At 73.5% G+C, this 224414-nt stretch carries 207 protein-coding genes and 2 pseudogenes (1 of these 209 only partly in view); 127 read left to right on the forward strand and 82 right to left on the reverse strand.

The features are described from left to right. Nucleotides 1–217, reverse strand: the beginning of a protein-coding gene (gene modA, locus ACIQF6_RS03200; RefSeq protein ID WP_400889502.1) for a molybdate ABC transporter substrate-binding protein. 569 nt of this gene lie to the left of the window's left edge; only the first 217 of its 786 coding nucleotides appear in the window; it begins with the start codon at nucleotides 215–217; its stop codon lies beyond the left edge, outside the window. A 271-nt stretch (nucleotides 218–488) separates the two neighbouring features. On the opposite strand from modA, the gene ACIQF6_RS03205 reads away from it, so the two are divergent. Then, on the forward strand, nucleotides 489–1886 hold the full coding sequence (locus ACIQF6_RS03205; RefSeq protein WP_400889504.1) for a cytochrome P450: 1398 nt from the start codon (nucleotides 489–491) through the stop codon (nucleotides 1884–1886). A 52-nt stretch (nucleotides 1887–1938) separates the two neighbouring features. On the opposite strand, the gene ACIQF6_RS03210 is transcribed toward ACIQF6_RS03205, so the two are convergent. Then, complete coding sequence (locus ACIQF6_RS03210) at nucleotides 1939–2658, reverse strand: hypothetical protein (RefSeq protein ID WP_400889506.1); 720 nt, start codon at nucleotides 2656–2658, stop codon at nucleotides 1939–1941. 296 nt (nucleotides 2659–2954) lie between these two features. On the opposite strand from ACIQF6_RS03210, the gene ACIQF6_RS03215 reads away from it, so the two are divergent. From ACIQF6_RS03215 to ACIQF6_RS03240, 6 genes are all read left to right on the forward strand, one after another. Further along, a complete protein-coding gene (locus ACIQF6_RS03215) occupies nucleotides 2955–3737 on the forward strand; it encodes an MHYT domain-containing protein (RefSeq protein WP_400889508.1) in 783 nt (260 codons plus the stop codon). A 34-nt stretch (nucleotides 3738–3771) separates the two neighbouring features. Further along, nucleotides 3772–6285, forward strand: coding sequence for a nitrate- and nitrite sensing domain-containing protein (locus ACIQF6_RS03220; protein WP_400889510.1), 2514 nt, complete (start codon nucleotides 3772–3774; stop codon nucleotides 6283–6285). Further along, the gene (locus tag ACIQF6_RS03225; protein WP_400889512.1) at nucleotides 6282–6692 is read left to right on the forward strand and encodes a roadblock/LC7 domain-containing protein; all 411 of its coding nucleotides are present in this window, start codon (nucleotides 6282–6284) and stop codon (nucleotides 6690–6692) included. The genes ACIQF6_RS03220 and ACIQF6_RS03225 overlap by 4 nt, the downstream gene beginning before the upstream one ends. A 6-nt stretch (nucleotides 6693–6698) precedes the next feature. Beyond that, the gene (locus tag ACIQF6_RS03230) at nucleotides 6699–7124 is read left to right on the forward strand and encodes a DUF742 domain-containing protein (protein WP_400889514.1); all 426 of its coding nucleotides are present in this window, start codon (nucleotides 6699–6701) and stop codon (nucleotides 7122–7124) included. Next, nucleotides 7105–7695, forward strand: coding sequence for a GTP-binding protein (locus ACIQF6_RS03235; protein ID WP_400889516.1), 591 nt, complete (start codon nucleotides 7105–7107; stop codon nucleotides 7693–7695). The genes ACIQF6_RS03230 and ACIQF6_RS03235 overlap by 20 nt, the downstream gene beginning before the upstream one ends. A 127-nt stretch (nucleotides 7696–7822) precedes the next feature. Beyond that, entirely contained in the window at nucleotides 7823–8254 is a 432-nt protein-coding gene (locus ACIQF6_RS03240) for a CBS domain-containing protein (protein WP_400889518.1), read from the forward strand. A 26-nt stretch (nucleotides 8255–8280) separates the two neighbouring features. Here ACIQF6_RS03240 and ACIQF6_RS03245 read toward each other — a convergent pair whose 3' ends face one another. From ACIQF6_RS03245 to ACIQF6_RS03255, 3 genes are read right to left on the reverse strand one after another with little or no spacing between them, the layout of a single operon-like run. Continuing rightward, on the reverse strand, nucleotides 8281–8781 hold the full coding sequence (locus ACIQF6_RS03245; RefSeq protein ID WP_400889520.1) for a nucleoside deaminase: 501 nt from the start codon (nucleotides 8779–8781) through the stop codon (nucleotides 8281–8283). Between the two features lie 47 nt (nucleotides 8782–8828). Further along, nucleotides 8829–9299, reverse strand: a complete 471-nt coding sequence (gene cynS, locus ACIQF6_RS03250; RefSeq protein WP_400889522.1) for a cyanase — start codon at nucleotides 9297–9299, stop codon at nucleotides 8829–8831. An 18-nt stretch (nucleotides 9300–9317) separates the two neighbouring features. After that, entirely contained in the window at nucleotides 9318–9923 is a 606-nt protein-coding gene (locus ACIQF6_RS03255) for a carbonic anhydrase (RefSeq protein WP_400889524.1), read from the reverse strand. A gap of 125 nt (nucleotides 9924–10048) precedes the next feature. Between ACIQF6_RS03255 and cynR the strand changes: the two genes are divergently transcribed. The 6 genes from cynR to ACIQF6_RS03285 all read left to right on the forward strand — a co-directional run bounded on the left by cynR (nucleotide 10049) and on the right by ACIQF6_RS03285 (nucleotide 21680). Further along, nucleotides 10049–10957 carry a transcriptional regulator CynR gene (gene cynR, locus ACIQF6_RS03260; RefSeq protein ID WP_400889526.1) on the forward strand — a complete coding sequence of 303 codons (909 nt, stop codon included), beginning with the start codon at nucleotides 10049–10051 and terminating at the stop codon, nucleotides 10955–10957. A gap of 159 nt (nucleotides 10958–11116) precedes the next feature. Next, nucleotides 11117–13354, forward strand: coding sequence for an iron uptake transporter permease EfeU (gene efeU / locus ACIQF6_RS03265; RefSeq protein WP_400889528.1), 2238 nt, complete (start codon nucleotides 11117–11119; stop codon nucleotides 13352–13354). Beyond that, on the forward strand, nucleotides 13354–14715 hold the full coding sequence (efeB, locus tag ACIQF6_RS03270) for an iron uptake transporter deferrochelatase/peroxidase subunit (protein WP_400889530.1): 1362 nt from the start codon (nucleotides 13354–13356) through the stop codon (nucleotides 14713–14715). The genes efeU and efeB overlap by 1 nt, the downstream gene beginning before the upstream one ends. A 361-nt stretch (nucleotides 14716–15076) precedes the next feature. Next, on the forward strand, nucleotides 15077–16285 hold the full coding sequence (locus ACIQF6_RS03275) for an MFS transporter (RefSeq protein WP_400889532.1): 1209 nt from the start codon (nucleotides 15077–15079) through the stop codon (nucleotides 16283–16285). Between the two features lie 163 nt (nucleotides 16286–16448). Next, entirely contained in the window at nucleotides 16449–16775 is a 327-nt protein-coding gene (locus ACIQF6_RS03280; protein ID WP_400889534.1) for a trypco2 family protein, read from the forward strand. A 102-nt stretch (nucleotides 16776–16877) separates the two neighbouring features. Then, on the forward strand, nucleotides 16878–21680 hold the full coding sequence (locus ACIQF6_RS03285; protein ID WP_400889536.1) for a tetratricopeptide repeat protein: 4803 nt from the start codon (nucleotides 16878–16880) through the stop codon (nucleotides 21678–21680). Between the two features lie 673 nt (nucleotides 21681–22353). On the opposite strand, the gene ACIQF6_RS03290 is transcribed toward ACIQF6_RS03285, so the two are convergent. Continuing rightward, entirely contained in the window at nucleotides 22354–23019 is a 666-nt protein-coding gene (locus ACIQF6_RS03290) for a DUF2306 domain-containing protein (RefSeq protein ID WP_400889538.1), read from the reverse strand. Between the two features lie 160 nt (nucleotides 23020–23179). Here ACIQF6_RS03290 and ACIQF6_RS03295 point away from each other — a divergent pair, with 160 nt between their 5' ends. From ACIQF6_RS03295 to ACIQF6_RS03315, 5 genes are all read left to right on the forward strand, one after another. Beyond that, complete coding sequence (locus tag ACIQF6_RS03295) at nucleotides 23180–24361, forward strand: sensor histidine kinase (RefSeq protein ID WP_400889540.1); 1182 nt, start codon at nucleotides 23180–23182, stop codon at nucleotides 24359–24361. Beyond that, complete coding sequence (locus tag ACIQF6_RS03300) at nucleotides 24358–25074, forward strand: response regulator (protein WP_400889542.1); 717 nt, start codon at nucleotides 24358–24360, stop codon at nucleotides 25072–25074. Before ACIQF6_RS03295 ends, ACIQF6_RS03300 begins: the two co-directional genes overlap by 4 nt. 167 nt (nucleotides 25075–25241) lie before the next feature. Then, a complete protein-coding gene (locus ACIQF6_RS03305; protein WP_400889544.1) occupies nucleotides 25242–25643 on the forward strand; it encodes a hypothetical protein in 402 nt (133 codons plus the stop codon). 144 nt (nucleotides 25644–25787) lie between these two features. Next, nucleotides 25788–26612: a hypothetical protein gene (locus tag ACIQF6_RS03310; RefSeq protein WP_400889546.1), complete on the forward strand. Its 825-nt coding sequence runs from the start codon at nucleotides 25788–25790 to the stop codon at nucleotides 26610–26612. A gap of 111 nt (nucleotides 26613–26723) precedes the next feature. Beyond that, a complete protein-coding gene (locus ACIQF6_RS03315) occupies nucleotides 26724–27677 on the forward strand; it encodes a hypothetical protein (RefSeq protein ID WP_400889548.1) in 954 nt (317 codons plus the stop codon). Nucleotides 27678–27782: 105 nt separating this feature from the next. On the opposite strand, the gene ACIQF6_RS03320 is transcribed toward ACIQF6_RS03315, so the two are convergent. Then, nucleotides 27783–29144, reverse strand: a complete 1362-nt coding sequence (locus ACIQF6_RS03320; RefSeq protein WP_400889550.1) for a cation:dicarboxylate symporter family transporter — start codon at nucleotides 29142–29144, stop codon at nucleotides 27783–27785. A gap of 186 nt (nucleotides 29145–29330) precedes the next feature. On the opposite strand from ACIQF6_RS03320, the gene ACIQF6_RS03325 reads away from it, so the two are divergent. Continuing rightward, entirely contained in the window at nucleotides 29331–31094 is a 1764-nt protein-coding gene (locus ACIQF6_RS03325; protein WP_400889552.1) for an ATP-binding protein, read from the forward strand. Then, entirely contained in the window at nucleotides 31091–31807 is a 717-nt protein-coding gene (locus ACIQF6_RS03330; protein WP_400889554.1) for a response regulator, read from the forward strand. The genes ACIQF6_RS03325 and ACIQF6_RS03330 overlap by 4 nt, the downstream gene beginning before the upstream one ends. A gap of 13 nt (nucleotides 31808–31820) precedes the next feature. On the opposite strand, the gene ACIQF6_RS03335 is transcribed toward ACIQF6_RS03330, so the two are convergent. Next, on the reverse strand, nucleotides 31821–32495 hold the full coding sequence (locus ACIQF6_RS03335; protein WP_400889556.1) for a class I SAM-dependent methyltransferase: 675 nt from the start codon (nucleotides 32493–32495) through the stop codon (nucleotides 31821–31823). Between the two features lie 187 nt (nucleotides 32496–32682). Between ACIQF6_RS03335 and ACIQF6_RS03340 the strand changes: the two genes are divergently transcribed. Together ACIQF6_RS03340 and ACIQF6_RS03345 are read left to right on the forward strand one after the other, a co-directional pair. Beyond that, the gene (locus tag ACIQF6_RS03340; RefSeq protein WP_400889558.1) at nucleotides 32683–34056 is read left to right on the forward strand and encodes a diaminobutyrate--2-oxoglutarate transaminase family protein; all 1374 of its coding nucleotides are present in this window, start codon (nucleotides 32683–32685) and stop codon (nucleotides 34054–34056) included. Between the two features lie 410 nt (nucleotides 34057–34466). Beyond that, nucleotides 34467–35912: a pyridoxal phosphate-dependent decarboxylase family protein gene (locus tag ACIQF6_RS03345; protein ID WP_400889560.1), complete on the forward strand. Its 1446-nt coding sequence runs from the start codon at nucleotides 34467–34469 to the stop codon at nucleotides 35910–35912. Between the two features lie 22 nt (nucleotides 35913–35934). On the opposite strand, the gene ACIQF6_RS03350 is transcribed toward ACIQF6_RS03345, so the two are convergent. Together ACIQF6_RS03350 and ACIQF6_RS03355 are read right to left on the reverse strand one after the other, a co-directional pair. Next, on the reverse strand, nucleotides 35935–36735 hold the full coding sequence (locus ACIQF6_RS03350) for an inositol monophosphatase family protein (protein ID WP_400890097.1): 801 nt from the start codon (nucleotides 36733–36735) through the stop codon (nucleotides 35935–35937). A gap of 164 nt (nucleotides 36736–36899) precedes the next feature. Further along, a complete protein-coding gene (locus ACIQF6_RS03355) occupies nucleotides 36900–37649 on the reverse strand; it encodes a MerR family transcriptional regulator (RefSeq protein WP_400889562.1) in 750 nt (249 codons plus the stop codon). Between the two features lie 248 nt (nucleotides 37650–37897). On the opposite strand from ACIQF6_RS03355, the gene ACIQF6_RS03360 reads away from it, so the two are divergent. From ACIQF6_RS03360 to ACIQF6_RS03370, 3 genes are read left to right on the forward strand one after another with little or no spacing between them, the layout of a single operon-like run. Continuing rightward, entirely contained in the window at nucleotides 37898–39481 is a 1584-nt protein-coding gene (locus ACIQF6_RS03360) for a flavin-containing monooxygenase (RefSeq protein ID WP_400889564.1), read from the forward strand. After that, on the forward strand, nucleotides 39478–40479 hold the full coding sequence (locus tag ACIQF6_RS03365) for an alpha/beta fold hydrolase (protein WP_400889566.1): 1002 nt from the start codon (nucleotides 39478–39480) through the stop codon (nucleotides 40477–40479). Before ACIQF6_RS03360 ends, ACIQF6_RS03365 begins: the two co-directional genes overlap by 4 nt. Then, entirely contained in the window at nucleotides 40476–41366 is an 891-nt protein-coding gene (locus tag ACIQF6_RS03370) for an SDR family oxidoreductase (RefSeq protein ID WP_400889568.1), read from the forward strand. Before ACIQF6_RS03365 ends, ACIQF6_RS03370 begins: the two co-directional genes overlap by 4 nt. A 97-nt stretch (nucleotides 41367–41463) precedes the next feature. On the opposite strand, the gene ACIQF6_RS03375 is transcribed toward ACIQF6_RS03370, so the two are convergent. From ACIQF6_RS03375 to ACIQF6_RS03395, 5 genes are all read right to left on the reverse strand, one after another. Beyond that, the gene (locus ACIQF6_RS03375) at nucleotides 41464–43527 is read right to left on the reverse strand and encodes a discoidin domain-containing protein (protein ID WP_400889570.1); all 2064 of its coding nucleotides are present in this window, start codon (nucleotides 43525–43527) and stop codon (nucleotides 41464–41466) included. A gap of 295 nt (nucleotides 43528–43822) precedes the next feature. Continuing rightward, nucleotides 43823–44095, reverse strand: coding sequence for an NUDIX hydrolase (locus ACIQF6_RS03380; protein WP_400889572.1), 273 nt, complete (start codon nucleotides 44093–44095; stop codon nucleotides 43823–43825). 59 nt (nucleotides 44096–44154) lie between these two features. Beyond that, on the reverse strand, nucleotides 44155–44865 hold the full coding sequence (locus ACIQF6_RS03385; RefSeq protein WP_400889574.1) for a DUF6193 family natural product biosynthesis protein: 711 nt from the start codon (nucleotides 44863–44865) through the stop codon (nucleotides 44155–44157). 171 nt (nucleotides 44866–45036) lie between these two features. Beyond that, nucleotides 45037–45714, reverse strand: coding sequence for a hypothetical protein (locus ACIQF6_RS03390; protein WP_400889576.1), 678 nt, complete (start codon nucleotides 45712–45714; stop codon nucleotides 45037–45039). 126 nt (nucleotides 45715–45840) lie between these two features. Further along, on the reverse strand, nucleotides 45841–46218 hold the full coding sequence (locus ACIQF6_RS03395; protein ID WP_400889578.1) for a hypothetical protein: 378 nt from the start codon (nucleotides 46216–46218) through the stop codon (nucleotides 45841–45843). Between the two features lie 104 nt (nucleotides 46219–46322). On the opposite strand from ACIQF6_RS03395, the gene ACIQF6_RS03400 reads away from it, so the two are divergent. The 3 genes from ACIQF6_RS03400 (at nucleotide 46323) to ACIQF6_RS03410 (ending at nucleotide 50474) form a co-directional block, all read left to right on the forward strand. After that, on the forward strand, nucleotides 46323–46823 hold the full coding sequence (locus ACIQF6_RS03400; protein ID WP_400889580.1) for an AAA family ATPase: 501 nt from the start codon (nucleotides 46323–46325) through the stop codon (nucleotides 46821–46823). Between the two features lie 913 nt (nucleotides 46824–47736). Next, nucleotides 47737–48510, forward strand: a complete 774-nt coding sequence (locus ACIQF6_RS03405) for an SDR family NAD(P)-dependent oxidoreductase (protein ID WP_400889582.1) — start codon at nucleotides 47737–47739, stop codon at nucleotides 48508–48510. A gap of 161 nt (nucleotides 48511–48671) precedes the next feature. Then, on the forward strand, nucleotides 48672–50474 hold the full coding sequence (locus ACIQF6_RS03410) for an ABC transporter ATP-binding protein (protein ID WP_400890099.1): 1803 nt from the start codon (nucleotides 48672–48674) through the stop codon (nucleotides 50472–50474). A 7-nt stretch (nucleotides 50475–50481) separates the two neighbouring features. On the opposite strand, the gene ACIQF6_RS03415 is transcribed toward ACIQF6_RS03410, so the two are convergent. Both ACIQF6_RS03415 and ACIQF6_RS03420 read right to left on the reverse strand, forming a co-directional pair. Continuing rightward, on the reverse strand, nucleotides 50482–51153 hold the full coding sequence (locus tag ACIQF6_RS03415; RefSeq protein WP_400889584.1) for a lysophospholipid acyltransferase family protein: 672 nt from the start codon (nucleotides 51151–51153) through the stop codon (nucleotides 50482–50484). 243 nt (nucleotides 51154–51396) lie between these two features. Continuing rightward, entirely contained in the window at nucleotides 51397–53577 is a 2181-nt protein-coding gene (locus tag ACIQF6_RS03420; protein ID WP_400889586.1) for a CDP-glycerol glycerophosphotransferase family protein, read from the reverse strand. Between the two features lie 827 nt (nucleotides 53578–54404). On the opposite strand from ACIQF6_RS03420, the gene ACIQF6_RS03425 reads away from it, so the two are divergent. From ACIQF6_RS03425 to ACIQF6_RS03440, 4 genes are all read left to right on the forward strand, one after another. After that, nucleotides 54405–54674: a hypothetical protein gene (locus ACIQF6_RS03425; RefSeq protein WP_400889588.1), complete on the forward strand. Its 270-nt coding sequence runs from the start codon at nucleotides 54405–54407 to the stop codon at nucleotides 54672–54674. A gap of 214 nt (nucleotides 54675–54888) precedes the next feature. Next, nucleotides 54889–55311 (forward strand): YjbQ family protein, encoded by a 423-nt coding sequence (locus ACIQF6_RS03430; protein ID WP_400889590.1) that lies wholly within the window; start codon nucleotides 54889–54891, stop codon nucleotides 55309–55311. Between the two features lie 78 nt (nucleotides 55312–55389). After that, a complete protein-coding gene (locus ACIQF6_RS03435) occupies nucleotides 55390–55611 on the forward strand; it encodes a hypothetical protein (protein ID WP_400889592.1) in 222 nt (73 codons plus the stop codon). A gap of 22 nt (nucleotides 55612–55633) precedes the next feature. After that, nucleotides 55634–56566 (forward strand): alpha/beta fold hydrolase, encoded by a 933-nt coding sequence (locus ACIQF6_RS03440; protein WP_400889594.1) that lies wholly within the window; start codon nucleotides 55634–55636, stop codon nucleotides 56564–56566. Here the strand turns inward: ACIQF6_RS03440 and ACIQF6_RS03445 are convergent, their stop codons facing one another. The 4 genes from ACIQF6_RS03445 to ACIQF6_RS03460 all read right to left on the reverse strand — a co-directional run bounded on the left by ACIQF6_RS03445 (nucleotide 56567) and on the right by ACIQF6_RS03460 (nucleotide 61532). Beyond that, on the reverse strand, nucleotides 56567–56872 hold the full coding sequence (locus ACIQF6_RS03445) for an XRE family transcriptional regulator (protein WP_400889596.1): 306 nt from the start codon (nucleotides 56870–56872) through the stop codon (nucleotides 56567–56569). Between the two features lie 2 nt (nucleotides 56873–56874). Beyond that, nucleotides 56875–57243, reverse strand: coding sequence for a type II toxin-antitoxin system RelE/ParE family toxin (locus ACIQF6_RS03450; RefSeq protein ID WP_400889598.1), 369 nt, complete (start codon nucleotides 57241–57243; stop codon nucleotides 56875–56877). Between the two features lie 67 nt (nucleotides 57244–57310). Then, nucleotides 57311–60337, reverse strand: coding sequence for an AAA family ATPase (locus ACIQF6_RS03455; RefSeq protein ID WP_400889600.1), 3027 nt, complete (start codon nucleotides 60335–60337; stop codon nucleotides 57311–57313). Nucleotides 60338–60359: 22 nt separating this feature from the next. Beyond that, nucleotides 60360–61532 (reverse strand): exonuclease SbcCD subunit D, encoded by a 1173-nt coding sequence (locus tag ACIQF6_RS03460; protein ID WP_400889602.1) that lies wholly within the window; start codon nucleotides 61530–61532, stop codon nucleotides 60360–60362. A gap of 229 nt (nucleotides 61533–61761) precedes the next feature. Between ACIQF6_RS03460 and ACIQF6_RS03465 the strand changes: the two genes are divergently transcribed. From ACIQF6_RS03465 to ACIQF6_RS03475, 3 genes are all read left to right on the forward strand, one after another. Further along, a complete protein-coding gene (locus tag ACIQF6_RS03465; protein WP_400889604.1) occupies nucleotides 61762–62355 on the forward strand; it encodes a hypothetical protein in 594 nt (197 codons plus the stop codon). Nucleotides 62356–62613: 258 nt separating this feature from the next. Beyond that, nucleotides 62614–63210: a TIGR03086 family metal-binding protein gene (locus ACIQF6_RS03470; RefSeq protein WP_400889606.1), complete on the forward strand. Its 597-nt coding sequence runs from the start codon at nucleotides 62614–62616 to the stop codon at nucleotides 63208–63210. A 420-nt stretch (nucleotides 63211–63630) separates the two neighbouring features. Next, nucleotides 63631–64428 (forward strand): SGNH/GDSL hydrolase family protein, encoded by a 798-nt coding sequence (locus tag ACIQF6_RS03475; protein WP_400889608.1) that lies wholly within the window; start codon nucleotides 63631–63633, stop codon nucleotides 64426–64428. A gap of 146 nt (nucleotides 64429–64574) precedes the next feature. Here the strand turns inward: ACIQF6_RS03475 and ACIQF6_RS03480 are convergent, their stop codons facing one another. Further along, nucleotides 64575–65708 carry a polysaccharide deacetylase family protein gene (locus ACIQF6_RS03480; RefSeq protein ID WP_400889610.1) on the reverse strand — a complete coding sequence of 378 codons (1134 nt, stop codon included), beginning with the start codon at nucleotides 65706–65708 and terminating at the stop codon, nucleotides 64575–64577. A 183-nt stretch (nucleotides 65709–65891) separates the two neighbouring features. Then, nucleotides 65892–67715 (reverse strand): AMP-dependent synthetase/ligase, encoded by a 1824-nt coding sequence (locus tag ACIQF6_RS03485; protein ID WP_400889612.1) that lies wholly within the window; start codon nucleotides 67713–67715, stop codon nucleotides 65892–65894. A 351-nt stretch (nucleotides 67716–68066) separates the two neighbouring features. On the opposite strand from ACIQF6_RS03485, the gene ACIQF6_RS03490 reads away from it, so the two are divergent. The 5 genes from ACIQF6_RS03490 to ACIQF6_RS03510 all read left to right on the forward strand — a co-directional run bounded on the left by ACIQF6_RS03490 (nucleotide 68067) and on the right by ACIQF6_RS03510 (nucleotide 73456). Next, nucleotides 68067–70751 (forward strand): nitrate- and nitrite sensing domain-containing protein, encoded by a 2685-nt coding sequence (locus ACIQF6_RS03490; protein ID WP_400889614.1) that lies wholly within the window; start codon nucleotides 68067–68069, stop codon nucleotides 70749–70751. Continuing rightward, complete coding sequence (locus tag ACIQF6_RS03495; RefSeq protein WP_400889616.1) at nucleotides 70748–71167, forward strand: roadblock/LC7 domain-containing protein; 420 nt, start codon at nucleotides 70748–70750, stop codon at nucleotides 71165–71167. Before ACIQF6_RS03490 ends, ACIQF6_RS03495 begins: the two co-directional genes overlap by 4 nt. Nucleotides 71168–71174: 7 nt before the next feature. Continuing rightward, nucleotides 71175–71684, forward strand: coding sequence for a DUF742 domain-containing protein (locus ACIQF6_RS03500; RefSeq protein WP_400889618.1), 510 nt, complete (start codon nucleotides 71175–71177; stop codon nucleotides 71682–71684). Continuing rightward, nucleotides 71665–72273, forward strand: a complete 609-nt coding sequence (locus ACIQF6_RS03505; protein ID WP_400889620.1) for a GTP-binding protein — start codon at nucleotides 71665–71667, stop codon at nucleotides 72271–72273. The genes ACIQF6_RS03500 and ACIQF6_RS03505 overlap by 20 nt, the downstream gene beginning before the upstream one ends. A gap of 547 nt (nucleotides 72274–72820) precedes the next feature. Continuing rightward, complete coding sequence (locus tag ACIQF6_RS03510) at nucleotides 72821–73456, forward strand: winged helix-turn-helix domain-containing protein (protein WP_400889622.1); 636 nt, start codon at nucleotides 72821–72823, stop codon at nucleotides 73454–73456. Between the two features lie 113 nt (nucleotides 73457–73569). Here ACIQF6_RS03510 and ACIQF6_RS03515 read toward each other — a convergent pair whose 3' ends face one another. The 5 genes from ACIQF6_RS03515 to ACIQF6_RS03535 form a co-directional block, all read right to left on the reverse strand. After that, nucleotides 73570–73911: a VOC family protein gene (locus ACIQF6_RS03515; RefSeq protein WP_400889624.1), complete on the reverse strand. Its 342-nt coding sequence runs from the start codon at nucleotides 73909–73911 to the stop codon at nucleotides 73570–73572. 30 nt (nucleotides 73912–73941) lie between these two features. Then, the gene (locus tag ACIQF6_RS03520) at nucleotides 73942–74391 is read right to left on the reverse strand and encodes an SRPBCC family protein (protein ID WP_400889626.1); all 450 of its coding nucleotides are present in this window, start codon (nucleotides 74389–74391) and stop codon (nucleotides 73942–73944) included. Further along, nucleotides 74388–74750: an ArsR/SmtB family transcription factor gene (locus ACIQF6_RS03525; protein ID WP_400889628.1), complete on the reverse strand. Its 363-nt coding sequence runs from the start codon at nucleotides 74748–74750 to the stop codon at nucleotides 74388–74390. Before ACIQF6_RS03525 ends, ACIQF6_RS03520 begins: the two co-directional genes overlap by 4 nt. Nucleotides 74751–75091: 341 nt before the next feature. Next, a complete protein-coding gene (locus tag ACIQF6_RS03530) occupies nucleotides 75092–76351 on the reverse strand; it encodes an esterase/lipase family protein (RefSeq protein WP_400889630.1) in 1260 nt (419 codons plus the stop codon). 190 nt (nucleotides 76352–76541) lie between these two features. Beyond that, nucleotides 76542–77444: an NAD(P)-dependent oxidoreductase gene (locus tag ACIQF6_RS03535; protein ID WP_400889632.1), complete on the reverse strand. Its 903-nt coding sequence runs from the start codon at nucleotides 77442–77444 to the stop codon at nucleotides 76542–76544. Between the two features lie 84 nt (nucleotides 77445–77528). Between ACIQF6_RS03535 and ACIQF6_RS03540 the strand changes: the two genes are divergently transcribed. Next, nucleotides 77529–77888, forward strand: a complete 360-nt coding sequence (locus tag ACIQF6_RS03540) for a winged helix-turn-helix transcriptional regulator (protein ID WP_400889634.1) — start codon at nucleotides 77529–77531, stop codon at nucleotides 77886–77888. Here the strand turns inward: ACIQF6_RS03540 and ACIQF6_RS03545 are convergent. Together ACIQF6_RS03545 and ACIQF6_RS03550 are read right to left on the reverse strand one after the other, a co-directional pair. Further along, nucleotides 77882–79162 (reverse strand): hypothetical protein, encoded by a 1281-nt coding sequence (locus tag ACIQF6_RS03545; protein ID WP_400889636.1) that lies wholly within the window; start codon nucleotides 79160–79162, stop codon nucleotides 77882–77884. The genes ACIQF6_RS03540 and ACIQF6_RS03545 overlap by 7 nt on opposite strands. Nucleotides 79163–79358: 196 nt before the next feature. Continuing rightward, on the reverse strand, nucleotides 79359–80132 hold the full coding sequence (locus ACIQF6_RS03550) for an IclR family transcriptional regulator (protein ID WP_400889638.1): 774 nt from the start codon (nucleotides 80130–80132) through the stop codon (nucleotides 79359–79361). A gap of 366 nt (nucleotides 80133–80498) precedes the next feature. Between ACIQF6_RS03550 and ACIQF6_RS03555 the strand changes: the two genes are divergently transcribed. The 6 genes from ACIQF6_RS03555 to ACIQF6_RS03580 all read left to right on the forward strand — a co-directional run bounded on the left by ACIQF6_RS03555 (nucleotide 80499) and on the right by ACIQF6_RS03580 (nucleotide 86258). Continuing rightward, entirely contained in the window at nucleotides 80499–81518 is a 1020-nt protein-coding gene (locus ACIQF6_RS03555) for an ABC transporter substrate-binding protein (RefSeq protein WP_400889640.1), read from the forward strand. 125 nt (nucleotides 81519–81643) lie between these two features. Continuing rightward, complete coding sequence (locus tag ACIQF6_RS03560) at nucleotides 81644–82666, forward strand: ABC transporter substrate-binding protein (RefSeq protein ID WP_400889642.1); 1023 nt, start codon at nucleotides 81644–81646, stop codon at nucleotides 82664–82666. After that, a complete protein-coding gene (locus ACIQF6_RS03565; protein ID WP_400889644.1) occupies nucleotides 82663–83511 on the forward strand; it encodes an ABC transporter permease in 849 nt (282 codons plus the stop codon). Before ACIQF6_RS03560 ends, ACIQF6_RS03565 begins: the two co-directional genes overlap by 4 nt. Then, nucleotides 83508–84239, forward strand: coding sequence for an ABC transporter ATP-binding protein (locus tag ACIQF6_RS03570; protein WP_400889646.1), 732 nt, complete (start codon nucleotides 83508–83510; stop codon nucleotides 84237–84239). Before ACIQF6_RS03565 ends, ACIQF6_RS03570 begins: the two co-directional genes overlap by 4 nt. A 37-nt stretch (nucleotides 84240–84276) precedes the next feature. Beyond that, nucleotides 84277–85185, forward strand: coding sequence for an ABC transporter substrate-binding protein (locus ACIQF6_RS03575; protein ID WP_400890101.1), 909 nt, complete (start codon nucleotides 84277–84279; stop codon nucleotides 85183–85185). Between the two features lie 5 nt (nucleotides 85186–85190). After that, a complete protein-coding gene (locus ACIQF6_RS03580; RefSeq protein WP_400889648.1) occupies nucleotides 85191–86258 on the forward strand; it encodes an LLM class flavin-dependent oxidoreductase in 1068 nt (355 codons plus the stop codon). A gap of 66 nt (nucleotides 86259–86324) precedes the next feature. Here the strand turns inward: ACIQF6_RS03580 and ACIQF6_RS03585 are convergent, their stop codons facing one another. Then, nucleotides 86325–87314 (reverse strand): aldo/keto reductase, encoded by a 990-nt coding sequence (locus tag ACIQF6_RS03585; protein ID WP_400889650.1) that lies wholly within the window; start codon nucleotides 87312–87314, stop codon nucleotides 86325–86327. A gap of 106 nt (nucleotides 87315–87420) precedes the next feature. Here ACIQF6_RS03585 and ACIQF6_RS03590 point away from each other — a divergent pair, with 106 nt between their 5' ends. Continuing rightward, nucleotides 87421–87861: a group III truncated hemoglobin gene (locus tag ACIQF6_RS03590; RefSeq protein ID WP_400889652.1), complete on the forward strand. Its 441-nt coding sequence runs from the start codon at nucleotides 87421–87423 to the stop codon at nucleotides 87859–87861. A 299-nt stretch (nucleotides 87862–88160) separates the two neighbouring features. Here ACIQF6_RS03590 and ACIQF6_RS03595 read toward each other — a convergent pair whose 3' ends face one another. Then, on the reverse strand, nucleotides 88161–88619 hold the full coding sequence (locus ACIQF6_RS03595; RefSeq protein WP_400889654.1) for a hypothetical protein: 459 nt from the start codon (nucleotides 88617–88619) through the stop codon (nucleotides 88161–88163). Between the two features lie 454 nt (nucleotides 88620–89073). Between ACIQF6_RS03595 and ACIQF6_RS03600 the strand changes: the two genes are divergently transcribed. From ACIQF6_RS03600 to ACIQF6_RS03620, 5 genes are all read left to right on the forward strand, one after another. Beyond that, nucleotides 89074–89424 carry a DUF488 domain-containing protein gene (locus ACIQF6_RS03600; protein ID WP_400889656.1) on the forward strand — a complete coding sequence of 117 codons (351 nt, stop codon included), beginning with the start codon at nucleotides 89074–89076 and terminating at the stop codon, nucleotides 89422–89424. Nucleotides 89425–89495: 71 nt separating this feature from the next. Beyond that, nucleotides 89496–91166, forward strand: coding sequence for an aspartate-alanine antiporter (gene aspT / locus ACIQF6_RS03605; protein WP_400889658.1), 1671 nt, complete (start codon nucleotides 89496–89498; stop codon nucleotides 91164–91166). A 54-nt stretch (nucleotides 91167–91220) separates the two neighbouring features. After that, nucleotides 91221–92873, forward strand: a complete 1653-nt coding sequence (locus ACIQF6_RS03610) for a bifunctional aspartate transaminase/aspartate 4-decarboxylase (protein ID WP_400889660.1) — start codon at nucleotides 91221–91223, stop codon at nucleotides 92871–92873. Between the two features lie 157 nt (nucleotides 92874–93030). Further along, complete coding sequence (locus ACIQF6_RS03615) at nucleotides 93031–93681, forward strand: tetratricopeptide repeat protein (protein WP_400889662.1); 651 nt, start codon at nucleotides 93031–93033, stop codon at nucleotides 93679–93681. Between the two features lie 321 nt (nucleotides 93682–94002). Continuing rightward, complete coding sequence (locus ACIQF6_RS03620; RefSeq protein WP_400889664.1) at nucleotides 94003–94866, forward strand: universal stress protein; 864 nt, start codon at nucleotides 94003–94005, stop codon at nucleotides 94864–94866. A gap of 34 nt (nucleotides 94867–94900) precedes the next feature. On the opposite strand, the gene ACIQF6_RS03625 is transcribed toward ACIQF6_RS03620, so the two are convergent. Then, a complete protein-coding gene (locus ACIQF6_RS03625) occupies nucleotides 94901–96115 on the reverse strand; it encodes a hypothetical protein (RefSeq protein WP_400889666.1) in 1215 nt (404 codons plus the stop codon). Between the two features lie 264 nt (nucleotides 96116–96379). After that, nucleotides 96380–97006 (reverse strand): TetR/AcrR family transcriptional regulator, encoded by a 627-nt coding sequence (locus tag ACIQF6_RS03630; protein ID WP_400889668.1) that lies wholly within the window; start codon nucleotides 97004–97006, stop codon nucleotides 96380–96382. 157 nt (nucleotides 97007–97163) lie between these two features. On the opposite strand from ACIQF6_RS03630, the gene ACIQF6_RS03635 reads away from it, so the two are divergent. Together ACIQF6_RS03635 and ACIQF6_RS03640 are read left to right on the forward strand one after the other, a co-directional pair. Continuing rightward, nucleotides 97164–97928 carry an SDR family NAD(P)-dependent oxidoreductase gene (locus tag ACIQF6_RS03635; protein WP_400889670.1) on the forward strand — a complete coding sequence of 255 codons (765 nt, stop codon included), beginning with the start codon at nucleotides 97164–97166 and terminating at the stop codon, nucleotides 97926–97928. A 193-nt stretch (nucleotides 97929–98121) separates the two neighbouring features. Further along, the gene (locus ACIQF6_RS03640; protein WP_400889672.1) at nucleotides 98122–99309 is read left to right on the forward strand and encodes an alpha/beta hydrolase; all 1188 of its coding nucleotides are present in this window, start codon (nucleotides 98122–98124) and stop codon (nucleotides 99307–99309) included. Nucleotides 99310–99384: 75 nt separating this feature from the next. Here the strand turns inward: ACIQF6_RS03640 and ACIQF6_RS03645 are convergent, their stop codons facing one another. Together ACIQF6_RS03645 and ACIQF6_RS03650 are read right to left on the reverse strand one after the other, a co-directional pair. After that, nucleotides 99385–99711 (reverse strand): MoaF-related domain-containing protein, encoded by a 327-nt coding sequence (locus ACIQF6_RS03645; RefSeq protein ID WP_400889674.1) that lies wholly within the window; start codon nucleotides 99709–99711, stop codon nucleotides 99385–99387. Between the two features lie 102 nt (nucleotides 99712–99813). Further along, on the reverse strand, nucleotides 99814–100209 hold the full coding sequence (locus ACIQF6_RS03650) for a ribonuclease domain-containing protein (protein WP_400889676.1): 396 nt from the start codon (nucleotides 100207–100209) through the stop codon (nucleotides 99814–99816). Between the two features lie 293 nt (nucleotides 100210–100502). Here ACIQF6_RS03650 and ACIQF6_RS03655 point away from each other — a divergent pair, with 293 nt between their 5' ends. Both ACIQF6_RS03655 and ACIQF6_RS03660 read left to right on the forward strand, forming a co-directional pair. Next, nucleotides 100503–101744, forward strand: coding sequence for an esterase/lipase family protein (locus ACIQF6_RS03655; RefSeq protein ID WP_400889678.1), 1242 nt, complete (start codon nucleotides 100503–100505; stop codon nucleotides 101742–101744). A 79-nt stretch (nucleotides 101745–101823) separates the two neighbouring features. After that, complete coding sequence (locus ACIQF6_RS03660) at nucleotides 101824–102348, forward strand: hypothetical protein (protein WP_400889680.1); 525 nt, start codon at nucleotides 101824–101826, stop codon at nucleotides 102346–102348. 55 nt (nucleotides 102349–102403) lie between these two features. On the opposite strand, the gene ACIQF6_RS03665 is transcribed toward ACIQF6_RS03660, so the two are convergent. Beyond that, nucleotides 102404–103183 (reverse strand): IclR family transcriptional regulator, encoded by a 780-nt coding sequence (locus ACIQF6_RS03665; RefSeq protein ID WP_400890103.1) that lies wholly within the window; start codon nucleotides 103181–103183, stop codon nucleotides 102404–102406. An 83-nt stretch (nucleotides 103184–103266) separates the two neighbouring features. Between ACIQF6_RS03665 and aceB the strand changes: the two genes are divergently transcribed. The 3 genes from aceB to ACIQF6_RS03680 all read left to right on the forward strand — a co-directional run bounded on the left by aceB (nucleotide 103267) and on the right by ACIQF6_RS03680 (nucleotide 107445). Then, complete coding sequence (gene aceB, locus ACIQF6_RS03670; protein WP_400889682.1) at nucleotides 103267–104892, forward strand: malate synthase A; 1626 nt, start codon at nucleotides 103267–103269, stop codon at nucleotides 104890–104892. Nucleotides 104893–105388: 496 nt separating this feature from the next. Beyond that, a complete protein-coding gene (locus ACIQF6_RS03675) occupies nucleotides 105389–106999 on the forward strand; it encodes a TROVE domain-containing protein (RefSeq protein ID WP_400889684.1) in 1611 nt (536 codons plus the stop codon). Nucleotides 107000–107172: 173 nt separating this feature from the next. Further along, nucleotides 107173–107445 carry a hypothetical protein gene (locus ACIQF6_RS03680; protein ID WP_400889686.1) on the forward strand — a complete coding sequence of 91 codons (273 nt, stop codon included), beginning with the start codon at nucleotides 107173–107175 and terminating at the stop codon, nucleotides 107443–107445. Between the two features lie 11 nt (nucleotides 107446–107456). Here the strand turns inward: ACIQF6_RS03680 and ACIQF6_RS03685 are convergent, their stop codons facing one another. Then, a complete protein-coding gene (locus tag ACIQF6_RS03685; RefSeq protein WP_400889688.1) occupies nucleotides 107457–108479 on the reverse strand; it encodes a helix-turn-helix domain-containing protein in 1023 nt (340 codons plus the stop codon). A gap of 56 nt (nucleotides 108480–108535) precedes the next feature. On the opposite strand from ACIQF6_RS03685, the gene ACIQF6_RS03690 reads away from it, so the two are divergent. After that, nucleotides 108536–109483 (forward strand): MFS transporter, encoded by a 948-nt coding sequence (locus ACIQF6_RS03690; protein ID WP_400889690.1) that lies wholly within the window; start codon nucleotides 108536–108538, stop codon nucleotides 109481–109483. Further along, nucleotides 109480–109749: a hypothetical protein gene (locus ACIQF6_RS03695; protein ID WP_400889692.1), complete on the forward strand. Its 270-nt coding sequence runs from the start codon at nucleotides 109480–109482 to the stop codon at nucleotides 109747–109749. Before ACIQF6_RS03690 ends, ACIQF6_RS03695 begins: the two co-directional genes overlap by 4 nt. Before the next feature lie 221 nt (nucleotides 109750–109970). Here the strand turns inward: ACIQF6_RS03695 and ACIQF6_RS03700 are convergent, their stop codons facing one another. From ACIQF6_RS03700 to ACIQF6_RS03730, 7 genes and pseudogenes are all read right to left on the reverse strand, one after another. After that, a complete protein-coding gene (locus ACIQF6_RS03700; protein WP_400889694.1) occupies nucleotides 109971–111353 on the reverse strand; it encodes an 8-oxoguanine deaminase in 1383 nt (460 codons plus the stop codon). A gap of 28 nt (nucleotides 111354–111381) precedes the next feature. Then, nucleotides 111382–112281 (reverse strand): factor-independent urate hydroxylase, encoded by a 900-nt coding sequence (gene pucL / locus ACIQF6_RS03705; RefSeq protein ID WP_400889696.1) that lies wholly within the window; start codon nucleotides 112279–112281, stop codon nucleotides 111382–111384. A 35-nt stretch (nucleotides 112282–112316) separates the two neighbouring features. Further along, nucleotides 112317–112658 carry a hydroxyisourate hydrolase gene (uraH, locus tag ACIQF6_RS03710; RefSeq protein ID WP_400889698.1) on the reverse strand — a complete coding sequence of 114 codons (342 nt, stop codon included), beginning with the start codon at nucleotides 112656–112658 and terminating at the stop codon, nucleotides 112317–112319. Between the two features lie 32 nt (nucleotides 112659–112690). Continuing rightward, nucleotides 112691–113200, reverse strand: a complete 510-nt coding sequence (gene uraD, locus ACIQF6_RS03715) for a 2-oxo-4-hydroxy-4-carboxy-5-ureidoimidazoline decarboxylase (protein ID WP_400889700.1) — start codon at nucleotides 113198–113200, stop codon at nucleotides 112691–112693. A 122-nt stretch (nucleotides 113201–113322) separates the two neighbouring features. After that, nucleotides 113323–113727 carry a helix-turn-helix domain-containing protein gene (locus ACIQF6_RS03720; RefSeq protein WP_400890105.1) on the reverse strand — a complete coding sequence of 135 codons (405 nt, stop codon included), beginning with the start codon at nucleotides 113725–113727 and terminating at the stop codon, nucleotides 113323–113325. 12 nt (nucleotides 113728–113739) lie between these two features. Continuing rightward, a pseudogene (locus ACIQF6_RS03725) lies at nucleotides 113740–113946 on the reverse strand (thiamine-binding protein); the annotation flags it as partial. A gap of 150 nt (nucleotides 113947–114096) precedes the next feature. After that, nucleotides 114097–114624, reverse strand: a complete 528-nt coding sequence (locus tag ACIQF6_RS03730; RefSeq protein WP_400889702.1) for a GNAT family N-acetyltransferase — start codon at nucleotides 114622–114624, stop codon at nucleotides 114097–114099. A 164-nt stretch (nucleotides 114625–114788) separates the two neighbouring features. On the opposite strand from ACIQF6_RS03730, the gene allB reads away from it, so the two are divergent. From allB to ACIQF6_RS03745, 3 genes are all read left to right on the forward strand, one after another. Beyond that, entirely contained in the window at nucleotides 114789–116138 is a 1350-nt protein-coding gene (allB, locus tag ACIQF6_RS03735; protein ID WP_400889704.1) for an allantoinase AllB, read from the forward strand. A gap of 22 nt (nucleotides 116139–116160) precedes the next feature. Then, the gene (gene alc, locus ACIQF6_RS03740; RefSeq protein WP_400889706.1) at nucleotides 116161–117306 is read left to right on the forward strand and encodes an allantoicase; all 1146 of its coding nucleotides are present in this window, start codon (nucleotides 116161–116163) and stop codon (nucleotides 117304–117306) included. Between the two features lie 203 nt (nucleotides 117307–117509). Beyond that, nucleotides 117510–118295: an IclR family transcriptional regulator gene (locus ACIQF6_RS03745; RefSeq protein WP_400889708.1), complete on the forward strand. Its 786-nt coding sequence runs from the start codon at nucleotides 117510–117512 to the stop codon at nucleotides 118293–118295. 244 nt (nucleotides 118296–118539) lie between these two features. Here ACIQF6_RS03745 and ACIQF6_RS03750 read toward each other — a convergent pair whose 3' ends face one another. Beyond that, nucleotides 118540–118917 (reverse strand): fluoride efflux transporter FluC, encoded by a 378-nt coding sequence (locus ACIQF6_RS03750; RefSeq protein ID WP_400889710.1) that lies wholly within the window; start codon nucleotides 118915–118917, stop codon nucleotides 118540–118542. Next, a complete protein-coding gene (locus ACIQF6_RS03755; protein ID WP_400889712.1) occupies nucleotides 118907–119407 on the reverse strand; it encodes a fluoride efflux transporter FluC in 501 nt (166 codons plus the stop codon). The genes ACIQF6_RS03750 and ACIQF6_RS03755 overlap by 11 nt, the downstream gene beginning before the upstream one ends. Before the next feature lie 169 nt (nucleotides 119408–119576). On the opposite strand from ACIQF6_RS03755, the gene ACIQF6_RS03760 reads away from it, so the two are divergent. The 11 genes from ACIQF6_RS03760 to helR all read left to right on the forward strand — a co-directional run bounded on the left by ACIQF6_RS03760 (nucleotide 119577) and on the right by helR (nucleotide 131232). Beyond that, complete coding sequence (locus ACIQF6_RS03760; protein WP_400889714.1) at nucleotides 119577–120545, forward strand: urea transporter; 969 nt, start codon at nucleotides 119577–119579, stop codon at nucleotides 120543–120545. Nucleotides 120546–120596: 51 nt separating this feature from the next. Further along, complete coding sequence (locus ACIQF6_RS03765; protein WP_400889716.1) at nucleotides 120597–120902, forward strand: urease subunit gamma; 306 nt, start codon at nucleotides 120597–120599, stop codon at nucleotides 120900–120902. A 2-nt stretch (nucleotides 120903–120904) separates the two neighbouring features. Continuing rightward, nucleotides 120905–121819 carry a cobalamin biosynthesis protein CbiX gene (locus tag ACIQF6_RS03770; protein ID WP_400889718.1) on the forward strand — a complete coding sequence of 305 codons (915 nt, stop codon included), beginning with the start codon at nucleotides 120905–120907 and terminating at the stop codon, nucleotides 121817–121819. Further along, on the forward strand, nucleotides 121816–122256 hold the full coding sequence (locus tag ACIQF6_RS03775) for an urease subunit beta (RefSeq protein ID WP_400889720.1): 441 nt from the start codon (nucleotides 121816–121818) through the stop codon (nucleotides 122254–122256). The genes ACIQF6_RS03770 and ACIQF6_RS03775 overlap by 4 nt, the downstream gene beginning before the upstream one ends. Further along, nucleotides 122256–123980 carry an urease subunit alpha gene (gene ureC, locus ACIQF6_RS03780; RefSeq protein WP_400889722.1) on the forward strand — a complete coding sequence of 575 codons (1725 nt, stop codon included), beginning with the start codon at nucleotides 122256–122258 and terminating at the stop codon, nucleotides 123978–123980. The genes ACIQF6_RS03775 and ureC overlap by 1 nt, the downstream gene beginning before the upstream one ends. A 3-nt stretch (nucleotides 123981–123983) precedes the next feature. Continuing rightward, nucleotides 123984–124724, forward strand: coding sequence for an urease accessory protein UreF (locus ACIQF6_RS03785; RefSeq protein ID WP_400889724.1), 741 nt, complete (start codon nucleotides 123984–123986; stop codon nucleotides 124722–124724). A 24-nt stretch (nucleotides 124725–124748) separates the two neighbouring features. Beyond that, nucleotides 124749–125369, forward strand: coding sequence for an urease accessory protein UreG (gene ureG, locus ACIQF6_RS03790; RefSeq protein WP_400889726.1), 621 nt, complete (start codon nucleotides 124749–124751; stop codon nucleotides 125367–125369). Nucleotides 125370–125526: 157 nt separating this feature from the next. Further along, complete coding sequence (locus tag ACIQF6_RS03795) at nucleotides 125527–126408, forward strand: urease accessory protein UreD (protein WP_400890107.1); 882 nt, start codon at nucleotides 125527–125529, stop codon at nucleotides 126406–126408. 24 nt (nucleotides 126409–126432) lie between these two features. Then, entirely contained in the window at nucleotides 126433–127779 is a 1347-nt protein-coding gene (locus ACIQF6_RS03800; protein WP_400889728.1) for an ammonium transporter, read from the forward strand. Nucleotides 127780–127813: 34 nt separating this feature from the next. Beyond that, on the forward strand, nucleotides 127814–128875 hold the full coding sequence (locus tag ACIQF6_RS03805; RefSeq protein ID WP_400889730.1) for a DUF2776 family protein: 1062 nt from the start codon (nucleotides 127814–127816) through the stop codon (nucleotides 128873–128875). A gap of 194 nt (nucleotides 128876–129069) precedes the next feature. After that, nucleotides 129070–131232, forward strand: coding sequence for an RNA polymerase recycling motor ATPase HelR (gene helR / locus ACIQF6_RS03810; protein ID WP_400889732.1), 2163 nt, complete (start codon nucleotides 129070–129072; stop codon nucleotides 131230–131232). A gap of 89 nt (nucleotides 131233–131321) precedes the next feature. Here helR and ACIQF6_RS03815 read toward each other — a convergent pair whose 3' ends face one another. Further along, nucleotides 131322–131921, reverse strand: a complete 600-nt coding sequence (locus tag ACIQF6_RS03815) for a dihydrofolate reductase family protein (protein WP_400890109.1) — start codon at nucleotides 131919–131921, stop codon at nucleotides 131322–131324. A 259-nt stretch (nucleotides 131922–132180) separates the two neighbouring features. Here ACIQF6_RS03815 and ACIQF6_RS03820 point away from each other — a divergent pair, with 259 nt between their 5' ends. After that, the gene (locus ACIQF6_RS03820) at nucleotides 132181–132615 is read left to right on the forward strand and encodes a low molecular weight phosphotyrosine protein phosphatase (RefSeq protein WP_400889734.1); all 435 of its coding nucleotides are present in this window, start codon (nucleotides 132181–132183) and stop codon (nucleotides 132613–132615) included. A gap of 7 nt (nucleotides 132616–132622) precedes the next feature. Here the strand turns inward: ACIQF6_RS03820 and ACIQF6_RS03825 are convergent, their stop codons facing one another. After that, on the reverse strand, nucleotides 132623–133792 hold the full coding sequence (locus ACIQF6_RS03825) for a UDP-N-acetylglucosamine--N-acetylmuramyl-(pentapeptide) pyrophosphoryl-undecaprenol N-acetylglucosamine transferase (protein WP_400889736.1): 1170 nt from the start codon (nucleotides 133790–133792) through the stop codon (nucleotides 132623–132625). Nucleotides 133793–133963: 171 nt separating this feature from the next. Between ACIQF6_RS03825 and ACIQF6_RS03830 the strand changes: the two genes are divergently transcribed. Then, nucleotides 133964–134920 carry an alpha/beta hydrolase gene (locus tag ACIQF6_RS03830; protein ID WP_400889738.1) on the forward strand — a complete coding sequence of 319 codons (957 nt, stop codon included), beginning with the start codon at nucleotides 133964–133966 and terminating at the stop codon, nucleotides 134918–134920. 86 nt (nucleotides 134921–135006) lie between these two features. Here ACIQF6_RS03830 and ACIQF6_RS03835 read toward each other — a convergent pair whose 3' ends face one another. From ACIQF6_RS03835 to ACIQF6_RS03845, 3 genes are all read right to left on the reverse strand, one after another. Continuing rightward, entirely contained in the window at nucleotides 135007–135597 is a 591-nt protein-coding gene (locus ACIQF6_RS03835) for a hypothetical protein (protein WP_400889740.1), read from the reverse strand. A gap of 217 nt (nucleotides 135598–135814) precedes the next feature. Next, nucleotides 135815–136366 (reverse strand): pyridoxamine 5'-phosphate oxidase family protein, encoded by a 552-nt coding sequence (locus ACIQF6_RS03840; protein ID WP_400889742.1) that lies wholly within the window; start codon nucleotides 136364–136366, stop codon nucleotides 135815–135817. After that, nucleotides 136363–136896 (reverse strand): hypothetical protein, encoded by a 534-nt coding sequence (locus ACIQF6_RS03845; RefSeq protein ID WP_400889744.1) that lies wholly within the window; start codon nucleotides 136894–136896, stop codon nucleotides 136363–136365. Before ACIQF6_RS03845 ends, ACIQF6_RS03840 begins: the two co-directional genes overlap by 4 nt. 232 nt (nucleotides 136897–137128) lie before the next feature. Here ACIQF6_RS03845 and ACIQF6_RS03850 point away from each other — a divergent pair, with 232 nt between their 5' ends. The 6 genes from ACIQF6_RS03850 (at nucleotide 137129) to ACIQF6_RS03875 (ending at nucleotide 143538) form a co-directional block, all read left to right on the forward strand. After that, nucleotides 137129–138046, forward strand: coding sequence for a metal-dependent hydrolase (locus tag ACIQF6_RS03850; RefSeq protein ID WP_400889746.1), 918 nt, complete (start codon nucleotides 137129–137131; stop codon nucleotides 138044–138046). A 264-nt stretch (nucleotides 138047–138310) separates the two neighbouring features. After that, nucleotides 138311–139396 (forward strand): PDR/VanB family oxidoreductase, encoded by a 1086-nt coding sequence (locus ACIQF6_RS03855; RefSeq protein WP_400889748.1) that lies wholly within the window; start codon nucleotides 138311–138313, stop codon nucleotides 139394–139396. Nucleotides 139397–139400: 4 nt separating this feature from the next. Continuing rightward, on the forward strand, nucleotides 139401–140252 hold the full coding sequence (locus tag ACIQF6_RS03860) for a M24 family metallopeptidase (RefSeq protein WP_400889750.1): 852 nt from the start codon (nucleotides 139401–139403) through the stop codon (nucleotides 140250–140252). Then, the gene (locus tag ACIQF6_RS03865; RefSeq protein WP_400889753.1) at nucleotides 140249–141982 is read left to right on the forward strand and encodes an SDR family oxidoreductase; all 1734 of its coding nucleotides are present in this window, start codon (nucleotides 140249–140251) and stop codon (nucleotides 141980–141982) included. Before ACIQF6_RS03860 ends, ACIQF6_RS03865 begins: the two co-directional genes overlap by 4 nt. An 83-nt stretch (nucleotides 141983–142065) precedes the next feature. Beyond that, nucleotides 142066–142896, forward strand: coding sequence for a DUF3626 domain-containing protein (locus ACIQF6_RS03870; RefSeq protein WP_400889755.1), 831 nt, complete (start codon nucleotides 142066–142068; stop codon nucleotides 142894–142896). A 6-nt stretch (nucleotides 142897–142902) separates the two neighbouring features. Next, entirely contained in the window at nucleotides 142903–143538 is a 636-nt protein-coding gene (locus ACIQF6_RS03875; RefSeq protein ID WP_400889757.1) for a LysE family translocator, read from the forward strand. A gap of 151 nt (nucleotides 143539–143689) precedes the next feature. Here the strand turns inward: ACIQF6_RS03875 and ACIQF6_RS03880 are convergent. Further along, nucleotides 143690–144646: pseudogene (locus ACIQF6_RS03880) on the reverse strand (helix-turn-helix transcriptional regulator); the annotation flags it as partial. Between the two features lie 108 nt (nucleotides 144647–144754). Between ACIQF6_RS03880 and ACIQF6_RS03885 the strand changes: the two are divergent. Continuing rightward, nucleotides 144755–145420, forward strand: coding sequence for an alpha/beta fold hydrolase (locus ACIQF6_RS03885; protein WP_400889759.1), 666 nt, complete (start codon nucleotides 144755–144757; stop codon nucleotides 145418–145420). Nucleotides 145421–145426: 6 nt separating this feature from the next. Here ACIQF6_RS03885 and ACIQF6_RS03890 read toward each other — a convergent pair whose 3' ends face one another. Beyond that, complete coding sequence (locus ACIQF6_RS03890; protein WP_400889761.1) at nucleotides 145427–145777, reverse strand: hypothetical protein; 351 nt, start codon at nucleotides 145775–145777, stop codon at nucleotides 145427–145429. A gap of 435 nt (nucleotides 145778–146212) precedes the next feature. On the opposite strand from ACIQF6_RS03890, the gene ACIQF6_RS03895 reads away from it, so the two are divergent. After that, nucleotides 146213–148906 carry an SdrD B-like domain-containing protein gene (locus tag ACIQF6_RS03895; protein WP_400889763.1) on the forward strand — a complete coding sequence of 898 codons (2694 nt, stop codon included), beginning with the start codon at nucleotides 146213–146215 and terminating at the stop codon, nucleotides 148904–148906. A 97-nt stretch (nucleotides 148907–149003) separates the two neighbouring features. Next, nucleotides 149004–149780, forward strand: coding sequence for a hypothetical protein (locus ACIQF6_RS03900; protein ID WP_400889765.1), 777 nt, complete (start codon nucleotides 149004–149006; stop codon nucleotides 149778–149780). A gap of 7 nt (nucleotides 149781–149787) precedes the next feature. On the opposite strand, the gene ACIQF6_RS03905 is transcribed toward ACIQF6_RS03900, so the two are convergent. After that, complete coding sequence (locus ACIQF6_RS03905; protein ID WP_400889767.1) at nucleotides 149788–151122, reverse strand: right-handed parallel beta-helix repeat-containing protein; 1335 nt, start codon at nucleotides 151120–151122, stop codon at nucleotides 149788–149790. 31 nt (nucleotides 151123–151153) lie between these two features. Between ACIQF6_RS03905 and ACIQF6_RS03910 the strand changes: the two genes are divergently transcribed. Genes ACIQF6_RS03910 through ACIQF6_RS03920 form a run of 3 tightly spaced genes read left to right on the forward strand, consistent with a single transcriptional unit; the run spans nucleotide 151154 to nucleotide 153601 of the window. Next, on the forward strand, nucleotides 151154–152302 hold the full coding sequence (locus tag ACIQF6_RS03910; RefSeq protein WP_400889769.1) for a Dyp-type peroxidase: 1149 nt from the start codon (nucleotides 151154–151156) through the stop codon (nucleotides 152300–152302). Next, a complete protein-coding gene (locus ACIQF6_RS03915) occupies nucleotides 152299–153204 on the forward strand; it encodes a hypothetical protein (protein WP_400889771.1) in 906 nt (301 codons plus the stop codon). The genes ACIQF6_RS03910 and ACIQF6_RS03915 overlap by 4 nt, the downstream gene beginning before the upstream one ends. 25 nt (nucleotides 153205–153229) lie before the next feature. Next, entirely contained in the window at nucleotides 153230–153601 is a 372-nt protein-coding gene (locus ACIQF6_RS03920) for a hypothetical protein (protein ID WP_400889773.1), read from the forward strand. Here ACIQF6_RS03920 and ACIQF6_RS03925 read toward each other — a convergent pair. From ACIQF6_RS03925 to ACIQF6_RS03945, 5 genes are all read right to left on the reverse strand, one after another. Further along, complete coding sequence (locus ACIQF6_RS03925; protein ID WP_400889775.1) at nucleotides 153596–154696, reverse strand: XdhC family protein; 1101 nt, start codon at nucleotides 154694–154696, stop codon at nucleotides 153596–153598. The two genes, ACIQF6_RS03920 and ACIQF6_RS03925, sit on opposite strands and share 6 nt — an antisense overlap. Nucleotides 154697–154830: 134 nt before the next feature. Next, complete coding sequence (locus ACIQF6_RS03930) at nucleotides 154831–156261, reverse strand: NCS2 family permease (RefSeq protein ID WP_400889777.1); 1431 nt, start codon at nucleotides 156259–156261, stop codon at nucleotides 154831–154833. Between the two features lie 15 nt (nucleotides 156262–156276). Then, nucleotides 156277–158610, reverse strand: coding sequence for a xanthine dehydrogenase subunit D (gene pucD, locus ACIQF6_RS03935; protein WP_400890111.1), 2334 nt, complete (start codon nucleotides 158608–158610; stop codon nucleotides 156277–156279). Nucleotides 158611–158621: 11 nt separating this feature from the next. Further along, a complete protein-coding gene (locus tag ACIQF6_RS03940) occupies nucleotides 158622–159107 on the reverse strand; it encodes a (2Fe-2S)-binding protein (RefSeq protein WP_400889779.1) in 486 nt (161 codons plus the stop codon). Further along, nucleotides 159104–159979 (reverse strand): FAD binding domain-containing protein, encoded by an 876-nt coding sequence (locus ACIQF6_RS03945; protein WP_400889781.1) that lies wholly within the window; start codon nucleotides 159977–159979, stop codon nucleotides 159104–159106. Before ACIQF6_RS03945 ends, ACIQF6_RS03940 begins: the two co-directional genes overlap by 4 nt. A 258-nt stretch (nucleotides 159980–160237) precedes the next feature. Here ACIQF6_RS03945 and ACIQF6_RS03950 point away from each other — a divergent pair, with 258 nt between their 5' ends. Then, entirely contained in the window at nucleotides 160238–161797 is a 1560-nt protein-coding gene (locus ACIQF6_RS03950) for a PucR family transcriptional regulator (protein WP_400889783.1), read from the forward strand. A 7-nt stretch (nucleotides 161798–161804) separates the two neighbouring features. Here the strand turns inward: ACIQF6_RS03950 and ACIQF6_RS03955 are convergent, their stop codons facing one another. The 3 genes from ACIQF6_RS03955 to ACIQF6_RS03965 form a co-directional block, all read right to left on the reverse strand. Further along, nucleotides 161805–163031: an acyltransferase gene (locus tag ACIQF6_RS03955; RefSeq protein WP_400889785.1), complete on the reverse strand. Its 1227-nt coding sequence runs from the start codon at nucleotides 163029–163031 to the stop codon at nucleotides 161805–161807. A gap of 2 nt (nucleotides 163032–163033) precedes the next feature. Beyond that, on the reverse strand, nucleotides 163034–165121 hold the full coding sequence (locus ACIQF6_RS03960) for a bifunctional polysaccharide deacetylase/glycosyltransferase family 2 protein (protein WP_400890113.1): 2088 nt from the start codon (nucleotides 165119–165121) through the stop codon (nucleotides 163034–163036). Between the two features lie 141 nt (nucleotides 165122–165262). Next, entirely contained in the window at nucleotides 165263–165709 is a 447-nt protein-coding gene (locus ACIQF6_RS03965; RefSeq protein WP_400889787.1) for a hypothetical protein, read from the reverse strand. 385 nt (nucleotides 165710–166094) lie between these two features. On the opposite strand from ACIQF6_RS03965, the gene ACIQF6_RS03970 reads away from it, so the two are divergent. After that, on the forward strand, nucleotides 166095–167009 hold the full coding sequence (locus ACIQF6_RS03970) for a glycoside hydrolase family 16 protein (protein WP_400889789.1): 915 nt from the start codon (nucleotides 166095–166097) through the stop codon (nucleotides 167007–167009). A gap of 74 nt (nucleotides 167010–167083) precedes the next feature. Here the strand turns inward: ACIQF6_RS03970 and ACIQF6_RS03975 are convergent, their stop codons facing one another. Further along, nucleotides 167084–168211 carry an alpha/beta hydrolase gene (locus tag ACIQF6_RS03975; protein ID WP_400889791.1) on the reverse strand — a complete coding sequence of 376 codons (1128 nt, stop codon included), beginning with the start codon at nucleotides 168209–168211 and terminating at the stop codon, nucleotides 167084–167086. Between the two features lie 279 nt (nucleotides 168212–168490). On the opposite strand from ACIQF6_RS03975, the gene ACIQF6_RS03980 reads away from it, so the two are divergent. The 4 genes from ACIQF6_RS03980 to ACIQF6_RS03995 all read left to right on the forward strand — a co-directional run bounded on the left by ACIQF6_RS03980 (nucleotide 168491) and on the right by ACIQF6_RS03995 (nucleotide 173205). After that, entirely contained in the window at nucleotides 168491–169555 is a 1065-nt protein-coding gene (locus ACIQF6_RS03980; protein WP_400890115.1) for an ROK family glucokinase, read from the forward strand. A 161-nt stretch (nucleotides 169556–169716) separates the two neighbouring features. Next, on the forward strand, nucleotides 169717–171498 hold the full coding sequence (gene ggt / locus ACIQF6_RS03985; RefSeq protein WP_400889793.1) for a gamma-glutamyltransferase: 1782 nt from the start codon (nucleotides 169717–169719) through the stop codon (nucleotides 171496–171498). A 99-nt stretch (nucleotides 171499–171597) separates the two neighbouring features. Then, on the forward strand, nucleotides 171598–172296 hold the full coding sequence (locus ACIQF6_RS03990) for a hypothetical protein (protein ID WP_400889795.1): 699 nt from the start codon (nucleotides 171598–171600) through the stop codon (nucleotides 172294–172296). Between the two features lie 105 nt (nucleotides 172297–172401). Continuing rightward, entirely contained in the window at nucleotides 172402–173205 is an 804-nt protein-coding gene (locus ACIQF6_RS03995) for an exodeoxyribonuclease III (RefSeq protein WP_400889797.1), read from the forward strand. 7 nt (nucleotides 173206–173212) lie between these two features. Here the strand turns inward: ACIQF6_RS03995 and ACIQF6_RS04000 are convergent, their stop codons facing one another. Then, the gene (locus tag ACIQF6_RS04000) at nucleotides 173213–173722 is read right to left on the reverse strand and encodes a hypothetical protein (protein ID WP_400889798.1); all 510 of its coding nucleotides are present in this window, start codon (nucleotides 173720–173722) and stop codon (nucleotides 173213–173215) included. A 115-nt stretch (nucleotides 173723–173837) separates the two neighbouring features. On the opposite strand from ACIQF6_RS04000, the gene ACIQF6_RS04005 reads away from it, so the two are divergent. From ACIQF6_RS04005 to ACIQF6_RS04020, 4 genes are all read left to right on the forward strand, one after another. Next, nucleotides 173838–174365, forward strand: a complete 528-nt coding sequence (locus tag ACIQF6_RS04005; protein ID WP_400889800.1) for a helix-turn-helix transcriptional regulator — start codon at nucleotides 173838–173840, stop codon at nucleotides 174363–174365. Beyond that, nucleotides 174362–175048: an ABC transporter ATP-binding protein gene (locus ACIQF6_RS04010; RefSeq protein ID WP_400889802.1), complete on the forward strand. Its 687-nt coding sequence runs from the start codon at nucleotides 174362–174364 to the stop codon at nucleotides 175046–175048. Before ACIQF6_RS04005 ends, ACIQF6_RS04010 begins: the two co-directional genes overlap by 4 nt. 917 nt (nucleotides 175049–175965) lie before the next feature. After that, nucleotides 175966–177999, forward strand: a complete 2034-nt coding sequence (locus ACIQF6_RS04015) for an FtsX-like permease family protein (RefSeq protein WP_400889804.1) — start codon at nucleotides 175966–175968, stop codon at nucleotides 177997–177999. A gap of 157 nt (nucleotides 178000–178156) precedes the next feature. Further along, nucleotides 178157–178759 carry a hypothetical protein gene (locus tag ACIQF6_RS04020; RefSeq protein ID WP_400889806.1) on the forward strand — a complete coding sequence of 201 codons (603 nt, stop codon included), beginning with the start codon at nucleotides 178157–178159 and terminating at the stop codon, nucleotides 178757–178759. 109 nt (nucleotides 178760–178868) lie between these two features. Here the strand turns inward: ACIQF6_RS04020 and ACIQF6_RS04025 are convergent, their stop codons facing one another. Both ACIQF6_RS04025 and ACIQF6_RS04030 read right to left on the reverse strand, forming a co-directional pair. After that, nucleotides 178869–179558 carry a lysoplasmalogenase gene (locus ACIQF6_RS04025; protein ID WP_400889808.1) on the reverse strand — a complete coding sequence of 230 codons (690 nt, stop codon included), beginning with the start codon at nucleotides 179556–179558 and terminating at the stop codon, nucleotides 178869–178871. Further along, a complete protein-coding gene (locus tag ACIQF6_RS04030) occupies nucleotides 179555–180430 on the reverse strand; it encodes a sterol desaturase family protein (protein WP_400889810.1) in 876 nt (291 codons plus the stop codon). The genes ACIQF6_RS04025 and ACIQF6_RS04030 overlap by 4 nt, the downstream gene beginning before the upstream one ends. Nucleotides 180431–180519: 89 nt before the next feature. On the opposite strand from ACIQF6_RS04030, the gene ACIQF6_RS04035 reads away from it, so the two are divergent. Further along, the gene (locus ACIQF6_RS04035; protein WP_400889812.1) at nucleotides 180520–181902 is read left to right on the forward strand and encodes a DUF2398 family protein; all 1383 of its coding nucleotides are present in this window, start codon (nucleotides 180520–180522) and stop codon (nucleotides 181900–181902) included. Between the two features lie 4 nt (nucleotides 181903–181906). Here the strand turns inward: ACIQF6_RS04035 and ACIQF6_RS04040 are convergent, their stop codons facing one another. The 6 genes from ACIQF6_RS04040 to ACIQF6_RS04065 all read right to left on the reverse strand — a co-directional run bounded on the left by ACIQF6_RS04040 (nucleotide 181907) and on the right by ACIQF6_RS04065 (nucleotide 187290). After that, nucleotides 181907–182119, reverse strand: a complete 213-nt coding sequence (locus ACIQF6_RS04040; protein WP_400889814.1) for a cold-shock protein — start codon at nucleotides 182117–182119, stop codon at nucleotides 181907–181909. Between the two features lie 75 nt (nucleotides 182120–182194). Continuing rightward, a complete protein-coding gene (locus tag ACIQF6_RS04045) occupies nucleotides 182195–182374 on the reverse strand; it encodes a hypothetical protein (RefSeq protein WP_400889816.1) in 180 nt (59 codons plus the stop codon). A 32-nt stretch (nucleotides 182375–182406) separates the two neighbouring features. Further along, on the reverse strand, nucleotides 182407–183516 hold the full coding sequence (locus ACIQF6_RS04050) for a hypothetical protein (protein WP_400889818.1): 1110 nt from the start codon (nucleotides 183514–183516) through the stop codon (nucleotides 182407–182409). A 327-nt stretch (nucleotides 183517–183843) separates the two neighbouring features. Beyond that, nucleotides 183844–185514, reverse strand: coding sequence for a BCCT family transporter (locus ACIQF6_RS04055; protein WP_400889820.1), 1671 nt, complete (start codon nucleotides 185512–185514; stop codon nucleotides 183844–183846). A 74-nt stretch (nucleotides 185515–185588) separates the two neighbouring features. Further along, complete coding sequence (locus ACIQF6_RS04060; protein ID WP_400889822.1) at nucleotides 185589–186209, reverse strand: TetR/AcrR family transcriptional regulator; 621 nt, start codon at nucleotides 186207–186209, stop codon at nucleotides 185589–185591. Nucleotides 186210–186396: 187 nt separating this feature from the next. Further along, nucleotides 186397–187290 carry an acyl-CoA thioesterase gene (locus ACIQF6_RS04065; RefSeq protein ID WP_400889823.1) on the reverse strand — a complete coding sequence of 298 codons (894 nt, stop codon included), beginning with the start codon at nucleotides 187288–187290 and terminating at the stop codon, nucleotides 186397–186399. Between the two features lie 86 nt (nucleotides 187291–187376). Between ACIQF6_RS04065 and ACIQF6_RS04070 the strand changes: the two genes are divergently transcribed. The 5 genes from ACIQF6_RS04070 (at nucleotide 187377) to ACIQF6_RS04090 (ending at nucleotide 194101) form a co-directional block, all read left to right on the forward strand. Continuing rightward, nucleotides 187377–188714 (forward strand): SWIM zinc finger family protein, encoded by a 1338-nt coding sequence (locus ACIQF6_RS04070; RefSeq protein ID WP_400889824.1) that lies wholly within the window; start codon nucleotides 187377–187379, stop codon nucleotides 188712–188714. Between the two features lie 449 nt (nucleotides 188715–189163). Next, the gene (locus tag ACIQF6_RS04075; RefSeq protein WP_400889826.1) at nucleotides 189164–192196 is read left to right on the forward strand and encodes a hypothetical protein; all 3033 of its coding nucleotides are present in this window, start codon (nucleotides 189164–189166) and stop codon (nucleotides 192194–192196) included. Nucleotides 192197–192547: 351 nt separating this feature from the next. Further along, nucleotides 192548–193087 (forward strand): hypothetical protein, encoded by a 540-nt coding sequence (locus tag ACIQF6_RS04080; RefSeq protein ID WP_400889828.1) that lies wholly within the window; start codon nucleotides 192548–192550, stop codon nucleotides 193085–193087. Nucleotides 193088–193166: 79 nt separating this feature from the next. Further along, the gene (locus ACIQF6_RS04085) at nucleotides 193167–193700 is read left to right on the forward strand and encodes a TetR/AcrR family transcriptional regulator (RefSeq protein ID WP_400889830.1); all 534 of its coding nucleotides are present in this window, start codon (nucleotides 193167–193169) and stop codon (nucleotides 193698–193700) included. Between the two features lie 47 nt (nucleotides 193701–193747). Next, nucleotides 193748–194101: a hypothetical protein gene (locus tag ACIQF6_RS04090; protein WP_400889832.1), complete on the forward strand. Its 354-nt coding sequence runs from the start codon at nucleotides 193748–193750 to the stop codon at nucleotides 194099–194101. 7 nt (nucleotides 194102–194108) lie between these two features. Here the strand turns inward: ACIQF6_RS04090 and ACIQF6_RS04095 are convergent, their stop codons facing one another. The 3 genes from ACIQF6_RS04095 to ACIQF6_RS04105 all read right to left on the reverse strand — a co-directional run bounded on the left by ACIQF6_RS04095 (nucleotide 194109) and on the right by ACIQF6_RS04105 (nucleotide 196771). Further along, nucleotides 194109–195440 (reverse strand): MBL fold metallo-hydrolase, encoded by a 1332-nt coding sequence (locus ACIQF6_RS04095; RefSeq protein WP_400890117.1) that lies wholly within the window; start codon nucleotides 195438–195440, stop codon nucleotides 194109–194111. Between the two features lie 351 nt (nucleotides 195441–195791). Then, on the reverse strand, nucleotides 195792–196247 hold the full coding sequence (locus ACIQF6_RS04100) for a MaoC family dehydratase (RefSeq protein WP_400889834.1): 456 nt from the start codon (nucleotides 196245–196247) through the stop codon (nucleotides 195792–195794). A gap of 104 nt (nucleotides 196248–196351) precedes the next feature. Continuing rightward, nucleotides 196352–196771, reverse strand: coding sequence for a pyridoxamine 5'-phosphate oxidase family protein (locus tag ACIQF6_RS04105; protein WP_400889836.1), 420 nt, complete (start codon nucleotides 196769–196771; stop codon nucleotides 196352–196354). A gap of 170 nt (nucleotides 196772–196941) precedes the next feature. Here ACIQF6_RS04105 and ACIQF6_RS04110 point away from each other — a divergent pair, with 170 nt between their 5' ends. The 14 genes from ACIQF6_RS04110 to ACIQF6_RS04175 all read left to right on the forward strand — a co-directional run bounded on the left by ACIQF6_RS04110 (nucleotide 196942) and on the right by ACIQF6_RS04175 (nucleotide 211726). Then, on the forward strand, nucleotides 196942–197778 hold the full coding sequence (locus ACIQF6_RS04110) for a hypothetical protein (protein ID WP_400889838.1): 837 nt from the start codon (nucleotides 196942–196944) through the stop codon (nucleotides 197776–197778). Between the two features lie 141 nt (nucleotides 197779–197919). Next, nucleotides 197920–198549 (forward strand): hypothetical protein, encoded by a 630-nt coding sequence (locus tag ACIQF6_RS04115; RefSeq protein WP_400889840.1) that lies wholly within the window; start codon nucleotides 197920–197922, stop codon nucleotides 198547–198549. Then, nucleotides 198543–199457, forward strand: coding sequence for a hypothetical protein (locus ACIQF6_RS04120; RefSeq protein WP_400889842.1), 915 nt, complete (start codon nucleotides 198543–198545; stop codon nucleotides 199455–199457). Before ACIQF6_RS04115 ends, ACIQF6_RS04120 begins: the two co-directional genes overlap by 7 nt. A gap of 80 nt (nucleotides 199458–199537) precedes the next feature. Next, nucleotides 199538–200170, forward strand: coding sequence for an SAF domain-containing protein (locus ACIQF6_RS04125; protein WP_400889844.1), 633 nt, complete (start codon nucleotides 199538–199540; stop codon nucleotides 200168–200170). Beyond that, nucleotides 200170–201660 carry a hypothetical protein gene (locus ACIQF6_RS04130; RefSeq protein ID WP_400889846.1) on the forward strand — a complete coding sequence of 497 codons (1491 nt, stop codon included), beginning with the start codon at nucleotides 200170–200172 and terminating at the stop codon, nucleotides 201658–201660. Before ACIQF6_RS04125 ends, ACIQF6_RS04130 begins: the two co-directional genes overlap by 1 nt. Then, entirely contained in the window at nucleotides 201650–203257 is a 1608-nt protein-coding gene (locus tag ACIQF6_RS04135) for a CpaF family protein (protein WP_400889848.1), read from the forward strand. The genes ACIQF6_RS04130 and ACIQF6_RS04135 overlap by 11 nt, the downstream gene beginning before the upstream one ends. Then, on the forward strand, nucleotides 203257–204225 hold the full coding sequence (locus tag ACIQF6_RS04140; RefSeq protein WP_400889850.1) for a type II secretion system F family protein: 969 nt from the start codon (nucleotides 203257–203259) through the stop codon (nucleotides 204223–204225). Before ACIQF6_RS04135 ends, ACIQF6_RS04140 begins: the two co-directional genes overlap by 1 nt. Then, nucleotides 204222–205109, forward strand: coding sequence for a hypothetical protein (locus ACIQF6_RS04145; protein WP_400889852.1), 888 nt, complete (start codon nucleotides 204222–204224; stop codon nucleotides 205107–205109). The genes ACIQF6_RS04140 and ACIQF6_RS04145 overlap by 4 nt, the downstream gene beginning before the upstream one ends. A 58-nt stretch (nucleotides 205110–205167) precedes the next feature. Continuing rightward, complete coding sequence (locus ACIQF6_RS04150) at nucleotides 205168–205437, forward strand: hypothetical protein (RefSeq protein WP_400889854.1); 270 nt, start codon at nucleotides 205168–205170, stop codon at nucleotides 205435–205437. Then, complete coding sequence (locus tag ACIQF6_RS04155; RefSeq protein WP_400889856.1) at nucleotides 205434–205880, forward strand: TadE family protein; 447 nt, start codon at nucleotides 205434–205436, stop codon at nucleotides 205878–205880. Before ACIQF6_RS04150 ends, ACIQF6_RS04155 begins: the two co-directional genes overlap by 4 nt. After that, entirely contained in the window at nucleotides 205877–206311 is a 435-nt protein-coding gene (locus ACIQF6_RS04160) for a TadE/TadG family type IV pilus assembly protein (RefSeq protein ID WP_400889858.1), read from the forward strand. The genes ACIQF6_RS04155 and ACIQF6_RS04160 overlap by 4 nt, the downstream gene beginning before the upstream one ends. Before the next feature lie 71 nt (nucleotides 206312–206382). Then, complete coding sequence (locus ACIQF6_RS04165) at nucleotides 206383–206778, forward strand: hypothetical protein (protein WP_400889860.1); 396 nt, start codon at nucleotides 206383–206385, stop codon at nucleotides 206776–206778. Next, a complete protein-coding gene (locus tag ACIQF6_RS04170) occupies nucleotides 206778–211073 on the forward strand; it encodes a BTAD domain-containing putative transcriptional regulator (RefSeq protein WP_400889862.1) in 4296 nt (1431 codons plus the stop codon). The genes ACIQF6_RS04165 and ACIQF6_RS04170 overlap by 1 nt, the downstream gene beginning before the upstream one ends. A 122-nt stretch (nucleotides 211074–211195) precedes the next feature. Further along, nucleotides 211196–211726: a hypothetical protein gene (locus ACIQF6_RS04175; RefSeq protein WP_400889864.1), complete on the forward strand. Its 531-nt coding sequence runs from the start codon at nucleotides 211196–211198 to the stop codon at nucleotides 211724–211726. Here the strand turns inward: ACIQF6_RS04175 and ACIQF6_RS04180 are convergent. Next, the gene (locus ACIQF6_RS04180) at nucleotides 211720–212634 is read right to left on the reverse strand and encodes an NAD-dependent epimerase/dehydratase family protein (RefSeq protein ID WP_400889866.1); all 915 of its coding nucleotides are present in this window, start codon (nucleotides 212632–212634) and stop codon (nucleotides 211720–211722) included. The genes ACIQF6_RS04175 and ACIQF6_RS04180 overlap by 7 nt on opposite strands. A gap of 162 nt (nucleotides 212635–212796) precedes the next feature. Here ACIQF6_RS04180 and ACIQF6_RS04185 point away from each other — a divergent pair, with 162 nt between their 5' ends. The 3 genes from ACIQF6_RS04185 to ACIQF6_RS04195 are packed head-to-tail and all read left to right on the forward strand — an operon-like array spanning nucleotide 212797 to nucleotide 214261. Next, nucleotides 212797–213603, forward strand: a complete 807-nt coding sequence (locus ACIQF6_RS04185; RefSeq protein WP_400889868.1) for a hypothetical protein — start codon at nucleotides 212797–212799, stop codon at nucleotides 213601–213603. Nucleotides 213604–213621: 18 nt separating this feature from the next. Beyond that, nucleotides 213622–213978 (forward strand): barstar family protein, encoded by a 357-nt coding sequence (locus tag ACIQF6_RS04190; RefSeq protein WP_400889870.1) that lies wholly within the window; start codon nucleotides 213622–213624, stop codon nucleotides 213976–213978. 52 nt (nucleotides 213979–214030) lie between these two features. Then, nucleotides 214031–214261 carry a hypothetical protein gene (locus ACIQF6_RS04195; protein ID WP_400889872.1) on the forward strand — a complete coding sequence of 77 codons (231 nt, stop codon included), beginning with the start codon at nucleotides 214031–214033 and terminating at the stop codon, nucleotides 214259–214261. Here ACIQF6_RS04195 and ACIQF6_RS04200 read toward each other — a convergent pair. Both ACIQF6_RS04200 and ACIQF6_RS04205 read right to left on the reverse strand, forming a co-directional pair. Next, nucleotides 214248–215723, reverse strand: coding sequence for a phospholipase D-like domain-containing protein (locus ACIQF6_RS04200; protein WP_400889874.1), 1476 nt, complete (start codon nucleotides 215721–215723; stop codon nucleotides 214248–214250). The genes ACIQF6_RS04195 and ACIQF6_RS04200 overlap by 14 nt on opposite strands. 247 nt (nucleotides 215724–215970) lie before the next feature. Continuing rightward, the gene (locus tag ACIQF6_RS04205) at nucleotides 215971–216453 is read right to left on the reverse strand and encodes a VOC family protein (protein WP_400889876.1); all 483 of its coding nucleotides are present in this window, start codon (nucleotides 216451–216453) and stop codon (nucleotides 215971–215973) included. A gap of 280 nt (nucleotides 216454–216733) precedes the next feature. On the opposite strand from ACIQF6_RS04205, the gene ACIQF6_RS04210 reads away from it, so the two are divergent. Next, nucleotides 216734–217570, forward strand: coding sequence for a nucleotidyltransferase domain-containing protein (locus tag ACIQF6_RS04210; protein ID WP_400889878.1), 837 nt, complete (start codon nucleotides 216734–216736; stop codon nucleotides 217568–217570). Nucleotides 217571–217983: 413 nt separating this feature from the next. On the opposite strand, the gene ACIQF6_RS04215 is transcribed toward ACIQF6_RS04210, so the two are convergent. Then, the gene (locus tag ACIQF6_RS04215) at nucleotides 217984–218532 is read right to left on the reverse strand and encodes a DUF4240 domain-containing protein (RefSeq protein ID WP_400889880.1); all 549 of its coding nucleotides are present in this window, start codon (nucleotides 218530–218532) and stop codon (nucleotides 217984–217986) included. Between the two features lie 130 nt (nucleotides 218533–218662). Here ACIQF6_RS04215 and ACIQF6_RS04220 point away from each other — a divergent pair, with 130 nt between their 5' ends. Next, nucleotides 218663–219616 carry a zinc-binding dehydrogenase gene (locus tag ACIQF6_RS04220; RefSeq protein ID WP_400889882.1) on the forward strand — a complete coding sequence of 318 codons (954 nt, stop codon included), beginning with the start codon at nucleotides 218663–218665 and terminating at the stop codon, nucleotides 219614–219616. 91 nt (nucleotides 219617–219707) lie between these two features. Here ACIQF6_RS04220 and ACIQF6_RS04225 read toward each other — a convergent pair whose 3' ends face one another. Further along, a complete protein-coding gene (locus ACIQF6_RS04225) occupies nucleotides 219708–220136 on the reverse strand; it encodes a DUF6210 family protein (RefSeq protein WP_400889884.1) in 429 nt (142 codons plus the stop codon). A gap of 121 nt (nucleotides 220137–220257) precedes the next feature. On the opposite strand from ACIQF6_RS04225, the gene ACIQF6_RS04230 reads away from it, so the two are divergent. Together ACIQF6_RS04230 and ACIQF6_RS04235 are read left to right on the forward strand one after the other, a co-directional pair. Continuing rightward, the gene (locus ACIQF6_RS04230; protein WP_400889886.1) at nucleotides 220258–221301 is read left to right on the forward strand and encodes a S66 peptidase family protein; all 1044 of its coding nucleotides are present in this window, start codon (nucleotides 220258–220260) and stop codon (nucleotides 221299–221301) included. 292 nt (nucleotides 221302–221593) lie between these two features. Then, nucleotides 221594–223996: a hypothetical protein gene (locus ACIQF6_RS04235; RefSeq protein ID WP_400889888.1), complete on the forward strand. Its 2403-nt coding sequence runs from the start codon at nucleotides 221594–221596 to the stop codon at nucleotides 223994–223996. Between the two features lie 7 nt (nucleotides 223997–224003). On the opposite strand, the gene ACIQF6_RS04240 is transcribed toward ACIQF6_RS04235, so the two are convergent. Next, nucleotides 224004–224393, reverse strand: coding sequence for a hypothetical protein (locus ACIQF6_RS04240; RefSeq protein ID WP_400889890.1), 390 nt, complete (start codon nucleotides 224391–224393; stop codon nucleotides 224004–224006). Nucleotides 224394–224414 lie beyond the last annotated feature (21 nt).

Here is a 224414-nt window from a genome sequence, read left to right on the forward strand (position 1 = left end):
AGGTCACCTTGGTGCCCGGGTAGGCGGCCTCGAAGCGCTTGCCGAGTTCGGTGAAGGTCTCCTTGAGCGAGGCCGCCGCGAACACCGTCACCGTGCCCTCGACCTTGGGGGCGGACTGCGTGCCGTTGTTCGACGTGGGGGTGGCGGTGCACGCGGTCAGCGCCGCCGCGAGGGCGAGCACGGAGGTGGCGGCGAGGAGGCTTCTGGCGCTGCGCATGGGTGGATTCCCCTGGTCGTGGTGGGCGGTCGCGGCGATCCGTCGGGGGCCGATCAGCCGATCATAGTGCCGCAGCTGCGGGGCTCAACAGGGCGACCCCCTCGCATCAGCGACCTTAAGGCCAACTTAAGCGCCGCATGTGCCTCGCCTCAAGCCTCGCTTTAGGCCACTGCGGAGAACCTCGCCAGGCCCCGACCGCCAAGGAATACTGACGCAATGTCAGCGAGCCCCTCCTGTTCGGGGGTTCGCCCGCCGATGGAGGGGGAACTCCATGACCGCCACCACCCACGTGCCCGGCCCGGCCGGACTGCCGCTGATCGGCTCGCTCCTCGACCTCAAACGCGATTCGCTCGCCACCTACCTCGCCGCCCGCCGCGACCACGGCGACGTGCTGCGGATAACGGCCGGCCCGCCCGGGCTGCGCGCCCAGATCTACCTGGTCGCCTCGCCCGAGGGCGTCCAGCAGGTGCTGGCCACCGACTCGGCCAACTTCCGCAAGGACAACGTCTTCTACGGCGAGATCCGGGAGAGCTTCGGCAACGGCCTGCTCACCGCCCAGGACCAGGACTACCTGCGCCAACGCCGCCTGGTCCAGCCGCTGTTCACCCGCCGCCGGGTCGACCAGTACGCGGACGCCATCGGCATCGAGACCGAGTCGCTGGTGGAACGCTGGGCCGCCGCCCCCGACGGGACGGTGGACGCCGCCGAGGAGATGTCCCGGTTCGCGCTGCGCACCGTCGCCCGGATCCTCTTCGGCCAGGACGTCGAGCAGGCGGTGGAGACCGTCCACCACGCCTTCCCGGTCCTCGCCGCCTTCGTCCGCGACCGCGGCGTCTCCCCCTTCCGGCTGCCCCGCACCTGGCCGCTGCCCGGCCACCGCAAGGCGCTGGAGGCCGAGCGCACCCTGTACGCGGTGTGCGACGGGATCATCGCCGGGCGCGCCACCGAGGGGACGACGGAGGAACGGGACGGCGAGGACCTGCTCGGCCTGCTCGCCAGGGCCCGCGACGAGGACGGCAACCAGCTCGACGCCACCGAACTGCGCGAACAGGTGCTGGTCTTCCTGCTGGCCGGCCACGAGACCACCGCCACCTCGCTGACCTTCGCCCTGCACCTGCTCGGCAAGCACCCCGAACAGCAGCGCCGGGCCCACCAGGAGGTCGCCGAGCTGCTCGGCGACGGCCGCCGGCCCACCGCCGCCGACTACCCGCGACTCCCGTACCTGACCCAGGTGCTGAAGGAGACGATGCGGCTCTTCCCGGCCGCGCCCTCGATCGGCCGACGGGCCGTCAAGTCCGTGATGGTCGGCGGCGTCGAGATCCCGGCCGGCGCGGACCTGCTGGTCTCCCCGTACGTGACGCACCGCCACCCCGACCACTGGGAGGACCCGGAGCGCTTCGACCCCGACCGGTTCACCCCCGAACGCGAGGCCGCCCGGCACCGCTACGCCTGGTTCCCGTTCGGCGGCGGCCCGCGGGCCTGCATCGGCCAGCACTTCTCGATGCTGGAGTCGGTGCTCGCGCTGGCCGTGCTGCTGCGCGAGTTCGAGATCGACGCGGTGGACACCGACGTCCCGCTCGGCCAGGGCATCACCCTGGAGGTGCACGGTCCGGTCCGGGTGAAGCTGACCCGCCGTCAGGCCGCCGAGCAGCAGCACACCGCCGGGTGAACGGCGCACCGCCCGCTCCCCGGGGCGGCGGGGAGCGGGCGGTGCGGGCGGCTCAGGAGGAGCGCACGACCTTCGACAGGCAGAGCGTGTAGGTCTGGCTGCGGCGGCCCGAGGAGCTGAACGCGGCGTCCGTCCCCGGGACGTCGTCGCAGGCGTCGTTGTTGTCGTTCTCGAAGCGGCCGACCACCTTGAACTGGGCGTCGCTGCTGGTGCAGTCCACCACGGTGACCGTCGGGTCGTCGTCGCTGCCGGTGTGGTGGATGCAGTCGCCGACGGCCGCGTAGTCCGGGTCGCTGTTCGCGGCGTAGACGATCGCGCCGACCGCCAGCACCGGCACCAGCAGGCCGAGGATCTGCACCCGCTGCCAGAGCGGACGGCCCGGCGCGGCCGGGATGCCCCAGCCGCGGGGCAGCGGCGCCGCCAGGCGGCGGATCTTCGACCAGGCGGCCAGGTTGCTCAGCATGGTGATCGGGTTGATCACCGCCGAGGCGAGGCCCCACCAGCCCTGCCAGAGGCTGTCCGAGGTCATCTTGCGCACCGTCGCCAGACCGCAGTTGCGGCAGAACGGGCCCTGCACCTTGAGGAAGCGCATCAGCACCAGGAAGCCCTGGTGGCCGCGGACCGTGGTCTCCACGGCCGGCACCGAACCGCAGAAGCGGCAGCCCGGGCCGAAGTACTCGGCGTGCGGGGCGGATGCGGTCTCGGCACCCGGAGCGGCGCTCGCGGGAGCGGCGAAAGCGTCGGTCGACGGGGGCGGGACGGGATTGGACACGTAGATCCTCGAATTGATGTTCCAACTGGGAAGTACGCGGAGGGTATCGGCTCCCGCCGACAGCCCGCACCTCAGTTCGGCCACGGAACGACCGGGGACCGTGCGGCAGGCATGGGCCGCCGGCCCATTCGAGCACACCGCGCCCACAGCGCGTGGTGCTTTTCAGATCTTCTGGTGACCATTCATCAGCTCTGGGTAACGTCCAGCGTCCCCGGATCACAAGAGCCCCGGCCCCCTGGGGCCCTGACACAACACCAGAGTGGACGAGCGCCGCCGGGCACTCGCGGGAGGCACCCATGGGATCGATGGACCACTTCAGTTTCGGCTGGCTCACCCCAGTCCTGTCCTACGCGATGGCCTGCGTCGGTGCGGCCCTCGGCCTGCGCTGCACCCTGCGCGCGATGTCCGCCACCGGCGCCTCCCGCCGCAACTGGCTGCTCACCGCCGCCGCCGCGATCGGCTCCGGCATCTGGACCATGCACTTCGTCGCCATGTTCGGCTTCACCGTGGACGGCACCGAACTGCGCTACGACGTCCCGCTGACCGTGCTCAGCCTGCTGGTCGCGATCGCCGTGGTCGGGCTCGGCGTCTTCGTCGTCTGCCACGGCCGCCACCGCAGCCGCAGCCTGCTGCTCGGCGGCCTCACCACCGGCCTCGGCGTCGCCGCCATGCACTACCTCGGCATGGCCGCCGTCCGCATCCACGGCGAACTCCACTACCGGTTCGGCACCGTGGCGCTGTCCGTGCTGATCGCCGTCGCCGCCGCCACCGCCGCACTCTGGGCCGCCGTCACCATCCGCAACGTGTACGCCGCGGCCGCCGCCTCACTGGTCATGGGCATCGCCGTCAGTTGCATGCACTACGTCGGCATGGCCGCCGTGCACGTCCACATGGAACCCGCCCGCACCGGACTCGGCGGCGCCACCCCGATGCAGTTCGTCCTCCCGCTGGCCGTGGGCCTCGGCTCCTTCCTCTTCCTCACCGCCGCGTTCGTCTCGCTCTCCCCGACCGCACAGGAGAACGCCGCCTACCGCGAAGCCGGCGAACTCGCCGTCGAGGAACTCGGCCGCGCCGCCTGACTGCCCGTCAACCCCCGAAAGGCCGCCCCGCCCCATGCGCCCACCCCGAGGCAGCACCCCCCGCAGCGGACCACCCGCCCACAGCACCCCCCGCGGCCCCGCCCGCGGCAGGCCCGGCGCCGCCGGCACCCCCCGGCGCGGCGCCCACGCCGGACCGCCCGCCGACGAAACCCCGCTGCCCACCGGCCCGTCCACCCGGCCCGGCCTGCGCCCGCGCACCGTCCGCGCCCGGATCGTCGCCGTGCTGATGCTCCCCGTGGTCGCCCTGATGGCCCTCTGGTCGTTCGCCGCCGTCAGCACCGCGGGCGACGTCGGGGAACTGCTGCGGATCAAGAACGTCGACACCACCCTGCGCGGCCCCCTCGACCGCACCGTCACCGCCCTGCAGGCCGAACGCGCCGCCGCCGGCCAACTCCTCGCCACCGCCGGCCCCGACATCGCCCGCGAGAGCGAGCTGCGCGCCGCCGCCCAGAACACCGACAGCGCCGCCGCCCCGCTCAGCCTCGCCCCCGGCTACAACCGCGCCGACGCCGAAGGGCTCGGCGGCGAGAGCGCCGACCGCCTCGACACCCTCACCCGCTCGCTGGCCACCCTTCCCGCCCTGCGCCGGCAGATCCTCGGCCACGGAGTCCGCTGGGACGACACCTACGGCGCCTACACCACCGCCGTCGACAACGCCCTCGCCGTGGCCGGCTCGCTCACCGCCCTGCAGGACCACCGGGTCGCCGCCGACGCCCGCGCGCTGCTCGAATTCGCCCGCTCCCGCGAACAACTCGCCCGCGAGGACGCCCTGTTGCGCGCCGCCGACCGGGCCGGCCGACTCGACGACGCCCAGTACCGCACCGTCCTGCAGGCCGCCTACGCCCGCACCCAGTTCGAACAGGCCTCCGCGCCGGACCTGCGCCCCGCCGACCGCACCGCACTGGCCGCCGTCACCGGCGGGTCCGACTACCAGGAACTGCGCCGCTACGAGGACGCCGTCACCGCCGCCGGCAGCCCCGCCGCCGCCCTCGCCGCCGTCCCCGCCGACCGCTGGAGCACCGTCGCCGCCACCACCGCCCACGACCTCGCCGTCGTCGAACAACAGGCCGGCCGGACCGCCGCCGAACGCTCCGACCCGTACGCCCTCGGCCTGTTCACCACCTCCGGCGCGACCGTGCTGCTCGGCCTGCTCGCCGTCCTCGCCGCGCTGCTGATCTCCGTCCGGATCGGCCACGGCCTGGTCGCCGAACTGCACGCCCTGCGCAACTCCGCCCTCGAACTCGCCGGACGCAAACTCCCCGCCACCATGCGGAGGCTGAGGTCCGGCGACGAGGTCGACGTGGACGCCGAGGCGCCGATGCGGGAACACGGCAGCGACGAGATCGGCCAGGTCCACCAGGCCCTCGACACCGTGCAGCGGGCCGCCGTCACCGCCGCCGTCGAACGCGCCGAAGTGCTCTCCGGCGTCTCCGGCGTCTTCGTCAACCTGGCCCGCCGCAGTCAGGTCCTGGTGCACCGTCAACTCACCCTGCTGGACGCGATGGAACGCCGCACCGAGGACCCCGCCGAACTCGACGACCTGTTCCGGCTCGACCACCTCACCACCCGGATGCGCCGCCACGCCGAAGGCCTGATCATCCTCTCCGGCGCCGCCCCCGGCCGCGCCTGGCGCAAACCCGTCCCGCTCACCGACGTGGTCCGCGCCGCCGTCGCCGAAGTCGAGGAGTACGCCCGGGTCGACGTCCACCCCCTCCCGGAGGCCGCCGTCACCGGCCCCGCCGTCGCCGACCTCACCCACCTGATCGCCGAACTCGTCGAGAACGCCACCGGGTTCTCGCCGCCGCACACCAAGGTCCACATCCGCGGCGAACAGGTCGGCACCGGCTACGTGGTGGAGATCGAGGACCGCGGCCTCGGCATGGGCCCCGAAGCCCTCGCCGACGCCAACCGGCGGATCGCCGCCGGCGACCAGGCCGACCTGTTCGACAGCGACCGGCTCGGCCTGTTCGTGGTCAGCCGCCTCGCCAAACGCCACAGCGTCAGAGTCGCCCTCCGCCCGTCCCCGTACGGCGGCACCACCGCCGTCGTCCTGCTGCCCGTCGACCTGCTCGACCTGCGCACCGCCGAGGCGCACCGGGACGCGCCGGCCGGACACGCCGAACCCGCCTACCCCGCGCGGCCGTTGACCCCACCCTCGGGGCCCGGCCGGGCCACCGCGCTCGCCGCTCCGCCCGTACCGCCCACGCTGCCCGCTCCGCCCGCACCGCCCACGCTGCCCGCTCCGCCCGGGACTCGGACGCCCCCGGTGACGGCGTCGCTCGCGCTGCCCGCCGACGGCGAGGACCGACTCCCGCGCCGGATACGGCAGGCCAGCCTCGCCCCGCAACTGCGCGAAGCCCCCGAACCGGCCCGGCCCGGGCTGCGCCCCGCCGCCCCTGCCGAGCGCGACCCCGCCGAGCGCGACCCCGAGCACGTCCGCACCGCGATGGCCGCCTTCCAACGGGGCTGGGCCCGCGGCAGCGCCCCCGACCCGCACCCCCTGCACCGAGGAGACCGCGACCGATGATCGGCACCGCCCACCACACCGGCGAACTCAACTGGCTGCTCGACGAGTTGGTCACCCGAACCGCCCAGGTCAAGTTCGCCGTGATGCTCTCTGCCGACGGCCTGTCGATGGGCAACTCCACCGGCCTGGCCCGCGAGGACACCGAACACCTGGCCGCCGTCGCCTCCGGCTTCCACAGCCTCGCCAAGGGCGCGGGCCGACACTTCGACGCCGGCCGGGTCCGGCAGACCATGGTCGAGTTGGAGCGCGGCTACCTGTTCGTCGCCGCCGCCGGACAGTCCTCCTGCCTGGCCGTCTTCGCCGGCCCCGACGCCGATCTCGGCCTGGTCGCCTACGAGATGGCCCGCCTGGTGCGCCGGGTCGGCGAACACCTGCACGCCGCCCCGCGCGGCCACCGGGAGGGGTGACCCCCGTTGGCCTACCCGCCGCGCCACTACCTGCCGGGCTCCCCGCCCGGCTACCCGCCGCCGCCCGACCGCCCCGTCCAGTGGTACGACGAGGCCGCCGGCCCGATGGTCCGCCCCTACGCGCTCACCGGGGGCCGCACCCGCCCCGGCCAGCCCTTCGACCTGATCGCCCTGGTGGTCACCGACGTCCCCAACCCGGCCGTGCTGCCGGTCGGCCCCGAACAGGCCGCGATCCTCCACCTGTGCCTGGGCAACGCGCTGTCCGTCGCCGAGATCGCCGCCGACCTCGACCTGCCGCTCGGCGTGGTCCGGGTCCTGCTCGGCGACCTGCTCGACGCCGAACACATCCGGGTCAGCCGCCCCGTCCCGCCGGCCCTGTTGCCGCACGAGCACATCCTCCAGGAGGTCATTCATGGACTCCGCGCGCTCTGACACCGATCTCGCCCTGAAGATCCTGGTCGCCGGCGGCTTCGGCGTCGGCAAGACCACCCTGGTCGGCGCCGTCAGCGAGATCAGACCGCTGCGCACCGAGGAGCAGCTGACGGCGGCCGGCGCCGGCGTCGACGACCTCGGCGGCGTCGAACGCAAGACCACCACCACCGTCGCCATGGACTTCGGCCGGATCACCATCCGCACCGGCCTGTCCGTCTACCTGTTCGGCACCCCCGGCCAGGACCGCTTCTGGTTCCTCTGGGACGAACTCGCCCAGGGCGCGCTCGGCGCCGTCGTCCTCGCCGACACCCGCCGGCTCACCGACTGCTTCCCCGCCGTCGACTTCTTCGAGCACCGCGGCATCCCGTTCGTGGTCGCCGTCAACTGCTTCGACGGCACCCGCGCGTTCCACCCCGAGGAGGTCTCCCGGGCCCTCGACCTCGACCCGGACACCCCCGTGGTGCTGTGCGACGCGCGGGAGCGCAGCTCGGGAAAGACCGTGCTGATCAACCTCGTTGAGCACGCCGGGAAGGTGCACGCGGCCCGGGTCCTGGCGCAGACCGGCTGTTGAGACCGGCGCCGGACCCGGGCCGACTCGGATCGCGGGGACCGTGGCACGGGGAGAACCTGGACGAGGGGCGGCAGAACTCCGTACGCAGGTCGCGAAGTCCGCGGCCGCAGTAACGCAGGAGGACGGCATGACCACGGCCAAGGACATCATGAATCCCGGTGCCCACTGGATCACCAGGAGTGACACGCTCCAACACGCCGCCGAGCTGATGAACCGGCTGAACGTCGGTGCGCTGCCCGTCGGCGACGAGACGCACAACGAACGGCTCTGCGGCATCATCACCGACCGGGACATCGTCGTGAAGTGCGTCGCGAAGGGGCACAGCCCGTCCGAGTGCATGGCGTCCGACATCATCGAGGGCACCCCGCGCTGGATCGACGCGGACGCCGACATCGGAGAGGTCCTCCGGGAGATGGAGAGCCACCGCATCCGCCGGCTCCCCGTGATCGAGGGCAAGCGGATGGTCGGCATGATCAGCGAAGCCGATGTGGCCAGGCACCTCCCGGAGGAGCAGGTCGCCGAGTTCGCCGAGCGCATCTACGCGGCGAACCCGATGTAGGCGAACCCGATGCGGGGACGGCCCCGTCAGACGGAGGCGGGGACGCCGGCGACGCGGCGCTCGCCGCCGTTGCGCTGCTGCCACAGGCGGTAGACGTCGACGGCGTCCTCGCGGTCCTGGTGGCGCATCGGCAGCCGGCGCTCCTGCCACGGCTTGGCGAACTCCTCGTAGAACGAGTTGAGTTCGAAGTACTTGCGGTCGTCGACGTAGTGCGGCTCGTACGCGTCGCGGGTGGTGAGGAAGACGACCTCGTCCGGCGAGCAGTAGTACAGCGAGCCGAGGCACATCGGGCAGGGGTGGGCCAGCACGTAGATGGTGGTGCCGGTCAGGTGCTCGGTACCGAGCCTGGTGCAGGCGTCGCGGATGGCCAGGATCTCCGCGTGGGCGGTGGGGTCGCCGGTCTGGGCGACCCGGTTGGGGCTCTCGGCGAGGATCTCGCCGTCCTTGACGATGACGGTGGCGAAGGGCCGGCCGCCCTCCATGACGTTCCGGCGGGCGAGGTCGATGGTGCGCTGGGCGAAGTCCACGGTGGCTCCTTGCAGGTGGGGGAGGTCGATCGGAACGGCTCGGCGGCTCAGAAGGGCTTGGTGGGGAGGTACTTGCCGTCGAGGGTGATGACGGCGCGCTCGCCGCCGTCCGGGTCGGCGACCTTCTTGACGTCGAGCCGGAAGTTGATGGCGGAGATGATGCCGTCGCCGAACTGCTCGTGGACCAGGGCCTTCAGGGTGGTGCCGTAGACCTGGAGCATCTCGTAGAAGCGGTACATGGTCGGGTCGGTGGGGATGCGGTCGGGCATCGAGCCGCGGACCGGGATGGTCTGCAGCACGCGGGCGTCGTCCTCGTCCAGGTCGAGGAGCGCGGCGACGGCCTTCGCCGACTCCTCCGGCAGCGGGTGCTGGCCGAGAACGGCGGCGGTGGTGAAGGCGACGGACAGGCCGGAGGCGTCGGCGATCTGCTGCCAGCTGAGGTCCTTGCGGATCTTGGCGTCGACGGCCTTGGCGGTCAGGGCCTCGCGGGCGGTCCGGGTGAACTGTGCCTGGGTCATGGGGGTCGGTTCCTTGCGTCAGGCCGCGATGGCGGCGGTGGTGGCGGTGGTGCGGTCGGGGGAGGTGAGGTCGTCGATGCGGCCGGTCGGGATGTCGTAGACCCAGCCGTGCAGGGCGACCCGGTGCTCGGCCAGCGCGCGGGCCACGGAGGGGTGGGTGGCCAGGTTGGCGAGCTGGGCGAGGACGTTCTGGCGGACCAGGGCGTCGACGTCGCCGGCCTTGGCGGTGCGGGCCAGGGAGGCGTCCGCGTGACGCAGCCAGGAGGCGACGGCCGGGGCACCGGTGAGGTCGTGGCCCTCGGCGAGGGCGGTCATCGCGCCGCAGGCCGAGTGGCCGCAGACGATGACGTCCTGCACGTGCAGCGCGGCGAGGGCGTACTCGATGCTGGCGGAGATGCCGTCGGCCCCGGGGGTGTAGGCCGGGACGAGGTTGCCCGCGGTGCGGACGACGAACAGCTCGCCGGGTTCGGTGCCGGTGATCAGCTCGGGCACCACACGGGCGTCGGAACAGCCGATGAACAGCGTGTTCGGGGTGTGGTGGGTGGCCAGATGGGCGAAGAGTTCCTTCTTGGCCGGGAAGACGTCGCGCTGGAAACGGGCGACGCCGTCGTTGATGTCCTGCATGGTCACTCCCTCTCGAGTGAGTTCCGGCCCGGTGGGCTGGTGAAATCCACCATGCATGACCTGCACCCATAGCGTCCAAGAGGCATTGGCCATGGTCTCTATTGGTGGCATCTATAGTGGCGCCCATGGCCTCCGTCGAACTGCGTCACCTGCGGTACCTGCTCGCCGTCGCCGAGCAGGGGAACTTCACCCGCGCCGCCGAGGAGCTGCACATCTCGCAGCCCACGCTCTCCCAGCAGATCAAGCAGCTGGAGACGACGATCGGCGTCCAGCTGCTGGACCGCACCGGCCGCACCGTGCGGCTCACCGACGCCGGCGCCGTCTACACCGAACACGCCCGGCGCGCCCTGCGCGACCTGGCCGCCGCCGAACGCGCCGTCCACGACGTCCAGGACCTCACCCGCGGCCAGCTGCGCCTCGGCGTCACCCCCACGTTCACCGCCTACCTGATCGGCCCGCTCACCGCCGAACTCCACACCCGCCACCCCGGCGTCGGCCTCACCTTGACGGAGACCACCCAGGACCGCATCGAGACGGCGCTGCTCGCCGACGATCTCGACCTCGGCATCGCCTTCGCCGGCGCCCACCTCCCCGGCCTGGCCGGCACCGCGCTCTTCACCGAGACGCTCAGCCTGGTGGCCGGCGCCGAACGCGCCCCGGCGCTGCCCGCCCCACTCCCGGTCGGCGACCTCCGGACCATGGAACTCGCCCTGCTCACCGGCGACTTCGCCACCCGGGGCCACATCGACGGGTACTTCGCGCAGCACGGCAGCACCCCGCGCATCTCGGTCGAGGCCAACTCCATTCAGGCCCTCACCGAGATCGTCCGCCGCACCGACCTGGCCACCGTCCTCCCCGACGCCATCACCCACGACCACCCCCACCTGAGCCCGGTCCCGCTCGACCCGCCCCTGCCGGTCCGGACCGTCACCCTGCTGCACCGCGAGGGCGCGTACCGCAGCGCCGCCGGCCGGGCGTTCACGCGGCTGACCCACGAGCTGGTGCGGGCGAGGGGGTACGCGCCGGCGAGGTGACGGGGAGTCGGCTCCCCGGCCGTCCCCGGTCCGGTGGAGGCGCGCCGGCCCGTGCGCGATGGTAAAGCGCAGGTCAGGACGTCTACCCCGGTGTAGACGGTCACTGCCGCCATCATTAAGGTATGCCTTGCCTTAGATGGTTGAGGAGAAGGAACACCCGTGTGGGACAACGCATTTCCCAGTTTCCTGATCGGGCTCAGGGAGGGACTGGAAGCGGGACTGATCGTCTCGATCCTGGTCGCGACCCTGGTCCGGTCCGGCCAGCAACGCCGCCTCCCGCAGGTGTGGACGGGCGTGCTGGCCGCCGTTGCGCTCGCGCTCAGCGTCGGTGCGGTGCTGACCTTCACCGCGGCCGACCTGCCCGGGCAGGCACAGGAGGTGTTCGGCGGCACGCTGAGTCTGATCGCGGTCGCCTTCGTCACCGCGATGGTGTTCTGGATGCGGCGCTCCGCCCGCAACCTGTCCTCGGAGATCCGCGAGAAGGTGACCGCCGCGCTCGGCATGGGCGCCGGGATGCTGGTCGTCACCAGCTTCCTGGCCGTCGGCCGGGAAGGCCTGGAGACCTCGCTGTTCCTGTGGACCACGGCACGCTCGGCCGGTGAGACGACCGGCCCGGCGATCGGCGGCGGCATCGGCCTGGTGCTGGCGGCCGGGCTCTGCTGGGGCCTGTACCACCGGGTGCTGCGGATCAACCTGACCAGGTTCTTCACCAACACCGGCATGGTCCTGATCGTGATCGCGGCCGGCGTGCTCGGCTACGGCCTGCGCGACCTCCAGGAGGGCGGCCTGCTGCCCGGTGCCCACTCCTACGCGTTCGACCTGAGCGGGACGTTGGACGCCGGATCCTGGTACGCCACCCTGGTCCAGGGCGTGTTCAACCTGACCGTCACCATGACCTGGCTCCAGGCGGTCGCCTACGTGGGCTACCTGGCCGTGGTCATGACGCTCTTCGTCCGCGGCGTGCGGGCCGCGGCCAAGCCCGCACCTGCCCCGGCGGCGACCCCGGCCGCGGAGGCGCCCGCGCCTGCCCCGGCCACGGATGTGCCTGCCCCGGCCGCAGCCGTGCCCGCCGCGGAGGCATCGGCCCCGGCCGCAGCCGTGTCCGCCGCGGACGCGTCGGCCCCTGCGGCGGAGGGATCGGCCCCGGTCGTGGCGGCTTCGGACGCGCAGAAGGCCCCTGACGCCTCGACGGCTCCCGAGGCCGGGTCGACCGACGCGGACCCGTCCGCTCCGAACCGTCGCCGCTGGCTGCTGCCCGCCGCGCTGGTCACCGTCCCGGCCGTGGTGGCCGCCGTGGTGATCGCTGCGAACGGCGGTGGCTCGGCCGCCGCCACCGTCACCGTCTCGGACGCGCAGGGCGAGTGCGGCAAGGGGTTCACCGTTCCGCAGCCCGGCCGGCACACCTTCCAGATGCACAACGCGGGCAGCCGGACCTCCGAGGTCTACCTGGTCGACCCCGCCACCCTGGCGGTCTACGGGGAAATCGAGGGCCTGGCGCCCGGCACCACCCGGCCGCTGACGGCCACCATCGGCGGCGGCGACCTGGCGTGGCGTTGCGTGCCCACCGGCGGCACCGCCGTCACCTCCGCCACCGTGCACGTCAGCGGCGGCCCGCAGACCAAGGCGGTGCTCCCGGTCGCTGCGGCGGACCTCGCCGAGCCGCTCGCCCAGTACCGGGCGTACGTCGATGCGGGGCTGGCCGAACTCGTGCCGCTCACGCAGAAGTTGCAGGCCGACGTGCAGGCCGGTGAGCTGGCCGCCGCGCGGACCGACTGGCTCGCCGCGCACCTGCGATACACCTCGCTGGGCGCCGCGTACGGCACCTTCGCCGACCTGGACAAGCGGATCAACGGCCGGGCCGACGGGCTGCCGGACGGCGTCCACGACAAGGACTTCACCGGCTTCCTGCGGGTCGAGTACGGGCTGTGGCACGGCGAGAGCGCGGCCGACCTCGCCCCGGCCACCGACCAACTCGCCGCCGACACGGCCGAGTTGCAGCAGAAGTTCCCCGGCCAGGAGTTCGCGCCGGGCGACCTGCCGCTGCGCGCCCACGAGATCCTGGAGAACACCCTCCAGTTCGAGCTGACCGCCGCCACCGACGAGGGCAGCGGAACCAACCTGGCCACCGCCCGGGCGAACGTGGACGGCACCCGGGAGCTGCTCACCGTGCTGAAGCCGCTGATCGTCGCCCGTGACGCGCACCTGCTGGACACCGTCGAGGCGGACCTGAAGCGCGTCGAGGGCCTGCTGGCCGCCGCCCACCACCCGGACGGCAGCTGGACGCCGGTGCAGCAGCTCGACCGTTCGACGCGGATCCAGCTCAACGGCGCCACCGGGCAGTTGCTCGAAGACCTCGCCCCGATCCCCGACCTCCTCGAGATCCGGAAGTCCGCCTGATGACCAGCCAGCAGCCCACCGCCGGATCCTGCCCGTTCCCGCACCAGGCCGCCGAGAGCGCCGGGTCGGCCGGGTCGGCCGGGTCGGCCGAGAGCGCCGGGTCCGCCGCCGGCTGCCCCGCCGGCCCCGGCCGGCGCAGCTTCCTCGGCACCGCGCTCGGCGTCGGCGCGGCCGGCGCGGCGCTGGCCGGTGGCGCGGGCCTCGCGCTCGGCGGCGCCCCGCAGCCGGCCGCCGCAGCCGGCCGGGACGACAGGTCGGTGCCGTTCCACGGCGCGCACCAGGCCGGTGTGCTGACGCCGCAGCAGGGCGCCGCGATGTTCGTCGCGTTCGACGTGATCGCCCAGGACCGCCCTGCGCTGGAGCAGCTGCTGCGCACCCTGACCGACCGGATCCGGTTCCTCACCGCGGGCGGCACCCCGCCGGACCTCGGCGTCGGCGCCCCGCCCGCCGACAACGGCATCCTCGGGCCGACCGTGCCCGCCGACAACCTGACGGTGACGGTCGGGGTCGGCGCCTCGCTGTTCGACGCCCGCTACGGCCTGGCCGCCGCCAAGCCGATCCGGCTCGGGCCGATGAAGACCTTCCCCAACGACAACCTTCAGCCCGCCGAACTGCACGGCGACCTGTCGCTCCAGATCTGCGCGGACAGCCGGGACACCGTGCTGCACGCGCTGCGCGACATAGCCCGGCACACCCGTGGCGCGATGCAGGTGAAGTGGCGGATCGAGGGCTTTGCGAGCGCCCCGCGCCCGGCCGGCGCACAGCGCAACCTGCTCGGCTTCAAGGACGGCATCGCCAATCCGGACGTCAACTCCGCCCGCGAGACGGACCGGCTGATCTGGGTCAACGACAGCCTCGGCGAGCCCGCCTGGGCCGTCGGCGGCACCTACCAGGTGCTGCGGATCATCCGGATGCTGGTCGAGTTCTGGGACCGGGTCTCGCTGGCCGAGCAGGAGAAGATGTTCGGCCGCCGCAAGGACACCGGGGCCCCGCTGGACGGCGCCAACGAGACCGACGTCCCCCGGTACGCCAACGACCCCGACGGCACCGCGATCCCGCTGGACGCGCACATCCGGCTCGCCAACCCGCGCACCGAGCAGACCGACGACTCCCGGATCCTGCGCCGCGGTTACAACTACGACCGGGGCGTCGACGCGGTCGGCAACCTCGACATGGGTCTGGCCTTCGCCTGCTACCAGCAGGACGTGGTCCGCCAGTTCGAGGCCACCCAGACCCGGCTGATCGACGAACCGCTGGTCGACTACATCTCGCCGACCGGCGGCGGCTACTTCTTCGTCCTGCCCGGCGTCCGCGACGACACCGACTGGCTCGGCCGCGGCCTGCTCGCCGCCGCGGGCTGACCCCACCGTTTACACCCCACTGTTGACACCCCGACGGGGTGACGGCCCCGCACTCCGGGGGCGTCACCCCGTCGCGCGTTCTCGGGGGCGACGGGCCGGGCGGTGTTCACGGCGACCGGGCCGACCGTCCCCGCCGTCGCCCGGGCTCGGCCGGGCTCGGCCGGGTTCGAGCGAGTTCGGGAGGGTTCGGCCGGTGACGTGGCCCGGCGAGGACGGTCTAGGATGACCGGCATGTTCCTCACCCGTGACTAGGACCCCGCGCGGCGACCGCCCGCCACCGACCGGTGGCGCGGTGCCTTCGGCGTCCCTGTTCACCTTCACCGGCGCGCGCTGTGCGCCGGCTTTTTCGAGGAACTCCACGATGTCTTCGTCGTCCTACGGGGCTGTGCTGCGCACGCCCGGCGCGGCCCGGCTGTTCGGTGCGGCCCTGATCGGCCGCCTCTCCTACGGCACCGTCCCGCTCTCCCTGCTGCTCGCCGTCACCGCCACCACCGGCTCGTACGCGCGGGCCGGTTGGGTGATGGCGGTGTTCTCGACCGTCAGCGTCCTGCTGTTCCCGGCGCGGGCCGGGCTGGTCGATCGGCACGGCCCGCGCCGGGCGCTGCCGCCGATGGCCGCCGGCTACGCGGTCGTGCTGGTCGGGCTGGCCGTGGTGACCTGGCGGTCCGGCGCGCCGTACCCCGTCCTGCTGGTACTGGCCGCGGCGGCAGGCGTGTTCGCGCCGCCGCTCGGGCCGGTCACCCGGGCGCAGTGGAGCCGACTGGTGACCGAGCCCGAACTGCGGCGGCGGGCCTACAGTTTGGACACCGTGGCGGAGGAACTCCTCTACGTCACCGGCCCGTTGCTGGCGGGCGTTCTCGCTTCGGCGGCCCGTCCGGCGGTGGGCCTGGTGCTCAGTGCGGCCCTCGTCCTCGGCGGGACGCTCACGCTGGCGGTCTCGATGCCGCGCGAGGAAGTCTCCACTGGCGTCAACTCGACTGCTGATAGGGCGGGTTCGCGCGGTCTGCTGTCCCGTGCCCGGCAGCCGTTGGCGGCCGCCGCCGGGGCCGGAGCGGGGCTCGGGGCGTTCAGTCTGCTGGCCGTGGTCTTCGCGGGGCGGCACGGGCGGGACGCGGATGTCGCCTGGGTGGAGGCCGCGCTCGCGGCGGGCAGCGCCGTCGGCGGGTTGGCCCTGGGGGCCGTCAACTGGCGTGCGGCGGCCGGGAATCGGCTCACCGCGCTGACTGCCGCGCTCGGCGCCGCGCTGGCCCTCGCGGCGCTCGCCCCGTCGCTGCCCGTCCTGGCGGTGATCGCCGCGTTCGCCGGACTGGCCGTCGCCCCGACCCTCACCACCGCCTATCTGCTCACCGACGAGATCGCCCCGCCCGAGCAGCGCACCCGGGCCGGGGCCTGGGTCAACACGGCTTTCAATGCAGGCAGTTCGGTGTCCACCGCGCTCGTCGGCCTGCTCGTTTCCCGCATCCCGCTGACGGTCTGCCTGCTCCTCGCCGCGATCCCCGTCCTGGCCGCCCTTGCCGCAGCCGCGCCGCCTCGACGGCGAGCGGGCGGCGTGGCGGTGGCGGAGAGCTGAGCGGGTGTTCGGCGGATCGCTGGGTCGGCTCAACTGACGTGTCGTCAGATACGTAGCTCAGTAGGTCAGTCGGCGTATTTTCCGCCGGGATTCGGACTCCGGCCTCTAGGGTGACCCGCGACGGGGGCGTCAAGGAGCGGGTCATCAAGGGGTGGAGAGAGACATGGACATCGAACTGGCGGCGGCCGTCGCCGCTGTGCGGGACGAACTGCTGAAGGCCGCCGAGGAGGGCGCGGGGAAGGACCTGGTGTTCGAAGTCGGGTCGGTGGAGATGGAGTTCGAGATCGAGGTGCGGGCCGACGCCAAGGCGGGGGGCGGGCTGAAGGTCTGGGTGCTGTCGGCGCAGGCCGAGGCGGGGGCGTCCCGGACGCGCACCCAGCGGGTGTCCTTCAAACTCACGCCGAAGAACGCGGACGGCACCGGTCTGGAGGTGGCCGGCGACCACGACCGGACCGGGCCGGGCGACCTCTCCGGCCGCGTGGGGCGTTGACGGTCGCACCGGAGGTCCGGGCGGGTGGAGTTCGGTGACGTGCGGCGAGGTGCGGTGAAGCCTCGCCCGTGGTGAGCGGGTTCATCGGCGCAGGGGGTGGCTGTGCAGGACCGTGTGGTGATCGTCGACGGCGCGGCGGGGCGCGGGTCGGGGTATCTGGTCGGGCCCCGGCTGGTGCTGTCGTCCCGGCATGTGGTGGGCTCGGCCCGGCAGGTGCCGGTGTACCGGCCGGGGGACGGGCGGACGGTGCCGGGGCGGGTGGTGTGGTGCGGCAGCGGACGGGCCGATGCGGTGCTGCTGCGGGTCGAAGCGCCCGACTGGGAACCGCCGGGCTCGCCCCACGTCCGCTGGGGCGAGTTCGTCACCACCGCCGCCGGACAGCCGTGCGACCTGGCCGGAGCGCCCAACGTCGCCCAGTACGAAGGGAAAAGAGGCGATCCCTGGGGGGAGCGCAAGGGGTACACCGAGCAGTCGCAGGAGCGCGGGACGATCGAGCCCGGCGACGGCTGGGTCGGCGACCGGTACATCGTCAAGATCGCCGGTGAGCCGCCCGAATGGCCGCGCGAGGGACTCCCGTACGGTGGACTCTCGGGGGCCGCGGTGCTCTCCGGCGGACACCTGGTCGGCGTGGTCGCCGCCGAAGTGCCGTTCTACCGGCACAGCCGGATCGAGGCCGTCCCGGCCTTCCTGCTGCTGCGGGACACCTCGTTCCGGGAGGCGCTCGCACGCCATGGCGCCGGCGCGAGCACCCTGTACCCGGCCGACTTCGCCGCCCTGGCGGATCTTCATGCGCAGGCCCCGGACCGGCCGGGCGACTCACCCGCCGCCCTGCTGCGGCCCGAACGCGAGTCCGTCCCCTTTCGGGGGCGGGAGGACCTGCTGGCCGACCTGCTGGACTGGTGCGCGACGGACGGGGTGGCCGCCCTGCTGGTGCACGGGCCGGGCGGGCAGGGCAAGACCCGGCTGGTCCGCGAACTGGCCGCCCGGCTCGACGCCGGCCCGGGTGCGAACGGCCCGCGCTGGACCACACTCTGGCTGGCCGCAGGAGCCGAGGCGCTGGACACCCTGCACCTCGCCGTCCGGCCGGTGCTCGTGGTGCTCGACTACGCGGAGGAGCGCGTCGAGCAGCTCGCGCGGCTGGCGGAGAGCCTCCCGGACCGCGAGCTGCCGTTCAAGATCGTGCTGATCGCCCGCACCGACGGCGCCTGGTGGGACCGCGCCCGCGAACGCCGCCACCCGCTCGGCGAACTCCTCGGCAACGCCGCCGCCGTGGCCCTTCCGGCCGCCGACGAGGAGCGCACGGCCGCGTACCGGCACGCCGTCGAGGCGTTCGCCGACCGGCTCGCCCACCTCGACGGCCACCGCCGCACCGACTGGCAGCAGCACGCCGCCGCCCTGTCCGCCGAGGACCCCGACCGGCAGCAGCGCCTCGACCACCCGGCGTTCGGCAACATGCTCACCCTGCACATGACCGCCCTGGCGGACCTGCTCGACCGGGCCGACGGGGCGGCCGAACCGGCCCCCGCCCCCCGGGCCGGCGGCTCGGCCGCACAATCCCCCTCCGGCCACTCCGGCGGCGCGGCCCCAGCAGCCCCCGCCTCCCGCTCCGGCCTGATCCGCCCCGCCGCGAAGAGCCCCGACGACGTGGAGAGCCGCCTGCTCGCCCACGAGGCCGGGCACTGGAACCGCGTCCTGGCCGCACACGTCACCGGGTACGCCGTCCAGGGCCGCGAGGCCGAACTGTTCAAGGACGCACTGGCCGCGGCCACCCTGCTCGACGCCCGCGACGAACGCGAGGCCGACGCCCTGCTGCGACGCGTGCGCGGCCTCGCCGACGACGAGTTCCGGGCCGAGGCCGTCCGCTGGCTCACCGCCGCGTACCCACCCGCAGCGCCGGGTACGGATGCGCGATCCGGCCCGAACAGCGCGCCGTGGGGGGCCGTCCAGCCGGACCGGATCGCCGAACGCTTCGCCGGAACCCGCGTCCTCGAACGCCCGCACCTGCTGCCCGCCCTCACCGAACACCTGCCCGCCGAGGCGGCGCGGCGCCTGCTCACCGTGCTGGCCCGCGCCGCGCACCACCGACCGCTGCACGCCCGGCTGGCGCCCGTGCTCACCGAGCTGTGCACCGGCCGGCCCGCGGAGTTGGCCGCCGCCGCGATCGCCGTCGCCACCCGCGTCGAACAGCCCGCGCCGCTGCTCGCCGCCCTCACCACCCTGCTGGACGCGCCCGGCACCGAACTCGCCCAACTGGAGGACTGGGTCGAGGCGCTCCCCGAGACCTCCCACCAACTCGCCGCCTGGGCAGTCCTGTTGACGGAACGCGTGGTGGCTCTGCGCCGGGCCCTGCCCGACCCGGGACCGGAGCAGACCCTGGCACTCGCCGTCGCCCTGCGCAAACTCGGCGCCCGCCGCTCCGACACCGCCGATTCGACGGGCTCCCTGGCCGCCGTCGACGAAGCCATCGCGCTGCTGACCCCGCCCGCCCCCGACGGCAGCCCGCCGGCGCACGACCTGGCCCGCCGCAACGCACTCGCGGGCTGCCACAACAACCGGTCGATCCAACTCGACGCCCAGGGGCGGCTGGCCGAAGCCCTGGCCGCCGCCGAGGAGGCCGTGGACCTCTTCCTCGCCCTCGAACGGGACGGCGCCGTGCAGAACGAGCAGCACCTGCTAGCCGCCCTCGGCACCCGGGCCGTCGCCACCGGCGAACTCGGCGACCGCTCCCGGGCGCTGTCCCTGTGGCGGGAGGTGGTGGACCGTCGCCGGGCAAGGGCCCGGGAGGACGGCGACACCGCGCCCGAGGAACACACCGTCGCGTTCGCCCGCGCCCTCAGCAACCTCGCCGTCAACGCCCACCGCGCCGGCCTCGCCACCGAAGCGCTCGCCCACGCCGAAGAAGCCGTCGCACTGCTGCGCCGACTCGCCGCCCGCAGCCCGGACGCCCACCGTTCGCTGCTCGCCCACGCGCTCGGCACGCTCTCCAACTGCCTGGGCGCGTGCGGCCGGTCCGCCGATGCGCTGCGGGCCGACGAGGAGGCCGTCGCCCTCCGCCGCCGCCTCGCGGCCGGCCACCCCGCCGCCTACCGTGAGGTCCTCGCCCGCAGCCTCAACTCGCTCGCCATCGGCCTCGACCGGATCGGCCGCGTCACCGAGGGGCTCGCCGCCGCGGAGGAGTCCGTCCGGCAGTACGAACAACTCGCCGAGGAACAGCCCGAATACAACCGGGAACCCCTGGCCATGGCGCTGAACACCTGGTCGAACGCGCTGGACACCGTCGGCCGGCGCCAGGAGGCCGCCGACGCGGCGGAACGCGCCGCCGAACGCTACGCCGAACTGCACGCCGCCTACCCGGACGCCCACGCCACCGACTACGCGATGGCCCTCAACACCCTCGGCCTGCGCCTGAACGGACTCGGCCGGGCCGAGGACTCGCTCGCCAGTCTCCAGCACGCCGCCGCCATCTACCGGGACCACCTGGACCGCAACAACGGCGCCTGCCGCCCGTACTTCGCACTCACCCTCAACAACCTCGCCGACCTGCACAGCCGCGCCGGACGCCACGACGAAGCGCTCGCGGCGTGCGAGGAAGGCGTCCCCGTGGCCCGCGAACTCGCCGACGCCAACCCCGACGGCCACCGGCGACTGCTCGCCCGGCTGCTCACCACCCGCGCCATCGCTCTGCACCGAGCGGGCCGGACGGCGGAGGTCCCGCCGATCGCCGAGGAGGCGGTGCGGGCCGCCACACCCAGCGCCGCAGAGCCCGAATCCGCCGACATGCTGGACACCCTGAGTTCCCTGCTGTCCTTGGCGCTGCGGCCGCAGGCGGCCGAGGCCGCGCTGCGCGTCGTGCTGGCGGCCCGCCGCGAGCTGGTCCGGATCGACCCCGACCGGCACTACGACGATCTGCTCGACACCTTCGACAGCCTGAAGCTGCGACTGATGGCGGACGGCGAGACCGAGCAGGCGCTCGCCGTCGCCATCGAGGCCGCCGACGCCCGCCGCCGGCAGTGGCAGCGGCAGCCCACCCCCGACCGGCAGGCCGCCCTGGCCGGGGCCCTGGCCGGCCTGGCCCAGACCCTGATCGGTCGGGACCGGTTCGCCGAGGCCGCCGCACTGGCCGAGGAATCGGTCGAGCTCTGGCAGTCGCTCACCCTCGCCGAGCGGGCGGCCCACCGGGCCTCGGCGGGAATGGCCCTGGCCGTCCGGTCCGTCGCCCACTGGGCCACCGGCCGTGTCGAGGAGGTGCTGACCGGACTGGACCTGGCCGCCGAGGAGTTCGGCCGGCTCCCGCACGACGAACCCGCCCGGCAGGCGGGCATCGCCTTCGCCCTTGTCCTCCGGAGCACCGTGGTCCGGGACCTGAGCGGGCCCGCCGCCGCACTGCCCGTGCTCGACCGGGCGGTGTCCGCCGCCGACGCGTTGACCGGGCCCGGCGCGGAGGCGTACGCGACGATCGTCGCCGACGCCGCCACCTGCCGCGCCGTCGCTCGGGCGCTGTGCGAACCCCCGCACCCCGGGGCACTCGCCGACGCGGAGCGCGGGGCGGCCCTGTACCGGGCGATGGCCGACCCCCCGCCGCTCGCGCACGCCGACGCCGTCGCCGTGCTGAGCCTCTGCCAGGCCCGGCACCACCTGACCGAGCAGGCCCGGCGCACCGGCGACGAAGCCCTCACGCTGGCCCGCGGGCCCGGCCCGGCCACCTCCCTGGCGAACCGCGCACAGTACGCCGGGATCCTGGTCGTCTGCGCATGGTCCGCCCTGCTGACAGACCGCCACCCGGCGGCCCGGGCCCTCAACGAGGAGGGCATCGCGATACTGGAGGAGGTGTCCCGGTCATCGCCGCCGCTGGCCAGGTACGCCCTGAGCAAGGCACTCGAACTACGCGCCGAGCTAGCCCGCTGACACGCCGCCTGCCGGCGGGGCAGGGGCACGGCCGACGGGCTGTCCTCGCCTGCCGGGGCGACCGCTTGCCGACTGACCGGCCGGCAGGGGCGTGGCTGTCGGGCTGTCCTCGCCTGGTGGGGCTGTCGACGGATTGTCGGGCCGCCTTCGCCTGCCGGCGGGGCAGGGGTTCGGTCGACGGGCTGTCCTCGCCTGCCGGGGCCGCCGCCCTCCGACCGACCGGCCGACCGGTGCGGCAGGGGTGTGGCCGACGGGCCGTCCTTGCCTGGTGGGGCTGTCGGTCGTTGACTGGCCGGCGCGGCCGGGGCACGGTCGACGGATTGTCGGGCCGCTTTCGCTTGCCGTGGCCACCGCTCGCCGGCCGACCGGCCGGCCGGTGCGGCAGCGGCGTGGCTGTCGGGCTGTCCTCGCCTGGCGGGGCAGCTGACGGATTGTCAGGCTGACTTCGCCTGCCGGGCCGCAGCCTCCGGCCGCCCGGCCGGCCGGTGCGGCAGGGGCGTGGCTGTCGGGCTGTCGGGCTGTCCTCGCCTGGTGGGGCTGTCGACGGATTGTCGGGCCGCCTTCGCCTGCCGGCGGGGCAGGGGTTCGGTCGACGGGCTGTCCTCGCCTGCCGGGGCGACCGCCCGCCGACCGACCGGCCGATCGGTGCGGCAGGGGTGTGACCGACGGGCCGTCAGGCCGTTTTCGGCTGGCGGGGTCGTCGCAGCATTCGTTCCGCCACCGCCAGGTTGATCAGCCAGGACGCCCATGCGCCGGACGCGTACACCAGGCCGGCCGGTAGGCCGGTCAGGCCGAGGCCGAATACCCAGAGGCGGAAGGTGACGGCGGTGAACATCAGCGCGTAGGAGCGGAGCATCCAGCGGCGGTGCTCGACGATCCGTCCGGCCCGGGCCCGGGCGACGCCGAGGGCCGTCGTGGTGAGGGTGGCCACGGCGAGCGCGGCGAAGGCCAGCGGGGCGACCGGCGGGTACTGGGCGAGCGGTGCCATCAGTAGGCCGCCGACGCCCATCGCCAGGGCGGCGAGCGCGTAGAGGCGGCCGGTCCAGCGGTGCACGGAGGGGCGGCGGGCGCGCAGGCCGGGCAGGAACTGCGGGAGGCCGACGACCAGGGCCACCACGCCGCCGCCGATGTGCAGGAGCAGCGGGGCCAGGTGGGCGAGGTAGACGGCGCGCTGCGGAGGCAGGAAGGTGCGGGGGTCGAGGGTGAAGTAGCGGGCGGAGGCCGCGGCGACCAGCAGCGCCAGGGTCGGGACGGCGATCCGGCCGGCCCGCCGCAGGGCCTGCGGCCTCCGCTCGGCGGTGGGGAGTCGGGGCGGCGCGACCGGGTGATGGAGTGTCATACCGGGGACGCTACGGAGCGGCCCGGACCGGGGGCGTCCCCCCGCTGGGGGCGGCCGGGTACCCCAGCGGGGGTAGGGCAGGCCGCCGTCCCCCAGGGGAACCCCGGTCTCTTCCCGGGTGGGCGTGCAGGCAGCCCCGCCCGGTGGCTAGCCTCACCGGGTGACCGACACCGGCCCCACCACCCCGCCTCCCGGCAGCGCCTCCCCGCCCCGGCTCGCCGCGGTCCTGCGCACCCTGCGGACCCTGCCGCCCGTGCTCGCCGACGTGGGGCCCGCCGCCGTCCTGCTGGCGGCGATGCTCGGCGAACGCCTCGCGGCGGCGGCCCGGATCGGCGGGCGGATGCCGCTCGCGGTCGCCCTCGCGCTGCTGCTCGCGGCGGCGGTCGCGGCCCGCCGTCGGGCCCCGCTCGGCGCGTACCTGGTGGGGACCGTCGCGCTCACCCTGGACTCGCAGACCGTGCTGGAGAGCGCGATCTCGCCGTACGCCAACCTGCTCGGCGCGTACGCGCTGGGCCGGTACGGCGGGCGCGGCCGGGCCGGGTACGGGCCGGCGATCCTGCCCGTCGGCGTGGCGGGCTACTTCCTCGGCCACGACGTCCCGACCCTCATGCCCATCGGCGTGCTGGCGGTGTGGCTGGCAGCCTGGGCGTACGGCTGGGGCACCGCGCACCGGCTCGCCGAGCAGGCCGTCGAACGCCGGCAGGCCCGGGAGGAGTTGCTGGCCGAGGAACGCGCCCGGATCGCCCGCGAGGTGCACGACCTGGTCGGGCACTCGCTCAGCCTGATGCTCGTTCAGGCCGGCGCGGCCCGCCGACTGATCGACCGCACCCCCGGGCGCAGCCGCGACCTGCTCCGCGAACTCGAACACACCGGCGCCGACGCCCTCGGCGAACTCGACCGCGTACTGGGCCTGTTGCGCCGCACCGAGCCCCAACACGCCGACGGCGCACCGCGCGTCGAACCCGGGCTCGCCGAACTCCCCGCCCTGATCGGACGGATGGAGCACGCCGGACTGCACATCACCTACCGCCACGACGCGCCGCCGCTGCCCGCCGAACAGGACCGCTGCGCGTACCGCGTCGTCCAGGAGGCACTGACCAACACCCTGCGCCACTCCCGCGCCGACCACGCCACCGTCCGCATAGCCGCCGCCCCCGGCGCCACCGTGGTCGAGGTCCGTGACGACGGCAACGGGCCGCCGCCCGGCCACCGCCCCGGCCGCGGCCTCACCGGCATCGCCGAACGCGCCGCCCGCCTGCACGGCACCGCCGCGCACGGCCCCGGCCCGGACGGCGGCTTCCAGGTCCTCGTCACTCTCCCCGCGCCCGGAGCCCCCGCATGAACGGCCCCCGCCCCGTCCGGGTGCTGATCGCCGACGACGACCCGCTGCTGCGCGCGGGACTCGCCGTCGTCCTGGAGACCGCCGAAGGCATCGAGGTGGCCGGCCAGGCCGAGGACGGGCTGCGCACCGTCGAACTCGCCCGCGCGCTGCGCCCCGACGTGGTGCTGATGGACGTCCGAATGCCCGGCTGCGACGGCATCGAGGCCACCCGCCGGCTGGCGGGCGTCGGCCCCCGGGTGCTGGTGCTGACGACCTTTCACCACGACGCGTACGTCTGGGGCGCGCTGCGCGCCGGAGCCGCCGGATTCCTGCTGAAGCGGGCCTCCCCGGAACGCCTGATCGACGCCGTCCACGCGGTCGCCGCGGGCGAGGCCGTACTCGACCCGGCCGTCACCCGCGACCTGCTCGGCCACCTGCTCGCCGCCCCCGCCCCCGCCCCCGCCCCCGCCTCTGCGGCCGCTCGCGACGACGGCGGGCGGTTGGCGGCGCTGACCGCCCGGGAGCGCGAAGTCCTGCGGCTGGCCGCCGACGGCCACCCCAACGACGAGATAGCGGCGCTGCTGCACCTGGCCGAGTCCACCGTGAAGACCCACGTCAAACGCATCCTGGCCAAGCTCGACGTCCACGACCGCTCGCAGGCCGTCGCCGCCGCCTACCGCCACGGCCTGATGGGCCCGCACCCGTACCGCCCGCCCGGGCCCGGCGCGCCGTGACTCCGACGGCGGCCGCCGCCCGCCGATCGCCGAGAGGCCGGCGCGGATCGACGTCCGGAGCGGCACCGGTCGGCCCCCGTGCTCGTTCGGGCGGCTGACGATCAGTGCGAGGAGAGTGTGATGACGGTTCAGGTGTGGCCGGTGGCGGAGCGTGTGCAGCCGCTGGGGTGGGCGCGGCCTGTCGGCCGGACGGCGACCGGCCGGCGGTCGCCTCCGCCGACGAAGGCGGTGCCACGGGGTCGGACCTCGGGCCCGGGCAGCTCGGCGTGTGGTCGGTCGGCGAGCGCCGCCGGCTGCACCGCAACCCGGTCGACCGGCTCACCGGCACGCTGCCGGCCCGCGGCTCCCAGGTGGTCTCGCTGAACGGCCACCCCCGGCTGCTCGACACCACGACCGGTCACGTGGTCGCCGAATGGCCGGAGGTGACCGTCCCGGAGAAGACCCTGTGCCTCGGGGTGGAACACGTCCCGACGCCGATCGCCGCCGTCGGCGCCGACGGAACCCGCCCGGCGGTCGCGCAGGAGGCCGGCATCGCCGTCGTCGAACTGCCGGAGTGCCGCCCGGCGTGACGAAGCGCGGGGGCGCTCGCCGGGGCCGGCCGACACGCGGCCACTCGACGGATTCACGTCCGCCGTCCGGGCGGCCCGACGAGACTGCCGCGCCGCTCCGGGGATGGATGGGATCACATGGACCACCACGACAGGGGCCGCGACATGCGACACTCCCGAAAGCTCACTCTGGCAGCCGTACTTCTCGCCACGGCGAGTACCGCCACCGCAGGCAACACCGCCGCGTACGGCCTGCAACCCGCACCGGGCCCGCGTGCGGCGGCCATCGACCCGCACCTCGGTCCGGAGGTGGACGTCGGCGCGGGCGAGACCGGCATCGCCACGGTGGAGTGCCCGTCGGGGGAGGTCCCGACCGGAGGGGGCGGGTTCAACCCGGCGCTGCTCTCGGGGCATCCCTTTGCGATCACGAACTCGTTCCCGGAGGGCAACGTGTGGGTGCTCACCGCCCTGAACACCTCCTCGAGCGTCCAGAAACTGGCCGCGTTTGTGCTGTGCAGCTCGGTCGCCCACACCGTGGTCGAGAGCGCACCGGGCAACCTGAACCCGGGCACCGGCGGGTCCGCGACCGTGACCTGCCCGGACGGCCTGGTGACCAGCGGGGGCGGGGTGCACTCCAGCGGTACCGAGGTCGAGGTGAGCGCCCTGCACGCGACCCCCAACACCTGGTCGGTGCGGGTCGCCAACAACAGCGGCGCGGTGCAGGCCGCCAGCGCGGTGGTGATCTGCGCCGACATCGGGACCTCCGGACGCACCGGCGAATCCAAGGTCATCGCCCCGCACTCGACGGGAGTCGTCCTCGCCACCTGCCCGCAGGGCCAAGTCCCCACCGGGGGAGGGATCTTCACCGACAACCCGGGCGCCTTCATCTCCGGCCTGAACAGCAGCGGCCCCAGCTGGTTCTCCGGAGTCAACAACCTCACCGACTCCCCGGTGACCGCGGCGGCGCAGGTCATCTGCACCGCCGGCTGAACCGCCCGGCACCGTCCACCACGAAGGACGACCGGCCCGCGGGTGGAGGGTGACGCCCCGTCACCGCCGCGTCGGCGGGCCGTCCTTCCGGTGTGGTCGTACATTGAGCGGATGATCGTCGACAACGGGACGGGTCCGGCGCGGCCGACGCGGTACGGGTGGGGGCCGTCCGGGCAGTGGCTGGCCGCGCGGGGGAGGTGGGGGGAGCTGCTGGAACGGTTCCGGGTGGGCCGGGCGCTCGACGACGGCTTGGCGGGGCCGCTCGGGCACCTGGTCGCGTACGGTGCGCCCGCAGCCGTCGCGGCGGGGCTGTTCGACCCCGGGGGAGGGCCGGGCGCGGCGGCGACGACCACCGACCACGACGCCGGGCCGCTGTGGGAGGTGCTCGCCACCCGCCACCCCTGGACGGTGCTGGCCGAGCTGCCGCTGCCGCCCGCGATCCGCCGGCTGGCCGCGCACACCCGGGCCCTGCTCGGTGACGGCCCGCCCGGCGAGGACGCGGGCGTGCCGTACCGGCTGCGCCCGTGGGAGGACTGCGGGTGGGAGCGCGACACCAGGGTCCGCGAGTACCTGCCGGGTGGCGGCGCACGGCGCTCCCTGCACCTGGCGCCGCCGACCAGGGAAGGCCTCGGCATCCTCCGACTGCCGTGCTCCGGTGCGAGGTTGACGGGAGTGCCGGCGACCGGCCGGCTCGCCGGACTGTCCGACTGGACGGTCGCCGTGTGCGTGCGCGGCCGGGCCGCCGACGCCGTCGCGCAGCTGACCGCCGGCCCGGACGTCACCGGCGGGCCGCTGTCGTTCGCCGCGCTGTACCCGGCGCTGGTCCACCTCGCCTCCGCCCGCCCCGACCGCGGCGCGGCCCAAGGGCGGCTCGCCGTCTGGCAGTTGCTCGCCGCGATGGCCGGCGGCGCGGACCCGGCCCGCATCGACGCCCTGGTCGGCCGCCTGCACTGCCTGACCTGGACAGAGCCGGGCGACCACCTCCGCCACCTGCACCTCGCCCTGGAAGACCCGTCCACCGGCCTCGCCTGGGCCCTCTCCGGCACCACCCCGGAGCCCGCCTGACCCCGCCCGGCCTCCCGCGGCCGGCCGGGGCCGCACACGCCGACGCCCCCGCCGCTCCCCGGGCGAACCCGGGTGTCGGCAGGGGCGAAGCGGTACGGCGGTCCGTCAGGCGGCCGGTTCGGTCACCGGGGCCTGCGCCTGGGCGGGCAGCTCGGTGTGCTGCGGCTCGGCCGTGGCCTCGTCGTAGGGGAGGGCGCCCGACAGGACGGCGTTCATCCGCTCGCGGTCGAGTTCACCGGTCCAGTGGCCGATCAGCACGGTGGCCGCGGCGTTGCCCGCGAAGTTGGTGAGGGCGCGGGCCTCGGACATGAAGCGGTCGATGCCGACGATCAGGCCGACGCCGTCGACCAGAGCGGGCTTGTGGGACTGGAGGCCGCCGGCCAGGGTGGCCAGGCCCGCGCCGGTGACGCCCGCCGCGCCCTTGGAGGCGATCACCATGAACAGCAGCAGGGAGAGCTGCTCACCGATCGACATCGGCTTGTCCATCGCCTCGGAGATGAAGATCGAGGCCATGGTGAGGTAGATCGCGGTGCCGTCGAGGTTGAAGCTGTAGCCGGTCGGCACGGTGATGCCGACGACCGGGCGGCTCACACCGAGGTGCTCCATCTTCGAGATCAGCCGGGGCAGCGCGCTCTCGGAGGACGAGGTGGACAGGATCAGCAGGAACTCCCGGCCCAGGTAGCGCAGCAGGGAGAAGACGTTCACACCGGCGGCCAGCCGGAGCAGCAGGCCGAGGACCACGACCACGAACAGCACGCAGGTCACGTAGAAGCCGATCATGATCACGGCGAGGCTCTTCAACGCGGCCGTGCCGGTCGCTCCGACCACCGCCGCCATCGCGCCGAACGCACCGATCGGGGCGACCCACATGATCATCGACATGACGCGGAACACCAGCTTCTGCAGGTGCTCCACACCGCGCAGGACCGGCGCGCCCGCCGGGCCCATCTTCTGCAGCGCGAAGCCGACCAGCAGCGCCACCAGCAGGGTCTGCAGGACCTGGCCCTGGGTCAGCGCGGACACCAGGGTGGTGGGGATGATCCCGAGCAGGAAGTCGGTGGTGGAGGACGCGCCCGCCGCGGCCTGCGCGTGACCCGACTTCGCCAGCGCCGCAGTGAGGTGCAGGCCGCTGCCCGGCTCCAGCAGGTTGCCCACCAGGAGGCCGATGCCGAGCGCCACCGTCGAGGTCAGCAGGAAGTAGCCGAGCGCCAGGCCGCCGACCCGGCCGACCTTCGCGGCCTTGGTGACCGAGCCCACCCCCAGCACGATGGTGCAGAAGATCACCGGGGAGATCATCATCTTGATCAGGTTGACGAAGCCGGTGCCGACCGGCTTCAGCTCCACCGCGAACTTCGGCGCGGCCAGACCCACCACGATCGCCGCGATCACCGCAGCGATCACCGCCAGGTAGAGGTAGTGGGTGCGATCCGATCTCCGCGTGGGCGTCCCGTTCGTGGAGGGGGTCATCCGCTCGGCTCCTTCGCCGTAGGCTCGTTCTCGTCGCGACCCTGAGGGGGTGGGCGCGACCGGCCCGTGGGTGGCGGGCCGGGCCCGACTATTCGCCCCGTCGTGAGCGACGTCACGGTTACGGTCATAGTGTTCACGGGTACTGCGCACGTCGTGACAAGCCCGTGACCGGGCACACTTGTCGACATGCACCCCGCCGCCCCGCCCGCCCCCGCCACCCGCGCCGCCCGCCCCCGCCGGCGCCGCAGCCTGGCCGGACGGCTGTTCGCGGTCCAGGTGGTCATCGTCGGCGCCGTGGTCGCCGGCGGCTCCGTGCTCGCCTACCTGTTCACCGCGGCCCGCGCCGAGGACACCGCCCGCCACGAGGCCTCCGCCGTCGCCCGCTCCGTCGCCGACGCCCCCACCGTCCGCGCCGCCGTCGTCGGGCCCGACCCCACCGCCGTCCTCCAGCCGTACGCGCTGCAAGTCCGCGCGGACACCGCGGTGGACTTCGTCACGATCATGGACCCGCAGGGTATCCGCTGGACCCACCCCGACCCGGCGCAGATCGGCCGGCCCTTCCTCGGCCACATCGACCAGGCCCAGCAGGGCCGCCTCCAGCCGGAGACCTACACCGGCACCCTCGGCCCGTCCGTGCGCGTGGTCGCCCCCGTCTTCGACGACGAGCACCACGTGGTCGGCCTGGTCAGCGCAGGCATCATCGTCGACAACATCTCCGCCCGGCTGCGCACCCCGCTGCTCGCCCTCTCCGGCATCGCCGCCGGTGCCCTCGCCCTCGGCGCCACCGCCAGCTACCTGGTCGCCGCCCGGCTGCGCCGCCACACCCACGGCATGGACGCCGAGGAACTCGCCCACCTCTACGACTACCACCAGGCGACGCTGCACTCGGTCCGCGAAGGCCTGGTGCTGCTCGACCGGGACCACCGCGTGCTGCTGTGCAACGACGCCGCCCGCGAACTGCTCCAAGTGTCGGGCGAGGTCGCCGGACTGACGATCCGTCAGCTCGGCCTGTCGAGCTCGCTGAGCGGGGCACTGGAGTCCGCCGAGCCGGTGCGCGACGAGGTGCACCTGACCGCCGAGCGGGTCCTGCTGGTCAACACCTCGCCGGTCGGGCCCGGGCTCGGCAGCGTGGTCACCCTCCGGGACCACACCGAACTCCAAGGCCTCACCGGCGAGTTGGACACCGTCAAGGGCATCGCCTCGGCACTCGACGCGCAGGCCCACGAAGCCGCCAACCGGCTGCACGCCGTGGTCTCGCTGATCGAACTCGGCCGCCACCGCGAGGCCGTGGAGTTCGCCACCGCCGAACTCGCCCTCGCCCAGCGGCTCACCGACCAGGTGGTCGGCGCGGTCGGCGAACCCGTGCTCGCCGCACTGCTGCTCGGCAAGGCCGCGCAGGCCGCCGAACGCGGCGTCGAACTCCACCTCACCGAGGACAGCCGGATCGACGACGGCGTCCTGCCCGACCGGCTCACCCCGCGCGACCTGGTCACCCTGCTCGGCAACCTGATCGACAACGCGGTCGACGCCGCCATCGAGAACGCCGCCCACGCCGCCCCCGAAGTCCGGGTCACCGCCCGCACCGACGACGGCCACCTGCTGCTCCGGGTCGCCGACACCGGCACCGGCGTCGACCCCGCCGCCGCCGACGAGGTCTTCCGCCGCGGCTGGACCACCAAGCAGCACGGCCGCGGCCTCGGCCTCGCCCTGGTCGCCCAGACCGCCCGCCGCAACGGTGGCGAGGTCCGGCTCGGCCAGGGCGGCGCGCACGGCGGCGCCGGGCCGGGCGGCGGTGCTGAGCGGTGTGGTGGTGCCGGGCCGTGCGGTGGTGCCGAGCGGTGTGGTGGCACCGAGCCGTGTGGTGCTGAGCGGTGTGGTGGTGCTGAGCGGTGCGGCGGCGCGGTGCTCACCGTCCGACTCCCGCTCCGGCGAGCGGCGGCGGACGCGTGACCGGCGGCCCGGAGCGCCGGCCGATCCGGGTGCTGGTGGTCGAGGACGACCCGGTCGCCGCCGACGCCCACGCCCGGTACGTCACCGGCACCCCCGGCTTCACCGTCACCGCCACCGCGCACTCCCGCGCGGAAGCCGTCCGTGCCCTCGACCGCGCCCGGGAGGCCGGCGACCCCGTCGAGCTGATCCTGCTCGACCTCTACCTCCCCGACGGCCACGGCCTGCACCTGTGCGCCACCCTGCGCGCCGCCGGGCACACCGCCGACATCATCGCCGTCACCTCCGCCCGCGACCTCGCCACCGTCCGACAGGCCGTCACCGCCGGCGTCGTCCAGTACCTGCTGAAACCGTTCGGCGCCGCCGCGCTCGGCGATCGCCTGCGCCAGTACGCCCGCTACCGGGCGAGCCTCGGCCGCGACGGGGAGGCCCTCGGTCAGGACGAGGTCGACCGGGCTCTCGCGCTGCTGCGCGGCACCGACCGCAGCAGCCTCCCCAAGGGCCTGACCGCCACCACCCTGGACACCGTCGCCACCGCCCTGCGCACCGCGTCGGACGGGCTCTCCGCCGGCGCCGCCGCCGAGGCCACCGGGGTCTCCCGGATCACCGCCCGCCGGTACCTGGAGCACCTGGTCACCACCGGCCGCGCCACCCGCGAACCCCGCTACGGACAGGTCGGCCGCCCCGAGCTCGGCTACCGCTGGAAGGCCGAGTAGGCGGTTCGGCGGCTCAGCCGCGCTCGGCGAGGACCAGGAAGCGGTCCGGTTCGTCGGTGTAGGAAAGCGGTTTCCAGCCGGTGGCGGCGAGCAGCGGGAACAGGTTGTCGCGGGCCCGCAGGTCGTCCGGGGTGACGGGGCGGCCGTGGCGGGCGGCGAGGGCGGCGCGGCCGACGGGGTGGTAGAGGGCGAGCCGGCCGCCCGGGCGGGTGACCCGGGCGAGTTCCCGCAGTCCGGTGCCGGGGCCCGGCAGATGGGAGATCAGGCCGGCCCCGAAGACCAGGTCGGCGACGGCGTCGGGCAGCGGGAGCCGGGTGCAGTCGGCCTGCACCAGGGCGGCGTCGGCGCGGTAGGCGGCGGCCTCCGCCAGCATCTCCGGGGTGAGGTCGACGCCGAGCACGGCGCCCGACGGGCCGACGGCCGCGCGCAGCAGCGGCAGCGCGCGCCCGGTGCCGCAGCCCGCGTCGATGACGAACTGACCGGACGTCAGGCCGGTGTCGGCGATCGCGGCGGCGTAGCGCGGGCCGTCGTCCGGGAACCTGCGGTCCCAGTCGGCGGCGCGTTCGGCGAAGAAGGCGCGGGTGTCGGCGAGTTCGCGGGCGTGCGCGTCGCGGGCGTGCGGGTCGTGGGGGCGCAGGTCGTGGGCGTGCGGGTCGTGGGCGGGCGCGTCATGGGGCGGAGTCTCCATGGCGGCAGGGTACTTGGGCCCGGGTGGGGTCACGGCCGTGACTTCGGCGTGGTCATGCTCGTTGGGGAGTCGGGTGCGAGAACTGGCGCGTGCTCACTCGGACGGGTGATCAAAGTGCCCCGGGGCGGGGTTCGCCGGAGGCTCAGTAGTAAGGTTAGCCTTACCTAATCTTCAAGGGAGCTCCGCTGTGACCCTCACCGTCGGCACCTCCGCCGCGCCCGCCGGCGACGCGATCCTGCGCCGCCAGCGCATCCGCGAGTCGGCCGCCCGCACCTACGCCCGGTCCTTCCCGATCGTCCCGGTGCGCGCGAACGGCATGACCGTGGAGGGCGCCGACGGCCGCCGCTACCTGGACTGCCTCTCCGGTGCCGGCACCCTCGCCCTCGGCCACAACCACCCGGTGGTGCTCGAAGCGATCCGCCGCACGCTGGACAGCGGCGCCCCGCTCCACCTGCTCGACCTCGCCACCGCCGAGAAGGACGACTTCACCACCGCGCTGTTCGAGAGCCTCCCCGAGAAGTTCGCCGCCAAGGCCCGGATCCACTTCTGCGGCCCGGCCGGCACCGACGCCGTCGAAGCCGCGCTCAAGCTCATGCAGACCGCCACCGGCCGCCGCGGCGCGCTCGCCTTCACCGGCGCCTACCACGGCATGACCGCCGGTGCGCTCGCCGTCACCGGCAACACCGCCGTCAAGGCCCCGCTGCCCGGTGCCGGCGAAGTCACCCGCCTGCCCTACCCGTACGCCTACCGCTGCCCGTTCGGCGTCGGCGGCGAGCGCGGCGCGGAGCTGGCCGCGGCGTACACCGAGCGGCTGCTCGACGACCCGTCGGGCGGCGTGCTCCCTGCCGCCGCGATGATCCTCGAACCCGTGCAGGGCGAGGGCGGCGTCGTTCCCGGCCCCGACGGCTGGCTGCGCGAGATGCGCCGGATCACCGCCGAACGCGGCATCCCGCTGATCGTCGACGAGGTGCAGACGGGCGTCGGCCGCACCGGCCGGATGTGGGCCGTGGAGCACAGCGGCATCGAGCCGGACGCGATGGTGCTGTCCAAGGCGATCGGCGGCAGCCTCCCGCTGGCCGTCGTCGTCTACCGCGAGGAGTACGACGGTTGGCGGCCCGGCGCCCACACCGGCACCTTCCGCGGCAACACCCTGGCGATGGCGGCAGGCGCCGCGACGCTCCGGTACATCGCCGCGAACGGGCTGGTCGCCCGCGCCGAGACGGTCGGCGCCCGGCTCGCCGCCCGGCTGGACGGCGCCCGCGACCGACTCCCGGTGATCGGCGACGTCCGCGGTCGCGGCCTGATGCTCGGCGTCGAACTCGTCGACCCCGCAGGGGAGCCCGACAGCTGCGGCGCCCGCCCCGCGAACCCCGGCCTCGCCGTCCGGGTCCGCGAAGCCTGCCTGGCCCGCGGCCTGATCGTCGAACTCGGCGGCCGGCACGACGCCGTGCTGCGACTGCTCCCGCCGCTCACCATCACCGACGAGCAGGCCGACGCCGTCCTCGAACGGCTCTGCGACGCCATCGAGTTCGCGATGCGAGAGCCTGCGGCGGCGAGCTGAGCGTGCGTCGGGGCAGGGAGTATGGATCGGCGGAGCGGGAGGGCGGTCGGTCGGGCATTCGGGACAGGCTCACCCCCGGCGCTCCGGCGGTTGGCCGATGCGAGGTCAACTCCCGTCTCCTGTCGGTCGGTTGCGTGCGCCTCGGGCGGGTTGGCCGGCGGCTCGGGTCGGCCCGGCAGGTGCCGTGGCGCTTCGGCAGGTGTCGCCGTGCGACCGACTGCGGCGAGCTGTCGGCATGCTGCTGCCGCCGTCGACGAACCGGGCGGGTTCCGCTGCCGGTGGACGGTGAGGCGGTCGCCGCCGGTGTTCTTCGCCGGATCGTGATCGGCCGGGCCGGCGTCGCATGAAGCGTGATCGGCCGGGCCGGCGTCGTATGAAGCAATGTCTCCAAGGTGGAAAGTGGGTTGGACGTGGGCGAGTTAACCGATCTCTCCGGCGGCGTGGGCGGGCCCGAGGCGTTGCGGCCGCTGCTTGCGCAGGTGTTGGCGGCGCTCACCGCAGGGGCGGTGCGGCGGGGCGGGCCGGTGGTGGCCGGGGAGCCGGAGGCGGTGGGGGAGCTGGTGCGGGAGACGCTGGAGCGGGCTCAAGGGGCGGGCGCGCTCGGGCAGTTGGTGGAGCTGCTGGCGCACGGCGCGGCCGACCCGGCGGACCCGGCGTGTGCGGCGCACCTGCACTGCCCGCCGCTGGCCGTCGCGGTCGCCGCGGACCTCGCCGTGAGCGCCCTCAACCCGTCCCAGGACTCCTGGGACCAGGCCCCCGCCGCCACCGCGCTGGAGAGCGAACTCCTCGCCGAACTCGCCCGGTTGGTGGGATTCCGGCCGGACCGCGCGGCGGGTGTGCTGACCACCGGCGGCACCGAGTCCAACCTGATGGGGCTGATGCTGGCCCGCGACCAACGCCTCGGCCCGGACGTCGAGTTGAACGGCATCCCGGGCAACGTCCGCCCCCGGATCCTGGCCTCCGAGGTCGCCCACTTCTCCGTCCAGCGTGCCGCCGCGCTGCTCGGTCTCGGTGAACGCGCCGTCCGTGCCGTCCCCGTGGACCGCCAACTGCGCATGGAACCCGCGGCGTTGGCCGACGCTTTCGCCGAAGCCGACTGGGAGGGCGCGACCCCGATCGCGGTGGTCGCCACCGCCGGCACCACCGACACCGGCGCCGTAGATCCGCTCCGGCAGATCGCCGACCTCGCCGCCCGCCACGGCGCCTGGCTGCACGTCGACGCCGCGTACGGCGGCGGCGCGCTGTTCTCCGACCGGCTCGCCCCGTTGCTGGACGGCCTCGACCGGGCCGACTCGGTCTCCCTCGACTTGCACAAACTCGGCTGGCAGCCCGCCGCCGCAGGCGTCTTCCTGGCCCGGGACGCCCGCACCTACGCCTCGCTGGCCCGCCGCGCCGTCTACCTCAACCCCGCCGACGACGAGGAGGCCGGCTACCCCAGTCTGCTCGGCCAGTCGCTGCGCACCACCCGCCGCCCGGACGCCTTCAAACTCGCCGTCACCCTGCGGTCGTTGGGCCGCGACGGGCTCGGCGCGCTGGTCGACCGTTGCCACGACCTGGCCCGGCGGGCAGCCGAAGTCGTCCGCACCACGCCCGAGTTGGAGCTGCACTGCGACCCGGTGCTGACCACCGTGGTGTTCCGGTACACGGCGGAGGACAGCGACCACGTCAACGCGGAGCTGCGCCGCCGCCTGCTGCGCACCGGCCGGGCCGTCGTCGGCCGCACCGAACTCCCGGGCAGCGGCCCGGGCCGGGTGCGGCTGAAGCTGACGCTGCTCAACCCGCACACCACCGAACGGGAGGTGGAGTCGCTGCTGGCGGCCGTGGTGGAGAGCGGGCGAGCAGTGCAGAAGCAGTAGCGCCGACCGCCCGGCGAAGATGTCAGAAACCCTTGAGCAGGATCTCCCTGAGGGTCTCCCACTGCTCCGGGTCCGCCGCGACCAGCAGGCCGTTGGTGCCGCCGGGGGGCTCGGGCAGGTAGGGGGAGCCGTCGAAGCGGGCCGAGCGGCCGCCCGCCTCGGTGATCAGCAGCGAGCCCGGCGAGTGGTCCCAGGGGAGGGTGCGCCAGTACAGGATGAAGTCGCGCTCCCCGGTGGCGACCAGCGGGTACTCGATGCCGGCGGCCCGGCGGCCCGGGTCCAGCGGGCCGAGCGCGCGGGCGTTGGAGAGCAGCCGGTGGCTGGTGGGCGGCGCGAAGTAGCGGGACTTCAGGATGCCCGTCCAGGTCTCCGGGGCGGTGGTGACCTTCTCCCGGACCAGCCGCGTCCCGTTCTGCCACGCCCCCGCGCCGAGTTCGGCGGTGTAGGCGGTGCCCGAGCACGGCTGCCAGATCCAGGAGGCGACGGTCCGGCCGCCCCGGACCAGCGACGCCATCACGGCGTACGAGGGCTCACCGGCGACGAAGTTCTTGGTGCCGTCGACCGGGTCGACCAGCCAGGCGGCGGGCTCCTCCACCAGCGCCCGGGCCAGCGCCGGGTCGGCGGCCACCGCCTCCTCGCCGACCACCGGGACGGGCAGCAGCTCGCGCAGCCGCCGGGTGATGATCCGCTCGGCGTCCCGGTCCGCGACGGTGACGAGATCGCCGGGGGCCTTCTCCATCACCTCGCCCTCGGCCAGCGCCCGGAACCGGGGCTCGATCGCCTCCGCCGCCGCCTCCACGAGGATCTCGGTGACCTTCTCCATCAACACGCCCGCGCTCCCTTCACCGCCCACCACTCTCCCATGCCGGGGTGTGACGGGTGATGCGCAGGTGGCTGGTGGGACGGCGGACGCGCCTGCGGGAGGGAAGGCGTCATGTCGACATGTCGAGGCGCGGCGGGCGGGCGGGGCGGATCGGGAGACGGGTGTCACGTGGTGCCCGGGCGTTCGTACTCGGCGCGGACGCGGCGGTCCATGGCCAGGGTGAACTGGGCGTCGTTGACGGCCCGGGCCAGGGGGCGGATGCGGTGGATGCGGTCGGTGAGGCGGGCGGCCTCGGCGGGGGTGAGGTCCTGGACGTGGGTGAGGGCGTCGAGCAGGTGGTCGCGGATCAGCGCGACGAAGGCGTCGGCCATCGCGGAGGCGTACTCGCTGGCGCGCCGGCTGACCTCCAGCACGGCGGCCAGCGGCACGCCCTCGTCGACCAGGGCGACGGTGGCGTCCATCAGGCGGCGGCTGATGTGGGTGATGCCGTCGGGGTCGACGGTGATGAAGCCCTGGGCGAGGGACTCGGCGCTGTTGGCCTCGGTCAACTGGTCGCCGAACGCGGCCCGGAGTTCGTCCCAGCTCAGGTGGACGGGCGTCTCGTCGGACCAGGGGGCGACCAGGGCGGCCTGAAGGCCGATCAGTTCGGCGACGTCGCGGCCGTCCTCGCCGGCGCCGATCAGTTCGGCGATGCCGCCGAGTGCGTGGCCGCGTTCCAGCAGTTCGGCGATCAGGCGCAGCCGGGCCAGGTGTGCCGGGCCGTACCAGGCGATCCGGCCGGCCTTGCGGGGCGGCGGGAGCAGGCGGCGTTCGCGGTAGAAGCGGACGGTGCGCACACTGATGCCGGCCGCCTCGGCGAGCTCGGCGATGCGGTACTCGTACGGGGGCTCGCGGTCCTGCTCGATCTCCGCCACGCCGGTCAGCATAGGGCCGGTGAGGTGGGGCGGTCAGACGTTCGATCCCCGGCGTCCGCGCTATTCCACTCAGTGTCAATAAGGGCTACTCTGCCAAACGCGCCAGTGATTACTGGCAGCATCCAGGGCTCCATCCCCCACCACCCAGCGGTGGTTCACCGCGCCGCGCAGCACCGCACCGCGCAGCACCGCGCCGCGCAGCACCGCACCGGTCCGTGCCGCCCCACCCTCGCCAGGAGGACCCGCCCATGGCACCCCGCACCAAGAAGCCGCCCGTACCCGTCGAGCCGGACCCCGACGAACCGCACGCGGCCGCCGCGCCGCAGCCCGTGCCGCACGTGCGGGTGGTCGTCGTCGGCTCCGGCTTCGGCGGCCTCGGCGCCGGCGTCCGGCTGCGCCGCGCCGGGATCACCGACTTCGTGATCCTGGAACGCGCGGACTCGGTCGGCGGCACCTGGCGCGACAACTCCTACCCGGGCTGCGCCTGCGACGTGCCCTCCCACCTGTACTCGTTCTCGTTCGCGCCCAACCCCGAGTGGCCCCGGGTGTTCTCCGGCCAGCCCGACATCCGCGCCTACCTGGAACGGGTCGCCGACACCTTCGGACTCCGCCCGCACCTGCGGTTCGGCACCGAGGTCACCGAGCTGCGCTGGGAGGAGGAGCACACCCGGTGGCGGGTCACCACCCGGGTCGGCAGCTGGACCGCCGACGCCGTGGTCTCCGCCACCGGTCCGCTCGCCGAGCCGCAGATCCCGGACCTGCCCGGGCTGGACGCCTTCCCCGGCAAGGTCTTCCACTCCTCCCGCTGGGACCACGACTACGACCTGGCCGGCAAGCGCGTCGCCGTGGTCGGCACCGGTGCGTCCGCGATCCAGATCGTCCCCGCCGTCCAGCCCGCCGTCCGCAGCCTGACGGTCTTTCAACGCACCCCGGCCTGGGTCCTGCCGCGCGCCGACCGCGAGGTCACCGGCGCCGAGAAGTGGCTGCACAGCAAACTCCCGCCGAGCGGCCTGCTGCGGCGCGCCGCGCTGTTCGCGATCCGCGAGCTCCAGGTGGATGCTTTCGTGCGCCGTCCGCAACTCCTCGCGCTGGTTCAACAGGTGGCGCTCCGTCACATGCACCGGGCGGTCACCGACCCGGCGCTGCGCGCCAAGCTCACCCCGGACTACCGGATCGGCTGCAAGCGCATCCTGCTCAGCAACACGTACTATCCGGCGCTCGCCGCCCCCAACACCGAGGTGGTGGCGGCCGGTCTGCGGGAGTTCCGCGGCAGCACCCTGGTCGCCGCCGACGGCAGCGAACACGAGGTGGACGCCGTGGTGTTCGGCACCGGATTCCACACCACGGACCTGCCGATCGCCGAGCGGGTGTACGGCGTCGGAGGCATGGCGCTGGCCGAAGCGTGGAAGGACGGTATGGAGGCGCTGCGCGGCTCGACCGTGCGGGGCTTCCCCAACCTGTTCTTCCTGATCGGCCCGAACACCGGGCTCGGCAACAGCTCGATGATCCTGATGATCGAGTCCCAACTCAACTACCTGATCGACGCGCTCACCACGCTGGACTCGATCGGCGCCACCGCGATGCAGCCCACCGAACGGGCCCAGCGGCAGTGGAACCTGGAGCTCCAGCACCGGATGAGCCGCACCGTGTGGACCACCGGCGGATGCCGCAGCTGGTACCTCGACGAGGACGGCAAGAACACCCTGCTGTGGCCGGCCTCCACCAGCGCCTTCCGCCGTGCCACCCGGCACGTAGACCTTGCCGAGTACGAACTCCTCAAGCGCAGAGCCCCGTTGGGCGACGCGCTCGACCCCGAGGCGGTGCCCGTATGAGCCCTCGTATCCCCGTCGACTGCGTGCTGCCCGACCCGGCGGCCGTCCACACCGTCCGCTCCGCCGACGGCGCCGAACTCAACGTCGAGGAGTACGGACCGGAGGGCGCGCCGCTGATCGTGCTCGCCCACGGCTGGACCTGCGCCACCACCTTCTGGGCGCCCGTGGTCAACCGGCTGGTCGCCGACTTCCGGGTGGTCGCCTACGACCAGCGCGGCCACGGCCGCAGCCCCGCGCCGGCCGACGCCTCCGGGTACGGCACCGACAAGCTCGCCGAGGACCTCGAAGCGGTGCTGGTCGCGACCGTCCCCGCCGGGCGGCGCGCCGTGGTGGCCGGCCACAGCATGGGCGGCATGACGATCATGGCGGCCGGCGGACGCCCCGAGGTGGCCGACCGCACCGCAGCCAACGTGCTGTTCAACACCGGCGCCGGCGACCTCGTCGACGAACTGCTGGTGCTGCCGCCCTTCGTGCGCGGCAAGGGGCTGCGGCGCTTCCTGAGCCGGCCGGTGCTGCAGTCCCGGCTGTCGCTCGGCCCTGTCAACGGCGTCAGCCGGGCGGCGCTCAAGTACGCCACCATGGGCCCCGCCACGCCCGCCGACCGGGTCGAGGCCTGCGCGCAGGTGGTGCACGCCTGCCCGGGCAAGGTGCGCTACGGGTGGGCGGTCGTGCTGGACGTCCTGGACGTGTACGCCGGGCTGGCCCGAATCACCGCGCCCACCGCCGTCGTCACCAGCAGCAACGACAAGTTGACGCCGCCGGTGCACTCGCGCCGCATCGTCGACGCCCTGGCCGACTCCCGCGGCCTGTTGGAGCTGGCCGGCGCCGGCCACATGAGCCCGATCGAGCGGCCCGCCGAGGTCGCCGGCGAGATCCGCCGGATCGCCGCGCTGGTCGCCGACGACCTGTCGGCCGGCGTTGCGATCAGTGCTGCCGAAAGCAGTGCAGTCAGTTCCAGGGTTCCGTCCCAGTCCGCCGTCGTCGAGGAGACCGCATGACCCCGCCACTGTCCTCGCAGGTCGTCGTCATCACCGGAGCCGCCCGCGGCCTCGGCGCGCTGATGGCCCGCAAGCTCGCCGACCGGGGGGCCAAGGTCGCGCTGGTCGGCCTGGAGCCCGCCGAGCTCAAGGCCGTCGCCGCGCAGTGCGGCGACCACGCCTCCGCCTGGGAGGCCGACGTCACCGACCTGGACGCGCTCACCGAGGTGGCCGACCGGATCAAGGACAGGTACGGGCGGATCGACACCGTCGTCGCCAACGCCGGCATCGCGCTCGGCGGGCCGATGCAGGACAGCGACTTCCGGGCCTGGAGCCGGGTGATCGAGGTCAACCTGCTCGGCTCCGTGGCCACCGCCCGGGCCTTCCTGCCCGCGCTGGCCGAGAGCCGGGGCTACCTGCTGCAGATAGCCTCGCTGGCCGCGCTCACCCCGGCCCCGCTGATGTCCGCCTACTGCGCGTCCAAGGCCGGCGTCGAGTCCTTCGCCCACGCGCTGCGCGCCGAGGTCGCCCACCAGGGCGTCAAGGTCGGCGTCGGCTACCTGAGTTGGACCGACACCGACATGGTGCGCGGCGCCGACCAGGACGCCGTGCTCCGGCAGATGCGGGCCAAGCTGCCGTGGCCCGCCAACAAGACCTACCCGATCGGCCCGGCCGTGGACCGCCTGGTGGCCGGCATCGGCCGCCGCTCGCCGCACGTCTACGCGCAGGCCTGGCTGCGCGGCATGCAGCCGGTCCGCTGGATGCTCCCCGGCCTGATCGCCACCGTCGGCGCCCGCGACGTCGCCAAGCTCGCACCCCAGCTGAAGGCCACCGCCGACACCCGGCTGCGCCCGGTCGGCGCCGGCGGGGAGGCCGACCGGAACGCGCTGGCCGCCAAGGCGGAGTGACGATCGGACCAGCATGAAATGACGAGCGGACAATCGGCCCGGGAAAGGGGCTGATTGTCCGCTCGTCATATTCGGACAGTCATATGGTCGCCGGGGCTCAGGTCCCGTGCACCGACACCTCGTACAGCGAGTACCCCCACTGGGTCGCCCGCGCGGTGCCGTGGAAGCGCACGTACCGGGCCGCCGTCGGCGCGAACGCGGCGGTGTCCAGCCCGCCGTCGCCCGTCGTGGTCGACCAGACGGTGCGCCAGGTGCTGCCGTCCGTGGACACCTCGATCCGGTAGCCGGTGGCGTAGGCGCGCTCCCAGTCCAGCGTCACCCGGTCCACGGTGTGCACCGCGCCCAGGTCCACCCGCAGCCACTGGTCGTCGCTCCAGTCGCTGGCCCAGCGGGTGGAGCGGTCGCCGTCCAGCGCCCGGCCGGGCTGGTACGAGGTGAGCAGGTTCCACTCCGACGAGCTCGCGGTGGCGGTCGCCGTTCCGGTCGCCAACTCCCGCCCGGGGGAGTGCCGTTCGGTGGCCCGCCAGGTGGTCAGGTAGGACTGCGCGCCCTTCATCAGGTCGTTCACCACGCCCTGGCCGCCGCTGAGCCGGATCTGCTCGATCCAGTCCGGCAGCAGCCCGGCGTGCGCCAGCCCGTCGGTGTTGACGTCCCACGTCCGCGAGCCCGTCACCTGACGGTCCAGCACCGATCCGCCGTCCGCACTGCGGAACGGGTACGTCACCGCGTTGGGTGCGCCCGCGCCGACCGGGCCCGGCCAGCCGCCGACCCCGTTCAGGTCGCTGCCGTACCCGTAGCCGACCCCGTACGCGTCGCGCAGCGCCTTGGTGCGGTTCGCCTCCGCCACGAAGGCGTTCGCGTCGTGCGGGTACTGGGCGGCGAACCCGCCCAGCCTGTACAGGCGTTCGGTCCAGCCGAGGTCCATCCAGCTGTGGCTGGAGATCACCCCCGGGTAGGCCTGCGACTCCAGGATCTCGAACGCGCTCTTCGCCGCCTTGACGCTCATGTGGTCGACCTCCAGCATCATGTGGCGCTTCATCATGCCGCGCAGCGCGTAGTCGCCGAGGTCGGTCAGCCCGCGGGTGTTGCACTGCGCGGACGCGGAGTACGAGGGCAGGCTCACCCCGGCCGGCAGCATCCCCTGGGCCTGCGCGGTGGACAGCCCGATCGGATTGTCGTGCTGCGGGCCGGTGCACTGCTCGGTGGCCCAGAAGGTGCCGGTGGACAGGAACTGCCCCGCGTTCACCGCCACCCCGGTGGCGCCCTCGTCGAAGCGCACCCCGCACAGCGCGTTGTCGAACTTGTGGCACAGGAACATGCTGCGCACCCCGAGCGCGTACAGCTCGTCCAGCCCGCGGTCGATCGCGGCCCGGTCGCACTGCGGCACGTCCAGGATCTGCTTGCAGCCGAACGGCTCCGAGGTCTCCACCCCGAGCACCACCGCCAACTTGCCCTGCTCGACCACCGAACGGGCCTGGTCGGAGTCGGTGACGATGCGGAACCAGCCCTTGCCGGGCCCGCCGTACATCGTGTCGATGTACGCCTGGAGCTCGTACGACTTGCGGGCCTCGGTGCGGATGGCGTCCATCTCGTCGCAGCCGCGGTCCTTGTACGGGTAGATCGAGCAGAGCAGCCCGTTGGTCACCAGGTCGTCGACCAGCACCCGCTCGCCGCCGCGCCAGGCCCGCTCCACCCAGGCGTAGTAGTCCTGCTGGTGGCTGAGCGAGTCGTGCGCGGGCCAGTCGGCGAAGGTCGGCCAGCCGACCGGGTCGTGGTGGCCGTTCGCGCCGCCGGTGACGTTCTCGAACAGCGCGAGCGAACCGTCCGGGTAGTGCTCCGGGCAGTCCTTCAGCGCGTCCGCGACACCCTGCGGCGAGAACGCGGCACCGCAGATCACCCGGCCGCCGAAGCCCTCCGCGGACATCAGGTGGTTGTGCGCGTCGACGAAGCCGCGGACGCCGCCGTCGGCGGCGGCGCCGCGGAACGGCTCGCCCGTGACATCGACCTGCGAGTCCGGCACCGGCCGGGCGGTGGGATTCCACCACCCGTCGGCGGCATGGGCCTTGAAGCCCGGCACGGCGCCGCCGGCGAGTGCGGCCGCGAGCAGGAGCAGCGGCAGCAGACGGACGAGGACGTTCCTGGCGCGACGGTTCCCGGTCATGGTCACCTCTCGGCTCGGGGCGGGGGAGGGGAGGCGGCGGTGTCCCGAGAGTCCCGAGTTGTTGACGCTCCGTCAATACATTTGACCGGATTACTGACCGGTCAGTACCGAGTGGAGAGAGAGGATTTGTCGACAGATTGCCCCCGCTTGGGGTGCCAGGGCGGGGCAGCCGACCGTCGTACGGGACCCCGTATTCTCCCGCTCGGTGGCAGCTTCCGAACGGGAGGATGTCCAACCAGCGCTGCCCCCTCACACCTTGGCGACCGGCCATCCGTAACGGGAGAAAGAGGGACCTTCATCGTGGTGGGTGGCCAGTGCCTGCACGGAGGTCGGGAACGCGGGCTCGGGGAAGCGATCCGCCGCGACCGAGGATGCCGGTCTCCTCCTTGAGTGCGCGGGCGGCGGCCTCGTCGAGGGCTTCGCCGGGCTCGGCCTTGCCGCTCGGGGAAGCGAGCGGGTTCGCCGATTTCTGGGCGGGGAGTCGCAGGAACTCACGCGTCAGTGGTCCGTCGACGGCTTTAAGTTTGTCGGGTTCGCGGTCGACCGGGACTGGAGGCGACGGGTACAAGAGGAGTCACCTGTCGCTGACACGAACACGATCGCTGCCGCTATCGCTCGAACAACGCTCTAACACGCCGGCCCGATCCCCTCCGGCAGGACGGCGACCACGAAAGCGACAGCCTCCTCCGGCGTCTCGAAGCGCGCGAGCAACTCGCTCCGGTTCCGTACCCCATAGAACCCCTCATCGTGCGGCCAGATCATGTACCCGACCCGTGTCGTAATCCACCGCGCCGTGGTACTGGTGGAGAACCAGAGGTTGAAGTGGCTGGTCACCGGCATCAGTTGGCGGAGTGCCGGCTGGGTGTACGCGGCCGCCAACAGTGCATGCACGCGCGGGAACCGGTTCATCGGCGGCATGTGGATGCCGTCGAGCTTGAGGCACCACGCCAACTCGACAACACCGAGCGGCTCCCGCTCGTGCGCGAGGGCCCAAGGGCGGAACTCGATGCACGGAGCCTGCTCCTTGGTCTCCTCGAGCCCCGCTCCGCCGGTCCAGGCAGCCGTGGCCCTGACCACCTCGGCCGGATCGGCGGTCCACCCGCAGGCCAGGCGCCGGCCGTTGCTCTGGAGATATATCCAGAAGGCACGCCGCTGCTCGTCGGCCGGATGCACCGACACCCGCCGGCCGAGCCCCGCGTCGACGTACACCGCTATGCCGCTCCACTGCCCGTCCGGCTCAGGCAAGACGACCCCGAGGCCCTCCGCCACACGCCCCAGCGTCTCCTGGAGCACCCCGCCGCCCCAGTTGCTCTCGCCGGACCCCACCCCGAAGCTCATCCCGCCAGTATGCCGCCGAGGGCGTTGACGGTCCCAGTCGATCAGGTGTCAGTTCTCGCGGCTCCGGGCAAGGCGGCCTCGGAGTTCGGCCAGGTGCCCTTCAGTGACCCAGCAGGCCCGGGGCTCCTAGCGCTGTTCGGCCCGGTGTCGGCCGGCGGCGATGCCTTTCTGTCATCGAGGGATGGGGCCGCCACGGTGAGGGTGAGCCGTGTGGATGTCCTTCATGGCCGAGGTGACGGAGATTCCGAATACGCGGACGAGGTGGACGGGGTCTTCGGTCTCGTGGGCCTCGTCCAGGATTCGGTCGACGCGAACAGCACGCAGAGTCACACCGGCAAGGTCGAAGCGTCGGTAGATGTAGTCACCGCTGACTGGGTTGGTGGTACTGGCGGTCTGCTGGGTGATGAGCAGGTGGGGGTTGGCGGTGCGTGGCCACCGTCGGTGTCGGTAGCGCAGCCAGGCGTGCAACAGTGTGGTCGTGCTGTCATCAAGGTGGACGATGTGGCGGCCGTGCGCGCGGCGGATCAGAAGCTGTCGGCGGGTGAGCAGAACGTCGGAGAGGGTGCGGTTGCGCAGGTCGATGCCGTTGGTCGCGTGGAGGGCGGCCAGGGACAGGACCAGCCGGTCGGCGGGGCGAGTGCTGCTCTTCCAGTAGCCCGGTGAGCAGGCCGGGGGCCGGAGTGGCGGGCAGCAGTTCACGGCGGGTGACGTGCAGGCCGCGGGTGGGGTCGGCGAAGACGAGCTGGCGTGTTTCAGAGCGCGGAAGAGTGACCGGAGGGCCACTGCGCGCTCGTGGGCACGTGGTCCTTTGACCGCGGTGACAGCGTCGGTGACATCGGTGGTGGTCACTTGACGCAAGGTGGTGTATCGGGTGGTCCATTCGGAGAGTGGGGCGGCCGGGTAGAGGAGGTAGCGGCGTTATGGCGCCGTAGTCGGTTGCGCGATGGTGGGAGCGGGTGAGTCCGCGCAAGACCCTTACCCAGGTGTCGAGTTCGTCGCTTGTACGGGGCGGGAAGGCGGCGATGGTGCGTTGGACGAAGGCCTCGTTGCGGTTGCGGCGTGGAGGCGAGGGCAGGAGCTGTTCGCGTGATCGAGGAAGGCGATCAGCCCTCGCTCGAGCAGGAAGGCGCTCAGGTTCGGCTCCCACTCGCCGAAGGGGTAATGGAAGCGCTGGATGACGTCGCTGGTGGTGACGGTGACCAGGTCACCCGAGCGCAACCGGGCAGCGGTGTGGAGGGGACGGGTTCGCAGGTGGTCGTCGAGGAAACGGTCGACGAGCTGCGTCCTGCCGACAGTTCTGGGCGCATGGCGGATGTAGGCCCGCAGGAGACGGGCGAGGGCGGAGGCGGGCACGCGTGTACTCCTTCAGGTGGCGGGGGGTGCGGAACGCGGTTCCCGGAGCCGGCCGCGGTGGCAGACTTGCCGGTGAACGCTGGTGGCGGTGAGGAGAGTTGTCGGTGGCCGAGAGTGGTCCGGTGGTGTTCCTGTTGGTGGGGCTCACCGGTTCGGGAAAGACGACCTACGCCCAGCGGAAGCTGGAGCCGCAGGGTGCGGTGCGGTTGTCGGTGGACGAGGTCGTCCACGAGCGGCACGGCCGGTATGGCGTCGACTACCCGGAGAACACCTACTTCGAGAAGGAGGCCCCGGCCGTCGCCGAGTTGCACTCCCGGCTGGCCGAGCTGGTCTCCGAGGGCCGGGACGTGGTGTGGGACCACGGGCTGTGGCAGCGGAAGGACCGCGACGCGATGAAGGAGCTGGTGGAGTCGGCCGGCGGTCGGTGGCGGCTGCTGTACTTCCCCGTCGATCGGGACGAGCTGCTGCGCAGGTTGGCCGGGCGTAACCAGCGGGGGGACGCGAACGCGCTGATCGTGACCCCGGAGGCTCTGGGTGACTTTTTCGCGCGGTTCGAGGCGCCTCAGGGCGAGGGCGAGGAGATCGTGGAGCCGGGCTGGCTCTGACGGGGCGGGCGCCGAGCGGCGTGGATCTGGGCGGCTTCGGCGGCCCAGTTGTCGGGCAGGCGATCGAGGGTGACGGGGCGGAAGGCCATGCGGGGGTCGGAGACGTCGATGCGGCCGTGGTGACGGTCGATGTGCTGCAGCAGGCGAGTGGCCTCGGTCCGGACGGCCGGGGTGTGCTCGGTCCAGGCGCCGGATGTGAAGCGGTCGACACGGCGGCGCAGGTCGTCCAGGACGCCGGTGCGTCACTTGAAGTGGTGGACGCACGCGAGGGCGTGCACGTCGGGCCTGCGGCCGGGGGCACGGTGGCTACCGGAGGCGATCGTGATGTCCGAGAGCGCGAGGACGATCTTGCGAGGGTCGCCCTGCAGCCGAACCGCGTGCTGGGGAGCGGGCTCGCCTCATGGCGGAGGCGGCAGGAGCCGGCTGGCCAGAGTCGTCGTGGGTGAAAGTTGCCGGGTCTGGTGGGCGGAGCCAACTGGTCTCAGTTTTGGCCTCATTCACCCCGTCCAACCGGGTTCAGCCGCGCCCATTGGCTCGCTCCGACGCGGGTCTGGACGGGCGTGAACCCAGGCGGACAGGGTTCGGGAGAATCGGCAAGCGCGCGGGCCCGGCCCCGTGGGGAGGGGGCCGGGCCCGGGCGGGCGGGGCGCGGCCGGCCGTCAGGACCACCGGGGTCGGGGACGGGCCGGGCGCGCGACTTCTATCCGGAACGGGTGAAGCTGAACAAGCATCAGTTCTCCAGGGCGAGGCGGGCGCCGCGTGGGACGGCGGCGATGCCCGAAACGGTAGGTTGATATGACTGGTGCCATGGCGGGGCGCGCCGTCGACACCCCGGACGTCGCTCGAAGGGCCGAGAGGGGTTGTGCCGTCCGATCCGCACCGGATCGGACTACCGGCCGGTACGGTCGGGTTCATGACCACAGCTCTCATCACCGGCGCGACCGCCGGCATCGGTGCCGCCTTCGCCCGCCGCCTCGCCCGCGACGGCCGCGACCTGGTGCTGGTCGCCCGCGACGCCGAGCGCCTGCGGAAGTCCGCCGCCGAACTCGCCGACAGCTACGGCGTCCAGGTCGAGACCATCGGCTCCGACCTCTCCACCGACACCGGCATCGGCGCCGTCGAGGACCGGCTGCGCGACGGCGACCGCCCCGTCGACCTGTTGATCAACAACGCCGGCTTCGGCAACCGCGGCGCGTACCTGGACGTTCCCGTGCAGGACGAACTCGACATGCTGAAGGTCCACATCGAGGCCGTGCTGCGCACCACCACGGCCGCCGTCCCCGGCATGCGCGAACGCGGGTTCGGCGGCATCGTCAACGTCGCCTCGGTCGCGGCGTTCGTTCCCCGCGGCACCTACGGCGCGACCAAGGCGTGGGTGGTCAACTTCACCCTCGGCATCGCCCGTGACCTGGCCGGCAGCGGCGTGCGACTCCAGGCGCTCTGCCCCGGCTTCACCCGCACCGAATTCCACGAGCGGGCCGGCATGGGCACCTCCGCCATCCCGTCCTGGGGCTGGCTCACCGCGGACCGGGTGGTCGACGACTCCCTGCGCGACCTCGCCCGCAACCGGCCGCTGTGCGTGCCCGGCAAGCGCTACAAGGCGGCGGTGACGGCGGCCAGGCTGCTGCCGATCGGCGGGCTCGGGAAGCTCTCGACCACGGCGGGACGGGACTACCGGAAGCCGTAGCGGAGAGCGGGCGGGCGCGGGACGGCTCTCCCCGGCTTCCGCGCCCGTCCGCCCCGGTCCTCGCGGAAATATCCATCCTGCCGAAAAGGTTAGGTTTGCTAATGGTGAGTGAAGCTCGTTAAGCTCGCTGTGCCGTGTTCGCCGACCAGCAGGAGGTCTCCGTGCGACTGGACCGGATCGACTGGACGCCGCCCGAAGGGGCGGAGAAGCAGCCTGCGCAGGTGCGGCGGATATTGGGGCTGTTCCGGCCGTACGCCGGGCGGCTGGCCGTGGTCGGGCTGCTGGTGGCGGCGTCCGCGGTGGTGTCCGTGGTGACGCCGTTCCTGCTGCGGGCGGTGCTGGACACGGCGATTCCGGAGCGGCGGACCGGGCTGCTCACGCTGCTCGCGCTCGGGATGATCGCGGCGGCCGTGGTCACCAGCGTGCTCAACGTGCTGCAGACGCTGATCTCCACCACCGTCGGGCAGCGCGTCATGCACGACCTGCGGACATCGGTCTACCGGCACCTGCAACGGATGTCGCTGGCGTTCTTCACCAGGACCCGCACCGGCGAGGTGCAGTCCCGGATCGCCAACGACATCGGCGGGATGCAGGCCACCGTCACCGGAACCGCCACCTCGCTGGTCTCGAACCTGACGGCCGTGGTCGCCAGCGTGGTCGCGATGGTCGCGCTGGACTGGCGGCTGACGATCGTCTCGCTGCTGCTGCTCCCGGTGTTCGTGTGGATCAGCCGCCGGGTCGGCCGGGAGCGGAAGAAGATCACCGGGGAGCGGCAGCGCCAGCTGGCCAAGCTGTCCTCCGCCGTGCAGGAGTCGCTGTCCGTCAGCGGCATCCTGCTCGGCCGGACGATGGGCCGCTCCGCCTCGCTCACCAAGGACTTCGCCACGCAGTCGGACGAGCTGGCGGACCTCGAGGTGCGCTCCAGCATGGCCGGCCGGTGGCGGATGTCCACCATCGGGATCGTGATGGCCGCGATGCCCGCGATGATCTACTGGGCGGCGGGCCTGGCCACCGCGGCCGGCGCGCCGATCGTCTCGCTGGGCACCCTGGTCGCGTTCGTCTCCTTGCAGCAGGGGCTGTTCCGCCCCACCGTCAGCCTGCTGTCCACCGGCGTGGACGTGCAGACGTCGCTCGCCCTGTTCCAGCGGATCTTCGAGTACCTCGACCTGCCGGTGGAGATCGACGAGCCCGAGCACCCCGTCCACCTGGAGCGGATCCGCGGCGACGTGCGGTTCGAGGACGTCGAGTTCCACTACCGGGCCGACCAGGACCGCCCGACGCTGTCCGCCGTCGACCTGACCGTCCCGGCCGGCGGCTCGCTGGCCGTGGTCGGCGAGACCGGCTCCGGAAAGTCCACGCTGTCCTACCTGGTGCCGCGGCTGTACGACGTCACCGGCGGTCGGGTGACGATCGACGGGGTGGACGTGCGCGAGCTGTCCTTCGAGACGCTGGCCCGGGCCGTCGGCGTGGTCTCCCAGGAGACCTACCTGTTCCACGCGTCGGTCGCCGACAACCTGCGCTTCGCCAAGCCCGACGCCACCGACGAGGAACTGGTCGCCGCCGCGAAGGCCGCGCAGATCCACGACATGATCGCCGAACTGCCGGACGGCTACGACACCATGGTGGGCGAGCGCGGCTACCGCTTCTCCGGCGGCGAGAAGCAGCGCCTGGCGATCGCGCGCACCGTGCTGCGCAACCCGCCGGTGCTGATCCTGGACGAGGCCACCAGCGCCCTGGACAACCAGACCGAACTCGCCGTCCAGCAGGCCCTGGACTCCCTCGCCGAGGGCCGTACCACGATCACCATCGCGCACCGGCTGTCCACCGTCCGGGAGGCCGACCAGATCGCCGTCCTCGACCACGGCGCGATCGCCGAACTCGGCACCCACGACCAGCTGCTGGCCCGCGACGGCCGCTACGCCGCGCTGCTCAACCGGGAGGCGCTGCCGGCGGCCGTGGGCTGACGGGGCGTCAGGCGGCCTTGGGGGACTCGTTGTACTGCTCGGCGAGCTCCTGGCCGGACAGCGCGTGGATGGCGGCCATCACCTCGTCGGTGACCTGCCGGCGGGCCTTCGCGGAGCGGGCCTGGCCGTGCAGGTCGTCGAAGCGCAGCGGCTCGCCGAACCGGACGGTGATCCGGCGGATGCGCGGAAGGCGCTTTCCGACCGGAAGGATGTGCTGCGGGCCCTCCAGGGCGACCGGGACGACCGGGACGCCGGCGGTCAGCGCCAGCCAGGCCACGCCGGTCTTGCCGCGGTACAGGCGGCCGTCCAGCGAACGGGTGCCCTCCGGGTAGATGCCGAACGCCCGGCCCGAGTCGAGGATCTCCAGCCCCTCCTCCAGCGAGGCGGTGGCCGCCCGGACGCTGCCGCGCTCCACCGGGACGGCGTTGATCACGTGGGTGAAGAAGTACCGGGAGACCGCGCCCTTGAAGCCGGTGCCGGTGAAGTACTCGGCCTTCGCCAGGAAGAACACCTGACGCGGCGCGGCCAGCGGGATCACCACGCTGTCCACGAACGACAGGTGATTGCTCGCCAGGATCACCCCGCCCTTGCGCGGCACGTTCTCCAGGCCCTCGATGGTCGGCCGGTAGACCGCCCGCGCGAGCGGCTTGAGCACGAGCTTGGTGACGAGGTCGATCAACTGGCCCTCCCTGGCCGAAGGTCGGACCGCCCGGGGCCCAAGGGCAGTACCCGCCGAGGGGGCGGGGCACGCGGCTCGGGCGGAGGTCGGACCACTGGGTTCGAATCGCAGACTACGACATCGCCCCGGCCGCCCGTCCACCACCCGTCGTCATCGCGCCACTGCGATCCTCGTCACGCCCACCTGGTGGGAAAGCGCATTCCCACCAGGTGAGACGGAGTGCGACAGACCGCGGGGTCCGCGCTACTTGCGGACCGGAAAGATCCGGCTGACCACCCGCTCGGCGGCCCGGCCGTCGTCCCACGGGCAGAACCGCTCCCGGAAGCGCTGCCGGGCGACCGGCTCCGGGTCGCCCGCGAGCAGCGCCTCGGTCAGCGCGTCCTGCTCGGTGGCGACCGCGCCCGGCGGCTCCTTCAGCAGGTCGAAGTAGACGCCCCGAACCTCCTGGTACTCCTCCCAGTCGGGGGCGTACACGGCGATCGGCCGGTCCAGCACCGCGTAGTCGAACATCATCGACGAGTAGTCGGTGACCAGGGTGTCCGCCGCCAGGAACAGGTCCTCCACCGTCGGGTGGTCGGAGACGTCCAGCAGCCGCGCCGAGCCCGGCATCGCCGCCAGGTCGCCCGCGCCGCCGTCGTGGAAGTAGTGGGTGCGCACCATCACCGTCCAGCCGGAGCCCAGCCGCTCGGCCAGCGCCGGCAGGTCCAGCAGCGGCAGGTAGCCGCCCCGGGACTCGCGGTGGGTCGGCGCGTACAGCACGGTGCGCTGTCCCGGGGCGATGCCCAGCTCGCGGCGGATCTTCGCGCACTCCTCCGTGGTGGCCCGCACCAGGCGGTCGTTGCGCGGGTAGCCGGTGTCGAGGATCTGGTAGGTGCCGGGGAACGCCCGGGCGAAGTGCTCGCTGGTGTGCGGGTTCGGCGACACCAGGTAGTCCCAGCGCGCCACCGCCTCGCGCAGCCGGTCGAAGTCCATCCCGTCCGCCGCGACCGGGTGGTCCCGCAGGTCCATCCCCATCGCCTTCAGCGGCGTGCCGTGCTGGGTCTGCACGTGCACCGTGCCGGTCCGCTTCGCCATCGTGTGCGGGAAGTTGACGTTGTTGACGAAGAACTTGGCGGTGGCCATCGCCTTCAGGTACGCCGGGGTGTTGACGATCACGTACGGCACGTCCGCGGGCAGCGTCGCGGCCCGCGCCGCGTTCTCCACCACCCACACGCCACGCACCTGCGGGGCCAGCTCCTTGGCCTTCTCGTAGATCGCCGCCGGGTTGCAGGCGTACCCGCGGTGCCAGTACGCGGCGTACACCGCCAGGTGCTCGTCTATCGGAAGCCGCCGGAACGCGTTGTACGCGGTGAACCGGGCGCTGCTGCGCACCGCCTTCTTCACCCCGGGCGCGACCGCCCTGGTGCCGCGCTTGACGGCCCCCGGCAGCCTGCCGCCGCGGCGCAGCTCGGCGTAGGCGCGCCGGGAGCCGCGGGCGGCCAGCCGGTACTGGATGCCGCGCACGCCGGACGGGAAGCGGTAGCCGGTCGGGCGGTGCTCGGCGAAGTGGCCGGTGATCCGGGCGAAGAACTCGGCTCGCAGCTCGACCGGGACCAGCCCCGGGCTGTCGTAGATGGTCAGGGCCTGCTTGACGGTGCGGTCGAAGACCAGGGTGCGCAGCCGGTTCGCCCGCTCGTTGCGGTCCAGGAAGGCGAAGATCGCGTCGTACTGGGCGAAGGCGTCGGCGTGCTTGGCGGAGGCGGTGGCGGTGATCGCGCCGGGCCGGTTGCGGCGGTAGCGGTAGCAGGGGCGGTCGAGGTAGACCAGCCGGTCGGCGGCCAGCAGCAGCGGGTAGGTGACGGAGATGTCCTCGTAGTACCCGGGGCCGAAGTGCACGTCCAGGTCGAGCAGGTACTGCCGGCGCATCACCTTGTTCCACACCGCGAGCACCGAGTTGAACAGCGCCGGGTGGTCGGCGGCGGTGCACCCGGAGACCAGCGGGGAGCCGGCCAGCACGTGCCGCCAGGGGTTCGGCTCCTCGCCGCCGTCGTGGTAGACGTGCGTGAAGTCGGTGAGCAGGACGTCGGCGGGCAGGTCGCGGGTGGTCTCGGCGCGCAGTTCGGCGAGGATCGCGTCGATGGTGCCCTCGGGCAGCCAGTCGTCGCTGTCGACGAACCAGACGTAGGTGCCGGTGGCCTCGGCGAGGCCGGCGGTGCGGGCGCCGCCCAGGCCCCGGTTCTCGGCGAGGTGCAGGACCCGCATCCGGGGGTCGGTGGCGGCGTGCGCGTCCAGCATGGCGCCGCTGCGGTCGGGGGAGCGGTCGTCCACCGCGATCAGTTCGACCTCGCCGGGGGCGGCGCCGTCGGCCCGGAGCGAGTCCAGGCACTGCGACAGGAAGCGTTCCACGCCGTGAACGGGCAGGACGATGCTGAGCAGGGGTGGCACGTGCGTTCACTCCGCGAAGGGAAGGGGGCTCCGGCAGATCGCCCGGTCCCCGCCCACTCTACCGAGCGCCTACGGGCATGCCCCGGGCGCGGCCGGACCGCGGCGCCCCGGGCGCAGGTGGTCGGGGTGTCCGGGGCGCCGCGGGCGGCGTGCTGCGCTCATCGACGAGAACGCGACCGCCGGTGCCGCGCCGTACCAGCGGCGGCACCGGCAGTCCGGTTGGCGGTCCGACCGACCCTCAACGGTCGACCGCCGGTCCGTGCACCACGTCGGAGTCGGGCCGCCGCAGCGTCGAGACGGCCCGAAGTGACTCTCGGTGGTGCCGGAAGCCTGTCGTGTGATGAGCAGGTGATTTGTTCATGTTCGAACTCATCCGACCGGGGGAGGACGGGTGCGACCCGTGATCCCGTGTCGGTACAGATACTGCTTGGAGGTTCCGGCGGCGTCAATCCCTCATATGTGTTCAATTTCTGAACTCTTGATGCCGGGGGCGACGCCCCAGGTCGGGCGGCGGTCGACCGGGGCCGCGGCGGCCGGTGCGGGGTCGAACTCGTGCCGGGGCGACGGACGTTCGTGCGCCCGGCGCACCCCGCGGCCGCAGTGCGCCCGCGAACGCCCCGGGCCGCTGCGGCGTCTGACGCCGGGTCATGCTTGGATGGTGCACCATCAACCGATGCGCAGTCGTGACCAGGACCACCGTACTTGGGTGAAGCCGCAGTTCCGTTCGCACGATACGGTGGCAGAACACCAGGACGGTTGTGTGAAGGCCGTCATAGCCGGATAGTCTTCGCCTCACGGCCCTGGCGCCTCGTAGGGGTGGGAAACAGATGGAACAGATTCAAGTGCGGACGCGGCCCCGGGTGCCCGCGATCCAGTGCGGTGTCGGCACGACCGGCCGCCGGATCGACCGGCACCTCGCGGTGCTCGGCGCACCCGCGCTCTCGACGGTGGACACGGCGGAAGCGCTCGGCCTGATAAGAGAACTGACGCCGCGTGGACCCAGCGTCCCCGTCGCCGTGCCCCGGCGCTCCGTGCGGGTCTCGCTGATGGCCCCGCTGCGCCGGCTCAAGCGGAGCATGTTCGGCAGCCGCGGCTGAGCGCACCGACGTGAGGACGGGCGGTCCCTCGCCTGTCACCACGAACCCGACGGACCGTGAGTCCGTCGGGCTTTCGGCGTGCTCGCCGCCGTTCGGTGCGGGCCTGGCGCGCGGTTGCGATGCGCTGGCGCGCCCTGGCGGGCCGCCTTGCGGTCGGGTGGCGTTCGACGGACGGCCCTTCGGGACGGGCCGCAAGATCGGCCAGGATGGCCCCATGTCCGACACCTTCCACACCACCACGCTCGACATCACCACCGGCCGCAGAGAAGTCGCCCTCGACATCACCGACCGGTGCCACGACTTCCTCCGGGACGTCACCGGGGGACGCGACGGCCTGCTGAACGTCTTCGTCCCGCACGCCACCGCCGGCATCGCCGTCATCGAGACCGGCTCCGGCAGCGACGACGACCTTTTGAGCACGCTGCGCGACCTGCTGCCCGCCGACGACCGCTGGCGCCACCGCCACGGCAGCCCAGGCCACGGCCGCGACCACGTGCTGCCCGGGCTGGTCGCCCCGCACGCCACCCTGCCGGTGGTGGGTGGCCGGCTCGCCCTCGGCATCTGGCAGTCCGTAGTGCTGATCGACACCAACGGCGACAACCCCGACCGCACCCTTCGACTGTCCTTCCTCGGCTGACCTGGCCCTTTACTGCGGGAGCACCGGGCCCCCGACTGTGGGGGCGGGGCCCGGACGGCAGGGACGTACCCTGGACGCATGGCGGAGCAGCAGCACGAGAGCGCGGGCGGCGAGCAGATCTGCGAGGTGTCGGCCGACCCGGAGCAGGCCCGACGCGGGCTACTGCCCGGCGGGCCGGGCGCACGCGCCGCGTGCGTGCTGTGCGGCGGGGAGACCGAGTACCCGGCCGAGGCGCCCGGATCCACGCTCTGCCCGGTCTGCACCTGGCAGCAGGCCCAGCGTGCCGCATGCTCCGGATGACGGCTTGTCAGACAATCGACGAATGACCGTTTTTGCGCCGAGCGCCGAGTCGAGCGTCACGCCGAGCGCCGGGCCGAGCACCGAGTCGAGCGCCGGGCCGAGCACCGAGTCGAGCGTCACGCTGAGCGCCGAGTCGAGCGTCACGCCGAGCGCCGGGCCCGTCGTCGGCCGGTTGGAACGCCCGCACGCCACGCTCGCCTTCGAGACCCTCGGCGCGGCCGGGCCGCTGGCCGTGCACGCGCACGGCTCGCTCTCCAGTCGGGCCCACGAGAGCCGGGCCGGCCTGTTCGACTGGACGCCGCTCACCGCGACCCACCGGCTGGCCCGCTACGACGCGCGCGGCCACGGGCAGTCGACGGGTCGGCCCGTCCCCGCCGACTTCAGCTACCCCGCGCTCGCCGCCGACCTGCTCGCGCTCTGCGACCACCTCTCGCCGGACGCCCCCGTCACCGGGCTCGGCGCGTCCATGGGCGCCGCCACCGTCCTGTGGGCCGCGCTCGCCCGCCCCGAACGGTTCGACCGGCTGGTGCTGGCGATCCCCGCCGTCGCCTGGGAGGCCCGCGAACCGCGCCGGGCCGGGCTGCGAGCGGCCGCGACCGTGGTGGAGCGGCGCGGCACCAGCACCCTGCGGGCCGCCGCCAGGCTGTCCGGGCCGCCCGCCGTCCTCGCCGAAGTCCCTCAGTACACGACCGAGTTCGACGCCGCCGAGCACCTCGTCCCGGCCGTCCTGCGGGCCGCCGCCGAAGCCGACCTGCCCGCCCCCGCCCTCCTTCGCGACCTCCCCCACCCCACCCTGATCCTCACCTGGCCCACCGACCCCATCCACCCCGCGACCACCGCCCACACCCTCGCCACCCACCTCCCCCACGCCCACCTGCACCCCGCCGAAACCCTCGCAGACATCAGAACCTGGGGCCGAACGGCAGCGGCCTTCCTGGCGGCGCCCGCGGGGTGACTACTGGATGCGGAGCTGACGGTCCCCGAAGTCGGCCACCAGCCGGAGCTGCCCGCCGAGCGCCTCGACGTACTCGCGGAGCGTCCCGAGAGAGGTGCCTTCGAGATCGCCGCGCTCCAGCCGGGACACGTTCGGCTGGGTGACACCGATCAGCTCCGCGACCTCGGTCTGGGTCAGGTCCTGCTCCCGCCGGATCTCGGCGAGACGGTACGCGCGTACCTCCGCGTCGAGCTTGGCGCGGTGCACTGCCACCCTGTCCTCGTCCGTGACGACCTGGGCCCGGACGTCCTGCCAAGATCTGGCCATTGCTACTCGCCCTCCTTGAGCGCGTCGAGGTGCCGGTCGAATCGGGCATCCGCGATAGGGATGTTCTTGTCGTACCACAGGTTCCACTGTCCGGATTTGTCGCCGGCCACGAGCAGGATCGCTTCCCGCTCCGGATCGAACGCGAACAGGATGCGGATCTCGCGCTCCCCGCCGGCCCGGGGGCGGAGCTCCTTCATGTTGTGGTGTCTGGACTGCTTGATCCGGTCGACAATCGGCCGCCCGAGCGCCGGGCCTTCGTCCGCCAGTATGTCGATGGCCGCGGCGACCTGATCGGCCGCCTCGGGCTCGCTCTCGCTCAGCCGGACGAACCAGGCGTCGACAGCTTCATGCAGTGAGACTTCCCATGTCACGCCGGAATTATGCGGTTCGGGTTATATGCGCTGCAAGTTATATTCGCGCCGGTCTGAGGCGGGGGTGTCAGGCGTCGTCGCGGGTGGTGTGGTGGGCCGTGGAGCCGTGGCGGTGTTTGCGGATGAGGAGTTGGGCGGGGATGCGGGTGCGGAGGTCGGCGACGTGGCTGACGATGCCGACGGCGCGGTCGCGTTCGCGGAGGGAGTCGAGGACGTCCATGACTTCTTCGAGGGTGTTCTCGTCGAGGGTGCCGAAGCCCTCGTCGATGAAGAGGGTGTCCAGGGGCATGCCGCCGGCCTCGTCGGTGACGACGTCGGCGAGGCCGAGGGCGAGGGCGAGGGAGGCGAAGAAGGACTCGCCGCCGGAGAGGGTGGCGGTGTCGCGTTCGCGGCCGGTCCAGGCGTCGACGACGTGGAGGGAGAGGCCGGAGCGCTTGTTGCCGGAGACCAGGCCGTCGCTGTGGACCAGGGTGTAGCGGCCGCCGGACATCTTCAGCAGGCGGTGGCTGGCCGCGGCGGCGACCTGCTCCAGACGGGCGGCCAGGACGTACGACTCCAGGCGCATCCGCAGGGCGTTCTCGGCGGGCGCGCCCGCGAGCAGGGCGGCCAGGCGGCTGATCCGGGCGTACGCGTCGAGGACGGGGGCGAAGTCGTCGGCGAGGGCGGTCAGGGCCCGGGAGATCCGGGCGAGCGCCGCCACCCGGTCGCCGGCGGTGCGGTGCGCGGTGTCGGCGGCGCGCAGGACGGCGGTGGCGCGCTCCTCCGCGGCGTGCGCGGACTCCGGGTCCGCGGGCGGGAGTTCGGCGGCCGCGCGGAGCTCCGGGTCGGCGAGGCGGGCGGCGGCCTGCTCCAGCGCGGCGTCGAGCTGCTCGAAGTGCCGCTGAAGGGAGTCGAGCCGGTGGGCGGGGAGTTCGGCGGCGGCGAGCGTCGGCAGGTCGGCGAAGCCCGCGTCGGCGGCGGCGCGTTCCAGGGCGTCGGTGGCCTCGGCGAGGCGGGCGGTGGTCTCGGCGCCGGTGCGGGCCGAGCTCAGCACGTCGGCGACGGCCGACGCCAGGGCGTCCACGGCCGCGGCGCGGGAGGCGATCGACGGGGCGTCGCCCCGGGCCGCCGCGATCCGGCCGGTCAGGGCGTCGAGTTCGACGGCGACGGTGCCCAGCCGGTCGGCGAGGACGGCGCCGCGCTCGCCCGCCCGGCGGAGTCGTTCGTGGCGGGCCCTGCGTTCCTGTTCCAGCCGTTCCACCTGCTGGCCGAGCGGAAGCAGTCGCTCCGCGGTGTGCAGCGCCATGCGCCGGTCGGCCGTCAACTCGTCGAGTTCGGCGGTGAGTTCGGCGACCGAGCGACCTGCCGAGGCGGTCTCGGCGGCTGCGGCGTCCACCCGCAGCGCACTCAACCTGTGCTTGGCTGCGTCGAGTTCGGCCTCCGCCGCGTGCTGGGCGGCGCGGGCGCGCTGCTCGTCGGCGGCCGTGACCTGGTCGGCGGACGGGCGGGCCGGGGCCGGGTGCTCGGGCGAGCCGCACACCCGGCAGGGCTCGCCGTCGGCCAGTTGCGCGGCCAACTCGGCGGCCATGCCGACGAGTCGGCGCTCCTGGAGGTCGAGGGTGCGGGCCCGGGCGGCCAGTGCGGTCTCGGTGAGGGCCAGGACCTCGGCCTCGGCGGCGGACAGCGCGGACCGCAGCGCCCGGTGCCGCCGGGCGGCGTCCTGACGGAACGTCAACTCGCCGTGCCGGGCGTCGAGCCGGGTGAGCAGCGCGTGCGCGTCGCGGGCCGCGTCGAGCTCGACGTGCAGCTGCTTCAGCTGGTCGTCGTAGCCCGCCAGCCAGTCCTGCGACTCCTCCGCCAGGTCGTCCGCCCGCTTCTGCTCGGCGGCCAACTCGGCGCGCTCGACCAGCAGTCGGGACTGTCGCTCCTCGTCCGCACGGGCCTCCGCCAGGCGGGTCGCCTCGGTGCGCAGCGCGCGCTCCGCGGCGGCCGGCGGGAGGTCGCCGAGCAGCCGGGCGGCCCACGGTGCGGCGGACCGGGCGGCGAGCTCGGCCGTGTGCGCGGACTCGGCGGCGGCCGCCGCGGTGTGCGCGGCCAGCGCGCCCCGGTGCAGGGCGCGCAGCGGGGCCAGCGCCCCGGCGGCCAGCGCCAGCCGAAGTCGGCTCCGGTCGTCCGCCGACTCGTCGAATTCGGCGGTGAGTTCGACCTGTGCGGCGAGCGCGGAGCGGTGCCGCTGCTGACGGTCCGCCAGGGTGCGCTGCGCGTCCAGGCGGGCGCGGGCCCCGGTGCGGGCGGACTCGGCGGCCTCCAGAGCGAGCGCCGTCGCGGTGACGCGCTCGGCGGCCGTGCCGCGCAGCATCGCCGCCCAGGCCAGCACGTCCTCGGCCGAGGCGTGCTCGTCGGGCCGGTGCGCCGCAGCGTCCCCGGCGAGCGGGCCGGCCGCCTCCTCGGCACGCGCCGCCAGGTCGCGCAGCTTCTGCCGCCCGGCCTGCACCTCGTGCTCCTGGCGCAGCCGGCGCTCCGCCGTCCACCGCTCCAACTGCTCGAACCGGCCGGTGTCGAACAACTTGCCGAGCAGGTCGGCGCGTTGCCGGGAGTCCGCACGCAGGAACCGGGCGAAGTCGCCCTGCGGCAGCAGCACCACCTGGCAGAACTGGTCCCGGCTCATGCCGAGCAGCCGCGTCAGCTCCTCGCCGGCCTCCTGGTGCGAGCGGCTCACCGCGGCCCAGCCCGGCTCGCCCTCGCCGGCGTCCGCGACCCACTCGCGCAGCAGCGTCTGCGCCTTGTCCTGGGTGAAGCCCGACCCGCGCTTCTTCGGCCGCAGCTGCTCCGGGCTGCGGGTGATCTCCAGCCGCCGCCCGCCGAGCGTCGCCTCCAGCACCACCTCGGTGCGCCGTGCCTGGTCGGCGTGGTCGCTGCGCACGCCGTTGCTCCTGCGCGAGCCCGGCAGTTCGCCGTACAGCGCGTAGCAGACCGCGTCCAGCACACTGCTCTTGCCCGCGCCGGTCGCCCCGCGCAGCAGGAACAGCCCGGACGCGGTGAGCCGGTCGAAGTCGATCCGCTCGGTCGACGCGAACGGGCCGAACGCGGTGACGGTGAGCTGGTGCAGCCTCATCGGGAGGCCTCCTTCAGGAAGTTCATCGGCCGTTCTCCTCGGCCCGGTCGGCGGCCGTGCGGCGCACCGCCTCCAGGCCCTCCAGCAGCCAGGACTGCTCGGCGCCGTCCAACTCCCGCCCCGGGCGGACATGGGCGACGAAGCCCTCCACCACCTCCCGGTCGCTGCGCCCGCTGACCCGCTGCGCGTACGACCGGGCCTCGGCCTGCTCGCCGCCCTCGGGGTCGAACAGCAGTTGCAGGGTGTGCGGGAAGCGGGCCCGCAGCCGCTCCATCGGGTCGACCGGGCGGACCGGGTCGGTCAGCGTGGCCTGCACCCAGGCGCCCTCGGCCCACTCGTGCCGCTCGCCGGCGAGCAGGTCGTCCAGCCGGCCGCGCAGCCGGGCCAGCGGGCGCGGCACCGGGCAGGGGATCCGGGTGGCCTCGACGGCGCCCGCGGCGTCCAGGTCGACCAGCCACATCGACTTGCGGTGGTCCGTCTCGGAGAACGAGTACGCGAGCGGCGAGCCCGAGTAGCGCAGGTGCGGGGCGAGGGTCTGGCAGCCGTGCAGGTGCCCGAGCGCCACGTAGTGCACCCCGTCGAACACCCCGGCGGGCACCGACTGCACGCCGCCCACCGCGATGTCCCGCTCGCTGTCGCTCGGCGCGCCGCCCGTCACGAACGCGTGCGCCAGCACCACGGCCCGGGTGCCCGCCGGACGGCCCGCGAGGTCCGCCCGGACGGCGTCCATCGCCGCCGCCAGCACCTGCTCGTGGCCGCCCTTGGCCAGGCCGAGGCGCTCCCGCACCAGCGCCGGCTCCAGGTACGGCAGCCCGTACACCGCGACCGGCCCGTGCCCGTCGGCCAGCAGCACCGGCTCGGCGAGCGCGCCCGGATCGGTGCGCAGGTGTATGCCGGCCCGCTCGATCAGGCGGGAGCCGACGCCGAGCCGGCGCGCCGAATCGTGGTTGCCGCTGATGAAGACCGTCGGGATGCCCGCCTCGGCCAGCCGCCACAGCACGTCGTCGAAGAGCGCGACGGCCTCCAGCCCGGGCAGCGCGCGGTCGTACACGTCACCCGCCACCAGTACGGCGTCCACCCGCTCGGCGACCGCGGTGGCCACCAGGTGGTCGAGGAACGCGCGCTGCGCCTCGTGCAGGTTCTCGCGGTGGAACGAACGGCCCAGGTGCCAGTCCGAGGTGTGCAGCAGCCTCACGCCGAAGCTCCCCGCAGCATGTCCGTCACTCCTCGTCGCTTTCATGTGGTTCGCGGCCGGTACCGAGTATCACAGGTACGGGTGACAGGCCGGGTCCGGAGTGGTGGAAGGGGCGGGTGGGAGAGCGGGGGCGCTGACCCGGGTGGCGGCCGGGACTGTTCATCGGTCGGGTGTTCGGGGAAGATCATCAGGTGGCGAGGGTGGCCGCCCGGAGTGCGGAGGGAGCGGTATGGGCATCGAGTACAGCCCGGAGATCTCCGAACTGCTCGGGCGGGTCCGGCGCCGGCCGAACGCCGGCTGGCCCTGGCACCCGGGGGAGCCGGTGCCGGACGGGCTGCCGGTGAAGCAGTCCTGGGGCTGGCTGTTCGCCCCCGACGGCCGGGTGCTCACGCTGGTCAACCCGCGCGACGGCGTGGTCGGCCTCCCGGGCGGCTCGCTGGAGGCGGAGGACGCGGGCGACCCGGGCGCCGCGCTGGCCCGCGAGGCGGGCGAGGAGGCGCAGGCGCTGATCGGCCCGCCGGTCTACCTCGGCTACCTGTACGACCGGGTCGGCTCGGCGAACAACGGGCACGAGTGCGCCCGGGTCCGGATGGCCGCGGCGCTGCACGGCGTCGGCCCGTCCGCCCCCGACCCGGCGTCGGGCCGCCACTACCGGCGGCTGCTGGTCGCCCCGGGCCTGGCCGTCGAACTCCTCGGCTGGGGCACGACCGGCCTCCAGCAGGCCCGCGCGGCGGTGACGGCGGCGGCCGCCCTGCTGGGGGTGCCGGCGGTGGCCGACGAGACGATCGAGGAGCTGCCGGTCGAGGGCTGCCGGCTGCGCTGAGCCCCGCTCGGCCCGGCCCGGATGTCGACCGCCCGGCGGAGGGGGGCGCGCCGCGCCGACGCCGTGCGGCGGCCGATCCGCCGACGCCCGTGTCCGCCCCGCCCGGCGCGAAGTGGGCGGGTCGAGTAAGGAATTGGTCAACTGCCTGCCGCCGCCGCCGTCGAGCTCGGGTCGGCGCGGGGGGTGATCGGTAAAGAGGACGGTTCAACTTGTTCCGATACCAATAGAGTTGTCGAATTCGTGGCTACCATCCGCGATATGACGAATATTCAGGAACTCGACGCCCGCGCGCTGAAGGTCACCCTGGCGGTGGTCGAGCAGGTCGCCGCCGACCGGCTCGACCTGCCAACACCGTGCGGGGCATGGACACTTGGGCAGTTGCTCGGCCACATGGCGGGACAGAACCACGGCTTCGCCACCGCGGCGGGGGGTGAGCCGCACGGGGCGGAGGCCTGGCGGGACCGCGCCGTCGGGGCGGATCCGGCCGGGGTGTTCGCCGCGTCGGCGGCGGCCGTCACGGGTGCGTTCGGTGAAGACGGTGTGCTCGAACGGGAGTTCTGGCTTCCGGAGGTGCGCGGCGGGCAGTGGTTCCCGGCGGCGCAGGCGGTCGGCTTCCATCTGGTGGACTACGTGGTGCACGGGTGGGACGTCGCCGCCTCGCTCGGGGTCGGGATCGAGTTCGACCCGGAAGTGCTGGCGGCCGCACTGGTGGTCGCCGAGGAGGTTCCCACGGGGGCCGTCCGCGAGCGGGAGGGGTCCGCGTTCGCGCCCGCGCTGGAGGCGCCCGCCGGGGCCGGCGCGCTGGACCGGATCCTGCTGGTGCTCGGCCGGGACCCGAACTGGGCGGCCGACTGACGTCGTGGTGACCGTTGGGCGGTACCGGCCGTTCGGAATCCGGCACTTGGCGCTCCTGCGCCGGGCGTGCGATATGCCCGGGGCGGGGGCGTTTCGTCTGCTTCGCGCCGTTCGGGTGCTCCGGACGCCGCCCTGGGGCGGGTGTGACTGGAGTGCAGCGCGAGCACAGCGCGTCACGCCCTCGTCGCTTTCGGAAGCGGGGCGAAAGTTGACGGTGCGTCAGGTGAAAATTCGGGCGACCGGGCGTTCGGAAGGCGATTGGCGGGATCTTCGCAGCCCAGGTCAGGAGTAAGTCTCCGCGCGTAGCGAAACGTGGATGGCCATTGGATGAGAGTTCGTCAAATTCTTTGGCATGACCGCTTCCTCCCGAGGCTACTGGCTGGTATCTCTATGTGGCCTGCGTCACCCAATGGAGGAACCATGACCAGAGTCCGTGCCATTTCCGTCGCCCTCACCGCGGCGGTCCTGTCCATCACCACCCTCGCCGCCGCCACCCAGGCGAGCGCGGCGGGCGTCAACTACGCGGCGCTCGGCGACTCGTACTCGGCCGGCGTCGGCTCCGGCAGCTACACCAGCGAGAGCGGGAGCTGCAGCCGCAGCACCAACGCCTACCCGTACCTGTGGAAGAACGCCCACGCCCCGTCCTCGTTCTCGTTCGTCGCCTGCTCGGGCGCGACGACCGACGACGTGCTCGCCAACCAGATGGGCGCGCTGAGCTCCTCGACCACCCTGGTGTCGCTCACCATCGGCGGCAACGACGCGGGCTTCGCGTCGACCATGCAGACCTGTGTGCTGAGCAGCGACAGCTCCTGCCTGAGCGCCGTGAACACGGCGAAGAGCTACGCCAACAACACGCTGCCGGGCAAGCTCACCAACCTGTACGCGAAGATCAAGGCCAAGGCGCCCAACGCGAAGGTGGTGGTGCTGGGTTACCCGCACCTGTACCAGGTGCCGGGCAACTGCATCGTCGGCATCTCGGACACCAAGCGGACCGCGATCAACAGTGCGGCGGACACCCTGGACACGGTGATCTCCAAGCAGGTGGCGGCGGCCGGCTTCACCTTCAAGGACGTCCGGACGATCTTCTCCGGCCACGAGATCTGCGGCTCGTCCTCGCAGTGGCTGAACAGCACCACGCTGCCGATCAGCGACAGCTACCACCCGAACTCCTCGGGCCAGGCGTACGGCTACCTGCCGTCGTTCTCCGCGGGCGTCTGATCCCCGGAGCGCGTTGAGACGTCCGTGACGGGCGGACGAGCCGGTGGCCGGGCCAATGGGAGTGGCCCGGCCACCGGTGTTCGTGGGCCGTCACGGACTGACGACGATACGTCAGCTTATTTCGGCGGCGCCGCCGGTGCAGGCGGTCAGCGCAGGTAGTCGGTGAGCGCCGCGGGCTTCAGGCCAGCCGCGGCGGCCGCGTCGAGGGCGCGTTGCAGGTCGCTCGCCAGGGTGTCGGTGAAGTGCATGATGATCACGTCGCCGGGCTGCAGCGGCCCGCCGTGGTAGACGTTCGCGGCGCCGGAGGTGAAGTCGGCGGTGGCGGTCAGCAGGTACTTGATGCCGCAGTTCGCGGCGGCCTGCTGGGTGTTGGCGTCGAAGGTGAAGTACGGCGGCCGCAGGATGGTCGGCGTGGTGCCGTAGCGGGCGGCGACCGCGTCACGGGCGTCGCAGATCTCGGCCTGCTGCTCGGCGGGCGACAGCGTGGTCAGGTCGCGGTGCGAGACGGTGTGGTCCTGGATCGACGACCCGGGCGCCGCGGTGACCCTGCTGAAGTAGTCCGGCTCGAAGCCCTCCGGCATGGGTAGCGGGAACGCGGTGATCGGCAGCTTGCGGTCGGCGATCAGCTGCGCGGCCTCGGGGGTGCGGAACCAACCGTCGTCGACGGTCAGGAAGACCACCTTGTCGGTGGTCGGCGCGTTCCAGGTGGCGTACGCGGGAGCGGGGGTGTCGCCGGTGACGCTGACGTCGTCCACCGAGATCGGGCCCTGGCCGTACCAGCCGTGCACGTACAGCTGGACGGAGGTGGCGTTCGCGCCGGTGGTGAAGGTGGTGGACAGCTGCTGCCAGCCGCCGCCGGTGGAGGCCGTCCAGGCCGGCGGGACGTCGTGGCCGGTGCCGGTGGCGCCGATGAACGCGTAACTGCCCTTCACCCAGGCCCGGTACGTGTAGCTGGTGTTGGGGCGCACCGCGAGGGTCTGGGTGCACTGGCCGGTGGAGTCGGCGGAGGCCGGGGTGACGGTCAGCGCGGAGCCGCCGGTGTGGGCGACGGCGGTGGTGACGGCGCCCTCGCCGTCGGCGCAGTGCCAGCCGGGGATCGAGCCCCAGTCGGCGAGCGGCAGGGCGGGGATCTCGAAGCCCGGGTTGGTGGCCAGGTTGACCGCGGGGGCGTCGGCAGCTGCGGCAGGGCCTTCGGCGTGGGCGGCCGGGGCGGTGGCGAGCGCGGCCAGCACGGTGGCTGCGGCGGCCGCCGCGAGACGGCGACGTGCGGAACTGAGCACGGATCAACTCCAGTGTGGGGGACGAGAGAAGACGTGACTCCCGGAGGGGGCGGGGGTCGGATCCGGCCATGCCGCACCGGGCCAGGCCACACACAATGGACTGGACCAATCCCGGCGGTCAAGGGGTTCTGGCCGAGATCCGTCAACCGGAGTGACGGACCGTCAGATTCCGTCGCGGGGAAGTCAGCCCGCGTACAGCTCCTCGATGTCCTGCGCGTAGCGCTCCGCCACCGCCGCCCGGCGGATCTTCAGCGACGGCGTCAGCAGGCCCTCTTCCAGGGTGAACTCGCGCGGCAGCAGCCGAAAGGCGCGGATCGACTCGGCGCGCGAGACGGTGGTGTTGGCCGCCGCCACGGCCCGCTGCACCTCCTGGTGCAGCTCGTGGTCGGTCAGGGTCTGCCGGACGTCCGCCTGAGGTCGGCCGCGGGCCTTGAGCCAGTGCGCGAGGGCCACCGGGTCCAGGGTGATCAACGCGCCCAGGTACGGCCGGTTGTCGCCCACCACCAGGCACTGGGCGATCAGCGGATGGGCCCGGACCCGCTCCTCCAGGATCGCGGGCGCCAGGTTCTTCCCGCTGGAGGTGACGATCACCTCCTTCTTGCGGCCGGTCAGCGTCAAGTAGCCGTCCTCGTCCAGCGATCCGAGGTCGCCGGTGGCCAACCAGCCCCGGTGCAGGGCCTCCTGGGAGCAGCGCGGGTGGTTGAGGTAGCCGGAGAACACGCCCGGGCCGCGCACCCACACCTCGCCGTCCTCGGCTATCGCCACCGACGCGCCGGGCACCGGGCGGCCCACGGTGCCGAACCTGGGCCGGTCCGGGGGATTGGCGGTGATCGCGGCGGACGTCTCGGTCAGGCCGTAGCCCTCGTACACCGTCATGCCCGCGCCCGCGAAGAACAGCGCCAACTCCCGCCCCAGCATGGACCCGCCGGACATCACCGAGCGCACCCGGCCGCCGAGCACCGCCCGCACCCGCTGGTACACCAGGCGCTCGTACGCGGCGTGCCGCACCCGCAGCGCGGGGGACGGGCCGGGGCCCCTGCGGTTCGCCCGGCGCTCCCAGGCGGCCGCCCACTCGATCGCCACCTGCTCGGCCTGCACGAAGGTCTCCAGCCGGCCGGACGCCTCGGCGGCCTCCCGGGCCCGGCGGTGGATCTTCTCGAAGATGTACGGCACCGCGTGCAGGAAGGTCGGCCGGAACGCCGCCAGGGCCGGCAGCAGGCTGTCCGCGGACAGCTTGGCGTGGTGGCCGATCCGGATGCCGCCGCGCAGCGCCGCGACCTGCGTCAGCCGCCCGTACACGTGCGCCAGCGGCAGGAACAGCAGCGTCGCGGGCTGGTCGCCGCCGGTGTCGCCGAACACCTCCGCCCAGCCCTCCAGCACCGAGTCCGCCACCGCCGCGAAGTTGCCGTGGGTCAGCAGACAGCCCTTCGGGCGGCCCGTGGTGCCGGAGGTGTAGATGACGCTGGCCAGCGAATCCGGGGTCACGCCGACCCGCTGACGGTGCACCAGGGCGTCCGGCACCCCCAGCCCGTCCGCCGTCAGCTGCTCCACGCAGCCCCGGTCCAGCTGCCAGATGCCGGTCAGCTCGGGCAGCGCGTCGCAGACCGCGCCGATCGTCATCGCCTGGTCCTCGTCCTCGACCACGCAGGCCACCGCCGAGGTCTCGGCCAGGATCCAGCGGACCTGCTCGGCCGCCGCGGTCGGGTACACCGGCACCGGTATCGCCCCGATCGACCAGAGCGCGTAGTCGAACAGCGTCCACTCGTAGCGGGTGGAGGACATCACCGCGACCCGGTCGCCGTAGCGCACCCCGCGGGTGAGCAGACCCCGCGCCAGGGCCAGCACCTCGTCGCGGAACCGAACGGCCGTCACCGGCCGCCAGGCGCCGTCCTCCCAGCGGGACAACTGCACCAGGCGCGGCTCGCGCTCGGCACGGTCGAACACCGAGTCGGCCAGCCCGCCGGTCACGGCCGTGCTGCCGAGCACGGGGCTGCTGATCTCCCGCACGGTACCCCCGTTCCGCCGATCCGCGCCCCGGCTCGCACGGCCGGCGGGCGGTACCTGGCGAAGCTACCCGATCGGCGCGGAACTGCCCAGAGTCACCGCCCGGCGACACCCCGCACCGGGCACAGTGCCGCAGGTCGGGGCGGTGGAGACCGGTGGCGAGGAAATTAAAGGACGATCCGGACACCACACGATCACGATGCAAATTCACCCTACGAACGGAAGGTCAGGAAGTAGTAGGCTCGCGGCTCCCGACCCCTCAGTGCCCACGACTGCCCACCCCGGCCCACCCCCCGCCCCCGGCCGACTCGCGCCCGGCGACCCACACCGACCGAGGACCACCAGAGGACCCCCATGCGCCTGCGCCGCAGCTCGATCCGCGCGAGGATCATCGCGCTGCTCCTGGTGCCCATCGCGGCGCTCAGCTGCCTGTGGGGCTACTCGACACTGGTCACCACCGGCAACGTGTGGAGCCAGCTCGACCTCAGCGCCACCTACGAGGCCTTCGGCAACCCCGCCGACCAGTACGCCGGCGACCTGCGCGACGAACGCGCCGCCGCGGCGCTGCGCCTGGCCGACCCCGGCAACAAGGCCTACGCCGACTCGTACCTGAAGTCCCAGACCGTCACCGACCGGGACCTGCAACTGCTCCGCTACCAGAGCACCAGCCGCGACGCCGGCAAGCTCAACGGCGACCAGCGCTCCCGGCTCCAGGACATCATCACGGTCGCCGACCAACTCGCGGCCATCCGCAGCCAGATCGGCCAGCAGCGGACCAACTGGGAAGGCGCGCTGCAGGACTACAGCGACCTGATCGGCCCGGTCTTCGCCTTCCGGTCCTCCTTCGTCGCCAAGGAGAGCGGCGAACTGCCCCGCCAGGGCACCATCCTGGTCGAACTCACCCGGGCCACCGACTACCTGGCCCAGGAGACCGCCGCGATGCGCGCCCTGCGGGCCGGCAGCGCGGCCGCCGCAGCCGACAGCCACAAGCAGCAGGCCGCCCTGGACGCCATGCACGCCCAGCAGACCCTGTTCCGGGTGTACGTCGCCGAACTCGACCAGCAGGACCGCGCCGACTACACCGAACTGCGCTCCGGCGTGGCCTGGAGCGCCCTCGCCACCGCCGAACACGGCTTCGACGACGCCGCCGACCGGTCCCTCGAAGTCCGCGGCGGCCCCGTCGACTCCTGGGGCGAGAACTCCGACAAGGTGCTCGCCGACCTCGACGCCATCAACACCCGGCTGGCCGCCAAGATCGGCGACCAGGCGCACGCCTACGCCGTCAACTCCCTGCTGCGCGGCGGCGTCGCCGGCCTGGTCGGCCTGGTCGCCGTGGTGCTGTCCGTCCTGGTCTCCTACCGCATCGGCCGCCGCCTGGTGCGCGAACTCGTCGGCCTGCGCAACGCCGCCGCCGAGCTGTCCACCACCCGGCTGCCCTCCGTGATGCTCCGGCTGCGCCGCGGCGAGGCCGTCGACGTGGTCGGCGAGGTGCCCCAACTGGAGTTCGGCGCGGGGGAGATCGGCCAGGTCGGCCGGGCCTTCAACGAGGTGCAGCGGGTCGCCGTCGAGGCCGCCGTCGAACAGGCCGACCTGCGCCGCGGCGTCTCCGCGGTCTTCGTCAACCTGGCCCGCCGCTCCCAGGTGCTGCTGCACCGTCAGCTCACCCTGCTGGACACCATGGAGCGCCGCACCGAGAACCCCCGCGAGCTGGAGGACCTGTTCCGGCTCGACCACCTCACCACCCGCATGCGCCGGCACGCCGAGGGCCTGATCATCCTCTCCGGCGGCTCGCCCGGCCGCGCCTGGCGCAAGCCGGTCCGGATGGTCGACGTGGTGCGCGCCGCCGTCGGCGAGGTCGAGGACTACGCCCGGGTCATCGTCCGGCCGTTCCCCGGCACCGGACTGCTCGGCTCCGCGGTCGCCGACGTCACCCACCTGATCGCCGAACTGGTCGAGAACGCCACGGTGTTCTCCCCGCCGCAGACCCAGGTCACCGTCCAGGGCGAGGTGGTCGCGCACGGCTTCTGCCTGGAGATCGACGACCGCGGCCTCGGCCTGAACGAGCAGCACCTCGCCGAGGTCAACCAACGCCTCGCCGTGGAGCAGGAGTTCGACCTCGCCGACACCGACCGCCTGGGCCTGTTCGTGGTCTCCCGGCTGGCCCGCCGGCACGGCATCCGGGTCCACCTGCGGCCGTCGCCGTACGGCGGCACCTCCGCCGTGGTGCTGATCCCGCGCGAACTCCTCGCCGACACCGCCGAGATGGCCCCCGACGGGGCCCGCCCCGCCGTCGACGACGCCACCCACCGGCGGGCCCCCGGCGCCGCCCAGCCCGGCCGGGCGCACGCCGCCCCCGCCAAGCCGCTCGGCGGACCGCGGCCGTCCGCGCCCGACCCGTCCGGCAAGCCCGGCGGCCTGCCGCGCCGCCGAACTCCCGGACAGGCGGCCGAACCTGACGCCGCATCGGGCACCGGACGGCACCGCAGGACCGGGAGCGCCGAGCCCGCGGCCGCGGTGCCGGCTCCCGCCGCCGTTCCCGCGCTGCCGGCCGGCAGTGGCGCGGCCCCCGCGACGCCGGGCGCGCCCGACGGGGCCGGCCCGCCGCTGGTGCCGGTGGCCGGAGGGCTGCTGCCGCGCCGGGTCCGGCAGGCCAACCTGGCGCCCCAACTCCGGTCCGCCACCGGCCAGGAGAGCCCCGAACCGGCCCGCGAGCGCAGCCCCGAGGAGGCCCGCTCCGCGTTCGCCTCCTTCCAGCGCGGCTTCGCCCGCGGTCGCGGCGACCGGCTTCAGCCCGCCTCGCTGACCGTCGTCCGCTCCGAGCCCGGCCCGGCCGGCGGCGACGCGGACCGCTCCCCGTCCGCTCCCGGCCGGCCGGATGCGCCGGTCGTGCCGCAGCCCGGCCGCCCGCCCCGGCTGCGGGTGGCGCTGCCCTCCGCGCCGGTGCCGCCCGCGCTGCCGGCCGCCCCTGTCCGTTCCGTCCCCCCGGCGCACCTGTCGCCGGACGCACCGCCCGCACCAGCAGAAGGAACCGAATCATGACCGCAACCACACCGCCGTCCGGGGACCTCGACTGGCTCCTCAACGACTTGGTCGGCCGCGTCGCGACCCTTCGGCACGCGGTGATCCTGTCCAGCGACGGCCTCGCCACCGGCGTCTCCAGCGGCCTCGGCCGGGAGGACGCCGAGCACCTGGCCGCCGTCGCGGCCGGCTTCCACAGCCTCGCCAAGGGCGCCGGCCGGCACTTCCAGGTCGGCGGCGTCCGGCAGACCATGGTCGAACTGGACGAGGCCTTCCTGTTCATCACCGCCGCCGGCGACGGCAGCTGTCTGGCCGTGCTCAGCGACGCCGAATCCGATGTGGGCCAAATCGCCTATGAGATGGCACTGTTGGTGAAGCGCGTCGGCGAGCACCTGGCCGCCGAGCCGAGGACCGAGACCACTCCGCCCGGGAGATGACCGACTGATGAGCGAGCCCGAGCCGACCGAGCCGACCGAGGCCACCGCCCCGGCCGGCCTCAGCGGTGAGATCGCGGACGAGGCGTCGGCCGACATACCGTCGGTCGACCTGTTCGCGCCCCGCACGCCGGTGGACGACCGCTGGTTCGACGACGACGCCGGCCCGATGGTCCGGCTGTTCTCGATGACCAGAGGGCGCGCCCGGCCGGTCGACGACGGCCTGTTCGACCTGATCTCGCTGGTCACCGCCGCCGGGCAGGCCCTCGCCCCCGGCGGCGTCCCCACCGATCTGCCGCTCGGCCCCGAGCACCACGCGATCCTTCAGCTCTGCCGCGAAGAACCCCTGAGCGTCGCCGAGTTGGGCTCCTACACCGATCTTCCGGTGAGCGTGGTGCGGGTCCTGCTCGGCGACCTCCACGACGCCGAGCTGATCAGCGTCACCCGCCCCTTCCAGCTCGCCCAGCAACCGGACGAGCGCCTGCTGCGAGACGTGATCAATGGCCTCCGTGCACTCTGACGCCCCGTCGACCTCCACCGCCCGCAGAGCCCCCTGGGGCGCCAGCGCGGTCAAGATCCTGATCGCCGGCGGCTTCGGCGCGGGCAAGACCACCCTGGTCGGCGCGGTCAGCGAGATCCGGCCACTGCGCACCGAGGAGACGCTCAGCGAACGCGGCCGGCCGGTCGACGACACCGCCGGCGTCGAGGCGAAGCGCACCACCACCGTCGCGATGGACTTCGGCCGCATCGACCTGCGGCCCGGCCTCGCCCTCTACCTGTTCGGCACGCCCGGCCAGGACCGCTTCTGGTTCGTCTGGGACGAACTCGCCCGCGGCGCCCTCGGCGCGGTCGTGCTCGCCGACACCCGGCGGCTCGCCGACTCCTTCCCCTCCGTCGACTACTTCGAGCAGCGCGACATCCCGTTCGTGGTCGCCGTCAACTGCTTCGAGGGCACCGAGGCGTACGCGCCGGAGGACGTCCGCGCCGCACTCGACCTGCCCGCGGCGGTGCCGGTGCTGCTGTGCGACGCGCGCCGCCGCGAGGACGGCAAGGAACTGCTGGTCCGGCTGGTCGAGCACGCCGCCGAGCAGATCGGAATACGACTGTAGTACCGGTGGTGTCGTCGCAGGTCAGAGCTTCACTGTCCGAATAGTGAGCCGATTCCGTCTCGCTGTGCAGACCGGTGGGTGCAGTGGGTTGCCTTCCGGGCACTTCGCGTGGAAGTCTCGTACTCGTGCCCGCCGTTCGGTGCGGGCTCCTGACACACTCCCGGGGAGGGGACGCGCCATGGCCGCAACGGCCCGCATCGCCGCCCTCCCCGCGCTCCCCGTGCTGACCGTGCGCCGGTACATCGACCACGGGCTGATCTACAGCGCCTGCTGTCGCTGACCGGTCGCCGCCAACCCGTCCTGCGAAGGGCCGGTGGCGGCTTTCGCGTGCCCCGAACGATCCCGCCGCGCTCCGGAGAGCCGTCCGTGCATCCTCGCACCCTCCTCGAACCGTTCTGGCCCTCGCGCCAGGCCCACCACTTCGACCAGACCTGTCGGCGCGCACCCCGCGCCTCCCGCCCATCGCACTGACCGACCGTCAGCGACGGTGCGCCGGAAGCGCAGACGACGACCACCCACCGACCGTCACGCGCGAAAGAGCCCCCGAATGTCCTACGCCGCCACCGCGACCCCGCACCTGCGAGCGGTCCGCACCCTGCCCAACCATCCCCTGCCGAACCACCCCCTCGACGCCGAGCACCGCCGGGTCGCCCCGATGACCCGGCCCGCGCCCGCCATCGCCCCCGAGAGCCTGCTGGCCGGCCTCCAGGACGGCGCGGCCGTCGTGGCCGCACTGCCGCAATCCGTGCTTCCGCAGGGCCTGTTGACGCAGCTCGGGGCCCACGCGAACGCGCCGCTGGTCGGCTACCTGGTGCTGGTGCCCGCCGAGAAGGTCGCGCCGGCCCCGGTCCCGGCTCCCGCGCCCGCCCCGGTGCGCTCGTTCACCCGCCCCGCCGAGACCGGCATCTCCGTCGACCTCGACCGCCGCAACGCGTACGTCGACGGCGCGCTCCTCGACCTCACCTACCTCGAGTTCGAGCTGCTCGCCCACCTCACCGAGCACCCGCACCGCGTCCACACCCGCGACCAACTCGTCCACACCGTCTGGGGCTACGGCCACGTGGGCGACGGCCGCACCGTCGACGTCCACGTCGCCCGGCTGCGCCGCAAGCTCGGCGCCGCCTACCGCGACACCATCGTCACCGTCCGCCGGGTCGGCTACAAGTACGCGCCGGTGGCCTGACGGACCGTCCGAAAAGTGCGGGCCGGCGGCCCTTCCGGGCCTGTGCGCCGGTGGCCTGACGGGCCCTCCGATCGCGCCTCGGGACGCTGTGCCGTTCCGGGGCGCGACGGATGTCACCGGTCGGGGCCGGTGAAGACGATGCGGTTGCCGTCCGGGTCGGTGATGGGCAGGATGCGGAAGCGACTGGCCTCCTGGACGCCGCCGTGGTCGACGCCTGCGCGGATGAGCCGGGCGAGGCGGTCGTCGAGGTCGGACTCGGCCAGGACCACGGTCGAGTGCCCGGCGCGGTCGGGCTCGGCCCAGACCTGGATGCCGTAGCTGTCGGAGAGGTGCCATTCGGCCAGGCCGGGCATCGGGCGGGCGTCCGGGCCCCGCTCGAACAGGGCGGTGTACCAGTCGATCGCCGGGTTCAGGTCGGTGACGGTCAGCTGGGCGAGCAGTCGATGGATCGTCATGTCGATTCCTCTGTCTCGGTGTCCCGGGCTTCAGCGGGTCTGGAGGTGGGCGGCGAGCGCGTCGAGCCAGGCGCCGGTGCCCTGTTCGCGCCAGCTCGGCTCCTCGGCGCCGCCGAGGAAGGCGCCCTGCTCGGTGAGGACCAGGCGGGTGCCGCTCTCCTCGGGGTGGAACTCGACCGTGGTCAGCGACACCGTCGCCAGTTCGCCGCCGGCGCTGAGGGTGGAGGTGTAGACCAGCCGCCGGTCCGGGACGATGTCGCGGTACCAGGCCTCGAAGACCAGCTCCGGGCCGTCGGCGCGGCGGGCCCGGTTGACCTCGCGTCCGCCGACCCGGAAGTCCAGCTCGTGCTCGGCGCCGGCGCCGGAGAACCAGGCCGCCTTGGCCTGCCGGTCGGCCCAGGCGGCGAACACCCGGGCGGCCGGGGTCGAGTAGAACCGGTCGAGGGAGAAAGTGGCGTGGGTGATCGGACTGTCCGTCATGTCTCGTTCCCTTCCTCGGGATTGGTGATGTCCGCCGAGCCGCCGGCCAGGTGCTCGCCGAGCCGGTCGAGACGCTTCTCCCACCCGGTGCGCCGGGCCGTCAGCCACTCCTCCGCAGCGCGCAGCGCGGCCGGCTCGATCCGGCAGGTGCGGACCCGGCCGACCTTCTCCGAGCGCACCAGCCCGCAGTCCTCCAGCACCTGGAGGTGCTGCATCACCGCGGGCAGCGACATGGCGTAGGGCTTGGCGAGCGCACTGACCGAGGCCGGTGCGGCGACCAGCCGTTGGACCAGATCGCGGCGGGTGGCGTCGGCCAGCGCCTGGAAGACCCGGTCCAGGTCGACCTGATGGTTAGGCATGTACCTAAGTGTTGGCCGGATCGCCGAAAAGTCAAGAGAACTGTTGAGTATTGGGCCGGACGCCGCTCTCGGCGAGTGATGCCGCGACGGCGGGCGAGGCGGCGTCGGCAGGTGATGCCGCGACGGCGGGCGGGGCGGCGTCGCAGCGCGGGCGGGACCTGGCGGAACCGCAGTGCGAGCGCGCGGGGTCGCGATGCGGCCCGAGGCCGGGCGGTTCGACGACATGTCGGGTGGGTGGGCGTCCTGTGCCGACCTGCGCGGTCGCGGAGGGGCTCGACCGGGCCGCGGGTGAATGCGAAGGGGCGGGCGGAGGTGGAAGCCCCCGCCCGCCCCTCGGCGGGTCAGTCGGTGGAGACGATCTCGTTCACGAGCCACGAGCCGAGTTCCTCGGTCATCGCGGTGTGGCCCTCGTTGCGGCCGGCGCAGAGGAAGGCGTCGAGTTCGCTGTGGTCCGGGGCCACGGGCCGGTAGAGGGCCTTCGGGTCGTTGATGTCCCCGGCGGCGACGGCGCTGATGGTCGGGATGAAGCAGGACGTGGTGATGATCTCGGGGTCGACGGTGTTGCCGAGCAGGGTCATCAGGAGGGCGGCCAGGCCGTAGCTGCCGGTGTCGCCCGTGGCGGAGCGCATGACGAACTGGCCGCCGGGGGCACCGTCGATGTCGGGGAGGCCGCTGGTGCGGACCGCGACGGGCTGGCCGCCGGTCTTCTGGAGGCGGGCGACCTCGTGGTCCCCCTGGGCCTGGGTCTTGAGCCAGGTGTCGGTCAGCGTCTCGCCGCTGCCCTTCACGGCGGTGACGCCGGGCTTGACGCCGTTGTCGGCACCGGTGTCCACGCCGTTGGCGACACCGACCTTGCGGACGTTGCGCGGCCAATTGCCCACCTCGTCCAGTGCCTTGAGGAATGCCACCCGCTCCGGTGCCTGGCCGGCGGTGCCGCCGACCTTGTCGAGGTGCCAGCGGGACATCTGCTTCGCGGCGGGGCTGTTGAGCAGTTCGGAGAACTGGCGCAGCACCGGCCCGAGGACGGGGGCGTCGCTCCAGTTGTCGTTGGCGAAGTGGGTGAACGCCTGGAGGGAGACGGGGAACCACGCGCCCTGGTGGGGGGTGTCGTAGGAGAGGTACAGGGCCGTCTCGTGGTCGGGGAGCGAGGGGTCGTTCTCCATCTTCGCCAGCGCGTAGCGGGTGACCAGGCCGCCCATGCTGAAGCCGCCGACGACCAGCTTCGCCCGACCCACCCGCTCGTAGGCGGCTCGGCGGATGCAGTCGATGACGGTGTCGGCGTTGTCGGTGATCGACGCCGCGCGGTCCTCGTAGCCGAGGATGATGACGTCGCGGCCGGTGGCGTGGAGTTCGGAGATGAAGCGGAAGTCGCCGTTCTCCTCCAGGCCGTTCCACAGCTGGTCGAGGTCGCTCCGTCCGCCGGAGAAGCCGTCGGAGAGGATGACCGGTCGGACCAGCTGGCGGCGGTTCAGCGGGCTGTAGTACACCCAGGCCGTTCCGCCCTGAAGCGACCACTCCTCGTGCGGCTCCGGAGCGGGCGCAACGGCGGGGCGGGCCCCGGGGGTGACCGGTCCGAACGTGTCAACAACGGCTGTGGACATGGGTAGTTGGCTCCTTGTGAAGGTCGCAGGCCGGTCGATCGACGGCCCATGAGGGACCTTAGGGAGGCGGGCGGCACCAACCGGGGCGGCGGGTGCGAACGTTCACACGAACGTGGCTGATTTCGCCCCGGAAGGTGTGGGCACCCGTGGGCCTGGGCAGGCTGGCCGCTTTCGGGTGCCCTGTCGCCGGTCAGTGCGGGGCGCGGATGCCGTCGATGATGCGGGTCCAGTTGTCGGCGCCGTGGCCGTTGGCGATGGCGTGGCGGTAGTGGGCCTGGACGGCGAGGGGGAGGGCGAGGTCCAGGCCGAGGGCGGTGGTGGTCTCGACGATGTGGTCGGCGGTCGCGCCCATCATGGTGACGGTGCTGAGGTCGCCGGGGTGTTCGCCGGCGTCGAGGGCGGCGCCGGGGTGCTGTTCGTTGGCGCGCAGGATGGCGCCGATGGCGTCGGCGGAGGCGAGCAGTTCGGGCATGGCTTCGGCGGCCTTCAGGCCGGCGGTGCCGAGCATCGCGGTGGCGTGCATCAGGGCGGACAAGGTGGTGAGGAAGACCGTCAGTTGGGCCTGGTACATCATCTGGGCGAGGCCCGGGTCGGTGCCGAGGTACTTCGGGGCGCCGAGCAGGGCCAGCGTGGCCGTGTGACGTTCCATCAGCTGCTGGTCGCCGCTGTAGTAGACGTGGGCGGCCGGTGTGCCGACCATCGGTGCGGGCACCATGACGCCGCCGGTGAGGAAGTCCGCGCTGTGCGCGGCGGCCCAGGCGGCCGCCGCGCGGGAGCGGTCGGGGGTGTCGGAGCTCAGGTTGACCAGGGTCCGGCCGGCCAGCGAGGAGGTGGAGCGGTCGAGGATGTCGTGCATCGCGCGGTAGTCGGTGAGGCTGAGGACGGTCAGGTCGCTCGCCTCCACCGCCTCGGCGGGCGTCGCGGCGAGGGTGGCTCCTGCCGCGATCAGGTCGGTGGCGCGGGCGGGGGTGCGGTTCCAGACGGTGACGGGGTGGCCGGCGGCGAGCAGGACGCGAGTCATGGCCCGACCCATCGGGCCGAGGCCGATCACGGTGACGGCGCCGAGCTTCTGGTGTTCGTTCTGTGCGTTCACCTCTCCATGCTCGGAGAGTGCCGTCGGTCCCGGAAGTACCTACTATTTTCTGTGGTACTCACCTTTTGGTAAGGGGGATCGGCGATGGTCAAGGCACCGCGGCAGGGGCCGTACATCTGCGGCATCGACGCCGCGCTCGACGTGGTGAGCGGCAAGTGGAAGGGCCTGATCCTCTGGGAGCTGGACACCCACGGCGTCCGCCGCTTCGCCCAACTCCGGCGCGCGCTACCGGGGGTGAGCGAGAAGATGCTGACGCAGCACCTGCGTGAGCTGGAGGAGGACGGGCTGGTCCACCGCGAGGTGTACGCGGAGGTGCCGCCCCGGGTCGAGTACTCGCTGACCGCCCAGGGGCGGACGCTCAACGAGGCGTTGCGGCCGCTCGGCGCCTGGGGGACGGAGCGGGTGCGCCGCGAAGGCCTCGCGACGGTCGACTTCGATCAGTGATCTTCTCCGAGGTGGCCGAGGGCCTCGCGGAAGTCGTCCCGTGCGGCCCGGTACCGGCCGGTGGTGGTGTGGAAGGCCGACCGGTCGATCAGTACCTCGGCCAGGGTCCGGCGTCCCACGGCCGGGTTGTGGTCGGCCAGTTGACGGGCCAGCTCCACGCCCTCGTCGAACAGGGGCTCCACCTGTTCCGCGAAGAGGTGGGTGCGGTGCTGCCAGCGGACGGCGGATCGGACGGTGAGGACGCGGTGCAGCCGGAGTAGCTCGGCCAGGTACCGGCCCGGGTCCTCGGCGGCCGGCTCGGCCAGGGCGTCCACCTGCGTCCGCAGGGTGGCCAGGCTGTCGAAGTAACGCTGCCTGGTGTCGGCGGACCACCCCCGGGGCCCCGCTCCTGACGCCGGGTAGGGGCCGTCGGAGGCCAGCCGTTCGCTGTCGGCCGCCGACCAGGACAGCAGAACCGCCCAGAAGGCCGACTGGTAGCCGCTCGACACCGTGCGCCCGAGGGTGGTCAGCTCCGTCACCGCGGCCAGTGCCGACTGCCGTGCGGCGGCCGCCGGCGCACCCCGGCCGTAGCGGTCGAGCAGTTCGGCGTGGCGGACCAGTACGTGGAAGTGGTGGGCCGCCGCCTCCCGGTTGTCGGCGAACTCCTCCGCTTCGAGGTCGACGAGCGTCCCGAACGCGGCGAGTGCCTCGTCGGCGCGGCCGGCATCGGCGAGCGTGGCGGCCCACTCGATGAGCGACCAGGCGAGGGCGCCTGCCCGGGGCCCGCCGGGCAGCAGGGCCGCCAGCCGCTCGGTCTGCGCGTCGGCGGCCTCGGCGTGGCGGCCTTCCTCGGAGAGTCCGGCGGCCCAGGTGCCCAGCCCCCGAACGGGGGTGCTTCCGGAGCGTTCGGCCTGCGCCCGGTCGACGGCGAGCATCTCGGCGCGCAGGGCGAGCCCTTCGGTGCGACGGCCCGCGGCGTACAGCCGGCTCTGGCAGCTGTCGAGTGCCCTGACCAGCACGTCCGCCCGCCTGGGGTCGGCCGGGTCGACGGCCCGCGCCGCCGCCACCGCCTCCTCGCACAGGGCGAGCGCGTTCGGCCGGTGCTTGCCGTGGGAGGTGTCGTAGCTCAGCCGTTGCAGGGCTTCGGCCAGGCGGGGCAGGTAGGCGGCCGGGCTCACCTGGGCGAGCACCCGGTAGGCGTCGACCTCTTCCTGGTAGGTGCGGCGGCCCGAGGCGAGCAGCATGGTCCGGGCGCGGAGAACGTCGTCCTGATCGACTGTCCGGGAGGGATTCATGACGGGGATTCTGGGCGTCCGGGGGAGGCCCGAACAAGGCCGCTGAGCTGTGCGGTTCGTCCTACGAATGTGCCTGCCGATCTGTCATGATGGGTGTGTCGTCGGCCCTCGGGCCCCGACCGGGCGCGTGGAGACTCCGCCCCGGCGGGGTCGTCCGCCCGACTCCTCCCGCCCGGTGTGTGCTCCTGAGGCGCCGTCAGCGTTCGTCCGGCGGGAGCAGGAGGACGGCCAGGGCCTGGGCGCAGGTGCGGGCCTGGGCGACGGTGTGGGGGAGGGATTCGGGGGTGAGGTGGGCGGGGGTGGAGCGGAGCGCGAGGGCGAAGCGGGCGGTGCCGGCGGCGTCCAGGACGGGGACGGCGAGGGTGCGGATGCCGGGGGCGGATTCGCCGTCGTTGAGGGCGTAGCCGCGTTCGCGGGTGAGGACGAGTTCGGCGTCGAGCGCGGCGGGGTCGGTGAGGGTGCGGTCGGTGTACGCGGGCAGCGGGCCGGGCAGCGGGCTCTCGGCGGGGGAGGGCCAGGCGAGCAGGACCTTGCCGAGGGCGGTGGAGTGCAGCGGGCGGCGCAGGCCGAGGCCGGTGGAGGGCAGCACGGAGCCGCCGACCAGGATGACGGCGTGCGGGCCGGAGCGGATGGCGAGGTCGGCGGTGGCGCCGGTGCGGCGGGAGAGCTGGTCGAGTTCGGGGCCCGCCAGGTGCAGTCCGCGCTGGTGGAAGGTGAGTTGGCCGAGTTCGGCGACGGCCGGGCCGAGGCGGTAGCGGGCGGTGCGCTCGTCCTGGTCGAGGAAGCCGGTGGCGACCAGGGTGCGGGCCAGTCGGTGCGCGGTGGAGACCGACAGGCCCATTCGGCGGGCGAGTTCGGAGGCGCTGAGGTCGGGGCCGTTGTCGTGGAAGCAGTGCAGCAGGCCGAGCGCCCGGTGCACTGCCTGGGCGCCGGCCGGCGGTGACTGCAGGGTTCCGGGGCTGGCGGGCATCGCACCTCTTCGGGAGTGGCTCGGTCTGGGGTCAACTGCGGTGGGATTTCCAGGATATGGGTGCCATAGCCAACGGAGCATGTCGGCCGTGTTGCGGCGGTGCACCCGCGTGTGAACAGGTGATCCCACCATCTGGCATGGCTTGAATTCGGGCCCGGTGGCGTGGAACGCTCGGTCCATCAGCAGTCACCGCCCTGGAGTCAGCGCACGCAGGCCGGTCGAACAGGAGGGAGCGCGCCGTGACCACGCACCGGTGCCGCCCCTGCTGTTGTCGCTGATCCCTTCGCCGAACTCCCCTTCCCTGCCGCGCTGTTCCCGCATCATGGAAACAGCCGCGCGTTTCCTGACGACTTTCGGAGTCCCGTCATGAGCCCCGTGCACGCCGCCCTCGCCGCATCCCCCCATCCGGACACCCTGTGGTTCACCCGCTGCCCCGTGCCCACGGCCACCGGCATCGCCGCCGACCGGGGCTGGCTGGCCGAGGAGTTCGCGGCGGACGGCATCGCGGTCCGCTCGTTGCAGGACGTCCCGCCGGACGTCGCCGCCGACCACCACTACACCCACGCGCTGCCCGGCCTGTTCCGCGAGGGCGGCAACGTGCCCGCGCTGTGGGCCCGTTCGCGCGGCGAGCGGACCCGGCTGATCGGCCTGACCTGGATCGAGGAGCGCCAGACGATCCTGGTCCGGGAAGGCAGCGGCATCGCCTCGGCGGCGCAGCTGCGCGGGCGGCGGCTCGCGGTGCCCCGGCACCCGATCGCCATCGACTTCTGGCGGGCGATGGCGCTGGCCGGCCACCACGGTGCCCTGGCGTCCGCTCAACTGACCTTCGACGACGTCGAGTTGACGGAGGTCGCGGCCAAGGCGGGCGGCGACCAGTGGACGGCCGAGTTGGCGGCGCTGCAGGACGGCCGGGTGGACGCCGTGTACGTGAAGGGCGCGCTCGCGGCGGAGGCCGCCCGCCGCTTCGGCGCGGTGCCCGCCGTCGAACTGGACGCGCTGCCCGACCGCCGCCACCGGGTCAACAACGGCACCCCCCGGCCGATCACCGTGCACCAGCAACTGCTGGACGAGAACCCCGAGTTGGTGGCGCGGTTCGTCGCCGTGCTGCTGCGGGCCGCGGACTGGGCGGCCGGGCAGCCCGAGGAGGTGGCGCGGATCCTCGGCGCGGAGACCGGCGCGGGCCCGGTGGGCGTCGCCGGTGCGTACGCCGGGCGCGGGCACCGCACCCTGCACCTGGACCTGTCCGCCGAGCGCCTGGAACTGCTCGCCCAGCAGGAGGGCTTCCTGCACGCGCACGGATTCCTCCCCTCCCGGGTGGACGTACAGGCCTGGGCCGATCCCGCCCCGCTGGCCGCCGCCCGCGCGCTGCTCGCCGACCGCCCCTGACTCCCGGCCCCGCCGACGCCCCACGCAGTTCCGCATCCCGGCCGCGCATCCCGAACCCCGCCGCGCCCGTTGGACACCGCGGCCACCCCCGATCTTCCCGTCGCCCCCCGAAGAGAGACCCCACCATGCGAACCCCAGCCCGATTCGCCGCCGCCACCGCCGCCCTGAGCGTCGCCGCGCTCGCCCTGACCGCCTGCGGCTCGTCCGCCACCACCGCCGCCGGCGCGGACGGCAAGGGCGGCGAGGTGGTGCTCCGGGTCCCCGACCCCGGGAACTCCGGGTTCCTCGCCAAGGGCAAGAAGGACGGCTCGCTGGACAAGGCGCTCGCGGCCGTGCACGCCAAGGTGGTGTGGACCGGCAGCGCCGGGCCGTTCGCCCCCGCCGCGCAGACGCTGAACGCCGATCAGCTGGACGTCGCCCAGGGCTCGATCACCTCGGCGGTCACCGCGCTCGCCCAGAAGCCCGGCTTCAAGCTGTTCGCGCAGATCGCGCCCGACCAGGCCGGCGAAGGCATCCTGGTGAAGAACGGCTCGCCGATCAAGGAGGTGAAGGACCTGATCGGCAAGAAGGTCGCGGTCTCCCAGGGCAGCACCTCCGAGTACCTGCTGCTGAAGGCCCTGGAGAAGAACAGCATCCCGGTCGACCAGGTGCAGCGGGTCTACCTGCGGGCCGACCAGACCTCCGGGGTGTTCAACTCCGGCCAGGTGGACGCCTGGGCGACCTGGGGGACGTTCTCCATCCCGGCGATCGCCAACACCGGCGCGCACTTCCTGGTCGACGGCAAGGCCATCGGCAGCGACAACTACGCGGTGTGGGCCGTGCGTTCGGCCTTCGCCGAGCAGCACCCCGAGGTGCTGAAGGCGTTCTACGACTACCTGCACGAGAACGGCGCCAAGGAGAAGGCCGACCCCGCCGCCTACCTGAACGTCTTCACCGACGCCGGCCCGACCGCCATCAGCGCCGCCGAGCAGCCCGTCGCCGTCGACTTCGGCAAGCAGCGCGCCGTCGACTCGCCGATCGCCGACGCCGACATCGCCCGCTTCGAGACGGTCGCCGCGTTCTACGCCGCCCAGGGCGTCACCAAGACCAAGGTCGACGTCAAGCCCCACCTGATCGACATCAACTCGCTGGCCGGGGCGGCGAAGTGACCGTCACCACCGAGCAGGCGCGGGACGCCGGGCTGGTCGCCCCGCGCGCCCGGACCACCGCCGACCGCCCGCGCGGCGTCTCGCTCGCCCTGCGCACCCTCGGCCCGCTCGCGCTGCTCGCCGCCTGGCAGATCAGCTCCGCGACCGGCGTGCTGACCCCCGACGTGCTCGCCTCGCCCGGCCAAGTCCTCCAGGCCGTCGGCGAGTTGTGGGGCAACGGACAGCTGTCCGACGCCCTCTCCACCTCGCTGACCCGGGCCGCGCTCGGCCTGCTGTTCGGCGCGAGCACCGGACTGGTGCTCGGCGTGATCACCGGATTCTTCCGGCTCGGCGAGGAGTTGCTCGACTCCGCCGTCCAAGTGCTGCGCACCGTCCCGTTCCTGGCGCTGGTGCCGCTGTTCATGGTGTGGTTCGGCATCACCGAGACCGCGAAGATCGCCCTGATCGGCGTCGCCACCTCCTTCCCGATGTACGTGTCGACGTCCGGCGGCGTGCGCAACACCGACCGCAAACTCGTCGAGGCGATGCGCAGCTTCGGCCTGTCGCGCTGGGCGGTGGTCCGCGAGGTCGTCCTGCCCGGCGCGCTGCCCGCGCTGCTGTCCGGACTGCGGCTGTCCATGACGCTCAGCGTGATCGCCCTGATCGCCGCCGAGGAGATCAACTCCACCGAGGGGATCGGCTACTTGATGGCCCAGGCGCAGAACTTCTCCCGCACCGACGTGCTCGCCGTGTGCATCCTGATCTACGGCCTGCTGGGCCTCGCCGCCGACGGCGCGGTCCGGGTCCTGGAACGCGTACTGATGCCCTGGCGTCCCGTCGGCGGCCGGGCGGTGGTCGGACGATGAGCGCCCCCGCAGTCCATGTCCGCGGCCTGCGCCGGGTGTTCGGCACCCGGGCGGTTCTGGACGGCATCGACCTGGACATCGCCCGCGGCGAATTCCTCGCCCTGCTCGGCGCGTCCGGCACCGGCAAGACCACCCTGCTGCGGATCCTCGGCGCACTCGACCGCGCCGACGACGGCACCGTCCTGGTGCCGCCCGCCCGCACCGTGGTCTTCCAGGAACCCCGGCTGATCCCGTCCAAGCGCGTCCTCGGCAACGTCACCATCGGCCTGCCGCGCGGCGAGACCACCCGGGAGACCGGCCGGCAGGCCCTCGCCGAAGTCGGCCTCGCCGACCACGCCGACGCCTGGCCCAGCACGCTGTCCGGCGGCGAGGCACAGCGCGCCGCACTCGCCCGCGCACTCGTCCGAGAACCCCAACTGCTGCTCCTCGACGAGCCGTTCGCCGCCCTCGACGCACTCACCCGGCTGCGCATGCAGGACCTGGTCGGCGACCTGTGCCGCCGGCACCGCCCCGCCGTGCTGCTGGTCACCCACGACGTGGACGAGGCGATCCGACTCGCCGACCGGGTCGCCGTCCTGCGCGACGGCGCACTCGTACGGGACGAGACCGTCGCCGTCGACCGGCCGCGCGACCCCGCCGACCCCGCCTTCGCGGCGCTGCGCCGCGGCCTGCTCGCCGACCTCGGCGTGCACCAGGAGACCAAGAGCCAATCGTCGTCCGCGATCTGACCTCACATCAATGTCCGACAGAGAAGAGATACCCGCCGTGACCGTCACCGTCGGTGTGCACCGCTCCAACCCGTCCCTCTACCACCTGGCCCGACTCGACTACCTCCAGCAGGAGTTGGCACCGCTCGGCGAGACCGCCGCGTTCCACCACTACGCCGACGGCACGAAGACCGGCGAGTACCTGGCCGACGGCACCATCGACTTCGGCGGGACGGGATCCACCCCGCCGATCACCGCGCAGGCCGCCGGGCACGACATCGTGTACACCGCCGTCTCCGCGCCCCGGCCCGACCACGGGGCGCTGCTGGTCGCCGCCGACGGGCCGATCGGCTCGGTCGCCGACCTGAAGGGCGCCACCGTGGTGCTCGCCGTCGGCTCCTGGCAGACCCACCTGCTCGCCAAGGCCCTGCACCAGCACGGACTCTCCTACCGGGACGACCTCACCGCCGAACGCCCCACCGGGGACGAGGCCGAGCGGCTGCGCAGCGGCGCGATAGCCGGCTGGGTCGCGCAGGGCGCGGAACTCGCCGCCGCCCGCCGCACCGGCGAATTCCGCGAACTGATCCGTACCACCGAGGTGATCACCGACCGCTCGGTGTTCTTCGCCCGCCGTGAACTCGCCGTCCAGCGGCCCGAGGTGGTCGCCGCGATCGTCACCGCCCTCCAGCGCGCCGACCACTGGGCCGCCGCCCACGCCGAGGAGGCCGCCGCGCTGGCCGCCGCCGACCAGGGCGGCGAGGCCGCCGACTGGCACACCGCGCTGACCGCGCTGCCCTGGCAACTGGAGCCCGCCACCGCCGAGTTCGTCGCCGAGCAGCAGGAAGCCGCCGACATCTTCCACCGGGTCGGCTTCATCGACCGGACCGTCACCGTCGCCGACATCCACCTGCCCGCCCTGGAACAGCCGGTCGCCGACGCCATCTCCCGCGCCGGAAAGGGGAACTGAGCACCATGGCCAGCGAATTCCTGTGGTACCTGATCCCCCGCGAGGGCCACTACCCGTGGGAGCCCGAAGGCCGCCGCCCGGTCGACCTCGGCTACCTCCAGCACCTCGCCGCCACGGTCGAACGCCTCGGCTACACCGGCGCGCTGCTCGCCACCGACCAGTACGACGTGTGGGCGCTCGGCTCCGCGCTCGCCGCCGCCACCGGTCCCGGCTTCCAGCCGCTGCTCGCCGTGCACCCCGGGCTGATCTCGCCCACCCTGCTCGCCAAGATGGCGCTGTCCTTCGAGCACCTGCATGGCCCCGGCCGGCTCCGCTTCAACGTGGTCAACGGCTCCACCAACCAGCTGCGCGAGTACGGGCTGCACGTCGAGCACGACGACCGCTACCGGCTGTCCGCCGAGTACTGGAGCCTGGTCAAGCGCCTCACCAGCGGCGAAGTCTTCGACCACGAAGGCGAGTTCTACCAGCTGAAGAACGCCGGCGCCTCGCTGCGCGACCTGCCGCCGCTGCGCGAGGGCCACATCCCGCTCTGGTTCGGCGGATCCTCCCCGGCCGGCATCGAGGTCGCCGCCGAACACGTCGACGTGTACCTCACCTGGGGCGAACCCCCGCACCTGCTCCGCGAGAAGCTGGAGCAGGTCCGCGAACGCGCCGCCGCGCACGGCCGCACCCTGCGGCTCGGCCTGCGCCTGCACCTGATCGTCCGCGACACCGAGGAACAGGCCTGGGCCGCCGCCGACCGCCTGCTCGACGTCACCAGCGAGGCCACCTACGCCCGCCAGCTCGGCGTCCGGCAGGGCGAGGACGGCGTCGGCTGGCAGCGGCAGTTCCGCGAGCACGGCGGGCGCGTCCCGGCCCGTGCCCGCGAACTGGAGACCCACCCCAACCTGTGGCCCGGCATGAGCCTGTTCCGCCCCGGCCCCGGAACCGCCGTCGTCGGCTCCACCGAACAGGTCGTCGAACGGCTCCGGGAGTACCAGGAGCTGGGCGTCGACACGTTCATCCTGTCCGGCAACCCGCTGCTGGAGGAGGCGTACCGAGTCGCCGAGACGGTGCTCCCGCACCTGCGGTGACGGTGCTCCCGCACCTGCGGTGACGGCGTGGGCGGGCCTGGGGACTCCGGGCCCGCCCGCCGGGCGTCAGGCGCTCAGCCGGTCGATCTCCGCCAGCTCCTGCGCGGTGAGCGGACCGGCCGCCAGCGCGTCCAGGTTCTGGTCCAGCTGACGCACACTCGACGCGCCGACGATCACCGACACCACCCGCTCGTCCCGCAGCACCCAGGACAGCGCCAGCTGCGCCAGGCTCTGACCGCGGCCCTCCGCCACCTTCGCCAGCGCCCGCAGCTGCGCCAACTTCGCCTCCGTCAGCGCCTCCTCCTTCAGGAAGTGGCCCACCGACATCCGCGAACCCGCCGGCACCTCACCGGTCAGGTAGCGGTCCGTCAACAGGCCCTGCGCGAGCGGCGAGTACGCGATCAGCGCCGTCTGCGTCTCACCCACCGCGTCCAACAGCCCCTGCTCCGGCTCCCGGTTCAGGATCGAGTAGCTGGCCTGGTTCAGCAGACACGGCGTACCCAGCTCGCGCAGGATCGCCACCGCCTGCCGGTGCTGCTCCGCCGGGTAGTTGGAGATCGCCGCGTACAGCGCCCGACCCGAGCGCACCGCCGTGTCCAGCGCACCCATCGTCTCCTCCAGCGGAGTCGTCGGGTCCCAGCGGTGCGAATAGAAGACGTCGACGTAGTCCAGGCCCATCCGGCTCAGCGACTGGTCCAGGCTCGCCAGCAGGTACTTGCGCGAACCACCGTCCCCGTACGGGCCCGGCCACATGTCCCAGCCCGCCTTCGACGCGATGAACAGCTCGTCCCGGTACGGGCGGAAGTCCTGCGCGAACAGGTAGCCGAAGTTGCGCTCCGCACTGCCGTACGGCGGGCCGTAGTTGTTCGCCAGATCGAAGTGCGTCACCCCGCGGTCGAACGCCCGGCGCAGCACCGCGCGCTGCACCTCCAGGGGCTGGGTGTCACCGAAGTTGTGCCACAGGCCGAGCGACACGGCAGGCAGCTGCACGCCGCTGCGCCCGGCGCGGCGGAAGGTCATCGAGGCATAGCGGTCGTCCGCAGCGAGGAAGGTCATACCGGCATCCTGCCAGGTGAGCGCGGTGACCGGGACCAACGGCCCTGCCCTCCCAGCGCCCCGGCCCGTACCCTGACCGGGCGCGAGACGTATCGAGGAGGAAGCCGTGGCACTGCCGGACATCACCACCAGGGCCGACCTGGAGTCCGCCCTGCGACGCTTCTACCGGGCGGCGTTCGCCGACCCGCTGATCGGCCCGGTCTTCACCGAGATCGCCCGCCTCGACCTGGAGGCGCACCTCCCGCGGATCACCGACTTCTGGGAGAGCGCACTGCTGCGCACCGCCTCCTACCGGGGCAACGCGCTCGCCCCGCACGCCGCGCTGCACGCGATCAGCCCGCTCACCGCCGAACACTTCGGCCGCTGGGTGCAACTCTGGCGCGCCACCCTGGACGGCCGCCACGCCGGCCCCGTCACCGAACGCGCCAAGGCCCAGGCCCAGCGGATCGCCGTCGCCATGCTCCGCCGCCTCGGCGAGCCCGACACCGGCGGCGGCAGCGGGGGCTTCGTGCCGCTGTCCGCCGTTCGCCTCGCCTCCGGGGTCTGAACGGTTCGCCGGCTGCCGGCCGGCCCATATTCTGCGGCCGTGGTGGGCGGCGGCGGGCATCCGGCGGCAGGTATTCGAGGCGCGGCCGGGATTGGATTTGTTTTTCTCCGGACCGGGGGTAAGGCCGGAAATTCAGGGGGATTCTTCGGGCCGGACGGCGACGGGTCGACGACGCCCCGGCCGGTGGTGCGGCGGGTGATGCCGGGGCTGCGGGTGGTGCGTTCCGCGGGGGATTCGGTTCGGAGTCCGAGAGGGACTTCCCGGCGCCGCTCAATTCGGCTTCTGCGGGCGGCAGTTGATCACTGGCCCCAGGTGACGTCCGGGCGGGGGCCGGCCGGGGACTGGCCCCAGGTCACGTCCTCGTCGCGGTCCGCCGGGGCCTGACCCCACGTCACATCCGGGCGCGGGCCGGCCGGGGACTGGCCCCACGTCACGTCCAGGTTCGGATCGGAGGGAGCCTGGCCCCAGGTGACGTCCAGGCTGGGGCGGGCCGGGGTCTGACCCCAGGTGACGTCCAGGTTCGGGTTGGCGGGGGACTGGCCCCAAGTCACGTCCAGGCTGGGGTTGATGGGGGACTGACCCCAGGTCACGTCCTCGAAGCGGTCGACCGGCGCCGAGGCCGGGGCCGAGGCCGGGGCCGCGGTCGGGCGGGCGGTGGCGGCGGAGGCGGACGGCGCGGAAGAGACTCCGATCAGCGTGGCAATTCCGGCCGAAAGCAGTCCGGCGGCGATGATTCGGGGCATGCGGGTGACGTTCACGGAATTCTCTTCTCTGAGCTGTTCTCGGTGCGTTTTCCAGGAATTTCCCGATGTGGTGTTTCGGGAATTTCCGATCTGTCGGCGCTCGGTCCGGTCTTTCCTGCTCCCGTGCCGACGGCTCCTACTCTGGCCCCCCGCGTGAAGGCATGGGAAGAGGTTGGAGGTGGACGGATCATGCACTGGCACAAGCCGTCCATGTCCCCCCTTCCACAACGCCGTCCCGATGGACGGCGGAGAAGGCAGAACCGCAGGTGGGAGGCGGTGCGAGGGGTGGCGGAACAGGGAGGAGCGGCGTCGATACGGAGAGTAGTGGGGCGGGCCTGTGAACGGCGGGTGGACGGTGGCGGACACCCGTCGAACAGAACCGTCCCCGGGGGCGGGCCCTTGCTGCGTGCGGGTGGGCCGCTGGCGTGGTCGGCGCCGCCCCGGCCGTGCCCGTGCGTACCGTGAGCGCATGGGCGTGCGAGTGGAGCGGGTGTACGAGGTCCCCGACGGCGGAGTGCGGGTGCTGGTGGACCGGCTCTGGCCGCGCGGCCTGAAGAAGGAGGACGCCGACCTGGACCGGTGGGCCAAGGACGTCGCGCCGTCGGCCGAACTGCGCCGCTGGTTCCACAGCCCGCAGGGGGAGTACGAGGAGTTCGCCCGCCGCTACCGGGCCGAACTCGACACGCCCGAGGCGCGGGACGAGGTGGACGAGTTGCGGGAGCTGGCCGCGAAGGGCGACCTGGTGCTGCTGACGGCGGTCAAGGACCCGGATCGCAGCCACGTTTCGGTGCTGCTGGAGCGGCTGGAACAGTCCGGGTAGCCCGCCCGGCGCGGCGTTCGGCGCAGCACGCCTTGTCGGACATAAGGGCGTAAAAGCGCTGTAATGGGTGTATGAGCCTTCTGCGGGACAACGCCGTTCTCGCCCTCTTCTTCTGCCTCGGACTGGGCTACCTGGTCGGCAAGTTGAGGATCGGCCCGATCCAACTCGGCGGCATCTGCGGCGTTCTGATCGTGTCGATGCTGGTCGGCGCGCAGCACGTGTCGGTCAACGCCGACGTCAAGAACGTGGCGTTCGCGCTGTTCATCTTCTCGCTCGGCTACATCGCAGGCCCGCAGTTCTTCGCCAACATGAACGCCAAGGGCCTGCGGTTCGGCGTGCTCTCGCTGATGGAAGCGATCGTCGTCATCGCGATGGCCCTCGGCTTCGCCAAGATCTTCGACCTGGACGTCGGCACCGCCGCCGGCATCCTGGCCGGCGCCGCCACCGAGTCCGCCGCCGTCGGCACCGCACAGGACGCGATCGCCAAACTGCCCGGCGTCACCGCCGACCAGGTCACCCAGCTACAGGCCCACGTCGCCACCGCGTACTCCGTCTGCTACCTGTTCGGCCTGATCAGCATCGTCCTGCTGACCAGTCAGCTGTTCCCGATGCTGATGCGGATCAACCTGGCCGAAGCGTCCCGCGCGCTCTGGGAGAAGATGCGCGGCGGGGACAGCGGTCACGAGCCGGGGGAGGAACCGTCGCTGCCCGCGCTGGTCGGCCGGACCTACCTGGTGTCCCAGGGTGAAGGCGCCCGGGTCAGCCAACTCCAGGAATCCTCCGGCCAGTTGGTCACCATCGAGGCGATCAGCCGGGGCGGCCGCAAGCTCGACCCCGACGACGACCCGGTGCTGCGGCGCGGAGACCAGGTCCTGGTGGTCGGCCGCCGGGCCGCCGTCATCGACACCGGCCACGAACTCGGCCCCGAGACCAGCACGCCCGGCCTCGACCGGGCGCTGGCGGTCCGGCAGGTCGTCGTCACCAACAAGCAGGTCGCCGGACACCCGCTGAACGACGTCCGCGACCGGGACAGCCAGGCCACCGGCGGCGTCTTCCTCACCGACATCCAACGCGTCGACCACCACGTGCCCGCCGTCGGCGAGACCGAGGTCCACATTGGCGACACCCTCACCGTCGTCGGCGCCCCCTCCAAACTGGACCGGTTCGCGAGCCGGGTCGGCGCCGTCGTCCGGCAGGACACCGCCGACTGGATCTACCTCTCCCTCGGCATCTGCCTCGGCGTCCTGCTCGGCAAGGTCAACGTCCGCCTCGGCGACATCAACCTCACCCTCGGCACCGGCGGCGGCTGCCTGATCGTCGGCCTGCTGTTCGGCTGGCTCCGCTCGCTGCGCCCCACCTTCGGCGCCTACCCGCCCGCCGCCGCACAGACCATGAAGGACCTCGGCCTGGCGATGTTCATCGCCGTCACCGGCATGGCCGCCGGCCCCGACGCCGGCCCGCTGCTCAAGCAGTACCCGGCGCTGCTGCCCGCCGCCGGCATCCTGATGGTCGCCGTCCCGGCCTTCCTCGGCCTGTTCCTCGGCCGCAGGCTGCTGAAGATCGAACCGCCGATCCTGATCGGCGCGATCGCCGGCCAGCAGTGCTCCACCCCCGCCATCACCGCGATCGGCAACGTCGCGCAGAGCAGCGTCCCGATGCTCGGCTACACCATCACGTACACCATCTCCAACTTCCTGCTGCCGCTGACCGGCCCGCTGCTGGTGGGTCTGGTCGGGCTCTGAACTTCCCGGGCCGCACCGGAACTTCCGTCCCGAACGCGAGGAGAGACGAAACCCATGACGAAGCCGTCGATCGGCCGCGAGGAGATCCACCGGCTCGCCCGGCTGAGCCCGTTCGAGCTCAAGGGCGAGTTCGTCCGGCTCGCCGAGCACTACCAGGCCGACCGGCCCGGACAGAAGGAGAAGAGCACCGCCCACATGCTCAACGCCGGGCGCGGCAACCCCAATTGGATCTGCACCGGCCCGCGCGAGGCGATGCTCGCCCTCGGCCACTTCGCCCTCGGCGAGTCCCGCCGGGTCTGGACCGCCGACAACCTCGGCGGCATGCCCGAACGGGTGGGCATCGCCGGACGCTACGACCGGTTCGCCCGCAGCCACCCCGACCTGCCCGGCATCGAACTGCTCACCTCCTGCATCAGCCTCGCCGTCGACCGCTTCGACCTCGACCGCGACGCCCTCGTCCACGAACTCGCCGACGCCGCGATCGGCGACAACTACCCCGTGCCCGACCGGATGCTCACCGGCGCCGAACAGATCGCGGTCGGCTACCTGCAGGACGAACTGATGGACCACCGGCCGCCCGCGGACCGCCTCGACCTGTTCGCCACCGAAGGCGGCACCGCCGCGATGTGCTACATCTTCGACTCCCTGATGAAGAACGGGCTGCTGCACAAGGGCGACCGGATCGCGCTGATGGTGCCGGTCTTCACCCCCTACATCGAGATCCCCGAACTCGACACCTACGAGTTCGACGTGGTGCGGATCGAAGCCTCCTCCTTCGCCGAGGCCGGCGTCCGGGAATGGCGCTACCCCGCCGAGGAGGTCGCCAAGCTGGCGGACCCCGCGGTCAGACTGGTCTGCCTGGTCAACCCCAGCAACCCGCCCTCGCTGGCGCTCTCCCGGCGGGTCGCCGACCAGATCAAGGAGATCGTCGCCGGCTCGAACCCCGGCCTGGTGATCGTCACCGACGACGTCTACGGCACCTTCGTCAACCACTTCCGCAGCCTCGCCGCCGAACTGCCCCGCAACACCCTGCTCGTCTACTCCTACTCCAAGCACTACGGCTGCACCGGCCACCGCCTCGGCCTCATCGGCCTGCACCGCGACAACGTCATCGACGAGGCGCTCGCCGCCCTCCCGCAGACCGAGAAGGACCGCCTCGCCAAGCGCTACCGCAGCCTCAGCCTCGACCCCGGCGGCATTCGTTTCATCGACCGCCTGGTCGCCGACTCCCGGCAGGTCGCCCTCAACCACACCGCCGGACTCTCGCTGCCCCAGCAGGCCCAACTCACCCTGTTCTCGCTGTTCGCGCTGCTCCCCGAGGGCAGGGCCTACAAGGCGAAGGTGCAGGCCATCGTCCACCAGCGCCTCCAACTGCTGCTGGAGGGCTCCGGAATGAAGATCTCGCAGGACCCGGAGCGGGCCGGCTACTACGTCGAACTCGACCTGCTCGCCGAGGCCGAACGCACCTCCGGCGCGGACTTCGCCGCGTTCCTGGAGACGACCTACGAACCCACCGAGCCGCTGTTCCGGCTCGCCGAACAGACCGGCGTCGTCCTGCTCAACGGCGGCGGCTTCGACGGCCCCGAATGGTCGGTGCGGGTCTCGCTGGCGAACCTCGACGACCTCGACTACCTGAAGATCGGCCACCACCTGAAGGCCATCCTCGACGAGTACCGGGCGGAGTGGCAGGCCGCAACAGGCAACTGACGTGCACCGACGGACGGTTGGGGCGGAGGGCGTCGGTGAACATGGGCGGGCGGCGTGACCGGCGCGGTTCCGGATCCGACGCTCTCCGTCCCGAACTGCACTGCGCGCGAGCCCAATTGACCGCCGGCCGCCGGTCGGCACCCGTTACGATCGCGCCATGACTGTGGACGGACGGATAGCAGAAGCGGAACTCCATTACGAGCGAGCCGTGTTCGGCGGCGACAGCAGCACGCTCGGACCGGCCGAACGCGGACTCGACGGCGTCGAGGCGGACCTCGCGCTGGCCCGGGGAAAGCTCCTGCACGCCCGCTTCCTCGACGAACGGGTCGAGGACGCCCGGGAGTCGGAACTCTTCGCACGGGCCGCCGAGCTGTTCGCCCGGCTGGGCGACGAACGCGGCGAAGCCGAAGCACTGTTCTGGATCGGCACGTTCCACCAGGTGGTCCGGGACGACAACGAGACCGCGCTGCCGACCTTCCGCCGCGCCCGCGAACTGGCCGCCCGGGCCGGCGACCGCCTCACCCTCTCCTACGTCCTGCGACACCTCGGCTTCGTCGACCACATGGCCGGCCAACTCGACGCCGCCCGCGCCCACTTCGAAGAATCCACCCGGCTCCGCCGCGAACTCGGCTTCCTCCCGGGCGTGGCCGCCAACCTGATCGGCCTCGCATTCCTGGCCGCCCAGCAGGAGCGGCCCGAGGACGCCGCAGCGCTGCTCGCCGAGGCCGCCGAAATCGCCGAGAAGAGCGAGGCGCACGGCGTGCTGCGCGGGGTGGCCGACGCCCGGGCGAAACTCGGCCTGGCCTGACAGGCCGGTCTCACACCTGGGACGGCCTTCCGGCCGTGCCGGTTCGGCGCACGGGCGGGCAGTGCATCGAATTTCCGTTCCCGGTCGGGGGCGTGACCGGGGCGGTGAAAGTGCACCCGGAATTCCGGGCGGGGTGGAGAACGAAAAGGCCCGCACGGGTCCGGGGACTCCCTGCATGAATTCCCGGTCCGGCCGGCCCGGGCGGCCGGCGGGGAGGCCGGTCGTTCGCGTGCCCGACGGCCGGGGCGCCGTCCCTGTTTGTCCAGGTGGTGCGGGGCGGCGCATGCTGGAAGGGACCAACCGGGCTCCGAGGAGTGCGTGATGGAGATCAGGGGACCCAACGGGGTGATCGCCGGGGTCGACGGGTCGGTGCCCAGCAACGAGGCCGCCGAGTGGGCGGCCCGCGAGGCCGAGTGGCGCGGCGAGAGTCTGCACCTCGTGCACGCCGTCAACACCGGTACCGTCACCCTCTCGCCCCGTACCGGGACGACCGTCACCGACCTGATACTGCGCGAGGCGGGAGAACTGCTGGATGCCGTGCGGGCCGAGCTGGAGGCCGCGCACCCGGGGCTGCGGATCACCGGCGACGTCGTTCCGCGGGACGCCGCCGAGGCCGTGCTGACCGCCGCCGAGCACGCCGGACTGGCGGTGCTCGGCACCCGTGGGCACGGCGGGTTCGCGTCGCTGCTGCTCGGCTCGGTCAGCCTTCGGGTCGCCGCGCATGCCGCCTGCTCCGTGGTGGTGGTGCGCGGCACCGAGCATCCCGACGGGCCGGTGCTGGTCGCCGTGCACGACGAACGGGACGCCGCCGCGCTGCGGTTCGGCTGCGAGACGGCCGCCCGGCGGGGCCTGGCGGTGCGGGCGCTGCACACCTGGTCGCCGGTGGTCGCCGATGTGGGCCGGATGGCGCCGATGGTCGACGAACTCGGCGAGGAGAGCCGACTGCACGAGCAACTGATGCTGCGCACCTGCGATCCGGTGCGGGACGAGTACCCCGCCGTCGACGTGCAGACCCAGCAGCTGACCGGCGGAACCGCCGCGACCGTGGTGGAGGAGTCCCGTGCCGCCGCGCTGGTGGTGATGTCCCGGCACCAGCCGTCCCCGCGCTTCGGTCTCCGGCTGAGCACGCCCGTGCACGCCGTCCTGCACCACGCGCAGTGCCCGGTGGCCGTCGTTCCGGTGTGAGCCGGCTTGGCGGGCGCGGGAGTCGAGGCCCGGGTCAGAGCGCGGCGTCGGCGACCTGCCCGGTCGCGTTGTCGCAGACCGAGACCCGGGCCCGGACGACCTGCGGCAGGGCGGAGTGGAAGACGTTGGCGAAGCTGCCGGAGGCGTCGGTGGCGGTGGTCTGCGGCGGCGACGTCTCGGTGGTCTCGGGCATCCGGCCGTCGGACAGCCGGTACCGGATCTGCACGCTCGCGTTGGGGGTGAAGTGCCTCCCGTGGGTCAGCACGGCCCGGTGGTCGGGGAGGGGCCTGAGCTGCGTCTCCGGGAGCACGATCCGGTAGGGGCCGTTCCAGCGGAAGTCGGGGCCGCAGTCGCGCCAGAAGAAGTGGAGCGAGTCGCGGACGCGGGCGACGAGTTCGAGGTTGCCGGGGGTGTCGTAGTTGGACTGGATCATGGTGATGGCGTCGACGCGGCCGAGGTCCTGGGCGAAGGTGTGGGCTGGGCTCCAGGGGCGGTGGGGGTGGTCGTTGTCGCGGTGGCGGAAGGTGAGGCCGCCGGTTGCGGCGGGGTAGGCGAGTTCGAAGTCGCCGTGTCGGCCGAAGCGGGACTGGAGGAGGACGGGGTTGCCGGTTGCGCCGTCGGTGATCCGGTGGGGGCCGTGCCAGGTGAGGTCGGGGCCGCAGTCGCGCCAGAAGTGGTGCAGTGAGTCGCGGACGCGGGCGACGAGTTCGAGGTTGCCGGGGGTGTCGTAGTTGGACTGGATCATGGTGATGGCGTCGACGCGGCCGAGGTCCTGGGCGAAGGTGTGGGGTGGGCTCCAGGGGCGGTGGGGGTGGTCGTTGTCGCGGTGGCGGAAGGTGAGGCCGCCGGTTGCGGCGGGGTAGGCGAGTTCGAAGTCGCCGTGTCGGCCGAAGCGGGACTGGAGGAGGACGGGGTTGCCGGTTGCGCCGTCGGTGATCCGGTGGGGGCCGTGCCAGGTGAGGTCGGGGCCGCAGTCGCGCCAGAAGAAGTGGAGCGAGTCGCGGACGCGGGCGACGAGTTCGAGGTTGCCGGGGGCGCCGAAGTCGGACTGGATCACGGAGACCGCATCCACCTGTCCGGCCGCCCGGCCGAACTGCAAGGGGGTGCCCCAGGGCTGGTCGGGGTGGTCGTTGTCGCGCCGGTCGAAGAGCAGTCCGTCGCCGAGGCCGGCCGGGACGATCAGCTCGAAGTCGCCCCTGCGGCCGAAGCGGGACTGGAGGAGGACGGGATTGCCGGAGACCCGGGACATGGCTCACTCCCTCTCTCGTCCGGGCGGGCCCGTCGCCACATGACGGGCCCGTCCGGTACGCGCCCGGCTGCCGCCGGCGGGGCGGGGCTGCCGGTTGGTGCAGCAACGATCCGGCGGGGCTGTCGGTGCGGCAAGGGCAGGTCACGGCGGACCATCCGATCGGCGTAATAGGTCGGTTGGTCGTACGTCGGACAAGCCGATGAGGCAACGGCCCGGTTCCGGCCGTGAAGTGACGGAGCCTCGGAAAAAGGATTCGGCGGGGCGTCAGCTCGGTTCGGCGAGGGGAGCGATCAGGCGGCGGAAGGCCGTCTCGGCGAGGTCGGCGGCGCCGGCCGGGTCGGCTTCGCCCGCGGCCCATGCCTCGACGGACACGCGCATGGCGGCGTTGGCGGCGGCTGCCAGCAGGCGGATGTCCAGGCTGTCTGCGGGCCGGTCGGTGAGCGTGGCCAGTACGGGGCGCAGTGCGGCCTCGGCGTCGTGCTGGGTGCGGTGCCAGACGTCGCGCAGCGCCGGGTCGTCGGGCATCGCGCGGAGCAGGCCGCGAGTCCAGGCGAGGGCGGCGGCCGGGCGGCCGGGGGAGGGGGTGAGCGAGCCGCGGGCGGAGTCGAGCAGGGCGGGCAGCAGCGGGGTGCCGGGGGCGGTGGCGGCGAGCAGTTCGACCCAGTGGCGGGAGCCTTCGGCGAGCAGCGGGGCGACCGCGTCCTCCTTGGTGCGGAAGTAGCGGTAGAAGGTGCGCAGCGAGACGCCGGAGGTGCGGGCGATGTCCTCGGCGGTGGTGCCGTCGGCGCCGCGTTCGGAGAACAGGCGGGCGGCGGTGAGGGCGATCTCCTGCTCGGTGGCGGCCTTGCGGCGCTCGGTGAGCGAGAGGGCGGGGCGTGCGGGTTCGGCCATGGTGTGTCCCCGGATGCGGTGCGGCTGGGCGGTACTCAGGGTAGCCGCCAGGGCGTCATGGGATGCGGTTGTGGCACAACGTGCCATGTTGACGTAACGTGCATAGCGAGAGGTCGGGGCCGCACAGCCCGACCCGCCGCACGACAGGGAGACCCCCATGAACCGCTTCGAAGGCCGCCGCGTCCTGATCACCGGGGCCGGCTCCGGCATCGGCCAGGCCACCGTCCACCGGATCCTGGCCGAGGGCGGCACCGTGGTCGCCGCCGACGTGGTCGAGGCCGGCCTGGCCGCCACCCGCGCCCGGGCCGAGGCCGACGGCACCGCCGGCCGGCTGATCACCAAGGTCGTCGACATCTCCGACGAGGCGTCCGTGCAGGCCGGCGTCGGCGGCGCGATCGCCGACCTCGGCGGCCTGGACGTGGTGGTGAACGCGGCGGGCATCCTGCGCTCCGCCCACACCGAGCAGACCACGCTGGAGTTCTGGAACCGCATGCTGGCGGTCAACCTCACCGGCACCTTCCTGGTCACCCGGGAGGCGCTGCCCGCGCTGCTCGCCACCGGCCGTGGCGTGGTGGTCAACTTCTCCTCCACCGCGACCACCTTCGCCCACCCCTACATGGCGGCGTACGCGGCGACCAAGGGCGGCATCCAGTCCTTCACCCACGCGATCGCCGCCGAGTACGCCAAGCAGGGCCTGCGCGCGGTCTGCGTCGCCCCCGGCTCGATCGCCTCCGGCATGACGGCCGCGCCGGGCCTGCCCGAGGACGCGGACATGTCGTGGTTCGCCAAGCTCCAGCCCGCGATCGGCCAGGGCTTCGCCGGGCCCGAGACGGTGGCCGGCGTGATCGCGATGCTGGCCTCGGACGACGGCGCGTTCGTCACCGGCACCGAGCTCCGCATCGACGGTGGCACCCACGCCTGACGCTCCGTCAACCTGTCCTGCCCGCCGTCCCGCTCCGGGGTGACCGGGGCGGCGGGCCGGAACTTCCCGGGTGGCCGTCGGCGCCGTCGCCGCAGCGTGCATACTTAGCCGGCACGTTCGGCATGGCCGCGCCGAGTCCGGCTGTCATCGGCTCGTGGACGCGCGGCGAGGGGAAGACACGGGGATCACGGCCATGGGGCTGACCAGCACAACGCTGCTGCTGTTCACGATCGAGATCGCACTGGTGGTGCTGGGCGCCACCGTCTGGTGGTGGCCCGCGCTCGCGAAGCGGCACTGGCGGGCGGTCGCCGGCCGGATCGGCATGCTGGTCGGCAGCCAGCTGGCACTGCTCGCGGTGATCGGTCTGCTGGTGAACAACTACTTCTCGTTCTACAGCAGTTGGAACGACCTGCTGGGCACCGGCAAGGACGGCCCGGTCTCCGTGAAGGCCGCCGCCGCACCCGTCGCGCCGGTCGGGAGGACGGTCGCCCCGAGCACCGGTCCGACGGTCGAGCCCGAGCCCACCAACCTGCCGCTGCTGCCCGCCCAGGAGCTCGGCAAGGAGCCCGTCGACACCACCGTCGGGCGCGGTTCGCAGAAGGTCGGCGAGATCCGTTCCGTGCGCATCCCCGGCGCGCGCACCGGCCTGAGCACCGACGGGTACGTCTACCTGCCCCCGCAGTACTTCCAGCCCGGCAACGAGCAGCGCAAGTTCCCCGCGGTCATCGCGATGACCGGCTTCCCGGGCGACGCCAAGGCGCTGATCACCCGCTTCAACTACCCCGGCGTCGCGCTCGACGAGATGCGCGCCGGCCGGATGCAGCCCACCGTCCTCGTTCTGATGCGCCCCTCGCCGGCGATGCCCGCCGACCCGGAGTGCGAGAACGTCCCCGGCGGGCCGCAGGCCGAGACGTACTTCGCCAAGGACGTCCCGCGCGCGATCACCGCCACCTACCGGATCTCCACCGCCCCCACCGCCTGGGGCATCATGGGCAACTCCACCGGTGGCTACTGCGCCGCGAAGGTCGCCATGCGCCACCCCGAGGTGTTCGCCGGCGGCGTCTCCATCTCCGGCTACCTGAAGGCCGCCGAGGACGTCACCACCGGCGACCTGTTCAAGGGCAGCCAGCAGCGCCGCAACGAGGCCGACCTGCTGTGGCGGCTCCAGAACCTGCCGATGCCCGCCACCGGGATCATGCTCAGCGGCGCCGAGAAGGGCGACGGCGACTTCCGCAAGGACGCGGACGCCTTCACCGCCGCCGCCAGGCCCCCGCTCGCCACCGGCGTCGCCTCCGTCCCCGAGGGCGGCCACAACTTCGCCACGTGGATCAAACTGCTCCCCGCCGGCTTCGACTTCCTCTCGGCGCGCCTGAAGCCTTGAAGCCTTGAAGCCCTGAGGCCGCGAAGCCGTGAAGCTGGGAAGCCCCGGTGCCCGGTCGGGCCGGGGGCTTCGGGGTCAGGCCGGGGTGAGGGTGCCGGTGTGCAGCTCGCCGACCCGGCCGGACTCGCCCTCCCAGGTCCAGAAGGCCTTGACGGTCAGCGAGTTGAGGTCCATGACGTGGCTGACGGTGAGGCCGCTGCGCTCGGTCCAGGAGACGAACCAGATGCCCGGGGCGATCGCCGCGGTGTGCAGCGGGACGTCCTCGAACTGGCCGGCGGACTCGCCGAGGCCCTCCCAGCGGAGCCGGGCGCCGTCCGCGGAGTAGGAGTTGCGGAAGGCCGCGCCGTTGTCGACCTGGAAGACGTAGGTGCGGCCGGCGAAGCCCGGCAGAGCGGCGGTCATGTGCGTGGCGGTCCTTCGGGCGGTCGGTGCGGTGGACGGGTGCGGCCGCGTGCGGTCGCACCCGTCCCAACCTATCGGAACGGGCTCGGAACCGGGGTCCGATCAGCAGGCGAAGTCGACGCGGCGGAACGTCACGTAGTGGTCGGCCGTGTAGTAGTCCTCGTGGTGGACCTTGCCGGTGATGATCCGCCGGGTGCCGCGGGTGGAACTGCCCGGGGTGATGACGGTGTACTCGTGGTAGTAGCCGGTCGACTGGGCGGGCAGGACGCCCTCGCGGTTCTGGAAGACCACGCCGTCCTGGGAGTACGGGAAGGGCCCGCCGGCGTCGATCAGGCGGATGGTGTCGCGGCCCTGGCTGGGCAGCGCCGAGTAGCAGACGTTCCCGCTGACGGCCGCGTGCGCCTCGGTGGCGGCCACCGCGGTCGGGGCGAGAGTCAGCAGACCGAGGGCGGCGACCGAGACGGCACGGGTCTTCAACGCGCGTGGAGTCATTCGCATGCCGCCAGTGTGATGCTCCGTCAGCTCCCGCCGGAACCCTTGTCGGGAACACTTCACCTGCGGGTCGCGGCCGGAAAACCTGGACGACGCGCGGCGTACCGCGGCCGACCTTGTGGCGCACCGACACCACCGGGCCGCGCGCCCTGTGGTCCTGACACATGGGTGGCCGGGCCGGCCGCCCCTAACGTGACCTGACCCACAGTCGGACCGCCGACCGGCCCACCCCCACGTGGCAGGCCGCCGGCGGTCACCCGTCAGTCGAAGGAGGACCAGTGCGCCACCCGCTCAGGTCCGTGTTGACAGCCCTGACGGCCGGAGCGCTGCTCGCGCTCGGCCTCGCCCCCACCCAGGCCGCCGCGGCCCCGACCGTCCCCTCGTACCTCGGCCAGGAAGCCGTGTTCAGCTCGCCCGGCAACGGCTGGGCGCAGGTCGAGCGCTACCTGGACAGCACGTCCGGGTTCACGCAGGAGCAGTACCCGTCCGACGGGCGCGGCGACCAGGACGGCGCGCGGGTCACCTACTTCGGCGGGGTGAAGCGCCCGTTCTCCGGCCGGTTCCTGCTGTACAGCGCGCAGGGCTGGAACACCGCCACCGGGACGCCCGTGCTGCTGGTGCACGGCGTCAACGACAACGCCGACCGGGCCTGGGCGAACCCCGGCGAGACCGGCAGCTGCGGTGCGTCCAGCTGCCCGAACACCGGCATGGCGCAGGCGCTGGCCGCCTCCGGCCACCGGGTGTTCGCGATCGGGTTCGCGCACAAGCAGGGCGACAACCTGATGCAGGCCCAGACCGTCGGCGACGCCATCGCCGTGATCAAGGCCCGCACCGGCGCGGCCCAGGTGGACGTGGTGGCCTGGAGCAAGGGCGAGGTCGCCGCACGGTCCTACGTCTCCTCCGTGAAGCCGAGTTGGGGACGCGGCTACGCGGGCGACGTCCGCAGACTGGTGACGCTCGGCGGCCCGAACGGCGGCCTGGACTACGTCTACGCGCACGGCTGGGCGTTCTCGCTCGCCAGCTGGCCGGCCTGCGGCGGCACCGCCAACGCGCCGTCCCCGCACCTGTACATGACCTGCTACGGCACCTACACCGCGCAGCCCTGCCTGGGCGTGCTGCCCACCGGCGGCTACGACTGCTACCCCGGGCAGCGCCAACTGCTGGCCCGCTGGGACGGCCCCTACGGCGTGGACGCCACCATGCAGGACTGGTGGACCACCTACTACGGCGGCCAGGGCTTCTACACCTCCGGCCAGGGCATCCAGGCCGCGATCGACGCCGGCTCGCTGATCAAGCCGCTCCAGCAGGCCGGCGTCCCCGCGACCGTCACCACCTACCTGCTGGCCGGCGGCTCCGCCGACATCCCCGGCATCCTGAACGAGGGCCGCGGCCCCAGCGACGGCCTGGTCTTCACCGCCAGCGCACTGGACACCACCGGCATCGGCAAGGTCGGCGGCACCGCGCTGCTCGGCGGCCTCAACCACATGGAACTGGCCTGGGGGAGCGCGGCGGTGTCCCAGGTGACGACCTGGCTGTCCTGAACGACGGGGGCGACGGCGGCAGTTGCCGCGCCGTCGCCCCGGCCGGTCGGTGTCGGGCGTCCGCACTACAGTGCCGGGCATGACGACGTCCCTGCTTGCCCTCGTCCGCGACCACGCCGCCGTCGCCGACCACCTCCGCTGGCCGGGGGAGTTCGACCTCTCCCGCACCGAGCACGTCGAACCCGTCCACCTGGCGTCCGGCCTCCGCCTGGAGCCGTTCGCCGGGGACGGCGGGGGCGGGACGTACTTCTTCTGCGGGGAGGGCGGCGAGGGGCGGCCGGTCCTGTTCGCCGACTCCGAGGGCGGCGCGGCCCTGCTCGCCGTCGGCCTGCCCGAGCTGCTGCGCCTGCTGCTGGCCGCGCCCTGGTGGCGCGACTGCCCGAACTGCACGCCGGAGGAGAACGCGGAGGCCGCAGCCGAGTACCTGGAGGACGAGCCCGAGCTGCTCGCCGACCGCGACACCGTCGCCGCCGCCCTCGGGCTCGCCTGCCCGACCCCCGCCGAGGCGCTCGCCCGGCTGCACCGGACCGCCACCGGCATCGGACGCGAATTCGACCTGATCCACACCCCCGAGGGCACGTCGTACCGGCCGCTGATCGGCTGACGTACTCGCCGCGGGGCGGGCCGGCGGCGGGTGGACGGGCCGTGGCTGCGGTCCGTCAGAGGGCTGCGCCGAGGCGGGCGGCGACGGACTGCATGAGGGGGACGAGGGCGGCGGGGCCGGACTGGGCCTCAAGGGCGTGGACCCGGGCCTGGGGGCCGGAGACGGAGAGGGCGGTGGGGGTGGGGGCGCCCGGGACGGCGACGGCGAGGCAGCGGACGCCGATCTCCTGCTCCTGGTCGTCGACGACGTAGCCGGACTCGCGGGCGGCGGCGAGCTGGGCGAGCAGGGCGGCGGGGTCCGTGACGGTGTGCGGGGTGTGGGCCTGGAGCGGGCCGGGGCCGAGCAGGGCGCGGGCCTCGTCCTCGGGGAGCTGGGCGAGCAGCGCCTTGCCGACGCCGGTGCAGTGCGGCTGGGCACGGCGGCCGACCTCGGTGAACATCCGCATGGAGCGCCGGGACTGGACCTGGCCGACGTAGACGACCTCGCAGCCCTCCAGGACGGCGAGGTTGGCGGTCTCGCCGGTGGCCTCCATCAGCTCGGCGAGGAACGGGCGGGCCCAGGAGCCGAGCAGCCGGTTCGCCGTCTCGCCGAGGCGGATCAGGCGCGGGCCGAGGGTGTAGCGGCGGGCGGAGTCCTGGCGGACGTAGCCCTGGGTGAGCAGGGTGCGGACCAGGCGGTGGATGGTCGGCATCGGCAGGCCGGAGGCGGCGGAGAGTTCGCTGAGAGTGGCGATGCCGCCGGCGTCGGCGAGCGCCTCCAGGAGCAGGAAGGCGCGTTCGACGGACTGCACCGAGCCGGTGGTGCGTTCGGTGGGGCTGCTGGCCACGGGGCGGATCCTTCGTTGAAATTCTGCATCGCGGAAACTAATCTCCACTGTACAGAACGGAATAGCGGATCAGCCCGAGGAGTGTGCAGCCCATGGCAGCAGATCAGGGTTCGATTGTTCCGGGCGTGACGGTCACCGGCCCGCCGGTGGAGCGCGCCGAGGAGGTGCTGACCCCGCAGGCGCTGGCGTTCGTCGCGGGCCTGCACCGCGCGTTCGACGGCCGACGGCGGGAGCTGCTGGCCGCGCGGGCGGTGCGCCGGGCCGAGATCGCCCGCGCCGGCGCCCTCGACTTCCGGCCGGAGACCGCGGCCGTCCGGGCGGGGGAGTGGCAGGTCGCACCCGCGCCGCCCGCCCTGACGGACCGCCGGGTGGAGATCACCGGCCCGATCGACCGCCGGACGACCGTCAACGCGCTGAACTCCGGCGCGCAGGTGTGGCTCGCCGACTTCGAGGACGCCACCGCCCCCACCTGGGCGAACGTGGTCTCCGGGCAGCTCAACCTGATCGACGCGTTCGAGCGCCGGATCGACTTCACCGACACCCGCGGCAAGGCGTACGCGCTGAAGCCCGCCGCCGAGCTGGCGACCGTCGTGGTGCGCCCGCGCGGCTGGCACCTGGACGAGCCGCACCTGGCGGTGGACGGCGCCCCGGTGGCCGGCGCGTTCGTCGACTTCGGCCTGTACGTCTTCCACAACGCGGCCCGGCTGCTCGCCCGGGGCCCGCAGGACCCCAACTCCGGCCCGTACTTCTACCTCCCGAAGACCGAGAGCCACCTGGAGGCCCGGCTCTGGAACGAGGTCTTCACCCACGCGCAGGCCGAACTCGGCGTCCCGAACGGCACGATCCGCGCCACCGTGCTGATCGAGACCATCACCGCCGCGTTCGAGATGGACGAGATCCTGTACGAACTGCGCGAGCACGCCGCCGGGTTGAACGCCGGACGGTGGGACTACCTGTTCTCGATCGTGAAGAACTTCCGGGACGCGGGCGCACGGTTCGTGCTGCCCGACCGCAACGGCGTCACCATGGCGTCCCCGTTCATGGCCGCGTACACCCGGCTGCTGGTGCGGACCTGCCACCGGCGCGGCGCGCACGCGATCGGCGGGATGGCCGCGTTCATCCCGTCCCGCACCGACCCGGAGGTCAACGCGGCGGCGCTGGCGAAGGTCCGGGCCGACAAGGAACGGGAGGCGGACGGCGGCTTCGACGGCACGTGGGTCGCCCACCCCGACCTGGTGCCGGTGGCCCGGGCCTGCTTCGACGCGGTGCTCGGCGAACGCCCGCACCAGAAGCAGAACCCCGGGTCGGCGGAGGACGTGACGGCCGAACAGCTGCTGAACGTGGCCGGAGCGCACGGCAGTTGCACGTCCGCCGGGCTGCGCAACGCCGTCCAGGTCGGCGTCCGGTACATCGAGGCGTGGCTGCGCGGGGTCGGCGCCGTCGCCATCTTCCACCTGATGGAGGACGCCGCCACCGCCGAGATCTCCCGCTCGCAGGTCTGGCAGTGGATCCACAACGGGGTGGAGCTCGCCGACACCGGTGAGAAGGTGACGGCGGCGCAGGTGCGAGGCCTGCTGTCCGAGGAGCTCGCCGCGCTGCGCGAGGACACCGGCCCGGGCCGGCGGTGGGACGAGGCCGCCGCGCTGTTCGAACAGGTGGCGCTCGGCGAGGAGTTCCCGGAGTTCCTCACGCTGCCGGCGCTCGCCCTGCTCGACTGAGAAAAGGGCGCGGGAAAACCCGGGTGCGGGTGGCGGCGGGGAACGGATAAGGTCACTCTCGTCCAGGTGCGCAGGCAGGGGTTACTTCCACTGTCAATGGGCAGGTCGCGGGTTCGAGTCCCGTCGTCGGCTTCGGGCCGGTGTAGCTCAGTCGGTAGAGCAGCTTCGTCACCTCCGCCGCTCTTGTTCTCTGGACACCAAACTTCAGCATGACTGCCACCTCCCGGTGCGCAGGCGCCGGTTACTTCCTGCAAAGAACCCACCGGCACCGTTTTTGATCTCGGGAGGGCAACCGCGCCGGGGCGTCCGGTGCGCAGGCGGGGGTTACTTCTGGATCTGGCGGTTCCGGGTTCGAATCCCGGTCGGTCGTACGCGAGTGCGGCCGGTAGCTCAATGGACAGAGCACCGGACTGCCACCTCCGCCGACGCCGGTCCCACGAGGCCGGTATTCCTCGGACGCCCTGGTTCGGCCTGCCCGCCCGCAGGAGGAGTTCCCATGTCCCGCTTCAACCTTCGCCGTTCGAAGAACACCGCCCCGGCCGCGACCACCCCCGCCGGCCCCCGCTCGCCCGTCCGCACGACCGGGCAGACCGTCGGCAACCACCAGGGCGGGCCGGGACACCTGCGCGACGAGAAGTCCGAACTCTTCCTGCTGGCGGTCGCCAACCTGGTCGGCCAGGACACCTTCTACGAGCGGGGCGGCGACCGCGACGACCGGTACACCGCGCTGGTGCGCTCACTTGCCGTCAGCGACCCCGAGTGGACGCTCGGCCTGCTGCGCTGGCTGCGCTACGGCGCCGCGATGCGCACCGCCTCACTGGTCGGCGCCGCCGAGTTCACCCGCGCCCGGCTGGACGCGAAGCTCCCCGGCCACTCCCGGAAGGTGATCGACGCCGTCCTCCAGCGCCCCGACGAGCCCGGCGAACTGCTCGCCTACTGGACGTCCCGGTACGGGCGGGCGCTGCCCAAGCCCGTCAAGCGCGGCGTCGCGGACGCCGTCGGCCGGCTGTACAACGGCCGGGCGCTGCTCAAGTACGACACCGCCACCAAGGGCTTCCGGTTCGGCGACGTGCTGGAACTGACCCACCCGGTGCCGCGCGCCGACAAGCCGTGGCAGAGCGAGCTGTTCCGCTACGCGCTGGACCGGCGGCACCGCCCCGAGACCGCGGTTCCGCCGGCCGGCGACGCCCTGCTGAGCGCCCATCGCGCGCTGCTGGCCGTCCCCGTGGAGGAACGCCGCGCGCTGGTCACCGGCCCCGACGGCGCGCAGCGGCTGGCCGAGGCGGGCATGACGTGGGAGGCGCTGGCCGGCTGGCTCCAGGGCCCGCTGGACGCCGCCGTCTGGGAGGCCGTCATCCCGTCCATGGGCGTGATGGCGCTGGTGCGCAACCTGCGCAACTTCGACCGGGCCGGAGTGTCGGACGAGGTCGCCGAGCAGGCCGCCGGGCGGATCGCCGACAAGGGCGAAGTCACCCGCTCCCGGCAGTTTCCGTTCCGCTACCTGGCCGCCCACCGGCACGCGCCGTCGCTGCGCTGGGGCCGCGCGCTGGAGACGGCGCTCAAGCACTCGCTGGCCAACGTCCCCGCGCTGCCCGGCCGTTCGCTGATCCTGGTGGACCGCTCCGGCTCGATGTTCGACCGGCCGAGCGCGCAGACCCAGCTCAACCGGGCCGACACCGCGGCCGTCTTCGGCGCCGCCCTCGCCCTGCGGGCCGCGGACGCCGACCTGGTCGAGTTCGGCACCGACAGCCGGGCGATCCCGATCCGGCGCGGCGACGCGGTGCTCAAGGTGCTGGAGCGGTTCGGCGACCTCGGCGGCACCAACACCGCCGAGGCAGTGCGCACGCACTACCGCGGCCACGACCGGGTGGTGATCGTCACCGACGAGCAGGCGTACGGCAGTCATCGGCACGATCCGCTGGAGTCCGTCCCCGCGCGCGTTCCCGCGTACACCTGGAACCTGGCGGGCTACCGGGCCGGCCACGCCCCGTCCGGCGCCGCGAACCGGCACACCTTCGGCGGCCTGGCCGACGCCGCGTTCCGGCTGATCCCGCTGCTGGAGGCCGGGCGGGACGCCGCGTGGCCGTGGGAGAACAACCGCAGGTAAAACCGGGGCAACGTCAACGGCCGGACGCTGCACGCCGATTGACGCCGGGATTCCGGTTCCCGCAAGCTGGTCACTCGTTCGATGCGACCTGAACGGACCTGCTCGCACCTCCCATCCAGGCTCCCGCGTGCGGCGTCCGCGCGTGCCGCGGAGCACCGGCGAAAGGACGAACCGTGAGGACCATCTCCCGACTGCTGGGCACGGCCGCGGCGGCCGCCGCCCTGCTGGCGGTCGCCGCCCTCCCCGCGTCGGCGGCCACCGCCGACTTCACCGCGACCGGCACCGGCGCGAGCGTGCCCCTGGCCGTCCAGTCGGCGCAGAACCGCGCCCTCAAGCAGGCCGTCGCCGCCGGGTTCACCGCCGCCCAGTGCGTGGGCACGGACGCGTCCGCCTGGTTCGACGGCGAGCTGTGGCACGCGGACTCGGGCGTGCACTGCGTCAGCTGACGCCGCGGTCGTCACCGCCCGAACGGCCGGTGGTGCTCCGAACCACCGGCCACCAGCGCGTCGCCGAGCGGGGAGCGGGCGTAGAGGACGGAGCGGCCGGACCGGGTGCGGGTGAGCAGGCCGGCGGTGGCGAGGGCGGACAGGTGGCGGCTGACGGCGCCCGGGGTGACCGCGAGACGGTGGGCCAGGGCGGTGGTGGAGGCCGGCTGGTCCAGCAGCGCCAGCAGCCGGGCCCGCGGCGGGCCGATCAACTCGGCCAGCGCGTCCGGGACGTGGGGCGGCGGGGTCTCGCCCATCAGGGCCTTGCCGCGGGCCGGATAGCTGATCACCGGCGGCTCGTCCGCGTCGATGACGGTGTGCGCGCCCAGCGACGTCAGGCTCGGGACCAGCACCAGGCCGCGGCCCGCGACCGGCGTGTACCGGCCGCCCAGCGCCTTCACCCGCGGATCCGGGTCGTCCAGCCGCAGCACCCCGCCCTGCCACGACAGCCGGTGGTCCAACTCCGCGAACAGGCCCTCCGCGCCGCGCTCCGCGAACATCCGCCCCCGGTACGCCAGATCGGCCTCCAGCACGGTCCGCGCCCGCGGCCACCACTGCGGCAGCAGACAGCGCTCCCAGTACGCCCGCAGCTGCGCCACGCAGCGCGCCAGCAACTCCGCCGGATCGTTCAGCAGCGAGGCCACCGGCTCCGGAATCGGCGCCCCGTCACCCCGGTACGCGGCTGTGAAGTCCTTCGCCACCGTCTCCGGGGGCGTCGCCGCCACCACTGCCAACTCGCTCTCGAACGAAGGCCGTTGAAAGGTCGGTCGGGGCGTCAGGAAGTCCGCCATCCAGGCCCGCGGCGTCACCAGGACGTCCAGCAGCGCGGAGTCCAGCATGCGGTACTCCCGCTCCCAGGACTCCAACCAGCGCCGCTGGAAAGGGTACTTGTCCACATGGCGGCGCAACCGCAGGCTGAACACCGCCTCCTGCAGCGGGGAGTACGTGAACCAGGTGGTGGCGAGGTCGTCCACGCCGAGCGAGAACTCGAACATTGACCCCAACGGTAAAAGGATTCCGGCGAGTTGGGAACCCTGGTGTGCTGACGGCCATGACCGCCACCGTCGCGCCCGTCGGGCGCCGCTCCCTGCTGCCCGCAGACCCGATCCTGCGCCGGCTCGCCGTGCTGACCGGCGTCAACACTGTCGGCAACGGCCTCTACTACTCCGTCAGCGCGCTCTACTTCACCCGGCAGGTCGGGCTCGGCGCCGGCCAGTTGGCGCTCGGCCTGGCGGCGGCCGGGGTCGCCGGGATGCTGGCCGGCGTCCCGTTCGGGCGGCTCGCCGACCGGGTCGGGCACCGGCGACTGCTGTACGTCCTCGGGCCGTTGCAGGGACTGGCCGTCCTCACGTACATCTTCGTGCACGGCTTCGCGCCGTTCGTCGTCGCCATCGTGGTCGCCACCGTGCTGGAACGCGGCGCGGTCGTGGTGCGCAGCGCACTGATCGCGCACGTGGTGCCCGCCGAGGACCAGGTGCGCTCGCGGGCGCTGCTGCGCTCGGTGATGAACGCCGGGCTGATGCTCGGCGGCGCGGGCGCGATGCTCGCCCTCCAGGAGGACTCGCACTGGGCGTACGCCACCGTGCTGGCGCTGGACGCCGCGAGCTTCGCCGCCACCTCGCTGCTGCTGCGCGGCCTCCCGGACGCGACGGTGCCCGCCGAGGAGCGCGCCCGCAAGCAGCGGCCGCGCACCGCGCTCGCCGACCGGCGCTACCTGCTGGTCGCCTTCCTGCACGCCGTGCTGGAACTCCAGTTCGCCATGCTGGAGATCGGCATCCCGCTGTGGATCGCCGTCCACACCGCCGCGCCGCGCGCCCTGGTCGCGGTGGTCGCCATCGTCAACAGCCTCGCGGTGGTGCTGTTCCAGGTCCGCGCCAGCCGCGGCGTGGTGGACATCCGCTCGGCGGGCCTGGCCTGCGCCCGCGGCGGCGTGCTGCTCGGCGGGGCCCCTGCCTGGTGTACGCGGCGGCCGGCGGACGCGGCACCGTGCTCGCCGTGACCCTGATACTGGCCGGCGTCCTGCTGCACTCGCTCGCCGAACTGCTCACCTCGGCGGGCGGCTGGACACTCAGCCTCGACCTCGCCGACCCCGCCGCGCACGGCGAGTACCAGGGCGTCTTCATGAGCGGCCAGGCCGGGTCGCACGTGATCGGCCCGCTGATCGTCACCGCGACCGTGCTGGCGCACGGCGTCGCGGGCTGGGCGACGCTGGGCGTCCTGCTGGCGGCGGCCGGCCTGGCGATGCCGCTGGCCGCGCGGCGCTGACGCCGCGTCGGCCCGGTCGGTCGGCCGGCCCGGTCGGTCGGTCGTTACGGTCGGTCGTTCCGGTCGTCCCCGCCGGCTGGGTCGGCTGGGTCGGCAGGGTCGGCAGGGTCGGCGGGGTCGGCGGGGTCGGCCCCGTCGGTCGCCGGAGCTGCCGAACCCGCCGAAGCGGGTCGGCTCGCCGTCGGTGTGCAGCACCGCGAACCGCCCGGTCCACCGGCGGGTCAGCGGCGGGAGGCGAGGGAGCGGGCGGCCTCGGCGCAGGTGCGGGCGATGGTGGGCTCGTCGGCGGTGGTGAGGTGGCCGTGTTCGACGACGGGGCGGCCGTCGACGAGGAGGGCGGTGAGCGGGGGGAGGGCGCCGAGGACGAGGGCGGCGACCGGGTCGGCGACGGTGGAGTGGAGGAGGCCGTCGGTCTTCCAGAGGGCGAGGTCGGCGAGTTTGCCGGGCTCGACGGAGCCGATCTCGTGGTGGCGGCCGAGGACCCGCGCGCCGCCCATGGTGGCCAGGCGCAGGGCCTGGCGGGCGGTCAGGGTGTCGGGGCGGCCGTGCAGGCGGCTGATCAGGAGGGCGTTGCGCAGTTCGGTGCCGAGCTGGCCGGACTCGTTGGAGGCGGTGCCGTCCACGCCGAGGCCGACCGGGACGCCGCCGGCGAGCATGTCGGGGACGCGGGCGATGCCGGCGGCCAGCCGGGCGTTGGAGGACGGGCAGTGGGCGACGCCGGTGCCGGTCTCGGCGAACTTGGCCAGGTCGGAGTCGTCCATGTGGACGCAGTGCGCCATCCAGACGTCCTCGCCGAGCCAGCCCGTGGACTCGAAGTAGTCGGTCGGCCCCATGCCGAAGAGCTGCCGGCAGAACGCCGCCTCCTCCGCGGTCTCCGAGCCGTGGGTGTGCAGCCGCACCCCCTTGCGGCGGGCCAACTCGGCCGAGCGGGACATGAGTTCGGTGGAGACCGAGAACGGCGAGCAGGGCGCCAGGGCGATCTGCAGCATGGAGCCGAAGGAGGGGTCGTGCCACCGGTCGACCGCGGCCTCGGAGGCGGCGAGGATCTCGTCGGTGTCCTCCACCGCGTGGTCCGGCGGCAGCCCGCCGTCCTTGTGGCCGCGGTCCATCGAGCCGCGCGACGCGGTGAACCGCAGGCCGAGCTGCCGGACGGCCTCGATGGACGCGCCGAGCAGGTCGCCGGCGCCGCGCGGGAAGACGTAGTGGTGGTCGGCGGCCGTGCTGCAGCCCGAGGTGAGCAGCGCCGCCGCCGAGCCCAGCGTCGCCGCGTGCACCAGCTCGGCGTCGATCCGCGCCCAGGTCGGGTACAGCGCCACCAGCCAGTCGAACAGGATGTTGTTCTGGGCGAGCCCGCGGGTCAGCCACTGGTAGAAGTGGTGGTGGGTGTTGACCAGCCCCGGCGTGAGCAGGTGCCCCTCGCCGTCGATCCGCCGTACGACACCGGGGAGTTGCGCCGGCGCGGGCCCGTCGCCGACCGACTCGATGGTGTTGCCGAGGACGACCACGTGCCCGCGCGGGTACTCGGTGTCGGCGGCGTCGACGGTGGCGATCGCCGCGTTCTCGATCACGATCCGTCGGTCGGGGGCCGGGAGTCGGACTGCCATGGGAACTCCTGAAGGCATCGACGGGGTGTCAGGAGACGGGGATGACCGGGACGACGCCCTCCCGGTGCACGGTGCCCTCGATCAGGCCGTACATCCGGTCGGCGGCGTAGTACACCTCGTTCTCGTTCTTGAGCCCGAACGGCGCCAGATCGACCAGGAAGTGGTGCTTGTTGGGCAGTTCCAGTCGGATCTCGTCCACCTCGGCCCGGTGGTTCAGCACCCGGGTGCCCATCGCGTGCAGGGTCTGCTGCAACGAGTACGAGTAGGTGTCGGCGAACGCCTCCAACAGGTGCCGCCGCACCTCCTGGTACGAGCGGTCCCAGGCCGGCTGCTGCTGGCCGTCGCGGCCGTGGAAGCCGAACGCCCAACGGGCCGTCACCTGGGTGGCCAGGATGCGGTCGTAGGCCTCCTGGAGGGTGGTGTACCGGTCCTTGAGGAAGCCCCAGAACTCCGAGTCGGTGGTGTTCATGACCACCAGGTCCTTGAGCCCCGAGATCACCCGGAACCGGTCGCCGTCGTACACCACCTCGGTGGTGCGTACCTCCTGCCCGCTGCGGACGAAGGAGTGCCCGGTGTCGCCGGAGTCCGCCGCGCCGATCCGCTCCCAGCCGTACTCCTCGACCCGGACGCGGGCGCAGTGCACCACGCCGCGCTCGGTGTGCTCCACGAAGTGCCGGGCCAGCAGGGCGGCGAAACTCTCGGCGGACTCGATGCCGTACTGCTTGGCGAACGCGTACACGGTGTTCTTGGTGCTGTCGGTGGGCAGGCAGTTGGCGTTCGAGCCGGTCAGGTGGACGTCCTCGAACTCGCCCTGGAGGGCGACCGAGACGTTCAGGTCCTTGATCTCGTGGCGGGCGGAGTCGCGGCGGACCCGGACGATGCGGTTCTCCGCCTTGCCGTACTGGTTCTGCCCGAGCACGTGGGCCATGACGTGTCTCCTAACGGTGGGCGGGGCCGGCGGGCCTAACTGCCGCGGTAGACCGAGTAACCGAACGGGCTCAGCAGCAGCGGCACGTGGTAGTGGTGCTGGTCGGCCGCGACCGTGAAGACGATCGAGACCTCGGGGAAGAACGGCGGCTGCTCCGCCCCCGGGCGGGCCGCGTGGTACTTCGCGGTGTCGAACCGCAGCCGGGCGACCGAGCCATCCGCCACCGCCGGCAGGTCCCGGACCCGGCCGTCGGCGTCCGTCGCGGAGGCGCCGAGCAGCTGCCAGCCGGCCTCGGTGCGGACGGCCAGTTCGACCGGAACGCCCTCGGCCGGGCGGCCGAGAGCGGTGTCGAGCACATGGGTGGAGATGCCGGCCATGGACAGTTCCTCACAGGCGGACGGGCGTCGGTTCAGGGGGAGAGGAGCCGGTCGAGGCGGAGCTCGTTGATCCTGCGCAGTTCCTCGCGGACGGTCTCCGCCTCGGTGGCGGCGTCGTGCGGCAGCCGCTCGCGCAGGGCGGCGAGCAGGTCGGGCGCGGTGCGGCCGGTGGCGCAGATCAGGAAGATCCGGCCGAACTTCGCCTCGTAGGCGGCGTTGGCCGCGGCCAACTCGCCCAGTACGGGCGGCTCGACGCCCCGGACGCCGGACTGCTCGCGGGCGGACGCGGCGTCGCCGGCCTTCGGAGCGCCGATCCGGGCGTGGCCGGCGAGCGCCTCGTCGAGGTCGGACGCCGACAGGCGGGACGTCGCCGTCGCGTTGGCGGCCAGCAGCTCGGCGGGGTCGGACCAGGGGCGGGAGGCCGCGACGGCGGCGGCCCAGGCGGGGCTGGCGCAGATCTCCAGCAGGATCGTCCGCAGCCGGTCCGGCTCGGCGGCGGCCAGTGCGGTGAGCGCGGGGGAGACGGGGGGTGGCTCGGTCACGGAGGGACCTCCTGGGATTGGTGCCACCCGGACAAGCTAGAGCGGGCCCGACGGGCCGTCAACGCACTGTTGAACTGTTTGTGACGAGGACGGGTCGGCGACGGCCTGCCGCGCCCGGCGGGTCAGGACTTCTCCTGCCGGTTCAGGTAGTTGTACACGGTGAACCGGCTGACACCGAGCGCCGACGCGACCGTCTCCACCCCATGGCGGACGGTGAACGCCCCGCGTTCCTCCAACAGGGCGACCACCCGCTGCTTCTCGGTGCGGTCCAGCTCGGCCAGCGGTCGGCCGTCGAACCGGCGGGCCGTCTCGGCCAGCAGCCGGTCCAGCGCCCGGTTCAGGTGCGGCAGCCGCACCGCGACGGCCGGCGTGCCGTCCCACTCCAGGACGACGTCCTCGGCCCGCGCCTCGGCCGGGTCGACGGCGGTGGCGCCGACCGCCTCCAGCAGCGGCTTCACGGCGGCGGTGAACGGGTGCTCGTCGACATGCCCGGCGGCGGGTCCGGCCGGGTCCGCGCCGTCGGGCAGCACGCTGACCTGGAGCGAGATCCGGCTCGCGCCGACCGCCAGGGTCTCCCGCAGCAGCCTGGTCACGGCGGTCAGCGCCTGCTCGGCGTCGCCCTCGGCGCTGGTCCCGAACGGCCCCACGGAGACGGCCAGTCCCGCTTCCTCGACCGCCCCGCGGGCGGTTCTGGCGTGCTCGGGGAAGCCGTCCAGCTCGAACGGTTCGGTCGTGAACTCCACCATCACTCGCACGCGCTCACCCTATCGACCGTCCGTCGAGATGGTTGTCGGATGTGATGATTGGGTGGAGCGATCGGTGGAATCAGGCCTCCGGACGGTGAACATCGTGTGCCGGGAGGGCCGAGTCCGCCGGGGCGGCTGCGGCGGCAGGCCTCAGCGTGGGCGCACCATGACGGTGAGCTCGGGCGAATCGGGCGTCGCCCGCTGGCTGTTGAACGGCCGGTAGCCCCAAGTCCCGTACAAGGCCCGGACTTTGCCGTCCCCCGCGAGCGGGTTGACCATCAGGACGACGCGGTCCTCGGCGCGGTCGGCGAGCAGCTCGTCGTGGATGCGGCGGGCGGTGCCGGTGCCGCGCCACGGGGTGCGGACGCCGATCTCCTTGACGGCCAGCACGGGCGTGTCGGTGAAGCCGGCGGGCAGCGGATCGGCCAGGCGCCTCCAGTAACGGTCCTCGGCGTCAAGGGTGTTGCCGTAGGCGTACCCGACCGGCAGTTCGCCGTCCCGGCCGAGGACGAGTCCGAAGCCGGGCTCGGCGGCGTGCCGGTCGAGGCGCTCCAGGAACGCTTCGACGCCGTAGTTGGCCAGGTGCAGCAGCGGCGCCCGGACGTCCATGTAGACGTCCAGCAGGTCCTGGCGGGTCTGCGCGGTGAGGGCGGAGTAGCGGCGGAGCTCGACGGTCATGCGCTGGTCCTCCTGTGGTCGCGGGCGAACTCGGCCCGATTGGCCGCCAGTTCACCACGTACGGTGGGGGTCTTCCGGATGCGGGGCCGCATTGACGCCCGGGTGGGTCGGGCCTACGCTCCCAGGACCCTTCCAGGACTCTCCCGGCGTTCGGAGGCCCCCTGATGCCGCTCGGCGACGGCGTGGTGATCCGCTCCCGGCGGGTGGTGCTGCCGGACGGCGAGCGGGCCGCCGACGTGGTGGTCCGGGGCGGGCGGATCGAACGGGTCGCGGCGTACGGGACGGTGGGCGGACGCGGCGTGACCGACCTCGGGGGTCTCGTGCTGATGCCCGGGCTGGTCGACACCCACGTGCACGTCAACGAGCCCGGCCGCACCGAGTGGGAGGGATTCGCCTCCGCGACCCGGGCGGCGGCGGCCGGCGGAGTCACCACGATCGTCGACATGCCGCTCAACTCCGTTCCACCGACCACGACGTCGAGCGCCCTCGCGGTGAAGCGGAAGGCCGCCGAGGGCCGGCTCTGGGTGGACGTGGGCTTCTGGGGCGGGGCGATCCCCGGGAACCTCGGCGATCTCGAACTCCTGCACCGGGCCGGGGTGTTCGGGTTCAAGTCGTTCCTCGCCCCGTCCGGCGTGGACGAGTTCCCGCACCTGGCCGGCCCCGCCGAACTGGAGGCCGCGCTCGCCGAACAGGCCCGGCTCGGCGCGCTGGCCGTCGTCCACGCCGAGGACCCGGCCGTGCTCGACGCCGCCCCGAACCCCGGGGGCGTCCGGTACCGGGACTTCCTGGCCTCCCGCCCCGACGCCGCCGAGAGCGTCGCGGTGGCCGGACTGCTGGAGTGCGCCCGGCGCACCGGCGCCCGGGTGCACCTGCTGCACGTCTCGTCCGCCGCCGTGCTGCCGCTGCTGCGCCGGGCCCGGGCGGACGGGGTGCGCGTCACCGCCGAGACCTGCCCGCACTACCTGACGCTGGCCGCCGAACAAGTCCCGGACGGGGACACCGCGTTCAAGTGCTGCCCGCCGATCCGGGACGCCGCCAACCGGGAGCTGCTCTGGCAGGCGCTCGCGGACGGCGAGTTCGCTGCGGTGGTGTCCGACCACTCGCCGTCGACGAGCGAGCTGAAGCAGTGCCAACGGCTCGGCGGCAGCGGCGACTTCGCGGCGGCCTGGGGCGGCATAGCGTCGCTCCAGCTGGGACTGGCCGCCGTGTGGACCGAGGCGCGGCGGCGCGGGCACACTCCGGCGGACGTGGTGCGCTGGATGGCCGCCGGCCCGGCCGGGCTGGTCGGCCTCGACGGCAGCAAGGGCGCCGTCGCACCCGGGTGCGACGCCGACCTGGTGGCCTTCGACCCCGACGCCGAGTTCACCGTCCGGCCGGAACGGCTCCACCACAGGAACCCCGTCACCCCGTACGCCGGCCGCACCCTGACCGGGCAGGTCCGCCGCACCTGGCTGCGCGGGCGGCTCGTCGACCCCGACGGCGAGCCGCACGGGCGGCCACTCTTCCGTTGCTGAATTCCGTTGTGAGGAGGTTCGGTTGAGCGCCGATCAGGTGCCATTCGCAGAGCTCGATCCGCCGTTCGCAGAGCTGGTGGAACTGGCTTCCCGGGCGCTCGGCGCGGGTGTGGTCGCCACCAACGAGGACACCTTCGCCGACGCGGAGAACCTGCTGGTCGCCGCGCCCGCCGCGTTCCGCCCGCACACCTTCGGGCACAAGGGCCAGATCATGGACGGCTGGGAGTCCCGCCGCCGACGCGGCGTCAGCGCCGAACAGCCGCACCCCGCCGACGAGGACCACGACTGGGTGATCGTCCGGCTCGGCGCGGCGGGCGTGGTCCGCGGCGTGGTGGTCGACACCGCGCACTTCACCGGCAACCACCCCGAGACGGCGTCCGTGCAGGCCGCGTCCGTCCCCGGGCACCCCTCGCCGGCGGAGGTCGCCGCCGCCGACTGGACCGAGATCGTTCCGCGGACGGCGCTGCGCGGCGACACCGCGCACGCGTTCGTGGTGTCGGATCCCGTGCGGTACACGCACGTCCGGCTCAACATCTGGCCGGACGGCGGCGTCGCCCGACTCCGGGTGCACGGCGAGGTGCTGCCCGACCCGCGGGACCTGGCCGGGCTGACGTTCGACCTGGCCGCGCAGGAGTACGGCGGCGTCGCCGAGGACGCGTCCGACCGCTACTACTCCTCCCCGCACCACCTGAACGCCCCCGGCCGGGCACGCGTCATGGGGGACGGCTGGGAGACCAGGCGACGACGCGACACGGCGCACGACTGGGTGCGACTCGCCCTGGCCGGGGAGGGGGAGGTGCTGGCGGCGGAGGTGGACACCTCGTGCTTCGTCGCGAACGCGCCCGGGTGGGTCGAACTCGTCGGGCTGAAGGGGGAGACGGAGACAGTGCTGCTGCCACGGACGCGGTTGCAGCCCGACACCCGGCACCGGTGGCGGCTGCCGGCGGGGACGGCGGTGACGCACGTGCGCGTGAACGTGTATCCGGACGGGGGGCTGGCGCGGGTCCGGCTGACGGGGCGTCTGACCGGGGCCGGGCGGGACGAGATGGCGCTGCGGTGGTTCAACGCGCTGCCGGCGGCGGAGGCCGGAGCGGTCGCGCCGGCCGCGGTGGTGGCGGCGCGGCCGCTGCGGAACGCGGAGTCGATCGGGTACCGGGGTGCGGAGTGACGATCGGGTGCCGGGCTGGGGGGCTTCCTCCAGGCACTGCCCGCGAGGCACGCCGGCGAGCCCTCGCGGGGGCTCGCCCGAGAACCCTCGGGCATATGCCTGTCAAGGGGTCGGCGCTCTGGTGGGGGAATATCCGGTGAGCTGATGATGGGGCGCTGATCGGCTGGATACGCTGGGTGAAAGCGAGAGGGGGTCGGGGGAACATGGCGACGGTGAGCCGGGGGCGGAGTGATCTGCTGGGGCCGGGCGGCGGGGGTGCGGGGCCGTTCGGGGTGCTGCGGCGGGCGTTGCGGTTGCTGGAGGCCGTGGACCGGTACGCCAACGGCTGCACGACGGCGGAGCTGTCGCGGGCGCTGAGCATGCCGGAGGCGGTCGTGCGGCAGTTCGCGGAGGAGCTGGAGACCGAGGGATACCTGCTGCACCTGGACGGCGTGTGGACCCTCGGCGGGGCGTTCACGCTGCTCGGGGCGCAGCACCGGGAGCCGCTGGTGCGCGCCCGGTTGCACCACCGTCTGGAGGACCTGCGGGACGAGTTGGGCGCCGCCGTCTACTTCAGCCGGTACCAGGACGGCGAGTTGCTGGTCGAGGCGGTGTGCGACGGCGAGCACGCGCCGGCCGTGCACGAGTGGGTGGACTTCCGGGCCACCGCGCACGCGTCCGCGATCGGCAAGTGCCTGCTGGCCCAACTCGACCACGCCGCCCGGCTGGACCACTTCGCCCGGCACCCGGTGGCCCGGCTCACCGCGAGGACCATCACCGAGACCGACCGCCTGCTGCACCGGCTCGACCGGCAGCCCGCCACCGTCCCCGTGCTGGACCTCCAGGAGTACTCGATGGACACGGTCTGCGCCGCCGTCCCGATAGTGGCCGGGAACACGGTGGGCTGCCTGGCCACCTCGCTGCCCGTCGAACAGGCCTACCGGCTGCGCGAGGCCGCCGAGTTGCTCACGGCGCGGGCCACGCCGTTGATGCTGGCGATGGCGGTGTGAGCGGCCGGGCCGCGGCGCGGGCGGCGAGTCGTGGTCGGTCCGCCGGGTCCGCCCTCCCGGATCGCTGAGCAGGACGTCCGCGAGCACCGCCGGTGGCGGACGCCCGGGTCGGAGCGCCGTACCCCGGCGCGGCCGTGGCGGAACCGGGCGGCCGGGAGCCCGGCGCCGAGGAGGGCCGCCGGCCGGTGGCCGCCGCGGCGCGGTCCGGCGACGGCATCGCGGGTCGCCGGGCGCGCGGCGGGTGTCACCACAGGCCGGACGCGACGGCCGCGCCGGCGAAGTTCAGACCGGTGCCGAGTGCCACACTGACCGTCAAGTAGGCGGCGGACAGGCCGATGCGGCTGGTCGAGGCGAGCGTGAACACCTCGTAGGAGAAGGTGGACCAGGTGGACAGCGCCCCGCAGAACCCGGTGGCCAGCAGCAGCTGACCGTGCGCGTCCAGGTGTCCGCGCAGCGCGGCCTCGGAGAGGAAGCCGAGCAGCAGACAGGCCGTCGCGTTGGCGGTCAGCGTGCCGAACGGGAACGGGCTGTGCACCCGCGACTTGACGGCCACACCGGTCAGGTAGCGGACGGGCGCGCCGACCAGGCCGCCGGCCAGCACCAGCAGCCAGTCAGTGAGCACCGGACGCCTCCTGGTGGGCCGGGACCCCGACCGCGGCGCGGGCCGCGAAGACGCCGAGGGTGACGGCCGTCATCGCCGCGACCACCGTCAGCAGCAGGTAGCCGACGGCCGTGCCGGGGGCCCCGCCGCGCACCAACTCCCGGATGTTGTCCGTGTAGTGGGAGAAGGTGGTGAACCCGCCGAGGAACCCGGTGCCGAGCAGCGAGCCGGCCAGTTTCTTCGCCCGCGGAAAGCGCACGGACAGCACCGTCATCAGCGCGCCCATCACCAGACAGCCCACCGCGTTGACGGTGAGGATCGGCCACGGGAACGCCGTCCCGGACACCGGCCAGAGCCGCTCCACGCCGTACCGGCAGCCCGCGCCCAGGGCGCCGCCGACGGCCACCGCCGCCACGATCGGGAGCTGACGGCCCGGCGCGTGCTCGGAGTGGGCGTGGCCCGGCGGGCGCACCGGGCGGTCCCTGACGACGTCGATGTACGGATTGGTCATCGGACTCCTTCGGAACCGTACGTGGGCCGATCGGGCGAAATGGGCGAACACGCGAGCGGCCGGGGCGGCCGGGCGGCCGAATCGGACTAAACAGTGCATATCGGTCAGTTCTGGCGTGCGCCAGCGTATTTCACGGCAGCCGTCAGGGCGGGGAGATTCGGGAGAAGACGTGACGCACGGTGCCCCCCGAGGTGCACGCCAGGCACTGGACCGTCAACCGCTGGCCTATCTGGTGGCCTCGATCCGGGGTGTCGGCCAGGTCGACCTGCAACCGCAGCTGCTCACCGGGGCCTTCATCCTCGCCGCGCTGTGGGCGGCCGGCTGGAAGGTCGGCCTGTTCGCCACCCTGGGCACGCTGATCGCCACCGCCACGGCGTACCTCCTGGACGTCGACCGCGGCTCCATCTCCCAGGGCCTGCAAGGCTATTCGGGCTGCCTGACGGGCATCGCGCTGGTCACCTTCCTGGGCAACCACCTCGCCACCTACATCCTCGCCGTGGTCGGCTGCGCGGTCACCACCGTGCTGACCGCCTCCCTCGCCGTGCTGCTCAAGCCCTACGGGCTGACCCCGCTGACCGCCCCGTTCTGCCTGGTCTCCGGCGTGATGGTGCTCGGCGCCCCGTCCTTCGAACGGATCTGGCACGGCGCGCCGTCCCCCGTCGCCAACCCCACCAGGGGCGACACCGGAATCACCTTCTCCGACCTGTGGCACGCCTTCTTCACCAACGTCTCGCAGGTCTTCCTGGTGAACAGCTGGTACGTCGGCCTGATCATGCTGGTCGGCCTGGCCTTCGCGGGCGTCCGGGTGGTGCTCGCCGCCGCCCTCGGCTCGATCGCCGGGATCTTCGCCGCCTGGGCGCTCGGCGCGCCCACCGCGCAGATCGCCGACGGCATCTACGGCTACAACTCCGTCCTGGTCGCCATCGCGGTCGGCGCGGTCTTCCTCGCCGACACCCCCTGGAACGCGGGCTACGCCCTGCTCGGCGCCGCCCTCGCCACCGGACTGACCGCCGCCATCACCTCGCTCTTCAAACCCTTCCACGGCCACACCTTCACCTGGCCGTTCATCCTCACCACCTGGGCGCTGATGGCCGCCGTCCCGCTGCTGCCCAGGCTGCGGGCCGCCGAAGCCGGCTGACGCACCGTCACCACCAGCCCCGTCCCCCCGTCCCGAGGAAGGCACCCGCCGATGAACCTCGCGCCCCGCGAGCTCGACAAACTGATCGTCTACGTCGTCGCCGACCTGGCCCGCAAGCGCCAGGGACGCGGCCTCAAGCTGAACTACAGCGAAGCGGTCGCCCTGATCTCCGAGGCCATCCTGGAAGCCGCCCGGGACGGCAGGTCCGTCGCCGACTGCATGGAACTCGGCCGCCACGTGATCGGCGCCGACGCCTGCATGGACGGGGTGCGGCAGATGCTGCCGCTGCTCCAGGTCGAGGCCTCGTTCGTGGACGGCACCAAGCTGGTCTCCGTGCACGACCCCATCGGCGGCTGACGGTGCCCGACACCGGCGTCCACGTCCTCGCGGTCTGCGGCCACGAGTCCGGGAACGGCGCGGCGCTGCGCCGGCTCGCCGGGCCGGACACCATCGTGGTCGGCGGCGGCCGCGAACTGTACCGGGCGCTCACCGCCCGCCCGTCCCGGCAGACCGTCGCCGTCGTCCCGATGACGCTCGGCCGCGACCCCGAACTGGTCGCCGACGCCGCCCGCACCGTCCGCGCCCTGCCGCCCGAGCTGCGCCGGGGCACCGCCGTCGCCGAGCCGTTCGGCAGCTCCGAGCACCTGGTCGGCTGGCTGCGGGCGGCGGCCTCCGGCGTCCCCGCCGAGGCCGCGCTGCTGATCACCGCACCCGCCGGCGACCCCTACCAGGACGCCGAACTGCACCGGGTGGCCCACCTGGTGCGCGTCTACGGGCGGCACCGGCTGGTGGAGACGGCGCTGCTGGGCGGCGACGTCGAACCGGCCGAGGGCGTGCGGCGGTGCGCGCTGCTCGGGGCCCGGCAGGTCGCGGTGCTGTCCGCGTCCTTCCTGCCGCCGGCGCCGCCGGCCGCCCCCGCCGGAGTGTCGGTCCGCGACACCGGGCCGCTGCTCGGCCCGGCCTCGCTCGCCGCGGTGCTCTCCGCGCGGGCCGGCGCGGCCGTGCGGCGGCTGCGGGAGAGCGGCGAGGACGGTGTCGGCGCGGCGCTGTCGGCCGCCGACCGGCACGGGCCGAGCCACAGCCACGGCGTGGACGGCGGCCACCACCGGCACGAGCACCACCACGGGCCCGGGGAGGGCCACGCCCACGACCGCGAGCACCACCACGAGCACCACCACGGGCCCGGGGAGGGCCACACCCACGGGCCGGGCTCCCCGCCGGTGCAGCAGCACATCCACTCGTCCCCACTGATGGGCGCAAGGAGTCACCAGTGAGTTTCGGCACATACCTGTACGGCGACGGAGACATCGAGCTCAACGCCGGTCGACGCACCGTCAAGGTCGAGGTGGTCAACACCGGCGACCGGGCGGTGCAGGTCGGCTCGCACTACCACTTCTTCGAGGTCAACTCGGCGCTGCGGTTCGACCGTGACAAGACCCTCGGCATGCACCTGAACATCCCCGCCGGCACGTCGGTGCGGATCGAGCCGGGCGGTACCCGCGAGGTCGAGCTGTGCGAGTACGGCGGCACCGGCCGGCTGGTCGGGTTCAGCGGGCTGCTGAACGGCAGCACGGTCTCCTCCCGGGCCCGGATCGAGGCCTTCCACCGGGCCCTGGAACTGGGCTTCGAAGGGGCGGAGGAGAACCCCTCCGACACGGGCGCCGACAAGGGCGCGGGCAAGGGTTCCGCCAAGAAGAAGGGTGCCAGCTGATGCCGATCCTGTCCCGCAAGCAGTACACCGACATGTTCGGGCCGACCGTCGGCGACCGCTTCCAACTCGCCGACACCAACCTGATCGTGGAGGTGGAGAAGGACTACAGCGAGGGCCTGTACGGCGACGAGATCGTCTACGGCGGCGGCAAGAGCATGCGCGACGGCATGGGCGCCGACCCGCAGGCCACCGCCGCACAGGGCGCGCTGGACACCGTGATCACCAACGTGGTGGTGATCGACCCGATCCTCGGCATCGTCAAGTGCGACATCGGGATCAAGAACGGCTTCATCGCGGGCATCGGCAAGTCCGGCAACCCGCAGACCCAGAACAACGTCCACCCGGACCTGGTGATCGGCCCCGGCACCGAGGCGATCTCCGGCGAGCACCTGATCGCCACCGCCGGCGCGATCGACACCCACGTCCACCTGATCTCCCCGCAGCAGGCCCAGCAGGCGCTGACCAACGGCATCACCACGCTGATCGGCGGCGGCACCGGCCCGTCCGACGGCACCAACGGCACCACCTGCACCCCCGGCCCGTACAACATCGCCCGCTTCCTGGAGGCCTGCGAGGAGGTGCCGGTCAACATCGGCCTGATGGCCAAGGGCAACGGCAGCCTGCCCGGCGCGCTGGACGAGCAGATCGAGGCCGGCGCCTGCGCGCTCAAGGTGCACGAGGACTGGGGGGCCACCCCCGCGGTGATCGACGCCGCGCTGTCCGCCGCCGACCGGCACGACGTCCAGGTGGCGATCCACACCGACAGCCTCAACGAGTCCGGCTACTTCGAGAGCACGCGCTCGGCGTTCGACGGCCGCACCATCCACACCTTCCACTCCGAGGGCGCGGGCGGCGGCCACGCCCCCGACATCCTGCGGGTGACCGGCGAGCCCAACGTGCTGCCGTCCTCCACCAACCCGACGCTGCCGTACACCAAGAACTCGGTCGACGAACTGCTCGACATGGTGATGGTCTGTCACCACCTGAACCACGACATCCCCGAGGACGTGTCGTTCGCCGACAGCCGGGTCCGGGCCGAGACCATCGCCGCCGAGTCGGTGCTGCACGACCTCGGCGTGATCAGCATGGTCTCCTCGGACTCGCAGGCGATGGGCCGGGTCGGCGAGTCCGTCACCCGCTGCTTCCAGATCGCCCACCACTGCAAGGACAAGCGCGGCCCGCTGGACGGCGACAGCGCCCGCAACGACAACCAGCGGGTGCTGCGCTACCTGGCCAAAGTCACCATCAACCCGGCCATCGCCACCGGAATCGCGGACCACGTCGGCTCGTTGGAGGCCGGCAAGCTGGCCGACATCGTGCTCTGGCCGATCCACTCGTTCGCCGCCAAGCCCAAGATGATCATCAAGGGCGGGATCATCTCCTGGGCCCAGATGGGCGACCCGAACGCCTCCCTGCCGACCCCGCAGCCGGTGATCTACCGGCCGATGTTCGGCCAGTACGGCCGGGCCCAGCAGTCCACCCACGTCACCTTCATGTCGCAGGCCGGGATCGCCGCCGGCGTCCCCGAGAAGCTCGGACTTCAGCGCCGGGTGCTGCCGGTGCGCGGCACCCGCGTCATCGGCAAGCACAACATGGTGCGCAACAACGCGCTGCCCAAGGTCGCGGTGGACCCGGAGACCTTCAAGGTCACCCTGGACGGCGAGGTCGCCACCATCGAACCCGCCCGGACGCTGCCGCTCAACCAGCTGTACTTCGTGGTGTGACCGGTGTTCCTCAGCCCGGACGGCCCGGAACCGGCGTCCCCCGAGCAGTCGCAGCTCGGGGGACTGCCCGCCCTGCTGGCCAGCCTGCAACTCGCCGACTCCGCCTTTCCCAGCGGCTTCTACACCCTGTCGCACAGCCTGGAGGGCTACGCGCAGGCCCGCGCCGTCACCCCCGACACGCTGCCCGCGCTGCTCGCCGACCTGCTCCGGCACGGCGTCGGCCCGAGTGACGCCACCGCGCTGGCGCTCGCCCACCGGGCCTGCACGGCAGGGGAGCCGGCGGACGCCGCGCGGATCGACCGGAGGCTGTACGCGGGCAAGCTCGGCCGCGAGATGCGGCAGGCCGCCACCCGCACCGGGCGTCAGCTGCTCGACCTGGCGGCCGAAGTGTTCGAACAGCCGGCGATCGGCGGGTACGCGGCGCTGGTGAAGGAGCGCCGGGCGCCCGGCTGCCAGGCCGTCGCCGCCGGAATCGTGTACGCCGCCGCCGGGGTGCCCGTCGCCCAGGCGGTGGCGGCCGACCTGTTCGCCTTCGGCGCCAGCTTCGCCGGGGCCGCGCTGCGGCTGCGGCTCACCGACCACCGCCGGGCCCAGGTGCTGCTGCGCGGCGCCGCCCCCGTCATCGAGGAGACCGTCCGCGCCGCACTGGCCCGGGAGGAGGCCGACCTCGGGTCCACCGCCTTCGCCGCCGACATCATGTCCGGCCGCCACGAGCGGTCCGACGCCCGCCTGTTCGCCAGCTGACCAACCATCGGAGAAGGAGCACCTGTGGACGACAACGTCCTGCGGATCGGGATCGGCGGGCCGGTCGGCTCCGGCAAGACCGCGCTGATCGAGGCCCTGGTGCCGCTGCTGATCGCCCGCGGCCACCGCCCCGCCGTGATCACCAACGACATCTACACCCAGGAGGACGCCCAGCACGTCCGCCGCACCCTGGACGGCGTCCTCGACCCCGAGCTGGTGGTCGGCGTGGAGACCGGCGCCTGCCCGCACACCGCCGTCCGCGACGACCCCACCATGAACCTGGCCGCCGGAGCCGAACTGCTGGAGCGCTTCCCCGAGGTCGACACCCTGCTGTACGAATCCGGCGGCGACAACCTCACCCTGACCTTCAGCCCCGCCCTGGTCGACGTGTTCGTCTTCGTCCTGGACACCGCCGAGGGCGAGAAGATGCCCCGCAAGCGCGGCCCCGGCATCACCGAGTCCGACCTGCTGGTCATCAACAAGATCGACATCGCCCGGTACGTGCGCACCGACATCCAGGTCATGGAGTCCGACGCGCACAAGGTCCGCGACGGCAGGCCCGTGATCCTCACCAACTCGCTCGACGGCACCGGCGTCGACGACCTCGTCGGGTTCCTCGACTCCCGTCGCAAGGCGCTGATCTGAGGTGCCCCCGGCCCCGCCCCGGCCCGCGCAGCACGACCGGCCCGCGCACGACCGGCCCGTCGGAGAGCAGCCCGTCCGTGAGCGGACCGGGCGCGACCGGCCGGCCGGAGACCGGCTCGCCGAAGCCCACTGGTCGGCCGGCCGCCTCCCCGCCGAGGTGGCCGACTGGGCCGGCCGGCCCGACACCCTCGCGCCGGGCTCGCCCGCCAAGGTCGGCATCCTCGACCTCGGCTTCGCGCTGCGCGACGGCCGCACCGAACTGGTCGAGCGCTACCAGAAGACCCCGCTCCAGATCATGCGGCCGCTGCGACTCGACCCGGACCGCCCCGGCGACTCCTACGTCTTCCTGATGGCCACCGGCGGCGGCGTCGCCCAGGCCGACCGCTACCGGATCGACGTGCACGCCGGCCCCGGCAGCCGCGTCCACCTCACCACCCAGGCCGCCACCAAGGTCTTCCGGATGGAACAAGACTACGCCAGCCAGCTGGTCCACCTGCGGGCCGACGAAGGCGCGTACCTGGAGTACCTGCCCGACCCGGTGATCCCGTTCCGCGACGCCCGGTTCTACCAGCGCACCACCGTCACCGTCGCCCCCGGCGCCACCGTCGTGCTCGGCGAGACCCTCACCGCCGGCCGGCTCGCCCGCGGCGAACGGCACGACTACCGGGTGCTGGCCACCGACCTGGAGATCGTCCGACCCGACGGCGCCCTGCTCGCCGTCGACACCCAGCGGCTGGTCCCCGACGGCGACCGGCGCACCGTCACCGGCCCCGCCGTGCTGGCCGGCCGCGACCACCTCGCCACCCTCTTCGCCGTCAGCGACCTGCGCCCCGCCGCCGAGATCGCCGACACCCTGCACCGGGCCCTCGACGGACAGGGCCTGTGCTACGGCGTCTCCACCCTCGCCGAGGACAGCGGGGCCTGGCTGCGCCTGCTGGAGGACAGCCCCGTCCGCACCGCCGCCGCGCTGGACACCGCCTGGCGGGCCGTCCGCCGGCTGCTCACCGGCAGCCCCGCACCCGTCCTGCGCAAGACCTGACCCACCGTCATGGAGGTTGAACCCGTGCTCCTCGCGCCCCCGCCGATGCCCCCGGCGTACAACGCCGGCGACACGGCCTGGCTGCTGGCGTCCACCGCCATGGTGCTGCTGATGACGCCCGGACTGGCGTTCTTCTACGGCGGCATGGTCCGGGTCCGGCACATCCTGATGATGATCAAAATGAGCTTCGCCGCGCTGGCGTTCGGCACCCTGGTCTGGTGGGCGCTCGGCTACACCCTGGCCTTCGGACCGGACGTCGGCGGGGTCGGCCTGATCGGCGGCGTCGACCGGGCGTTCTTCCGCGGCATCCAGCTCACCACCCTCACCGGCGCCATCCCCACCTACATCTTCGCCACCTTCCAGATGGGCTTCGCCGTCGTCACCGTCGCCCTGATCAGCGGCTCCATCGCCGACCGGGCCCGGATGCGCGGCTGGCTGGTGTTCGTCCCGCTCTGGCTGCTGATCGTCTACGCGCCCGCCGCACACTGGGTGTTCGACTCGCAGGGCTGGATCCACCACCGGCTCGGCGCGCTCGACTTCGCCGGCGGCCTGCCCGTCGAACTCGGCTCCGGCGCCGCCGGACTGGCCGTCGCCCTCGCCCTGCGCGGCCCCCGCGACTGGGCCCGCCGCGAGGAGCGCCCCAACAACATCCCGCTGGTGGTGATCGGCGTCGGCCTGCTCTGGTTCGGCTGGTTCGGCTTCAACTCCGGCTCCGCGCTCAGCGACCAGGGCACCGCCGCCGCGGCCTTCCTCAACACCCAACTCGGCGCGGCCGCCGCCATGGTCACCTGGCCACTGGTCGAGAAACTCCGCACCGGACGGGTCACCACCATGGGCGTGGTCTCCGCCGCCGTGGCCGGCATGGTCGCCATCACCCCCGCCTGCGGTGAGATCAACCCGCTCGGCGCCGTGATCACCGGCCTGGTCGCGGGCGCGGTCTGCGCCTTCGCCGTCACCCTCAAGTACCGCTTCGACGTGGACGACACCCTCGACGTGGTCGGCGTGCACGGCGTCGGCGGCGTCACCGGCCTGGTCATGGTCGGCCTGTTCGCCACCGCCCGGATCAGCGGACACAAGGGCCTGTTCTACGGCGGCGGCTGGAGCCTGCTCGGCAAGCAGGTCCTCGCCGTCCTCGCCGTGGGCGCCTTCTCGTTCCTGCTCAGCTGGCTGCTCGCCAAGGCCGTCGACCTGACGGTCGGCTTCCGGGCCGCCACCGAGTACGAGCACGTGCCCGGCGCGGACGCCGAGACCGCCTACGACACGCTCACCGCCGAACGCCTCGGCACACTCGTCAGCACCGGCGCCGACCGCAGCGACAGCGAACTCGTCCGCGGCATCGCGGAGTTGCTCCGCACCCGCCGCCAGGACTGACCGCCCGCCGAGCGAGACCGACCGAGGAGACCTGGTGAACCGCGGAATCAGCGTGCTGTTCCGGGCGATCCCCCTGCTGACGGGCGCGGTGTCGGCGGCGCTGGGCGGCTACGTCCTCGCGCACTCCACCGGGCCGAGCGCCCGGGTCGCGGGCCTGGTGCTGGTGTTCCTGGCGGCCGTCTGCCTCTGCCTGTTCGCCACCGCGGCGACCATCGTCCGGCAGCTGATCGGCCGCTTCACCGCACTGGACCGGTTCGGCTACCCGGCGTTCGGCTTCGCGGTCGCCGGGGCCGCCGTCGGCTACGGGCTCTGCCTGCTCACCGAGCGCCGCCGGCCGCCGGCCGACTTCGTGGCCGGGAGCGCGGTCTTCGGCCTCGGCCTGGTCTGCGTGTGCGTCGCGTCGGTGGCCGCCATCTCCACCCGCTACGCGCTGATCGGCGAGAACGCCGCCCTTCCCGACGGCTCCCCGCCGCGCTCGCCCGCGCCGTTCCGTCCGGCCGCGGCCCGGACCCTGGTGGCGGTCCCGGTGCTCGCGGCCGCCGTCGCCGCGGCGTGGGCGACCGTCCTGCTGGCCAACGGGGGCGGCGGGGACTCGGACGGACGCTTCACGGCCGGGCACGTGGTGGTCGACCTGGCGATCGTCTGCGTCTGCCTGATCGGGCTGGCGGTCGGCCTCCTGCGGCAGATCCAGAGCACCTACACCCGGCGGGCCGGGATCCGGTGGCTCGTCGTGGCTGGCACGCTCGGCGCCATGGACATCACCGGGGGCCTGGTCGTCGTCTCGCTGAACCCCCGGCCCGCCCAACTGGCCACCGGATACGTCCAGATCGGGCTGGGGCTGATCGCCTGGAGCGTCCTCTCCCTGGTGCTGCTGCTCGCCCGCGTCTGGCGCCGCGACGCGCCGTCGGCCGACCGCATCCCGCTGATCCCGCTCGCCGCCGCCGGGATCTGCCTGTTCCTGTCGGCGTTCCTGTTCGAGTCGGCCGACCCGGACGTGATCGTCGCGGCCCGGGTCCTGGTCGGCGTCGGCGCCGTCTGCTCCGCGCTGTTCTCCCTCGCCTCCGTCCTGGCGAGCGGCGCCGCCGGCCGGGACTGACAAACCCCGCGGAGAAACAGAAAAGGCAGGGAGCAAAGGCTCTCCCGCCACTATCAATCTATAACGGAAAGGGGGCCTTGCGGCAAGGCCCCCCTGATGGCGCACAATCACTGACTGAATCGGGAAAGCCGTGCAAAAAGCGTAAACCGGGCAGACGGTGCGAAGTGCCCGGCCGGGGATCGGAGAATCCGTACATGACTCAGCAGACGACCAGTGCCTTTGCGCTGCCCGAGCGGCTCGCCGCCAAGGCGGACCCGGCCCTGATCGCCGACGACGACCGGCACTTCGCCGCCGTCGCCGCGACCCTCGAACGGGACATCGCCGAGCTGACCGCCCGCCTCGACCAGGTCCGCCGCAACCCCGGCGGGCTCGGCCGTGCCGCCATGGACCGCGACAACGAGGTCCACCAACTCTCCTCCCGGCTGCGGACGCTGCGCCGCTTCGGCAGCGACCTGTGCCTGGGCCGGATCGTGCCCGAGGGCCAGGCCGAGCCCGTGTACATCGGCCGGCTCGGCCTGGCCGACGCCGACGGCCGCCGACTGCTGATCGACTGGCGCTCGCCCGCCGCCGAGCCGTTCTTCGCCGCCACCCACGCCAACCCGATGGGCCTCGCCAGCCGCCGCCGCTACCGCTGGCAGCGCGGCCGGGTCGGCGACTACTGGGACGAGGTGTTCACCGCCGACGCGCTCGACGGGCACGCCGCCCTGGACGACCAGTCCGCGTTCATCGCCAGCCTCGGCACCGCCCGCTCCCCGCAGATGCGGGACGTCCTCGCCACCATCCAGGCCGACCAGGACGCCATCATCCGGGCCGGCTCGCGCGGCGCCCTGGTCGTCGACGGCGGCCCCGGCACCGGAAAGACCGTGGTCGCCCTGCACCGCACCGCCCACCTGCTGTACTCCGACCCGCGCCTCGGCCACCGCAAGGGCGGCGTGCTGTTCGTCGGCCCGCACCAGCCCTACCTGGCGTACGTCGCCGACGTGCTGCCCAGCCTCGGCGAGGAGGGCGTGCAGACCTGCACGCTGCGCGACCTGCTCCCCGAGGGCGCGGGCGTCGCCGAGGAACCGGACGCCGAGGTGGCGCGGCTGAAGGCCACCGCCGGCATGGTCGGCGCGATCGAGCAGGCCGTCGGCATCTACGAGGAACCGCCCACCGAGGCCTGCAAGCTCGCCATCGAGTGGTACGAGCTGTCGGTCCAGCCCGAGGACTGGTCCGAGGCGTTCGCCGCCGTCGGCCCCGGCACCCCGCACAACGAGGCCCGCGAGACCATCCTCGACGAACTCATCGCCATCCTGATCGACCGGAACGCCGACGCCCTCGAGGACGAGGAGCACGGCATCTCACCGGAGATGCTCGCCCGCGAACTGCGCCGCGACCGCGAACTGCTCACCGCGCTGCGCCGGGCCTGGCCGATCCTGGAGCCCACCGACCTGGTCGGCGACCTGTGGACCGTCCCCGCGTACCTGCGGCTGTGCGCGCCCTGGCTGAGCCGCGAGGAGATCCGCACCCTCCAGCGCACCGACCCCGCCGCCTGGACGCTCGCCGACCTGCCGCTGCTGGACGCCGCCCGCCGCCGGCTCGGCGACACCGACGCGGACCGCCGCCAGCGCGCCCACCGGGCCCGGCTCGCCGCCGAACGCGAGCTGATGGACGGCGTCGTCGACCACCTGCTGAAGTCCGACGACGACGGCGAGGGCGCGACCATGATGCTGAGCGGCGCCGACCTGCGCGACGCGCTGATCGACCACTCCGACCCCGAGCCGGTCAATCCCGACCTGCTGGCCGGCCCGTTCGCGCACATCGTGGTCGACGAGGCGCAGGAACTCACCGACGCCGAATGGCAGATGCTGATCGCCCGCTGCCCGTCCCGGTCCTTCACCATCGTCGGCGACCGCGCCCAGGCCCGGCACGGCTTCACCGAGACCTGGACCGAACGCCTGGCCCGGGCCGGCCTGGACCGCACCACCCTCACCTCGCTGAGCGTCAACTACCGCACGCCCGAGGAGGTCATGGCCGAGGCCGAGCCCGTCATCCGGGCCGTACTCCCCGACGCCAACGTCCCCACCTCGATCCGGCGCAGCGGCCTGCCCGTCCTGCACGGCGCCCCCGCCGACCGCGACGCCCTGCTGGACACGTGGCTGGCCGAACACCCCGAGGGCACCGCCTGCGTCATCGGCGACCCGACCTTCCTCGGCCTGCCCCGGGTCCGCTCGCTCAGCCCGCAACTGGTCAAGGGCCTGGAGTTCGACCTGGTGGTGCTGGTCGACCCCGAGGCCTTCGGCGAGGGCATCGAGGGCGCCGTCGACCGGTACGTGGCGATGACCCGCGCGACCGGGCAGCTCGCGATCCTGCGCTGACTCCTTCGGGCTCCCCCCCGAGGACCGGGGAGCCGGCCGAGGATCACGGGTGCGGCGAGCCGATCGCGGCACCCGGCGCTTCCGGGCGCCTAGTTCGGGCCCGAGTCGAGCACCCGGTAGCGCAGGTGGGTGACGGTCCGGGACGGGATCACCTCGACCGGTTCCAGGGTGGCCCGGATGCCGTCGAGCAGGCGCTCGCCCGCGCCGAGGCTCGCCGGGACGAGGTGCAGGACGAGTTCGTCGAGCAGGCCCGCCCGGAGGTACTGGCGGACGGTGGCCGCGCCGCCGGCGATCTCCACGTCCTGTTCGCCGGCGGCGGCGCGGGCCCGCTCCAGTGCCGCCTCGATGCCGTCGGTGACGAACTCGAAGGTGGTGCCGCCGGCCATCGGGAGGGGCTTGCGCGGGTGGTGGGTGAGCACGAACACCGGTGCGTGGTACGGCGGTTCGTCCCCCCACCAGCCCGTCCAGGCCTCGTCCCAGGCGCCCCGGCCCGGGCCGAACATGTTCCGCCCCATGATGTGCGCGCCGGTGTTCGCGTGCAGCACGCCGAGAAGGTGCGCGTCCTGCTCCCGCCCCGGCCGGTCGGTCTCGAACATCCAGGACGTCAGGGCCTCCCGGGCCCCCGTGCCGAACGGGTGCTCCAGGCTCTGGTCCGGCCCGGCGGTGAACCCGTCCAGCGAGACGGCCATATTGGCGGTGACGATTCCCACGAGGACTCCCGGTGCTTCGACGGCGACGTTCCCCCTGGCGATGCTAGGCAGCCGGGCCGCCGATCGGCGGGAGCCACGAGCGGTCGGGTGGGCGCTGGCCCGGTCGTCCATGGGCCGGGACGGCGGCCGGTCGTCGGGGTCAATTCGCGACGCCGCCCCGGTGAGGTTGGCGGACCTGGCGGGCTCGCCGTCGGAGGATCGCTTCTGTCGCACCGTCCGCGCCCGTGGAGGCCCCCCGATGACCACCAGTCACCCGCCCAGGCGCATCCTCGTCGTCTGCCTCGGCAACTACTGCCGCAGCCCGTTCGCCGCCCGGGTGCTCGCCGACCTCGGCGGCGAGGCGGTCGAGGTGCGCTCCGCCGGGCTGATCGGTCGGTGGCAGGAGGCGCACCCCGAGATGGTCGCCGTGGCGGGCGTCCTCGGCTACGACCTGACCGTCCACCACCCCGTCCGCGTCACCGCGGAGCTGATCGGGTGGGCCGACCTGGTCCTCGCCATGGACCACGCCGTGCTGGACCGGCTGTACGCCCTGGTCGGCCCCGACAGCACCACCGAGATGCGCCTCTACCTCGACCACGACCGCGACGTCCCCGACCCGATGGGCCGCTCCGCCGTCGAGTTCGTCTACTGCGCGCTGCTGATCGAGGCGGGCGCGGCCAACCACCTGCCCTGACGGCCGGTCAGGGCAGGTCGGCCACCGACAGCAGGACGTCCACCAGCCGCTCCGCCGCGTCCGGGCGGCCGTGCGCACGGGCCCGGGCCGCCATCGCGGTGCGCCGCGGGCCGTCCTCCAGCAGGGGGCCGAGCGCCGAGCGGAGATCCTCCGGTGCGACGGTTCCGAGCAGGGCGACGGCCGCGCCGGCCTGTTCCAGGTGGGTGGCGTTGTGGGCCTGCTCGTTGCCGGCCGACGAAGCCAGCGGGACGAACACCGCAGCCTTGCCCAGCGCCGTCAGCTCGGCGAGGGTGCCCGCGCCGCTGCGGCTGACCACCACGTCCGCCAGCGCCAGGACGTCCGGCAGCTCGGCGCCCAGGAAACCGGTCAGGAAGTAACGGCCCATCAGGTCGGTCGGCAGCTGCGCCGCCCGGGCGTGCAGGTCGGCCTCGTTGGCCGGACCGCACTGGTGGACGACGTTGGCCCGCTCCAGCAGCCACGGCAGGACGCCCGCCACCAGGGAGTTGATCTGCACCGAGCCCTGGGCGCCGCCCGTCACGTACACCGTCGGCAGCGCACGGTCGAAGCCGTACAGCCCGAGCGCCGCCACCGCCTTGTCCGGGCGCCCGGTCAGCACGGCGGGCCGGACCGGATTGCCCGTCACCGCGGCGGTCCGGCGGGCGGCGGCCGGCAGCAGGGGGAGCGTCGACTCGGAGGAGACCGCGACCCGGCTCGCCGCCCGGGCCAGCACCTTGTTCGCCAACCCCAGCCGCACCGTCTGCTCGTGCACGACCAGCGGCACCCGGCACGAGCGGGCGGCCAGGCCGACCGGCACCGCCACGTACCCGCCCGTCGCCAGCACCACGTCCGGCCCGAACCGCCGGATCAGCGACCGGGCCTGCACCGCACCCCACGGCACCCGGAGCATGTCCCGCACGTTCGCCGGGGACAGCAGCTTCAGCGGGTTGCCGGACCGCCGGATCTTCCCCGTGGCGACCGCTTCGAACCTGATCCCCTCCGCGGGCGCGACCCGTGCCTCCAGGCCCTTCGCCGTGCCCACCCACAGCACGTCCACGCCACGGCCCTCGGCCGCCAGCCGCTCCTGCAACGCCCGCACCGCCGTCAGCGCCGGATACGTGTGCCCGCCGGTGCCGCCGCCCGTCACCACCAGCCGGAGCGCCCGCTGTTCGCTGCCCATGCTCTGTTCTCCTCCAGGTTCGTTCTGTGCTGTGGTCCAGGGTGCCCGGTCAGCTGGCGGTCCGTCATATTCGCCGGGTAGGCGAACGGTTGTGCGGGAGGCGGTGCGCGCGGCTCTGGTCGGCCGTCATGCTGGGGAGGTCGATGGGGGAGGGTCGACGGGGGAGGGGCTGTGGGAGAGGGCGGGGCGAGGGTGCGCGAGGCGTACGTGGATCCGGAGGTCGCGGCGGCGGTGGCGGCCCGGGGCGGGGTGCCCGCGCCGCTGACGCCCGATCGGCTGCGGGAGTGGCAGCGGGCGGACGCGGGCGGGCGGCCGCGGCCCGGCGTGCGGGAGTTGACGGACGGCGGCCGGTTCGAGGCGGGCGTCGGGGAGGGCGTGGTGTGGGCGCGGCCGGCCGGGGCGGGCGGACGGCTGCCGGTGCTGCACTACCTGCACGGCGGCGGGCTGATCGGCGGCAACGCGTACGCCGTACTGCCGCGTGTGCTGCGGGAGTTGGCGGAACCGCTGGGGCTGGCGGTGGTCTCGGTCGAGTACCCGCTTGCACCGGACGCGCCGTACCCCCGCCCGCTGCACGCCTGCCGGGACGCGCTGCGGTGGACGGTCGCCAACGCCGGCCCGCTGGGGATCGACCCGGACCGGGTGGTGCTGGCCGGCAAGAGCGCCGGGGGCGGCCTCGCCGCCGCGCTCGCCCTGCTGCTGCGCGACGAGGGCGGGCCGCCGGCGATCGGTCAACTCCTGCTCAGCCCGATGCTCGACGACCGGGGCGACACCCCGTCCGCCCGCCAACTCGCCGGGCGCGACACCTGGGACGCCACCTCCAACACCACCGCCTGGCAGGCCGCCCTCGGCGCACTCCACGGCACCGCCGACGTCCCCCCGTACGCCGCACCGGCCCGCGCCGCCTCACTGGCGGGCCTCCCGCCCGCCTACCTGGAGGTGGGTTCGGCGGAGACCTTCCGGGACGAGGTGGTCGGCTACGCCAACACCCTGTGGCAGTCCGGCGGCAGCGCCGAACTCCACGTCTGGCCGGGCGCCTGCCACGGCTTCGACACCCTCGCCCCGCACGCGGCCGTGAGCCGGGCCGCGGTGGCGGCCCGGCAAGGGTGGCTGCGGCGGCTGTTGAATTGACGAAGCGTCAAGAAACAGTATTGGACGGGCTGTTCGGGACGCGAACGGAACACCCCCCGCCCGCCCGGGCGGGCGGGGGTGCCGGGTCAGTGGGTGATCAGGTACTTGGTGGCGGTGCTGGGGCGGTAGAAGCTGCAGTCGGTGTTGGTGACGGTCGAGGTGTACGTCCAGCCGCTGGGGACCTCGCAGGCCCAGAGGCCGTTGGTGGGGATCTTCAGGCGGTAGGTGGTGGAGGTGACGCCGGAGACCTGGCTACAGGCCTGGGTGCTGGTGACGAGGTCGTACGTCCAGCCCGGGTTGGTGGTGCAGGCGGTCATCCCGTCCACCGGGGTGCGGAGGTGGAAGACGGTGGTCGGGGTGCGGCCGAGCTGGTCGCAGGCGGTGCTGGCGGTCACCGAGTCGTAGACGAAGCCGGGTGCGGTGTAACAGGAGCTCAGGCCGTCCGCCGGGGTGCGAAGGTGGTAGTAGGCGCCCTTGATGCTGCCGGAACCGCACCCCAGGGTCTGGGTGACGGAGTCGTAGACGTACCCGGCCGGGACGCTGCACGCCCAGGTGCCGTCCAGGTCGGTGACGGTGGTGGGTGCGGCGGAGGCGGTGGACACGGCGGCGCCCGTGAGCAGCAGGGCGAGGGCCCAGAGCGGGGCGAGGAGGTGGCGGACTCGGCGTGCGGCGGACATGGGTCTCCCAGGGTGGTGGGGGCATGGGGCCGTGCGGACTTCGGGTGGGTCCGGCACAGGTTCTAGCACCTGCCGACCACCCGTCGCCGTACCCGAGCGGGGCAAATGGTCCTCGCCGCGGCGGGCGGCTACGCGGCGGGAGATATTTTGACCGGTCCGCGTCAGCCGATCGGGGCGGGGGGTGGACCCGCGTCTGCCGTACCGGGTCGACGGGGTGTCAGCCCGGGATGTCGGTGGGAGCCCAGCCCGTGGTGGTCCAGCCGGCCCCGGTGCGGGAGAAGCGCAGGCGGAGGTGGCGGCGGTCCGGGCCGGCCTGCCAGAACTCGGCGGTGGAGGCGTGCAGGGCGTAGCAGTGCAGGGCGGGGGAGGGGGTTGGGCAGGTGGGGGACGGGTGGACGGGGCCGCGGAGGCGGATCTGGCGGCCGGGCCCGGGCCAGTAGGCGGTGAGGGCGGCGTCCGGGCGGGCGGTGAACTGACGGGCCTTCGGAGAGTCGGGCTCGGTCCAGAAGTGCCAGGCGCCGGCGGCCCGGTCGACGTCGCGCAGGACCAGCACCCGGGCGTCCGGGCGGCCCTCGGCGTCGACCGTGGACAGGGTCAGCACCTGGGGGTCGGGGAGGTCGGCCGCGAGGGCGTCCAGCAGCCAGGCGGTGAACAGGGTGGCCGGGTCGGCGGGGACGGCCGGGTCCGGGGCCGGGTAGTCGGTGGCCGCGAGGACCGGGCGGGCGATAAGGGCCCGGACGAGGGGGCTGGGTGCCGTGCGGTCGGTCACGCCGTCTCCCGAGGTGCGGTGCGGGACGCGGGCGCGGCGTGTTGCGCGCGGAGGAAGTCGCGGCCGGCTTCGTAGAGGGTGTAGCTGTGGCCGGGTTCCGGCCTGCCGGTGGGGCCGGCGCTCCACAGTCGGCGTCCGCTCTCCAGGTGGATGCCGGGCAGGTTGCCGTCGGGCTCGCGGGTGTTGGCGGTGACTGTCGCATGAGTGCACACGACGAAGCCGTCGGACCCGGTGGACTCCAGGACCAGGCAGAGCGGCGACCACTGGGCCGGGTCGAAGAGGTTGGTGGCCGCGTGGGCGAGCAGGCGCTCGCGCTCCTCGGGGTCGGCGGCGCGGACGGTCAGCGGCTTGAAGCTCTGGTGCAGGCTAATGGTCATCACGCCGCTGAACCAGACGTCGACCGTCTCCCCGCCGGTGCTCGGGGCCGGGCTGCGGAGCAGGAGCGTCATGTGGCTGACGGTGTAGTTCCAGACGCGGAAGACTCGTTCGACGGTGAAGCCCGACGCGGGGTCAGGTGCCGGATCGCTCATCGGCCCATGATCGCCGACCCGGGGTGCGCCGGGAAAGGCGGGGCGGGCCCGTCGTCCGGGCGGCTTATTAGACTCAATGTTGATAAGAACTGTCGAACCTCTTGTCGGGCCCACTACCCACGGGTAGTTTGCCCCTGTGCCCACGGGCCCACCGGAACTCCACCGGAGGCCGGCCCGCCGCCCGTTCACCCCCAGCCGTATGCCCCAGCCGCAGGTACAGGAGGCACCCCCCATGCCGCGCCCCACCCCCTCCCGCAGCCTTCGGCCCGGGCAGCCCGCATCCGTGCACGACAACCTGGTGCTCGAACCGCGGGACGTCCACTTCGACTGGTCGCAGCTGCCCATGCACTGGATCCCCGACGAGCCGATGGCCACCCACACCATCAACGTCCTGCACCTGCTGCTCCCCGAGGGCGAGCGGTGGTTCGTCAAGGTGTTCAAGGAGGCGCTGCCGCTGATCCGGGACGAGCAGCTGCGCGAGGAAGTGCTCGGCTTCATCGGGCAGGAGGCGATACACGCGGAGGCCCACCAGGAAGTCCTCGACCACCTGCTCGGGCAGGGCCTCGACCCGCGGCCGTACGTCCGGCAGGTCACCTGGCTGTTCCGCCGCGTCCTCGGCGACAAGCCCGGACTGACGGCGCGTCAGCGGCGCGAGAACATCATCGAGCGGGTCGCCTTCATCGCCGCGATCGAACACTTCACCGCGTTCCTCGGCAACTGGGCGCTCAACTCGCCCGGCCTCGACCGGGCCAAGGCCGACCCGACCATGGTCGACCTGTTGCGCTGGCACGGCGCGGAAGAGGTCGAACACCGCAGCGTCGCCTACGACTTGATGCGGCACCTGGACCCGGGGTACCTGCGGCGGGTCCGGGGCATGGCGGTCTCGGGGCCGTTGCTGATCCACCTGTGGATCCGCGGCACCCGGTTCATGCTCGCCGCCGACCCCTCGCTCAACGGGAGCCTGGTGCCGACCTGGCGGGAGGCCCAGAAGGCCGCGAAGCGGGGGCTGCTCCCCGAACCGGGCCGGTTCGTTCGTTCGGCGCTGCGGTACTTCGGTCCTGGGTACCACCCGACGAACGAAGGCAGCTCTTCGCAGGCGCTGGCGTACTTGGCGAAGTCGCCTGCGGCGAGGGCTGCCGCGGCTCACTAGGCGTCGGGTGGCGACGCCGGGGGCGCGGGGAACGGCGCGACAGGCGCACACCACGGCCGCAAGGCCGCGACCACGTGCAAGTCACTGTCCCGAGCCGCGATCTCTCCGACGGGTGCGTTCCCCTTCGCGCAGCTCTCCCCCAGCCCTGGCGGGCCGGGAGGTGCCCCCATACGCCCCTGGTTGTGCAGCCCCCGCTCTCGCGCGAGTCTCCCCGCGCCCCTGGTTGTCCTCCCCTCTCTCCCCAAGCCTCCCGGAGCCGCCCCCATGGATCTCGAAACCCCGCCGCCGGACCTGTACGGCCGTCCCCGGGCCGATCGGATGTTCGCGCGGTTGACCGCGTTCGGTGACTGGTACAGCCCGGCGCTCGGGCGGCCGGGGCTGCGGCGGAGTCCGCGGCGCGGGGAGTCGCGGGGGGTGCCGCCGCTGTACCTGGTGGTGACGTCGCACCAGGTGGTGGCCGAGGACGTCGTGGAGGTGCGGCTGGCCGATCCGTCGGGCGGGATGCTGCCGGAGTGGCAGCCGGGGGCCAGGTTGCTGATCACGCTGCCGTCGGGGCGGGAGCGCCACTACTCGCTGTGCGGGGATCCGGCGGACCGGCACGTGTACCGGATCGCGGTGCGGCGGATCGCCGATGGCGGCGGCGGGTCGGTGGAGGTCCACGACGACGTGCACGTGGGGTTGCGGCTGCGGGTGCGCAGACCGCGGAACGGGTTCGCGTTCTGCGGGGAGCAGCAGGTGCTGTTCCTGGCCGGCGGGATCGGCATCACGCCGCTGCTGCCGATGGCCCGGGCCGCCCAACACGCGGGCGTCGACTGGAAGTTGATCCACACCGGCCGGACGGCCGCCGCGCTGCCGTTCACCGCCGAGCTGAAGGCGCTCGACCCCGGCCGGGTGGAGCTGCGGACCGACGACGTGCACGGCGTGCCGGACGCCGCCGAACTGCTCTCGCACGCCGCGCGGAACGCCGCCGTGTACGTGTGCGGCCCGGCGCCGATGCTCGGCGCCGTGCAGCGGGCGCTGGACGCCTCGCCCGCGGCGTCGTTGCACTTCGAGCGGTTCGGCGCCGCGCCGATCGTCGACGGCCGGCCGTTCGCGATCCGGCTGGGGGAGGACGGGGAGACGGTGACCGTCCCGGCGGACCGCTCCGCGCTGGACGTGGCGCGGGAGTCGAAGCCGGACCTGGCGTACTCCTGCAAGCAGGGCTTCTGCGGGACGTGCGTGCTGAAGGTGGCGTCCGGGACGCCCGAGCACCGCGACCGCAGGCTGACCGAGGAGCAGCGGGCCGAGGGCCTGATCCTGCCGTGCGTGTCCCGAGCCGCCGAGGGCGAGACCCTCGTCCTGGAGGTGTGAACCGATGAAGCAGAGCGGACAGCTGCCGCACTTCCCGTTCGACGAACGGGACTTGGCGAAGTTCCGGGAGGTGCAGCAGCTCGCGTACCACTGCGCGGAGCAGGTCGCGGCGTGGATCGAGCCCGGGGTGACGGAGCGCCAGGCGACCGCGAAGCTGCGGCGGAGCCTGGTGCAGGCCGGAGTGCAGGACTTCTTCCACGTGCCGTTCGCGTGGTTCGGCGACCGCACCGCGTTCCGGCACTTCCACACCCCGCTCCAGTTCTTCGCGGGCTCGCGGGTGCTGAAGGAGGGCATGCCGTACGTGCTGGACTGCGCGCCGGTGGTGGACGGCTACACCGCCGACATCGGGTACGGCGGCAAGGTCGGCGAGAACCCGGTGTGGGACAAGCTCGCGCAGGACCTGCGGGTGTACCGGGAGTTGATCCTGCGCGAGGTCAAGGCGCGCAGGACGCTCGCCGAGGTGTACGCGGCGGTGGACGCGCAGATCGCCGAGCACGGCTACGACAACCGTCACCAGGTGTACCCGGGCCGGGTGATCGGCCACCAGGTGACCAGGATGACCGCCCGCGGGCCGGCCGGGGTGAACCTGTTCGGCTTCGGCGTGCGGACGCTCCAGACGCTCGGACGGGAACTGGTGAAGGAACGGCTGGAGGGCCGCTCCCCGCTGTGGGCCGGCGGCAAGGCGTCCCGGCACGCCCCGACGCCCGGACTGTGGGCGGTGGAGCCGCACATCGGCTTCCGCGAGGTGGGCATCAAGTTCGAGGAACTCCTCGTGGTCACCGACGAGGACGTGTACTGGCTCGACGACGACCTGCCGCACGTGCGGCGCTGGGCATTCCAGGAGGGCACCGCATGACCGGCCGCAGCACCGAGATCCGTCACCGCACCGTCGACTCCGGCGGACTGAAGCTCGCCGTGTACGAGCAGGGCGACCCGGCGAACCCCACCGTGGTGATGGTGCACGGCTACCCCGACGACCACAGCGTCTGGGACGACGTGGCCGCCGACCTGGCCGCCGACCACCACGTGGTGCGGTACGACGCCCGCGGCTCCGGCGCGTCCGGCGTGCCCGCCCGGCGCGAGGACTACCGGCTGGAGCTGCTCGGCCAGGACCTGTTCGCCGTCGCCGACGCCGTCAGCCCCGACCGCCCGGTGCACGTGGTCGCGCACGACTGGGGCAGCGTGCAGTCCTGGGAGGCGATCACCACCCCCGGCTCGTACCGGCGGTTCGCCAGCTACACCACCATGTCCGGCCCCTGCCTGGACCACATGGGCCACTGGATACGGCACCGGCTGCGCCGCCCGACACCGCGTCACGTCTCCCAGCTGCTGCGCCAGGGCGTGCACTCCTGGTACATCGGCCTGTTCCACCTGCCCGTTCTCGCGCCCGCCGGGTGGAAGCTCGGCCTGGCCCGGCTGTGGCCCAAGGTGCTCAACGACCTGGAGGCCGTCCGCCCCCGGCCCGGGCACCCGCAGCCCACCCTCGCCAAGGACGCCGTGCGCGGCATCGAGCTGTACCGGGCCAACATGCGTCCCTCGATCGCCAAGCCGCGCGAACGCCACACCGAGGTGCCCGTCCAGCTGATCACCCTGCAACGCGACCACTACGTCTCGGAGTTCCTCTCCGAAGGCCTGGAGCAGTGGGCGCCCCGGCTGACCCGCCGCACCCTGAACGCCACCCACTGGTCGGCGCTGCTGGAGAAGGGCCCGCAGGTCGCCGCGCTGGTCCGCGAGTTCGCCGCCCGCGACCACGGCGCGCTGCGCCAGGAACCCTCCGAGGGCGGCGAGTTGGTCGTCGTCACCGGCGGTGGCAGCGGCATCGGCCGGGCCACCGCGCTGGCCTTCGCCGACCAGGGCGCCCGGGTGGTGGTCTGCGACCGCGACCTGCCCGCCGCGCAGCGCACCGCGGAACTGTGCGCGCTGTCCGGCGTCAAGTCCGGGGCGTACCAGGTGGACGTGAGCGACGGCGCGGCCGTGGACGCGTTCGCCAAGCAGGTCGCCGCCGACTTCGGCGTGCCCGACGTGGTGGTCAACAACGCGGGCATCGGTCACTCCGGGACGTTCCTGGAGACCACCGAGGCCGAGTGGCGGCGCGTCCTGGACGTCAACCTGTGGGGCGTCATCCACGGCTGCCGCGCCTTCGGGCAGCTGATGGTCGACCACGGCCAGGGCGGACACATCGTCAACCTGGCCTCCGCCGCCGCCTACCTGCCGTCCAAGGTGCTCGCCGCGTACGCCACTTCGAAGTCGGCGGTGTACATGCTGTCGGACTGCCTGCGGGCCGAACTCGCCCCGCACCGGATCGGCGTCTCCACCATCTGCCCCGGCATCGTCAACACCAACATCACCCGCACCACCACCTTCTCCGGCCTCGGCGACGACGCCCTCGCGGCCAAGCAGGCCCGGGTCTCCAAGATGTACGCCCGCCGCGGCTTCCCGCCGGAGAAGGTCGCCACCGAGATCGTCCGCGCCGTCCGGACCGGCAAGGCCGTCGTCCCCGTCACCGTCGAGGCCAAGGCCGCCCGCCTGCTCGGCCGGCTCAGCCCCGGGCTGCTCCGCCTGGCAGCCCGAGTCAACGCGGGCTGACCGCACAGCAGTTGAGACGTGCGGCGCGACCGGTGCGGAAACCGGTTCGCGCCGCACCGGGCCCAGGCGCGAGACTGCCGCCCATGGACACCCCCGAAGCCCGCGCCCTGCGGCACGTCGCCGCCCGCAGCACCGGCGACCCGCTGCCCGCCGGGATCTCCGTCACCCTCAACTTCCACCCCGACCGGATCGGCGGCGACGGCCTGTCGGTCCTGGAATCGCTGGCCCGCGACGGCGTGTACCGCTCCCAGTTCTCCACCGGCACCAGCAACGGCGGCCTCACCGCCCACCCCGGCGGCGACCGCTGGCGCTGGGAGAGCCGGATCTTCGGCGGCGCCTACGACGACGCCCCCGCCGAGACCCGCCCCGTCTACGGCGCCCTCAACCACCTCCGCAGCCCCTACGGCGGCGCACCCCGGTTCGGCTCAGCACACTTCCGGCTCACCCCCGACACGCTGCGCCGCGCCACCTTCTGCTACCCCGACAGCGTCTTCGAACCCGAACACTTCGGCACCGCCGACGCGATGGCCCTGATCGCGCTGGTCGAAGCCGACGGCCAGGACCTGCTGGATGCCTACGTCGAAGCCCAACTGCACGGCCCCGTCACGGTGTTCACCCACCTCGACGCCCTCGTCCTCGACCCCTGCCACCGGGGCACCGCCGTCGAGACCGCCGCCCGCGCCCTGCCCTGCCGACTCGAATGGCACCCCGGACACCGCCTCCCCGCCGACGAGCTGGAGCAGTACGCCGACTACCGGGGCCCGCACATCACCGCCCTCGGCGCGAAGATCGCCCAGGAGGGCATCCTCGACCCGGCCGTCATCGGCGCCGCCGTCCGCAGCGGGCAGTACGACCCGCAGGAGCTGAAGAAGGTGTGGCACTGCCTGGCCCGATTCGGCCGCCCCGTAGACTGACAGTCCATGGATCTCACCACCATGGCCGGCCCCCTCGCCTCGTTCGCACTGGTCGTGGGCCTGCTCACGCTCACCCCCGGACTCGACACCGCCCTCATCCTGCGCACCGCCGCGCTCGGCCACCGGCGGCAGGCCTGGGGCGTCGTCCTCGGCATCCAGACCGGCACGATGATCTGGGGCACCGCCTCCGCCGCCGGCCTCAGCGTGCTGCTCACCGCCTCCCGCGCCGCCTACGAGACACTGCGCTGGGCCGGCGTCTGCTACCTGCTGTGGATGGGCGTGCAACTGCTCCGCAAGCGCCACCAGGACTCCGCCGACGCCCCGGAGGACCAGCCCAACGCCGGTGGCTGGTGGGCCGGTTGGCGGCGCGGCACGCTCACCAACCTGCTCAACCCGAAGGTCGGCGTCTTCTACGTCGCCGTCCTGCCCCCGTTCATCCCCGCCGGCGCCCCGCACCTGCCCGCCGGCATCCTGCTCACCTCCGTGCACGTGGCCGAGGGCACCCTGTGGTCCGCCGTCCTGATCGGCTTCGCCCACACCCTGCGCACCTGGCTGCGCCGCCCCGCCGCCCGCCGGGCCATCGACCGGATCACCGGGGCCGCGGTGGTCGGCTTCGGGGTCAAGCTGGCGCTGACCGACTGACGTCCCCCGGTCCGGCCGCGCCGGGGCTTCCGGGTTCGGCCGGGCCGGGGCTCTCGGGTTCGGCCGGGCCCGGGTTTTCGGGTTCGGTCGCGCTGGGGCTGTCAGGCGCCGCCGGGCCGGGGCTCTCGGGTTCGGGCAGGCTCGGGCTCCCGGGCTCGGCGACGGCGGCGGCGAAGCGGGCTGCCACCGTGGCCACCGCCGCGCGGAGTTCGGGGCCGCCCAGGACGCGGAAGCCGAACGGGACGGTCGCCAGCCACTGCTGGGCGTACATCGCCGGGTTGCGGGTGCTGCCGCGCAGGACGCACTGCTCGCCTGCGGATTCGAGGCGGCCCATCGGTGCGCCGATCCACGGGGCGACCTGCGCCAACGGGGCGTCGAACACCACGTGCGTCCGGTAGGCCCAGCCCGAACCGAGGTGGGCTTCCAGCAGGGCGACCGGGTCGAGATCGGGTGGCATCCGGAAGCGCGTGGCGGTCTCCTCGGCCGACAGCACCCGGTCGATCCGGTAGGTGCGCACCGCGTCCGACCGGTGCGAGTGGCAGAGCAGGTACCAGCGGGCCCGGCGCACCACCACCGCCCACGGGTCCACCTCGGCCCGCCACTCGTCGTCGGCCCCGCTCCGGTACGTGATCACCGTGCGCCGGCGGGCCGCGACCGCCTCCACCAGGGCGTTCGTCACCCCCGGATCCGCGTACACCGCCCACGGATCCGGCGCCGCCGCGGCATGCTCGCGCAGCGCCGCCGCCTGCCGCCCGACCTCCTCCGGCAGCACCCGGACCACCTTGTCCAGCGCGGCACCGACCGGATCGCCGTCCTCCCCGGCCGCCGGCCGGCCGTCCAGCACCGCCATCACCAGCCCCAGCGCCTCCGCCTGGGTGAACGCCACCGGCGCGAGCCGCGTCCCGCGCCGCAGCCGGTACCCGCCGTGCGGGCCGCGCTCCGACTCCACCGGAATCCCGGCCTCCCGGAGGATCGCCACATACCGCCGCGCCGCGCGGTCCGTCACCCCCAGCTTCTCCGCCAGCTCCTCCGACGTGGTGCCCGGCCGGGCCCGCAGGATCTCCAGGGTGCGCAGCGCGCGGGCGGTGGGGCTCGTTCCGGTCGTCACGTCGGCCAATGTATGCGGCGGCCGCGACAATCAGGAAGTAGATCGTCCGGAACCGCACCTAGCCTTGGTGACACACCCGCTTCTCCACCTCTACTTCGGGAGCTCACCGTGGACATCCTGCTCATCGGCGGCCTCTGGCTGGACGGCACCGCCTGGGACGCGGTGACCCCCGTCCTCGACGAACTCGGCCACCGCCCCCGCCCGTTGACCCTGCCCGCCGCGCCCGCGACCACCCTGGACGAGCAACTCGCCGCCGTCCTCGCCGCGGTGGACGCCGCCGACGGCCCGGTCATGGTGGTCGCGCACTCGGCGCACTGCACCCTCGGCTGGCTGGCCGCCGACGCCAGGCCCGAGAAGGTCGCCTCCGTCGCCCTGGTCGGCGGCTTCCCGCAGCAGGACGGCGCCGCCTACGCCGACTTCTTCGAGATCCGCGACGGCGTCATGCCGTTCCCCGGCTGGGGCCCGTTCGAAGGCCCCGAGAGCGCCGACCTCGACGAGAGCCTGCGGCAGCAGATCGCCGCCGACGCCGTCCCCGTCCCCGAGCCCGTCGCCCGCGCCGTCGTCCGCTTCACGGACCCGCGCCGCCACGACGTCCCGATCGCCATGGTCTGCGCCGAATACACCCCCGACCAGGTCCGCGACTGGGTCGCCGGCGGCCATGCCCCCGAACTCGCCCACGCCAAGCACGTCGAGTACCTCGACCTGGACTCCGGCCACTGGCCCATGTTCAGCAGGCCGACCGAACTCGCCCGCCTCCTCGCCGCCCTGGCCTGAGCCCCGTCACAGCCACCGCTCGGCGGCCTCCACGCTCTCGCCGAGGCCGCCGTTGAACGCGAGCGCCGCGGTCGGCGCGTGCCGCCGCACGAGATTCACCACGAGCTCGAACAGCGGCAACAACGGCTCGGGCTTCCGAATCCCGCCGCCTATCACCACCACGTCCCACGCCTGCTTCCGCAGCACCCCGACGAACGCCTCCTCCGCCGACCCGTCCGACGCGACCATCGCCGTCGAAGCGTCGACCCCGCGCTCGGCGAACCGGGCCAACTCCCGCTCCAGGACGGCAAGGACGGCATCGCCGTCCAGGCCGGGGACGGTGCGCGGATCAATGCCCAGAATCAGAACTGACGCCATGTCATGGTCGACGACCGGCCGCCGGCGAAGGTTCCGCGGACTCCCGCGAAGGGCTCCCGGAGGACGTGCGCCGCAGCTCGGCGGGAATCCGGCCGACGGCGAGGGCGACTGCTCCGGCGGCCGTGCCGACGTGGTGCAGGGCGGGGCCGCCCCACCACTCCTTGATGTCGGGGACCTGGAACCGTCCGGCCGGCGGGTCGAAGGTCGCGGCCCGCCGGCCGGACGGTTCGAGGTCGATTCCCAGGGGCGATGCAGGCGTGCGCCCCCGGCGCGGCATTGGTTGTCGGGGCTCCCTGATGCGCAGTCAATTTGGCTGGTTCGTAAGCGTGGTGTGTTCATTCCGCCTACTATTCGGCCAAACGAGAAGTGCGCGGGACCGAATCGGTGATCTTGCTGCGGGGGTTCGGCGTGCCTTCCTGACGACGAGAGCAGGGCATGACCCAGACAGAACAGGAAACCCGAGCGCCCGCGCCACGCGCGGGCCGGCGGATCGCCGGACGGGCCGCCGCCGTGGTGGTGGCCTTCGCCGCCGCCACTGCTGTCTCCGCCCCGTCCGCCTCGCCGGCGACCCCTGAAGGTTCGGTGACGGTCCGGGTGGTGCGGGCGGTGGACGCGAGCGGGACGTACAGTCCGCTGCTGGAGCCGGGCGTGCCCGGGGCGCGGGTCATCGTGACCGGCGACGACGGCGAGCAGATCGAGGACAAGACGCCGGCCAACGGCATTCTGACCTTCACGCCCAACCGGACCAGCGGGAGCGGCAAGTACCGGGTGGAGGTGTACAGCCCGCGGGGCGGCCTGCTGTTCCCGGCGTTCGCCTCCCGCGAGGGCGTGGCCGGCGGCCCGAGCAGGCTGAGCAGCGCCGTGGAGTTCGTCGACCTGTCGGCGGGCAAGAACGTGTCGATGACCACCGGCTTCTGGAACCCGGCCGACTACTGCCAGAAGAACGCCCCGCTGGCCACCGCCTGCCAGCCCGCCGCCGGCTCGCCGGCGGCCCAGCGCACCGTGCTGAGCTTCCCGTACGAGTCCCGCGGCGTGAACAAGGACGTCACCGACCTGTCCACCGAGGGCGACACCGGCAACGTGTTCGGCCTCGCCTGGAACCGGGACGACAAGCGGCTGTTCAGCTCCGCCCAGGCCAAGCGCTCCACCGACTACGGCCCCGGCGGGCCCGGCGCGATCTACGTCACCGACCCGGCGACGAAGACCACCAGGCTGTGGGCCACCGTCCCGGACGCCGGGACCACCGCGCACACCGGCGGCGACGACGCCGGGTTCCTGGGCGCGGTCGGCAAGGAGAGCCTCGGCGGGCTGAAGCTCTCCCAGGACGGCCGCGACCTGTGGGTGGTCAACCTGCACAACCGCAAGCTGTACCGCTACGACGCCACCCTGCCGACGGCGGACCAGCCCAAGGCGGTCTACGCCATTCCCACCCCCGACTGTCCGTCGGCGGACGACTGGCGGCCGTTCGGCCTCGGCATGCAGGACGACTTCGGCTACGTCGGCGGCGTCTGCACGGGCCAGTCCACCCAGAAGATCAGCGACCTGCGCGCCGTGGTGTTCCCGTTCAACCCGGCCAACGGGATGTTCGGCGGCCCGGCGCTGAACCAGCGGCTCGACCACCGCGGCACGCCCGCCACCACCTGCGCCGGCTACTACTGGTACCCGTGGCAGGACGTCGAGCCCGGCCCGAACGGCACCGCCTGCAGCAGCAACCCGGAGCCCGAGCTCGGTGAGATCGGCTTCGAGACCGACGGCAGCATGCTGCTGTCGTTCCGCGACCGGTACGCCGACCAGGCCGCCGCCGCCCCCGCGGCCGGCGCCCCCGCCGACTTCGTCTACGTGCTCTCCTCCGGCGACCTCAACAAGGCCTGCAAGCCCAACATCCTCGACGACCTGTACGTGATGGACGTCGACCTGGGCTGCGGGATCACCACCCGCGGCAAGGGCTTCTTCGACCTGAACCGCCCCGCCCCGGTCGGCCACCCGTACGCGACGTTCGCGGGCATGGCGCTGTCCAAGGTGGAGAGCTCCATCGCCACCTCCGGCTACGACGTCTCCAACAACATCGTCACCGCCGGCACCATGTTCACCCTGCGCGACGGCGGGATCGACCCGGGCTTCGGCAACGAACTGTCCGACGGCCGCTCCCGCTTCGGCAAGGGCGCCGCGATGGGCGACCTGGAGGTGCTCTGCGACCGGGCGCCGCTCCAGATCGGCAACCGGGTCTGGTACGACCCCGAGCGCTCCGGCGTCCAACTGCCGCAGCAGAAGCCCGTTCCCGGCGCGACCGTCAACCTGTACGACGCGGACGGCAAGAAGGTCGGCACCACGAAGACCACCGACCGCGGCGAGTACTACTTCGACGACAGCGACGTCACGGGCGGGCTGCAGCCGCACACCGCCTACACCATCCGCCTGGACAACCCGGCGGACTACGCCGAGGGCGGCCCGCTGTACCACTGGATCCCGACCGAGCCCGGCGTGGGACCGGACGGCCAGCTCGACTCCGACGGGACCGTCCCCAAGGGCGGCACCTACGTCGAGAAGGCGGTGACCACCGGCGCTGCCGGCGAGAACGACCACACCTTCGACTTCGGGTTCATGCAGCAGCAGGGCGAGCTGCGCCTGGTCAAGCACGACCAGGACGGCAAGCCGCTGCCCGGCGCGGTGTTCCAGCTGTGGCGCGACACCAACAAGACCGACGGCCTCCAGACCGACGGCGACAAGGCCGACACCAAGGTCGGCGAGCCCTGCACCACCGGCGAGGACGGCACCTGCCACACCGTCACCGACAAGGGCACCTACTACTGGCAGGAAGTCACCCCGCCCAAGGGCTACCAGGCCCCCGAGCAGCCGGTCCTCGGACCGGTGGTCCTCGACGACGAGCACCTGGCGGACGGCATCACCACCACCGCCGTCAACCAGCTGATCCCGTCGCCGCCCACCACCCCGGCCCCGACGCCGACGCCGACCCCGGCGCCCACCCGGGCGCCGTCGCAGCCGTCGGGCAGCCTGGCCTTCACCGGCACGGACAACACCGTCCTCACGTACACCGTGGTGGGCGGAGCGGTCCTGCTCGCCGCCGGCGCGGGCCTGCTGATCGCGGCCCGCAGGCGTCGCACGCACTGACGACCGGTCAGTCGGCAGTACCGAAGGGCCCCGGGATACTGTCCCGGGGCCCTTCCCCGAGCACCACCCGTCCCGCACCGAGGAGCGAAACACCCCGATGGCATCCGACAAGAAGCGTCGCCTGTCCCGGCGCAGCCTGATCGTCACCGCCGTGGCGGCGGCCGTGCTCGCGGGCGGCGGGGTGACGGCCTGGCAGCTGGTGGGCGGCGGCGAGGAGAGCCGTCCGCTGACCACCGACGAGGCGTCCCGGCTGGCGCTGTCCCGGCTGAAGGTCTATCAGGCCAGCCCGCTGCGGGTGACGGTGAAGGTGCAGGAGGGCGACGGCATGGTGGTCGAGGTGCAGGGCGTCGTGGACTACCGCACCAAGCACGCCGCGGGCAGCTACACCGTCACCGGCAAGGGCGGCATCGCGGACCAGGGCCTGGTGGTGTGGGACACCGGCGGGCTGGGCCTGGCCAAGTCGCCCGCGGGGGTGGACGGCCCGGCCTGGGAGCAGGCCGAGCACGTGCCGCGCACCGGCTGGTCGTCGCGCAGCTACGGCACCGACCCGCTGGACGCCGGGCTCCAACTGCTCGTCCAGCTGGGCGCGGACCGGCCCGACAACCCGCTGCTGCTGGCCCAGGCCGGGCCGCGCTGGCTCGGCCGGGACCGGATCGACGGCCGCGACTACGACCGGATCGCCGGCCCGCGCTCCCGCGACGCCGCCGACAAGGACACCGGCACCTCGCCGCTCACCTACTGGCTCGACGCCGACGGCGGCCTGCGCCGGGTCACCATGCGGATGGCCGGCCTCGGCACCCCGACCACCCTGGAGATCGGCGGTCAGGACGCCGGGGCCAAGCTCCCGGAAGCGCCCTGGGCGACGGCGGGCTGAAATGCCGTCAGACGGCCGTCGGCAGCGGGTAGCTGTCCGGGTCGACCTTGCCGGGCAGGTCCACGGCGGGGACGGCCGGGGCGCTCGGGTCGGTCATCGACGGCTGGGCGGGCGGCACCGGCACGGCGTTGAACGCCATCCCGGGCGGCGGCTGCACCCCGGCCGCGCGGCCCGGCGGCACCTTGCCGCCGCCGCTCGCCCCGCACGCGGCCAGCTGCTCCAGGTCGGCGGGGCTCTGCACGGCCGGACTGTTGCCGGAGAAGCAGTTGCCGGGGTCGGCGGCCGAACTGACCAGGTCCACGCCGTTGCCGGTGGCCCGGTTCCCCGTCACCCTGTTGCCCGAGGCGGGGTGCCCGGGCGGGTCGGTGACCACGACGCCCGCGGCCCGGTTGCCCTGGACGAGGTTGCGCTCGACCCGGTTGTCGGTGCCGCCGCCGATCCCGACCCCGATGCCGAAGCCGCCGTCGGCCTGCTGCGGCGAGTCCGCCGAGTTGTTGTTCGCGATCACGTTGCCGGCGATCACCGCGGCGTGCTGCGGGGCCAGCGACTCCAGGTCGTTGGAGTTTATGGTCACCCCGACCCGGTTGTTGACGGCCCGGTTGCCCACCACGGTGAGGTTCTCCGAGGCGTTGGTGATCTCGATGCCGACGGCGTTGCGCTCCACCGTGTTGCCCCGCACCAGCGTGTTGCACGGCCTGCACTGGCCGACGTAGATCCCCGAGTCGGCCTGCCCCGACGCGTACGAGTCCTCGATGATCCCGTCGCGCGCGTCGAACGCGTAGATGCCGTACAGGGCGTTCCCGTACGACGTCACCTTGCTCGCCCGGAAGCCCTGCACGGCCGGGAACCGGGTGGTGTCCAGCGGGTCGTACGCGGAGCCGCCCGCGCCGTGGCGCTGGAGCTTCTCGTCGGTGACGCCGGTGAACAGCACGCCGTTGGCGAGGAAGCCGTGCACGGTGAGGTTCTCCACCACGGTGCCCGCACCGGTCGCGGTGATGCCGTTGATCAGCTTCAGGTCGCCGTCGAAGACCACCGTGTTGCGGTCCGAACCGCGCAGCACGATCCGGGGCTTGGTGATCCGCACGCTCTCCTTGTACACGCCGGGATGCACCAGGACCAGGTCACCGGGGTTGGCCAGGTCCACGGCGCGCTGCACCGTCGGGACGTCCTCCGGCACCTGGATCACCGTGCCCGGCGGGTGGTGGTCGGCGGACGTCGACGAGGACGAGGAACAGGCGGCCAGCGCCGGCAGCAGCAGGCCCAGCGCCACGAGGCCGGTCCGGAACCGGCGCGGACCGGTCCGTCGGCGCATCAACGGGTGGAAACCATGGAGGAGTTGCATGAAACGTGTTCTATCGTCTCCAATAGCGGCCATGCACATCGAATCGGGGAACCCGCAGGACACCGCCGCCGCCGGAGGGCCCCGCATCGGCCGCCGGATGCTGCTGTCGGCGGGCGCCGTGCTGGCCGCCGGGGCGGGCGCGGCCACCGCCACCGCCCTCGGCCGCGGTTCCGGGCACCAGGCCCCCGCGCTCCCCGCCCCGGTTCCCCACTACGGCGCGCGACAGTCCGGTCTGACGTACCGTCAACTCCCCGCCACCCGGCTGCTCGCGCTCGACCTGCCCGCCACCGCCGACCGTGACGCACTGCGCGGCCTGCTCGCCGCACTCGACAAGGTGCTCGCCGCCGCGTCCGACGGCAGCCTCGCCGACCCGCGCCTGTCCGCCGCCCCGGTCTCCTCGCTGGCCGCCGTCGGCCCCGCGCTGGCCGCCCGCCTGAAGCTCGACGCGCCCGCCGAACTCGCCGAACTCCCGGCCTTCCCCGGCGACCGGCTCGACCCCGCGCGCGGCGGCGGCGACCTGCTGCTCCAGATCTCCGCCGAACAGCCGTGGACCACCGGCGTCCTGACCGAGCATCTGCTCACCGCCGCAAGGCCCTTCGGCGCCGCGCCCCGGTGGAGCCAGGCCGGCTTCCTCCCGAACGTCCCCGACGGGGAGACCCCGCGCAACCTGTTCGGCTTCAAGGACGGCACCGCCAACCCCGACCCCGCCGACCCCGGCCTGTGGCACTCCGACGGCACCATCCTGGTCTACCGCCGGATACGCATGGACACCGCCGCCTTCGCCGCCGTGCCGACGGACCGTCAGGAACTCGCCATGGGCCGCCACCTGATGTCCGGGGCCCCGCTCAGCGGCACCGCCGAGCACGACGACCCCGACATCTACATCAAGCACCCCGACGGCTCCTACGTCATCCCCGTCGACGCCCACGTCCGCCTCAGCAGCCCCCGACTCGACGGCGGCGCCCGGATGCTCCGCCGCGGCTACTCCTACGACGACGGCCCCGACGACCGCGGCCTGCTGTTCTGCGCCTTCATGCGCGACCCCGCCCTCTTCACCCGCGTCCAGAACCGCCTCGCCGAGAACGACGCCCTCAACCCCTACCTCACCCACAACGCCTCCGCCGTCGCCTGGGTCCTCCCGGGCTCCCGCCCGGACCGACCGCTCGGCGCGACGCTGTGACCGCCGGGGGTGACGCGCGCCTCTCCGGGGAGGTCCTGCTGGACGTCGGGAGCCCCGAGGAGTTCAAGGCGGTCGTCCTGCGCTTCCTCACCGAGGCGCTGGGACGGATCGAGGGCCCGCTGAAGGCCCGGGTCGACGAGCTCGCGGAAGGGAGTGCCGGGCGGGTCCACGGCGACGCCCTCACCGGCCGGATCCGGCTGTCGGCGGCCTCGTTGGAGCTCGGCGGCATGTTCCAGCACCGCCCGTACAGCGCGGAGAACCTCGACTGGCTCGCCGAACGGGCCGCGGAGGGCCGGACGGTGTCCGCGACGGCGGCGGCCATCGGACAGGGCGGACTCACCGTCGAGGTCGTCTGCGACCTGACGGCCTGGCGGGACGACGCCGACGAACGGTGGGCGGTCCTCCGGCTGGAGACCCCGGTCTCCGCCGCGCTGGTCGCCGCCGTGGTGCAGAGCATCCGCGGCGTCGTCGACGAGGCGGACCCGGTGTTCGGGTCGGTCGGCCACGGCGGAGCGGTGACCTGCACCGCGTTGGAGCACGCACTGGGCCTGCGCGATCTGGGCGACACCTACGACGACGCCCGGCGGATCCTCCGCGGCTACGACTGGATCACCGTCGTGCCACGGCAGTTGGCCGCCGAACACGGCGGCGCCGCCGCGTTCGCCGGGTCGGGCCTGGCGGACGTCACCGAGCTTCCGTCCGGCGCGCTGTGGCTGGGCGCCACCGAGGAGTTCGCCGACTACCGCGGCTCGGCGGTGTGGGCGATGTTCGCGGCGGTGGCCCCGATGCTCCCGACCGGCCTGCCGGTCCAACGGGAGCGCCCGGGCGGGCCGCGCCGGGCGAGCCCGGTGGTGCCGGAGGACGCCGGGAAGTACGGCGCGACCCGGGCGTTCGATTCCTGATCGCGGTCTGCGCGAGAATCCGGCCATGAAGCTGAGGATGATCGGGTACTGGGGAGGGAAGCAGTGGCCCGAGGGGCCGGACCCGCGTGAACTCGTGGACCCGGACTGGGACGTCGACGAGCGCGACTTCGTCGTCGGCTACCTCTGCCAGGGCTACCTGCTGGGGGAGTTCATGGGCACCTCCCCCTGCCGGATCTGCGGCCGGCCGAACGGGTCCGCCGAGTTCACCGACGGGGAGTTCCTCTGGCCCGAGGGCCTGGCGCACTACCTGGCCGAACACGGCGTCAGGCTGCCCGCGGCCTTCGTCGACCATGCCACCCGCCGCTTCGACGGCCTCGAAGGAGCCGACCGCGGCGACAGCTGGTGGCTGGAGAACTGGAACAGGACGGCGTCATAGGGCCGGGCCGGACTCCTGCGCACCGTCGTGGTGGATCGGCCCCGTCGTCGTGGTGAGCGGCAGGTGGGTGCCGCCGCGGGTGTGGGCGACGATTTCGGCGGCGATGGAGACGGCGGTCTCCTCGGGGGTGCGGGCGCCGAGGTCGAGGCCGATGGGGGAGTGGAGGCGCGACAACTCGGCGTCAGTGAGGCCGGCTTCGCGGAGGTGGACGAGGCGGTCGTGGTGGGTGCGGCGGGAGCCGAGGGCGCCGACGTAGGCGACGGGGAGGCGCAGGGCGCGCTGCAACAAGGGCAGGTCGAACTTGGCGTCGTGGGTGAGGACGCACAGGACGGTGCGGGCGTCGAGGCTCTCGACCTGGGCGTCGAGGTAGCGGTGGGGCCAGTCGACGACGATCTCGTCCGCGTCGGGGAAGCGGCGGCGGGTGGCGAAGACCGGGCGGGCGTCGCAGACGGTGACGTGGTAGCCGAGGAACTTGCCGATCCGGGCCAGCGCGGCGGCGAAGTCCATGGCGCCGAAGATCAGCAGGCGCGGGGGCGGCACGTAGGACTCGACGAACAGGGTGGCGGAGCCGAGGGGGAGGAGACCGGTGCGGCCGGCGGAGAGCATGCCGCGGGTCTCGGCGACCAGCGGGCGGGCGAGGGGGAGGGCGCCGTACGAGGCGTCGGGGGTGACGGCGAGCGTGCGGCCGAGGAGAGCTGACGGTCCGTCGACGATCCGGGCCACCGCGAAGGGGGTGCCGGAGGCGAGGAGGGAGACGGCGGCGTCGAGGCCGGGGGAGGTGCCGGGGACGACCGGGTGGACGAAGACGTCGAGGGAACCGCCGCAGGTCAGGCCGACGGCGAAGGCGTCCTCGTCGCTGTAGCCGAAGTGCCGGAGGACCGGGGTGCCGGAGGAGAGGGCCTCCTGGCACGCCTCGTAGACCGCCGCCTCCACGCAGCCGCCGGAGATCGAGCCCACCGCCTCGCCGTACGCGTCGACGGCGAGCGCCGCGCCAGGCCCGCGCGGGGCGCTGCCCGAGGCGCGGACCACGGTGGCCACGGCGAAGGGGCGTCCGGCGGCGTGCCAGTCGTGGAGTTGTGCGGCGATGTCCTGCACGAAGAACTCCTTGCGGTACCGCTCCGGTGTGCGCGGGAAGGGGGTGCCGGGCCAGGGCCGACGGAGGGGCCGGCGGAGGGGGCGGGGAACGGGGCGGGGGAGCGGCCGGTGGAGGGGTCGCCCCGGCCAGGGGCTCAGTGGACGCCCAGCCAGGACTTGATCGGGGCGAGCGCGAAGTAGACGACGAAGACGACGGTGAGGATCCACATCAGGACGCCGGGCTCGCGCCACTTGCCGGTGCCGGCCTTGACGACCGTCCAGGAGACGACGCCCGCCGCGACGCCCGCCGTGATGCTGTAGGTGAACGGCATGACGACGCTGGTGAGGAACGCGGGGACGGCGACCTCGCGGTCCGCCCAGTCGATGAGCCGGGCCTGACTCATCATCAGGGAGCCGATCACCACCAGCGCCGCCGAGGCGACCTGCACCGGCACGATGGCGGCGAGCGGGGAGAAGAACAGCATCAGGGCGAACACGCCGCCGATGACGACGGAGGCCAGGCCGGTGCGGGCGCCGTCGCCGACGCCGGTCGCGGACTCCAGGAACACGGTCTGCCCGGAGGCCCCGGCGACGCCGCCGATCGCGCCGCCCGCGCCGTCGATGAACAGCGCCTTCGACAGGCCGGGCATCCGGCCCCTGGAGTCGGCGAGGCCGGCCTCGGTGCCGACGCCGATGATGGTGGCCATCGCGTCGAAGAACCCGGCCAGGACCAGGGTGAACACCGCGACGGTGGCGCTGATCGCGCCCATGCCGGCCGAGCCGAACGCACCGAACAGGTCGACGTGGCCGAACAGCCCGAAGTCGGGCGCGGAGACCGGCGAGCCGGGCCAGACCGGCGCGGAGCCGCCCCAGTCCTCGGCGGTCAGGTCGGCGGCCCGGTCGACGATCATCGCGACGCCGGTGCCCACCGCGAGGCCGATCAGGATCGCGCCGCGCACGCCCCGGGCCAGCAGCACGAAGATGAACAGCAGGGTGAGCGAGAAGAGCAGGACCGGCCAGCCCTCCAGCTCGCCGAACGGGCCGAGGGAGAGCGGGGTCGGCCCGCCGGTGTGCACGAACCCGGCCTTGACGAAGCCGACGATCGAGATGAACAGGCCGATGCCGATGGTGATGGCGTGCTTCAGCGCCAGCGGAATCCCGTTCATGATCTTCTCGCGCAGGCCGGACACCACCAGCAGCACGATCAGCAGACCGTAGATCACGCACAGGCCGAACGCCTGCGGCCAGGTGGTGTGCGGCACCACCAGCGCCGAGATCACGCCCGAGACGGACAGGCCGGCGGCGAGCGCCAGCGGCACCTTGCCGACCACGCCCATCACCAGGGTGGTGACGGCGGCGGCGAGCGCGGTCGCGGTGGTCACCTGGGCGTGGTCGAGGCGGTGGCCGGTGACGTCCGGGCCGCTCAGGATGATCGGGTTGAGCAGCAGGATGTAGGCCATCGCCATGAAGGTGGTGAGGCCGCCGCGCACCTCGGTGCCCACGGTGGACCCGCGCGCCGAGATCTTGAAGTACGCGTCCAGCGCGCCGCGCGAGGTGGGGCCGGGCTGCGCCGGGATCTGTGCCATGTCGGTTCCCAGAGTTCAGAGGGTGAGGTGCTCCGGCCGGACCGGGATGCGGGTCAGCGCCTTCCCGGTGGCCTGCCGGATCGCCGCCACGATCGACGGGGTGGCGGACACGGTCGGGGCCTCGCCGACGCCCCGCAGCCCGTACGGGGCGTGCGGGTCGGGGAGTTCGAGGAGTTCGACCGGGATCGGCGGGGTGTCGAGGACGGTCGGGATCAGGTAGTCGGTGAACGAGGCGTTGCGCACCTTGCCGTCCGTGAGCACGATCTCCTCCATCACCGCCAGGCCGAGGGCCTGGGTGCAGCCGCCGTGGATCTGGCCGAGCACGGCGAGCGGGTTGAGAGCCCGCCCGACGTCCTGAACGGCCGTCAGTTCGACCACCTTGACCAGACCGAGCTCCACATCCACGTCCACCACGGCGCGGTTCGCACAGAAGGAGTACTGGACGTGGCCGAAACCCTGCCCGGTCTCCGGGTGCAGCGCGGCGGTCGGCCGGTGGCGGTACACCCGGGTCTGCTCCACCGGCTCGTCGCCGAGGAGCTCGACGAGGGGTGCCAGAACACCGGCGGACAGGGAGACGACCCGACCGCCCGTCAGCGTCAGGTCGCGGTGCGTCCAGCCGTGCCGGCGGCGGCCCCGGTCGAGCAGCACCTCGCGGACGGCCTCGGCGGCGAGCTTGACCGCGCCGCCCGTCATGTACGTCTGCCGGGAGGCGGAGGTGGAACCGGCCGAGCCGATCTCGGTGTTGGCGGGGTGGATGGTGACGTGCTCGACGCCCAGCTCGGTCCGGGCGATCTGGGCGTGCACGGTGACGCCGCCCTGGCCGACCTCGGCCGCCGCCGTGTGCACCATGGCGACCGGCTCGCCGCCGAGCACCTCCAGCCGGACCCGGGCGGTGGAGTAGTCGTCGAAGCCCTCGGAGAAGCCGACGTTCTTGATGCCCACCGAGTAGCCGACCCCGCGCACCACGCCCTCGCCGTGCGAGCTGTTGGACAGGGCGCCCGGCAGCGAGCGCTGCTCGGACGGGTCGAGCGGCGGCGGCAGCGGCCGGTCCTTGGCCCGCCGGAGCAGCTCGGCGACCGGCGCGGGCGAGTCGATCCGCTGCCCGGTCGGCATCACGGAACCCTCGGAGAGCGCGTTCAGCTGCCGCAGCTCCACCGGGTCCATGCCGAGCGCGGCGGCCAGCCGGTCCATCTGCGACTCGTAGCCGAACGCGGCCTGCACCGCGCCGAAGCCGCGCATCGCCCCGCACGGCGGGTTGTTGGAGTACAGCGCGAGGGCGTGCATCCGGACGTTCGGAATGACGTACGGGCCGTGGCCGAGCGAGGCGGCGTTGCCGGCCACGGCGGCCGAGGTGGAGGCGTACGCGCCGCCGTCCAGCACGATCCGGCCGTCCGCGAACACCAGCCGGCCGTCCCGGGTCGCGCCGTGCTCGTAGCGCATCCGGGCCGGGTGGCGGTGCACGTGCCCGAAGAACGACTCGTCGCGGGAGTACACGATCTTGACGGGCTTTCGGGTGTGCAGCGCCAGCAGGCAGGCGTGGATCTGCATCGACAGGTCCTCGCGGCCGCCGAACGCGCCGCCCACCCCGGCCAGGGTGAGCCGGATCTTCTCCTCCGGCAGGGCCAGCACCGGCGCCATCTGCTGCCGGTCCACGTGCAGCCACTGGGTGGCGATGTACAGGTCCACGCCGCCGTCCTCGGCGGGCACCGCCAGACCCGACTCGGGGCCGAGGAACGCCTGGTCCTGCATGCCGACCTCGTACTCGCCGGAGACGATGACGTCCGCGAGCGCCCGCACCTCGTCGGTGATGCCCAGGCCCGCCACCAGCCGCTGCTCGTGGCAGAGGTTGCCGTGCGCGCGGGCCTTGTACTCGTACGGCTCGTGGACGTAGCCGTACCGCTCCGGGTCGAGGCACTGCTGTTCGGTGGTGATCGGGGTGAGCACCTCGTAGTCGACGACGATCCGCTTTGCCGCCCGGCGGGCCGTCTCCGGGTGGTCGGCGGCCACCAGCGCGACCGGCTCGCCCTGGTAGCGGACCTTGTCGATCGCCAGGGCCGGCTGGTCGGCGATCTCCAGGCCGTAGAACTTGGCGCCCGGGATGTCCTCGTGGGTGAGCACCGCGTGCACGCCGGGGACAGCGAGGGCCCCCGAGACGTCGACCGAGCGGATGTTGGCGCGCGGGTGCGGGGAGCGCAGCGCCGTGCCCCACAGCATGTCCTCGTGCCACAGGTCGGAGGAGTAGGCGAACTCGCCCTTCACCTTCAGCGTGCCGTCCGGGCGCAGCGGGGACTGCCCGATGCCGTGCTCGGACGCCTGGCTGATCTTCTGCAGGTTCTTCTCGGCCTGGATCGGACGGGTCGTCACCTGCCGCCCCCCGCCCGGTCGATGCGGGCCGAGGCCAGCCGCACCGCGTCCATGATCTTCTCGTAGCCGGTGCAGCGGCACAGGTTTCCCGACAGCGCCTCGCGGATGTCGCCGTCGGACGGCCGCGGGTCCCGGGCCAGCAGGGCGTCGGTCTGCACCAGCAGGCCGGGCGTGCAGAAACCGCACTGCACCGCGCCCGCGTCCAGGAACGCCTGCTGCACCGGGCCGAGCGCGCCGTCCGGGCCGGTCAGGCCCTCCACGGTGCGCACCTGACGGCCCTGCACCTGACCGGCCGCCACCAGGCAGGCGCAGACCGGAACGTCGTCCAGGTAGACGGTGCACGAGCCGCACTCGCCCTGCTCGCAGGCGTTCTTCGAACCGGGCAGGCCGACCCGCTCGCGCAGCACGTACAGCAGCGACTCGCCCTCCCACACGTCGTCGGCCTCCACCGGCCGCCCGTTCGCCGTGAACGTGACCCTCATGCCGCCCTCCCCAACTGCTCGCGGTAGTCGTTCCAACACCACGTCAAAGTGCGCCGGGCCAGCACCGCCAGGGCGTGCCGCCGGTACGCGGCGGTGCCCCGGACGTCGTCGATCGGGTCGGCGGCGGCCGCCACCAGCTCGCCGAAGCGCCGCACCACCCGCGGGGCCGGCGGGTCGCCGGACTCCCAGGCCAGCGCCTCCCGCAGGTACGCCTCGGCCTGCGCGGCGCGGCGCGGCGTCGGCGCGGCCGAGCCGATGCCGGCGCCGACCGAGCGGTCCTTCGGGTGCAGCGCCAGGCCGAACGCGCAGACCGCGATCACCATCGCGTTGCGGGTGCCGACCTTGGCGAACTGCTGCGGGCCGTCCGCGACCGGGATCCGCACCGCCCGGATCAGCTCGTCCGGCGCCAGGCAGTGCCGCTTCACCCCGACGTAGAACTCGTCGATCGGAATCAGCCGCACCCCGCGCACCGAATGCGCCTCCACCCGCACCCCGCGGCCCGCGGCCAGCAGCGCCGGATGCGCGTCACCGGCCGGCGAGGCCGCGCCCAGGTTGCCGCCGACACCGCCCCGGTTGCGGATCTGCGGCGAACCCACCGTCCGCGACGCCAGCGCCAGCCCCGGCAGCGGAGCCGACAGCTCGTCGATGATCCGGGCGTACGGCACCGCCGCGCCCAGGCGCACCCACGCCCCGTCGGTGCTCCACTCGGTCAGCTCCTCGATCCGGTTCAGGTCGAGGAGCGCCGGCGGCCGGCGCAGGTCGAAGTTCAGCTCGACCATGACATCGGTGCCGCCGGAGACCGGCAGCGCCCCCGGGTGCTCGGCCATCGCCACGAGCGCCTCGTCCCAGCTCGCGGGCCGAAGGAACTCCATGCGGTGTCTCCTCTCCGTGCCGACGGGCGAGGACCCGGCGGCGTGCAGGCCAGTGAACCGCCGCCGGCGGCATGGTCGGCAGTCACCGATGGCATGAGGGCCGACGGTGCGCCGCCGCACTGTCCTGTACGTTCGTCCAATGTGGACGATCCTCCAGCCCACCCGGGTCACCCTGGGCCGTCCTCGCCCCGGAATCACCCCCACGAATCACCCACCGCACCCGCAGCACCCGCCGCACCGTCACGAAGGGCCCCGTCCATGCGCGTCCGCGACCTGCTCGCCGCCGGCGCACCCCGACTGCGCCTGCTCGCCGGCGAGGACGAACTCGACCGGCAGGTCACCGGCGTGATGACCACCGACCTCCAGGACCCGGGGCGGTTCCTGCACGGCGGCGAACTCGTCCTCACCGGCATGCTGTGGCGTACCGCCCCCGCCGACTCCGCCCGTTTCGTGCGCACCCTGGTGGCCGGCGGCGCCGCCGCACTCGGCGCCGGCGAGGTCGAGGTCGGACCCGTCCCCGCGGACCTGGTCGACGCCTGCCGCCGGCACCGGCTGCCGCTGCTCGCCGTCCCCGACGACGTCGCGTTCGGCACCCTCACCGAATACGTCGGCCGGCACGTCTCCGCCGGACGCGCCGCCGACCTCGCCGCCCTCGTCGACCGGCACCGGCTGCTGGTCTCCGCCGCCGGCACCGGCGGCCTGGACGCCGTCCTCGACCTGCTCGGCGGCGATCTCGACCTCGACTGCTGGGTGCTCACCCCCACCGGCCGGGTCGTCGCCGGACCCGCCGACCGCCTCACCCCCGAGGACCGCGACCGGCTCGCCCGCACCCACCTCGCCGCCCAGCAGCGCGGCCAACGACCCCCGCACCGGGTCCGCCTCGCCGATGGCGCCTACTCGCTGCTGCCCGCCGCCGAGACCGCCACCGCCGCCCCGCTCGCCGACTGGATCCTCGCCGTCGCCGGCGACCTCGCCGAATGGCCCGCCAAACGCCGCCAGCTCGCCGACAACCTGGCCCGCCTGGTCGCCGCCGAACGCACCCGCCGCGACGACAGCCGCCGCCTGCGCCGCCGGATCGCCGACGAACTCCTCGCCCTGCTGCGGCGCGACGCCGCCCCCGCCGAGATCGCCCGCGTCCTGCCCGGCGAGGGCCACCCGCAGTGGCTGGTGCTGACCGCCGACGCCACCGGCCTGCCCGACGGCGCGCTGCGCCCGGTCCTCGAAGAGGCGCTGCCCGCGACGGCCCTGGTCGCCGCCGACGGCCCGGCCGGCGCCGTCGCCGTGCTGCCCGCCCCCGACGCCGCCGCCTCCGACGCCGCTGCCCCCGCGGCCCCCGCCGACGCCGTCCGCGCCCTGCTCGCCCCGCTGGAGGCCGGACTCGACGCCGACAGCCGGATCACCGTCGGCGTCGCCGCACCCGCCGCCGAGCCCGCCGGCCTGCGCGGCGCCCTCGAAGAGGCCCGGCACGCCCGCCGGGTCGCCGACGCCCGCCCCGGCCGGATCCGGGTCGCCGGCCCCGAGGAACTCGCCTCGCACGTCCTGCTGCTGGCCGCCGTCCCCGACGACGTCCGGCGCGCCTTCCGGGCCCGGCTGCTCGACCCCGTCACCGCCTACGACCAGGAACACCAGGCCGACCTGCTGCACACCCTCGGCGCGTTCCTGCGCGCCGACGGTTCCTGGACCCGCTGCGCCGCCCAGCTGCACGTGCACGTCAACACCCTGCGCTACCGGATCGGCCGGATCGAGGAGCTGACCGGCCGCGACCTGTCCCGGCTGGAGGACCGGGTGGACTTCTACCTGGCCCTCCAGCTCGCCTGACGGGCCGTCAGGCGGCGCTGCGCCGCCGGCCGCGCGGGCGGCGCGGGTACGGGAACAGCCGCGGCCTGCGCTTCGCCGCCACGTCCTCGACCCAGCCGAACACCAGCACCAGCAGGGCCAGCAGCGGGATGCCGACCAGCAGGGTGAACCACTGGCTGGTCAGCAGCCACTTCAGATGCGCGTAGAAGAAGTCGACGTCCCACAGCCGGTCGATCAGCGGGACGGCCAGCACCAGCGCCGTCACGTGCCACAGGTAGACGCTGACGGCCCGCGAGTTCAGCAGGCTCACCAGGCCGTTCCAGCGTTCCAGCGGCGCGGGCCACTGCTCCCACGACGGGCTGACGTGCAGCAGCAGCGCGACGAAGCCGAACGACCACACCGCCTGGGCGATCGGCCAGGCCTCGATGTCGGTCGGCTGGGTCGGGTCGACCGGCCGGGTCTGCAGGTACCAGAAGCCCGCCACCATGATCAGCGGGGCGATCGACGGCAGCACGTACTGCGGGAGCTTCCGCAGCAGGCCCTCCTGGTGGGCCATGCCGAGGATCCAGCAGGAGCCGAACATCGCGAAGTCGTTGGCGGTCTCCCAGACCCGCGGGTAGATGAAGTCCTGGTCGGTGACGAACCCGTTCATGGCGATCACGACCGCCAGCGGGGTGAACAGCGTCACCACCGGGAAGCGCCGCAGGGCCTTCAGCATCAGCGGCGACAGCAGCACGTACCAGAGGTAGGCCCGCAGGTACCAGAGCGGCACCACCAGCTGGGTGGCCCAGCCGGACTCCAGGTGGCCGCCGAAGCCGTGCAGCCCGTCCGTCGCGTACGGGGGAGTGCTCAGCGGCAGCACCCAGAACGCCAGCTTCGCCCACCACCAGGTGGGGTGGCCGCCGTTGTGCGGGCCGTCGCCGTCGAGCACCTGCGCGGTGACCACGATCGCGCCGAACAGCCACATCGGCGGCAGCAGGCGGCGCAGTCGGCCGCGGATCACGCTCAGCGCGGGGCGGCTCAGCGAACGGGTCATCAGCGAGCCCGCCAGCGCGAACATCACGCCCATCGAGGGGAACAGCAGCGGCAGGAAGAACCAGCCGAAGTTGTGGTACAGCACCACCCGGACCAGCGCCAGGGCGCGCAGCAGGTCGAGGTAGCGGTCCCGGCCGCCCTTGCGGGGGGCCGGCGGCGGGTCGGCGGGCAGTTCCCGGCGCAGCTGCTCGGGGATCCGCAGCCGGATGGTGTCGCTCACGCTCAGGCCTCCACGGGGACGGCGACCTCGCCGGTGCGCCGGAGCTTCTGCCAGCGCAGCCGGCCACCGGTCAGCGCGGTGATCGTGGACTGCAGCAGGACGATGTACATCAGCTGCCGGTAGACCACCTGCTGGAGCGGCAGGCTGATCAGGTGCCAGGGCTTCTCGCGGTCGAGTCGGAAGGCGTACCAGGACAGCAGGCCCTGGAGCGCGATGAAGCCGCCCCAACTGGCCAGCGTGATCGGGGCGTCCGTGAACAGCACCCCGTACAGCAGGAACAGGTCGACCAGCGGCGCCAGCAGCGGGGCGACCACGCCGAACAGCACCACCATCGGCAGGCCGATCCGGCCGAAGCGGCCGGCCGGGCCGCGCGAGACCACGGCGCGGCGGTGCTTCCACATCGCCTGCATGGAGCCGTAGCTCCAGCGGTAGCGCTGCGACCACAGCTGCTGGAGGCTGGCGGGCGCCTCGGTCCAGGCGCGGGCGCGCTCGGCGTAGACCACCCGCCAGCCGGCGCAGAGCACGCCGATGGTGATGTCGGTGTCCTCGGCGAGGGTGTCGTCGCTCATCCCGCCGACCTGCCGCAGCGCCTCCTTGCGGAACGCGCCGACCGCGCCGGGAATGGTCGGGATGACGTTCAGCACGTCGTACATCCGGCGGTCCAGGTTGTGGCCGAGGACGTACTCGATGTGCTGCCAGGCGCCGATCAGGCTGTCCCGGTTGCCGACCTTGGCGTTGCCCGCGACCGCGCCGATCCGCGGATCGGCGAACGGCTGGACCAGTTCGCGCACCGTGGACGGCTCGAACACGGTGTCGCCGTCCATCATCACCACGATGTCGTACGAGGCGGCCGCGATACCGGCGTTGAGCGCGCTGGGCTTGCCGCCGTTGACCTTGCGGATCAGCCGGACGAACGGCAGGTCCATCTCCTCGACGATGTCCGCGGTGCCGTCCGTGGAGCCGTCGTCGATGACGATCACTTCGATCGGATAGTCGCTGGCCGCCAACGAGTTCAGGGTGTTGGCGATGCATTCGAGCTCGTTGTACGCGGGGACGAGCACGGTCACCGGCTCGGTGACGGGCGGCCCCCAGGCGTCCTGCCGCTTGGAGCGGCGGGCGTGGACCGGCGCGAGGACGATCATCAGCGCGAACCGGCCGAAGTTGAGGAAGCCGACCAGCGCCAGCAGCCCGACCAGCACCGGCAGGGTGTGCACCGAGAACTGGGTGGCCCAGATGAAGCCCTTGCCCGCCCACAGCTGGAAGCCGTGCACCGGCACCATCGCGGGGGTGGCGCCGAGCGCGTCGGAGATGGTGGTGAAGCGGTAGCCCTCGGCCTGGAGCTTGACGATGATCTGCTCCAGCGCGGCGACGGTCTCGGCGCGGTCGCCGCCCGCGTCGTGCAGCAGGACCAGCTCGCCCTCGCCGGGCTTGGCGGGCATCGCCGCCTTGACGATCGCGTCGACGCCCGGGCGCTTCCAGTCGTCGGTGTCGCGGTCGATGAACGCCGTCAGGTAGCCGTGCCCGCCCACGAACTGGATGACCGGATAGTTCCAGTCGTCCAGCGCCGTCGCCTCCGAGGAGTACGGCGGCCGGAACAGCGAGCTGTGCACGCCCGCGACGCCCGCCAGTGCCAGCTGGGTCTGCGCCAGCTCCCAGCTGATCCGGGCGTGCGACTGGTACACCAGGTCGGGGTGGGTGAAGGTGTGCAGCCCGATCTCGTGGCCGCCCGCGACGATCTGCCGGATCAGGTCCGGGTTGCGGGTGGTCATCGCGCCGGTCACGAAGAAGTCCGCGCGGATGTCGTGCGCCTTCAGCACGTCCAGGATCTTCGGCGTCCACTCCGGCGAGGGGCCGTCGTCGAAGCTCAGCACCACCGTCTTGTCGGGGATGCGGTAGCTGACGGGGTTCGCCTTCCTGTCCCCGCGGGCGTCGATGACCGGGCCGCCGTTCAGCAGGTTCTGCGGGACGGTGTCCTTGTCCACCGAGGTGGCGATCCGGGTGTCGTGGAACACCTCGTTGGTGGCCAGCCCGCGCAGCACCAGCAGCGCCAGCAGACAGGCCAGCAGCGACAGCGGCATGACGAAACGCAACGGCGGCGCGGCCAGTCGGCGCGGCCTCAGCAGGGACTGCCGCCGGCGCTGGTGGCGGGACAAATGGCGCTCCTGGAAAGGGTGGTACGAACGGATCAGGGGTGCTCGGTCGACCTGGTCGGGGCTGCTCGGTCGATCCGGTCAGGGGTGCTTGGTCGACTTCCCCGAGGGCGACGCCCCGTGCGTCCCGGTGCTGGGCTTCGAGCCGCCGGTGGAGGTGCCCGGCTTGGGCGAGGTGGAGCGCGCGGGCGTCCCGGACGGCGACGGCGACGGGGACGCGGACGGCGACGCGGAGGGGGCGGCCGACGGGACCGCGGCCGGCGCGGGCCGCGCCGGGATCTCCATCGCCGGGGCGTCCGCCTGAACGCCGATCAGACTGCCGCCCATCGCGACGGCGAGCACCGCGCCCACCAGCGAAACGGGCCAGCCGAGCCCGCGCAGCAGCCGGCCGCGCAGCCCCGACTCGTCGACGAACACCGCTTCGGGCGGCGGCTCGACGAACACGGCTTCGGGAAGCGGCTCCTGGGCCTCCGGGCCGAGAGTGCCGGGCAGCGGCGGGTGCTCCGATCCGCGCTCGGAGGAAGGCATGGCAGAGCGCACCGAGCGGAGCCTTTCGGAGCAGGGAATCGCGAGGGTGAAGACCGCGGGAGCGTAACTCGAACGCTAGTGCACCGACCTGGGACGAATTGGGCTCGATGTCCAGTTTCGACGCGTTCCGAGTCAGGGTTGTAATCGGATCGAGACCCCTACCGGCGCGTACGGGGTTTGAACCCGTGCACGGATTGTCGGCCGGCGCTCAGGTCCGCCCGCCCGGCCGTCCCCGCGGCAGGGCGCCGGCCGGCCCCGGTTAGGATGACCGCCTCCGACCGGTCGTCGATCCCCGCGCAGCCGCTGTGTTCCCGGTGACGCCGCTGCGCCCCAAGGAGCTTGTGTGCGCCAGTCCCACCGCTTTCCCCGCCCTCGCGCGTGGAGCGTGATCACGCTGCCGACCCTGCTGTGTGCGCTCGTCGCGTGCAACGGCGACCCCGCCGACAGCGGGGACTCCGGAGCGAAGGGCGCGTCGGCCGCCAAGGCGTCACCGACCCCGACCGGGCCGCCGGGAACCCTGTTCGACACCTTCAAGTACAGCGGCCCCGACGACCCGGCCCTCGCCGCGCACGGCTGGCAGGTCCGGGACGGCGGCGGCGGCCCGGGCGTCAAGGACACCTGGACCACCGCCGGCGCCGCCTTCCTGGAGGACCAGAGCGCCCAGGGCGGCCGGGCGCTCCAGCTGCGGTCGTCCACCGACGGCACCAAGCAGGGCACCAAGCAGGTCGAGGTGCAGAGCACCGGCACCAACCTGTTCCACGGGACCTTCGCCGCCCGGATCTACTTCAGCGACAAGCCCTCGTCCGGCCGCACCGGCGACCACGTGGTGCAGACCTTCTTCCCGATCTCGTCCTCGGACGACTCGGCGAACTACAGCGAACTCGACTTCGAGTACCTGCCGAACGGCGGCTGGGGCTCGCCGGGCCCGAAGCTCGACACCACCAGCTGGTTCAAGGCCGACCCGCCGGACCGGGTCACCCGGGCGACCAAGCAGCGACTGGAGGGCTGGCACACCGTGGTGATCACCGCCACGGAGGGGAAGGCCGCCTACTCGCTGGACGGCAAGGAGCTGTTCACCAGCACCGGCAAGTACGTCGCGCGCGAGAACGTGGACATCCACTTCAGCAACTGGTTCATCGATCTGATGCCCTCGGTCGGCGGCCCGCGCAGCTGGGACATGAAGGTCAACTGGTTCTACTACAAGGCCGACCAGGTGCTCTCCCCGGCGGAGGTCCAGCAGACCGTGGACGGCTTCTACGGCGCGGGCACCGACTACGTCAACACCCTGCCGAAGTCCTGACCGGAGCACGTGGAAGGGCCCGGCCGACGGAATGTCGTCGGCCGGGCCCGCTGCCGTTCGGCTGTGACGGAGCGTCAGTGCTGAGCGGGGATGATCGTGGTCAGCCAGGTGAAGACGCCCGGGACCAGCTGCTTCCAGACGTCGCTGCTGTGCGGGCCGGTGGTCTCCTGCGTGGTCACCGTGGTCGGCGCCTTGGCGGCGGCCTTCAGCGCCTCGCCGCCCTCCAGGCCGTCGCCCTTGTTGCCGGTGACGTACAGCGCGACCTTCGGCGGGGTCTTGGCGCCCTTCAGGATGTTCAGCGGGTTGTTGACCTCCCGCAGGTGCGGGTCCTTCGCGGTCAGCGAATTGGCCTCGCCGGCCGGGTCGTTGTAGCCGGAGAGGCTGATGCCGGCCCGGAACCGGTCCGGGTGCTCCAGCGCCAGCTTGGCCGCGCAGTGCCCGCCCGCCGAGTAGCCGGCCACCGCCCAGCGGTCGGCCGAGGCATCCACCCGGAAGTTGTCCAGCACCATCTGCGGCACGTCCCTGGTCAGCCAGCTGTCGGCGTTGACCTTGCCCGGGACGTCCGCGCAGCCGGTGTCGACGGAGTCGCCCAGCAGGTTGGTGCGCGGCGAGACCAGGATGAACGGGGCGACCTGCCCGCTCTGCATCATCGGCTTCAGCTGGTCGGAGACCTTCAGGGTGCCGAACCAGGTCTTCGAGGAGCCCGGCCAGCCCGGCAGCAGCTCGACCACCGGGAAGGTCTTGTCCTTGTACGCCGGGTCGTTGTACTGCGGCGGCAGCCACACCAGGACCTCGCCGTCGACGCCGGAGACCGCGCCCTTCAGGTCGGTGGTCTGCACGTCGTTCGGCACCTTCGGGTCGCCGACCGGCTTGAACTGCTGGATCACCTTGGCGCGCCCCGGCTTGGAGTCGTTGCCCGCGCCGCCGGCCCCGGCCTCGGCCTGCACGTTCGGCACCGCGCGGACGTGGTTGCCGGTGCCCAGCAGGTCGTCCCAGTTGCCGTAGATCAGGTTGGCGTTGTTCACCATGACGAACACCGTGGTCACCGCGGTGATCTGGCAGAACAGCAGCATCACGATCCGGGACAGCACCTGGACCGGCTGCGGGCCGCGGACCCGGCCCCACAGCAGCAGCGCGACCGCGATCGAGATCGGCACCAGGATGATCGTCAGAATAAGAAAAGGGGTGCCTGTCAGCTGCATCGGGTCTCTCGAATCGGGTCGTCCGGCCGTCCGGGGCAGGAATCCCCCGGTTCGCGCATCACACTTGTCAGACTGCGTCAAACACACGATCAGTTGCTGGCGACACCCGCAGAAACCTGAGAGGAACATCACGTTTTCGTGAGAATCCGCTGTGCGTTCGCGGCCTAGTCTGCCAGCTCGTCCGGACCCCTCCCGCACCAGCCCGCAGCTTTTACCGAAACCAGGAGCAATCATTCCGTGACCAGTGCCAACGGCCCCGCCCGCCCCGCCCTGCCCAGCCTGCTGGGCCTCGGCCCGCGCGCCGAACGCCGCCGCCGCACCCTGCCCGCCGGAGTGCTGCGGCTGCCCACCATCGGGGTGGACATCGGCGGCACCAAGGTGGTCGCCGGAGTGGTCGACGGCGAGGGCCGCATCCTGGAGCGGCTGCGCACCGAGACGCCCGACAAGAGCAAGAGCCCCAAGGTGGTCGAGGACGTCATCGTCGACCTGGTGCTGCAGCTGGCCGACAAGCACGACGTCCACGCGGTCGGCGTCGGCGCGGCCGGCTGGGTCGACTCCGAACGCTCCACCGTGCTGTTCGCCCCGCACCTGAACTGGCGCAACGAACCCCTCCAGGAGGCGCTCAGCTCCCGGCTGCGGTTCCCCGTGGTGGTCGAGAACGACGCCAACGCCGCCGCCTGGGCCGAGTGGCGGTTCGGCGCCGGCCGCGGCGAGGACCACATGGTGATGATCACCCTCGGCACCGGCATCGGCGGCGCGCAGGTCCGCGACGGGTACGTGGACCGCGGCAAGCACGGCCTGGCCGGCGAGTTCGGCCACATGCAGGTGGTGCCCGGCGGCCACCGCTGCCCGTGCGGCAACCGCGGCTGCTGGGAGCAGTACTCCTCCGGCAACGCCCTGGTCCGCGAGGCCCGCGAACTCGCCGCCGAGGAGTCCCCGGTGGTGCAGCCGCTGCTCGCCCGGGCCGGCGGCAGCCCGCTCGGCATCACCGGCCCGCTGGTCACCGAGGCCGCCCGCGAGGGCGACCCGGTCGCCGTCGAACTGCTCTACGAGGTCGGCCGCTGGCTGGGCGTCGGCATCGCCAACCTGGCCGCCGCGCTCGACCCCGGCCGCTTCGTCGTCGGCGGCGGCGTCAGCGAGGCCGGCGACCTGCTGCTCGGCCCCGCCCAGGACGCGTTCCGCCGCACCCTCACCGGCCGCGGCTTCCGCCCCGAGGCCGAGATCGTGCACGCCGCGCTCGGCAACGAGGCCGGCCTGGTCGGCGCGGCCGACCTGGCCCGGCAGGTGGCCCGGCGGTTCCGCACCGTCAAGCGGCGGCGGGTGGAGCGCGCCGCGAGTCGCTGACGCGCCGTCGGGGGCCGCCGGCGGTGCGCGAGGCTCGGGCGGAGTCGATCTGACGATCCGACAGGCGCGATGACATGTGCGGCAGTTGGCCGAAGGTGTTGTTGTCGGGTGCACGGCGGGTGTGGGAGAACGGGAGACCGATGCCGTCCCAGGGAGGCCGTATGAGACCCCTCGTCCGTCTCGTCCCCGCACTCGCACTCGTCACCGGACTGCTCTGCACCGCCGCACCCGCCCAGGCCGACCAGACCGCCGCCGCGAAACAGCCGGAGGCGATCGGCCGGGGCGGGGCGGTGACCAGCGTGGACGCCGACGCCACCGCCGCCGGGCTGGAGGTGCTGCGACGCGGAGGCAATGCCGTGGACGCCGCCGTCGCCACCGCCGCCGCCCTCGGCGTCACCGAGCCGTACTCGGCCGGCATCGGCGGCGGCGGATACTTCGTCTACTACGACGCCCGGACCGGAAAGGTCACCACCCTCGACGGGCGGGAGACCGCCTCCCGAACCGCCGACACCTCACTGTTCCTGGAGAACGGGCAGCCGCTGGCCTTCAACGACGCCGTCACCAGCGGCCTGTCCGTCGGCGTCCCCGGCACCGCCGCCACCTGGGAGCAGGCGCTGCGCCGCTGGGGCACCCGCGACCTCGCCGAGGTGCTGAAGCCGGCCGAGCGGATCGCCGACCGCGGCTTCACCGTCGACCAGACCTTCCAGGACCAGACCGCCCTCAACCAGGACCGGTTCAAGGACTTCCCGGCCACCCGCGCACTGTTCCTGCCGGGCGGCAAGCTGCCCGCCGTCGGCTCCACCCTGCGCAACCCCGACCTCGCCGCCACCTACCGGGAGCTGGGGCGGGGCGGAACCGCCGCGCTGTACCGCGGCCCGATCGGCGCGGACATCGTCCGCACCCTCCAGCACCCGCCCGTCGACCCCGCCTCCGGCCGCAACGCCCGCCCCGGGAAGGTCGACGCCGCGGACCTGGCGGCCTATCAGGTCCGGCAGCAGGACCCGACCCACGTGAACTACCGGGGCCTGGACGTGTACGGCATCGCCCCGTCCTCCTCCGGCGGGACGACCGTCGGTGAGGCGCTGAACATCCTCGGGACGAGCAACCCGGCCGATCCCGTCCAGTACGACCACCGCTTCCTGGAGGCCAGCCGGATCGCCTTCGCCGACCGCAACCGCTGGGTCGGCGACCCGGGCTTCGTCCAGGTGCCGACCCGTCAACTGCTCGACCCGGCCTACGCCAAGTCCCGGGCCTGCCTGATCGACCCGAAGCACGCGCTGACCAGCCCGCTCGCCCCCGGCGACCCGTACCACCCGGCGGCCTGCGCGGGCAGCGGACAGCCGGTCGCCGAACCGTACGAGGGGCAGAGCACCACCCACCTGACGGTCGCCGACCGGTGGGGCAACGTGGTCGCCTACACCCTGACCATCGAACAGACCGGCGGCAGCGGCATCACCGTGCCCGGCCGAGGCTTCCTGCTCAACAACGAGCTGACCGACTTCAACTTCACCCCGCTCACCCCGGGCGTCCCCGACCCCAACCTGCCCGGGCCCGCCAAGCGCCCGCGCTCCTCGATCTCCCCGACCATCGTGCTGAAGGGCGGCAAGCCGTTCCTGGCGGTCGGCTCGCCCGGCGGCGCCACCATCATCACCACCGTGCTGCAGGTCCTCACCGGGCGGATCGACCGCGGCCTGACGCTGGAACAGGCCATCGCCGCGCCCCGGGCCAGCCAGCGCAACACCGCCGCCACCCAGGCCGAGCCGGCCTTCCTCGCCTCGCCCGAGGCGGCGAAACTCCAGGCCATGGGCCACGTGTTCAGCGCCACCCCGGAGATCGGCGCCGCCACCGGCATCGAACGGCTCCCCGACGGCCGCTGGCTGGCCGCCGCCGAGCCCGTCCGCCGGGGCGGGGGGTCGGCCGCCGTGGTGCACCCCTCGCGTTAGGGCCGCTGTGCGGCCGGCCGGTCCGACGGACTGTCGGGTCGGCCGGCCGATCCGGGCAATCCGATGGACGCGAACTTCCCGGGCCGCCATGATCGTTCGGTGATCACATCCCGACGCTTCGTCAACGTTCTGGCCGCCCCGCTGCTCGTCACGGCCCTGGCATCCTGCACCAGCACCTCGCCCGCCGCATCCCCGGCGCCCGCCGCCTCCGCGCCTGCGGTCTCCCCGTCCGCGTCCCGGTCCCCGTCCCCGTCCGCGGCCGTCTCCGCCGCCGAGGCCGGCGAGCAGCTGAAGAAGCACCGCGCGGCCGGACCGGCGGGGGCCGAGTACTCGGCCGACAACGGGGTCGTCGATCTGGCCGCCACGGTGAACGTCCTGCTCGGCTCGGAGGCGGGGGCGGACGACAAGGCCGACATGAAGGGCCGGCTCACCCGGGCCGGCTTCGTCGTGGGGCTCCGCCACTCCTGGACCGCCCCGGACGGGAGTGCGGCCGACACCCTGCTGCTGCGCTTCTCCGCCGACGCCGGCGCCGAGAGCATGGCGGGCGCGCTGGCCGAGGGCCTGAAGAGTTCTCACCCCGACACCGCCTTCAGCAACCCCGGCACGCGGGCCACCGGCGTCGTCCTCAACACCCCCGACGACAAGGGCAAGGCGTGCGTCGTACAGGTCGCCCCGCACGGCGACGCCGTCGTCCTGATGAACTACTACACCCCCGCAACCCCCGACAAGAAGACCGCCGGGCTCCAGTTCGACAACCAGCTCGGCGCCCTGCCGACCCCCGGACTGCCCTGGCAGTAGGGCCTGTCCGGCCGGGCGTTGTCGGCGCCGGGCGGTATGTTCGGACGGGGTGAGCGGCCTGTCGCCGTGCGCCCCGTCCGTCCGCACCGCCGAGGGAAGGCCGCCGTGACCGTCCGCATCGCCACCTGGAACATCAACTCCGTCACCGCCCGGCTGCCCAAGCTGCTGGAGTGGCTGGAGTCCGCCAAGCCGGACGTGCTCTGCCTGCAGGAACTCAAGTGCAGCACCGAGGCGTTCCCCGCCGAGGCGATCGGCGAGCTCGGCTACGAGAGCGCCGCGCACGGCACCGGCCGGTGGAACGGCGTCGCCGTGCTGTCCCGGATCGGCCTGGAGGACGTGGTCCGCGACCTGCCCGGCCAGCCCGGCTACCTCGCCGAGGACGCCATGCTCCCGGTGGTCGAGCCGCGCGCCGTCGGCGCGACCTGCGGCCCCGTCCGGGTCTGGTCGGTGTACGTGCCCAACGGCCGCGAGGTCGGCCACGCGCACTACCGCTACAAGCTGGAGTGGCTGGCCGCGCTGCGCGACGCCGTCCGCGAGGACGCGGCGGGCGAGCGCCCGTTCGCCGTCCTCGGCGACTACAACATCGCCCCCACCGACGCCGACGTCTTCGACATCGCCGCCTTCGAGGGCCTCACCCACGTCACCGAGCCCGAGCGCGCCGCGCTGACGGCCCTTCAGGAGATCGGCCTGCAGGACGTGATCCCGCGCCCGCTCAAGTACGACCACCCCTACACCTACTGGGACTACCGCCAGCTGGCGTTCCCGAAGAACCGCGGCATGCGGATCGACCTGACGTACGCCAACAAGCCGTTCGCGGACGCGGTCTCGGACAGCTACGTGGACCGCGAGGCCCGCAAGGGCAAGGGGACGTCGGACCACGCGCCGGTGGTGGTCGACCTGGACCTCTGAGCCTCCGTCAGGAGAGGAGAGCGGAGATGAACCCCAGTGTGAGGTTGTTCAGCACCGAATTGGTGTTGACGTAGTCCAGGCCCGCCCAGGTGTACACGGCGACGGCCAGCACCTGGAGCGGGTCGGGCTCCACCGGCATCCAGCCGTCGGAGCGCGCCACGGTCCGCCCGCCCTCCAGGAGTTCGGCGCGGACCAGCCCGCGGCGGACGAAGCACAGCGTGCGGTCGTCGGTGCGGAACTCCACGAAGCGGCCGGAGCGCAGCAGGTGGCGGCCGCGGGCACGGATGTGCAGTTCGGCGCCGTCGAAGGTGCCGACGATGCCTCGGCGCGCCAGTTTGGCGGTGTGGTGGCCGGGGTGCCCGAACCCGGGCAGCTCGGCCAGCGGGCGGCCGTCGAGCTCCACCCGCCAGCGCTCGGTCCGGTCGGTGTACAGCTTCGCAGGCTCCCGGTGCAGCGTCAGTTCACCGAGCTGCGTGGCGACCGACGCTCCGTCCGGCCGCATCGTGCTGAACTCCACCGAGTCGTCCCCCTGTTCATGGATTCCCAGGTCAAGGCTAGTGGGTGGACATCCCTGCGTCGGTACTCTCTGAGTGTATAGACGTGGAGTACACCCTCGGCGTACCCTCTCGATCATGAGCGTTCCACTCACCCTGCTCGGGCTCCTCGAACGCGAGCCCAGCCACGGCTACGACCTCAAGCGGGACTACGACGCCATCTTCGGCCGCGGAAAACCGCTGCCCTTCGGCCAGGTCTACGCGACCCTCGGCCGGCTCGCCCGGGACGGGAAGGTCGTCGTCGGCGAACCCGAGGCCGGCGACGGACCCGACCGCAAGCGCTACGTCATCACCGAGGCCGGCGCCACCGAGTTCGAGGACTGGCTGCGCGAACCCGTCGCCGCCGAACCCCACCTGCAGACCGTGCTGTTCAGCAAGGTCGTGCTCGCCCTGATGCTCGGCCGCGACGCCGAGCTCTACCTCGACACCCAGCGCTCCGCCCACCTGAAGCGGATGCGCGAACTCACCGAGATCAAGCGCTCCGGCAGCCTGGTCGACGCACTCCTCGCCGACCACGGCCTGTTCCACCTGGAGTCCGACCTGCGCTGGATCGACCTGACCGCCGCCCGACTCGACGCCCTCGCCGCAGAGGTGGCCGAGCGATGACCGAACCCCTGCTCCACGCCCACGACGTCACCCTCGCCTTCGGCGAGACCCCCGCCCTGCGCGGCGCCGAACTCGAGGTCGACGCCGGTGAGATCCTCGCCATCATGGGCCCCAGCGGCTCCGGCAAATCCACCCTGCTGCACTGCCTGGCCGGCATCCTCACCCCCGACAGCGGCGAGATCCGGTTCGACGGCCGCCGGATCGACCACCTCGGCGAACAGGAACGCAGCGCGCTGCGCCGCGACAGCTTCGGCTTCGTCTTCCAGTTCGGCCAACTGGTACCCGAGTTGACGGCGGAGGAGAACGTCGCCCTGCCACTGCTGCTCGGCGGCGTCCGCCGTGCGCCCGCCCTCCAGCGCGCCCGCAGCTGGTTCCCCAGACTCGGACTGGACGGCCTGGAGGCCCGCCGCTCCGGCGAACTGTCGGGAGGTCAGGCCCAGCGCGTCGCCCTCGCCCGCGGACTGGTCGCCGAACCGCGCGTCCTGTTCGCCGACGAACCCACCGGCGCACTCGACTCCCTGACCGGCGAACAGGTGATGGACCTGCTGGTCGGCTGCGCCCGCGAACAGGGCACCACCGTCGTCCTGGTCACCCACGAGGCCCGGATCGCCGCCTACGCCGACCGCGAGGCGATCGTCCGCGACGGCCGCGCCACCTCGATGAGCGGACGGCCGACCTCATGAGGGAGTTCGGCATGCTGCGGCTCGGACTGCGACTGGCCGTCAGCGGCGGACGCGAGGCGATCGTCCGCCTGGCCATCACCGCCGGCGCCGTCGCCATCGGCGTGGGCCTGCTCCTCACCACCCTCGCCGCGATCAACGGCGTCCACGCCCAGAACGCGCGCAACGCATGGCTGAACACGCCGTTCGTCAACCGCCTCCCCACGAGCGGTTCCGGCGACGGGCCGACGGGCGCCTCCGGCGGTACGGGGAGCGGGAGTTCCGCCTCCGGCGGGGCAGGATTAGGGAGTTCGGCGAGCCCGGGGACCGTCACCGGCTCCGCCGGGTCGGCGAGCGCCTCCGGCGGTACGGGGGCGGGGAGTTCGGCCTCCGGCGGTGGGGGCGTGGGGAGTTCGGCGAGCCCGGGGGCCGTCACCGGCTCCGCCGGGTCGGCGAGCGCCTTCGGCGGTGTGGGGGTGGGGAGTTCCGAGAGCCCCGGGGCTGCCGTCGGCTCTGCCGGGTCAGCGGGCATCGCCTCCGGCGGTACGACCGCTGCGAGGGTGGGGAGTTCGGCCTCCGGCGGTGGGGGCGTGGGGAGTTCGGCGAGTTCGGGGGTCGTCACCGGCTCTGCCGGGTCGGCGGTGGGTGCCTCCGGTGGTGTGGGGGCGGGGAGTTCCGAGGGCCCCGGGGCTGCCGTCGGCTCTGCCGGGTCAGCGGGCATCGCCTCCGGCGGTACGACCGCTGCGGGGGCTGGGAGTTCGGCCTCCGGCGGTGGGGGTGTGGGGAGTTCGGCGAGTTCGGGGGTCGTCACCGGCTCCGCCGGGTCGGCGGTGGATGCCTCCGGTGGTGTGGGGACGGGGAGTTCGGTGAGTCCCGGGTCCGGCGCTGGCTCTGCGGGGGCGGTGAACGCCGGGTCTGGTGGGGCGGGCGGGGTTGATCCGATGTGGTGGTCGACCAGGCGGGACACCGTGCAGGGCAAGGAGATCGGGCGGATCGACGTCGGGCTCACCGGGCCGCGGGCGGCGCTCGCGCCCGGGGTGGGGCGGATGCCCGGGCCCGGGGAGTACTACCTGTCGCCCGCGTTGGCCAGGCTGGTGGACGAGATGCCGGCCGCGGAGTTGGGGGACCGGTTCCCGGGGCACCGGATCGGGATTCTGGGGGACGCGGCGCTGCCCGCGCCCGACAGTCTGCTGGCGGTGGTCGGCCGGACTCCGCAGGAGGTGGCGGCGCTGAGCGAGGCCGCGCTGGTGGACCGGATCGCCACCACCCGGCCCGACCAGTGCGAGCACTGCGTGGTGGGCATCAAGTCCGACGGCGTGGACCTGATCCTCACGGTGGTGAGCGGTGGGCTGGTCTTCCCGGTGCTGATCCTGATCGGCACCGCGACCCGCCTGAACGCCGCCCGCCGCGAGCAGCGTTTCGCCGCGATGCGGCTGGTCGGGGCGACGCCCCGGCAGGTGTCCGTGGTGTCGGCGGTGGAGGCGGCGGTCGCCGCCGCGGTCGGGGCGGTGCTCGGGTTCCTGCCGTTCCTGGCGCTGCGCGGCCCGGTCGCGGACATGGCGCTGACCGGCTCCCGGTTCTTCACCTCCGACGTCTCCCTGACGCCCCTCCAGATCGCCGGCGTCGCGCTGGGCGTCCCGCTGGCCGCCGCTCTTGCCGCGCGGATCGCGCTGCGCCGGGTGCAGATCTCCCCGCTCGGGGTGAGCCGCCGGGTGACGCCGAAGCCGCCGCGGGCGTGGCGGGTGGTGCCGCTGGTGGCGGGGCTGGTGGAGTTGGCCGCGTTCCTGATCTGGCATCCGGATTCGGTACCCGGGCAGGTCAGGGGGTACCTGTCCTCGTTCGTGCTGATCGCGCTCGGCCTGGTGCTGTCCGGCCCGTGGCTGACCATGACGGGCGCCGCCCTGATCGCCCGCCGCACCCAGCGCCCGGCCACCCTGATCGCGGTGCGCCGGCTGGCCGACAACCCGACCGCCGGGTTCCGGGCTGTCAGCGGACTGGTGCTGGCGCTGCTGGTGATGACCGCGACGCTCGGTGTCATCACCACGATGACCGACGAGCGCGACCACCCCCACGGCGGCCCGCAGTTCAGTAACGTGCTGGTCAACGAGCTGAGCGGCGGCTACACCAAGGACTACCTGCCGAAGTCTGCTGGCAGGCCCGCCCCACCCGAACTGATCGCCCGACTGCACGCCGTACCCGGCGTCCGGAACGTGCTGCTGGGGCACCCGGCCGACAAGGCCGTGCAGGTGCAGAGCGCCGGCGGCCCGGCCACCGCCCGGCAGGTCGTGGTCTGCGCCGACCTGGACCCGATCAGGATCTACGGCCACTGCGCGCCCGGCGCGCAGACCGCCTACGTCCCGACCGGTTGGTACGGCTGGCAGGACGAGAGCGCCAGCGAGTGGCCCGCCGCCCCGTTCACGCCCGAGCAGCTCTCCGGAACGGGCGTGCTGAACGTGATCGTGGAGACGGACGGCTCGACCGCCGCCGTCGAGCAGACCCGCACCATGGTGGACGCCGCGTACCCGGCGACCCGGCAGACGATGACGCTCGGCGAGGCGTGGACCCAGGCCGGGGCCGAACTGCGGGGCTTCCAGCAACTGGCCGACGTGGTGATCCTGGCGACCTTCCCGATCGCCGGGTGCAGCCTCGCGGTGAGCGTCGCCGGCGGGCTGAGCGAACGCCGGCGGCCGTTCAGCCTGCTGCGGCTGACCGGCGTGTCGCTCGGCACGCTGCGCCGGGTGGTGGCGATGGAGTCGGTGGTGCCGCTGCTGGTGATGGCGGCCGTCGCGATCGGTGTCGGCCTGCTCGCTGCGGACCTGTTCCTGCGCTCGCAGCTCCAGTACTCGCTGCACGCACTCGGCGCCGGCTACTACCTGGCGGTGGTCGGCGGCCTGGCCGCCGCGCTGGGGATCATCGGGGCGACGATGCCGCTGCTGCGGCGGATCACCGGACCGGAGACCGCCCGCAACGAGTAGCGGCCGGGCGGGGTCGTTCGGGTCGGGAGCATCTTCCGTCCGAACGGCCCCCGAGGTGTCGCCGGGCCCGGCGGCGCTGCCTAGCGTGGTCGGTGACCATGAGTAGCGGAGCGGACACGCGGCCGCTGCTCCCGTCCAGACCCCCTGGAGGTACGGCATGCGCCGAACGCGCACCGCCGCTGCCGCTCTGCTCGGCACCACCGCCCTGCTCGCCCTGGCCGGCGCGGCCGGCCCCGCGTCCGCCAAGGGCAGCCAGCCCGCCTGGGTCAGCCCGGCCCAGGCGCAGCCCGGCCAGTCCGTCTCGGTCAGCGTGAACTGCGCCGGCAGCTCGACGAAGTCACTGACCGCGACCTCGCTGGCGTTCGCCGGCGGCTCGACCACGCTCAGCGTCGGCCCGGACGGCAAGTACTCCGGCACCGCCACCGTCATCTCCGAGCGCGAGATGGCCGACGCGGCCGCCAAGCGCCCCACCGCCAACGACTCGTCCTGGGGCATCGACGGCAAGTGCCCGAACGGGGACAAGTTCGTCGGCGCGGTGGCCGTCGCCGCCCAGGGCGGCAACGGCAGTACGGGCGGTGGCGGCACGGGCGGCGAATGGGAAGGCAGCCGGCTCCCGCACGGCGGGGTGGAGACCGGGGTCGGCGGCTCAGTCGGCATGGACGGCGGGCGGCTGGCCGCCGGGGCCGGGCTGGTGACGGCCGGAGTGGCCGGGTTCTGGTTGCTGCGCCGTCGCGGGTCGGCGACCGGCGGGGCGCTCTGAGCGGCCGTCCGGTACGCGCCCACCGTACCTGCCGGGCCCCGCGTCCCCCGCGGCCCGAACGCCCGAGGGCGGCCCCACCGTCGTGGTGGGGCCGCCCTCGAAGTCTGCGTCAGACCGCCGCAGCAGTGGCGGCGGCCACGGGAGCGGCGTCGGTGCGCCGCAGGGTGCCGGTGGTCAGCAGGTACTGGCCGACGATGTAGGTGAGCATGATCAGGAAGCTGTGCATGGGCAGGTGCTTCCAGTGCGCGATGTCGGTGGCGATCAGGGTGTCGGACAGCAGGAACAGCGCGCCGCCCACGCCCGCCCGCCAGTCGATCCGGCCCGAGGTCAGCGCGGTGGAGGCCAGCAGCAGGCTGTAGCAGGCCATCGGGATCCGCATGCCGGCGTCCAGGTCGGGCAGCAGCAGCGTGATCAGCGTCGCCCAGACCACCAGGTAGCCGACCGCGATCAGCGCCGTGCGGCGGCGGTCGGCGAGCGCGCCGAGCTTGACGAACATCGTCACGTAGCAGGCGTGGCCGACCGCGAACGAGCCCATGCCGGCCAGGAACCCGGCGGTGCCGCCGACCTGGAGCAGGATGTCGCCGCCCGCGCCGAACAGCAGCGCCGGGATCAGCAGCTTCGGCGCGGCGGGCCGGGCCGACGCCCACACCCAGGCGGCCAGCAGCGGCATCAGCAGCGGCTTGGTGCAGGTCCGCAGGAGCGGCACTTGGAAGACGATCGCCAGCAGGTGGGCCACCGAGACGACGGCGAAGGCGATCAGCAGGGCCCGCGCGGTGCGCGGGTCACGGGCGGGGCTCATGCGGTGGCACTCTCCGGTGAGGCGGCAGGGGACTCGGTGCGCGGCGCGGGCTGCCAGCCCGGGCCCTTCGCCAGGTGGCGCAGCCGGTCGCCCCAGGTGGTGGCGCGGGCCACGTCCCGGGCGATCGCCGCGTACTCGTGGGTGGCGACCTTCAACGGGTTGTAGGTCGTGATGTTCTTGGTCAGCCCGTACACCGGCTGCTCGGCCTCGGCCGCGAAGGAGCCGAACCAGCGGTCGAAGACGATCAGGATGCCGCCGAAGTTGCGGTCCAGGTAGCCGCCCTGCGAGGCGTGGTGCACCCGGTGGTGCGACGGGGTGTTGAAGAGGTACTCGACCGGGCGGGGCAGCGTGCCGATCCGCTCGGTGTGGATCCAGAACTGGTACACCAGGTTCACCGAGCTGCAGAACGCCACCGCCGCCGGGTGCACGCCCGCCAGGATCATCGGCACGTAGAAGATCCAGCCGGTGACGGACGTCCAGGGCTGGCGCAGCGCCGTCGACAGGTTGTAGTGCCGGCTGGAGTGGTGCACCACGTGGCAGGCCCACAGCACCCGGATCACGTGGTGGCCGCGGTGCGACCAGTAGTAGAAGAAGTCGTAGGCGAGCAGCATCAGCGGCACCGTCCACCAGAGCACCGGGATCCGAAGCGGCGTCAACTCGTACAGGAACGAGTAGATCGCCACGATCGGGATCTTCCACCCGGCGTCGAACAGCAGCGAGCCGAGGCCCATCGACAGGCTGGCCGCGGTGTCCTTCGCGGCGTAGCCCTGCTCGTCCTCGTCCGGGTGGAACCGGTAGGAGACGATCTCCAGAACGGTGAGCAGCACAAAGGCCGGTATCGACCAGAGCACGACATTGGGCAGCTGAGGCATGCCCGGAACCATAAGGGACCCGGGCGACCGGCGGAAGAGGTAGTTACCGACGCGTAGTGTGCGGTGCGGAGTCTAGGCTTGGGGGCGACATGGAACGGCAGGAAGCAGCCGCCGGCGCCCTCGCGGCCACCGGTGGTGCGGGGATCGGACGCACGGGCGGGGCCGCACGGCTCGCGGCCCGGGACCGGACGTACCCGCAGATCGCCGGTACCGGAAGCGAACTCGCCGATTCCGCCAGGCAGTTGGCGGAGCGTTTGGCCGCCGCCGACCCTGCCGAGGCCGACCTGCTGGCCTCCGCCGTGTTCGGCCTGCACGGCGCCCGGCACCTCGGCGGCGCACCCCAGCAGGCCGAACCCGCGCCCGGCACCAGCTGGTGGCACGGCCCGAGCGTCCACCACACCACCTCGCCGCTGTTCCGGCCGCTCGGCTACCGCCGGATCCGGCGCGAGGCCCCCGCGCTGCCCGCCCCCCGCGCCACCGGCGGCGGCCGGCACCGCAAACCCGAACGCCCCACCACCGAACTGCGCATCGCCGCCCGGCTGCTGCTCGCCCACCCGCTGGTCACCGCCGACGGCCCGCACGGCGCGTCCCTGCCGCTGATCCGCCGTCACGCCGCCACCCTCGCCGAACGCTTCCACACCCTGCTCGGCTACCGGCTCACCCTCGGCCCCGCCCACGCCCGCCTGCACAAGGCCGCGCTGCCCGGCCGCGGCCTCGGCGGCCTCGACCCCGCCGGGTACGCCTCGCTCGTCCACGCGCTGACCGCGATCGCCTCCGGTGCGACGCCGGAACCGTCCGACGACCGGGTGCAGGCGCTGCTCGACCAGTGGCAGCCGACCGCCGACCTCGCCGCCGACCTGCTCACCGCACCCCCGCTGCCGGCCGCCGGGCCCGAACTGACGGTCCGCCGGCTGCTCGCCGAGACCCCCGTCGTCCTGCTCGACGACCTCGCGCCCGCCGAACGCGACCACCTGCGCGAGGCCGCCCCCGCGGAGACGGAACGATTCGCCGACGTGCTCGGCCTGACCGCCGAGATCCGCGCCGAAGGCATCGCCCTGTTCGACCCGGCCGACGAACTCACCGACCTCGCCCTCCCCGGCACCGGCACCCTCGCCCAGGCCGCCCTGCTGCTCGCCGAACGCCTGGTCGAGGACCTCCGCCCGGTCGACACCGAGAGCGCCCCGCCCGCCGTGCTGATCCCCGACGCCCTCATCGACGGCACCCTCGGCGACATCACCGACGACTACGGCATGAGCGCCGGCTGGGACGCCGGCTACCTCGCCGACCTCGCCGCCTTCCGCCGCGACGCCCTCGACCTGCTCCACCGGATGGGCCTCGCCGCCCCCGCCGGCCGCAACTGGCTGCTCCGGGCCCCCGCCGCCCGCTATGCCCCGCGCGCCGAACTCCAGCCCGCCCCGGGCTCCGGCCGGCACTCCCGCCCGGCGAAGGGGCGCGACCGGCAGGCGGTGTGACGGGTCACGGGGTGAGCGGGCGGACGCGTTCGGCGACCGGGCGGAACTCCTGGACGGTGCTGTCGTACTGGACGCGCTGGCCGCGGTGGAGGAAACGGTCGTCCTCCGGGCCGAGGACGGAGTCGTAGTAGACGGCGACTTCGGGGCCGCCCGAGTCCGGGGTGATGTAGCCGTAGGCGTGGTGGATGTCGAACCACCGCACGGTGCCGGTCTCCATGGCGGAGCTCCCTTCGGGCCGGTCACCCTCAGTATCGGCCGGGCCCCGGGGGCCCACCACTCGTTCGGCCGAGGGTCAGCGCTGCGCGGCGCTCACGGCATGGCCGTGGCGGACGGTCTCCACGGTGGCGCCGACGCCGAAGGAACCCAGGACGACGGAGGCCGCGACGGCGGCGCAGGCGAGCATCCGGCGGTGGCGCCTCGGCAGTGGGAAGCGGCGGTCCGGGGCGGACGACGGGATGGTGCGGGCGTTCATGGCAGGGAGCTTGACAGGGCGGCGTTACGCGGTCACGAAACGCGGGTGAAATCCGGAAGGGATCTCGGCGTCGGAACCTCCACACCGGGATCGCCGCAGGTCGCGGCGGTGACCGTCGGTGTGCGCAGCAGCCCCGGCAGGAACGAGGCCAGCACCTGCTGGGCCGCGCCGTAGAAGAAGATCGGCAGCAGCACGGCCGGGTGGCCGCCGAACTGGGCGCCGGCCAGCGCGGCCGCCGCGCTGGTGTTGTTCAGGCCGGACGCCAGCGTCAGCGTGGTGCGGGCGGCCGGCGCGGCGGGGGAGCGGCGGGTCGCCAGCCAGCCCGCCAGGAACGGGCCGGCGCACACCAGCGCGCCGCACCCCGCGGCGACCGCGACCAGCCCGGGCTCGGGCCGCAGCGCGATCTCCCGGGCCACGCCCGCCGCGTTCAGGTACGTCAGCGCGAGCGCGTTCAGCAGGCCGGCCAGCCGCAGCCGGGGCAGCAGCGCCGCGCGCAGCCGGCCGCCCAGCGGACGGCGGGTGGCGCGGCGGGCCAGCAGCCCGGCCAGGCACGGCAGCGCCACCCACAGCGCCATGAACCGGCAGGTCGCGTCGGAGCGGGCGAGCGCGTCCAGCACCCGGCGCGGGCCGCCGCTCTCCGGCTCCTCGGCGAGCAGCAGGCCGAGCGGCGTGGTGAGCGGGCTGAGCAGCGAGGTGGTGAGGACCAGGCCGAGGCCGAGCGGCGCGTCCCCGCCCACCCGGGCGCCCCAGGTCTGGGCGGCCCCGGCCACCGGCATCGCGGCCGTCAGCGCCAGCCCGACCACCAGCCAGCGCGCCTCCCGGACGTCCGGCCAGCACCCGGCGGCGGCCCGCTCCGCCCCGAGCAGCACCACCGTCCGCAGCACCAGTGCCACCCCCAGCCCGGCCAGCAGCAGCCCGGGCCGCAGCAGCGCCCGCCCGACGTCCGCGGCCCGGGTCTCGAACCCGCCGATGAACATCGCCGCCACCAGCATCAGCATCGGCACCGTCACCCCCGCCGCCCGGCAGTGCCGGACCTCCCCGGCCACGCCCGGCAGCAGCGCGCCCAACAGGCAGGCGGCGAGGGTGGCGGTGGCGAGCCGGCGGCGCAGGGCGCGGTCGAGGACGGTGCAGAGCGGGCGCATGGGGGTCGGGCTTTCGGGGGTGCAGGGGGTGCATGGGGTGCCGACGGCCCGTCGGACGCGGTGGGGCCGGCTCTCGGGTGCTGCGGACGCCGGGACCGGTCGCCGTGCGGCGGGCCGACGGTCCGTCGGAGCGGCGGACCCGGCGGGCGCGGGCGGATGACGGCCGCCCGGCCACCGCTCGGCGTGGAGTCCGACCCGACCAGCCTGCCACCGCCCCGGGGCGGTCCCGACCATTACGAACTCTTGGTAAAGCCGGGCGAGTTGCCGCTCGCCCAGACGCCGCACGGGCCGCCGGGCCGGCCGCCCGGAGCCGGGGCGGGGGGCGTTTCACTCCTGCGGGCGAGACCGCCCGGGGTATTCCTCGCCGACGGCGGTGCCGATCGCGTCCCGCAGCCCGTGCTCGGCGTGCACCCGCCCGGGCCCGGCCGCCGGGTCGGAGCGGAGCTCGCGCAGCAGCGACAGGCACAGCGCCAGCATCACCAGCACGAACGGCAACGCCACCAGGATGGTGGCGTTCTGCAGCGCCGTCAGCCCGCCCGCCAGCAGCAGCGCCGCCGCGACCGCCGCCATCAGCGCGCCCCACACCACCACCAGCCAGGTGCGCGGGTGCAGCGCGCCGCCCGAGGAGAGCGAACCCAGCACCAGCGAGGCCGAGTCCGCCGAGGTGATGAAGTACAGCATCACCAGCAGCACGGCGATCACGCTGGTCAGCGAGCCCAGCGGCAGCGCCTTGAGCATCTCGAACAGCCCGGCGTCCGCGCCCTGCGGAATGGTCGCGACCAGGTCGGCCGCGCCGGTGGACTGCAGGCGGATCGCGGTGGCGCCCATCACCACGAACCACACCGCGGTCGCCCCGCTCGGCACCAGCAGCACCCCCACCAGGAACTGGCGCACCGTCCGGCCGCGCGAGATCCGGGCGATGAAGGTGCCGACGAACGGCGCCCAGGACAGCCACCACGCCCAGTAGAAGATCGTCCAGGAGCCCAGCCAGTCCTCGTTGGTGAACGCCCCGGTCTGGGTGGCCAGCACCGCCAGGTCCGACAGGTAGCCGCCGACCGTGGACGGCAGCGCGTCCAGCACGAACACCGTCGGACCGACCACGAAGACGAACGCCATCAGCGCCGCCGCCAGCACCACGCTGGTGGTGGACAGCCACTTCACGCCCCGGTGCACACCCGACATCGCCGACAGCACGAACGCGCCGCCGAGCGCCGCGATCACCACCAGCTCGACGCCCTGGGTGGCCCGGATGTCCGTCACGTACCCGAGACCGCCCGCCACCTGGATCGCGCCCAGGCCCAGACTGGTCGCCGAGCCGAACACCGTCGCGAACACCGCCAGCAGGTCGATCACCCGACCCGCCCAGCCGTGCGCCCGCCGCTCGCCGAGCAGCGGCACGAACGCCTCCGACATCCGGTTGCCCCGGCCCTTGCGGAAGGTGGTGTACGCGAGCGCCAGACCGCCCACCGCGTAGATCGCCCACGGGTGCAGCGTCCAGTGGAACAGCGAGAACTCCAGCGCCCGCTGCGCCGCCGCGGGCGTCTGCGGCGCGATGCCCGAGCCCGGCTGCGGCTGCGCGTACAGCTGAAGGGGCTCGCCCACGCCGTAGAACAGCAGGCCGATGCCCATGCCGGCGCTGAACATCATCGCCACCCAGGCCGTGGTGGAGAACTCCGGCCGCTCGCCGTCCCGCCCGAGCGGCACCCGGCCGAACCGGCTCAGCGCGATCACCACCGCCAGCACCAGGAACACGTCCGCGGCCACCACGAACAGCCAGCCGAAGGAGTGCAGCACCCAGGACAGCGCGGTGCCGGAGGTGTCGCTCAGCGAGTCCTGCGCGAACACCCCCCAGGCGACCACCGCCAGCACCGCGACGGCGCCGACGCCGAACACCACCCGGTCCAGCGGGAAGGCGTCGCCGTCCGCCGAGGACGGCTGACGACCCGGCAGGGGCTCGGGAGGCTCGGACGACTGGGACGGCTCGGAAGGCGTGGGCATATGAGGCACTATGTCCACAAACGCCCGCCCGCCGGTAGGCGGCACGCCGAGAGCCCGCGCAGTCGAACGGCAGGTCAGGTGGACGGCGGCTCGTACGGGTTCAGCACCAGCCGGACCATCTCCTCCAGCCGGGTGCGGGCGTCGTCCAGGGTGGACCGGCCGGTCACCCAGGCCGTCAACTCGCCCTGCCAGGCGTGCCCCACCATGTGCCGCACCAGCTCCCCGGACGCCGACGGCACCTCCGGCAGCACCACGCCCAGCGCCGCCCGGTCCGCCCGGGCCAGCCCCTGCAACGCCTCACTGGCGAACGGGTCCGTGGACGTCGCCACCGCCACCCGCAGCCGGGCCAGTTCGGGCTGCCGCTGGTACGCCCGCATCCCGCGGCGCACGAACCGCACCGCCCGCTCGGTCGGCGAGGCGCTGCGCCCCGCCCCCACCTCGCCCACCAGGTCGGCGAGCAGCAGCCGATGCCAGTCCGCCATCGCGGCGGCCAGCAGGTGGTCCTTCGAGGAGAAGTACCGGTAGGCGGTTCCGAGGGCCACCCCCGAACGCTCCGACACCTGCTTCATCTGGAGCCGCTCCACGCCGATCTCGGTCACCAGAGCCAGGGCGGCGGACAGGAGAGAGCCGCGGCGTTCGAGCTGACGGGGGGACATCGCCTCCACCGGACGAGGTGACAGGTCAACCTTGGTCACCCGAACCATGATACGGGGCGGCCCCTCGCGGCGGTATGACGCGACAGGTCACCGCTCAGTGACGGTCTCGGCGGCGGTGCCGGTGGCGGTGACGGCGGCGGTGGCGGTGACGGCGGCGGTGGCGGTGACGGCGGCGGTGACGCTGACGGTGCGGTGGCGGTTCCGGCGGCGGTTCCGGCGGCGTCGATCACCGGGGCTCGGCGCGCCGCTCGCGCAGCAGGGTCTCCTGCACGGCCGACGCCACCAACACCCCGTCACGGTCGTAGAACTCGCCCATCGCCAGCCCCCGGCCGTCCGCCGCGGACGGGCTGCGCTGCGCGAACAGCAGCCACTCGTCGGCCCGGAACGGACGGTGGAACCACATCGCGTGGTCCAGCGACGCCAGCGACACCCGCGACTCCGTCACCCGGTGCACCCGGTGCGGCTGCAGGTGCAGCGCGGTGGTGGAGGCCAGCGTCAGGTCGGACAGGTAGGTGAGCGCGCACACCTGCAGCAGCGGATCGTCCGCCGGCAGCCGGGCATCCGTCCTCAGCCAGACGAACTGCTGCGGCACCCCCGGCAGTTCGGGCGGCAGACCCGGAGCGTCCGCCGGGACGAAACGCATCTGCAGGGCCCGGAATATCGCCGACCGCTCGTACTCCTCCGGCGCGTCCCGCTGCCACGCCAGGTACGGATCCGGCAGCTCCTCCGGCCCCGGCACCGGCGGCATGGTGCGCTGGCGGTCGCCCGAGGACTCCGGGCGCTTGAACGACGCCGACATGGTGAAGATCGCCTCGCCGCGCTGGACCGCCGTCACCCGCCGGGTCGCGTACGAGTTCCCGTCCCGGGCCCGGTCCACCTGGTAGACGATCGGGCGGCGCGGATCGCCCGGCCGCAGGAAGTACCCGTGCAGGCTGTGCACCCGCCGCTCCGCCGCCACCGTGCGCCCCGCCGCCGTCAGCGCCTGCGCCGCCACCTGGCCGCCGAACGCCCGCAGCGGCGCACCCGCATGGCAGCGGCCCCGGAACAGGTTCTCGTCCAGCTCCTCGATGCCGAGCAGCTCGGTAAAAGAAGGAAGGGAAGTCGGGGAGGTCGGAGTCACGCGGCACATGCTAGAACACGTTGCAGTACCCGCCGGGTGTGGAACGTGTCACGTCCGCTGTCGGTGGTGATCGTTAGATTCCGTCCATGACCACGGCCGTCCACACCCTGCGCTACCGCAGACCCTCGGCGCTGCGCCCGCACCGGCTGGAACTCGCCACCCAGCACGACCCGAACGGCCACCCCCGGTACTTCGACGGCGCGCTGCGCCACCCCGGGCCGGCCGCCGCCGCGCTGCTCGCCGTCGCCGACGTGGCCGCCGCCCGCTACCACCGCCCGCTCGCCGCCGCCTCGCTCGACCCCGTGGTCACCGCCGACGGCGACCGGCTGCGCTTCGAATCCTTCTCCGGCTGCGGCGGCGTCCACGCCCGCCTCGACCTGCTCCCCGACGGCCTCGACGGCGCCGCCACCGGCCACGGCACCACCAACATCGACATCGGCGGCCCACTGCGCGAAGCCCTGCGCCTGCGCGCCCCCGACGACCGGCTCACCCTCGCCGTCGGCGCCGACGACATCGAAGTCGGCCTCGGCGCCGACACCCTGATCGAACGGAAAGTGCCACTGCCGACGCGCTGGCTCAAGGGCTTCGCCGAGACCCAGATCCTCACCGCCCGGTTCGACCTGCGCGCCGAACTGCCCGCCGCCGAAGCCGTCCGCTTCCTGCGCACCCTGCCCGCAACCGGCCGCAGCACCGTCCGCTGGGTCCTGCCCGCCGGCCGCACCCTGCGCCCCACCTCCCGGCCCGGCCCCGGCGCCAGCTGCCTCCCCGGCCCCGAACGGCTCGCCGCGCTGCGCCCGCTGCTGCGGCACGTGACCGGCCTGCGGATCTACGGCCCGCCCGGAACCCCCACCGGCCCTACCTCGTCCGCGTGGGAACTCGCCCTGCCCGGCGGCCGGATCACCCTCACCCTCTCGCCCGACGCCGCCCGCGGCTTCTCCGGCGAGGGCGGCCTGCTCGACCTGCTCGCCGGGCCGCTCGCCGCAACCGACGCCGGGACGCTCGCCGCGCTGCTCGACGGCGAGGCCCGGACCGACTCCGCGGGCCTCACCGACCTCGCCGCCGACAGCGGCCTGCCCGCCGACCGGATCCGCGCCGCCCTCGCCCACCTCGCCACCGCCGGACGGATCGGCTACGACCTCGCCGACGCCGCCCACTTCCACCGCCGACTCCCGTACACCGCAGGCCGGGTCGAGGACACCAACCCCCGCCTCCGGGCCGCCCGCGAGCTGCTCGCCGCAGGGGCCGTCGGCCCGGTCACCGGCGACCTGCGCGTGGTGACGGTCGGCGACCACGCCCACCACGTCCGGGTCGACGCGAACGGCCCGGCCGGCTGCACCTGCCGCTGGTGGGCCCGCCACCGGGGCGACCGGGGGCCGTGCAGCCATGTCCTGGCGGTGCGGATGGCGGGGGAGACGGAACGATGACGCGGGCCGGGGTGGGAACGGTGGTGACGTCATGCCGTGTCGGGGCGGGTGAAGTTGTGGGGCCGGTGGTCGAGTTGGCGTTGCGGCGTTGCGGCGTTGCGGCGTTGCGGCGTTGCGGCGTTGCGGCGTTGCGGCGTTGGTCGGCCGGGGTGCCGGGGTGCCGGGGTGCCGGGGTGCCGGGGTCGGGGGCGTCGGGGTGTCGGGGGCGGGGGCGTCGGCCCGTTCGGTGGTGGCCTTCGGTGGGGCGGTAGGGGGTCGTGCAGTGGGGTGCGGACGGTGATGGATGTGATGCGGGCCGGGGTGGGATCGGCGACGTGTCGTGCGGAGTGCCGCGACGTCGCCCGGCCGGGCGGTGGGGTCGGCGGCCCGCTCGGTGGGGGCGCCCGGGCAGTGGCGGCCGGGGGTCGGGCGGTGGCGATGTGGATGACGATGACAGAGGAGAAGCAGCAGTGAAGCAGCCCGGTACCGACCTCGACCTGACGGCGGCGATCCGCCGGGCCGACTTCGTCGAAGTCGCCCGACTGGTCGGCGCGTTGACGCCGCAGCAGCGGCGGGCGGAACTTCCGGCGCTGAAGGCGTTGCGGCGGGATCTGCGCGAGAGCGAGCGCTCCCGGGGCGGGGCCTGGACGGCACTGCTGGTGGCCGGGGCGGTCTGCCACACCGCCCCGTCCGGTGCGGCCGAGTGGATCGGCTCCCCGGACTTCGACGGCATCGAACGGTGGCAACGGCCGCCGCTGAGCGGTCTGTTGGACGATCAGGACGCCGGCTGGCAACGGGACGTGGCACTGCGGCTGGCCCGTCGACCCGCCGACCGCGAGTGGTGGGGGCCCTCCACCGCGTACCGGGTCGCCGAGCACCTGCTGCGGGCGAGCGACACCCTGCCGCCCGCCGAGCCCGGTTTCGTCGCTGCCTGGATGACCGACCGCGGCGACCCCCGACCCCGGTACGGGGAAGGGCAGTTGCCGGCCGGCGTCGACCTGTACGCGCGGCTCGTGCAGGACAACTTCACGCCCGTCCTCGCCCCGCTGGTCTTCGACGCCGACACCGTCCAGCAGCTGTCCGGGCCGTGGGCCGCCAGGCAGGACTCCCAGCGCTGGCCGGCCGTCCTCGCCCGGCTCGCCGCCGAACGGGTCATCGACCGGGGCGAGTTGATCGCCCGCGGGTTCGCCCGACTGGTGCGCGGCGGTGGCGCCGGGGAACTGCGCGGCTACCTTGCGGCGGTCCGGGAACTGGCCCCGTCCGTCGACGAACTCGCGGCGAACCTCCGGGCGTTGACGGCACTGCTGGACGGCCCCTCGACGCTCGCCGGCTACGCGCAGGAGTGCCTGATCGCCCTCGACCGCGCCGGACGGCTGGACGATGCGACCGTGGCCGAGGCCGCCGACGTGCTGCTCACCCGGCCGGAGAAGAAACTCGTCCGGGCCCAACTGGCCTGGCTGGACCGGGTGGCGGCGCGGGCGCCGGAGCTCGCGTTGCGGGCGGCGGCGCGGTGCTACGCGAACCCGGACCGGCAACTCCAGGAACAGGCACTGAAGTTGACCGAACGTCATCTCAGCGACCGGCGCGGTCCGTTGCTGCTGGAGCTGCGGACGGCGGCGCTGCTGCTCGACCCGGCGCACGCCGTGCTGGCCACCCAACTGCTGGGCCTAGGCGTGGAGTCGGGCGAGACGGCGGCCGAACACGACCGCCTGCCGGAGCCGCCTCGGCCGGAGGCGATGCCCGCACCGCTCGGCACCCCCGCCGAGGTCGCCGAGGAGCTTGCCGCCGCCATGAACGCCGACGGCGACAGCGTCGCCTTCGAACGCGTCCTCGACGGACTCGTCCGGCACGCCTGGCGGGACCGGGCCGCGCTCACCGCCGCACTCGCCCCCGTGCTCACCGCCACCGCCGAACGGCGACCGCTCGGGGTACTCGCCGGCGCCGTCACCGGCGCCCTGCCCAAGCAGCGGGCCTGGCGGGCCCTGAGCACACCCAAGGCCAGCCCGTTCCGGACCTGGGACCTGCGCGGCGGCATCGGTGCGTTCATCGCCGCCCGGCTGGAGGAGACCGCCTGGCGCCTGTCCGGCGACCCCGTCCCCCTGCTGCTCGCCACCCCCACCCGGCGCGACGGCGCACTCGACCCCGCCGAACTGGCGGCACGCCTGCGCCAGTACGAGGAACTCGGCCTCGAACCCGGGCCGCTCGACCTCGCGCAGGCCCTGCTGCGCACGATGCCTGACGGCCGGTCGGCTTCGGGGGCTGGTGACCGTCCCACCGCTCCGGGCGGGGCGGCGGCCACGGCCACGGCCACGGCTGGCGCGGATCGTCCCGTCGGTCGGGGCGGTTCGTCGGATGCGGCTGGTGTGGATCTTCCCGTCGGTCGGGGCGGTTCGTCGGGTGCGGCTGTCGGTGGTTGTGCCGGCGGCCGGGGTGGCTCGTCGGGTACGGCCGCCGACGGCCTCGCCGGTTCCGAGGGCTTGTCGGGTGAGGCTGCGGTCGGTCTCCCTCCCGGTCCTTTTTCTGGCCCGGCCGACCGTCTCGCCGGTTCCGAGGGCCTGCCGGGTGAGGCTGCCGCCAGCCTCCGTCCCGGCCCCGCCGACTGCCCCGCCGACCGTCTCGCCGACCGCCTCGCCGGCCCGGCCGGGGCTCGGCTCGCTGCCTGGCTGCGGGTCGGCGGGCTGCCCCGGCAGGCCAGTGTCCCGGTGCCCGCCGGGAGCGGTCGGGGCGGGCTGTGGATGTCGGAGGGCCACCGGTTCTGCGAACAAGTCGGCCTGGGCGAGGAGACGTTGGCGCTGCTCGGGGTGCCCGGATCGGGCGCGCCCGGTGTCCGTCCGGAGGGCGGGGTGCCGGAGGCGGTGCGGCGGTTGCTCGGCCCGTCGGAGCGCTTCCTGCGGCGCTCCGAGGTGGAGTACTCCATGCCGGACGCGCGCTGGCTCGCCGTGCTGCCGCACCACCGGGAGGAGCTCGCCGCCCGGCTGATCGGCCAGCTCGCCGACTCCGCCGGTTCCGCGCCGGTCCGGGGCCACCCCCAGGTGCTGCCGCTGCTCGCGGAGACGGGCGGCCCGGCCGGGTTCGCCGTTCACCAGGCCCTCGCCTACGGCCTCGGCGCGGCCTTCCCGGAGGACCGTACCGCCGTCGTCGACGCCCTGCTGTCGCTGGCCGCGCAGTCCGAACTCGACGCGGAACTCCTCGGCCGTGAGGCAGGCGAACTCCTCCGGCTCGGCGCCGTCAAAGCGAACCGGCTCGCCGCCACCTGTACCGAATTCGCCGACGCGGGAGCGCCACGTCTCGCCTGGGCCGTGCTGTCCGGCGTCCTGCCGGCTGTCCTCGACGGACGCCCGCCGGCCGGTGCGGCGGGGCTGCTGACGGCCGCGGTCGAGTGCGCCCGCCGGGCGGGGGCGAGCGGTCCGATTCCGGCGGTGACGGCCGTGGCGGCAAGTGGCGCGCGCAGCAAACTGGTGGCGGAGGCGAAGGTCCTGGCCGGACTGCTGGAGGGCACCTGAGGGGGAGCGGGCGGCGGGTGCCGACGGGTCGGGGCGGCGGCGGCTGCTCCACCGCAGCCCCGGGCCGACGTCAGGGGGTTGCCGGAGAGCCCGGATGCTGTACTTTTCGTGCACGCCGCCCCGATCTTGGGGCGCAGCTCGGGGGGGATGTACATGCAGCAAGGGTTCCGTGCTGTCCTCGGCGTGGCCGTGCTGGTGCTCGTGGCCGCGACAGGTTGTTCGTCCGGTGGCAGGACATCCGCAGGGCCGACCGTTTCCCCGGTGTCGGCCTCGCCCTCGGTGTCCCCGTCCGCCGTGCCTCTGGAGGCCCCCTCCGCTCGTCCGGTATCTCACTTCGCCGGGGTCGGGCCCGTGACTCCGGTGCAGTCCTCCGGCCCCGTGGGGCTCGGCGGGGTGATCAACCGCACCCGCGCGCTGGTGATGTCGTCGACGCCCCGGGAGCGCGCGGCCCCCGATCCGGAGGGCTTGATACTGATCCAGGCCTGGCCCGGTGGCGCTGCCTACATGTGGGAGACCGACGACCAGCGGCAGTGCGACGGCACGGCCGACCTGGAGGTGGTGTGGATCCAGCGCTGCAACCTTCACCCGGTGGATCCGCCCATCTCGTCACCCGCCGGCGTGCACTCGCTCGGCACCTTCTTCACCGATGGCTGGGTCCGCGTCATCGGCACCGACCATCAGGAGGTGGTCGGGGCGTTCTGCGGCAATGCGCCGCTGGAGGTGCATCGGGTCGGCACGATCCTGGGCGGAGCCCGGACGGTGTACGCCCTGTGGTTCCCGAACTATACGAAGGGCAGCGTGACGGTCGTGCTCGACCACGAAGGCGTCACCAGCCGTACCTCGCTCCACCTCGGTGACGTCGGCGACCTCAGCTGTACGCCGACCCCCTGATTCCCCCGGCCCGGCGGGCGGCAGAGTTGTGGAACGGTCGTTCTTGACTGGTCGTTCTCGAATGTCTAGGGTCGTGGTCATGGGAAGACCACGGGCCTTCGACGAGGCCGAGGCGGTTCGGAACGCGGCGGTGCTGTTCGCCGAGCGCGGGTACGACGGGACGTCGGTCGACGATCTGGTGCACGGGCTCGGGGTTCACCGGGGCAGTCTGTACAAGGTGTTCGGCAGTAAGCGGGGGCTGTATCTCGCGGCGCTCCGGCAGCATCTGGACGACGAGGTGCTGCCGACGGTGGCGGCGCTGGCGGTCACCGGCGGGCCGGCGGAGGCGCTCGCGCAGGCGGCGGCCGGGTTCGACGGTGGGGCGGCGGCCGGGTTGCTGCTGTCGGCCGCGGTGCATCAGGCGCCGGCGGATCCGGAGGTCGCGGAGCTGGTCGCGGAGGCGCTGGACGCGTTGGAGCGGGCGCTGGCGGCGGTGCTCCGGGAGTCGGACGACAGTCCGCTGATCGGGGCGCTCGGGGCCGGTGTGCTCGGGCTGCGGCTGCGTGACCGGGCGCTCGGGCCGGCGGCGTCCGGGTCCGCGGTCCGGGCCCTGGCCGCCCGGCTGACCGGCTGACCGGCCGTCACATTCACAAGAAGCAGGAAGAGGGAGGGTTCACCGACATGGCTCGACTGACTGTCGACAACGGAACGCTGGTCGTGGAGATCGAGGGCCTGGACAAGCTCTGGGCGATCAAGAGCCGGATCGAGATACCGCTCGCCAACGTCCGTGGCGCGACCGCCGATCCGGGCGTCGCCTCGGAGCCCAAGGGCGTCAAGGTCGGCGGTACCCAGTGGCCGGGGCTGATCACGGCGGGGCGGTTCCGCCGCCACGGCGAGCTGGTGTTCTGGGACGTGAAGAACCCGGCGAAGGCCGTGGTGATCGAGCTCGCGGACGAGCAGTACGCCCGGGTGATCGTCGAGGTGGAGGACCCGCGCGCCGCAGTGGCCCTGGTCGAGGGCGCACTGCGGCCCTGAGCGGGCGTCAGGCGGGCCGGCCCGGCCCGCCGTCCTGGCCGGGGGACGGCTCGGACGCGGCGGTCTCCGGGTCGCCGCGCCGGGCGGGGCCGCCGGTGCTCGCCGGGCCCGCCGCAGGCTTGGCGGAGGCCAGCGACGCGTCCGCGCGCGGGGTGGCGGCGACGAGGCCGGCCGGCGAGTCCGGGACGGCGGGGAGAGCGTCCGGGGCGAGCAGGTCGGCGCCGGACGGGGTGGCCGCGACGGCGCGCCACCAGAGCTTCGCGGGCGGCGGGTCGGCCGGTTCGAAGGGCTTGCCGGGGCGCGGGACGGCCAGCGTGACGCCGGCGGCGCTCGCGGCGGCCACCGTCCGCTCGGCGGGCTCCTCCCACGGGTGCGGGGCGAGGTCGAAGGTGCCCCAGTGCATCGGGAGCATCACCTTGCCGCCCAGGTCGCGGTGCGCCTGCACGGCCTCCTCGGGCGTCAGGTGGACCTCCGGCCAGTGCTCGGAGTACGCGCCGACCTGCATCATGGTGGCGTCGAACGGCCCGAAGCGCCTGCCGATGTCGGCGAAGCCCGGGAACCAGCCGGTGTCGCCGCTGTGGAACAGTCGGTGCCGCTTGCCCTCCACCACCCAGGACGCCCAGAGGAACTTGCCGGTGGGCCGCGGCCCGCGCGAGCAGTAGTGGCGGGCCGGGGTGGCCGTCAGCTTCAGGCCGTCCAGCTCGACGGACTCCCACCAGTCCAGGTCGACGATCCGGTACGGCTCGACGCCCCAGTGCTCCAGGTGCGCGCCGATGCCCAGCGGCACCGCGAACACCGCGTCGCCCGCCGCCAGCGTGCGGACGGTGTCCATGTCCAGGTGGTCGTAGTGGTCGTGCGAGATCACCACCACGTCCACCGGCCCGAGTTCGGCCAGCGGCAGCGGCACCGGGTGCAGCCGCTTCGGGCCGATCCAGTCGAACGGCGAGACCCGCTCGCTCCACACCGGGTCGAACAGCACCCGCACGCCGTCCAGTTCGGCCAGCACGGTGGCATGGCCGAGCCAGGTCAGGCGCAGCCCGGACTCGGGCGGGGCGGACAGCTCGGCCGGCAGCAGCCGGTGCACCGGCACCGCGGCGGCGGGGCTGCGGCGGCCGCCGTCGGCACCCAGCCTGGTGCGCATCAGCGCCAGTGGGGTGTGGCCGTACGCCAGCGGGCGGGTCGTCACCGGGTTGCGGAACGAACCGTCCACGAAATGGGGCGAGTTGGACACCTTCTGCCACCGGTGGCCGCGCGGGTCGGCGCCGAACGCGTCGGTGCGCAGCCGGTGCCAGCTCTCCCGCGGGAGCGTCCGGTACGAGCGCTTGACGTCGCGCAGCAGGAGCCCGGCCTCGGCGGCCAGCTCACCGGCGCGGAACAGCCAGGAGACGGGACGGGACAAGGCACCTCCACGGTAGAACACCCGAACGGCGGCATGCCGGGGCGGCGGAACGCGGTTGCGCTCCGCGCGGGTCGACGGCAGGGCTGCGCTCCGCACGGGTCGACGGCAGGCCGGACGGCGTGGCCCGGACCGCCGGGGAATCCGGCGCGGACGACGCGCCCCGAAACTGGACATTACCGTCCTTATCGGCCGAAACATGCCGAACGGATCTCCGGCGCGCCGCTCGGCCCCACGCGCACGGACCGCCCCGGGGTGCGGGACGGTCCGTGCGGGAGGAGGGAAAAGCGCCGGTCAGGCCCGGTAGAAGCGGGTGATGGTCTCGGCGACGCAGTGCGGCTTGGCGCTCGCCTCGCTGGAGATGGTGAACCGCACCACCGCCTGCACCCCGCCGGGCACCTCCTCGGCCGACACCAGCACCGCCGTCGCCCGGACCGCCGTGCCCACCGGCAGCGGGGCCGGGAAGCGGACCTTGTCCGAGCCGTAGTTGAGGGCCATCGCGATGTTCTCCACCGCGTAGCACTCCTTGGCCAGCACCGGCAGCAGCGACAGCGTCAGGTAGCCGTGCGCGATCGTCCCGCCGAACGGCGAGTCCTTGGCGCGCTCCGGGTCGATGTGGATCCACTGGTGGTCGCCGGTCGCCTGCGCGAACAGGTTCACCCGCTCCTGGTCGACGGTGTGCCACTCGCTGGTGCCCAGTTCGGCGCCGACGGCGGCGGTCAGATCGGCGAGCGAGGCGAAGGTCGTCACGGTGCGCTCCACAGGTGCGACGGGGCAGGGGACGGCCCGTCCGGGCCGTCCCGCAGAGTATGCCTACTCGCCGGTCACATGTCAGTGGGGTCCGAAACTCCCGGTCAGGGCGCGAGGTCGGGGACCAGGCGCCGGCCGGAGACCAGCTCCGGGGTAATCGCCACGTACTCCGGGCCCGGCTCCGGGATCCACGGCCGCAGGCCGTCCTGCTCCAGCGCGGCCCGCTCGTTCGCGTCCCGCACCACCTCGGCGCGCCCGTGCACCAGCACGCTCCAGCCGCAGCGGCCCGCCGGGTCGAAATCGTCCACCTGGAACGCCGCCACCGTGCCGTCCAGCGCCCGGGCCACCCGGGTTCCGGTGCGCAGCGCCAGGATCAGCCGGCCGTCCTCGGCCAGCCGGAACGCCACCGGCAGCACCGCCGGAAGCGCATGTTCGGTGTACACCACGCGCCCCAACGGCACGGCGCCGAGCAGGCGCAGGCACTCGGCCTCGCTCAGGGTCTCCACCCGGTCGTCTCGGTCCATAAGGACGATGGTGCCCCGCCCGAACCGGCCACGAACAGGGCCCATGGTCCCTGAGCTGGGGCTCATCGGGCCGAATTCGGCCCGCGCCGGCACCGCTCGGCGATACCTTGGCCTCCGGCCGCCGCACACACAGGTGGCCGGATGTGTGCGCAGGCGAGGGGGCGGTACAGGTGAGCGGTGGCATCGAACTGGTGGTGATCGGCGCGGACGGCGGACCCGAACGCGGCCACGGCGGCTCCGCCCGCGCCGCCGACGGCGCCCGGACCCTCGCCGCCGCCCTGCCCGGCCGCACCTTCGACGCCGGCACCCGCGGCAGCACCGTCAGCCACCCGCCGGCCGACGCCGACGCCAACACCCTGCTCACCGCGCTGCGCCAGGCCGCCGCCCGGCCGGCCCGCTGGCTGGTGGTCTGCCTGCTCGGCCAGCTGATCGCCGACCCGCGCGGGCGCCGGGTCGCGCTGGTCACCGCCGGCTCCACCCCCGACAACGCCTACCGGCGCGGCCTCGCCTGGGACTGGATCACCAGTGCCATGGTGCACGGCGAGCAGGAGGAGACCCTGCTGATCGTCGACGCGGTCGCCGACCGCGACACCTGGGCGGCGCTGCTGCGCGAGGACGGCGCGGGCGAGTTGCTCGGCCACTCCCGGGTGCCGCTGTGGGGCCGGATCGGCCGCTGGAGCGCGGGGCGGCGCGGGCGGGACGGCGTGCTCCCCGGCGCCGAGGGCTCGTTCAGCTGGGCGCTCGGCCGGGTGCTGGAGCACGGCGTGCCCGGCGCGCCCGCGGCCGTCGGCCCGCTCGACCTCCAGCCCGCCGTCGAGGGCCAACTCGGCTGGGGCGAACCGGCGTCCACCGGCGAGGCCAGACTCCTGGTGCCCCGTGACGGGGGGAGACTTCTGATGCGCAATCGGGCCGCCGTGCGCGGAGCGCTCGCCGGACTGCCGCTTTCCGATGAACTTTTGGCGGTTCTGTGGCGAGAAAGTGCCCCAACGGATCCGCCTTCCGCGTAAGGTCAGGACGTCCCCGGGTGTTGCCGTGCCGGGGCAGGTTGGCGAAGAATCGACCTCCGAGCGGCTCGGAATCACCACAGGGGACGGCAGACGATCCGCGGTCCGGACCCGCCACAGGTTCGACTGCGACAAGGTGGGGCTATGCGGCAGCGCGGAATTCCGGTGCGCCCTAAGGGAGTTGGGATCGGCGGGTTGCTTCTGCCATTCCTGCTGACGGCGCTGACGGCGTGCGGCGCCACCGACAAAGGCTCCGCCGACCGCCTCGGAACCCCCTCCTCCGGCCTGCCCCGGGCCACCGCCACCGGCGGGGCGAGCGGCGGCCCGAGCTACCGCCCGGTGCCCGACCAGGGCGCCCAAGGGCTGGAGGCGAACAGCGCGGTGACGGCCTATCAGTCCTGGTGGGACGCCCGGGTCGCGGCGTTCGAGCGATCGAATTCGGACGGAACCGCGCTCGGCCAGTACGCCACCGGCAACGCGCTCAGCGAGGCCCTGCTCTCGCTCACCCAACTGCACGACGCCAAACTCGTGATGACCGGCGCCCCGAAGACCTCACCCATCGTCAAAGAGCTCGATCTGCAGGCAAATCCGCCCACCGCGACGATCGAGGACTGCCTCGACGTCAGCGGCTGGCACCAAGCGGATGCCGCCACCCTGCAGATCAAGGATCCGCAACAGCGGCTGACCCGCTACCCCGCGACCGCCGTCCTGAAGAGATACGGAAACCGCTGGCTGATCGCCGACTTCACCCGTGAGGTGACCAAGACATGCTGAACTCCGCCTGGCGCGCTGCGCTCTGTGTACTGACCGGAATCGGACTGACGGTCGCGTTCGTCCCCTCGGCGAGCGCCGACGTGGCGCCGTGCGCCGACGACATCATCTGCACGGGCATCCACGTACCCGGCAGCGACGGCACCCCCGGCGGCGGGTCGGCCGGCGGGGGCGGCGACTCCGGCACCGAGACCTGTAGCTGGAACGGCCAGACCGTGCCCTGCTGGCGCGACGACCTGGGCTGGTTCTCCAGCGGCTGCTACTACCGCCTGGCGAAGCCCCAGCCGCTGGAGAGCGAGGACGTCTGGGACGGGAAGACCAGCAAGGACGGCGCGATCTACGACCGGGCCTGCCTCGGCAACGAGGCGCCCGGCTCGGTCTTCCTCGCCCAGGCCCCCGGCCCGATGAAGCCCCCGACGCCCCGTCAACTCGCCTTCGACGCCCTCGACCAGATCAAGCCCGCCAAGCCCAAGCTGCACGCCGCCCCGCAGACCGACGCCGTCGTCGGCTCCCCGGTGTGGTTCTGGTTCGACGCCAACCAGCCGACCTCCGGCCCGATCAGCCACTCCATCCAGGGCCCCGGCTACGTGGTCACCACCACGGTCACCCTCAAGCAGGTCGTCTGGACCATCGACGACGGCCCCGCCGGCCACCGCACCCAGGAATTCACCTGCGCCGACCCCGGCACCCCGTTCGCCGCCGGGCAGACCCCCAGCTGCAGCCACATCTTCACCAGCAGCTCGGCCGGCATGAAGGACCACGTCTACACCGCGCGGGTCTCCCTGGTGTGGCGGGTCACCGCCAAGACCTCCACCAACGTCGACATCGACATGGCGGACTTCACCTGGCGCAGCGAATTCCCCGATGTGACGCTGCAGATCCCCGTCAACGAGGTCCAGGTACTGAACTGACCGGCCCGACCGCCCCACGCCGGATCAGCATTGACGTTCCATCACGAGTGAGAGGCCGCGAAGCGGTGGAGAACCGAAGCATGCCGACCCCGCCGCGCCGCCTCGGGGCGCGCCGGCGCAGGCCCGCCGTGCTGGCGATGGCAGCCGCGCTGATCGCCGCCGGCGGACTGGGCGGTGCGGTGCTGTACAACAGCAGCGGCCAGCGGATCGCCGTCCTGGCACTCGCCCGCGACGTGCCGATGGGCCAGGTGATCAGCAACGACGACCTGGTGGTCGCGCACATCGCCGGCGACCCCGCGCTGCACCCGCTGGACGCCCGCGACCTCGAACACACCGTCGGACTGCGCGCCACCACCGACCTCAAGCGCGGCGCCCTGCTGGTCAAGTCCGACCTGACCAGCGACCCCGCCACCCAGCCCGGCCAGCAGATCGTCGGCGTCGCCGCGAAACGCTCCCAACTGCCCGCCACCCGGCTCCAGCCCGGCCTCCAGGTGCTGATCGTCTACACCCCCGACAGCGCCAAGACCGACGGCACCACCCGTACCCCCGACACCATGACCGCCACCGTCTCCGCCGTCGGCCGCACCGACACCGACGGCACCACCGTCATAGACGTCGCCATCGGCCCGAGCGACGGCCCCCGGCTGGCGTCCTGGGTGGCCGGCGGCAAGTTCCAGGTGATCCTGGCCCCCCGAAACGCCGGGGGCTCCTGATGACCGTGGTGGCCGTCCTCGGCGGGCCGGGGGCGCCCGGGGCCACCAGCAGCGCCCTCGCCCTGCTGCTGTCCTGGCCGCTGCGCCCGGGCCGCCGGGTGCTGCTCGCCGAGTGCGACCCGGACGGCGGCGCGATCCTGGCCGGCGCGCTGGAGGGCCGCGTCGACGCGGTGTACGGACTGCGCAACCTGGCCGTGGCCGACCGGCGCGGACTGCTCGCCCAGACCCTGTGGGAACAGCTGCTCGACGTCTCCCCGCAGGCCTCCGGCGAGCGCCTGCTGCTGCCCGGACTCACCGATCCCACCCAGGCCCCCGGGCTCGCCTACACCTGGGAACCCCTGGTGGAGGCGCTGCGCGCGCTCGAACCCGAGGGCTACGACGTGATCCTCGACCTCGGCCGCTCCGGCGCGACGGGCCCGATGGCGGTGCTCGCCCGGCGGGCCGACGTGGTCGCCGCGACCGTCCGCACCACGCTGCGCGGGCTGTCCGCCGCCCGGCCCCGACTGGCCGCGCTGCGCGAGGACCTCGACACCAACGGCACCGGCTCGGACAGCCTCGGACTGCTGCTGGTCGCCGAAGGCCCCTACCCCGACCACGAGGTGTCCCGGCAGTTCCAGCTGCCCGTCCTCGGCACCCTGACCCACGCGCCGCGCACCGCACGGGTGCTGTCCGACGGCGGCGACACCACCGACCGCCGGTTCATCCGCTCCGAGCTGATGCGCACCGCCCGCACCACCGCCGACCGGATCCAGCACCACGCCGAGGGCCGCCGCCGACGCCTGGGCCCGCACGACCCGCAGGGCCGGCCGGCACCACAGGCGCAGCCGCAGCTTCCGCCGCAGGCCCAGCAGCTCGCCGCACAGGCCCAGCGCCCGCCGCAGCACCTCCCGCCCCAGGTGCAGGCGCAGCCGCAGCCCGGCCCCCAGCAGCCCCCGGCGCAGCAGGCGTACCCGGCGCAGGGCGGCCCCCGCCCGCCGATGCCCCAGCAGCCCGTACCCTCCCAGCAGATGACGCAGCAGCAGATGACGTACCCCCAGGCCCCGCAGCCCGCAGCCCCGTTCACACAGCCGATCGCGCAGCGGACCGGGCAGCCGCCCGCGCAGCCGACCGTGCAGCCGCCGCAGCAGCCGTTCGCGCCCGGGCCGGTCGGCGGCCGCCCGGAGCGCCCGTACCCGCCGCAGGGCCCGCACGTTCAGGGCCCGCACGTTCAGACCCCGCACGTTCAGGCCCCGCCCGGGCAGTCGCCGCCGATGCAGCCGCAGCCCGGTCAGCCGCTGCTGCCGCCGCCGCAGCGTCCGCAGCCGGGCGGGCAGTTCACCGGAGAGTGGCCGATCCGGGTGGAGAGCCCGCCGCAGATCTCGTACACCGCGCCGTACATCGCGCCGCCGGTGGTGCCGCAGCCGCCCGCGCCCGCGCCGTTCCCCGGGCCGTTGCCCGGGCAGGACGACGGGCCCGAGGACGGCCGGGGGGAGGCGCACCGTGCGCGCTAACCCGTACCAGGGGCCGCCGCCCCAGCAGCCCGGACACCCCGTCAACGGACAGGTGGTGTACGGCGGTTCGGCGGACGCCGCCGGCCTGCCGTGGGCCCGGCCCGCCGTCCCCGCGCCGATGCCCGCCGCGCACGTGCCGCCGCACGTCCCGCCGACCGGGCCGGTGACGCCGGTGCCGTCCGGCGTGCCCGCGCTCGCCGCGGCCGGCGCGGTGCCGGCCGTGGACCCGCAGGTCGCCCGGGAGTTGAAGCGGCAGGTCGCGGCCGAGCTGCACCAGCAGCTGTCCCGGCTGAACGAGGCGTCCGGCACCGAGGCCGACCGGGCCACCCGACGCCAGCGCGGCCGGGCCCTGATCGAGGAGGCGGTGGCCCGCTGGTCCGACGCGTACGCGCAGGCCCACGGCATCCCGCCGACCCGCGACCAGGACCGGGCGCTCTCCGAGGCCGTCTACGACCTGCTGTTCCGGGCCGGCCGCCTCCAGCCGTACCTGGACGACCCGGAGATCGAGAACATCCTGATCAACGGCTGCGACGACGTGTGGGTCTCCCGGGTGCACCAGCCGCTGCGGCAGGTCCCGCCGGTCGCCGACACCGACGAGGAACTGATCGAACTGCTCCAGGACCTCGCCCGGCAGCACGGCGGCGGCGAACGCAGCCTGTCCACCGCCAGCCCGATGCTCGCCCTGCGCCTGGAGGGCGGCATGCGCCTCCAGGCGATGACCGAGGTCACCCCGCGCCCGTACGTGGCGATCCGCCGCCACCGGGTGGCCAGCGCCAACCTCCGCGACCTGGTCCAACTCGGCACCGTGGACACCACCTTGGCCGCGTTCCTGGCCGCCGCGATCCGGGCCCGGAAGAACGTGATGATCACCGGCACCCAGGGCGTCGGCAAGACCAGCCTGCTGCGCGCGATGGCCGCCGAGATCCCGCCGGACGAACGGATCGGCACCCTGGAGTCCGAGTTCGAACTCTGGCTGCACACCCTCGGCCACCTCCGCCAGGTCGTCCCGATGGAGGCCCGCGAAGGCAACGGCGAACGCGTCGACGGGCGGATGGCCGGCGAGCTGACGATCGGCGAACTCATCCCCGCCGCCCTGCGGATGACGCTGTCGCGGATCATCGTCGGCGAGGTCCGCTCCGGCGAAGTGGTCCCGATGCTGCGGGTGATGACCAACGGCGAGGGCGGCTCGATGTGCACCCTGCACGCCCGCGGCCCGCACATGGTGGTCGACCGGATCGCCGAACTCTGCCTCGAGTACGGCTCCCACATGACCGACAGCCTGGCGTACCGCCTCACCGCCAACGCCATCGACTTCATCGTGCACGTCACCATGGTCGACGAGACCGCCGTCGGCGGACGCCGCCACCGCTTCGTCTCGCACGTCCTGGAAGTGGCCGGCCTCGGCGAGTCCGGACGGCCCGCGATGAACACCGTCTTCGGGCCGCGCCCGGAACTCGGCGAGGTGCGGGCCGTCCCCGTCACCACGCCGCACTGCCTGGACGACCTGCGCCGGGCCGGCTTCGACGCAGGGCTGCTCGCCTCCCCGTACGGGACCTGGGGCGCGCCGCTGAACCTGCGGATCGGGGGGATGCGCTGATGCTGCTGTACGTGCTGTGCGGACTGTTCACCGCCGGCGGACTGGTGGCCCTGGTCGCCGGACTGACCGGACGGCAGGCCGACCCCGACGAGCGGGCCAACCCGCTGGAGGGACGCCTGCACACCCTCTGGTACGGCGCGCCCGGCACCGCCTCGCCCGGCATCGCCCGACTGCGCCGCATCCAGCTCGCACTGGCCCTGCTCGGCGGCCCCGCCGGCTGGCTGTTCACCGGCATCCCGCTGGTCGCCCTGCTGGTGCCCGCCGCCGTGTTCGGCCTGCCCTGGCTGTTCGACGCCACCCGCTCCGACACCCGCCGGATCGAACGCCTCGAGGCGCTCGCCGAGTGGACCCAGCGCCTCGCCGACGTGCTGCTGCTCGGCGTCGGCCTCAACCAGGCCATCGTGACCAGCCGCCGCACCGCACCCGCCGCCCTGGAGACCGAGATCGCCGACCTCGCCGCCCGCCTGCAGGCCCGCTGGCGCCCCGAGGACGCGCTGCGCGCCTTCGCCGACCAACTCGCCGACGCCACCGCCGACAAGGTGCTCGGCGCGCTGCTGCTGCGGGCCGGCGACAGCGGCCCCGGCCTGGCCCGCGCCCTCGCCGACATGGCCGAGTCGGTGCGCGAGGAAGTCCGCCAGCGCCGCACCATCGAGGCCGACCGCGCCAAGCACCGCACCACCATCCGCTGGATGGTCGGCATCATCCTGCTGGTGATCGTGCTCGGCTCGTTCAACTCCACCTACACCGCGCCCTACACCACCGGCATCGGCCAACTCGTGCTCGGCGGCGTCGCGGTGGCGTTCGTGCTGGTGATCGCCTGGATGCGCTCGCTCGCCTCGTACACCCCGCTGCCGCGCATCCTGGAACAGGACCGCCGCTCCAAGGCCGGCCGGATGCCCGGACAGCGCACCGCCGAGGACAGCGCCGACACCGACGACACCGACCCGCTGGTCAAGGGAGCCCGATGATCTCGCCCTGGGCCGTCCTCGCCGGCGCCGCCGCAGCCGGCGGCCTCGCCCTGCTGCTGGCCGAACTCCGGCCCGCCCCACCGGACCTGGGCCAGGCCCTGGACCGGCTGCACCGCACCCCCGAACCGCGCCGGGCCACCGAGGAGGACCCCGCCGACCCCTGGTACGACCGGATCGGCACCCGCACCCTCGAACTGCCCGGCGTGCGCATCCCGCACCAGGAACTCGCCCTGATCGGCCGCAGCCCCGCCCGATTCATGGCGCACAAGGTGCTGTTCGCCGTCCTCGGCCTCGCCCTGCCCGGCTACTTCGCCGCGCTGGCCGCGCTGTTCGGCAACGGACTGCCGCTCGCCGTCCCGCTGCTGGTCGGACCGCTGCTCGGCGCACTGCTCTGGTTCGTCCCCGACGGCATCGTGGCCGGCGAGGCCAAGGAGGCCCGCACCGAGTACCTGCACGGCATCGCCGCCTACCTGGAACTCGTCGCCCTGGAACGCGCCGCCGACTGCGGACCCGCCGAAGCCCTCCGCCGGGCCGCCGCCGTCGGCCGCGGCACCGTGTTCCGCCGGATCCGCGACGCCCTGGAACGCGCCGCCACCGACCGGCTCCCACCCTGGGACGGACTCGACACCCTCGCCCAGGAGTTGGGACTCACCCCGCTCCAGGACGTCGCCGACATCATGCGGATCTCCGGCGTCGACGGCGCCGCCGTCTACGACACCCTGCGGGCCCGCGCCAAGAGCCTGCGCGGCGAACTGCTCTCCGAAGAACTCGCCAAGGCCAACACCGACAGCGAACGGATGGTCGCACCCGGCTCCGCGCTCACCCTGCTGATGACGGTCCTGATCGTCTTCCCCGCGCTCTACCAGATGCTGACCGTCCAATGACCCCACCGCCGGCACCCCCGTCCCCCGCACCCCCCGTTCCCGCACCGGAGAGCACACCATGAACCGAATCCGCGCCCTGGCAACGGCAGTTCTGCTGCCGCTGCTGTTCCCCGTCCACCTGCTGCGCCCCGTCCTCGAATTCCGCCTGGTCAAGCTGCGCGCCGCCCGGGCCTCCGGCGACCGCGGCGCGATCAGCATCGAACTCGCCCTCGCCGTCATCGTGCTGGTCGCCATCGCCGGCGCCGTGGTCTACGCGATCACCCAGCTCGGCACCAGCGTGAAGGACAAGATCCCGAAGAGCGTCCCGGACGGGGGCACCGCCCCGTGACCCACCGCCCGCCCCGACCCGTCGCCCGGGCCGTCCTGACGGTCCGGCGGCTGCGCGGACGCACGCTCGACGTGGGAGCGATGTCGATCAGCCTCGCCATCGTCTTCCCCGCCGTGCTGTTCGTCATCCTCCTGGTGGTGCAGGCCGGACTCTGGTGGTACGCCGACCAGGCCGCGCTGACCGCCGCCCGGGAGGGCGTGGACGCCGGACGCGTCAACGGCGCGCACGCGGACGACGGGCCGAGGCGGGCCCAGGACTTCACCGACCGGCTCGGCGACCTGGCCCGGCTGGAGAGCATCCGGGCCGACAGCGGCGACCCCGACCTGTACCGACTGTCCGTCACCGTCCACCCGGCGTCCGTGCTGCCGTTCTTCGACCGGCTGACGCTCACCAAGACCGCCAGCGCGCCCCGGGAGAAGTTCGTTCCGCAGGGGCAGCCGTGAGCGACCGGATGAAGGACGACCGGGGATCGTTCGCGATCGAGGCCGCGATACTCGTGCCCGTGGTGCTCGCCTTCGCGCTGATGGCGGTCGCCGCCGGGCGCGTCCAGAGCACCGGCGCGATCGTCGACGCCGCCGCGCGCTCCGGCGCGCGCGCCGCGTCGCTGGCCCGCACCCCCGAGGGCGCCCGGCAGGCGGCGGCGGACGCCGTGAAACAAGCCCTCGACGACCGCGGCGTCCAATGCGCGACCGAGCCCGTGGGGGAGCCCGAATACGGCATCCTGAACACCGAAGGCGAACCACTGACCACCATCACCGTCCGGGTCTCCTGCACGGTCGCGTTCGGCGACCTGATGGAACTGGACGGCCTGCCCGGCCACAAGACGCTCACCGGTACATTCACCTCCGTGGTGGACCGCTACCGGGGGCACTGAAACCGCGTTTGGGGGGAGGGACCGTGAACGAACAAGGCGTGAACTGCCGTGACCGGGGCAGCATTTCGGTCATGGTCGCTGTCACCGCCGTCAGCCTGGTGGCCGTGGTCGGCCTGGTCCTCGACTGCGGCGGCCGACTGCGCGCCGTCGAACGGGCCGACGCACTCGCCCAGGAAGCCGCCCGGGCCGGCGGGCAACAGCTCGACGTCGACGCGCTGCGGGCCGGACAGGGCTACCGCTTCGACCGGGCCGCCGCCGAACGGACCGCCACCGCGTATCTGCGCGGCCACGGCATCAAGGGCGCCATCGGCTTCCCCGGGCAGGGCGACCTGCAGACCTTCAGCGTCACCGTCGAAACGGACTACCCGACCTCGCTGCTCGGCCTGGTCGGCATCACCAATCTCCCCGTGCAGGGCCACGGCAAGGCCACCCTGGTACACGGCATCACGGAAGGGACGACCGGCTGATGGCCGCGCGCGGAGCCGACGACCAGCACCGCAAGGGCCGCCAGGGGCGGCGACCGCACCCCGGCGGCACCCCGCCCGTGCACCTCCGCCCGGGCGCCCGACGACCCGGCGCCGGCGGCTCGGTGCTCGCCGCACTCGGCTCGCTGCTGGCGCTGGCCCTGCTGCTGCTCGGCGTGCCCGCCCTGCTCGGCTACGGCACCGCCACCGTCGCCGCGATGGGCAACCCGTTCGGCCGTGGCCTGCTGGAGGCGCTCACCAGCCCCGACGACGGCAGCCTGTTCCTGTGGCTGCTGGTCGCCGTCGGCTGGCTCGGCTGGCTGTGCTTCCTGATCTCCGTCCTGATCGAGATCCCCGCCCAGCTGCGCGGCCGGGTGGCCCGCCGGCTGCCCGCCTTCGGCTGGAGCCAGCGGATCGCGGCCGGCCTGGTCGGCTCCGTGCTCGCCCTGCTCCCGGTGGCCGGCTCGGCCTTCGCCGCCACCCCCGACCTCGGCGAACGCCCTGCCGCCGTCGCCCAGTTGACGGCCTCCCCGGCCCTCGCCGCGCTGCCCGCCGCAGCCCCGGCCGCCGCGCCCGACGCCGACCCGCAGCAGCCCACCTACACGGTGCGCGACGCCCGGCCCGCCGACAGCCTGTGGTCCATCGCCGAACGCCAACTCGGCTCCGGCGACCGCTGGACGGAGATCGCCAAGCTCAACGCGGGCCGCCCGATGGACGACTCCGGCACCCGCTTCGACGCCGACCGGCCGATCCAGCCCGGCTGGCAGCTGCTGATGCCCGGCGACGCCAAGCCCGATGCGACGGCCGCCGGCACGAGTGCCGGAGCCGGGAACACCGTCGCCGCCGGACCGGTCCAGAACGCCGCCGTCACCCCGGCCGGACTGACCGCGGCCGCCCACGCCACCGTCACCGTGCACGCCGGCGACTCGCTGTCCTCCATCGCCAAGCGGGAGTTGGGCGACGGCGACCGCTGGCCCGAACTGTTCGACGCGAACAAGGGCGTCACCGCCCCCGACGGCGAAAAGCTCACCGACCCGGACGTGCTCGCCCCCGGCATGGTGCTCGCCGTCCCCGGCGCGCAGCCGCCCGCCGCCCAGCCGCCCGCCGGCCAACTCCCCGGGCAGCAGCCGGCCGTCCCGCGCAGCCACGCCCCCGAGCGGCCGGAGCCCGACGAGCAGGCCGGGGCCGTCCAGACGCCCGCACCGGCCCAGACGCCCGAGCAGGCGCCCACGCAGGCGCCCGCGCAGCCCCCGGCCGGGACGCCGACCCAGGAGCCCGCCGGGACGCCAGCCGCCGAAACGCCCGCCGCCCAGACCCCGGCCGCCGAGTCGCCCGCCGCCCAGACGCCCGCGCCGCAGGACAGCGCACCCGCCAACCTGCCCGCCGTCCGCGACCAGCAGGCGCAGCACGGCGACGACTACACCGTGCCGCTGGCGGTCTCCACCGTCGGCGTGCTGATGGCCGCCGCCCTGATCGCCCTGGTCGCCCGCCGCCGCACCGACCAGCAGCGGGCCCGCCGCCCCCGGCACCGGATCGCCCTGCCGTCCGCCCCCGCCGGGCACTTCGAGGCCGAACTGAAGGCCCGTCAGAACGACGGCGGCCTGGAACTGCTCAACCGCGCACTGCGCACCCTCGGCCGCAACACCGTCCGCGGCGACAAGCGGCTCCCCGCCCTGGTCGCCGCCCGGATCACCGCCGCCGGCACCGTCGAACTGCACCTGGCCGCACCCGCCGTGCCGATCGCCCCGTTCCGGGCCGCGCACGCCCCCAACGTGTGGTGGTGCCCCGACGACTCCAACGAGCTGCTGTCCGCCGGACAGGCCGCCAAGTACAGCGCCCCCTACCCGGCGCTGGTCACCCTCGGCAACAGCCCCGACGGCTCCACCGTCCTCGCCGACCTGGAGACCGTCCGGCTGGTCCACCTGTCCGGGCACCCCGACGACGCCGACGACGTGCTGCGCACCCTCGCCGTCGAACTCGCCCACAGCCCGCTCGCCGACCGCCTCCACCTGCACCTGGTCGGCATCGCCACCGACCTGCCCGCCGCCGGCCCCGCCACCGACCGGGTCCACCACCACGCCACCCTGGAGGCCGCGCTCGCCGCACTCGGCCCGCGCACCGCCAAGGCCCGCGCCACCCTGGTCGCCGCCGAGGCCGGCAGCCCCCGCGAGGCCCGCAGCCGGGGCAGCGCCGACGAGGCCTGGGTGCCGGAGATCGTGCTCTCCGCGCAGCCGCCGTCCGGCACCGTCCCCGCCGAACTCGGCCGCCTGCTCGACGGCCGCCCCCGCACCTGCCTGGCCGTCCTCACCCGCGCCCCCGAACGCGGCGCCGGCCCCGTCGCCCGCTGGACGCTCCCCGCCACCGGCCAGTCCACCCTGCCCGGCCTGCACCTGAGCGTCGAACTCCAGCGCCTGAGCCGCGAACAGTACGACCAGCTCGGCGAACTCGTCCGCGCCTCCGGCGACTTCACCCAGCACCCGGCCCCCGACTGGACCCTCGACGGCCCGCACAACGGCCCCGAGGACGAGGAGGAGATCCCGCTCCCCGCCATCCCCGCGCTGGCCACCGTCGGCGCCGCGATCGCGACCCACCCCGGGCTGCTCGGCTTCGACTCCGAGCCGCTCCCCGCGCTGTCCGAGCGCTCCCTCGGCCACGCCTCCGACCGTGTCTCCGAGCGCACGTCCGAGCGGGTGGACAGCACGCTCGACGCCCGGCTGATCGCCCTGCTCGGCGGACCGGGCGGCGCGCAGCAGCACCTCACCGACGCACCGTCACCGCTCTCGCTGGCCAAGCCCGCGGCCGACAGCGACCCCACCGGACCGCGCACGGCGGCCCGGGTCGTCCCCACCGGCAGCAGCCCGTTCGCGGGGCTGGTCCCCACCGCCCCCACCAACCCGTACGCCATCACCCCGGTCACCCCCGTGCTGCCCGCGCCCGCCGCGCCCGTCGCCCCCGCCGCGCCGGCCTCGCCCGGTGGACCTCGCCATGCGGCCAACGGTCAGGCCCGCAAGGCCACCACCCCGCCGCACGGCACCCGCGTCGACCCGCGCCTCGCCGGGTACTCCGCGCCGGAGACCACCGACCCGACCGACGCCACCGGTGTCGTCGACACCACGGACGACACCGACACCGCCGAGCTCCCGCCGGTGAAGGCCGACCCGGAGCCGGCCGCCGAGGGCACGCAGTACTTCGAGCTCCCGCCGGTCGGGGCCGCCCCGGAGCCGGTGGCGTCCGAACTGCCGCCCGTGCAGGCCGACCCGGAGCCGCCGGTGACGGAGAAGGCGGTGACGGAGAAGGCGCGGTACCTCGAACTCCCGCCCGCCCCGGCCGTCCCCGAAGCCCTCCCCGAGGTCGCACCGGCTCCCGTCGCGCCCGCGGTGCCCGAGCCCGCGCCGATCCACGACCAGGCGGAGGCGCCCGACCCGCACGCCGTGACCGTCGCCGCCCGGCCGTCCGCCCGCCCCGGAAGCACCGCCTCCCGGACCGACAGTGACGACCTGTTGGCGATCCTGCGCTCCCCGGAGGCGCACCACCTGCGCTCCGCGCCCCGGATCCGGCTGCTCGGACCGGTGGACGTCCTCGGGGTGGCCGGGAGCATCGACCCGGCCGGCCGACCCCGGCTGACCGAGCTCGCCGCCTACCTGGCGCTGCGCCCGGGCACCGAGCACTCGGTGCTCGACCGGGACATCCACCCCGGCGCGGCCCACCTCGACCCGAAGGCCACCGCGGAGCGCCTCGCCGAGCCGCTGCCCGTCAAACTCGCCGCGCTGGCCGCCTGGTTGGGCGCCTCCCCGGAGGGCCGCGACTACCTGGCCGCCGAACCCGCCGAGACGTACACGCTCGCGCCGACGGTCGGCTGCGACTGGGACGAGTTCCGCAGCCTGTACCGGCGCGGCATGCGCTCCACCTCCACCACCGCGGACGCGGCCCTCGCCCACGCCCTCGCCCTGGTCCGCGGCGCCCCGTTCGCCGAGGCCCCGGCCGGCACCTACGCGTGGGCGGAGACCGAACGCCAGGACATGCTCGCGGCGATCGTCGACACCGCCCACGAACTCGCCGCCCGCCGCCTCCAGTACGGCGACCACCGCACCGCCGAAGCCGCGATCTTCCGCGCCCTCGCGGTGGCCCCGGACGTCGAACTCCTGCACCGCGACCTCTTCTACGCCTACGCCTCCGCGGGCGCCCGCGACCAACTCGTCCGCGCCGTCAACCGCCTCGACGCCCTCAGCCGCCGCACCGGCCGCGACCTCGACCCGGACACGGTCGCCCTGCTGCGCGACCTGCTCACCGGAGGCTGACCGGCGGCCCGGGCCCGCACGTCGTTTGCGCACCTTCGGAAGACGGTGCGCAACGATGTGCGGGCCCGGCCTGCGCCATACTCGCTACGCGCCGGGCCCGCGCACATGGGAGGCTCTCGCTCATGCAGCAGACGCCCTACGACGAGCACCGCGCCACCTACACCCGGCAGGCGCTGGCCCGTCTCGTGCTCTCCGACCACGCCACCGACGTCGCGGACAGCGCGGCCGGTCTCGTCGGCACCCGGCACGACGCCGACACCGGATTCGGCGGTCGGGTCAGCCAAGCCAAGCAGCTCGCCGAGCAGGTCGAACGAGCCCTGGTCTCGGCCGTCGTCTACGAAGTCGAACGCGGCAGCTCGTGGGCGCAGATCGGGGACTACCTGGGCGTCGGCGCCGACGAGGCACGGGAGCGGTACAGCCCCGCCCTCGACGCGTGGAACACCGCACTCGAGGAGCCCTACCGGCTCGACGAAACCGGTCGCAAGCGCATCCCGCAGCTGCCCACCGCGGCCTACGACCCGGCCTGGGCGTGCAGGCAGCTCGACGGGTGGGCCTTCCTGCGCCACATCGGCATCGACGACCGCCACGCCGTCAGCGCCGGGCTCGTCCGGTCCGGCGCCGCGGACGAGCCGGACCCGGCGACCGATCACTGACGCGTCGTGACCGTTTCGGCGACGGCGCCGGGCAGCCAGTCGGTGGTCCGGGAGAAGGCGTAACCCAGCTTCTTCGCCCGGGAGTTGCTCATGGCGTACGGCCGGTCGAAGGAGAACGGCGACGCCTCCTCGCCCGCCGGGACGGTCCGGAGGACCGGCTCCCGGCCGAGCTGCGCGGCGACGGCCGCGATGAGGTCGTGGACGTCGAGCAGACCGTCCGAGCAGGCGTTGACCGGGCCGGTGAAGTCGGCCTCGACGGCCCATCGCAGCAGGTCCGCCAGCTCCTGGTAGTGGACGAAGACGGTGGGCAGCGCGTCCGCGTGCACCACGATCGCCCGGCCGGCGGCGACCCGCTCCACGTAGTGCGCCAGCCGGCCGGTGAACTCCCGTGCGCCACCGCCCAGTACGTGCGCGCTGCGGACGGCGACGAAGTCGAACCCGGCGCGGGTGAACACGGCCTCCGCCTGCCGCTTCCCCTCGGCGTAGTGCGCCGCCCGGAACGCCTCGTCCCCCCAGGGCAGGCCGAGGTCCACCGGCCACCCGGCCGGATCCACGCTCTCCTCCGCCACCGGCGTCCCGACCGGTGGCGCGCCGGTCGCCGGGTCGTAGACCTCGATGGTGGAGGTCATCACGTACCGTCGGGTCCGGCCGGCGAAGACCCGGGCGGCGACGGCGGCCTGAACAGGGGTGTAACAGACCTGGTCCACCACGACGTCGAACACCCGCGCCCCGAGCGCGGCCGTCAGCGGGGCCTCGTCGTTCCGATCGACGGCCAGGTGCTCGACGCCGTCCGGCGGCCGGGTCGAGCCGCGGTTGATCACCGTGACGTGGTGGCCGGCGGCGAGCAGCCGCTCCACCAGGAGCTTTCCGAAGTACCGGCTTCCACCGATGACGCAGATCTTTTGCATGCGCCCATCCTGCGGGCCCGTCGACACCAGAAGAAGTCCCTACTCGGTGAGCCGGTGTGAAGAAGAACTGTTGACCGCCGGGAGTCGGCAGGACGGGTCCTCCCGGGGCCGGGCGGGTTGCGTATCGTCGGTGCGACAGTTGCTCGTACGGTCGGGGGTCGGGTGCGCATCGCGGATCTCGCTGGATGGGACCGGGACTTCCCGGTGAAGTACCTCCTGGTCAAGGAGGACGAGGACGGCGTGGAACAGTTCTGGGGGAGGTGCGCGGGCGTCGAAGGGCTGTTCGGCGAACCGGTCCCGCTGCCACGGGAGGTCCTCACCCTCCGCGGATGCCGCCCCGACGGTCCGCTGTGCGAGCTCCTGGCCGGGCCCGACGCCTCGGCACGGAGTCTGGGCGAGGTGTGCGTCGAGGTCTGGGACGACGAGAGACCCGTGCAGTGGTGGACTCTCGTCGACGCGGTGGTGGTGGCCCATCAGCCCTGTCCGGCCGACCCGGAGCGCCGGGACATCGTGCTCGGCGCCGGCGTCAGGAGCGAGGAGAGCTTCCTCGGACTGCCCGCCGCGCCGCGCTTCGAGCTCTTCGCGGGAACGGCGACGGGAGACACGGTAGGCGCAGGCCGGTGCTCCGCCGTCGACGGCCTGTTCGAGGAGCGGGCGGCCCCGGCGCCCGTCCCGTTGGAGCTGATCGGCTGCGAACCCGCGGAGCCCCTGCTCGCGGCGCTGCGCCGACCTCGTCGGACGGAGCGCGACTGGGTAGAGCTCCTGGTGCTGGATCGACACGGCGCCGTGATGGCCTCCCGTACCCTGGGCCTGGCCATCACCGGAGCACGACCGTCCGTGCTCGGCGGCACGCTCGTCGACATCACCCTCACCGACGGCGGCAGCGACCGCCCGTCACCGGCGGCCCGCCCGATCTGGGCGCACTGGTACCAGGGCCCGCCGACGGAGCCCAACCTGTGGGCGCCGTAGGACTCGTGGGGCAGGGACGTGTGGCTGGACCTCACCGCCCGTGGCCGGCGGGTGCCCGAACCCCGACCGGACCGGTCCGGTGGCGTGCACCACCTCGACGGCCGGTTCGTCACGGACGTCCCCGGGCTGCACTGTGCGATGGCCGAGGCCCTGCTCGGACCTGGCCGCTACTTCGGGCGGGAGTGGAACGCCTTCAAGGACTGCCTGGGCGGTGGCTTCGGCGTGGCCCCGCCCTTCACCCTGACCTGGCACGACTCCGAAGTGGCACGCCGCGCCCTGGCGGACGTCGTGGAGGATCCGGCGGGCCGGCTCCCCTACTTCGAGGAGATCGTGCAGCTCCTCGAACGGTGGGGTGTCACCGTCGAGCTCCGGTAGGTCGCATGCATCGGCCGTTCGCGGGCCGTCCTGACGTGCCATCATGTCGCCCATGCGCCTCTCCGATGACGGAGCCGTCGCGGCCTCGCGGCTCGTCCTGATCGACGAGTTCGAGACCGACGACGGCTACGCGTTCGTACCGGTCCGCCCACTGTTCCTGGCTGCTGGTGACCGTATCGAACTCGCGGGCCAGAAGGCGGAGTTGGTCTTTGTCGACGGCGCGCGGCGGCCGTTGGCGGGTGGGTGGGAGACCCGGTGCCGGGCGGGGGTCAGGAGACGTTGAGCGCCAGGTCGTCGAGGACGAACGAGGTCTGCTTCTGGTAGTCCTCGGTGCCGGTGAAGGTCAGCGTCACGCTCTGGCCCGCGTAGGCGGAGAGGTCGACGGTGTGCTGGGTGTAGCCGGTGTTGTGGTCGAGGTTGGAGTGGGTGGCGACGGCGGTGCCGTTGGCGGTGACGGTGAGGGTGTCGTAGGCCGTGGTGGTCGTGGTCTCGGCGGTGTCGACGTGCAGCCAGTAGCTGAGCGACGCGGTGCAGCCGGCCGGGACGGTGACGGTCTGGGTGAGCGTCTCGGTGTGGGCAGTGCCGTAGCCGTCCAGCCAGACGTCCCAACTACCGCTGTGCGCGGGCTCGGAGCTGGTGTTGTTGAGGGTGCCGGCGGTGCCCGTCCAGGGGCTCAGGGCGCCGGTCTCGAAGCCGGGGTTGCCGAGCAGCTGGGCCGGCGTGCAGTTGCCGGTGGGCGGCGGGGTGGTGCCGCCGGTGCTCGGGACGCGGTTGAAGTCGGCGGTGAAGGTGGACTCGATGCCGGAGATCACCCCGGGGTCGGAGACGATCAGGCCGAGTTCGCGGTTGTGGTTGAGCGAGTTGTCGGAGAAGTTCTCCGAGCCGGCGAACACCTTCGCGGTCGAGGTGCCGTAGTCCGCGACGATCGCCTTCGCGTGCACGTAGAAGCCGGTGCTGCTGGTGTACGTGGTGACCTGTCCGCCCGCCGCGGTGACCTGGTTGAACTGCGCGGTGTACTTCGCGGCGGTGTCCTCGGCGACCACCCGCACCGCCACGCCGCGCTGCGCGGCCGCGACGACCGCGTTGACCAGCGCGGTGTCGCCGAACTCCTCCTCCTGCACGTCCAGGCTGTGCTGGGCGCCGTTGATCAGCGCGAGCAGGCGGTTCTGCGAGTCGGTGGGCGACCAGACCAGGTCGGTGCCGTCGGACGGGGTGATCGCGGTGTGCGCGTAGTCCGCGTTGAAGACCTGCTCGATGGCGGCGACGTCGGCCGGGTCGGTGTCCAGCACGCCGTAGTCGCGGGAGGTCGAGTAGTAGGTGGTGTCGAAGTTGCCGGTGGAGACGTACGAGGTGGCGCCGTCCACCGTGATGGTCTTCTGGTGGGTGTACGTGAACGTGGAGGCCGAGTAGACCACGCTCACCCCGCCGGCGGTCAGCGCGGTGTACGCGGCGCTGTTGACCGAGCTGTGGTTGGGGTCCATCACCACCCGGACGTTGACGCCGGCCTTCTGACGGTTCACCAGCGCCGTGGTGAGGGTGGTGTCGCGCAGCTCGTAGATGGTGACGTCGACCGACTTGTTGGCCGAGTTCACCAGGTTGTAGATGGCGTTCTCGCCCTGGTCCGGCAGGACCACCAGGGTGTAGGTGCCGGTGGCGGCGTGCCCGGCGGTGACCGGGGCGAGCGCGGTGGCGGCGACGGTGGCACCGGCGGCGAGGGTGCGCAGCAGGCGGCGGGTGAGGCTCATGGCAGGGCTCCAGCTGTCGGGTGCACGTACGGAAGTGACGCGCGTAGCGCCGCCCAGTAAGGCACGTCCTGACGGCCGATCAGAAGAGTCTGGACATGACAGATCGCTGAACAGGAATACTTTTACCGGGACCCTGACAACCGTTGACCGGACGCTCCGACGTGCGTTCGCCCGGCCGCCCGGATTCGCGCGAAGGTTCGATCCCGGTTGCCGGACGGCCCGTCAGCTGCGCTTTCACCCTTACGAGTTACCGGGTGGCGTCGGCCGCGGCCTCCAGGGCGGTCAGGTCGAGCCTGGTCATGTCGAGCATCGCCGTCGCCGTCCGCCGGGCCCGCTCCGGGTCGGGGTCGTTCAGCAGTTCCAGCAGCCGGCGCGGCACGATCTGCCAGGACAGGCCGTAGCGGTCCTTCAGCCACCCGCACTGGCCGGGCTGCCCGCCGTCCGCCGTCAGCAGCTCCCAGTAGCGGTCCACCTCGGCCTGGTCGTCGCAGTCCACCTGGAGCGAGACCGCCTCGTTGAAGGTGAACACCGGCCCGCCGTTCAGCGCCCGGTACTCCCGCCCGAACAGCTCGAACGACACCAGCATCACGCTGCCCGCCGGGCCCGGACCGGCCTCCGAGTAGTGCTTGACCTCGGTCACCCGGCCGTCCCGGAACACCGAGAGGTAGAACGCGACCGCCTGCTCGGCCTGGTGGTCGAACCACAGGAACGGGGTGATCTTCTCCGCCATCGGGAACGCCTTTCGTCGCTGTTCGGGGCCGGGCCGGTTCGGCACCTGCCGCACCGACGCTAGCCCCGCAGGCCCGGCGGGGTCGGGCGGCGCTCCGGCGGTGCGGCAGGTCGGGGGACGGGCCCGCCGGGGGCGGGGAAGGGGGCGGGGAAGGGGGCGGGTTCGGGGGTGGGTCGGGGACGGGTTCGGGAGCGGGGACGGAGACGGGTTCCGGGACGGGTTCGGGGACGGGGCGGAGTGGGGAGGGCGGGGCGGTGCCGGCCGTGGCAGAGTCGGGGCCATGACGCTCCCGGATCCCGGCACCCCGCCCGCCGCTGCGCCGGCGCCCCTCGCCGGTCTGCCCAGCGCTGCCGAGCAGGCCGAGCACGACCCGGTCCAACGCGGGCTCGCCGCCCCGCTGCTGACGGAGTTCGCCGACCGCCTGCACGCCGTCGCCCCGGTGGTCGCACTCTGGGTGCACGGTTCGCTGGCGCTCGGCGACTACCGGCACGGCCGCAGCGACCTCGACCTGATCGCCGTCCTGCCGACCGCGCCGGGCAGTCGGCTGCGCATCGAACTCTCGATCCTGCACCAGGAGTTGATCGCCGAGCGGTCGGCCGCGGAGAAGCTGCACTGCACCTACCTGCCGCAGGACGCGCTCGCCGACCCGGCCACCGACCACTTCACCTTCGCCCAGGGTGAGCCGATGGACCGACCGGTCACCCCCGTCACCCGGCGCGAACTCCTCGACGGCGGCATGCAGTTGGCCGGCGCCGCACCGGCCGCGCTGCTGCCCCCGGTGAGCGACCGGGAGCTGCACGCGCACCTCCGCGCCGACCTGCGCACCTACTGGTACCCCGTCACCGGCCGCCCGGGCCCCTGGCAGCACGACATCTGGGTGGACTTCGGGCCGATCACCACCGCCCGCGCCACCGTCGCGCTGCGCGAGAGCCGCCTGGTCACCAAACGCGAGGCAATCGCCCGACTCCCGTCCCTGGGCGCCCCGCCCGACCTGGTCGCGGACATCGTCGCCCGCCGCTACGGCACGCCGCCGCCACTCACCGCCGAACGCCGCGACCAACGCGCCGAGCAGGCCCGGCTGTTCACCCGCGCCGCGATCGAACGGGCACTGGAGTGAGCGGAGTTCGGCGAGGTGCGTGGCCTTGCGGCCGGCCGCACCTCGGATTCGGCGCCCGGCCGGCCCTGGGGCATCCCCCGGTCGAGGTACCCGGCCGATCTCTCGTCCGGCTCCGCCGGTCGGGCTCTGCTGGTCCGGCTCCGGCTCCGGCTCCGGCTTCGGCTTCGGCTTCGGCTTCGGCAGCCGAGCCCGGAAAGCCGGGAGGGGAGTGGCCCGGTCGCGCCCGCTTCGGCGACCGCCGCAACGGGCTGCTGCTACCGGGTGCCCCGGCGGGGCCGGGAAGCGATCGCGAGGTGCTGCGCCCGGCCGCTCGGGGTGAAGAAAAAGTTCCCCCGAGCGGGTGATCCGGTGTGGGGCGGTCGACACTCGTCCGGTGTTCCGGCCGGTGGGTGACGGATCGTCAGGCGGGATCGTCAGGCGGCTTCGGCGAACAGCGCCGTGAGCTTCGGCAGGCGCGTCGCGGTCTGCTCGGCCGTCCACGGCTCGCCGGCCGGGTCGGCGACCAGCGGACTGTCGTGGCCCTGGGCGAGCATCGCCTCCTCCAGCCCGTCCTCGTTGCCGGTGAGGGCCTCCCAGGCGTCGGCGGCGCAGTAGTCGAGCTGCTCCCAGCCGGGTACCTCGCGCTCGGGCAGGGCGGCCAGGCGACCGAACTCGGGGTGGTCGGCGAGCGTGTCCGGATCGTCCACGGCCTGCCGGTAGGCGTCTTGGCCGAGGCCGACCAGCCAGGCGTGGAAGTACCACAGGGCGTCGTCGCTGAGACGGCCGGGCGCCACCAGCTTCGCCACGGCGACGGTGGCCCGGGTGTCCAGCGGGGCCCGCACCTCGTCCAGGCGCAGCTGGAACTCCAGCACCTCCTCCAGCGGCAGTTGTCCCAGCCGCTCGACCAGCAGCTTCGTGCGGTCGCATGGGGAGGCGGCCTCGCCGGTCGACTCCACCAGTTCCCAGAAAACACTCAGGTCCATGCCCGGCATGGTCCCACGCTCCGAGGACAGCCTTTTCCGCCGGTCGGCCTTGATGTCAAGTGCGCTTGAACTTGCAGGATGGGTGACGGCGGGGCCGGAACGTCCGGCCGGACGACGGGGTGGAGGCGTGATGCGGGCAGTGTGGCTGCGGGAGTTCGGCGGTCCGGAGGTCCTGGTGCCGGGCGAGGCGCCGGACCCGGTGGCGGGGGAGGGACAGGTCCTGATCGACGTCGCGCACGTCAACCTGACGTTCGTCGAGACCCAGTTCCGGGCCACCGGCCTCGGCCCGTTCACCGGCGCGCTGCCGATGATCCCCGGCAATGGCGTCGGCGGCACCGTCACCGCCGTCGGCCCCGGCGTCGACCCCGAGCTGATCGGACGGCGCGTCATCTCCTCCACCGGCGGCAGCGGCGGTTACGCGGAACGCGCCGTCGTCCCCGCCGCCGGCCTCCACCACGTCCCCGACGGGCTCGCCCTGGACGCGGCGACCGCGCTGCTCGCCGACGGCCGCACCGCCCGCCTGCTGCTGGAGGCCGCCGCACCCGCCCCCGGCACCCGCGTCCTGATCCTGGCGGCGGCCGGCGGAGTCGGCACCCTGCTGGTCCAACTCGCCACCCACGCAGGCCTGCACGTGGTCGCCGCGGCCGGCGGTCCCGCCAAGGTCGCGCTCGCCGCCGAGCTCGGCGCCGCCGAGACCCTCGACTACCGGCAGCCCGACTGGAGCGCCCGCACCGCCCCCGTCGACCTCGTCCTCGACGGCGTCGGCGGCACTCTCGGCCGCACCGCCACCACCCTGCTCCGCCCCGGCGGCCACCTGCTCAGCTACGGCCTGGCGAGCGGCAGTTGGACCGACCTGCCGCAGGACGAGATCGACGCCCGCGGGCTCACCGTCCTCACCCTCCGCCCCACCCCGGACGACGTGCGCACCGCCACCGTCCACGTCCTCGCCGAAGCCGCCGCGAAGCGCCTGCACCCCGTCATCGGCCGCCGCTTCCCGCTCGCGCAGGCCGCCGACGCCCACCGTGCCATCGAATCGCGCGCCACCCTCGGCAAGACCCTGCTGGACGTCCACGACGCGCACTGACGTCCACGACGCGTCTTCACTGACACCCGCGACACGCACTGACGCTCACGACGCGCACGGCCCACAGGACAGGCACTGACGTCCGCACCGGTCAGTCCGAGTTCGCCCACACCAGCACCCCCGGACCGTCCGGGGTGAGCACCGGGACCCAGGCCTCGTCCGCGCAGGGGAGGCGGCTCTCGTCCAGCCGGAGGGCGTGCGGCTGCTCGGTGACGCCGTCGGAGGTCCAGTAGCGGACGTCGGCGACGATCTCGCGCAGCCTGCGCCGCTCGTCGTCCCGCCAGGCGTGCTCCCAGGTGCCGGCGCCGCGGAAGTGCCGCTCGAACAGGTCACGCAGCGCGGCCAGGGCCGCCGGGGCGGACAGCGGCATCAGGTAGCCCTCGACCTGCCCCGATCGGCACGCGGTGCCGCCGTACTGGTGCTGGTGGACGACCCCCGTCGGCGCCTCGACCAGCGCGAACAGCCAGTCGCCGGTGCTCGTGCCGTCGGGGTCGAGGAAGACGAAGCGCCGAAAGCCCATGCCCGCAGTCTTTCGGACCGCCGGCCGCAGGCTCAACGGGATTCCCCGCCGGGCGGGATGCGGCCGGCGGCCCCCGGAAAACGGGTCGTGACCGGCCGGGCGGGCTCGCTAGCATCACGGCATGTCGGATCAGCCGAGGTACACCCCCAAACCCCGCCCCGGCGACCGGGTCGCCGTGCTCTCGCCGTCCTTCGCCGGCCCGGCGCTGTTCCCGCTGCCGCACGAGCTCGGGCTGCGCCGCCTGCGCGAGCAGTTCGGCCTGGAGCCGGTCGAGTACCCGAGCACCCGCAAGCTCGACGCGAGTCCGCAGGAACGGGCCGCCGACCTGCACGCCGCGTTCACCGACCCGGGGGTGACGGCGATCCTGGCCAGCATCGGCGGCGAGGACCAGATCACCGTGATCCCTTATCTGGACGGCGAGTTGATCCGGGCCCACGCCAAGCCGTTCTTCGGGTTCAGCGACAACACCAACCTGCTGGACTTCCTGTGGCGGCACGGCGTGGTCTCGTACCACGGCGGCGCGGTGATGACCGAGTTCGGCCGCCCCGGGGAACTGCACCCGCTCACCGAAGCCTCGCTGCGCGCCGCCCTGTTCGAACGCGGCGAGTTCGAGCTGCGCGAGGCCGAGGACGTCAGCACCGAACTCGGCCGCTGGGAGGACCCGGCCACCTTCGAACGGCTGCCCGCGAGCGAACCCGCCACCGGCGCGTACTGGCACCGCTCCGACCGGGTCGTCGAAGGCGTCAGCTGGGGCGGCAACCTGGAGATCATGCACTGGATGGCCGCCGCCGACCGCCTGCTGCCCGTCGAGGCGTACGCGGGTTGCGTGCTGGTGCTGGAGACCTCCGAGGAGATGCCGTCCGCCGCCGAGGTGTACCGGAGCCTGCGCAACCTCGGCGAACGCGGACTGCTCCGGCAGTTCCCCGCCGTGCTGGTCGGCCGCGCCATGGCCTGGTCGTTCGAGCAGCCCAACGACGCCGAGCAGCGCGCCCACTACCGCGCCGAGCAGCGCGCCGCCGTACTGCGGGCCCTGGACGCCTACGCGCCCGACACCATGGCCGTGTTCGACGTCGACCTCGGCCACACCGAGCCGCAGCAGGTGATTCCGTACGGCGGCCTGATCCGGGTCGACGGCCCGGCCCGCCGCATCACCGTCACCTACTGAACCCACGCCGCATCACCGTCACCTACTGAACCCACGCCGCATCACCGTCACCCACTGAACCCGCCGCACCACCGTCACCTGCTGAACCCGCCGATGGGCTCGTCCGGCCGGGTCGGCCCGGCACCCGTGCCCACCAGCGCGTGCCGTCCCGGGCCGCGCCACCCGGCCTGGCCCGGTCGCCCGCCGACCACGTATCGTGGCCGGGATCGGAACGTGGTGCCCGGGCACCACGGCGAACGGGTACGACGTCGCGCAGGCGGCGGACGGGGGCGGTGACCTGACGGTGGCTGATGTGGCATCGACGACCGGGGACGGGCCGGCGGCGGCCGACCTGGAGGAGACCTTCAAGCTGCCGACCCAGCCTCCGGGCCCCCAACAGGGCGCGGAACCGCGGTCCGCCAACGACCCGTTCGCCACCTCCGTCGGCCTGCGGGTCAACCCGACGCCCCCGGACCTCACCCCCGGCGGCAGCCGGACCGCCCCGCCGCCCACCCCCACCCCGGCCGGCGGCACGCCCGTGCCGCCGCCGCCCGCGATGCCGCCCGCACCGGTGACCACCGGCTGGACCGGCATGATTCCGGTGATCACCGCCGACATGCCGCCGCCGATCGCAGCCGCTCCGGCCCCCGGCGCCGCGTCAACTCCCGTACCTGCCAGTGGAATCGGCAGCGGGCTGCGCGGCCGCATCCTGGTGATCGAGGGCGGCTACGGCGGCGGCCGCCGCTGGGGCCGCGGCGGCACCGCGCACGCCTCCGTGCTGTCCGCCGCGCTGGCCGGCGTCGCCCCGCAGACCATGCTCTCCGCCGACCAGGTGGACGCCGTCCACCTGCCCGGCGCCAACGACCCGCAGACCGTGCTCGCCCACCTGCGCGCCGCCGCCCGCCACCCCGGGCCGCTGCTGATCCACCTCGGCGGCCACCTGGTCACCGACCGGCGCGGAGACCAGATGTACCTGTCGCTGCGCGAGAACAAGGCCTCCGAGAGCCTCCCCTGGTCTGCCATCGCCACCGAACTGCGGCACCGCGGAACCGAGTTCGACACCCTGGTGATCGGCGACCTGAGCGCCGACCCGGTGCTCTGGCCGGCTCTCGTCTCCGCCGCCGGCCAACAGCTGAGCGAAGGCGTGCCGCTGTGGGCCGTCGTCAACCACGACCCCGACCAGCTCGGCACCTTCACCCGCGCGCTGATCGAGACCCTGCACCGCGGCCGCCCCGGCGCCGACCAGCTGCTCACCCCCGAACTGGTGCGCCAGCAGGTCCACTCGGTGCTGCGCTCCGACACCGTGGTGATCGCCGCGCACCCCGCCGACCGCCCGTGGTTCCGCAACACCTCCCGGCAGATCGGCCCCGCCGACACCCGGCCCGTCGCGCCGCCGCCCCTCTCCTCGCCCCCGGCCGCCCCGTCCCCGGCCGCCGCGCGCCCCGCCGAACCGGCCAGGCCCAGGCTCTCGCCCGGCTGGACGCCGCGCGTCCTGGTCTCGCTGCGCAAGGCCGGCGTCCCTGCCACGCCCGCCCGCCGCCGGATGATCGTCTCGCTGGAGCGCGGCGTGCCGATGGTCCCGATGGACATGCCGCTGGTCGACCTCGGCAAGGGCCTCCCGGCGGAGACCGCCGTGCCTGCCGCGCCTGCCACGCCTGCCGCGCCCGCTGCGCCCGTCGTGCCCATCGCGCCGGAGACCGCCGCTGTGTCCGCCATGCCCGGGACCTCCGTGTCCGGGACGGCTGGGTCGGAGCCGGCCGGGTCGGAGCCCGCCGTCCGTCTCGGCAAGGATCTCCCGGCGGAGACCTCCGCGCCCCTGGTGGAACTCGCCAAGTCGGCGCCTGCACCGGCCGGTTCGTACGCCGTGGACTTCGCCAAGTCCGCCGCAGCGCCCGAACCGTCCGGGTTGGTGGAACGCTCCGAACCCGCGGCGGCGGAACCCTGGTTCGACCCGCTGGCCTCGACCGTTCCGCTCACCGACGACAGCCTGGCCACCACCCTGCCGCTGCCCGACCCCGGCTCGACCGGCTCGACCGGCGTGACTGGCCCGACCGTGCAACTCGACAAGACTCAACCGCCGTCCCAGCACGACCCGTTGGCGGCCACCGTGCCACTGGACAAGCCCGGGGCGGACGTTCGGCACGACCCGGCCGCGGCGACGGTGCCGCTGGAGAAGAACGCCCCCGCCGCCCAGCCTGCCGCTGCGCCGTCCGCCGCCGCCCCGTCCGCCGAGGTCCCGTCCGCCAAGGCCGAACAGGCGCCGCCGACCGACTACATGGAGGCCATCGGCGAGATCGTCCGGGCCGCCGAGGCCGGTGACCACGACACCGCCGCGACGCTCGCGCTCGCCCTCGAGAACAAGGCGGTCGCCGCGCACGGCACCCTCGCTCCGGTGGTGCTCCAGGTCCGGCAGGTCCGCGCGCACGTCTCCCGGGTGGCCGGACTGCCCGCGCTGGCCGCCGAGTTGTACCGCCAGGTGGCCAACGCACTGCTTCAGACCGAAGGCACCGAACACCCCGAGACCCAGCGCGCCGCCACCAACGCCGAGGCCTGCTGGCGCGCCGTCAAGGACCCGGCCGAGGCGATCCGCATCGCGCCCGAGATCATAGAGCTCCGCGCCCACCTGCCCGGCCCCGACGGCCGCAAGCTGCGCGCTTCGGAGCGCTACCTCCAGCAGCTCGTCAACGCGAAGGCAGCGGCAGCGGCGATGAATTGACGGACAATCAGCAGTCGTAGGAGCAGGGTGCGTCCGGCGGCGGGGCGCCGACGTCCAGCAGGTGCCGGACGAGGCGCAGGGCCCGGTCGAGGGGGACGGTGTCCTCGTCCGGGTACTCGTCGGCCTGGCCGTTGGCGAGCAGGTAACCGCCGCTCCGGCCGTTCGCGCCCGGGTCGACCGTGTGCCCGCCCGGGCCGTCGGGCCCGTCCAGTAGCATCACCGTCGCCCGCTCGCCGTTGGAGACCACCGCCAGCTGCCGCCCGCGCGAGCTGCGCAGCCAGCTCTCCAGCCGACCCGCGTCGATCCGCTGCCGCAGCCCGGCGACGGCGTCCGGACTACCGATCGCGCCGGGTCCCAGGTCGGTGAACTCCCGGCTCTCGGCTTTCTGTTCGGGCATGCGGGCAGTCCAGCTCCGGGC

Origin of the sequence: Kitasatospora sp. NPDC092948, from assembly GCF_044754805.1 — a bacterium.
In the GTDB taxonomy this organism is placed as follows: Bacteria; Actinomycetota; Actinomycetes; order Streptomycetales; family Streptomycetaceae; genus Kitasatospora.

What these genes read in the sequence shown, in the direction of transcription:
- ACIQF6_RS03205 (WP_400889504.1), top strand. Translation starts at nt 489, where the DNA reads ATGACCGCCACCACCCACGTGCCCGGCCCGGCCGGACTGCCGCTGATC.
- ACIQF6_RS03215 (WP_400889508.1), top strand. Translation starts at nt 2,955, where the DNA reads ATGGGATCGATGGACCACTTCAGTTTCGGCTGGCTCACCCCAGTCCTG.
- ACIQF6_RS03220 (WP_400889510.1), top strand. Translation starts at nt 3,772, where the DNA reads ATGCGCCCACCCCGAGGCAGCACCCCCCGCAGCGGACCACCCGCCCAC.
- ACIQF6_RS03225 (WP_400889512.1), top strand. Translation starts at nt 6,282, where the DNA reads ATGATCGGCACCGCCCACCACACCGGCGAACTCAACTGGCTGCTCGAC.
- ACIQF6_RS03235 (WP_400889516.1), top strand. Translation starts at nt 7,105, where the DNA reads ATGGACTCCGCGCGCTCTGACACCGATCTCGCCCTGAAGATCCTGGTC.
- ACIQF6_RS03240 (WP_400889518.1), top strand. Translation starts at nt 7,823, where the DNA reads ATGACCACGGCCAAGGACATCATGAATCCCGGTGCCCACTGGATCACC.
- cynS (WP_400889522.1), bottom strand. Translation starts at nt 9,299, where the DNA reads ATGACCCAGGCACAGTTCACCCGGACCGCCCGCGAGGCCCTGACCGCC.
- ACIQF6_RS03255 (WP_400889524.1), bottom strand. Translation starts at nt 9,923, where the DNA reads ATGCAGGACATCAACGACGGCGTCGCCCGTTTCCAGCGCGACGTCTTC.
- cynR (WP_400889526.1), top strand. Translation starts at nt 10,049, where the DNA reads ATGGCCTCCGTCGAACTGCGTCACCTGCGGTACCTGCTCGCCGTCGCC.
- efeB (WP_400889530.1), top strand. Translation starts at nt 13,354, where the DNA reads ATGACCAGCCAGCAGCCCACCGCCGGATCCTGCCCGTTCCCGCACCAG.
- ACIQF6_RS03275 (WP_400889532.1), top strand. Translation starts at nt 15,077, where the DNA reads ATGTCTTCGTCGTCCTACGGGGCTGTGCTGCGCACGCCCGGCGCGGCC.
- ACIQF6_RS03280 (WP_400889534.1), top strand. Translation starts at nt 16,449, where the DNA reads ATGGACATCGAACTGGCGGCGGCCGTCGCCGCTGTGCGGGACGAACTG.
- ACIQF6_RS03290 (WP_400889538.1), bottom strand. Translation starts at nt 23,019, where the DNA reads ATGACACTCCATCACCCGGTCGCGCCGCCCCGACTCCCCACCGCCGAG.
- ACIQF6_RS03300 (WP_400889542.1), top strand. Translation starts at nt 24,358, where the DNA reads ATGAACGGCCCCCGCCCCGTCCGGGTGCTGATCGCCGACGACGACCCG.
- ACIQF6_RS03310 (WP_400889546.1), top strand. Translation starts at nt 25,788, where the DNA reads ATGCGACACTCCCGAAAGCTCACTCTGGCAGCCGTACTTCTCGCCACG.
- ACIQF6_RS03315 (WP_400889548.1), top strand. Translation starts at nt 26,724, where the DNA reads ATGATCGTCGACAACGGGACGGGTCCGGCGCGGCCGACGCGGTACGGG.
- ACIQF6_RS03320 (WP_400889550.1), bottom strand. Translation starts at nt 29,144, where the DNA reads ATGACCCCCTCCACGAACGGGACGCCCACGCGGAGATCGGATCGCACC.
- ACIQF6_RS03325 (WP_400889552.1), top strand. Translation starts at nt 29,331, where the DNA reads ATGCACCCCGCCGCCCCGCCCGCCCCCGCCACCCGCGCCGCCCGCCCC.
- ACIQF6_RS03335 (WP_400889556.1), bottom strand. Translation starts at nt 32,495, where the DNA reads ATGGAGACTCCGCCCCATGACGCGCCCGCCCACGACCCGCACGCCCAC.
- ACIQF6_RS03350 (WP_400890097.1), bottom strand. Translation starts at nt 36,735, where the DNA reads ATGGAGAAGGTCACCGAGATCCTCGTGGAGGCGGCGGCGGAGGCGATC.
- ACIQF6_RS03360 (WP_400889564.1), top strand. Translation starts at nt 37,898, where the DNA reads ATGGCACCCCGCACCAAGAAGCCGCCCGTACCCGTCGAGCCGGACCCC.
- ACIQF6_RS03365 (WP_400889566.1), top strand. Translation starts at nt 39,478, where the DNA reads ATGAGCCCTCGTATCCCCGTCGACTGCGTGCTGCCCGACCCGGCGGCC.
- ACIQF6_RS03370 (WP_400889568.1), top strand. Translation starts at nt 40,476, where the DNA reads ATGACCCCGCCACTGTCCTCGCAGGTCGTCGTCATCACCGGAGCCGCC.
- ACIQF6_RS03375 (WP_400889570.1), bottom strand. Translation starts at nt 43,527, where the DNA reads ATGACCGGGAACCGTCGCGCCAGGAACGTCCTCGTCCGTCTGCTGCCG.
- ACIQF6_RS03385 (WP_400889574.1), bottom strand. Translation starts at nt 44,865, where the DNA reads ATGAGCTTCGGGGTGGGGTCCGGCGAGAGCAACTGGGGCGGCGGGGTG.
- ACIQF6_RS03405 (WP_400889582.1), top strand. Translation starts at nt 47,737, where the DNA reads ATGACCACAGCTCTCATCACCGGCGCGACCGCCGGCATCGGTGCCGCC.
- ACIQF6_RS03425 (WP_400889588.1), top strand. Translation starts at nt 54,405, where the DNA reads ATGGAACAGATTCAAGTGCGGACGCGGCCCCGGGTGCCCGCGATCCAG.
- ACIQF6_RS03430 (WP_400889590.1), top strand. Translation starts at nt 54,889, where the DNA reads ATGTCCGACACCTTCCACACCACCACGCTCGACATCACCACCGGCCGC.
- ACIQF6_RS03435 (WP_400889592.1), top strand. Translation starts at nt 55,390, where the DNA reads ATGGCGGAGCAGCAGCACGAGAGCGCGGGCGGCGAGCAGATCTGCGAG.
- ACIQF6_RS03440 (WP_400889594.1), top strand. Translation starts at nt 55,634, where the DNA reads ATGACCGTTTTTGCGCCGAGCGCCGAGTCGAGCGTCACGCCGAGCGCC.
- ACIQF6_RS03445 (WP_400889596.1), bottom strand. Translation starts at nt 56,872, where the DNA reads ATGGCCAGATCTTGGCAGGACGTCCGGGCCCAGGTCGTCACGGACGAG.
- ACIQF6_RS03455 (WP_400889600.1), bottom strand. Translation starts at nt 60,337, where the DNA reads ATGAGGCTGCACCAGCTCACCGTCACCGCGTTCGGCCCGTTCGCGTCG.
- ACIQF6_RS03465 (WP_400889604.1), top strand. Translation starts at nt 61,762, where the DNA reads ATGGGCATCGAGTACAGCCCGGAGATCTCCGAACTGCTCGGGCGGGTC.
- ACIQF6_RS03470 (WP_400889606.1), top strand. Translation starts at nt 62,614, where the DNA reads ATGACGAATATTCAGGAACTCGACGCCCGCGCGCTGAAGGTCACCCTG.
- ACIQF6_RS03475 (WP_400889608.1), top strand. Translation starts at nt 63,631, where the DNA reads ATGACCAGAGTCCGTGCCATTTCCGTCGCCCTCACCGCGGCGGTCCTG.
- ACIQF6_RS03490 (WP_400889614.1), top strand. Translation starts at nt 68,067, where the DNA reads ATGCGCCTGCGCCGCAGCTCGATCCGCGCGAGGATCATCGCGCTGCTC.
- ACIQF6_RS03495 (WP_400889616.1), top strand. Translation starts at nt 70,748, where the DNA reads ATGACCGCAACCACACCGCCGTCCGGGGACCTCGACTGGCTCCTCAAC.
- ACIQF6_RS03500 (WP_400889618.1), top strand. Translation starts at nt 71,175, where the DNA reads ATGAGCGAGCCCGAGCCGACCGAGCCGACCGAGGCCACCGCCCCGGCC.
- ACIQF6_RS03505 (WP_400889620.1), top strand. Translation starts at nt 71,665, where the DNA reads ATGGCCTCCGTGCACTCTGACGCCCCGTCGACCTCCACCGCCCGCAGA.
- ACIQF6_RS03510 (WP_400889622.1), top strand. Translation starts at nt 72,821, where the DNA reads ATGTCCTACGCCGCCACCGCGACCCCGCACCTGCGAGCGGTCCGCACC.
- ACIQF6_RS03515 (WP_400889624.1), bottom strand. Translation starts at nt 73,911, where the DNA reads ATGACGATCCATCGACTGCTCGCCCAGCTGACCGTCACCGACCTGAAC.
- ACIQF6_RS03520 (WP_400889626.1), bottom strand. Translation starts at nt 74,391, where the DNA reads ATGACGGACAGTCCGATCACCCACGCCACTTTCTCCCTCGACCGGTTC.
- ACIQF6_RS03525 (WP_400889628.1), bottom strand. Translation starts at nt 74,750, where the DNA reads ATGCCTAACCATCAGGTCGACCTGGACCGGGTCTTCCAGGCGCTGGCC.
- ACIQF6_RS03530 (WP_400889630.1), bottom strand. Translation starts at nt 76,351, where the DNA reads ATGTCCACAGCCGTTGTTGACACGTTCGGACCGGTCACCCCCGGGGCC.
- ACIQF6_RS03540 (WP_400889634.1), top strand. Translation starts at nt 77,529, where the DNA reads ATGGTCAAGGCACCGCGGCAGGGGCCGTACATCTGCGGCATCGACGCC.
- ACIQF6_RS03545 (WP_400889636.1), bottom strand. Translation starts at nt 79,162, where the DNA reads ATGAATCCCTCCCGGACAGTCGATCAGGACGACGTTCTCCGCGCCCGG.
- ACIQF6_RS03550 (WP_400889638.1), bottom strand. Translation starts at nt 80,132, where the DNA reads ATGCCCGCCAGCCCCGGAACCCTGCAGTCACCGCCGGCCGGCGCCCAG.
- ACIQF6_RS03555 (WP_400889640.1), top strand. Translation starts at nt 80,499, where the DNA reads ATGAGCCCCGTGCACGCCGCCCTCGCCGCATCCCCCCATCCGGACACC.
- ACIQF6_RS03560 (WP_400889642.1), top strand. Translation starts at nt 81,644, where the DNA reads ATGCGAACCCCAGCCCGATTCGCCGCCGCCACCGCCGCCCTGAGCGTC.
- ACIQF6_RS03570 (WP_400889646.1), top strand. Translation starts at nt 83,508, where the DNA reads ATGAGCGCCCCCGCAGTCCATGTCCGCGGCCTGCGCCGGGTGTTCGGC.
- ACIQF6_RS03580 (WP_400889648.1), top strand. Translation starts at nt 85,191, where the DNA reads ATGGCCAGCGAATTCCTGTGGTACCTGATCCCCCGCGAGGGCCACTAC.
- ACIQF6_RS03585 (WP_400889650.1), bottom strand. Translation starts at nt 87,314, where the DNA reads ATGACCTTCCTCGCTGCGGACGACCGCTATGCCTCGATGACCTTCCGC.
- ACIQF6_RS03600 (WP_400889656.1), top strand. Translation starts at nt 89,074, where the DNA reads ATGGGCGTGCGAGTGGAGCGGGTGTACGAGGTCCCCGACGGCGGAGTG.
- aspT (WP_400889658.1), top strand. Translation starts at nt 89,496, where the DNA reads ATGAGCCTTCTGCGGGACAACGCCGTTCTCGCCCTCTTCTTCTGCCTC.
- ACIQF6_RS03610 (WP_400889660.1), top strand. Translation starts at nt 91,221, where the DNA reads ATGACGAAGCCGTCGATCGGCCGCGAGGAGATCCACCGGCTCGCCCGG.
- ACIQF6_RS03615 (WP_400889662.1), top strand. Translation starts at nt 93,031, where the DNA reads ATGACTGTGGACGGACGGATAGCAGAAGCGGAACTCCATTACGAGCGA.
- ACIQF6_RS03620 (WP_400889664.1), top strand. Translation starts at nt 94,003, where the DNA reads ATGGAGATCAGGGGACCCAACGGGGTGATCGCCGGGGTCGACGGGTCG.
- ACIQF6_RS03625 (WP_400889666.1), bottom strand. Translation starts at nt 96,115, where the DNA reads ATGTCCCGGGTCTCCGGCAATCCCGTCCTCCTCCAGTCCCGCTTCGGC.
- ACIQF6_RS03630 (WP_400889668.1), bottom strand. Translation starts at nt 97,006, where the DNA reads ATGGCCGAACCCGCACGCCCCGCCCTCTCGCTCACCGAGCGCCGCAAG.
- ACIQF6_RS03635 (WP_400889670.1), top strand. Translation starts at nt 97,164, where the DNA reads ATGAACCGCTTCGAAGGCCGCCGCGTCCTGATCACCGGGGCCGGCTCC.
- ACIQF6_RS03640 (WP_400889672.1), top strand. Translation starts at nt 98,122, where the DNA reads ATGGGGCTGACCAGCACAACGCTGCTGCTGTTCACGATCGAGATCGCA.
- ACIQF6_RS03645 (WP_400889674.1), bottom strand. Translation starts at nt 99,711, where the DNA reads ATGACCGCCGCTCTGCCGGGCTTCGCCGGCCGCACCTACGTCTTCCAG.
- ACIQF6_RS03650 (WP_400889676.1), bottom strand. Translation starts at nt 100,209, where the DNA reads ATGCGAATGACTCCACGCGCGTTGAAGACCCGTGCCGTCTCGGTCGCC.
- ACIQF6_RS03660 (WP_400889680.1), top strand. Translation starts at nt 101,824, where the DNA reads ATGACGACGTCCCTGCTTGCCCTCGTCCGCGACCACGCCGCCGTCGCC.
- aceB (WP_400889682.1), top strand. Translation starts at nt 103,267, where the DNA reads ATGGCAGCAGATCAGGGTTCGATTGTTCCGGGCGTGACGGTCACCGGC.
- ACIQF6_RS03675 (WP_400889684.1), top strand. Translation starts at nt 105,389, where the DNA reads ATGTCCCGCTTCAACCTTCGCCGTTCGAAGAACACCGCCCCGGCCGCG.
- ACIQF6_RS03685 (WP_400889688.1), bottom strand. Translation starts at nt 108,479, where the DNA reads ATGTTCGAGTTCTCGCTCGGCGTGGACGACCTCGCCACCACCTGGTTC.
- ACIQF6_RS03690 (WP_400889690.1), top strand. Translation starts at nt 108,536, where the DNA reads ATGACCGCCACCGTCGCGCCCGTCGGGCGCCGCTCCCTGCTGCCCGCA.
- ACIQF6_RS03700 (WP_400889694.1), bottom strand. Translation starts at nt 111,353, where the DNA reads ATGGCAGTCCGACTCCCGGCCCCCGACCGACGGATCGTGATCGAGAAC.
- pucL (WP_400889696.1), bottom strand. Translation starts at nt 112,281, where the DNA reads ATGGCCCACGTGCTCGGGCAGAACCAGTACGGCAAGGCGGAGAACCGC.
- uraH (WP_400889698.1), bottom strand. Translation starts at nt 112,658, where the DNA reads ATGGCCGGCATCTCCACCCATGTGCTCGACACCGCTCTCGGCCGCCCG.
- ACIQF6_RS03730 (WP_400889702.1), bottom strand. Translation starts at nt 114,624, where the DNA reads ATGACCGTCGAGCTCCGCCGCTACTCCGCCCTCACCGCGCAGACCCGC.
- allB (WP_400889704.1), top strand. Translation starts at nt 114,789, where the DNA reads ATGCCGCTCGGCGACGGCGTGGTGATCCGCTCCCGGCGGGTGGTGCTG.
- ACIQF6_RS03745 (WP_400889708.1), top strand. Translation starts at nt 117,510, where the DNA reads ATGGCGACGGTGAGCCGGGGGCGGAGTGATCTGCTGGGGCCGGGCGGC.
- ACIQF6_RS03755 (WP_400889712.1), bottom strand. Translation starts at nt 119,407, where the DNA reads ATGACCAATCCGTACATCGACGTCGTCAGGGACCGCCCGGTGCGCCCG.
- ACIQF6_RS03765 (WP_400889716.1), top strand. Translation starts at nt 120,597, where the DNA reads ATGAACCTCGCGCCCCGCGAGCTCGACAAACTGATCGTCTACGTCGTC.
- ureC (WP_400889722.1), top strand. Translation starts at nt 122,256, where the DNA reads ATGCCGATCCTGTCCCGCAAGCAGTACACCGACATGTTCGGGCCGACC.
- helR (WP_400889732.1), top strand. Translation starts at nt 129,070, where the DNA reads ATGACTCAGCAGACGACCAGTGCCTTTGCGCTGCCCGAGCGGCTCGCC.
- ACIQF6_RS03815 (WP_400890109.1), bottom strand. Translation starts at nt 131,921, where the DNA reads ATGGCCGTCTCGCTGGACGGGTTCACCGCCGGGCCGGACCAGAGCCTG.
- ACIQF6_RS03820 (WP_400889734.1), top strand. Translation starts at nt 132,181, where the DNA reads ATGACCACCAGTCACCCGCCCAGGCGCATCCTCGTCGTCTGCCTCGGC.
- ACIQF6_RS03825 (WP_400889736.1), bottom strand. Translation starts at nt 133,792, where the DNA reads ATGGGCAGCGAACAGCGGGCGCTCCGGCTGGTGGTGACGGGCGGCGGC.
- ACIQF6_RS03835 (WP_400889740.1), bottom strand. Translation starts at nt 135,597, where the DNA reads ATGTCCGCCGCACGCCGAGTCCGCCACCTCCTCGCCCCGCTCTGGGCC.
- ACIQF6_RS03845 (WP_400889744.1), bottom strand. Translation starts at nt 136,896, where the DNA reads ATGAGCGATCCGGCACCTGACCCCGCGTCGGGCTTCACCGTCGAACGA.
- ACIQF6_RS03850 (WP_400889746.1), top strand. Translation starts at nt 137,129, where the DNA reads ATGCCGCGCCCCACCCCCTCCCGCAGCCTTCGGCCCGGGCAGCCCGCA.
- ACIQF6_RS03855 (WP_400889748.1), top strand. Translation starts at nt 138,311, where the DNA reads ATGGATCTCGAAACCCCGCCGCCGGACCTGTACGGCCGTCCCCGGGCC.
- ACIQF6_RS03860 (WP_400889750.1), top strand. Translation starts at nt 139,401, where the DNA reads ATGAAGCAGAGCGGACAGCTGCCGCACTTCCCGTTCGACGAACGGGAC.
- ACIQF6_RS03865 (WP_400889753.1), top strand. Translation starts at nt 140,249, where the DNA reads ATGACCGGCCGCAGCACCGAGATCCGTCACCGCACCGTCGACTCCGGC.
- ACIQF6_RS03870 (WP_400889755.1), top strand. Translation starts at nt 142,066, where the DNA reads ATGGACACCCCCGAAGCCCGCGCCCTGCGGCACGTCGCCGCCCGCAGC.
- ACIQF6_RS03875 (WP_400889757.1), top strand. Translation starts at nt 142,903, where the DNA reads ATGGATCTCACCACCATGGCCGGCCCCCTCGCCTCGTTCGCACTGGTC.
- ACIQF6_RS03890 (WP_400889761.1), bottom strand. Translation starts at nt 145,777, where the DNA reads ATGGCGTCAGTTCTGATTCTGGGCATTGATCCGCGCACCGTCCCCGGC.
- ACIQF6_RS03895 (WP_400889763.1), top strand. Translation starts at nt 146,213, where the DNA reads ATGACCCAGACAGAACAGGAAACCCGAGCGCCCGCGCCACGCGCGGGC.
- ACIQF6_RS03900 (WP_400889765.1), top strand. Translation starts at nt 149,004, where the DNA reads ATGGCATCCGACAAGAAGCGTCGCCTGTCCCGGCGCAGCCTGATCGTC.
- ACIQF6_RS03905 (WP_400889767.1), bottom strand. Translation starts at nt 151,122, where the DNA reads ATGCAACTCCTCCATGGTTTCCACCCGTTGATGCGCCGACGGACCGGT.
- ACIQF6_RS03910 (WP_400889769.1), top strand. Translation starts at nt 151,154, where the DNA reads ATGCACATCGAATCGGGGAACCCGCAGGACACCGCCGCCGCCGGAGGG.
- ACIQF6_RS03920 (WP_400889773.1), top strand. Translation starts at nt 153,230, where the DNA reads ATGAAGCTGAGGATGATCGGGTACTGGGGAGGGAAGCAGTGGCCCGAG.
- ACIQF6_RS03930 (WP_400889777.1), bottom strand. Translation starts at nt 156,261, where the DNA reads ATGGCACAGATCCCGGCGCAGCCCGGCCCCACCTCGCGCGGCGCGCTG.
- ACIQF6_RS03940 (WP_400889779.1), bottom strand. Translation starts at nt 159,107, where the DNA reads ATGAGGGTCACGTTCACGGCGAACGGGCGGCCGGTGGAGGCCGACGAC.
- ACIQF6_RS03945 (WP_400889781.1), bottom strand. Translation starts at nt 159,979, where the DNA reads ATGGAGTTCCTTCGGCCCGCGAGCTGGGACGAGGCGCTCGTGGCGATG.
- ACIQF6_RS03950 (WP_400889783.1), top strand. Translation starts at nt 160,238, where the DNA reads ATGCGCGTCCGCGACCTGCTCGCCGCCGGCGCACCCCGACTGCGCCTG.
- ACIQF6_RS03965 (WP_400889787.1), bottom strand. Translation starts at nt 165,709, where the DNA reads ATGCCTTCCTCCGAGCGCGGATCGGAGCACCCGCCGCTGCCCGGCACT.
- ACIQF6_RS03975 (WP_400889791.1), bottom strand. Translation starts at nt 168,211, where the DNA reads ATGCAGCTGACAGGCACCCCTTTTCTTATTCTGACGATCATCCTGGTG.
- ggt (WP_400889793.1), top strand. Translation starts at nt 169,717, where the DNA reads ATGAGACCCCTCGTCCGTCTCGTCCCCGCACTCGCACTCGTCACCGGA.
- ACIQF6_RS04005 (WP_400889800.1), top strand. Translation starts at nt 173,838, where the DNA reads ATGAGCGTTCCACTCACCCTGCTCGGGCTCCTCGAACGCGAGCCCAGC.
- ACIQF6_RS04010 (WP_400889802.1), top strand. Translation starts at nt 174,362, where the DNA reads ATGACCGAACCCCTGCTCCACGCCCACGACGTCACCCTCGCCTTCGGC.
- ACIQF6_RS04015 (WP_400889804.1), top strand. Translation starts at nt 175,966, where the DNA reads ATGTGGTGGTCGACCAGGCGGGACACCGTGCAGGGCAAGGAGATCGGG.
- ACIQF6_RS04020 (WP_400889806.1), top strand. Translation starts at nt 178,157, where the DNA reads ATGCGCCGAACGCGCACCGCCGCTGCCGCTCTGCTCGGCACCACCGCC.
- ACIQF6_RS04025 (WP_400889808.1), bottom strand. Translation starts at nt 179,558, where the DNA reads ATGAGCCCCGCCCGTGACCCGCGCACCGCGCGGGCCCTGCTGATCGCC.
- ACIQF6_RS04030 (WP_400889810.1), bottom strand. Translation starts at nt 180,430, where the DNA reads ATGCCTCAGCTGCCCAATGTCGTGCTCTGGTCGATACCGGCCTTTGTG.
- ACIQF6_RS04035 (WP_400889812.1), top strand. Translation starts at nt 180,520, where the DNA reads ATGGAACGGCAGGAAGCAGCCGCCGGCGCCCTCGCGGCCACCGGTGGT.
- ACIQF6_RS04040 (WP_400889814.1), bottom strand. Translation starts at nt 182,119, where the DNA reads ATGGAGACCGGCACCGTGCGGTGGTTCGACATCCACCACGCCTACGGC.
- ACIQF6_RS04045 (WP_400889816.1), bottom strand. Translation starts at nt 182,374, where the DNA reads ATGAACGCCCGCACCATCCCGTCGTCCGCCCCGGACCGCCGCTTCCCA.
- ACIQF6_RS04050 (WP_400889818.1), bottom strand. Translation starts at nt 183,516, where the DNA reads ATGCGCCCGCTCTGCACCGTCCTCGACCGCGCCCTGCGCCGCCGGCTC.
- ACIQF6_RS04055 (WP_400889820.1), bottom strand. Translation starts at nt 185,514, where the DNA reads ATGCCCACGCCTTCCGAGCCGTCCCAGTCGTCCGAGCCTCCCGAGCCC.
- ACIQF6_RS04070 (WP_400889824.1), top strand. Translation starts at nt 187,377, where the DNA reads ATGACCACGGCCGTCCACACCCTGCGCTACCGCAGACCCTCGGCGCTG.
- ACIQF6_RS04085 (WP_400889830.1), top strand. Translation starts at nt 193,167, where the DNA reads ATGGGAAGACCACGGGCCTTCGACGAGGCCGAGGCGGTTCGGAACGCG.
- ACIQF6_RS04090 (WP_400889832.1), top strand. Translation starts at nt 193,748, where the DNA reads ATGGCTCGACTGACTGTCGACAACGGAACGCTGGTCGTGGAGATCGAG.
- ACIQF6_RS04105 (WP_400889836.1), bottom strand. Translation starts at nt 196,771, where the DNA reads ATGGACCGAGACGACCGGGTGGAGACCCTGAGCGAGGCCGAGTGCCTG.
- ACIQF6_RS04115 (WP_400889840.1), top strand. Translation starts at nt 197,920, where the DNA reads ATGCGGCAGCGCGGAATTCCGGTGCGCCCTAAGGGAGTTGGGATCGGC.
- ACIQF6_RS04120 (WP_400889842.1), top strand. Translation starts at nt 198,543, where the DNA reads ATGCTGAACTCCGCCTGGCGCGCTGCGCTCTGTGTACTGACCGGAATC.
- ACIQF6_RS04125 (WP_400889844.1), top strand. Translation starts at nt 199,538, where the DNA reads ATGCCGACCCCGCCGCGCCGCCTCGGGGCGCGCCGGCGCAGGCCCGCC.
- ACIQF6_RS04130 (WP_400889846.1), top strand. Translation starts at nt 200,170, where the DNA reads ATGACCGTGGTGGCCGTCCTCGGCGGGCCGGGGGCGCCCGGGGCCACC.
- ACIQF6_RS04140 (WP_400889850.1), top strand. Translation starts at nt 203,257, where the DNA reads ATGCTGCTGTACGTGCTGTGCGGACTGTTCACCGCCGGCGGACTGGTG.
- ACIQF6_RS04145 (WP_400889852.1), top strand. Translation starts at nt 204,222, where the DNA reads ATGATCTCGCCCTGGGCCGTCCTCGCCGGCGCCGCCGCAGCCGGCGGC.
- ACIQF6_RS04150 (WP_400889854.1), top strand. Translation starts at nt 205,168, where the DNA reads ATGAACCGAATCCGCGCCCTGGCAACGGCAGTTCTGCTGCCGCTGCTG.
- ACIQF6_RS04165 (WP_400889860.1), top strand. Translation starts at nt 206,383, where the DNA reads ATGGTCGCTGTCACCGCCGTCAGCCTGGTGGCCGTGGTCGGCCTGGTC.
- ACIQF6_RS04170 (WP_400889862.1), top strand. Translation starts at nt 206,778, where the DNA reads ATGGCCGCGCGCGGAGCCGACGACCAGCACCGCAAGGGCCGCCAGGGG.
- ACIQF6_RS04175 (WP_400889864.1), top strand. Translation starts at nt 211,196, where the DNA reads ATGCAGCAGACGCCCTACGACGAGCACCGCGCCACCTACACCCGGCAG.
- ACIQF6_RS04180 (WP_400889866.1), bottom strand. Translation starts at nt 212,634, where the DNA reads ATGCAAAAGATCTGCGTCATCGGTGGAAGCCGGTACTTCGGAAAGCTC.
- ACIQF6_RS04195 (WP_400889872.1), top strand. Translation starts at nt 214,031, where the DNA reads ATGCGCCTCTCCGATGACGGAGCCGTCGCGGCCTCGCGGCTCGTCCTG.
- ACIQF6_RS04200 (WP_400889874.1), bottom strand. Translation starts at nt 215,723, where the DNA reads ATGAGCCTCACCCGCCGCCTGCTGCGCACCCTCGCCGCCGGTGCCACC.
- ACIQF6_RS04205 (WP_400889876.1), bottom strand. Translation starts at nt 216,453, where the DNA reads ATGGCGGAGAAGATCACCCCGTTCCTGTGGTTCGACCACCAGGCCGAG.
- ACIQF6_RS04210 (WP_400889878.1), top strand. Translation starts at nt 216,734, where the DNA reads ATGACGCTCCCGGATCCCGGCACCCCGCCCGCCGCTGCGCCGGCGCCC.
- ACIQF6_RS04215 (WP_400889880.1), bottom strand. Translation starts at nt 218,532, where the DNA reads ATGGACCTGAGTGTTTTCTGGGAACTGGTGGAGTCGACCGGCGAGGCC.
- ACIQF6_RS04220 (WP_400889882.1), top strand. Translation starts at nt 218,663, where the DNA reads ATGCGGGCAGTGTGGCTGCGGGAGTTCGGCGGTCCGGAGGTCCTGGTG.
- ACIQF6_RS04225 (WP_400889884.1), bottom strand. Translation starts at nt 220,136, where the DNA reads ATGGGCTTTCGGCGCTTCGTCTTCCTCGACCCCGACGGCACGAGCACC.
- ACIQF6_RS04230 (WP_400889886.1), top strand. Translation starts at nt 220,258, where the DNA reads ATGTCGGATCAGCCGAGGTACACCCCCAAACCCCGCCCCGGCGACCGG.
- ACIQF6_RS04240 (WP_400889890.1), bottom strand. Translation starts at nt 224,393, where the DNA reads ATGCCCGAACAGAAAGCCGAGAGCCGGGAGTTCACCGACCTGGGACCC.